General features: G+C 41.1%; 211 protein-coding genes, 9 tRNA genes, 4 pseudogenes and 1 riboswitch (2 of these 225 cut by a window edge). Of the genes and pseudogenes, 155 read left to right on the top strand and 69 right to left on the bottom strand.

Annotated elements, in window-relative coordinates; genetic code table 11:
• Together der and VCASEI_RS10040 are read left to right on the top strand one after the other, a co-directional pair.
• Window positions 1-728, top strand: partial view of a ribosome biogenesis GTPase Der gene (gene der / locus VCASEI_RS10045; protein WP_089111228.1) — the 3' portion only. 778 nt of this gene lie to the left of the window's left edge; 728 of the gene's 1,506 nt are visible here — the last part of the coding sequence; the start codon falls outside the window, past its left edge; its stop codon occupies window positions 726-728.
• Window positions 729-1,237: 509 nt separating this feature from the next.
• Complete coding sequence (locus tag VCASEI_RS10040; protein ID WP_319020509.1) at window positions 1,238-1,432, top strand: YfgJ family double zinc ribbon protein; 195 nt, start codon at window positions 1,238-1,240, stop codon at window positions 1,430-1,432.
• 58 nt (window positions 1,433-1,490) lie between these two features.
• Here the strand turns inward: VCASEI_RS10040 and xseA are convergent, their stop codons facing one another.
• Window positions 1,491-2,822, bottom strand: a complete 1,332-nt coding sequence (gene xseA / locus VCASEI_RS10035) for an exodeoxyribonuclease VII large subunit (protein ID WP_086959445.1) — start codon at window positions 2,820-2,822, stop codon at window positions 1,491-1,493.
• A gap of 348 nt (window positions 2,823-3,170) precedes the next feature.
• Here xseA and guaB point away from each other — a divergent pair, with 348 nt between their 5' ends.
• The 3 genes from guaB (at window position 3,171) to VCASEI_RS10020 (ending at window position 7,879) form a co-directional block, all read left to right on the top strand.
• Window positions 3,171-4,634, top strand: a complete 1,464-nt coding sequence (gene guaB, locus VCASEI_RS10030; protein ID WP_086959448.1) for an IMP dehydrogenase — start codon at window positions 3,171-3,173, stop codon at window positions 4,632-4,634.
• 172 nt (window positions 4,635-4,806) lie between these two features.
• Window positions 4,807-6,384: a glutamine-hydrolyzing GMP synthase gene (gene guaA / locus VCASEI_RS10025; protein WP_086959449.1), complete on the top strand. Its 1,578-nt coding sequence runs from the start codon at window positions 4,807-4,809 to the stop codon at window positions 6,382-6,384.
• Window positions 6,385-6,691: 307 nt separating this feature from the next.
• Window positions 6,692-7,879 carry a tyrosine-type recombinase/integrase gene (locus tag VCASEI_RS10020; protein WP_089111229.1) on the top strand — a complete coding sequence of 396 codons (1,188 nt, stop codon included), beginning with the start codon at window positions 6,692-6,694 and terminating at the stop codon, window positions 7,877-7,879.
• A gap of 267 nt (window positions 7,880-8,146) precedes the next feature.
• On the opposite strand, the gene VCASEI_RS10015 is transcribed toward VCASEI_RS10020, so the two are convergent.
• From VCASEI_RS10015 to VCASEI_RS09990, 5 genes are all read right to left on the bottom strand, one after another.
• On the bottom strand, window positions 8,147-8,953 hold the full coding sequence (locus VCASEI_RS10015; protein WP_045332110.1) for an endonuclease/exonuclease/phosphatase family protein: 807 nt from the start codon (window positions 8,951-8,953) through the stop codon (window positions 8,147-8,149).
• An 86-nt stretch (window positions 8,954-9,039) separates the two neighbouring features.
• Window positions 9,040-10,668 carry a PTS transporter subunit IIBC gene (locus VCASEI_RS10010; RefSeq protein ID WP_004393983.1) on the bottom strand — a complete coding sequence of 543 codons (1,629 nt, stop codon included), beginning with the start codon at window positions 10,666-10,668 and terminating at the stop codon, window positions 9,040-9,042.
• Window positions 10,669-10,727: 59 nt separating this feature from the next.
• A complete protein-coding gene (locus VCASEI_RS10005) occupies window positions 10,728-12,461 on the bottom strand; it encodes a glycoside hydrolase family 13 protein (RefSeq protein ID WP_089111230.1) in 1,734 nt (577 codons plus the stop codon).
• 68 nt (window positions 12,462-12,529) lie between these two features.
• Complete coding sequence (locus VCASEI_RS10000) at window positions 12,530-13,495, bottom strand: LacI family DNA-binding transcriptional regulator (protein WP_045332106.1); 966 nt, start codon at window positions 13,493-13,495, stop codon at window positions 12,530-12,532.
• A 922-nt stretch (window positions 13,496-14,417) separates the two neighbouring features.
• Window positions 14,418-15,584, bottom strand: coding sequence for a hypothetical protein (locus VCASEI_RS09990; RefSeq protein WP_089111232.1), 1,167 nt, complete (start codon window positions 15,582-15,584; stop codon window positions 14,418-14,420).
• 199 nt (window positions 15,585-15,783) lie between these two features.
• On the opposite strand from VCASEI_RS09990, the gene VCASEI_RS09985 reads away from it, so the two are divergent.
• The 10 genes and pseudogenes from VCASEI_RS09985 to VCASEI_RS09940 all read left to right on the top strand — a co-directional run.
• Window positions 15,784-16,008 carry a helix-turn-helix transcriptional regulator gene (locus VCASEI_RS09985; protein WP_089111233.1) on the top strand — a complete coding sequence of 75 codons (225 nt, stop codon included), beginning with the start codon at window positions 15,784-15,786 and terminating at the stop codon, window positions 16,006-16,008.
• 254 nt (window positions 16,009-16,262) lie between these two features.
• Window positions 16,263-17,027: a replication protein RepA gene (locus VCASEI_RS09980; RefSeq protein ID WP_226983294.1), complete on the top strand. Its 765-nt coding sequence runs from the start codon at window positions 16,263-16,265 to the stop codon at window positions 17,025-17,027.
• Window positions 17,028-17,993: 966 nt separating this feature from the next.
• On the top strand, window positions 17,994-18,368 hold the full coding sequence (gene traJ / locus VCASEI_RS09975; RefSeq protein ID WP_089111247.1) for a conjugal transfer transcriptional regulator TraJ: 375 nt from the start codon (window positions 17,994-17,996) through the stop codon (window positions 18,366-18,368).
• Window positions 18,365-20,125, top strand: coding sequence for a TraI/MobA(P) family conjugative relaxase (gene traI / locus VCASEI_RS09970; protein WP_089111234.1), 1,761 nt, complete (start codon window positions 18,365-18,367; stop codon window positions 20,123-20,125). Before traJ ends, traI begins: the two co-directional genes overlap by 4 nt.
• A gap of 237 nt (window positions 20,126-20,362) precedes the next feature.
• A complete protein-coding gene (gene trbJ / locus VCASEI_RS09965) occupies window positions 20,363-21,136 on the top strand; it encodes a P-type conjugative transfer protein TrbJ (RefSeq protein WP_089111235.1) in 774 nt (257 codons plus the stop codon).
• A 2-nt stretch (window positions 21,137-21,138) separates the two neighbouring features.
• Entirely contained in the window at window positions 21,139-21,336 is a 198-nt protein-coding gene (locus VCASEI_RS09960) for a hypothetical protein (protein WP_025795234.1), read from the top strand.
• 2 nt (window positions 21,337-21,338) lie between these two features.
• Complete coding sequence (gene trbL / locus VCASEI_RS09955; RefSeq protein WP_089111236.1) at window positions 21,339-22,631, top strand: P-type conjugative transfer protein TrbL; 1,293 nt, start codon at window positions 21,339-21,341, stop codon at window positions 22,629-22,631.
• 55 nt (window positions 22,632-22,686) lie between these two features.
• Window positions 22,687-22,884 carry a conjugal transfer protein TrbL gene (locus VCASEI_RS19650; protein ID WP_226983293.1) on the top strand — a complete coding sequence of 66 codons (198 nt, stop codon included), beginning with the start codon at window positions 22,687-22,689 and terminating at the stop codon, window positions 22,882-22,884.
• A 20-nt stretch (window positions 22,885-22,904) separates the two neighbouring features.
• Entirely contained in the window at window positions 22,905-23,159 is a 255-nt protein-coding gene (locus VCASEI_RS09945) for a hypothetical protein (RefSeq protein WP_089111238.1), read from the top strand.
• A gap of 296 nt (window positions 23,160-23,455) precedes the next feature.
• Window positions 23,456-23,911: pseudogene (locus tag VCASEI_RS09940) on the top strand (transposase); the annotation flags it as partial.
• Window positions 23,912-24,128: 217 nt separating this feature from the next.
• Here the strand turns inward: VCASEI_RS09940 and VCASEI_RS09935 are convergent.
• The gene (locus tag VCASEI_RS09935; protein WP_089111239.1) at window positions 24,129-24,500 is read right to left on the bottom strand and encodes a DUF1971 domain-containing protein; all 372 of its coding nucleotides are present in this window, start codon (window positions 24,498-24,500) and stop codon (window positions 24,129-24,131) included.
• Between the two features lie 77 nt (window positions 24,501-24,577).
• Complete coding sequence (norR, locus tag VCASEI_RS09930) at window positions 24,578-26,146, bottom strand: nitric oxide reductase transcriptional regulator NorR (protein WP_089111248.1); 1,569 nt, start codon at window positions 26,144-26,146, stop codon at window positions 24,578-24,580.
• Window positions 26,147-26,382: 236 nt separating this feature from the next.
• On the opposite strand from norR, the gene norV reads away from it, so the two are divergent.
• Window positions 26,383-27,960, top strand: a complete 1,578-nt coding sequence (norV, locus tag VCASEI_RS09925; protein WP_089111240.1) for an anaerobic nitric oxide reductase flavorubredoxin — start codon at window positions 26,383-26,385, stop codon at window positions 27,958-27,960.
• Window positions 27,960-29,117 (top strand): NADH:flavorubredoxin reductase NorW, encoded by a 1,158-nt coding sequence (gene norW / locus VCASEI_RS09920; protein WP_089111241.1) that lies wholly within the window; start codon window positions 27,960-27,962, stop codon window positions 29,115-29,117. The genes norV and norW overlap by 1 nt, the downstream gene beginning before the upstream one ends.
• Window positions 29,118-29,474: 357 nt before the next feature.
• Here the strand turns inward: norW and VCASEI_RS09915 are convergent.
• Together VCASEI_RS09915 and VCASEI_RS09910 are read right to left on the bottom strand one after the other, a co-directional pair.
• Window positions 29,475-30,569, bottom strand: a pseudogene (locus VCASEI_RS09915) (calcium:proton antiporter).
• 118 nt (window positions 30,570-30,687) lie between these two features.
• Window positions 30,688-31,011: pseudogene (locus VCASEI_RS09910) on the bottom strand (integrase core domain-containing protein); the annotation flags it as partial.
• Between the two features lie 973 nt (window positions 31,012-31,984).
• Between VCASEI_RS09910 and VCASEI_RS09905 the strand changes: the two are divergent.
• The 9 genes and pseudogenes from VCASEI_RS09905 (at window position 31,985) to VCASEI_RS09870 (ending at window position 38,802) form a co-directional block, all read left to right on the top strand.
• Entirely contained in the window at window positions 31,985-32,209 is a 225-nt protein-coding gene (locus VCASEI_RS09905) for a ParD-like family protein (RefSeq protein ID WP_089111242.1), read from the top strand.
• Window positions 32,202-32,987 carry a type I methionyl aminopeptidase gene (map, locus tag VCASEI_RS09900; RefSeq protein WP_089111243.1) on the top strand — a complete coding sequence of 262 codons (786 nt, stop codon included), beginning with the start codon at window positions 32,202-32,204 and terminating at the stop codon, window positions 32,985-32,987. Before VCASEI_RS09905 ends, map (VCASEI_RS09900) begins: the two co-directional genes overlap by 8 nt.
• 465 nt (window positions 32,988-33,452) lie before the next feature.
• The gene (locus VCASEI_RS09895; protein WP_089111244.1) at window positions 33,453-33,638 is read left to right on the top strand and encodes a hypothetical protein; all 186 of its coding nucleotides are present in this window, start codon (window positions 33,453-33,455) and stop codon (window positions 33,636-33,638) included.
• Between the two features lie 249 nt (window positions 33,639-33,887).
• Window positions 33,888-33,987, top strand: a riboswitch (TPP riboswitch).
• A gap of 97 nt (window positions 33,988-34,084) precedes the next feature.
• The gene (locus VCASEI_RS19430; protein WP_162621042.1) at window positions 34,085-34,246 is read left to right on the top strand and encodes a hypothetical protein; all 162 of its coding nucleotides are present in this window, start codon (window positions 34,085-34,087) and stop codon (window positions 34,244-34,246) included.
• Window positions 34,247-34,280: 34 nt separating this feature from the next.
• A complete protein-coding gene (locus VCASEI_RS09890) occupies window positions 34,281-35,039 on the top strand; it encodes an ABC transporter ATP-binding protein (protein ID WP_086959530.1) in 759 nt (252 codons plus the stop codon).
• Between the two features lie 58 nt (window positions 35,040-35,097).
• Window positions 35,098-35,832 (top strand): annotated as a pseudogene (locus VCASEI_RS09885) (ABC transporter permease); the annotation flags it as partial.
• A gap of 100 nt (window positions 35,833-35,932) precedes the next feature.
• Window positions 35,933-36,880, top strand: a complete 948-nt coding sequence (locus VCASEI_RS09880; RefSeq protein WP_086959453.1) for an ABC transporter substrate-binding protein — start codon at window positions 35,933-35,935, stop codon at window positions 36,878-36,880.
• A 50-nt stretch (window positions 36,881-36,930) separates the two neighbouring features.
• A complete protein-coding gene (tenA, locus tag VCASEI_RS09875; protein ID WP_086959455.1) occupies window positions 36,931-37,599 on the top strand; it encodes a thiaminase II in 669 nt (222 codons plus the stop codon).
• 369 nt (window positions 37,600-37,968) lie between these two features.
• Window positions 37,969-38,802 (top strand): ion transporter, encoded by an 834-nt coding sequence (locus VCASEI_RS09870; RefSeq protein WP_197709571.1) that lies wholly within the window; start codon window positions 37,969-37,971, stop codon window positions 38,800-38,802.
• An 11-nt stretch (window positions 38,803-38,813) separates the two neighbouring features.
• Here VCASEI_RS09870 and VCASEI_RS09865 read toward each other — a convergent pair whose 3' ends face one another.
• Complete coding sequence (locus VCASEI_RS09865) at window positions 38,814-39,668, bottom strand: LysR substrate-binding domain-containing protein (RefSeq protein ID WP_086959459.1); 855 nt, start codon at window positions 39,666-39,668, stop codon at window positions 38,814-38,816.
• Window positions 39,669-39,813: 145 nt separating this feature from the next.
• On the opposite strand from VCASEI_RS09865, the gene VCASEI_RS09860 reads away from it, so the two are divergent.
• Both VCASEI_RS09860 and fghA read left to right on the top strand, forming a co-directional pair.
• Complete coding sequence (locus VCASEI_RS09860; protein WP_086959460.1) at window positions 39,814-40,938, top strand: S-(hydroxymethyl)glutathione dehydrogenase/class III alcohol dehydrogenase; 1,125 nt, start codon at window positions 39,814-39,816, stop codon at window positions 40,936-40,938.
• Window positions 40,939-41,037: 99 nt separating this feature from the next.
• Window positions 41,038-41,883 (top strand): S-formylglutathione hydrolase, encoded by an 846-nt coding sequence (gene fghA / locus VCASEI_RS09855; RefSeq protein WP_086959462.1) that lies wholly within the window; start codon window positions 41,038-41,040, stop codon window positions 41,881-41,883.
• Between the two features lie 46 nt (window positions 41,884-41,929).
• On the opposite strand, the gene nadB is transcribed toward fghA, so the two are convergent.
• Window positions 41,930-43,561, bottom strand: a complete 1,632-nt coding sequence (gene nadB / locus VCASEI_RS09850) for an L-aspartate oxidase (protein WP_086959464.1) — start codon at window positions 43,559-43,561, stop codon at window positions 41,930-41,932.
• A gap of 383 nt (window positions 43,562-43,944) precedes the next feature.
• On the opposite strand from nadB, the gene rpoE reads away from it, so the two are divergent.
• From rpoE to acpS, 11 genes are all read left to right on the top strand, one after another.
• Window positions 43,945-44,523: an RNA polymerase sigma factor RpoE gene (rpoE, locus tag VCASEI_RS09845; RefSeq protein ID WP_086959466.1), complete on the top strand. Its 579-nt coding sequence runs from the start codon at window positions 43,945-43,947 to the stop codon at window positions 44,521-44,523.
• Between the two features lie 26 nt (window positions 44,524-44,549).
• Window positions 44,550-45,125 (top strand): RseA family anti-sigma factor, encoded by a 576-nt coding sequence (locus VCASEI_RS09840; protein ID WP_086959531.1) that lies wholly within the window; start codon window positions 44,550-44,552, stop codon window positions 45,123-45,125.
• Window positions 45,126-45,167: 42 nt separating this feature from the next.
• Complete coding sequence (gene rseB, locus VCASEI_RS09835; RefSeq protein ID WP_086959468.1) at window positions 45,168-46,130, top strand: sigma-E factor regulatory protein RseB; 963 nt, start codon at window positions 45,168-45,170, stop codon at window positions 46,128-46,130.
• Between the two features lie 3 nt (window positions 46,131-46,133).
• Window positions 46,134-46,604: a SoxR reducing system RseC family protein gene (locus tag VCASEI_RS09830; RefSeq protein ID WP_086959470.1), complete on the top strand. Its 471-nt coding sequence runs from the start codon at window positions 46,134-46,136 to the stop codon at window positions 46,602-46,604.
• A 154-nt stretch (window positions 46,605-46,758) separates the two neighbouring features.
• On the top strand, window positions 46,759-48,552 hold the full coding sequence (gene lepA, locus VCASEI_RS09825; RefSeq protein ID WP_086959472.1) for a translation elongation factor 4: 1,794 nt from the start codon (window positions 46,759-46,761) through the stop codon (window positions 48,550-48,552).
• Window positions 48,553-48,706: 154 nt separating this feature from the next.
• Window positions 48,707-49,606, top strand: a complete 900-nt coding sequence (lepB, locus tag VCASEI_RS09820; RefSeq protein ID WP_086959474.1) for a signal peptidase I — start codon at window positions 48,707-48,709, stop codon at window positions 49,604-49,606.
• A 10-nt stretch (window positions 49,607-49,616) separates the two neighbouring features.
• Complete coding sequence (gene rnc / locus VCASEI_RS09815; RefSeq protein WP_086959476.1) at window positions 49,617-50,297, top strand: ribonuclease III; 681 nt, start codon at window positions 49,617-49,619, stop codon at window positions 50,295-50,297.
• Window positions 50,287-51,294, top strand: a complete 1,008-nt coding sequence (gene era, locus VCASEI_RS09810) for a GTPase Era (RefSeq protein WP_086959477.1) — start codon at window positions 50,287-50,289, stop codon at window positions 51,292-51,294. The genes rnc and era overlap by 11 nt, the downstream gene beginning before the upstream one ends.
• Before the next feature lie 74 nt (window positions 51,295-51,368).
• Entirely contained in the window at window positions 51,369-52,088 is a 720-nt protein-coding gene (recO, locus tag VCASEI_RS09805) for a DNA repair protein RecO (RefSeq protein WP_086959479.1), read from the top strand.
• Between the two features lie 5 nt (window positions 52,089-52,093).
• Complete coding sequence (pdxJ, locus tag VCASEI_RS09800) at window positions 52,094-52,825, top strand: pyridoxine 5'-phosphate synthase (protein WP_086959480.1); 732 nt, start codon at window positions 52,094-52,096, stop codon at window positions 52,823-52,825.
• Between the two features lie 2 nt (window positions 52,826-52,827).
• Window positions 52,828-53,208: a holo-ACP synthase gene (acpS, locus tag VCASEI_RS09795; protein ID WP_086959482.1), complete on the top strand. Its 381-nt coding sequence runs from the start codon at window positions 52,828-52,830 to the stop codon at window positions 53,206-53,208.
• A gap of 30 nt (window positions 53,209-53,238) precedes the next feature.
• Here the strand turns inward: acpS and VCASEI_RS09790 are convergent, their stop codons facing one another.
• Both VCASEI_RS09790 and barA read right to left on the bottom strand, forming a co-directional pair.
• Window positions 53,239-53,424, bottom strand: coding sequence for an RDD family protein (locus VCASEI_RS09790; RefSeq protein WP_086959484.1), 186 nt, complete (start codon window positions 53,422-53,424; stop codon window positions 53,239-53,241).
• Between the two features lie 87 nt (window positions 53,425-53,511).
• Window positions 53,512-56,313: a two-component sensor histidine kinase BarA gene (gene barA, locus VCASEI_RS09785; protein ID WP_086959486.1), complete on the bottom strand. Its 2,802-nt coding sequence runs from the start codon at window positions 56,311-56,313 to the stop codon at window positions 53,512-53,514.
• Window positions 56,314-56,562: 249 nt separating this feature from the next.
• Here barA and rlmD point away from each other — a divergent pair, with 249 nt between their 5' ends.
• The 13 genes from rlmD (at window position 56,563) to rpoS (ending at window position 70,696) form a co-directional block, all read left to right on the top strand.
• Entirely contained in the window at window positions 56,563-57,933 is a 1,371-nt protein-coding gene (gene rlmD, locus VCASEI_RS09780) for a 23S rRNA (uracil(1939)-C(5))-methyltransferase RlmD (RefSeq protein ID WP_086959488.1), read from the top strand.
• Between the two features lie 129 nt (window positions 57,934-58,062).
• Window positions 58,063-60,279, top strand: a complete 2,217-nt coding sequence (gene relA, locus VCASEI_RS09775) for a GTP diphosphokinase (protein WP_086959490.1) — start codon at window positions 58,063-58,065, stop codon at window positions 60,277-60,279.
• 103 nt (window positions 60,280-60,382) lie between these two features.
• Window positions 60,383-61,225, top strand: a complete 843-nt coding sequence (mazG, locus tag VCASEI_RS09770; protein ID WP_086959492.1) for a nucleoside triphosphate pyrophosphohydrolase — start codon at window positions 60,383-60,385, stop codon at window positions 61,223-61,225.
• 191 nt (window positions 61,226-61,416) lie between these two features.
• Window positions 61,417-63,057: a CTP synthase gene (locus tag VCASEI_RS09765; protein WP_086959493.1), complete on the top strand. Its 1,641-nt coding sequence runs from the start codon at window positions 61,417-61,419 to the stop codon at window positions 63,055-63,057.
• Between the two features lie 139 nt (window positions 63,058-63,196).
• Entirely contained in the window at window positions 63,197-64,498 is a 1,302-nt protein-coding gene (eno, locus tag VCASEI_RS09760; protein ID WP_086959495.1) for a phosphopyruvate hydratase, read from the top strand.
• A gap of 178 nt (window positions 64,499-64,676) precedes the next feature.
• Complete coding sequence (gene ftsB / locus VCASEI_RS09755; protein WP_086959497.1) at window positions 64,677-64,988, top strand: cell division protein FtsB; 312 nt, start codon at window positions 64,677-64,679, stop codon at window positions 64,986-64,988.
• Entirely contained in the window at window positions 64,988-65,731 is a 744-nt protein-coding gene (ispD, locus tag VCASEI_RS09750) for a 2-C-methyl-D-erythritol 4-phosphate cytidylyltransferase (RefSeq protein WP_086959499.1), read from the top strand. The genes ftsB and ispD overlap by 1 nt, the downstream gene beginning before the upstream one ends.
• Before the next feature lie 25 nt (window positions 65,732-65,756).
• A complete protein-coding gene (gene ispF / locus VCASEI_RS09745; protein WP_086959501.1) occupies window positions 65,757-66,233 on the top strand; it encodes a 2-C-methyl-D-erythritol 2,4-cyclodiphosphate synthase in 477 nt (158 codons plus the stop codon).
• A gap of 29 nt (window positions 66,234-66,262) precedes the next feature.
• Window positions 66,263-67,318: a tRNA pseudouridine(13) synthase TruD gene (gene truD / locus VCASEI_RS09740; RefSeq protein ID WP_086959504.1), complete on the top strand. Its 1,056-nt coding sequence runs from the start codon at window positions 66,263-66,265 to the stop codon at window positions 67,316-67,318.
• Between the two features lie 90 nt (window positions 67,319-67,408).
• Window positions 67,409-68,149: a 5'/3'-nucleotidase SurE gene (gene surE / locus VCASEI_RS09735; RefSeq protein ID WP_086959506.1), complete on the top strand. Its 741-nt coding sequence runs from the start codon at window positions 67,409-67,411 to the stop codon at window positions 68,147-68,149.
• 37 nt (window positions 68,150-68,186) lie between these two features.
• Window positions 68,187-68,813, top strand: a complete 627-nt coding sequence (locus VCASEI_RS09730) for a protein-L-isoaspartate(D-aspartate) O-methyltransferase (RefSeq protein WP_086959508.1) — start codon at window positions 68,187-68,189, stop codon at window positions 68,811-68,813.
• A gap of 17 nt (window positions 68,814-68,830) precedes the next feature.
• Window positions 68,831-69,655 (top strand): peptidoglycan DD-metalloendopeptidase family protein, encoded by an 825-nt coding sequence (locus tag VCASEI_RS09725; RefSeq protein WP_086959510.1) that lies wholly within the window; start codon window positions 68,831-68,833, stop codon window positions 69,653-69,655.
• Between the two features lie 69 nt (window positions 69,656-69,724).
• Window positions 69,725-70,696: an RNA polymerase sigma factor RpoS gene (gene rpoS / locus VCASEI_RS09720; RefSeq protein ID WP_086959512.1), complete on the top strand. Its 972-nt coding sequence runs from the start codon at window positions 69,725-69,727 to the stop codon at window positions 70,694-70,696.
• 116 nt (window positions 70,697-70,812) lie between these two features.
• Here the strand turns inward: rpoS and mutS are convergent, their stop codons facing one another.
• The 3 genes from mutS to VCASEI_RS09705 all read right to left on the bottom strand — a co-directional run bounded on the left by mutS (window position 70,813) and on the right by VCASEI_RS09705 (window position 76,481).
• Entirely contained in the window at window positions 70,813-73,365 is a 2,553-nt protein-coding gene (gene mutS, locus VCASEI_RS09715; RefSeq protein ID WP_086959534.1) for a DNA mismatch repair protein MutS, read from the bottom strand.
• A gap of 208 nt (window positions 73,366-73,573) precedes the next feature.
• Entirely contained in the window at window positions 73,574-75,463 is a 1,890-nt protein-coding gene (locus VCASEI_RS09710; protein WP_089111245.1) for a TRAP transporter permease, read from the bottom strand.
• Window positions 75,464-75,548: 85 nt separating this feature from the next.
• Entirely contained in the window at window positions 75,549-76,481 is a 933-nt protein-coding gene (locus VCASEI_RS09705) for a TAXI family TRAP transporter solute-binding subunit (protein WP_086959516.1), read from the bottom strand.
• 239 nt (window positions 76,482-76,720) lie between these two features.
• On the opposite strand from VCASEI_RS09705, the gene pncC reads away from it, so the two are divergent.
• The 13 genes from pncC to VCASEI_RS09640 all read left to right on the top strand — a co-directional run bounded on the left by pncC (window position 76,721) and on the right by VCASEI_RS09640 (window position 84,659).
• Window positions 76,721-77,212: a nicotinamide-nucleotide amidase gene (pncC, locus tag VCASEI_RS09700; RefSeq protein WP_086959536.1), complete on the top strand. Its 492-nt coding sequence runs from the start codon at window positions 76,721-76,723 to the stop codon at window positions 77,210-77,212.
• A 113-nt stretch (window positions 77,213-77,325) separates the two neighbouring features.
• Window positions 77,326-78,366 (top strand): recombinase RecA, encoded by a 1,041-nt coding sequence (gene recA / locus VCASEI_RS09695; protein ID WP_086959518.1) that lies wholly within the window; start codon window positions 77,326-77,328, stop codon window positions 78,364-78,366.
• A 131-nt stretch (window positions 78,367-78,497) separates the two neighbouring features.
• Window positions 78,498-78,962 (top strand): recombination regulator RecX, encoded by a 465-nt coding sequence (gene recX, locus VCASEI_RS09690; protein WP_086959538.1) that lies wholly within the window; start codon window positions 78,498-78,500, stop codon window positions 78,960-78,962.
• Window positions 78,963-79,066: 104 nt separating this feature from the next.
• The gene (gene alaS, locus VCASEI_RS09685; RefSeq protein ID WP_086959520.1) at window positions 79,067-81,661 is read left to right on the top strand and encodes an alanine--tRNA ligase; all 2,595 of its coding nucleotides are present in this window, start codon (window positions 79,067-79,069) and stop codon (window positions 81,659-81,661) included.
• Between the two features lie 438 nt (window positions 81,662-82,099).
• A complete protein-coding gene (csrA, locus tag VCASEI_RS09680; protein ID WP_086959522.1) occupies window positions 82,100-82,297 on the top strand; it encodes a carbon storage regulator CsrA in 198 nt (65 codons plus the stop codon).
• 329 nt (window positions 82,298-82,626) lie between these two features.
• A tRNA-Ser gene (locus VCASEI_RS09675) sits at window positions 82,627-82,719 on the top strand.
• An 82-nt stretch (window positions 82,720-82,801) separates the two neighbouring features.
• Window positions 82,802-82,878: transfer RNA gene (locus tag VCASEI_RS09670), tRNA-Arg, on the top strand.
• A gap of 18 nt (window positions 82,879-82,896) precedes the next feature.
• Window positions 82,897-82,989, top strand: a tRNA-Ser gene (locus VCASEI_RS09665).
• Window positions 82,990-83,071: 82 nt separating this feature from the next.
• Window positions 83,072-83,148 (top strand) — tRNA-Arg (locus VCASEI_RS09660).
• 63 nt (window positions 83,149-83,211) lie between these two features.
• Window positions 83,212-83,288, top strand: a tRNA-Arg gene (locus VCASEI_RS09655).
• 64 nt (window positions 83,289-83,352) lie between these two features.
• A tRNA-Arg gene (locus VCASEI_RS09650) sits at window positions 83,353-83,429 on the top strand.
• A gap of 80 nt (window positions 83,430-83,509) precedes the next feature.
• Window positions 83,510-83,586: transfer RNA gene (locus VCASEI_RS09645), tRNA-Arg, on the top strand.
• A 185-nt stretch (window positions 83,587-83,771) separates the two neighbouring features.
• Window positions 83,772-84,659 carry an NADP-dependent oxidoreductase gene (locus tag VCASEI_RS09640; protein ID WP_089111246.1) on the top strand — a complete coding sequence of 296 codons (888 nt, stop codon included), beginning with the start codon at window positions 83,772-83,774 and terminating at the stop codon, window positions 84,657-84,659.
• Here VCASEI_RS09640 and VCASEI_RS09635 read toward each other — a convergent pair.
• Window positions 84,640-86,183, bottom strand: a protein-coding gene (locus VCASEI_RS09635) for an IS3 family transposase (protein WP_110957763.1) whose coding sequence is annotated in 2 segments (ribosomal slippage) — window positions 84,640-85,718 and window positions 85,718-86,183 — 1,545 coding nt in all. Because the reading frame shifts where the segments join, the coding sequence is not laid out codon by codon here. The genes VCASEI_RS09640 and VCASEI_RS09635 overlap by 20 nt on opposite strands.
• Window positions 86,184-86,214: 31 nt before the next feature.
• On the opposite strand from VCASEI_RS09635, the gene VCASEI_RS09630 reads away from it, so the two are divergent.
• From VCASEI_RS09630 to luxS, 6 genes are all read left to right on the top strand, one after another.
• Complete coding sequence (locus VCASEI_RS09630) at window positions 86,215-86,373, top strand: zinc-binding dehydrogenase (protein WP_107928104.1); 159 nt, start codon at window positions 86,215-86,217, stop codon at window positions 86,371-86,373.
• A gap of 8 nt (window positions 86,374-86,381) precedes the next feature.
• On the top strand, window positions 86,382-86,831 hold the full coding sequence (locus tag VCASEI_RS09625; protein ID WP_086962851.1) for a YqaA family protein: 450 nt from the start codon (window positions 86,382-86,384) through the stop codon (window positions 86,829-86,831).
• Window positions 86,832-89,699 carry a M16 family metallopeptidase gene (locus VCASEI_RS09620; RefSeq protein ID WP_089111093.1) on the top strand — a complete coding sequence of 956 codons (2,868 nt, stop codon included), beginning with the start codon at window positions 86,832-86,834 and terminating at the stop codon, window positions 89,697-89,699.
• A gap of 142 nt (window positions 89,700-89,841) precedes the next feature.
• The gene (gshA, locus tag VCASEI_RS09615) at window positions 89,842-91,413 is read left to right on the top strand and encodes a glutamate--cysteine ligase (protein ID WP_086962848.1); all 1,572 of its coding nucleotides are present in this window, start codon (window positions 89,842-89,844) and stop codon (window positions 91,411-91,413) included.
• A 3-nt stretch (window positions 91,414-91,416) separates the two neighbouring features.
• Window positions 91,417-92,031 (top strand): transglycosylase SLT domain-containing protein, encoded by a 615-nt coding sequence (locus VCASEI_RS09610; RefSeq protein WP_086962846.1) that lies wholly within the window; start codon window positions 91,417-91,419, stop codon window positions 92,029-92,031.
• A 41-nt stretch (window positions 92,032-92,072) separates the two neighbouring features.
• Window positions 92,073-92,591 carry an S-ribosylhomocysteine lyase gene (gene luxS / locus VCASEI_RS09605; protein WP_086962844.1) on the top strand — a complete coding sequence of 173 codons (519 nt, stop codon included), beginning with the start codon at window positions 92,073-92,075 and terminating at the stop codon, window positions 92,589-92,591.
• Between the two features lie 97 nt (window positions 92,592-92,688).
• On the opposite strand, the gene VCASEI_RS09600 is transcribed toward luxS, so the two are convergent.
• Window positions 92,689-93,972, bottom strand: a complete 1,284-nt coding sequence (locus VCASEI_RS09600) for an HlyC/CorC family transporter (protein ID WP_086962842.1) — start codon at window positions 93,970-93,972, stop codon at window positions 92,689-92,691.
• A gap of 90 nt (window positions 93,973-94,062) precedes the next feature.
• The gene (locus VCASEI_RS09595) at window positions 94,063-94,857 is read right to left on the bottom strand and encodes a cytochrome C assembly family protein (RefSeq protein WP_162621063.1); all 795 of its coding nucleotides are present in this window, start codon (window positions 94,855-94,857) and stop codon (window positions 94,063-94,065) included.
• A gap of 430 nt (window positions 94,858-95,287) precedes the next feature.
• Here VCASEI_RS09595 and ffh point away from each other — a divergent pair, with 430 nt between their 5' ends.
• Window positions 95,288-96,667 (top strand): signal recognition particle protein, encoded by a 1,380-nt coding sequence (gene ffh / locus VCASEI_RS09590; RefSeq protein WP_086962838.1) that lies wholly within the window; start codon window positions 95,288-95,290, stop codon window positions 96,665-96,667.
• A gap of 100 nt (window positions 96,668-96,767) precedes the next feature.
• On the opposite strand, the gene hutH is transcribed toward ffh, so the two are convergent.
• The 4 genes from hutH to hutI all read right to left on the bottom strand — a co-directional run bounded on the left by hutH (window position 96,768) and on the right by hutI (window position 102,286).
• Window positions 96,768-98,324 (bottom strand): histidine ammonia-lyase, encoded by a 1,557-nt coding sequence (gene hutH, locus VCASEI_RS09585; RefSeq protein WP_089111094.1) that lies wholly within the window; start codon window positions 98,322-98,324, stop codon window positions 96,768-96,770.
• A gap of 122 nt (window positions 98,325-98,446) precedes the next feature.
• A complete protein-coding gene (gene hutU / locus VCASEI_RS09580; RefSeq protein ID WP_086962834.1) occupies window positions 98,447-100,171 on the bottom strand; it encodes a urocanate hydratase in 1,725 nt (574 codons plus the stop codon).
• An 11-nt stretch (window positions 100,172-100,182) separates the two neighbouring features.
• Window positions 100,183-101,148 (bottom strand): formimidoylglutamase, encoded by a 966-nt coding sequence (gene hutG / locus VCASEI_RS09575; protein WP_086962832.1) that lies wholly within the window; start codon window positions 101,146-101,148, stop codon window positions 100,183-100,185.
• A gap of 1 nt (window position 101,149) precedes the next feature.
• Complete coding sequence (gene hutI / locus VCASEI_RS09570; protein ID WP_197709588.1) at window positions 101,150-102,286, bottom strand: imidazolonepropionase; 1,137 nt, start codon at window positions 102,284-102,286, stop codon at window positions 101,150-101,152.
• A 397-nt stretch (window positions 102,287-102,683) separates the two neighbouring features.
• Between hutI and VCASEI_RS09565 the strand changes: the two genes are divergently transcribed.
• On the top strand, window positions 102,684-103,847 hold the full coding sequence (locus tag VCASEI_RS09565; RefSeq protein WP_226983292.1) for a YjiH family protein: 1,164 nt from the start codon (window positions 102,684-102,686) through the stop codon (window positions 103,845-103,847).
• Between the two features lie 73 nt (window positions 103,848-103,920).
• Here VCASEI_RS09565 and hutC read toward each other — a convergent pair whose 3' ends face one another.
• The gene (gene hutC / locus VCASEI_RS09560) at window positions 103,921-104,628 is read right to left on the bottom strand and encodes a histidine utilization repressor (protein WP_086962827.1); all 708 of its coding nucleotides are present in this window, start codon (window positions 104,626-104,628) and stop codon (window positions 103,921-103,923) included.
• Window positions 104,629-104,908: 280 nt separating this feature from the next.
• Here hutC and VCASEI_RS09555 point away from each other — a divergent pair, with 280 nt between their 5' ends.
• The 9 genes from VCASEI_RS09555 to carB all read left to right on the top strand — a co-directional run bounded on the left by VCASEI_RS09555 (window position 104,909) and on the right by carB (window position 116,156).
• The gene (locus VCASEI_RS09555) at window positions 104,909-106,486 is read left to right on the top strand and encodes a BCCT family transporter (protein WP_086962825.1); all 1,578 of its coding nucleotides are present in this window, start codon (window positions 104,909-104,911) and stop codon (window positions 106,484-106,486) included.
• A gap of 49 nt (window positions 106,487-106,535) precedes the next feature.
• Window positions 106,536-108,008 carry an HAL/PAL/TAL family ammonia-lyase gene (locus VCASEI_RS09550; RefSeq protein WP_197709570.1) on the top strand — a complete coding sequence of 491 codons (1,473 nt, stop codon included), beginning with the start codon at window positions 106,536-106,538 and terminating at the stop codon, window positions 108,006-108,008.
• A 173-nt stretch (window positions 108,009-108,181) separates the two neighbouring features.
• On the top strand, window positions 108,182-108,430 hold the full coding sequence (gene rpsP, locus VCASEI_RS09545) for a 30S ribosomal protein S16 (RefSeq protein ID WP_027697617.1): 249 nt from the start codon (window positions 108,182-108,184) through the stop codon (window positions 108,428-108,430).
• A gap of 64 nt (window positions 108,431-108,494) precedes the next feature.
• A complete protein-coding gene (gene rimM / locus VCASEI_RS09540) occupies window positions 108,495-109,028 on the top strand; it encodes a ribosome maturation factor RimM (RefSeq protein ID WP_086962824.1) in 534 nt (177 codons plus the stop codon).
• 28 nt (window positions 109,029-109,056) lie between these two features.
• The gene (gene trmD, locus VCASEI_RS09535; protein ID WP_086962822.1) at window positions 109,057-109,818 is read left to right on the top strand and encodes a tRNA (guanosine(37)-N1)-methyltransferase TrmD; all 762 of its coding nucleotides are present in this window, start codon (window positions 109,057-109,059) and stop codon (window positions 109,816-109,818) included.
• A 41-nt stretch (window positions 109,819-109,859) separates the two neighbouring features.
• Window positions 109,860-110,213: a 50S ribosomal protein L19 gene (rplS, locus tag VCASEI_RS09530; protein ID WP_086962820.1), complete on the top strand. Its 354-nt coding sequence runs from the start codon at window positions 109,860-109,862 to the stop codon at window positions 110,211-110,213.
• A gap of 196 nt (window positions 110,214-110,409) precedes the next feature.
• Window positions 110,410-111,219 (top strand): 4-hydroxy-tetrahydrodipicolinate reductase, encoded by an 810-nt coding sequence (gene dapB, locus VCASEI_RS09525; RefSeq protein WP_086962818.1) that lies wholly within the window; start codon window positions 110,410-110,412, stop codon window positions 111,217-111,219.
• 553 nt (window positions 111,220-111,772) lie between these two features.
• Window positions 111,773-112,912 (top strand): glutamine-hydrolyzing carbamoyl-phosphate synthase small subunit, encoded by a 1,140-nt coding sequence (gene carA / locus VCASEI_RS09520; protein WP_086962817.1) that lies wholly within the window; start codon window positions 111,773-111,775, stop codon window positions 112,910-112,912.
• Window positions 112,913-112,925: 13 nt separating this feature from the next.
• Window positions 112,926-116,156, top strand: coding sequence for a carbamoyl-phosphate synthase large subunit (carB, locus tag VCASEI_RS09515; protein ID WP_086962815.1), 3,231 nt, complete (start codon window positions 112,926-112,928; stop codon window positions 116,154-116,156).
• 146 nt (window positions 116,157-116,302) lie between these two features.
• On the opposite strand, the gene dacB is transcribed toward carB, so the two are convergent.
• Window positions 116,303-117,712: a serine-type D-Ala-D-Ala carboxypeptidase gene (gene dacB / locus VCASEI_RS09510; protein ID WP_086962814.1), complete on the bottom strand. Its 1,410-nt coding sequence runs from the start codon at window positions 117,710-117,712 to the stop codon at window positions 116,303-116,305.
• Between the two features lie 107 nt (window positions 117,713-117,819).
• The gene (locus VCASEI_RS09505; RefSeq protein WP_089111095.1) at window positions 117,820-118,884 is read right to left on the bottom strand and encodes a porin; all 1,065 of its coding nucleotides are present in this window, start codon (window positions 118,882-118,884) and stop codon (window positions 117,820-117,822) included.
• Window positions 118,885-119,434: 550 nt separating this feature from the next.
• Between VCASEI_RS09505 and greA the strand changes: the two genes are divergently transcribed.
• Entirely contained in the window at window positions 119,435-119,908 is a 474-nt protein-coding gene (gene greA, locus VCASEI_RS09500) for a transcription elongation factor GreA (protein WP_086962810.1), read from the top strand.
• Window positions 119,909-120,013: 105 nt separating this feature from the next.
• Here the strand turns inward: greA and yhbY are convergent, their stop codons facing one another.
• Window positions 120,014-120,310 carry a ribosome assembly RNA-binding protein YhbY gene (gene yhbY / locus VCASEI_RS09495; RefSeq protein WP_086962808.1) on the bottom strand — a complete coding sequence of 99 codons (297 nt, stop codon included), beginning with the start codon at window positions 120,308-120,310 and terminating at the stop codon, window positions 120,014-120,016.
• A 151-nt stretch (window positions 120,311-120,461) separates the two neighbouring features.
• Here yhbY and rlmE point away from each other — a divergent pair, with 151 nt between their 5' ends.
• From rlmE to nlpI, 15 genes are all read left to right on the top strand, one after another.
• A complete protein-coding gene (rlmE, locus tag VCASEI_RS09490; RefSeq protein WP_086962806.1) occupies window positions 120,462-121,091 on the top strand; it encodes a 23S rRNA (uridine(2552)-2'-O)-methyltransferase RlmE in 630 nt (209 codons plus the stop codon).
• A gap of 52 nt (window positions 121,092-121,143) precedes the next feature.
• Entirely contained in the window at window positions 121,144-123,084 is a 1,941-nt protein-coding gene (gene ftsH, locus VCASEI_RS09485) for an ATP-dependent zinc metalloprotease FtsH (RefSeq protein ID WP_086962805.1), read from the top strand.
• 116 nt (window positions 123,085-123,200) lie between these two features.
• Complete coding sequence (folP, locus tag VCASEI_RS09480) at window positions 123,201-124,034, top strand: dihydropteroate synthase (RefSeq protein WP_086962803.1); 834 nt, start codon at window positions 123,201-123,203, stop codon at window positions 124,032-124,034.
• 76 nt (window positions 124,035-124,110) lie between these two features.
• Window positions 124,111-125,448 carry a phosphoglucosamine mutase gene (gene glmM / locus VCASEI_RS09475; RefSeq protein WP_086962801.1) on the top strand — a complete coding sequence of 446 codons (1,338 nt, stop codon included), beginning with the start codon at window positions 124,111-124,113 and terminating at the stop codon, window positions 125,446-125,448.
• A gap of 216 nt (window positions 125,449-125,664) precedes the next feature.
• A complete protein-coding gene (gene secG, locus VCASEI_RS09470; RefSeq protein ID WP_086962799.1) occupies window positions 125,665-126,012 on the top strand; it encodes a preprotein translocase subunit SecG in 348 nt (115 codons plus the stop codon).
• Window positions 126,013-126,048: 36 nt separating this feature from the next.
• Window positions 126,049-126,133: transfer RNA gene (locus tag VCASEI_RS09465), tRNA-Leu, on the top strand.
• Window positions 126,134-126,203: 70 nt separating this feature from the next.
• Window positions 126,204-126,280: transfer RNA gene (locus VCASEI_RS09460), tRNA-Met, on the top strand.
• Between the two features lie 316 nt (window positions 126,281-126,596).
• Window positions 126,597-127,052, top strand: a complete 456-nt coding sequence (gene rimP, locus VCASEI_RS09455) for a ribosome maturation factor RimP (RefSeq protein ID WP_086962797.1) — start codon at window positions 126,597-126,599, stop codon at window positions 127,050-127,052.
• Window positions 127,053-127,070: 18 nt separating this feature from the next.
• Complete coding sequence (nusA, locus tag VCASEI_RS09450) at window positions 127,071-128,558, top strand: transcription termination factor NusA (RefSeq protein WP_086962795.1); 1,488 nt, start codon at window positions 127,071-127,073, stop codon at window positions 128,556-128,558.
• Between the two features lie 21 nt (window positions 128,559-128,579).
• On the top strand, window positions 128,580-131,297 hold the full coding sequence (gene infB, locus VCASEI_RS09445) for a translation initiation factor IF-2 (protein WP_089111096.1): 2,718 nt from the start codon (window positions 128,580-128,582) through the stop codon (window positions 131,295-131,297).
• A gap of 127 nt (window positions 131,298-131,424) precedes the next feature.
• Window positions 131,425-131,826, top strand: a complete 402-nt coding sequence (rbfA, locus tag VCASEI_RS09440; protein ID WP_086962792.1) for a 30S ribosome-binding factor RbfA — start codon at window positions 131,425-131,427, stop codon at window positions 131,824-131,826.
• The gene (truB, locus tag VCASEI_RS09435) at window positions 131,826-132,779 is read left to right on the top strand and encodes a tRNA pseudouridine(55) synthase TruB (RefSeq protein WP_086962790.1); all 954 of its coding nucleotides are present in this window, start codon (window positions 131,826-131,828) and stop codon (window positions 132,777-132,779) included. Before rbfA ends, truB begins: the two co-directional genes overlap by 1 nt.
• Window positions 132,780-132,931: 152 nt before the next feature.
• Window positions 132,932-133,201, top strand: a complete 270-nt coding sequence (rpsO, locus tag VCASEI_RS09430; RefSeq protein WP_086962788.1) for a 30S ribosomal protein S15 — start codon at window positions 132,932-132,934, stop codon at window positions 133,199-133,201.
• A gap of 453 nt (window positions 133,202-133,654) precedes the next feature.
• Window positions 133,655-135,769, top strand: coding sequence for a polyribonucleotide nucleotidyltransferase (gene pnp, locus VCASEI_RS09425; protein ID WP_086962786.1), 2,115 nt, complete (start codon window positions 133,655-133,657; stop codon window positions 135,767-135,769).
• Between the two features lie 298 nt (window positions 135,770-136,067).
• The gene (gene nlpI / locus VCASEI_RS09420) at window positions 136,068-137,066 is read left to right on the top strand and encodes a lipoprotein NlpI (RefSeq protein ID WP_086962783.1); all 999 of its coding nucleotides are present in this window, start codon (window positions 136,068-136,070) and stop codon (window positions 137,064-137,066) included.
• 67 nt (window positions 137,067-137,133) lie between these two features.
• Here the strand turns inward: nlpI and VCASEI_RS09415 are convergent, their stop codons facing one another.
• Window positions 137,134-138,006 (bottom strand): U32 family peptidase, encoded by an 873-nt coding sequence (locus tag VCASEI_RS09415; RefSeq protein WP_162621062.1) that lies wholly within the window; start codon window positions 138,004-138,006, stop codon window positions 137,134-137,136.
• A 29-nt stretch (window positions 138,007-138,035) separates the two neighbouring features.
• Entirely contained in the window at window positions 138,036-139,049 is a 1,014-nt protein-coding gene (ubiU, locus tag VCASEI_RS09410; protein WP_086962779.1) for a ubiquinone anaerobic biosynthesis protein UbiU, read from the bottom strand.
• 246 nt (window positions 139,050-139,295) lie between these two features.
• On the opposite strand from ubiU, the gene ubiT reads away from it, so the two are divergent.
• From ubiT to prfC, 5 genes are all read left to right on the top strand, one after another.
• On the top strand, window positions 139,296-139,817 hold the full coding sequence (ubiT, locus tag VCASEI_RS09405; protein ID WP_086962777.1) for a ubiquinone anaerobic biosynthesis accessory factor UbiT: 522 nt from the start codon (window positions 139,296-139,298) through the stop codon (window positions 139,815-139,817).
• Between the two features lie 126 nt (window positions 139,818-139,943).
• On the top strand, window positions 139,944-140,459 hold the full coding sequence (locus VCASEI_RS09400) for a GNAT family N-acetyltransferase (RefSeq protein ID WP_086962776.1): 516 nt from the start codon (window positions 139,944-139,946) through the stop codon (window positions 140,457-140,459).
• 6 nt (window positions 140,460-140,465) lie between these two features.
• Window positions 140,466-140,876, top strand: coding sequence for a DNA polymerase III subunit psi (locus VCASEI_RS09395; protein ID WP_086962773.1), 411 nt, complete (start codon window positions 140,466-140,468; stop codon window positions 140,874-140,876).
• Entirely contained in the window at window positions 140,863-141,363 is a 501-nt protein-coding gene (rimI, locus tag VCASEI_RS09390) for a ribosomal protein S18-alanine N-acetyltransferase (protein ID WP_086962771.1), read from the top strand. Before VCASEI_RS09395 ends, rimI begins: the two co-directional genes overlap by 14 nt.
• 119 nt (window positions 141,364-141,482) lie before the next feature.
• Window positions 141,483-143,063, top strand: coding sequence for a peptide chain release factor 3 (prfC, locus tag VCASEI_RS09385; RefSeq protein ID WP_086962769.1), 1,581 nt, complete (start codon window positions 141,483-141,485; stop codon window positions 143,061-143,063).
• Between the two features lie 136 nt (window positions 143,064-143,199).
• On the opposite strand, the gene VCASEI_RS09380 is transcribed toward prfC, so the two are convergent.
• A complete protein-coding gene (locus tag VCASEI_RS09380) occupies window positions 143,200-143,529 on the bottom strand; it encodes a hypothetical protein (RefSeq protein WP_086962767.1) in 330 nt (109 codons plus the stop codon).
• A gap of 336 nt (window positions 143,530-143,865) precedes the next feature.
• Between VCASEI_RS09380 and nrdR the strand changes: the two genes are divergently transcribed.
• The 9 genes from nrdR (at window position 143,866) to VCASEI_RS09335 (ending at window position 150,487) form a co-directional block, all read left to right on the top strand.
• Window positions 143,866-144,315, top strand: a complete 450-nt coding sequence (gene nrdR, locus VCASEI_RS09375) for a transcriptional regulator NrdR (RefSeq protein ID WP_086962873.1) — start codon at window positions 143,866-143,868, stop codon at window positions 144,313-144,315.
• 44 nt (window positions 144,316-144,359) lie between these two features.
• Window positions 144,360-145,532, top strand: a complete 1,173-nt coding sequence (gene ribD / locus VCASEI_RS09370; protein ID WP_089111097.1) for a bifunctional diaminohydroxyphosphoribosylaminopyrimidine deaminase/5-amino-6-(5-phosphoribosylamino)uracil reductase RibD — start codon at window positions 144,360-144,362, stop codon at window positions 145,530-145,532.
• A 9-nt stretch (window positions 145,533-145,541) separates the two neighbouring features.
• Entirely contained in the window at window positions 145,542-146,201 is a 660-nt protein-coding gene (locus tag VCASEI_RS09365) for a riboflavin synthase (RefSeq protein ID WP_089111098.1), read from the top strand.
• Between the two features lie 33 nt (window positions 146,202-146,234).
• The gene (gene ribBA / locus VCASEI_RS09360; protein ID WP_086962762.1) at window positions 146,235-147,344 is read left to right on the top strand and encodes a bifunctional 3,4-dihydroxy-2-butanone-4-phosphate synthase/GTP cyclohydrolase II; all 1,110 of its coding nucleotides are present in this window, start codon (window positions 146,235-146,237) and stop codon (window positions 147,342-147,344) included.
• A gap of 170 nt (window positions 147,345-147,514) precedes the next feature.
• A complete protein-coding gene (gene ribH / locus VCASEI_RS09355; protein ID WP_086962760.1) occupies window positions 147,515-147,982 on the top strand; it encodes a 6,7-dimethyl-8-ribityllumazine synthase in 468 nt (155 codons plus the stop codon).
• Window positions 147,983-148,003: 21 nt separating this feature from the next.
• Complete coding sequence (nusB, locus tag VCASEI_RS09350; protein WP_086962758.1) at window positions 148,004-148,471, top strand: transcription antitermination factor NusB; 468 nt, start codon at window positions 148,004-148,006, stop codon at window positions 148,469-148,471.
• 100 nt (window positions 148,472-148,571) lie between these two features.
• Window positions 148,572-149,579, top strand: coding sequence for a thiamine-phosphate kinase (thiL, locus tag VCASEI_RS09345; protein WP_086962756.1), 1,008 nt, complete (start codon window positions 148,572-148,574; stop codon window positions 149,577-149,579).
• Window positions 149,580-149,626: 47 nt separating this feature from the next.
• Window positions 149,627-150,127, top strand: a complete 501-nt coding sequence (gene pgpA / locus VCASEI_RS09340) for a phosphatidylglycerophosphatase A (protein ID WP_086962871.1) — start codon at window positions 149,627-149,629, stop codon at window positions 150,125-150,127.
• Window positions 150,128-150,139: 12 nt separating this feature from the next.
• Window positions 150,140-150,487: a putative quinol monooxygenase gene (locus VCASEI_RS09335; RefSeq protein ID WP_086962754.1), complete on the top strand. Its 348-nt coding sequence runs from the start codon at window positions 150,140-150,142 to the stop codon at window positions 150,485-150,487.
• A 157-nt stretch (window positions 150,488-150,644) separates the two neighbouring features.
• Here the strand turns inward: VCASEI_RS09335 and dxs are convergent, their stop codons facing one another.
• From dxs to xseB, 3 genes are read right to left on the bottom strand one after another with little or no spacing between them, the layout of a single operon-like run.
• Entirely contained in the window at window positions 150,645-152,528 is a 1,884-nt protein-coding gene (gene dxs, locus VCASEI_RS09330) for a 1-deoxy-D-xylulose-5-phosphate synthase (protein ID WP_086962753.1), read from the bottom strand.
• A 21-nt stretch (window positions 152,529-152,549) separates the two neighbouring features.
• Window positions 152,550-153,434: a (2E,6E)-farnesyl diphosphate synthase gene (gene ispA, locus VCASEI_RS09325; protein ID WP_086962751.1), complete on the bottom strand. Its 885-nt coding sequence runs from the start codon at window positions 153,432-153,434 to the stop codon at window positions 152,550-152,552.
• Between the two features lies 1 nt (window position 153,435).
• Entirely contained in the window at window positions 153,436-153,681 is a 246-nt protein-coding gene (gene xseB / locus VCASEI_RS09320; protein ID WP_086962749.1) for an exodeoxyribonuclease VII small subunit, read from the bottom strand.
• 385 nt (window positions 153,682-154,066) lie between these two features.
• On the opposite strand from xseB, the gene thiI reads away from it, so the two are divergent.
• The 5 genes from thiI (at window position 154,067) to rlmM (ending at window position 159,132) form a co-directional block, all read left to right on the top strand.
• Window positions 154,067-155,515: a tRNA uracil 4-sulfurtransferase ThiI gene (thiI, locus tag VCASEI_RS09315; protein WP_086962747.1), complete on the top strand. Its 1,449-nt coding sequence runs from the start codon at window positions 154,067-154,069 to the stop codon at window positions 155,513-155,515.
• 478 nt (window positions 155,516-155,993) lie between these two features.
• Window positions 155,994-156,917, top strand: a complete 924-nt coding sequence (locus VCASEI_RS09310) for a transcriptional regulator GcvA (protein ID WP_086962745.1) — start codon at window positions 155,994-155,996, stop codon at window positions 156,915-156,917.
• Window positions 156,914-157,564 (top strand): alpha/beta family hydrolase, encoded by a 651-nt coding sequence (locus VCASEI_RS09305; RefSeq protein ID WP_086962743.1) that lies wholly within the window; start codon window positions 156,914-156,916, stop codon window positions 157,562-157,564. The genes VCASEI_RS09310 and VCASEI_RS09305 overlap by 4 nt, the downstream gene beginning before the upstream one ends.
• Before the next feature lie 6 nt (window positions 157,565-157,570).
• Window positions 157,571-158,044 carry a DUF423 domain-containing protein gene (locus tag VCASEI_RS09300; RefSeq protein WP_086962741.1) on the top strand — a complete coding sequence of 158 codons (474 nt, stop codon included), beginning with the start codon at window positions 157,571-157,573 and terminating at the stop codon, window positions 158,042-158,044.
• Entirely contained in the window at window positions 158,041-159,132 is a 1,092-nt protein-coding gene (rlmM, locus tag VCASEI_RS09295) for a 23S rRNA (cytidine(2498)-2'-O)-methyltransferase RlmM (RefSeq protein ID WP_086962739.1), read from the top strand. The genes VCASEI_RS09300 and rlmM overlap by 4 nt, the downstream gene beginning before the upstream one ends.
• A 47-nt stretch (window positions 159,133-159,179) precedes the next feature.
• On the opposite strand, the gene xni is transcribed toward rlmM, so the two are convergent.
• From xni to queF, 4 genes are all read right to left on the bottom strand, one after another.
• Complete coding sequence (xni, locus tag VCASEI_RS09290) at window positions 159,180-159,950, bottom strand: flap endonuclease Xni (protein ID WP_086962738.1); 771 nt, start codon at window positions 159,948-159,950, stop codon at window positions 159,180-159,182.
• Window positions 159,951-160,083: 133 nt separating this feature from the next.
• Window positions 160,084-161,439: a nucleotide 5'-monophosphate nucleosidase PpnN gene (gene ppnN / locus VCASEI_RS09285; protein WP_089111099.1), complete on the bottom strand. Its 1,356-nt coding sequence runs from the start codon at window positions 161,437-161,439 to the stop codon at window positions 160,084-160,086.
• Between the two features lie 175 nt (window positions 161,440-161,614).
• On the bottom strand, window positions 161,615-163,897 hold the full coding sequence (locus VCASEI_RS09280) for a tetratricopeptide repeat protein (RefSeq protein ID WP_086962736.1): 2,283 nt from the start codon (window positions 163,895-163,897) through the stop codon (window positions 161,615-161,617).
• 205 nt (window positions 163,898-164,102) lie between these two features.
• Complete coding sequence (gene queF, locus VCASEI_RS09275; protein WP_089111100.1) at window positions 164,103-164,969, bottom strand: NADPH-dependent 7-cyano-7-deazaguanine reductase QueF; 867 nt, start codon at window positions 164,967-164,969, stop codon at window positions 164,103-164,105.
• 72 nt (window positions 164,970-165,041) lie between these two features.
• Between queF and syd the strand changes: the two genes are divergently transcribed.
• Both syd and VCASEI_RS09265 read left to right on the top strand, forming a co-directional pair.
• Window positions 165,042-165,590, top strand: a complete 549-nt coding sequence (syd, locus tag VCASEI_RS09270) for a SecY-interacting protein (RefSeq protein ID WP_086962732.1) — start codon at window positions 165,042-165,044, stop codon at window positions 165,588-165,590.
• A 9-nt stretch (window positions 165,591-165,599) separates the two neighbouring features.
• Window positions 165,600-166,388, top strand: a complete 789-nt coding sequence (locus VCASEI_RS09265; protein ID WP_086962731.1) for a Zn-ribbon-containing protein — start codon at window positions 165,600-165,602, stop codon at window positions 166,386-166,388.
• A 93-nt stretch (window positions 166,389-166,481) separates the two neighbouring features.
• Here VCASEI_RS09265 and VCASEI_RS09260 read toward each other — a convergent pair whose 3' ends face one another.
• Genes VCASEI_RS09260 through VCASEI_RS09245 form a run of 4 tightly spaced genes read right to left on the bottom strand, consistent with a single transcriptional unit; the run spans window position 166,482 to window position 168,689 of the window.
• The gene (locus tag VCASEI_RS09260; RefSeq protein ID WP_086962729.1) at window positions 166,482-166,928 is read right to left on the bottom strand and encodes a YaiI/YqxD family protein; all 447 of its coding nucleotides are present in this window, start codon (window positions 166,926-166,928) and stop codon (window positions 166,482-166,484) included.
• A gap of 27 nt (window positions 166,929-166,955) precedes the next feature.
• Window positions 166,956-167,243: a hypothetical protein gene (locus VCASEI_RS09255; RefSeq protein WP_086962727.1), complete on the bottom strand. Its 288-nt coding sequence runs from the start codon at window positions 167,241-167,243 to the stop codon at window positions 166,956-166,958.
• A gap of 31 nt (window positions 167,244-167,274) precedes the next feature.
• On the bottom strand, window positions 167,275-167,589 hold the full coding sequence (locus tag VCASEI_RS09250; RefSeq protein ID WP_089111101.1) for a DUF3301 domain-containing protein: 315 nt from the start codon (window positions 167,587-167,589) through the stop codon (window positions 167,275-167,277).
• Between the two features lie 41 nt (window positions 167,590-167,630).
• A complete protein-coding gene (locus tag VCASEI_RS09245) occupies window positions 167,631-168,689 on the bottom strand; it encodes a DUF3549 family protein (protein ID WP_086962724.1) in 1,059 nt (352 codons plus the stop codon).
• Window positions 168,690-168,801: 112 nt separating this feature from the next.
• On the opposite strand from VCASEI_RS09245, the gene VCASEI_RS09240 reads away from it, so the two are divergent.
• Both VCASEI_RS09240 and truC read left to right on the top strand, forming a co-directional pair.
• Window positions 168,802-169,116, top strand: a complete 315-nt coding sequence (locus VCASEI_RS09240; protein ID WP_086962722.1) for a YqcC family protein — start codon at window positions 168,802-168,804, stop codon at window positions 169,114-169,116.
• 5 nt (window positions 169,117-169,121) lie between these two features.
• Complete coding sequence (truC, locus tag VCASEI_RS09235; RefSeq protein WP_086962869.1) at window positions 169,122-169,892, top strand: tRNA pseudouridine(65) synthase TruC; 771 nt, start codon at window positions 169,122-169,124, stop codon at window positions 169,890-169,892.
• A gap of 68 nt (window positions 169,893-169,960) precedes the next feature.
• On the opposite strand, the gene VCASEI_RS09230 is transcribed toward truC, so the two are convergent.
• The 3 genes from VCASEI_RS09230 to map (VCASEI_RS09220) form a co-directional block, all read right to left on the bottom strand.
• Complete coding sequence (locus VCASEI_RS09230; protein ID WP_086962720.1) at window positions 169,961-170,344, bottom strand: DUF3461 family protein; 384 nt, start codon at window positions 170,342-170,344, stop codon at window positions 169,961-169,963.
• A 124-nt stretch (window positions 170,345-170,468) separates the two neighbouring features.
• Entirely contained in the window at window positions 170,469-173,093 is a 2,625-nt protein-coding gene (gene glnD / locus VCASEI_RS09225; protein ID WP_086962718.1) for a bifunctional uridylyltransferase/uridylyl-removing protein GlnD, read from the bottom strand.
• Window positions 173,094-173,218: 125 nt separating this feature from the next.
• Window positions 173,219-174,052, bottom strand: coding sequence for a type I methionyl aminopeptidase (gene map / locus VCASEI_RS09220; protein WP_086962716.1), 834 nt, complete (start codon window positions 174,050-174,052; stop codon window positions 173,219-173,221).
• Window positions 174,053-174,420: 368 nt separating this feature from the next.
• Here map (VCASEI_RS09220) and rpsB point away from each other — a divergent pair, with 368 nt between their 5' ends.
• The 20 genes from rpsB (at window position 174,421) to VCASEI_RS09120 (ending at window position 196,848) form a co-directional block, all read left to right on the top strand.
• Window positions 174,421-175,149 carry a 30S ribosomal protein S2 gene (rpsB, locus tag VCASEI_RS09215; protein WP_086962714.1) on the top strand — a complete coding sequence of 243 codons (729 nt, stop codon included), beginning with the start codon at window positions 174,421-174,423 and terminating at the stop codon, window positions 175,147-175,149.
• A 148-nt stretch (window positions 175,150-175,297) separates the two neighbouring features.
• Window positions 175,298-176,143: a translation elongation factor Ts gene (gene tsf, locus VCASEI_RS09210; RefSeq protein ID WP_086962713.1), complete on the top strand. Its 846-nt coding sequence runs from the start codon at window positions 175,298-175,300 to the stop codon at window positions 176,141-176,143.
• 171 nt (window positions 176,144-176,314) lie between these two features.
• The gene (gene pyrH, locus VCASEI_RS09205; RefSeq protein WP_089111102.1) at window positions 176,315-177,046 is read left to right on the top strand and encodes a UMP kinase; all 732 of its coding nucleotides are present in this window, start codon (window positions 176,315-176,317) and stop codon (window positions 177,044-177,046) included.
• A 72-nt stretch (window positions 177,047-177,118) separates the two neighbouring features.
• Window positions 177,119-177,676: a ribosome recycling factor gene (frr, locus tag VCASEI_RS09200; protein ID WP_086962708.1), complete on the top strand. Its 558-nt coding sequence runs from the start codon at window positions 177,119-177,121 to the stop codon at window positions 177,674-177,676.
• 87 nt (window positions 177,677-177,763) lie between these two features.
• Complete coding sequence (locus VCASEI_RS09195; RefSeq protein WP_089111103.1) at window positions 177,764-178,519, top strand: isoprenyl transferase; 756 nt, start codon at window positions 177,764-177,766, stop codon at window positions 178,517-178,519.
• A gap of 11 nt (window positions 178,520-178,530) precedes the next feature.
• Window positions 178,531-179,376 carry a phosphatidate cytidylyltransferase gene (locus tag VCASEI_RS09190; protein WP_089111104.1) on the top strand — a complete coding sequence of 282 codons (846 nt, stop codon included), beginning with the start codon at window positions 178,531-178,533 and terminating at the stop codon, window positions 179,374-179,376.
• 43 nt (window positions 179,377-179,419) lie between these two features.
• Window positions 179,420-180,622, top strand: coding sequence for a 1-deoxy-D-xylulose-5-phosphate reductoisomerase (gene ispC, locus VCASEI_RS09185; RefSeq protein WP_086962702.1), 1,203 nt, complete (start codon window positions 179,420-179,422; stop codon window positions 180,620-180,622).
• Window positions 180,622-181,980 (top strand): sigma E protease regulator RseP, encoded by a 1,359-nt coding sequence (rseP, locus tag VCASEI_RS09180; protein ID WP_089111105.1) that lies wholly within the window; start codon window positions 180,622-180,624, stop codon window positions 181,978-181,980. The genes ispC and rseP overlap by 1 nt, the downstream gene beginning before the upstream one ends.
• A gap of 54 nt (window positions 181,981-182,034) precedes the next feature.
• Window positions 182,035-184,464: an outer membrane protein assembly factor BamA gene (gene bamA / locus VCASEI_RS09175; RefSeq protein ID WP_086962698.1), complete on the top strand. Its 2,430-nt coding sequence runs from the start codon at window positions 182,035-182,037 to the stop codon at window positions 184,462-184,464.
• A 29-nt stretch (window positions 184,465-184,493) separates the two neighbouring features.
• On the top strand, window positions 184,494-185,003 hold the full coding sequence (locus VCASEI_RS09170) for an OmpH family outer membrane protein (protein ID WP_086962867.1): 510 nt from the start codon (window positions 184,494-184,496) through the stop codon (window positions 185,001-185,003).
• 12 nt (window positions 185,004-185,015) lie between these two features.
• On the top strand, window positions 185,016-186,035 hold the full coding sequence (lpxD, locus tag VCASEI_RS09165; protein WP_089111135.1) for a UDP-3-O-(3-hydroxymyristoyl)glucosamine N-acyltransferase: 1,020 nt from the start codon (window positions 185,016-185,018) through the stop codon (window positions 186,033-186,035).
• A 90-nt stretch (window positions 186,036-186,125) separates the two neighbouring features.
• Complete coding sequence (gene fabZ, locus VCASEI_RS09160) at window positions 186,126-186,584, top strand: 3-hydroxyacyl-ACP dehydratase FabZ (RefSeq protein WP_162621041.1); 459 nt, start codon at window positions 186,126-186,128, stop codon at window positions 186,582-186,584.
• Between the two features lie 15 nt (window positions 186,585-186,599).
• Window positions 186,600-187,388, top strand: a complete 789-nt coding sequence (gene lpxA, locus VCASEI_RS09155) for an acyl-ACP--UDP-N-acetylglucosamine O-acyltransferase (RefSeq protein ID WP_086962696.1) — start codon at window positions 186,600-186,602, stop codon at window positions 187,386-187,388.
• A gap of 97 nt (window positions 187,389-187,485) precedes the next feature.
• On the top strand, window positions 187,486-188,658 hold the full coding sequence (lpxB, locus tag VCASEI_RS09150; RefSeq protein WP_089111106.1) for a lipid-A-disaccharide synthase: 1,173 nt from the start codon (window positions 187,486-187,488) through the stop codon (window positions 188,656-188,658).
• A complete protein-coding gene (gene rnhB, locus VCASEI_RS09145) occupies window positions 188,655-189,284 on the top strand; it encodes a ribonuclease HII (protein WP_086962692.1) in 630 nt (209 codons plus the stop codon). Before lpxB ends, rnhB begins: the two co-directional genes overlap by 4 nt.
• Before the next feature lie 81 nt (window positions 189,285-189,365).
• Complete coding sequence (gene dnaE, locus VCASEI_RS09140) at window positions 189,366-192,845, top strand: DNA polymerase III subunit alpha (protein WP_089111107.1); 3,480 nt, start codon at window positions 189,366-189,368, stop codon at window positions 192,843-192,845.
• Between the two features lie 167 nt (window positions 192,846-193,012).
• Window positions 193,013-193,972: an acetyl-CoA carboxylase carboxyl transferase subunit alpha gene (gene accA, locus VCASEI_RS09135; protein WP_089111108.1), complete on the top strand. Its 960-nt coding sequence runs from the start codon at window positions 193,013-193,015 to the stop codon at window positions 193,970-193,972.
• 121 nt (window positions 193,973-194,093) lie between these two features.
• Entirely contained in the window at window positions 194,094-195,464 is a 1,371-nt protein-coding gene (gene tilS, locus VCASEI_RS09130; protein WP_089111109.1) for a tRNA lysidine(34) synthetase TilS, read from the top strand.
• Between the two features lie 92 nt (window positions 195,465-195,556).
• Entirely contained in the window at window positions 195,557-195,895 is a 339-nt protein-coding gene (gene glnB, locus VCASEI_RS09125; protein ID WP_017025901.1) for a nitrogen regulatory protein P-II, read from the top strand.
• 107 nt (window positions 195,896-196,002) lie between these two features.
• The gene (locus tag VCASEI_RS09120) at window positions 196,003-196,848 is read left to right on the top strand and encodes an endonuclease/exonuclease/phosphatase family protein (protein ID WP_086962685.1); all 846 of its coding nucleotides are present in this window, start codon (window positions 196,003-196,005) and stop codon (window positions 196,846-196,848) included.
• Between the two features lie 41 nt (window positions 196,849-196,889).
• Here VCASEI_RS09120 and VCASEI_RS09115 read toward each other — a convergent pair whose 3' ends face one another.
• Window positions 196,890-198,476, bottom strand: a complete 1,587-nt coding sequence (locus VCASEI_RS09115) for a lytic transglycosylase (protein ID WP_089111110.1) — start codon at window positions 198,474-198,476, stop codon at window positions 196,890-196,892.
• Between the two features lie 190 nt (window positions 198,477-198,666).
• Entirely contained in the window at window positions 198,667-199,449 is a 783-nt protein-coding gene (gene gloB / locus VCASEI_RS09110) for a hydroxyacylglutathione hydrolase (protein WP_089111111.1), read from the bottom strand.
• A 38-nt stretch (window positions 199,450-199,487) separates the two neighbouring features.
• Here gloB and VCASEI_RS09105 point away from each other — a divergent pair, with 38 nt between their 5' ends.
• A complete protein-coding gene (locus VCASEI_RS09105; RefSeq protein WP_086962679.1) occupies window positions 199,488-200,234 on the top strand; it encodes a methyltransferase domain-containing protein in 747 nt (248 codons plus the stop codon).
• Window positions 200,235-200,266: 32 nt separating this feature from the next.
• On the opposite strand, the gene rnhA is transcribed toward VCASEI_RS09105, so the two are convergent.
• Window positions 200,267-200,734 carry a ribonuclease HI gene (gene rnhA, locus VCASEI_RS09100; protein ID WP_086962677.1) on the bottom strand — a complete coding sequence of 156 codons (468 nt, stop codon included), beginning with the start codon at window positions 200,732-200,734 and terminating at the stop codon, window positions 200,267-200,269.
• 58 nt (window positions 200,735-200,792) lie between these two features.
• Here rnhA and dnaQ point away from each other — a divergent pair, with 58 nt between their 5' ends.
• Entirely contained in the window at window positions 200,793-201,530 is a 738-nt protein-coding gene (dnaQ, locus tag VCASEI_RS09095; RefSeq protein ID WP_086962675.1) for a DNA polymerase III subunit epsilon, read from the top strand.
• An 85-nt stretch (window positions 201,531-201,615) separates the two neighbouring features.
• Here the strand turns inward: dnaQ and fadE are convergent, their stop codons facing one another.
• Window positions 201,616-204,111 carry an acyl-CoA dehydrogenase FadE gene (gene fadE, locus VCASEI_RS09090; RefSeq protein ID WP_089111112.1) on the bottom strand — a complete coding sequence of 832 codons (2,496 nt, stop codon included), beginning with the start codon at window positions 204,109-204,111 and terminating at the stop codon, window positions 201,616-201,618.
• 352 nt (window positions 204,112-204,463) lie between these two features.
• Between fadE and lpcA the strand changes: the two genes are divergently transcribed.
• Window positions 204,464-205,042, top strand: coding sequence for a D-sedoheptulose 7-phosphate isomerase (gene lpcA, locus VCASEI_RS09085; protein WP_089111113.1), 579 nt, complete (start codon window positions 204,464-204,466; stop codon window positions 205,040-205,042).
• A 53-nt stretch (window positions 205,043-205,095) separates the two neighbouring features.
• Window positions 205,096-205,917: a class II glutamine amidotransferase gene (locus VCASEI_RS09080; RefSeq protein ID WP_089111114.1), complete on the top strand. Its 822-nt coding sequence runs from the start codon at window positions 205,096-205,098 to the stop codon at window positions 205,915-205,917.
• Window positions 205,918-206,071: 154 nt separating this feature from the next.
• Here the strand turns inward: VCASEI_RS09080 and purN are convergent, their stop codons facing one another.
• Complete coding sequence (purN, locus tag VCASEI_RS09075; protein WP_089111115.1) at window positions 206,072-206,728, bottom strand: phosphoribosylglycinamide formyltransferase; 657 nt, start codon at window positions 206,726-206,728, stop codon at window positions 206,072-206,074.
• Between the two features lie 96 nt (window positions 206,729-206,824).
• Window positions 206,825-207,868 carry a phosphoribosylformylglycinamidine cyclo-ligase gene (gene purM, locus VCASEI_RS09070; RefSeq protein ID WP_086962663.1) on the bottom strand — a complete coding sequence of 348 codons (1,044 nt, stop codon included), beginning with the start codon at window positions 207,866-207,868 and terminating at the stop codon, window positions 206,825-206,827.
• Window positions 207,869-208,096: 228 nt separating this feature from the next.
• Between purM and upp the strand changes: the two genes are divergently transcribed.
• Window positions 208,097-208,723: a uracil phosphoribosyltransferase gene (gene upp / locus VCASEI_RS09065; RefSeq protein ID WP_086962661.1), complete on the top strand. Its 627-nt coding sequence runs from the start codon at window positions 208,097-208,099 to the stop codon at window positions 208,721-208,723.
• A gap of 244 nt (window positions 208,724-208,967) precedes the next feature.
• Window positions 208,968-210,155: a DUF2066 domain-containing protein gene (locus tag VCASEI_RS09055; RefSeq protein WP_089111116.1), complete on the top strand. Its 1,188-nt coding sequence runs from the start codon at window positions 208,968-208,970 to the stop codon at window positions 210,153-210,155.
• Window positions 210,156-210,259: 104 nt separating this feature from the next.
• On the opposite strand, the gene VCASEI_RS09050 is transcribed toward VCASEI_RS09055, so the two are convergent.
• The 3 genes from VCASEI_RS09050 to VCASEI_RS09040 all read right to left on the bottom strand — a co-directional run bounded on the left by VCASEI_RS09050 (window position 210,260) and on the right by VCASEI_RS09040 (window position 213,399).
• Complete coding sequence (locus VCASEI_RS09050; protein ID WP_089111117.1) at window positions 210,260-210,883, bottom strand: glutathione S-transferase family protein; 624 nt, start codon at window positions 210,881-210,883, stop codon at window positions 210,260-210,262.
• Window positions 210,884-211,069: 186 nt separating this feature from the next.
• On the bottom strand, window positions 211,070-212,221 hold the full coding sequence (locus VCASEI_RS09045; RefSeq protein WP_086962654.1) for an iron-containing alcohol dehydrogenase: 1,152 nt from the start codon (window positions 212,219-212,221) through the stop codon (window positions 211,070-211,072).
• Between the two features lie 158 nt (window positions 212,222-212,379).
• A complete protein-coding gene (locus VCASEI_RS09040) occupies window positions 212,380-213,399 on the bottom strand; it encodes an NADP-dependent oxidoreductase (RefSeq protein ID WP_086962652.1) in 1,020 nt (339 codons plus the stop codon).
• Window positions 213,400-213,508: 109 nt separating this feature from the next.
• Between VCASEI_RS09040 and VCASEI_RS09035 the strand changes: the two genes are divergently transcribed.
• Window positions 213,509-214,438, top strand: coding sequence for a LysR family transcriptional regulator (locus VCASEI_RS09035; protein ID WP_089111118.1), 930 nt, complete (start codon window positions 213,509-213,511; stop codon window positions 214,436-214,438).
• A gap of 16 nt (window positions 214,439-214,454) precedes the next feature.
• On the opposite strand, the gene VCASEI_RS09030 is transcribed toward VCASEI_RS09035, so the two are convergent.
• The 4 genes from VCASEI_RS09030 to bepA are packed head-to-tail and all read right to left on the bottom strand — an operon-like array spanning window position 214,455 to window position 217,351.
• Window positions 214,455-214,880: a DUF2069 domain-containing protein gene (locus VCASEI_RS09030; RefSeq protein ID WP_089111119.1), complete on the bottom strand. Its 426-nt coding sequence runs from the start codon at window positions 214,878-214,880 to the stop codon at window positions 214,455-214,457.
• Window positions 214,881-214,893: 13 nt separating this feature from the next.
• The gene (gene wrbA / locus VCASEI_RS09025; RefSeq protein ID WP_086962646.1) at window positions 214,894-215,505 is read right to left on the bottom strand and encodes an NAD(P)H:quinone oxidoreductase; all 612 of its coding nucleotides are present in this window, start codon (window positions 215,503-215,505) and stop codon (window positions 214,894-214,896) included.
• On the bottom strand, window positions 215,502-215,852 hold the full coding sequence (gene arsC / locus VCASEI_RS09020) for an arsenate reductase (glutaredoxin) (protein WP_089111120.1): 351 nt from the start codon (window positions 215,850-215,852) through the stop codon (window positions 215,502-215,504). The genes wrbA and arsC overlap by 4 nt, the downstream gene beginning before the upstream one ends.
• A gap of 47 nt (window positions 215,853-215,899) precedes the next feature.
• Window positions 215,900-217,351 carry a beta-barrel assembly-enhancing protease gene (bepA, locus tag VCASEI_RS09015; protein ID WP_089111121.1) on the bottom strand — a complete coding sequence of 484 codons (1,452 nt, stop codon included), beginning with the start codon at window positions 217,349-217,351 and terminating at the stop codon, window positions 215,900-215,902.
• Window positions 217,352-217,474: 123 nt separating this feature from the next.
• On the opposite strand from bepA, the gene VCASEI_RS19880 reads away from it, so the two are divergent.
• The gene (locus VCASEI_RS19880; protein ID WP_086962640.1) at window positions 217,475-217,705 is read left to right on the top strand and encodes a sulfurtransferase TusA family protein; all 231 of its coding nucleotides are present in this window, start codon (window positions 217,475-217,477) and stop codon (window positions 217,703-217,705) included.
• Complete coding sequence (locus VCASEI_RS09005; protein ID WP_089111122.1) at window positions 217,705-218,772, top strand: AI-2E family transporter; 1,068 nt, start codon at window positions 217,705-217,707, stop codon at window positions 218,770-218,772. Before VCASEI_RS19880 ends, VCASEI_RS09005 begins: the two co-directional genes overlap by 1 nt.
• A 126-nt stretch (window positions 218,773-218,898) precedes the next feature.
• Here VCASEI_RS09005 and bcp read toward each other — a convergent pair whose 3' ends face one another.
• Entirely contained in the window at window positions 218,899-219,369 is a 471-nt protein-coding gene (bcp, locus tag VCASEI_RS09000; protein ID WP_086962636.1) for a thioredoxin-dependent thiol peroxidase, read from the bottom strand.
• Between the two features lie 46 nt (window positions 219,370-219,415).
• Window positions 219,416-219,964 (bottom strand): glycine cleavage system protein R, encoded by a 549-nt coding sequence (locus tag VCASEI_RS08995; protein WP_086962634.1) that lies wholly within the window; start codon window positions 219,962-219,964, stop codon window positions 219,416-219,418.
• A 255-nt stretch (window positions 219,965-220,219) separates the two neighbouring features.
• On the opposite strand from VCASEI_RS08995, the gene dapA reads away from it, so the two are divergent.
• Together dapA and bamC are read left to right on the top strand one after the other, a co-directional pair.
• A complete protein-coding gene (gene dapA / locus VCASEI_RS08990) occupies window positions 220,220-221,098 on the top strand; it encodes a 4-hydroxy-tetrahydrodipicolinate synthase (RefSeq protein WP_089111123.1) in 879 nt (292 codons plus the stop codon).
• 54 nt (window positions 221,099-221,152) lie between these two features.
• The gene (bamC, locus tag VCASEI_RS08985; protein ID WP_089111124.1) at window positions 221,153-222,193 is read left to right on the top strand and encodes an outer membrane protein assembly factor BamC; all 1,041 of its coding nucleotides are present in this window, start codon (window positions 221,153-221,155) and stop codon (window positions 222,191-222,193) included.
• Between the two features lie 73 nt (window positions 222,194-222,266).
• Here bamC and VCASEI_RS08980 read toward each other — a convergent pair whose 3' ends face one another.
• The 4 genes from VCASEI_RS08980 to VCASEI_RS08965 are packed head-to-tail and all read right to left on the bottom strand — an operon-like array spanning window position 222,267 to window position 224,707.
• Window positions 222,267-222,503, bottom strand: a complete 237-nt coding sequence (locus VCASEI_RS08980; protein WP_181856005.1) for a DUF2897 domain-containing protein — start codon at window positions 222,501-222,503, stop codon at window positions 222,267-222,269.
• Between the two features lie 14 nt (window positions 222,504-222,517).
• Window positions 222,518-223,213, bottom strand: a complete 696-nt coding sequence (locus VCASEI_RS08975; RefSeq protein WP_089111136.1) for a M15 family metallopeptidase — start codon at window positions 223,211-223,213, stop codon at window positions 222,518-222,520.
• Window positions 223,213-224,346: a succinyl-diaminopimelate desuccinylase gene (dapE, locus tag VCASEI_RS08970; protein WP_089111125.1), complete on the bottom strand. Its 1,134-nt coding sequence runs from the start codon at window positions 224,344-224,346 to the stop codon at window positions 223,213-223,215. Before dapE ends, VCASEI_RS08975 begins: the two co-directional genes overlap by 1 nt.
• 13 nt (window positions 224,347-224,359) lie before the next feature.
• Window positions 224,360-224,707 (bottom strand): ArsC family reductase, encoded by a 348-nt coding sequence (locus VCASEI_RS08965; RefSeq protein ID WP_086962625.1) that lies wholly within the window; start codon window positions 224,705-224,707, stop codon window positions 224,360-224,362.
• A 248-nt stretch (window positions 224,708-224,955) separates the two neighbouring features.
• Here VCASEI_RS08965 and VCASEI_RS08960 point away from each other — a divergent pair, with 248 nt between their 5' ends.
• Window positions 224,956-225,237: a helix-turn-helix domain-containing protein gene (locus VCASEI_RS08960; protein ID WP_086962623.1), complete on the top strand. Its 282-nt coding sequence runs from the start codon at window positions 224,956-224,958 to the stop codon at window positions 225,235-225,237.
• Here the strand turns inward: VCASEI_RS08960 and VCASEI_RS08955 are convergent.
• Window positions 225,234-225,572: a DUF2956 domain-containing protein gene (locus VCASEI_RS08955; RefSeq protein ID WP_086962621.1), complete on the bottom strand. Its 339-nt coding sequence runs from the start codon at window positions 225,570-225,572 to the stop codon at window positions 225,234-225,236. The genes VCASEI_RS08960 and VCASEI_RS08955 overlap by 4 nt on opposite strands.
• Before the next feature lie 110 nt (window positions 225,573-225,682).
• Between VCASEI_RS08955 and VCASEI_RS08950 the strand changes: the two genes are divergently transcribed.
• Both VCASEI_RS08950 and VCASEI_RS08945 read left to right on the top strand, forming a co-directional pair.
• Window positions 225,683-226,141 carry a DUF2919 domain-containing protein gene (locus VCASEI_RS08950; protein ID WP_089111126.1) on the top strand — a complete coding sequence of 153 codons (459 nt, stop codon included), beginning with the start codon at window positions 225,683-225,685 and terminating at the stop codon, window positions 226,139-226,141.
• Window positions 226,142-226,188: 47 nt separating this feature from the next.
• On the top strand, window positions 226,189-227,091 hold the full coding sequence (locus VCASEI_RS08945) for a Dyp-type peroxidase (protein ID WP_089111127.1): 903 nt from the start codon (window positions 226,189-226,191) through the stop codon (window positions 227,089-227,091).
• 127 nt (window positions 227,092-227,218) lie between these two features.
• On the opposite strand, the gene crr is transcribed toward VCASEI_RS08945, so the two are convergent.
• The 4 genes from crr to cysK all read right to left on the bottom strand — a co-directional run.
• Window positions 227,219-227,728, bottom strand: coding sequence for a PTS glucose transporter subunit IIA (gene crr / locus VCASEI_RS08940; protein WP_086962615.1), 510 nt, complete (start codon window positions 227,726-227,728; stop codon window positions 227,219-227,221).
• Between the two features lie 50 nt (window positions 227,729-227,778).
• Window positions 227,779-229,503, bottom strand: coding sequence for a phosphoenolpyruvate-protein phosphotransferase PtsI (ptsI, locus tag VCASEI_RS08935; protein ID WP_089111128.1), 1,725 nt, complete (start codon window positions 229,501-229,503; stop codon window positions 227,779-227,781).
• Window positions 229,504-229,562: 59 nt separating this feature from the next.
• A complete protein-coding gene (locus tag VCASEI_RS08930) occupies window positions 229,563-229,820 on the bottom strand; it encodes an HPr family phosphocarrier protein (protein ID WP_017025938.1) in 258 nt (85 codons plus the stop codon).
• 290 nt (window positions 229,821-230,110) lie between these two features.
• Window positions 230,111-230,686: the 3' portion of a cysteine synthase A gene (cysK, locus tag VCASEI_RS08925; protein WP_086962611.1), read on the bottom strand. It continues 393 nt past the right edge of the window; only the last 576 of its 969 coding nucleotides appear in the window; the start codon falls outside the window, past its right edge — the gene reads right to left on this strand; the stop codon is at window positions 230,111-230,113.

Raw genomic sequence — 230,686 nt, 5'->3', positions numbered from 1 at the left:
TCTTGATTGACACTGCTGGTGTACGTCGCCGTAAGCGTATTAATGAAGTGGTGGAAAAATTTTCGGTCATCAAAACGTTGAAAGCGATTGAAGATGCTAACGTTGTTTTAGTTATTATTGATGCCCGTGAAAATATCTCAGATCAAGATCTTAGCCTGCTAGGTTTTGCTCTTAATGCTGGACGCTCGATAGTTATTGCTGTCAATAAATGGGATGGTTTAGATACCGATGTGAAAGAAGCGGTGAAGAAAGAACTGGACCGTCGTTTAGGTTTTGTTGATTTCGCTCGTATCCACTTTATATCGGCTTTACATGGCACTGGTGTGGGCCATTTGTTTGAATCGGTACAAGAAGCATATAAATCAGCGACAACACGTGTAGGGACATCGGTCCTTACTCGTATTATGAAAATGGCACAAGATGATCACCAACCACCATTGGTGCGTGGCCGTCGTGTGAAGATGAAATATGCTCACGCAGGAGGGTATAACCCACCGATTATCGTAGTACACGGTAACCAAGTAAAAGAGCTTCCTGATTCTTATAAGCGTTATTTAATGAATTACTTCCGTCGTTCACTTGAAATTATGGGCACGCCAATCCGTATTCAGTTCCAAAATAGTGAAAACCCATTTGAATCTCAAGCACCAACTAAGAAAGCGGGTTATTCTGAAGATCAAAAACGCAAGCGTATGGTTAGCTTAATTAAACGTGGCCGTAAAAAGTAGTCATCTGATGAGGCGTTTTTAATCGACCTTGAAATTATCATTGAAAATACCACTCCTATGAGTGGTATTTTTTTGTCTTAAATTTTCTATAGGAAATGATGTTTATATGGCAGAGCGTTCTTCTACTAAGTAATGATCTTTTAGTTTTATAGTCTTTATTGTGATTTTAGTCATATTGAAAATATTGGATCATGAGGTTTATTTTGTTTGTTTTGGTTTTTTATGCTTTTTAAAATTGAAATGCAGAACATGTAACTTATGCTTTCGGGATATGGTGATATAAATATTCTTAAAGGGGTAGATCGCTGATCAGAAGTAAGAAAGCTCAAGATCGTATTAAGATCTAAAAAATGGCAAGAAAGGCGTTATTTATATTTAATCTTAGTTTGATATGAATTAACACCATAAGAAGACAACTTTGTGATGATGTTTGCTATAAATGATTTATATGCATTCATGGGGGGTCATAATGTTAGGCTACTGGAAATATAGAATGTGATGAGGTTACTATGGCGTCGAATATTAGCCCTCATAGGGAAAGTCTTTTGGTCTGGAAAGAAAAAACAGCTAAAGATGAACAAAGGTATCATTGCGATTATTGTCAAATTGATATGGAAAAAATTACAACATGTCCGGATTGCAGAAATAAATTAAGCCTTATTCAAGCTTGTGGGGTGACAAATTATTTCTGTTTTCTTTTGTAATGAACTCAAATCCAAGTCTCGTATCAACGTTGAATTTGAGCCTAACGATGAGAAATGATCATTTAACGATAGAGCGAACAGTACCGTTAGCAAAGGTAGTGCTAATTTCTTGACCTGATTTTAGTTGTTCGACTTGAGTGATTAGTTCCCCATCATTGTTTTTTGTAATCGAGTACCCTCGTTTTAATGTTGATAGAGGGCTAACAGTATCGAGCTTCTCAACTCTCAGTGCAAGCTGGTGTTTGTTTTGTATTAATTGGCTTTTCATCGATTGAATTAAACGATCTTGCTTTTGCTGTAAGTTGTACCGTTGACGATTTAATGTATTAGCTGGTGAGTAGAAGCCAAGACTCTGCTGGGTGTTTTCTAATTGACGATACAAAATGTCTATTTTTTTACGTGTGGCTCTATAAAGGCGAGCAGATATGTCATCCAACCGTTGGCTTTGTTTTTCTAATTGGTAGCGCGGGTGACGTCTTTCTAATTGATGAGTGAGACGGTTTAACAGAACTTTTTGATCACTTAAATATTGTCGCCACGCACTTTGAAGTCTTTGCTGTTTAGTGACTAGAGTGTGATCTTTATGGCTATTATCTCGGCTCACTATTTCAGCTGCCGCAGAGGGCGTTGGTGCTCGGACATCGGCAACAAAATCGGCAATCGTGACATCAATTTCATGGCCGACGGCGCTGACGATGGGTATTTGGCTTGCTGCAATTGTCCTTGCCACAATTTCATGGTTAAAGCACCACAGATCTTCCAATGAACCCCCACCTCGACCAACAATTAAAATATCACACTCATTACGAGTGTTTGCTCGTCCAATTGCCTGCGCTATTTTAAAGGGGGCATCTTCTCCTTGCACAACAGTAGGGTAGATAATAACGGGCAAGCTAGGATCTCGGCGTTTTAATACATCTAAGATGTCATAGAGTGCTGCGCCTGTTTTCGAGGTAATTACCCCAATACACTTTGGATTTTTCGGCAAAGGTTGCTTTAAGCTTTGAGCAAATAAACCTTCACCAGCCAGTTTCATTTTTAATTCATCGAACATTTGCTGTAGGCGACCATCTCCCTCTGGCTGCATACTTTCAATAATAAGCTGATAGTCACCGCGAGGCTCATATAGTGATAAACGAGCTTTGACGAGAACTTGATTACCATTGGCGGGTTTAAAGACGACTCGTCGATTATTCCCTTTAAACATGGCGCACTTCACTTGTGCTCGAGAATCTTTAAGAGAGAAATACCAATGCCCAGAAACTGGGGCTGAAAAATTAGAGAGCTCACCGACTAGCCAAACGATCCCCATTTCATTTTCTAGCAGCATTCGGACTTCTGCATTTAAACGAGAAACGGTAAATATATTTGGATTGGTATTAGAGCTCATGGCGGTGGTTAATCTCAATTATAGGGTTACAAATAGAAGCTTAGTATAGCGGTATTTGATCTTTAAATACGAATCTAAGGGAGTGCCAACCTAGAAATAACGGACAAATAGAACCTGTATTATACAATTTTCAGCCACTTGAATACGATTTTACATTATTCACTAAATTTTAATAAAGAAACTATAAAAACGTCTAGTCAAACGATTGCGCGAGGCGTATAATCCCGCTGCAATATCAAATCCCAAATTTATTTTGTTATGCGAAACGACGAAATGAATTTATCGCTGATGGGTTTAGACTCAAAAAGTGGGATTTATCCTTCTAACACTCTTATGTGAGATATTGCAATGTTACGAATCGCTAAAGAAGCTTTAACGTTTGATGACGTACTGCTCGTCCCAGCACACTCCACTGTTCTTCCAAATACAGCTGATCTTCGCACTCAGTTGACTAAAAAGATCACCCTTAATGTACCAATGATCTCTGCCGCTATGGATACGGTAACAGAAGCTCGTTTGGCTATTGCTTTAGCTCAAGAAGGCGGTATCGGTTTTATTCACAAGAATATGTCGATCGAGCAACAAGCTGAAGAAGTTCGCTTAGTAAAAATTTACGAAGCGGGTGTGGTTAGCAATCCTGTGACAATCCGTCCTGATGAAACCATTGCTGATGTAAAAGCATTAACCGAGAAACACGGTTTTGCTGGTTTTCCTGTTGTGACACAAAGCAACGATCTTGTCGGTATTATTACCGGTCGTGATGTGCGTTTTGTAACCGATTTAACTAAAACTGTTGAACAAGTAATGACACCAAAAGATCGCCTTGCTTCTGTAAAAGAAGGCGCATCAATGAGTGAAGTTCAGCAATGCATGCAAGCCTATCGTGTTGAGAAAGTATTGGTCGTCAATGATGCTTTCCAACTGTCAGGCATGATCACGGCAAAAGATTTCCAAAAAGCGGAACGTAAACCGAACGCTTGTAAAGATGAGCGCGGCCGATTGCGTGTTGGCGCAGCGGTTGGCGCAGGCGCTGGTAACGAAGAGCGTGTTAAAGCGTTAGTTGAAGCTGGCGTTGATGTGCTATTGATTGACTCATCACATGGTCACTCGCAAGGCGTACTTGATCGCATTAAAGAAACACGCGCACTATATCCTGATCTACAAATCATCGGTGGTAACGTAGCAACTGCAGCGGGGGCGCGTGCTCTTATCGATGCAGGTGTTGATGCGGTTAAAGTGGGTATTGGCCCGGGTTCGATTTGTACTACTCGTATCGTAACGGGTGTTGGCGTTCCGCAAATTACGGCTATTTCAGAAGCGGCAAGTGCAGCAGCTGAATTTGGCATTCCTGTGATTGCTGATGGTGGTATTCGTTTCTCTGGTGATATCTGTAAAGCGATTGCCGCTGGCGCATCTTGCGTCATGGTTGGCTCTATGTTTGCAGGTACAGAAGAAGCCCCGGGTGAAGTAATTCTTTTCCAAGGTCGTTCTTACAAGTCTTACCGTGGTATGGGTTCACTAGGTGCGATGTCTCAAGGTTCATCTGACCGTTACTTCCAATCGGATAATGCTGCAGACAAGCTAGTACCAGAAGGTATTGAAGGTCGCATCGCATACAAAGGTCGCCTAAAAGAAATTATCCACCAACAAATGGGTGGTTTACGTTCAAGTATGGGCTTAACCGGTAGCGCAACCATCGAAGATATGCGTACTAAAGCTGAGTTTGTTCGTATCTCAGGTGCGGGCATGCAAGAGTCGCATGTGCATGATGTGCAGATCACCAAAGAAGCACCAAACTACAACAGAATGTAAGTCTTTAATCTATGGGTAAAGTGAGTCATTACGGTGAAGCTTTACCCAGATCTGACTTGGCATTTGCTATGAAAATTTTTAATGGTACGAGTGTTTGAGTTTAAACAAAGGGAAGCTAGTCTTCTCGAAACTCGTACCACACCCACTTTGATTAGATTATTAGAGAACACTAATGACAACCAATATCCATGCTGAACGCATTTTAATTTTAGATTTTGGCTCTCAATACACTCAATTGATTGCTCGTCGTATCCGTGAAATCGGTGTGTACTGTGAACTGTGGAGCTGGGATGTAGACGAAGCGGATATCCGCGAATTTAATCCAAACGGTATTATCTTATCTGGTGGACCTGAAAGCGTCACAGAAGCCGGTTCTCCTCGCGCACCTGAATATGTTTTTAATGCTGGCGTACCGGTATTTGGCGTTTGTTACGGCATGCAAACCATGTCTGAGCAACTAGGTGGTAAAGTCGCCGGTTCTAATGAACGTGAGTTTGGCTACGCGCAAGTGAAAATGGTTGAAGACTGCGCTTTGTTTGCCAACATTGAAGATGCAATCTCTGAAGATGGCAAACCGCTTTTAGATGTTTGGATGAGCCACGGTGATAAAGTGGTCGAGATCCCAAGTGATTTCACCAAAGTTGCTCAAACGGATACTTGCCCATACGCGGCAATGGCTAATGATGAAAAACGCTTCTACGGCGTACAATTTCACCCAGAAGTGACGCACACTCGTCAAGGCTTACGCATGCTTGAGAACTTTGTGTTGAACATCTGTGGTTGTAGCAAACTATGGACGCCATCTTCAATCATCGAAGACGCGGTTGCTCGCATTAAAGAGCAAGTGGGCGATGATGAAGTGATCCTAGGTCTATCTGGTGGTGTTGATTCGTCAGTGGTTGCAATGCTAATCCACCGCGCAATTGGTCCTAAGCTTACCTGTGTATTCGTTGATAACGGCTTATTGCGTTTGAACGAAGCCGAGCAAGTGATGGACATGTTTGGCGATCACTTCGGTCTTAACATTATTCATGTTGATGCAGAAAATCGCTTCCTTGATGCACTTGGTGGCGAAGCGGAACCAGAAGCGAAACGTAAAATTATTGGTCATGTTTTTGTCGATATCTTTGATGAAGAATCGAAGAAACTTCAAAATGCTAAATGGTTAGCTCAAGGCACTATCTACCCAGATGTGATTGAGTCTGCGGCATCGAAAACCGGTAAAGCGCACGTGATCAAATCTCACCATAACGTTGGCGGCTTGCCTGATGATATGGAAATGGGCTTAGTTGAGCCATTACGCGAACTGTTTAAAGATGAAGTACGTAAGATTGGCCTAGAGCTAGGTTTGCCGTACAACATGCTTTACCGTCACCCATTCCCTGGTCCTGGTCTAGGTGTGCGTGTACTGGGTGAAGTGAAGAAAGAATACTGTGACTTACTACGTCGCGCCGATGCTATCTTCATTGAAGAGCTTCATGCTGCGGATCTTTATAATAAAGTATCTCAAGCCTTTACGGTATTCCTACCTGTACGCTCGGTTGGCGTCATGGGCGATGGCCGTAAATACGATTGGGTTGTATCACTACGCGCGGTAGAAACCATTGATTTCATGACCGCACATTGGGCGCACCTACCATACGATTTCCTAGGTAAGGTTTCTAACCGTATCATCAATGAAATCGATGGTATCTCTCGTGTGGTTTACGATATTTCAGGCAAACCACCCGCGACGATTGAGTGGGAATAATCTTCCTTTAAGAAAGGTCTGGCATTAACAGGCACTAAATCAACCTTAAGTCCGCGTAATTGCGGACTTTTTTTGTTTTTGGCCTAGTCATTTTTGGCAATGTCTGGCAACGCCAAGCACGGTTTGACCGTGGTATTTTGATGGGTATGATTCATCGGTAATGCCATGGATTACGCCCGATACCATGCTGAGTGTTTTTGATGGGGTATGGTATTAAATTTTTATATCTATCTGTTTTATAAGTATTAATCTCTAGTTTTTTAGAGGTGTTTCAGCATGGTATTAAATAAGAATAATAGGTCGAAACATGCTGACTGATACCAAGCTACGCAATCTCAACCCCAAAGGTAAACTTTACAAAGTCAATGACCGTGATGGCCTCTATGTTGCTGTCACCAAAGCGGGGTCTATCTCCTTTCGCTACAACTACTCAATCAATGGCAGGCAAGAAACCATCACCTTTGGACGCTACGGAGTAGGGGGCATCACGCTAGCAGAAGCGCGTGAGCGCCTCAATGAAGCGAAGAGAATGGTTATTGATGGAAAGTCACCGGCCAAAGAGAAAGCCCGTGCGAAGGCGAGAACGAAAGATGCTGAAACTTTTGGTGCCTGGGCTATAAAATGGCTGCGTGGCTATCAGATGGCCGATTCCACCTGGGATATGCGTCGTTCAGTCTATGCCCGAGAACTTAAAGATAAATTTGGTAATTGGAAACTCACAGAAATTACCCATGAAGATCTGCGAGCACTGACTGACGCGATAGTAGAGCGTGGCGCGCCCGCAACGGCTGTACACACGCGTGATATTGTACTCCAGGTGTATCGGTGGGCAATTGAGAGAGGGCAGAAAGTTGAGAACCCGGCAGATTTGGTGAGGCCTGCAAGTATCGCTCGGTTTGAGCCAAGAGACCGAACATTATCACCTGCTGAGATCGGTTTGATGTACCGCTATATGGAAAAGGTAGGAACCACGCCTTCGATTCGTGCTGCGGTAAAGTTGCTTTTGCTGACTATGGTACGTAAAAGCGAGTTAACCAATGCAACTTGGAGTGAAATTAACTTTAGCGAAGCGTTGTGGACAATCCCTAAAGAAAGGATGAAACGACGTAACCCGCATCTGGTGTTTTTGTCACGCCAGGTGATGGATATTTTGATCGCCTTGAAGACATTTGCCGGTGGGTCTGATTACATTCTTCCTTCTCGTTATGACTCAGATGCCCCAATGAGCAGTGCGACAATGAATCGTGTATTGGCTCTAACATACAAGGCTGCGCAGAAGGATGGGCAGTCACTAAGTAAGTTTGGGCCGCATGACCTTCGTAGAACAGCGAGTACACTGCTGCATGAAGCAGGATACAACACTGATTGGATAGAAAAATGCCTGGCGCACGAACAGAAAGGAGTGAGGGCTGTTTACAATAAAGCCGAATACCGAGAACAGCGCGCGGCCATGTTGCAGGACTGGTCTGACATGATTGATGAGTGGACCACTTAATATCTTGCTATCAATTATACGAGTAAGTCTTAACTTGATCTGTCAGATTTGATGAGAAATTAATCATATCTGACAGCCATCTAAGTATCATTTTTGACTCGTCTCATTTTAAGCTTGTTAAGGTAACTGACATTCAACGTAACTGATTTTTGGACAAAAACGTGTCAGCGCCTTTACTAAATTAGAAAGTCCTGAATAACTACAGGTATTGCAAAGTCACGTAATTAAAAGTCCAGTATTGCTTAAGGTTTAGTCTATGAATAAACATTAAATAATGTCTACTTCCACCAGAACCCCAAAGTGATCCGATACAACCGGATAAAAATCGTTATTAAAAATCACCTGATGCTGCTTTACCACCATCGGTTGATTACTAAGAACCAAATCAATGCGTAGCGCTTGGCTATTTTGTTCCCAACCGTCAATATTTTTAATTACAGTAGTTCCGGAGTCTTTTATTTCTGCTATTTCATAACAATCTATCAAACCGCACTGTAATACATAATCATAACCTTCATTGCGTATATGGCTTGGGTTGTTGAAATCGCCTAATAGAAAGCTCAACTCTGTTGATAATGTTGCCTTTATTCTGTTGAACTGGTCCTCAAATGAGCTCTCTGAGTCACTCCACCAGCCGCAATGACAATTATAAAGATTGAAATCACCTCGTTGAGAAGTGACCTTAATACGCACTGCTCGCCTATGTTTCCAAAAGTTCACATCATAGTTATCACTTAGGTCAATGACCTCATGCTCGACAATCGGCAGTCGCGTCAAGAATGCCAGTCCCTCTTGATATACGTCATAACTTTGATGAACGAAATCCCATGTAAGTTGGTAGTGATAGCCGTATTCCATGAGTTTTTTCTGTAATAAATATCCATAGTTATCAGCGAGCACGGTGTGATTAGTTAATATATTGGCATCAACAGCCGGGCTATTTTGATGTTGATTCACTTCCTGTAATGCAACGACATCGCACCCTTGCTCGATAATGGCTTGCGCTACCACATCCAACTTTTCTAGTTGTTTCTCTTCTTGCCAACTATGGGTATTTAGCGTCATTAACTTCATTTATTATTCACTTATTCATTGTAGCGAGTTAAACGCAGCTCAAGGCTGCGTTTCTCGAGGTTATTTTATCTAGGGTAGAGAATGAATTACGCAGGTTGTGCTGAAAGCTTCTCAACTAATCTAGATTTAATGACATCCACTCCTGGACCATAAATAACTTGTACTCCCTGTTCTTTAATTACAGCACCAAGTGCTCCTGTCGGCTTCCATAATGCATATTCAGCAACCAACTGCGGGTCATTAACTGTAATGCGCAAGCGAGTCATACAAGCATCAATCTCAGCAATATTGGCACGGCCACCTAAATTCTGAATAATAATGTCCATCTTCTCATCTTCTGACATGGATTCTGAACTTTCATCGAGGTAGTTACCCATACGGCCCGGTGTTGGCAATTTAAATTTGACAATGAGCACACGGAATAATCCATAGTTAACACCAAAGAAAACAATAGAAACCAATGCGAAGCGAACCAAATCACCACCGATTCCCGCTGAAACCATCATAGGTATACGAGTGAGTAACTCAATCAAACCAAAGGCATGTATACGTAGGTCCATCACATCGACCAACGCAAATGCAATCCCTGTTAATACCGCATGCGCAACATACAAAACAGGAGCAATAAACATAAACATGAATTCAATAGGCTCTGTCACACCGGTTAATAACACAGCAAGACACGCAGATAAAAACATTGGCTTGTATTGTGCGCGCTTATCACTATCAACACAGTGATACATCGCAAGTCCAATACCAATCAATGAAGACGCTGCGATAATAACTTGGCCCGCTTTAAAACGTGCTGGATGCACCGTATCTAATAGATGTTGGTAAGTTGTCGGATCGCTTAATTTAAGATTATTTAAATCGCTAACCCAAGCAAGCCATAGTGGATCTTGACCATAAACACTTGCCCCCGCATTCACCCCTGTTAAAAGCTCATAAGTACCACCCAACTCGGTGTAATTCATTGGAATAGTTAAAGTGTGGTGTAAACCAAATGGCAGTAATAAGCGCTCTAACGTACCATACAAGAAAGGAGCAGTGATCGGCGCAGTGTCTTTAGAGGTTGCAATCCATTGACCAAAATCATTAAGCGCACCTTGAATTAAAGGCCATACGATTGATAAAGCAAACGCAATAATCATCGAATAGAAAATAACAACAAAAGGTACAAAACGCTTACCGTTGAAAAATGCTAATGCCTGAGGTAAGCGAGCGAAGTCATGATAACGGTTAAATAAGTTGGCACCTAAATAGCCAGACATAATACCGATAAACACACCCATATTTAGAGCAGGAGCACCCAAAATATTAGTGAAGAATTGAGAGACAGGTAGCTCAGAACCAAATAGGCTCATCACAACCGCCTCGGGATCACTGAGCATAGCGTTATCCACGCCTAATATAACCCCAGTGATACGGTTAATTAAGATGAAGGCGATCAGCGCGGCAAATGCTCCTCCTGCACGTTCTTTAGCCCATGATCCACCAATAGCGACAGCAAATAATAGGTGAAGATTAACTATGATCCCCCAGCCTATGTTTTCCATAATAGCGCCTAGTGTTTCAATGGCACCAATACCACCGGCATACATTGCGACAACTTTACCGAGTGATATCATGATACCAGCGGCTGGCATCACCGCGATAACAACGATAAGGGATTTCCCAAATCGTTGCCAAAAATCAAAAGATAGTAACTGACTCATAAATGATTCCTTGGTTTAAATGCAGGGTAGCCTTATCAAGGCCCTGCGATAAATATAATTTAGTGCTTTCTTGCAAATATATACGCAGCATAAGGTGGGGCAATTTGCGTCGCTATAAAATCTGAGCGAACGTGTTCATTGTTGATATTCTGATTATCAAGCATTAACTCGCCTAATTGCATGCGGTCGATATCAACGATGCTCTCTTGTGGACTTAAATTGGTAATAATGGTCCATGTCATATCTTGTGCAACACGTTGATAAGCATAGATATTAGGGTCGTTAGGTAGCAGCAATTGATAGCGGCCAACCACTAAACTTACATTTGACTTACGCAGAGCAATCAGCTGCTTATAGAAACTCAAAATCGAATTTGGATCTTTCTGTTGTTGCTCAACATTGATATCTGCGTACTGTTGATTGACGGAGAACCAAGGTTGCACCTCAGAAAAACCGGCAAAATCCTGCGCATTCCATTGCATTGGCAAGCGACTGTGGTCGCGAGATACTTGATTTAACAAGGCTAAGATGTCTGCATCGCTTTGACCTTGTTGAGATAGCTTTTGAATTAAATTTCTAGCAGACACATCATTAAATTCATCAAGAGAAGTAAACTGATGATTTACCATACCAATCTCTTGGCCCTGATAAATAAACGGAGTTCCTTTCATCAAGAAATAACAACTCGCTAACGCGGTAGCACTGGCATACCTAGAGGTAGGGTCGGCAAAAGTATCAATGCTACGAGCTTGATCGTGGTTTTCTAAATAAAGCGCATTCCAGCCTTTACCTTCTAATGCATCTTGCCAACGCGATAAAATGCGTTTGAACTCCACTAGATCTAAAGGCACGTTGCTTTGTTCTTCCGACCATAGCTTCATGTGTTCAAACTGAAAAATCATGTTGAAAACACCGCCTTGATCGTGCTCGGTCGCTTCGGCAACCCAAAGTAATGCATTGTCGGCAGTCACCCCATTAGCCTCACCAACTGTCACTATGTTAAAGGGATCAAACGCCTGCTCTTTTAACTCATGCAGATGTTTTTCAATCCCTGCCACATTCATATGATAATCAAACGAAGAGACATACTTTTCACCCTTTGGATTGGGTAAAGAAGGTAAACCTGGTTGTTTCTGAATATGGCTTATTGCATCCACACGAAAACCATCAATACCGCGCTCCAACCACCAACAAATCATTTTAAATAGTGCTTGTTTAACTTCAGGATTTTCCCAATTCAGATCAGGTTGTTTTTTTGAAAATAGGTGCAAGTAGTACTGTGCAGTTTTTTTATCATATTCCCATGCACTGCCATGAAAAATACTTTCCCAGTTGTTTGGGTCGCAAGTCGGTTTTTCAGCGGTAGGCTCACAACCATCACGCCAAATATACCAATCGCGCTTAGGGCTATTTTTGTTATCTCGAGATTCAATGAACCATGGGTGCTCGTCGCTAGTGTGGTTGATCACTAAATCCATAATAATGCGAATGCCACGTTTATGAGCAGCACTGATTAGTTCATCCACATCCTCAAGGGTTCCAAAGTCAGGATGAATCGCTTGATAGTCACTAATATCGTACCCGTTATCATCATTAGGTGATGCATAGAATGGGCAAATCCATATTAAATCAATGCCCAAATCAGCAAGATAATCGAGCTTAGCAATGATGCCATTGATGTCACCAATACCGTCCTGGTTTGTATCATAAAAACTACGGGGATAAATTTGGTAGGCGGTTGCTTTCTTCCACCACGCGAGTGGTTTTGAGTGCATATTAGGAGCGAGTGTCATCGGTTATACCATATGTGTTATCGTTAACACACATGGTTAAGTAGAACCGATTTGGACTCAACACAATTTCAGAGGAATTGTGAGCTTTCTCTCATCTTTATGTCGAATGTGCCTTCAACAGAACTGAAATCGCGCTTGAGCAATTTTTTGACAGCTTGGTAGCCCACTTGATAGTAGTTAAAAGCGACAGTCGTCAGGCTCGGGACTAACAAATCGCTGTAGTCATAGTCACCCATGCCTACAATCCATACGTTATGACCGATCTTGAGTTGCTGTTCTTTGGCGCGACGATATAAACGAATGGCAATATTATCGGTGGCACAAAAGTAGACATGATTAGGCTGTAATTGAACGGCCTGATAGCCAGCTTTGTCCTCCGAGTTGGCTAGGGCTTGTAGTGATAAATTCAACTCAGGGACGGTGTCGGTAATAGTGGCTTGCATCAACTTAGTGCGGCTAGAAAGCATACGCTCATCATAAATATAATGTACGGCAGCCAGCGGTGCCTGCTGCTGTTTTAACTGAGTGATGGTGTGGGAGACGAGGGCTTTAATCGCTGCATGATCGGGGTAATATAAACAGCAATGGTGGGGGGTATTTTTGCCAATAAATACCACATTGTCTAAGGTTCGATAAAAAGTCTCTTCGACACTGTGCTTTGACGCAATAATAATCGTGCCCAATGCATTTAAGCCGTTAAACTCTCTCACAGCTTGGCATTCTGACTCATGGTTAAACCCTGTGGCATGAAACAGCATTCGTACTTGTGATTCATTGGCAGCAGCCAGCGCCCCTTTAATCACTAAACTGGTCGTATATGACTCAATACGAGGCGCGATGAAACCAATAATATTGGATTGGCTACGAATGGAGCGAGCAAATATATTAGGCGTGTAATGACTCTCTTTGACGATGGCATCAATTTTAAGGCGGTTCTCTTCCGAGACATAACCGCCATTAAAGTAACGCGACACAGTCATTGTTGAAATTCCAAGCTGCCTTGAAATCTCAGCCATGGTCATTTTTTTACTCATTACCTATTTCCTTCAATAATGCACTATTGCCATATCTCCAAGTGACTTCAAGATACAGAATTCAGAGTTGAGTCACTTGGGCATAGTATCCAATATATTGGCTAACAACACAGTAAATAAAACTGGGTGGACGTATGAGTGTTTAATTTTCACTCACAAGGTTTAGACCTGAACTCAAGACCAGGGAGCGAGCATACCTTGAGCAAGTTATCCCCAATGCTGACGAATAGAATATAGTGGGCTAACAATTTGTAATTCGCGACTTAGCGCTTATGTAATATGAGGTATCTACACGGCCTTTACCATTTTTCACTTGATGCCGTACCATTACATGATGCCTCGTACCGTCAGTCATTCCTCAGCAAGCTCTCCGGGTAACTTGACCTTTAACTGGAATACGAATTGTTCTTCGCTGTGACCATGTTACAACTCTCTGTTTCGTAAATTATTTTCTCTTTGTTTGCTTCAACGGTAGTTTGACATTTGTCCACAATAACTACCATTGATTTGGGCTGGTTGTTATTCACTTGAACAACAATGAGGGCATTTTCTCTGCAATTTCCTCCAGCGTGTCGCGCTGACAATTTAGTGTAATAATAGTGATCGCAGCCATTTTTAAAATAAAAATCATATTCTTCCATCAAATTTACCAATATCGAATTTCTTGTTCTCAATCGACTGTTGACTCAGAACAAGTAGTGGGGCTCTAACGCATTAGACATTACACAGATTAGAAAAAGTAGGTTAAATAACCTCACTATGATTTGTGAGGTTGAGCACAGCTGGCAAGAAATGGGGCAGAAACAAGTTAGGCGAACGTCTGCTTTGCTCAGTTGAACTAATAATTGCGCCAAGTTATCGTAATGATCCCCTCCTTGAACGTTCATACCTGCCTGTCAGATGAAACCCCGTTACTTTTGAGTCAAATTTTAGCGGCTAAATTAACACATAGAAAAAATTCATCTCGAACAGATGAAAGCGCCTTAGATACGGTTTGGTGAATTATGTGCTGACCAGTGTATTCTGAAAGTTCTTGAGCAATCTCTTTTTGGCTAAGCTTTCTTTGTTTCAAAACTAGTATTCTTTTCTTGTTATCAGTGATCCTCGAATCGACCATTCTTCGAGCTATGTTTCGAATTTTGTCAATATCACCGGAAGAAATCATAGTTCCTTCATTAGTCAGAGAATCCGAAATCTCATGTAAGTGATGGAGCATAGTTGTATCGACTTTTATTTGATTGCCAAATGTTTTGCGTACATAGTTCATATAAGCTTCAGCTTGTTCTGACGTGACCATTTTCCCCTGAAGGTAGAGATAGAAATATTCGTCTATGAGTTCATCACCTGACATAGCATTACGCTTATCTGGTTTGGCTACTTGTCGGCGTAATCTTAATACTTCGGTTTCAAACTGATTTTGAGAGCGTTTTGCTCGTTTATAAGCCGAAGTATTATTTTTCTTTTGTTTATGGCGTGAGCAAAAATTATGGCTTAGAGCCATTAATTTTATATCGTCTAGATCTTTATATTGAATGATATTCTTATCTAATGATTCTATAAATGACGTTAATTCTGTTTTTTCGCCGCAGAACTCACATAAAGTCTGCTTTCTAGTAGTATTAATTTTTACATCAGTTGAGTACTCTTGGAATTTCGGCCGTCTTAGATAACACATCCAAACTAGATTTATTATTGCTTCTAAAGTGGCGATAAATCGTCTATCTGTTTCAGTGCCAGAACTATTGTATTCGATGAAAAATGCTAGATGTCTTTTTATTTCCTTATGGGCTTCTTGAAAACCTAACTCTTTAATCAATAAGCTTAAAGATATCTTTTTGTCTTGTTTTGGAAAGAAATATTGATACTTCTCAGGAAGATTATTAATAAATCTTGAAATGCTATTGTCTAATGATTTGTGAATTAAGTTAATAATATTCCTACGCGTAGAGTACTGAGAATATGGCCCCCATTCATCCCGGAATCTTTTGATAGCCTGAGATACAAACTCATCACAGCCTTTATCTATGATTAAAAAATTGTATAAGCCTAAGCGCTTTGCTGCATCTTTTTCTGACTCAATACTATCCATATCATTACCCAGTCTCAACATGCGATTTTTATAAAGTTTCACTATAAGAATTTATCTGTTAATTGGCAATAAAAGGAAATGTCTTGTAATGGCATGCTAAGGCTAGCATTCATATTCCACCTTTCTGTCCTGAATCTAAGATTAAACTTTTATCGTGTTTGGCATGATTAAACCTCTTACAGCAAGTAGAGGTATTACCATGCATGAACTAGCACATAAGACACTGATTAATAGAAAAACATTACTGCGTATGGTTCCGCTATCTGATCGAACCATCTATAACCTGGAACAGCGTGGGGAGTTCCCTCGCCGTATTGTTCTGACCAGCCGAAGTGTTGCTTGGGACCTAACTGAGGTTGAGAACTGGATAGAAGAAAAACGTAGGTCTGCGTTAAAAGCCGCAAGACCTGGTTTTATTTGGTAAGTCTGAGTCCACATGACGATTAAAGATGTAACGGATGTTCAGGCTAAGGGAACCACTCGGCGAAAAAGTGCCTCGGTTACCAGCGGTAAGCTAGAGATCAGCACAAATATATCGACAACATCATAGCAATCCAGGAGCGCAGTGCTCAGGAAGCGAATGAACTCGGTTTTATCGCTCGGCTTCTGATTCAAGCAACTATACCGCATAGTAAGCCCAAATCGAATGAGTGGAGCCGCAAGAATGGTCATTTCACAATGCACATGATGGCCCCCTCATCTGTAGGTTTGCCTTACGGTTGCTATGCACGTTTGTTGTTGGTTTGGGTCAGTACACAAGCAGTAAGAAATAAGTCAAGACTGGACAGTGGTTTTATCACTGAACAGGAAGCACGCAAGCTTGATCTGGGACATTCTCAAAGACGTTTTATGGAAGAGCTAGGGCTAGGTTCAACTGGAGGCGAAAATGGAACCATTGGTCCTTTTCGAGAACAAATGCGGCGATTATTTAAAACGACGATCAGTGTTAGCTATACAGAGCTAAATGATGAAAGTGGATATATTTGTGAAGATGAAACTGGAGCCAGAGTTGCTGATATTTCCCATATTTGGTGGAGTACGAAGCAACCTGATCAAGATTCACTATGGGAATCTTGGGTGGAACTGTCGCCTAAATTTTTTCAATTGATTACTGATAAACCGGTCCCTCTGGATATGAGAGTGTTGCGGTTGATTAAGCGTTCTCCGATGGCTTTAGACATATATTGTTGGGCGACTTATCGGGTGAGTTACTTAAAGCGAGCCACAATTATTCCGTGGTCAGGTTTGATGGAGCAAATGGGGTCTAATTATGCCAATGTAAAAAGCTTTAAGCAGCGGTTTAAGGATGGACTGAAAAAGGTACAGCAGGCATGGCCAGAGCTAGATGCTACTCCAACCGAAAAAGGGTTGCTTTTGAAGCCTAGTGCTCCTCAAGTACCTCGTCAGACAAAGCTACAGGTTTCACGGGATATTGAAGTGTGATGAAACAGTATGTACGCACCATTCTTGATGTTAGTAAGCCTGGGTGTTTAGAAAGTTATCCACGCATGTTCTGTTTCCCTTTAAAGGGGGGATTTTGCGCATGTTCTGTTTCTGGCTGCGCATGTTTTGTTTCTGAGTGCGCATGTTCTGTTTCTAGAAAGGCTAAAAAGCTTTTTAATAACATGTGGTTGCAGAACCTCCTATAGTCTTTCCTGTAGGTATACCTATATAAAAAAATAAACCTGTAGTTGAACAAACAAATATTGTGGATAACTTTGATCAATAGGTTGCTCAAAAGTGTCAATGAAATCATTTTTTTGGAAGTTGTATTTTTTTAACCATATGAAGATAAAGTAATTTTTATTATTTTCACCTTGGCGTCTAAGCATTTATTGACATTTGAGGGGCAGTCAAACACGAAGGCTTTGAATTTACCATAGGGCGGACAGTGTTAAGAAAGCGATGTTTGTCTGTGTCGTGATCAAAACTGTCAATGAAATCATTTTTTGGAAGTTATGTATTTTTATGGTGGTTACCTTGGTGTTTAAACATTCATTGACACTTGAGGGGCAGTTAAATACGAAGGCTTTGAATTTAGCCTAGAGCGGAAAGTGTTAGGAAAGCGGTGTTTTTCTGTGTCGTGATATTGAGTAAAGCCAATACACATAAATCGCTGTAAGGCCGCTATTTTAGCGCTATTCAGTCGCTATAAGTACGCTGTCATACCGCTATAAGTATCTGACTTATCAGGTAAACATAGTTTACACAGGAATAAACAGTTAAATACAGAGAAATGCACAAGGGCATGCATAACTTTCCGTGATAAAACCAAAGTTGAAATGCGGGCAGGATGTGTGAAGTAGGCCCTCCATGCAAGCATGGCGAAGCCTCTTCACTTATGACTTATTCGCACCTTCGGCACTCAACGTTGATCCTGCCCTGCGGGGCCTGAGAGAGGATACACAGATGGAGAACAACACAAATAAGACGACGAGAAAGAATAGTCCTCCGATTAAGGTCTATTGCCTACCGGAAGAGCGTGCGCTGATCGAATCCATGTCAGCACAGGCAGGGCTCAGTACTTCGACCTATTTGCGTGAAGTAGGCCAAGGTTATCGCATTCAAGGAGTTACTGATGTTGAACAGGTACGCGAACTGGTAAGAGTGAATGGTGACTTAGGGCGTTTGGGTGGTTTGCTTAAGTTATGGCTTAGTAATGATGCCAAGGTGGCACATGTTGGGGCCAATACGATCTTGGCAGTGCTTAATCGTATCGAGGAGACGCAAGATCAAATGAGTTCACTTATGGAATCTATTCTTCGCCCGAGAGCGGACCAATGATCGCCAAGCATGTACCGATGCGTTCTCAGGGGAAATCTGACTTTGCAGGCTTGGTGAATTACATCACCGATCACCAGTGCAAAGCGCATCGACTTGGTAACGTTCGTTTAAATAACTGTGAAGCGAAAAGCGTACGCGATGCGATCAGTGAGGTGTTGGCGACTCAGTTTGCGAACACCCGAGCAAAGAGTGATAAAACCTACCACCTGATAGTGAGCTTCCCTAATGGTGAACAGTTAGAAGCGCATACTTTAGCCGCGATAGAAGAACGCCTTTGCCAAGGCTTGGGCTACGGTGAGCATCAGCGTGTCAGTGCTGTACATAACGATACGGACAATCAACATATCCATATAGCAATTAACAAGATTCACCCTACTCGCAACACAATCCATGAGCCGTACTACCCGCATAAGAAGCTAGCGGAAATGTGCGAGGCCATCGAGCAGGACTTTGGTTTGCAGCCGGATAATCATATACCGCGCAAGCGCGGGGCCGAATCACGTGCGATGGATATGGAGCGGCATTCGGGTATTGAAAGCTTAGTGGGTTGGGTGAAGCGCGAATGCATGGACGAGATTAAATCAGCCAATAGCTGGCAGGCGTTGCACCAGGTCATGCAGGACAATGGTTTGCAGTTAAGAACCAGAGGAAATGGTCTAGTGATCGTTGCCGACGGTGAAGCGATCATCAAAGCGAGCACCTTGGGACGTGAGTTTTCTAAACCCAAACTCGAAGCGCGCCTTGGTCCCTTTGAAGCGACTGCATCGGATTCTGTTAAGCCGAGCCGCCAATATACACACCGACCTGTTCACTTTAAGGTGAATACCACCGAGCTATATGCCCGTTATCAAGCAGAGCAGAAACGTGCCGCAGCGAGTAAGTCGCAAGCCCTTGAACAGGCTCGTCGTGATAAAGATCGACATGTTGAAAACGCCAAGAGGAAAGGGCGTGGCCGTCGCGCAGCGATTAAGTTAACCGGTAGCAATAAGCTTACTAAGACGCTTTTGTACAAACAGGCCAGCAATGCATTAAAAAGCGAGCTTGAGCGCATTCACAAGCGTTACCAAGAGCAACGGCAAACGATATATCAAAGCAATAAACGCCAAGCCTGGGCGGATTGGTTAAAGAGCGAGGCATTGCTGGGAGATAGCGAGGCCCTCAAAGCGCTACGTAGCAGAGAGGCTGCACAAAAGCTTAAAGGTAATACCCTCAAAGGAGATGCAGTTCAGGCTGAGCCCAAAGCAACGGTCGATACGATTACGAAAAAAGGCACCATTATTTATCGAGCAGGTAACAGCGCCGTGCGTGATGATGGTGAGCGTCTGCAAGTGTCGACGGCTTCCAACCAAACCAGTGTCTTAACTGCACTAAAGATAGCAATGGAGCGTTACGGTAATCGTATTACCGTGAATGGTTCGCCTGAGTTCAAAGCGCGAGTAATCAAGGCGGCGGTAGATGGCAATCTGTCTATCAAATTTGCCGATCAAGAACTAGAACGCCGTCGTCAGGCATTAATGGCCCAGAATAACATGGCCAAGCGGTCTGATAAGCCTGGCGTGTTACCGATTGGCAAAGTGCCACCTCCACGCCGTGGCCGGTTGCAAAACCTATCTCAGTTAGAGGTCTTAGCGATACAGTCAGGCTCTGTAACTCAAAAAGCGGCGGTCATGTCGGCACTAGAGCAGCGTAAAGCTAAGCTCCAAGCTGAGCAGGCAGCTAAAAAAGCGAAACGACAACAAAAGAGCCACTCACGTTGATGTGATGGCAAAGGAATCGACGGAAGCCCTAACCGCTTCGGTTGGTAATGACACCGATGTTTAACCCTATTTGACCGCGCGTTTAACGGTGTCGCGCTGGTCGGGCGCCGAGATAGTAAGTGGCGAGCTAGCTCTGTACAGGCCCACATTCACCGCTGGTAACGGTAGGAGTAGAGATCAAGTTTCTACAGGTTGGTGAATGCAACTTTTAGTCATAACAACTAAGAGTAATTAACCATGCTAAAACGAAAAATTTTAGCGGCTAAAATTCCCGTGCTTGCCATCTCCTTGGCGTTAAACCTTTCTAATCCTGTATATGCGGGGATTCCGGTTGCTGATGGTACGAATCTAATTCAGAACATCATGTCGGCAATGGAAGCTGTTACACAGACTGCTAAACAAATTCAGCAGTATCAAACCCAGTTGCAGCAGTACGAAAATATGCTGCAAAACTCGATGGCCCCAGCTTCTTATATTTGGGACCAGGCGCAGCGCACCATCAACGATCTGAACCAGGCGACCAACACGCTCGCCTATTACCAGAACCAGCTTGGCAGCCTCGATGCTTACCTAGGCAAGTTCCAGGACGTGGCCTATTACCGCAGCTCTCCTTGTTTCTCGGCAGCGGGGTGCAGCGATGCAGAACGGGCCGCAATGACCGAGAACCGACGCCTTGCGTCTGAATCGCAGAAAAAGGCCAACGACGCACTGTTTAGGAGTCTGGAGCAGCAGCAAGATAACTTGGAAGCCGATGCCCGTCAGCTTAACCGCCTGCAATCTGGTGCTCAGAGCGCGGACGGCCAATTGGCGGCTATTGGCTACGCTAACCAGCTCGCCAGCAACCAGGCTAACCAGCTCCTGCAAATCCGTAGCCTGCTGATTGCTCAGCAGAATGCCGTTGGCACTCGAATGCAGGCGGATGCTGACCGCGAAGCTCAATATCAAGCGTCTCGTGAAAGGTTGTTCGATATGGGCGAGCCAACCGACCGTTCAGAAAACAGGGGGTTTTAATCATGAAGAATATCACCCGAGTTTTTATCGTTAGCGCGTTGGCCTCTTTTGCTATGGTGGGGTGCGGCGAAGATGACGGGCCAAAGCCTGCAACGATCAACTGTGACAACCCGAACCTGACGAAAGAGCAGAAGGAAAAAGGGAACTGTCTTTGGGATATGGGCGAACCCACTGATCGCTCCAAGAACAAGGGGTTCTAACCATGAACAAGATATTCATTCGACTTGTGATGCTCCTGGCAGTTTTACTGACTTCGCAAACTGCGTCAGCGGCCATTGATCCTAATGGTGTCTTGGATGAAGTGGCCGTGCGTTTCATGACGGCCAGTGCTACTTGGGGCACGGTAATTACAAACTATGCCGCCTGGCTATTCTGGACGCTGGGTACGATATCCCTTGTTTGGACTGGCGGGACCTTAATCCTTAAACAAGCGGATATAAGGGAGTTTTTTGCCGAGTTCGTCCGCTTCATCCTGACGTTTGGTTTCTTTCTTTGGTTGCTCAGAAACGGCCCAGACTTTGCGACGTCAATCATTGACTCGTTGAGAATGATCGGTGCTCAAGCCGGTGGCCTTCCGAGAGACCTAACCCCGTCTGAACCTATTAGTATTGCGTTCGATATTATTGTGAAAGCGGGTGAGTCCTACAGCATTACAAGCCCGATAGATAACTTGTCTATCTTCTTAATCACGCTGGCAATTTTGGCCTGTATGGCGGTAGTGGCGGCCAATGTGTTGTTGGCCTTGGTGACGGCTTGGATATTGATCTATGCCGGTGTCTTCGTGCTGGGGTTTGGTGGTTCGCGTTGGACTTCAGATATAGCAATCAACTACTTCAAAAGCGTATTGGGCGTTGCTTTGAAGTTGATGACAATGACGTTGCTCATTGGTATTGCCATGTCGATCATGGACGGTTTCTATGCCGACCTATCCAATGATGCCCCTATGCGTGAACTGCTGGTGATCTTTGTCGTTTCACTGGTTCTTGTGATGCTCATTCACTCGGTTTCCAATGTGGTCGCCAGCCTGGTTCCTGGAGGCGGCGCGGCGGTAGGTGCTGGCAGTATCAGTGCCGGAGCGATGGCCGGAGCGGCTGTTGCCACTGGCGGTATGGCTGCCGGTGCAGCAATGGCTACCGCCGGCGGTGCGTCTGCTATTCAAGCTGCATTTGCAAAAGCGGGTGAGAACGTAGCGAACAATACTGATGTTATGTCGAGCCTGGGCAGAGCATTTAGCGGTGGCAGCGATTCTGATGAAGCTGGCTCCTTTTCCCAAGCTTCCGGTCAATCTTCTAGTGGTGGCGAATCCTCTGGCGGCTTTAAAGGTAGCGCTGTAAAAGCGGGGCGTATTGCAGCGGATACCGGTGCGAATTTGATGAAGGGAGTGGGTGATATGGCCGGGGATAGAATCAGTGGCACTGCTGGAGGCCGTTTAGCCAGCTCGATCAGAAACAATACGAAAGATAACGGGGATAGTGATGACCAGGAGGGCGACTGACGACGCTTCAACTGTATTTGATAACGATAGCTTGGGCGGTGTGGGTACTGGCTGGATGAATCAAACCGGTGGCTTTGATGGATTATCCAGTGAGGACCAGAAAGAAGCCCACCAAGCACACGCAGAATGGCAAGAGCGAGACCCGGAAAAGCGCACCTTCGACGTTGAGGACTATGTGTCGTATGCCCAGGAACGCCAGCAGGAGCGCAACGAAGAGGTTGCCAGTTTTGTTAAAAAAGGTCGCATGGCCTAACTAGATAAGGATTACTGATTATGGAGTTTAACTTTCCACCTCAAAACCTTGCGGAGGTATTTGGTTTCTTCGCAGTGATGTTCATTGTGATGTTAGCCTTCTATTTTTTGGGGCAGTGGCTGCTCAGCACCGGACACGGCCCGAAGATGAAGGCCATTGCCGACAAAATGGAGGTATTCCAAAACAGGTTAGCCGGGCGAGCTTACAAGGACATGACGAGATCAGTCGATCAAATCGACAAAATGAGACGCTGGCCGTTTGGCCGACGCAAGTAGTTAGAAAGTACACGGGCCGGTGATGGTGCACCGGCCCGCATTTTCCATATACATATGGCTGATTAGGGGGAAGCTATAACTTGTTTCTGGATAAAAGCTAGTCAGTGGCTCTGCTAAATTAGCATTTAACGGATTAGCTGATGGGCTCTTCTCCGCTTTCATAAATCTGTAATTAAAGGCTGATTTATCATAATTACATGATTTATAATGCTTATTTTGAACGTAAGTTAGTAGGCTATTTTGTCATCTTGATCTTCCTCGTTATTTAGCTTTAAAGGCCAATGTGTTCAATTTTGTTCAGTAGAAGACGTCTTCAAGATTTACCTGTGAGTGGGCGGCCATGCACGATTGAAGTCGAACTGGCTAAAACACGAGACAAAGAAGGAAGACGGTTGATTGAAGATACTGAATATGTCGCTAAAGGCGGTCGTTATACCGCTCGCTTTTGCAAGTTCATCAGTGGTTTATGTCGCAACATGAGTATACATGCCGTCTTTCAATATTTAGGAATTCTCTGGGAAACCGTAAAAAACATCGATAGAGAATACTTGCCTTCAAGCTTGCCAGCGTTAGACCCAGAGAAACTGAATAACCTCATTCATATTGGCGTCGATGAAGTTGCCAGATCCAAGAGACATGATTATATGACGGTTGTTTATGACCTCGTCTCTGGACATTTTATTTGGGTTGAACATGGCCGAAAAGAAGAAGTTTTGATCTCCTTCTTTGAGCAGCTATCAGAAGAGACCAAGTTTTGCTTAAGTCAACCAGCTATAACAAGTCAAAATCAGCTTTATTTAAGTTCATGCATTACTCTATAGTGAAGCTGTCCATGTTCATTCGTTACGAGAAACTGACTGATGTGGAGGAAACCCAGCCAAAATTATCAAATTAATCGAATAGTTTTAACTAAAATGGTTCATTGTTAAGGCATGTCCCATCGAATATGGTGATAGTCATAGCTTAATCCTAATCAAGTAAACCATCGATTGGTTTGTTATGAATTCTTGAGCTCTTAAACATTGCTTTATTACCGGTCTCTTCTTCCGCCCAAAAATTAATATTAAATTGAGCATCATCGCTGAGTTCAACACGATGCCAATATTGAGGAGGACTCGTGGCAAACGAACCGGCATTAATCACCACTACTTGTTCTGGCTCAGTGGCCTGCTCATTTGCAAACCCATAAAAAGTAACCGTTCCTTGCATCACACAGATCTGCCCAAAAACACCTTCTGCGGTATTGTGATGAGTCAATAACGCTTTAGGCACATTATCTTTCGTAAAAAAGTGAGTAGAACGTCGGATTTTCCAATGTGTTGGTATGACTAAATGGCTCATATATTCCCCTTAATTACCCATTAATCTCATGATAGGTATCATTGTTTAGTGGACTGATTTTATTGAGTATGGCAAAACTATGACTTTAATCCTAGACGTCTTGCTAATCGATGCAAATTACCACTGTCAATTTTTAACTCACGAGCAGTAGCAGACCAGTTTTGCTGATTATTGTTCAGTGCATCCATGATCACTTGCGCCTGAAATGTTTCAGTAGCCGCTTTTAGACCCAAAGAGTAGTCCTTAGTTATATCAGAATTAACGGTATCCTCTAGCTGATTTTGATTCTCACCACCTTGTGTTGAAGGTGATTCTGTTTGTATTAATTCAAAATGATGGGGCTGTAAAATTATGGGACTGGGTTGTCTCGTTTCTGTTTTGGCTAAGACCGCAGCACGGTGGATAGCATGCTCAAGCTGACGAATATTACCCGGCCAACTATATTGCCCCAATAACTGCAAAGCCGCAGGGGAGATACTTAGATGATTCAAATTCAGTTTGTGTTTGCACTTTTCAATAAAAAAGCCACTCAACAAGGTAATATCCCCTGTTCGCTCTCTGAGCGCCGGAACATGAATGGGAAAAACACTCAAGCGGTGATATAAATCCGCCCGAAACTTGCCGTTCACTACATCTTGATGCAAGTCTCGGTTGGTTGCTGCCACAATGCGGGTATTCACTTTAAGCACACTGTCATCGCCAACTCGCTGTAAATCGCCATATTGCAATACTCGCAATAATTTGGATTGCAGCCCTAAAGGCAATTCACCCACTTCATCTAAAAATAACGTGCCATTATCGGCTAATTCAAACTTGCCTTTACGGTGACTAATCGCGCCAGTAAAGGCCCCTTTTACATGGCCAAATAACTCACTTTCCGCCACCGACTCAGGTAAAGCCGCACAGTTTAAATACACCAAGTTTTGCTTGGCACGATTCGATTGATTATGAATGGCGGTCGCGACAAGCTCTTTACCAACCCCGGTTTCTCCCATAATCAAAACCGAAAGGTCGGTATTCGCCACCGCTTGGATCTGCATTCTTAAATCCATCATCGCGCCCGACTGACCAACCATCTCCTCACTTAAATTCATTTCTTTGGTGATATGAGAGTCTGTATCACTGGCATTCACCACCTGTGATTCCAATTGCTTCACTAATAAGGAGGTATGTAAGCTCGCGGCTGCCAGCGCACTAATGGTTCGTAAGTCACTATCGGTGAAAGTATCAAACTGATGCGCATCAAAACCATCTATCGTCAGCGCCCCAATCAAATGGCCATGTGCAATTAGCGGTAATCCGACACAAGCATGGACGTGTAACTTATCCCCTTTATTCGGGATCAGTCCATCATAAGGGTCAGCAATATCGCTATCGGCAGGAAAGCGAACCACATCCCCCGCTCGTGCAATCGCTTCTAAACGGGGATGCTCATCAAGATTAAATCGTCGCCCCATCACCTCATCATACAAACCATCAATCGCTAATGGCACAAACTGTTGCTTTCGATAAGCAAGCAATGCCGCTGCATCACAATTTAAAATATTCCTTAATACTTCTAGAAGACGATCAAAACGGTCTTGATTGGATATTCCTAACGTCAAATCAAGCGCGAGTTGCGTTATTTGTGAATGAAATTTCTCCATTTGCCTGCTCTCTTTAATTTTCTTACTTTCTTTAATCTTCATGTCAATATGACACATAAAATGTCTTTTTGACACCAAGCAAACACTGTCATTATGACAGTGAAAGTAACCTTAAAAACATAAATACTTGAAAAGTAATGAATTTAAAGGTTGGCACGCATACTGCAATAGTATGAATGAGAAATTTATTAATTTACTTTTTATCCAAATTTAGAATTCATACTTAGGAGTCGTTTATGTCTATTCATGTTAAAAATAATATCCACTGGGTTGGTCAACGTGATTGGGAAGTACAAAATTTCCATGGTACAGAATATAAAATCACACGTGGCACCAGCTATAACAGTTATCTAATTAAAGAAGAAAAAAACGTTTTAATCGATACCGTAGATCACCGTTTTAGCCAGCAATTTGTCCAAAACTTAGAAATGGAAATTGATCTTAACCAGATTGACTACATCGTTATCAACCATGCTGAAGAAGATCACGCCGGGGCTTTAGGGGCGCTATTAGCCAAAATTCCTAACACGCCAATTTATTGTACAGAGAATGCCATTGATTCGATTACTGGTCACCACCATCAGCCTGATTGGAACTTTAATGTAGTTAAAACCGGCGACAGCATCGACTTAGGTAATGGCAAAGCGCTTGTATTCGTCGAGTCTCCAATGCTGCATTGGCCAGATAGCATGATGACTTACATGACTGGAGATGCCGTGCTATTTAGTAACGATGCATTTGGTCAGCACTACTGTGATGAACACCTATTTAATGATGAAGTCGATCAGGTTGAGCTTTATGAGCAATGCTTACGTTATTACGCCAACATTCTGACACCATTTAGCCCATTAGTGACCTCTAAAATCAAAGAGGTGCTTAGCCTAGAGCTACCCGTTGATATGATCGCAACCGCTCACGGTATTGTATGGCGCGATAACCCAACTCAAATTATTCACCAATACCTAGAGTGGGCGGATAACTACCAGGAAGATCGCATCACTTTATTTTATGACTCAATGTCGAACAACACTCGCATGATGGCTGATGCTATTGCTCAAGGCATTAATGATGTAGATCCGAATGTGGCGGTGAAAGTGTTTAACGTCTCTTTGCACGATAAAAATGAAATCTTATCTAATGTATTCCGTTCAAAAGGTATCTTGGTTGGCTCTTCTACCATGAACAACGTTATGATGCCTAAAGTCGCTGGCATGCTAGAAGAAATCACAGGATTACGCTTTAAGAACAAAAAAGCGGCGGCATTTGGTAGCTATGGCTGGAATGGCGGTGCGGTTGACCGTATCCACACCCGCTTGATGGACTGTGGCTTTGAAACCGCAATTAGTAAGAAAACCAAATGGCGCCCTGATGGCAAAGCAATGCAAGAATGTCGTGATTATGGCCGTCAAATAGCAAAAGAATGGGCACTGCATGATCTATCCAATGTGAGTCATTCTGCGCCTAAGAACGTCACCAATATCATGACAAATAAAGCGGTTGCTCAACCCACTCAAGCTGCCAGTGCGATTGAAGCGACAAATGAGCCTGCAATCGAACCGACTACTATCGAGCCAGTGAATAGCACAAATTCGTCAGCCGAAGATCAGCAAGCGATGCTATGTACCGTTTGCCAATGGGTCTATGAGCCTAAACTTGGTGAGCCCAACCAAGGCGTTGAACCTGGAACCGCTTGGGGACAAGTACCTGAAGATTTCTTATGCCCTGAATGTGGCATTGGTAAAGAAGTGTTTGAGCCTTGTGCCAGCACATTAGGCAACAATATCGACAAAGATAACCAATCTCAGGTGGCGTAATGAATAATCCAATTATGATCATAGGCAGTGGTTTCGCTGCCTATCAATTAGTGAAGGCATTACGCCGTTCAGATAAACAAACCCCAATCACAGTGATTACCGCTGATGATGGCCATGACTACAATAAGCCCGATCTTAGCCATGTGTTTACCAACAAACACAATGCCGATGCGCTTATCCGCCAAGCTGCAGATAGCTTTGCACAAGATAATGACATCACAATCTATACCCAAACCAAAGTGGAAACGATTGATCGCCACGCACAAAACGTGACAACAACCAAAGGTGATGTGCTTAGCTATTCAAAACTGGTCTTGGCGACCGGCGCTTCAACTTTTATTCCAGCGATGAATGGCTCAGCGGTAAAGGAGGTGATAACCCTCAATAGCCGTATCGAGTATCAAGCCGCACAGCATAAACTGGACCAAGCAGAGCATGTACTCATTATTGGCGCGGGCCTAATTGGCACTGAACTGGCAATGGATCTTTCAATATCAGGTAAAACCGTGTCGATTGTTGATCCTTGCGACAGCGTCATGCAAACCATGTTACCAGATGCTATTTCTACGCCTTTACAGAAAAAGTTAACCCAAGGTGGTGTGAAGTTACATTTAAATAATACCGTGCAAGCACTCGAACAAACGGACTTTGGCGTAGAGGTTATTCTCAATTCTGGTGAACAATTTCTTGTTGATAGTGTTATTTCAGCTTCAGGACTCAAGCCCAATATCCAACTAGCACAACAGACTGGTTTAACGGTAGATAAAGGAATAGTAGTCAATCGTCAATTACAAACATCCGACTCAAATATCTATGCACTTGGTGATTGTGCTCAAATTGAGAACAAAGTCCTCTCATATCTACAGCCAACCTTATTAAGCGCCAACGTTTTAGCTAAAGTCTTATTACAAACAGCAGGCCCAGCAGCAACGTTAAAATTGCCGGCTATGTTGGTAAAAGTAAAAACGCCTAATTTACCCGTTCAATTAGCCGGGCAAACTGGTCAATCCGTACCAAAGTGGTCGATTGAATTAGATCAGGAAGGCATCACCGCTCGTGCATTTGATTACGATAATAAACTGGTCGGCTTTGTCACCACACAAAACCACATGAGTAATGCGTTGAAAATACTCAAAGACCTACCAGCATTACTGTAAAACTCATTATAAAAGGGTAAACAAATGAAAATTAAAAATTGGTGTCATTTTTATCAACAAAGTAGGAAATGGATATCTTCCATAAAGCGAGTAGGATACTGCAAAATTCATGAATGCGAATTAGATTTATCCCAACTCCAATACGAATTTGCTTATGAATATTATCAGTTAAATTCTAACTCATCATATATCTGAACTTAACGCTAATCAAAACAAACAACCAGAACAATGACTAACAATTAGTCATTGTTCTGGTTAAGATCTACATTATTTCTCGTTTAGCAATGCATAAATTAGGTTAGATGTACATAACTATCCAAATCTAAGGCTAATCTATACTTGCTTATATGATTAACTTTATTGCTCAAACATAAGAAATAAATACACAATGAATAATACTAGATGAGAAGCCCCATGCAGTACATTAGTCCGTCCGCTACTAAATGTGACCTTACACACCATTAACGTTGTAATTAACAACACCAAATCAGCAGCATCCACCCCCAACGAACCTCTTGTCCCATCAAAAAACTAATAAAAAGTACAGAGGGTACGGTTAGTGCAATCGTAGCCAAAACAGAGCCAAAATAAAGATTCATTGCTCTTTGTAATTGATTGTTCAAAGTCGCTTTGATTGCACCTACGGCTTCAGGGGCTAATACAATACAAGCGACAATAAACCCACCTAATGCAGCCGGAGCACCCATAACATTAACGCCATAATTGATAGGCACAGCAAGCGTCTTAGCAAGTAAGATCACAATGACAAGATAAACGATTAACAACAAAGTATGGTAAATATTACTTTGTAAAAGACCATGATGATCTTCATGATCTTCATTATCACTATCAACAAAAAAATGACTGTGACTGCGAGTCTGAATCAAAAGAAAAACACTGTAGAGCATAATTGAGATAATAATTAACATCCACGACATAGCACTCGACATACTTCCAACAGCCCCTCCCCGAGTAAAGTTAGGTAGCACCAGACAAAGTAAAGCAAGTGGAATAATCGCAACTAAATAAGACTTAACCCCTTCTAAGTTGAAGCTTTGAGTATGATAACGCCAGCCACCAAGTAGGAGAGTAAAGCCAACAAGACCATTAGTCACTAGCATAACAACAGCAAACATAGTGTCACGAGCCATAGTAGGATTTGGCTCACCAGTTAACATTACGGAAGAAATCATTACAACTTCAAGGGATATAACAGACAGTGTAAGAATCAAGGTTCCGAAAGGTTCGCCAAGTTTAATAGCAAGCGCATCAGAATGACGAACGACTGAAAATATTGTCCAAGTAACAACCGTTAATAACACCATAGATACGGGAATATAAATCCAAAGAGATGTTGTCTCCGTTAACACATCCCTCCCTAATGTTTTAAAAAAAAAGTAACGCTAACAGAGCGATAGGAAGGGCTTTTTCTTGCAAAATAAATCGTTTCATAAGTAATAATCTTATCTGGAACGCTATGAATAGCTGAAGATTAGTAGAGAACATCCGAAAGGATGTCGTAAATAGCAACGGTAATCTTCCCATTTTTAACTGCTGTTAAAAGTAGAAGTTAAGCAGCCATCAATGGTGGTTTACCACCATTCGCTTTATGTGGCCCCCCATGATTATAAAACCAAAGTTAATTGGTTGCATAGTCTTGGACGTCTTCCAATGAATCGAAAATGTGCTTGCTCACCTAACTGTATCGAATGGTTCGGTTATACCTTTCAATATAAGCATTTTGTTGAGGGTTTCCGGGTTGAATGTAATCAATTTGAATTACTCGTTGTTTTGCCCAGTTAGTGAATTCATGACTGATGAATTCAGGTCTATTATTACATCGAATTGCGATAGGTTTTGTTCGCAATTCTAGAAGCTGATCTGTAGTGGTCAACTAAAATTGGTACTGCTGATTGTTCATACGGCTGGCCTTAGTCAGCGCCCGGCTCGCCTTGTTGCAGGTTCGGATGCGCTTTCAATGTCGCGCGATGCTCTCAAAAGTAGAGCTGAAGAATTAGAATTGTGGGCTGATTCTTCAATATCAACAGATTTTTAGGAAGAGTAACTATCACAGTTTTCATTGATACTTTCGGTGAATGACACTTAACTCTATTACATCGGACGCAGCTACGTGGAGGATAATGATTGCTGTTTTTCAGAAATAAGTGTACCCATCAGAAGTACGAAAGCTCGGCTCAGAGTGGAGGTGCTAAGTCTGAGCGAATCGCCAACGAAATCGGCTGATAACAACTCACATCTCCTTGCATACAAACTAAGTTTTTTGCTTAGAGATAAAATGAGGGACTATTGCCATACTGAGTCCTGCTTCTACGGCGCTTATTTGTGCTGATAGGTTGGTTGTGGTTAAACAGCAAGGTTTTCTTAACACTTTTTAAGCCATTGTGCCGTTGGCAAGTTTTGCTGCATTTACTTATGTTGAGGGCTACTTTCTTCAGTGATTGCCCTGCCAAACAGTTGGATCTTTATCTGTTTGTTGACAGTTGGTATAGTCGGTAACTCCATGTGTGGAATATATAGACAGCCACTTAAAGAGAATCCTTAGCACAGAGCTTTTACTTATTTCGTTGTATTTTCTGCTTATTGATATTCGAGTGGGAGTAGGGCTTACCATCAAAATAGCTAATTATGCCTTGTAAAATAAAGAATCAAAGGTTCCTATCAACTTAAGCTGTTCAGACGCTCGTTTTTATGAGTGATTCTTTACTTGTACTAATTCATACTTATTCTGTCATGCGTCTCGGTCCGCTTCCATTGCTACAGATTAATCCCATGGTTTCCAGCAGATTTGACACGAGAGTGTCTTCTGTATATATTTCGTATACGTTTTGTATGTTTGGTGTATATCGATGGGTATTGTTAAAATTTCAGAAGAACTGCATGAAGAACTTCGTAAAGCAAGTTCAGTCATGTCACGTTCAATCAATTCGCAAGCAGAATTTTGGATCAAAATGGGTATGTTAGCCGAGCTACATCCTCAGCTTTCATTTAATCAGATCATGACGAATCTGATGCAATCTGCAAACGTTTCGGCTACAAATATCTCAACATCTGAAGAGCAGTATGATGCATAGTCAAGTAATGATTAAATCCGAAGAAGATATCTCTTTGATGCGAGAATCAGGTAAGTTGCTTGCGCAGGTTTTTAAGATGCTTGACGAATACGTCCAACCTGGTATCTCTACGATGGATATTAACAATAAAGTTGAGCAGTATATTGTTAATGAACTCAACGCTCGTCCTGCAAGTAAAGGACAGTATGATTATCAATATGTATTAAATTCATCGATAAATGAAGTAGTGTGCCACGGAGTACCTAAACAGACAGAAATTTTAAAAAAGTCCGACATTATCAACCTAGATATTACTCTAGAAAAGAATGGGTTCATTGCTGATTCAAGCAAAATGTATGTAATGCCTTCAGCCTCACCGCTGGCTATTCAATTGGTAAAAACAACTTATAACGCTATGTGGGAAGGTATTAAGAATGTAAAACCTGGAGCAAAACTTGGTGACATTGGTCATGCAATACAAAGACATGCAGAATCCCATGGGTACACTATTGTAAGAGAGTATTGTGGACATGGAATAGGTCGTGAAATGCATGAGGAACCACAGGTGCTTCATTACGGTCATCCAAATAGTGGGCTCACATTAAAAGAGGGAATGATATTCACTATTGAACCAATGATTAATCAAGGTGCCGCGAAGATAAAAACTAAAAAAGATGGTTGGACGGTAGTTACTAGAGATAAAAAACTCTCTGCACAATGGGAACATACAGTATTGGTCACTCGTACAGGCTATGAGGTTCTCACGCTGAGAGAAAACGAGAAGCTGTCAACGATGTAATGGTTGACAGTGAAACTTTTGGTCAAAACTAATGTAGTAATTCATAAGAAATATAAATTCAATTTGGGCACACGCCACCCATCTATCGCTATGTTTCAAATCGTTTTAAGGTAGAAGTATGTTTTGCGTTTTAGTAACAAGAGTCAGTAAAGCTTAGTCTGACTCGATATTGAGGTAGCGTTACTTGGTCGAGGATTTGCTCGGCTTTAGGCCTGGAGTGTTGCTTGGCGTTTTTTTGTTATCACGTCAACGTTGATCTGGCTTGCCGGTCTACTTAGCTATTGGTCTTGATTTCAAACTCATAATTTTATTCTTGCTTATAATAAGGTTATCTTTCGCTGTCACTATTTGGTCAATGCTAATGGTTTTCAAGATGTGTATGAAAAATATTCTTAAGGTTCCTTGCTGATAACTCATGTTTTGATACGCTATCTAAAATGTACAGCGACAAGTTGGAGGCACAAGATGGATAGAATTACCTCGGGTCCGCGACGGCTTAGTGTTGAAGAGATACAAGAGCTTCGTCGTGATATGCAAGAATCCTCAGCTTGGGCCAAAGCAGAACTAAAACGCCGACGAACTGCAAAAAATCAAAAAAATTCTACGCATGGTATAGATGATGGTATCGAGAAAGGTGGCATTTCTAACTAGCTGTTATTTCGATGTATTTTGTGCCCGTTGATATTCGAGTGGGAATAATTTTCCACCAACACTAGCTTGATAATAAGCATTCTTAAAGTCCGCATTCATTGCGGACTTTTTTTGTCCATCATTCAGACATAGCGCTCTCCTGACCATAAGTGATCGCAAACGGAACATCTAGTTCTCATAAATGAATTCTAAATAGGAGTTACTATCAAAAAAGCATATTACTGATGTAAATGTCCTGTTATGATTTGCGCGTAATAGTCGGGGAGCCAGTATTGGCTGAGATCGAAATTCGAGACCCGTAGAACCTGATTCAGTTAGCACTGACGTAGGGAACTATAATGCTTTGCCACTCGCCGAATCATCTCGGCAACCTTTGCGAATCTGATCTTCGATCCTTCCAAATGACGGCCAAAGCCAGTTCCTATACGTCGGTAATAGGAGTGGTAATGGCGAATTCTTCAATACAGCGTAATCCTCAAAAAATATCTTCATTAAAAGAACCTAGTACGCCTGTGATTTCAGGATCTCACTACGTTGATTTAAATAACTTATCGGTCATCCCACTCAATAGAATCGTGATAAAGCTAGGCGTTAGCTATGTCTACTGAAGCTATGTCTATTAAATCTACGTCTCCTAGAGCAATGCCAGCTAAAACCATCGGCATTCAAATTACTAACGCTTGTTTGCAATATAAAGATAGCCAAACTCCTACGCTTTCAGGCATCAATATGCAGATCCCAGCAGGGCAATGGACGGTATTGCTAGGTCGAAGTGGTTGCGGAAAAACGACGATTCTTCGTTATCTAGCGGGTTTATTAGCTGACAAAGTTGAGTGGCAGGGCGATCTGACTACCACAGACAACTTACTGTTAACTGAACATATCGCTTATATGGCTCAGCAAGATCTGCTGCTGCCGTGGCTCAATGTGTTGGATAACGTTTGTTTAAGTTCGCGTTTTAATCATTCTCAAAGCGATTCTCCGCAAGAGCAGCAACGTGCGATGAAATTATTGCAGCAAGTCGGGCTGGTGGATTATTGCCATGCCAAGCCGGATCAACTTTCTGGTGGAATGAGACAACGTGTGGCGCTCGCTCGCACCTTAATGCAAGACAAGCCAGTGGTATTGATGGATGAGCCTTTCTCTGCGCTTGATGCCGTGACGCGCCATAAATTACAGACCTTGTCTGCCGAGTTATTGAAAGAGAAAACCGTGGTTTTGATCACCCATGATCCACAAGAAGCCGTCCGACTAGCCAATCAATTGTATGTACTGCAAGGAACACCAGCCAAAGCGCAATCTCTTGCGGTGCCAGAATCGCCGATTCCCCGAGTACTGGATGGCGAATGCGCCGCGTTACAACAAGCCATTTTGCAGCAATTGGAGAAAGATTATGAGTGAGATGACTCAATACCAATCGCTTTCTCGCCGAGTGAATCAAAAAGAGCGTGTGACGCATCCTGCGCTACGTTTGCTAGTCACGGTTGTGGTGATTCTCGGCTTATGGCAGTTGGTTGTGGTGATGTTTGATATGCCAAGCTTTATTTTACCTGCGCCAGTCGATGTACTGGATAAATTACTCACTCGATATGATGTGTTGCTTAAACACACTTGGGTAACCGCGCAGGAAATTTTGCTAGGTCTTGCGCTTGGTTTATCAATGGGCCTGCTGTTCGCCTTACAAATGTTGATGTTTGAACCACTCAAACGTTGGTTATTACCGATTCTTATTGCCAGCCAGGCGATCCCAGTATTTGCCATCGCGCCAGTTTTGATGCTTTGGCTCGGTTATGGCATTGCATCGAAAGTGGTGATGGCGGCCATCATTATATTCTTCCCGGTGACCACTTGCTGTTATGACGGCCTGCGTAATACCCCAACGGGTTACCTTGATCTCGCCAAAACCATGGGCGCTTCTAAGTGGCAGTTGTTACGTCATATTCAATTACCCGCAGCCTTACCAACCTTAGCTTCAGGTATTCGTGTCGCGGTAGTGATCGCGCCGATTGGAGCGGTCGTGGGGGAATGGGTCGGATCCAGTGAAGGTTTGGGCTATCTGATGTTACAAGCTAACGCCCGGATGATTATCGATGAAATGTTTGCCGCGTTATTTATTTTGGCAATGCTCTCGATCGCCTTGTATTTCATCACCGATAAATTATTGAAAGCCGCTATTCCTTGGGAGAGCAAATAATTAGGCCCTTGGGAAAACAAATAACGCTCTCCAAGAATCGAAAGCTCAACAGAGCCTAGTAAATCGTAAACTAACAGGACAATTTAATAAGGAATGATTCGTGAAAATAAACAAATTGCTCAGTGCTGTCACTTTAGTTACCTCGCTTATTTCGACTAGTGCGCTTGCCGCAGACAAAGAAATGACCTTAATGCTGGATTGGTTCGTCAATCCAAATCATGGCCCAATTGTGATTGCTAAAGAGCGGGGCTACTTCAAGCAACAAGGTTTAAAAGTCAATATTCAAGAGCCAGCTGACCCTAGTACTCCGGCCAAGTTGGTTGCAGCAGGCAAGGTCGATATGGCGATTTCATACCAACCTAGTCTAACCATTGACGTGGCAGCAGGTTTGCCTTTAATTCGCTCGGCAACCCTTGTCGCCACACCACTTAATACCTTGATGGTGCTGGATAACGGAAAGAATGAAAATCTTGCAGATCTTAAAGGTAAAAAAATTGGCATTGCGATTTCCGGCAATGAAGGAGCAACGGTGGGCACTATGTTAGCGCAAGAGGGCGTTGATCTTTCTGATGTGCAAATGATCAACGTTGGTTGGGCGCTATCGTCTTCATTAGCTTCTGGCAAGGTGGATGCGATTTGGGGCGGTCTACGTAACTTTGAAACCAACCAATTAGCGCTAGAAGGTTATAAAGCGAAATCTTTCTACCCTGAAGAACATGGAGTGCCTGCCTATGATGAGTTGGTGTTTGTTGCCAATGCTAAAAGCTACGATAAAGAGATGATCCAAGCTTTCAATACTGCACTACAACAAGCCACTACATATATCGTTAACCATCCAGAAACCTCGTGGAAAGAGTTTGTCGCCTACGCACCGGATACGCTAGATAACGAGCTTAATCATCGTGCGTGGAAAGATACTTTAACTCGATTTTCACTGCGTCCATCAGCGGTCGATCTCAAACGTTATGACGATTACGCCAAGTTTATGTTTGATAAAAAAATCATCGAGACGCTACCAAAAGCGAAAGATTACGTACCGAGCTTGTGATTGAGAGATTTAATGACGAGATTTGATTAACTAATTTGAGAGAATGAACGATGAAATACCAAGATTTGATTAATGCTTGCCAGCAAGATTGGCAGCAATACACCGAACATGCTTTTGTTGAGCAATTGGCGCAGGGTACACTTGCTCAACCTTGTTTCTTACATTATTTAAAGCAAGATTTTCTATTCTTAAAACAATACGCACGAGCTTATGCGCTGGCAATTTACAAAGCCCGTACTTTGGATGATATGCGCCGCGCTTTACCTACGGTACAAGGTTTACTTGATTCTGAACTGTCGCATCATGTGACTTATTGCGGTCAGTGGGGGTTAACCGAAAGTGATTTGGAAAATGAGCCAGAAGATTTTGGCACCGTTGCCTATACCCGTTATGTACTTGATGCTGGCATGACTGGCGATCTGGTCGATCTTTACGCTGCTTTAGCGCCTTGTTCGATTGGTTATGCGGTGATTGGTAAGATGCTGATGGAAGATGAAAACACCGTAATTGAAGGCAACCCTTACGCGACATGGATAAATTTATACGGTGGCGAAGAGTTTCAGTCTGGTGTGGCAAGTGGTGCGGAACACTTTAATCAACTGTTAGCTGAAATTGATATCAATAGTCAGCGTGGTCAGAATCTCATTCAGGTTTTTAAAACAGCTACGCGTATGGAAATCGCTTTTTGGCAGCAAGGTCTAAATGTGCAAGCAGACTAAAACCGGGAGAATAGGGGGGGAGAAGTACACGGTTTAATGTTCAATTAAGATGATGCTTCTTTAATCGATATGTAAGAGAAAATAGAGATTAAGTCATATTTATTTCTATGTAAAACCGTCTAATAATTTTATTGGGCGGTTTCTACGAACTACAAGTAATATTCTGTTACTTCAAATCTCTTCGTTACTGCAATAAACTCCCTATGATAGCGAGTATTACTATGCCTTAGTTAATAATGGTAAAAAGGTTAATGATGGTCAGAAATATGTTTTTTGACAAAAGTGATATTGATTTTTCTATCAATGTCCCTATATCTGCAACAGTAAACTTTTATGGCATTTGTTATTCATTTTTTAAGGGTGAGTTCATTGGAACAGACATCAACATTTTCTCAATTTCAAAAAGCGTTTAAACGAATTGATCAAAGCTCAACCTTTCAATGGTTTGTGATTGCGGTGATTATTATTTCGGCTTTAACTGTTGGTGCGCATACTTATTCTTTGCCACCAGCGGTAGAGACTGCTTTGCACTTTATGGATATCGGGATCACCGTGTTCTTTTTAGTGGAATTAGTGATCCGCTATCTCGCCAGTGATGGCATTCGCTCTTTCTTTAAAAAGGGTTGGAATGTTTTCGATACCATTATCGTGCTTGGTAGTTTATACCCAGCGGCCGGCTCGACTATGTTGATTGCACGGCTATTACGTATCTTCCGTGTTCTTCGTTTGGTATCTATGGTGCCGGAGTTACGGGTACTGGTAAATGCATTGATAAAAGCGATCCCTCAGATGGGGTATATCGGATTATTAATGTTCGTTATTTTCTACATTTACGCCGCAATCGGCAGCATGTTGTTTGCTCACATTAATCCGACGCTATGGAGCGATGTTTCAATTTCAATGTTAACGCTGTTCCGTGTGGCGACCTTTGAGGATTGGACCGATGTAATGTACGAAACCATGGAGGTATATTCACTAAGCTGGGTTTATTATCTAACGTTCATCTTCTTAACCGCGTTCATTTTCTTAAATATGATGGTCGGTACCATTTTGGAAGTGATGTCAGAAGAGCATAAGCAACTACGTGAAGAGCAAAATCCTGATGCGGATACCATGGCGACTTCACAAGAAATGCAGGCTCTGCATCAAAAACTCGATCAACTGCAGCATACACTTGCCGAGATGAATAAAAAGCAACCGTAAACGCGAAGCTTTTAAGTTAAATGCTGATCAAGATAATCCAACAGTAGACGTACTTTGGTCGATAAATGATGGTTGTGAGGGTAGACCGCCCACACGCCATCATTTTTTGTTTGTATATGTGGTAACACTGAGACCAACTGACCTGACTCTAGATAGCTTTCTACGTAGTAGTCGGGAAGCTGAACGATCCCAATTCCTTTGAGTGCTGCATCAAGTAATGCATAACCATTGTTGCACTTTAATGAGCCATTTACGGTTAACTTCCGATTATGAAAGCGCCAATAGTCTAAGGTTCCCACTAGGCAATTGTGATGCTTGAGATCATTCAGCGATTCCGGCTGGCCATGTTGGCGTAAGTATTTGGGCGAGGCGCAGAGGTATTGTTGCCTTGGACGTAACTTTTTCGCCATCATACTCGAGTCATCCAATGCCCCTAACCGGATCGCCAGATCGACTTTTTCTTCGGTAAGATCGACTAACTGATTGGTTAACCAAAGCTCGATGTTTAAATCCGGATATAACAAACAGAAGTCATTAATTAATGGCGCAATATGGCTTTCACCGTAGGCGATGGGCACTGAGATTTTAAGCTGGCCTTGTAGGCTATGATTGAGATTCGTAACTGATAATTCGGCTTCTTTCAATTGCTCTAAAATAGCCTGACATTGTTCAAAGTAATTCTGACCAATGTCGGTCAGCTTAACTTGACGAGTGGTGCGATAAAACAATTTTACAGATAGGCGTTTTTCTAACTGATTCACCTGGCGGCTGATTTGTGCGGTCGATACTGATAGGTGTTTTGCGGCTAAAGTAAAGCTGCCGGTTTCAGCGACTGCTACAAATTCCGATATTCCTTGCCACTGCATCTTTATCACCTATATGTATCAATTGATGATATATCCTACCCATTATTACCTATTAGTAAAAGTGTTTTGCAAATAAGCTCCTTATCATTTAGGTAAACTTGACTATACTGAAAGCAATTAAAAAAACATTCAATAAGGAATTAAAATGACAGCACAAGTAATTAAGTCACGCGCAGCCGTAGCGTGGAAAGCCGGTGAGCCTTTAAAGATGGAAACCGTTGATGTAATGCCTCCGCAAGCGGGTGAAGTGCGCGTGAAAATTATTGCTACCGGTGTATGTCATACCGATGCATTTACTCTATCGGGGGACGATCCTGAAGGCGTATTTCCAGCAATTTTAGGCCATGAAGGTGGTGGTATTGTTGAGTCTGTTGGTGAAGGCGTGACCTCGGTTCAAGTGGGCGATCATGTTATTCCTCTTTATACTGCCGAATGTGGCGAGTGTAAATTCTGTACTTCGGGTAAAACCAATTTGTGTTCTTCGGTTCGTGAAACGCAAGGTAAAGGTTTAATGCCGGATGGCACGACTCGTTTTTCTATCAATGGCGAGCCAATTTATCACTACATGGGTACTTCGACGTTCTCTGAATACACGGTTCTACCGGAAGTATCATTAGCTAAAATCAACCCAGAAGCGGATTTAAAAGAAGTCTGCCTACTCGGTTGTGGTGTGACAACGGGGATGGGCGCCGTAACCAATACGGCCAAAGTTAAACCGGGTGATACGGTGGCTATTTTTGGTCTTGGTGGTATTGGATTATCAGCCGTGATTGGTTCTACCATGGCAAAAGCGGGCCGAATCATTGCCATTGATATCAATGAATCAAAATTCGAACTGGCGAAAAAACTTGGCGCAACCGACGTGGTGAATCCAAAAGATTTCGATAAGCCAATTCAAGAAGTGATTGTGGAAATGACCGATGGCGGCGTTGACTACTCATTTGAATGTGTCGGCAATGTACACTTAATGCGTTCTGCTCTTGAGTGTTGTCACAAAGGTTGGGGTGAGTCGATCATCATTGGTGTCGCAGGCGCTGGGCAAGAAATATCAACTCGTCCGTTCCAACTCGTTACTGGACGCGTATGGAAAGGCTCGGCATTTGGTGGAGTTAAAGGTCGCTCACAACTGCCAGATTACGTAGAACGTTACATGAAAGGTGAGTTTAAGTTGAATGACTTTATTACTCATACTATGGGCTTAGAAGATATTAATCAGGCGTTTGATTTGATGCATGAGGGTAAAAGTATTCGTAGTGTTATTCATTATTAATACGGGGCTCTAGTTTTGGTCCCTAGTCCCTAGTATCTAGAGAGTACTTGCGAAATGTGAGTACTCTTTTGTCTTTTTAGAAGCTTTCAGGAGTGAATAATGAAACAGTTGAATTCAAATCAGTGTTTTGGCGGACAACAACAGCAATTTGAACATGATTCACAGGTGCTTAATTGCAAGATGCGTTTTTCGATTTTTTTGCCACCTCAAGCGTTAGAATCGAATAAAGTGCCGGTAGTGTATTGGTTATCAGGCTTGACTTGCACTGATGAAAATTTTGTTCAAAAGGCGGGCGCACAGCGAATGGCGGCGGAGTTAGGTATTGCGATTGTTGCGCCTGATACCAGCCCTCGTGGTGATGATGTGGCAGATGATGACGCTTATGATCTTGGTAAAGGGGCGGGTTTTTATTTAAATGCGACTCAAGAGCCTTGGGCGAAGCATTATCAAATGTATGACTACATCGCTTATGAACTGCCAGCTTTGATTGAAGCGCATTTTCCCGTTACCGATAAGCGTGCCATTTCTGGGCACTCGATGGGCGGTCATGGCGCGTTAACGATTGGTTTGCGTAATGCTCCAAGGTTCAAATCGATTTCAGCATTTAGCCCAATCGTGAGCCCATTACATTGTCCTTGGGGACATAAAGCCTTAACCGCTTATTTAGGCGATGACCAAGCATTATGGGTTAAATATGATGCGGTCGAATTGATGAAGAAGATTAAAGATGGCACTTCACATTTACCGCCGATTAAAATTTCTCAAGGCTTAGCGGATAATTTTCTTGAAGAGCAATTAAAACCGCACTTATTAGAAAATGCGGCGAATGAAGTGAAGTATCCGTTTGAGATCAATGTTCATTCTGGTTATGACCACAGCTACTTCTTTATCGCTAGCTTCATTGATGAACACTTGAGGTTTCATGCGCAGTACTTACTGAAATAAGTAAAACTGTAAAAGAAACAGCCTCTCGTATTGAGAGGCTGTTAACTTAAAATAATGGATTACTTGTCCGAAACTTTTCAGGCTCGAGAACCGTTGGACCACTTTGTTCCAGTTGGTCAGGATAATCCAAAGTATAGTGCAAACCGCGACTCTCTTTTCTTTCCATCGCACAACGAACCATTAATTCGGCTACTTGTAATAAATTACGTAACTCCAATAAATTATTCGACACTCTAAAATGGCTGTAATATTCATGTGTTTCTTGCTGCAATAATTGAATGCGGCGTAACGCTCGTTCTAAACGCTTATCAGTGCGAACGATTCCCATGTAATCCCACATAAATAAGCGTAATTCATGCCAGTTATGCTGCAAGATAACTTCTTCATCTGAGTTGGTTACTTGGCTTTCATCCCAGTAAGGCAGTGAGTCTGGTAATTTTGCCGAATCGATATTGAGAATAATGTCTTTTGCCGCCGACCAAGCATAAACCACGCATTCAAGTAGTGAGTTAGAGGCTAAACGGTTTGCTCCGTGTAAACCTGTGTAGGTTACTTCACCAACGGCATACAAATGTTTAAGGTCAGTTTGTCCTTGCTGAGTCACCACAACACCACCACAAGTATAATGTGCTGCGGGAACTATAGGGATCGGCTCTTTTGTCATATCGATCCCTAAATCCAACAAACGCATATTGATGGTAGGAAAGTGTTTTTCAATAAAATCGGCTGGTTTATGACTGATGTCTAAATACATACAATCAGCCCCTAAACGCTTCATTTCATAGTCGATAGCGCGTGCGACAATGTCTCGTGGTGCTAATTCTTCTCGGGTATCAAAATCCGGCATAAAACGGGTGCCATCAGGACGTTTTAGATACGCCCCTTCACCTCGTAATGCTTCGGTTAAAAGGAAATTACGAGCTTCAGGGTGGAATAAGCATGTTGGGTGAAATTGGTTAAACTCGAGGTTTGCAACGCGACAACCTGCACGCCAAGCCATCGCTATACCGTCACCAGATGAGACATCAGGGTTGGAGGTGTATTGGTAAACTTTTGAGGCTCCACCCGTAGCTAGAACAACAAATTTTGCACGTACCGATTCAACATGCTCACGATTACGGTTCCAAATATAGGCCCCGACCACTTTTTTAGGATCGCCACCAATGCGGTCTTCGGTGATCAAATCTAGAGCATTGTAGCGCTCAAGGAAATGGATGTTTGGATGGTTATTGACATTATCTTGCAATGAGGTTTGCATCGCCATACCTGTGGCATCGGCGGCGTGCAAAATACGACGATGGCTATGACCGCCTTCGCGTGTCAAATGATGGCGAGGGTGATCACTTTTATCATTTTCATCAAGATCAAAAGGAACACCACCATCGATTAACCATTGAACACACTCTTTGGCGTTTTTTGTAATAAAGCCAACAGTACCTTCATCACAGATACCGCCACCCGCAATGAGTGTATCTTCGATATGAGATTCAATGCTGTCATCTTCATCAAATACAGCGGCAATACCACCTTGAGCGTAATATGTAGACCCTTCGTTCTTCGGCCCTTTGCTCAAGACTATGACTTTACCATGAGGTGCAACTCGTAGTGCGAGTGAAAGCCCCGCTGCACCACTGCCAATAACCAATACATCACATTGATGTGCATTGTTTGTATTCATAATTGCATTTCGTTCCTAAGCGAGTGTAGGCTGTTGTTTTGCCGCCTTCACCATTCCTGTGTAAACCCGATTGTTACAGCGAAGAGTGATAAAAACCCTACGTGCACTTGACGAAGCATTGAAATAAGAAGGTAATATGCATATATATCCATATAAGTTTCAAGTGTTGTTTTTATTTTTTATCGAAAAACAGGGCTAGAAGGGTGATAATTACAGCATATTTTGTAGTGAAAATGGGAAAAATTTTATTTGTATGAACTTTTTTCATTATGCCATGTCACAATAGTGCTCGGCGATACAGCGGTGCCAATACTACAATATAAGAATATAAATGTTCATATCTGAGAAGATAAGGATCATAACAATAGGAGTAGGTGCTCGAAATGAGCGAGCAGTTGACTGATCAAGTTTTAATTGAGCGGGTTCAAAATGGCGATAAGCAAGCATTCAATCTTTTGGTGATTAAATATCAAAATAAAGTCTGCAGTTTAATCTCGCGTTATATCAAGAACTCTGGCGATGTGCCTGACGTGGCTCAAGAAGCTTTTATTAAAGCCTATCGTGCGATTCCTAATTTTCGTGGCGAAAGTGCTTTTTATACGTGGCTATATCGAATCGCAGTTAATACCGCGAAAAACCACATTGTGGCTCAATCACGCCGCCCACCAGCCAGTGATGTTGATGCAGAAGATGCTGAATATTACGAATCTGGTAGTGCATTAAAAGAAATTTCGAACCCTGAGAACTTAACGTTGTCAGAAGAATTAAAGCAGGTTGTTTTTCAAGCGATTGAAGCCCTACCTGAAGATTTAAAAACAGCAATGACACTTCGTGAACTTGATGGACTAAGTTATGAAGAGATTGCCGATGTTATGGATTGTCCTGTCGGGACAGTTCGTTCTCGGATTTTCCGAGCTCGCGACGCAGTGGAAAAGAAGATTCGTCCACTCATTCAGCGATAATAAAATGATTAATTATGGTGAGTAAAATGACCAATAAACAACAGATCTCAGCTCTAATGGATGGAGAATCAGTCGATCAATCATTAATCTCTGAGATTGAGCAAGATCTTGAGGCGCAACAATCTTGGAGCCATTATCATCTCATTGGGGATACGCTGCGAGGTGAAGCGCCTAGTGATCCCAATTGGGATATTGCTTCGAAAGTTGCTTTGGCCTTAGATGATGAGATGGCGCATTCTAAGGTGTTTCCGTTTCAATCAACGTTAGAAGCACAGCCAAGTCCTCAGCAAGCTCGCTCTAAAATGCCGGCTTGGTTATCGAACCTAACCCAAGTGGGCGTGGCGGCATGCGTTTCGTTAGTGGTGATCCTCGGGGTACAACAGTATTCGTCGAGTGAGACATCGAATGTCGCTTCAGATTCAGATCAATTACCCGTTTTGCAAACTATACCTTTTGCTGGATCTGCTGAACCTGTAAGTTTGACTCGTGACTCGGTCAACACTCAGTCGAATGAAGCGAAAGTGATGGAACAACATCGTCGTGTGAATGCATTAATGCAAGATTATGAATTGCAGTTACGCCTTAATCGCGGTAATGAATAAAATAATTTGTATGGGTACTGAATCCATGAATACGGTATTTAAATGAAAAAAATTCTGATTAGTACTTGGTTGCTACTCAGCTTATTTAGTCAAGTAGCCTCAGCAGAAGACAGCCTCTCTGCTGAGGCTTTATTGCATAAAATGAGTGATGCAAGTAAGACATTAAATTATGAGTTATCTTATATTTTAATAAAGAAAAACAGCATTGAACCCTTGCTTTATCGTCATGCGATTGAGAATGAGCAAAATTTAGCCCATTTGGTGTATTTAAGCGGACCAGTACGTGAAGTGATTTTACGTGGTAATGAGGTCAGTTATATCGAACCAGGTCTTGATCCTTTTTCGATTCGCTCTGGACAAATGGTCGCGCCATTAATTCCTATGATCAACAGTGATATCGATAAGCTGAGTAACCTTTATGATTTTGTGAAAATTGGTCGATCTCGGGAGGCGGGTACAGCTTGTCAAGTTGTTCGTGTCGTTCCAAAAGATGGTCAACGTTATTCCTATATAGTGTGGATCGATGAACGCACTAAATTGCCGTTACGCGCCGATCTTGTTGAAAGAAATGGCGAAATATTAGAACAATATCGTACTATTTCTTATGCAGTAAGCGATCACATTGCGACGATTTTAGATGGATTAAACAGCGCGAAACTACCCGATGTATTGACATTACCTAAACCCCAAGAAGCCGAAGCAGATTGGACCGTTGCTTGGGTCCCTGATGGTTTTGAGCCTAATAGTTTAAATCGTTACCGTATGTCAGTGACAGGCAATGTTGTTGAAAGCCAATTATACAGTGATGGTCTGTTTAATTTTTCTGTTTATGTATCGGATATTAAGTCCTCTAACAGTAAAATCCAAGTGTACAGACAGGGGAGAAGAACGTTACAAACCTTTGTTAAAGATGGCCACGAAGTATCGGTTATTGGAGATATTCCACCGCCCACGGCGAAACGGATTGCTGATTCAGTGACGTTTACTCAAACCAAGGGGAAATAAAGTATGATGACGGCATTAGCGACCGTGACCTTAGTGGAACACTCTAATGGCATCCATCAAGTGCAAGTGAGCTGTGAGCAGCAAACCAGTTGTAATAGCTGCAAATCGCAGAAAAGTTGTGGCACAGGTATGGTGTCAAAAGCTTTAGGTAGTAAAGCGCATTATTGGAAAATTAATACCAATCAATCTTTGCAAGAAGGGCAAATTGTTGAAATAGGCTTGCCTGAAAAAAGTATTGTTTTGTCGGCGCTGGTGGTCTACTTATTCCCTTTACTTACCATGATTTTAGGTAGTTTAATCGCTCAAGTTTGGCTTCGGCCATTGCTTAACCTAGGAGAAGGCATTGTTATTTTAATGTTCTTTTTATCTGGTGCCGCTGGCATTTATTTCGCCAAACCTATGACCCAATGGCTTGAAAGTAAAGTTGATAATGAGGTGTCATTGATTCGAGTACTTGGTCAACCCATAACTTAAATATTAAATGAAGCGATGCCCTTAAAATCAGTTTTGTTTAAGGGTATAGCTACCCAGAAGGAAATTGGGTAGAATCCCTCCCACAAAAATGAAATCGACTTGTTAATGAAAGATTTCATACCATCCACTTTTATTTGAGTATTGTCTCCAGCCTATGAAGCACATTCGTAACTTTTCGATTATCGCCCATATCGACCACGGTAAGTCGACTCTTTCAGATCGCTTAATTCAAGTATGTGGAGGGCTAACTGAGCGCGAAATGGCAGCTCAAGTACTTGACTCTATGGATCTTGAACGTGAGCGTGGCATCACGATTAAAGCACAAAGCGTCACTTTAGATTACAAAGCTAATGATGGCGAAACTTATCAACTAAACTTTATCGACACCCCTGGGCATGTCGACTTCTCTTATGAAGTTTCTCGATCACTTGCCGCTTGTGAAGGTGCTTTGCTGGTGGTTGATGCAGGCCAAGGCGTTGAAGCCCAAACATTGGCAAACTGCTATACCGCGATTGAAATGAATCTTGAAGTCGTTCCCATCTTAAATAAGATAGATCTACCTGCTGCTGATCCTGAGCGTGTCGCGGAAGAAATTGAAGATATCGTTGGTATCGATGCAATGGAAGCGGTGCGTTGTTCTGCTAAAACGGGCATCGGTGTTGATCTGGTACTCGAAGAAATTGTTAAATCGATTCCAGCGCCAGAAGGTGATCCTGAAGGGCCTCTACAAGCGCTAATCATTGATTCATGGTTTGATAACTATTTAGGTGTCGTTTCTTTAGTTAGAATTAAGAATGGTTCACTAAAGAAAAACGATAAAATTAAAGTTATGAGCACAGGCCAAACTTGGGGTGTGGATCGTATTGGTATTTTCACCCCTAAACGAGTGGATACTGATGGACTAAATACCGGTGAAGTAGGCTGGGTTGTATGTGGTATTAAAGATATTTTAGGCGCACCTGTAGGGGATACACTAACCCACGCTAAAGGTGGCTGTGAGCAGCGTTTACCAGGGTTTCAGAAAGTGAAGCCACAGGTTTATGCTGGTTTATTCCCGGTTTCGTCTGATGATTATGAAAACTTTCGTGATGCGTTAGGTAAATTAAGCTTGAACGATGCTTCATTATTCTATGAGCCAGAAAGTTCAGCAGCACTTGGTTTTGGTTTCCGCTGTGGCTTCCTTGGCATGCTACACATGGAAATCATTCAAGAACGTCTAGAGCGTGAATACGACCTTGATTTGATCACTACTGCGCCAACCGTAGTATATGAAGTGATCAAAACCGATAAAAGTACACTTTACGTTGATAGTCCGGCGAAATTACCCGCGATTAACGATATTGAAGAAATTCGTGAACCAATCGCACGTTGTAATATCTTAGTACCATCAGAGTACCTTGGTAATGTTATTACATTATGTATTGAGAAACGTGGTACTCAGGTTGATATGGTTTATCACGGTAACCAAGTGGCATTAACTTATGATCTTCCAATGGCAGAAGTCGTACTAGATTTCTTTGACCGTTTGAAATCTACATCACGCGGTTATGCATCGTTAGATTACAACTTCCATCGTTACGAATTCTCAAACATGGTTCGTGTGGATGTTTTGTTAAACGGTGACACTGTTGATGCCTTAGCGATTATCACACATAAAGACAACTCACAAACTCGTGGTCGTCAATTGGTTGAGAAAATGAAAGAATTCATTCCTCGTCAAATGTTCGATATTGCCATTCAAGCCGCGATTGGCAACCATATTATTGCTCGCTCAACCGTTAAGCAATTACGCAAAAACGTTATTGCGAAGTGTTACGGTGGGGATGTGAGCCGTAAGAAGAAACTGTTGAAGAAACAGAAAGAAGGTAAAAAGCGCATGAAGCAAATTGGTAATGTTGAATTACCACAAGAAGCTTTCTTAGCAATTCTTCATGTAGGCAAAGATTAATAAGTTGATTAATAAATAATGGATTCATTTTTGTTTTTTATATAATGAATGCTTAATAATCAATATCGACGGATAAGCATAAAGTGGAAGAATGATTGATTCTTTCACTTTCGTTATTTCTTAAACAAAGAAAGTAATAGGGAAACCGAGACGGATGGCGAATACTTTTTCATTAATTTTAGTACTAGTGACCTTGGTGACTGGTGTGGTATGGGTGCTAGAAAAGCTTGTATGGGGTAAAGAACGCCAGCAAACCGTAGCGGATGTTGAAACCAAAACCAATGAAACATTAAGTAAAGATGTTGCTGCTAAAGTTCACCCTCAGCCTTGGTGGGTTGAAAATAGTGTATCTATTTTCCCTGTTATTGCTTTTGTTCTCGTGTTACGCAGTTTCATTTATGAACCTTTTCAGATTCCATCAGGCTCAATGATGCCAACATTACTCGTTGGTGATTTTATTTTGGTTGAAAAGTTTTCTTATGGGATTAAAGATCCAGTATTTCAATCTAAACTTGTTGAAACAGGAGAGCCTAAGCGTGGTGATATCGCGGTTTTTCGTTACCCACCTCAACCCAATATTGACTATATTAAGCGTGTCGTTGGTCTACCGGGTGATACCATCCGCTATACTGAAGATAAGCAAATTTGTGTTCAAGCCACAGGCACCTCTGAATGTAAGCCTGTAGAGCAATCCGATGCAAAACAAAGCCCATTTTATCAAGATGGCGTTGCTTTGATTGAAGCCAAAGAACAACTTGGCGAAGTGAAGCACAATATTTTAATTAGTTCTGTTCGTCATGATAATGTCGCAGCTTACCAGCCAAGAGCTTATCGTAACGAATGGGTTGTCCCAGAGGGCGAGTACTTTATGATGGGTGATAACCGTGATAATAGTGCAGATAGCCGTTATTGGGGGTTTGTACCTGAAGCAAATTTTGTTGGCAAAGCGGTTGCCATCTGGATTAGCTTTGAATTTGAACGTGATGCGGATAGCGTATTACCTTCGTGGATCCCAACCGGCGTGCGGTTTAATCGTATCGGCGGCCTGACATAATTGAGAGAGCATGAATTCTCAGATAGAAAGATTACAAAAAAAAGTTGGTTATCAGTTTAATGATGCCAATTTCTTGCACCTCGCGCTGACTCATCGTAGCGCGAATAGCAAACATAATGAACGTTTAGAGTTTTTGGGCGATTCAATTTTAAGTTTTGTTATTGCAGATGAACTTTACCATCGTTTCCCTAATATTAATGAGGGTGACATGAGTCGCATGCGTGCGACTTTGGTAAGAGGGCATACACTTGCTCAACTTGGACGTGAGTTCGAGCTTGGTGACTACTTAAAATTAGGTCCAGGTGAATTGAAAAGCGGTGGTTTTCGCCGTGATTCGATTCTTGCTGATGCCGTTGAAGCCATTATAGGTGCTTGTTACTTAGACAGTGATATCGAAGTGGTTCGTGGTGTAGTACTGGCATGGTACGATTCTCGATTGAATGAAATCCAACCGGGGGTTTCGCAAAAAGATCCCAAGACCCGCCTCCAAGAATTTTTGCAAGGTCGTCGTAAGCCATTACCGGTTTACACTGTCGCAAAAATTAAAGGCGAAGCTCACAATCAAGAATTCACTGTTTCTTGTGAAATTATCGGTGTTTCTGAGTCCGTGGTAGGTAAAGGAACCAGTCGCCGTAAAGCAGAACAAGCAGCAGCAGAATTTGCGTTAGGAGTATTAACCAATGGCAAATAATAACGATAGTAATAATGAGCAACCTGAATTTGATCTTGATGCTTACTTTGCCGGTGAAGCTCAACCTTCCCAACAAGATAATGTCGAGATCGATGAAAGCGAACAACATTGTGGTTTCATTGCCATTGTTGGGCGCCCTAATGTCGGTAAATCAACACTGCTGAATCATTTGTTAGGTCAAAAAATTTCGATTACTTCTCGTAAGCCTCAAACGACTCGCCACCGTATTATGGGGGTCGATACGGAAGGCGCTTTCCAAGCGATTTACGTGGATACTCCAGGGCTTCATATTGAGGAAAAACGCGCGATTAACCGTTTGATGAACCGTGCAGCGAACAGCTCTTTAAGTGATGTGAACTTGGTGCTATTTGTCGTGGATGGTACTCAATGGACACCTGACGATGAAATGGTTTTAAACAAGCTTCGCACGGCAAACTTTCCAACCATTTTGTTGATCAATAAAGTCGATAATGTGAAAGATCGCACTCATGTGATGACTCATATGCAAGCGTTGTCTGAAAAAATGGATTTTGTTGACATCATCCCAATTTCAGCCAAGTTAGGCCGCAACACCGATGCAATTCGCACTCGTGTACGGCAAGCCTTGCCTCAGGCTGTTCACCATTTTCCTGAAGAGTACGTTACCGATCGTTCTCAGCGTTTTATGGCTTCTGAAATTATCCGTGAAAAGCTGATGCGTTTTACTGGAGAAGAGTTGCCTTATTCAGTGACCGTTGAGATTGAGCGATTTGATTACAACCCAGAAACCGATGGTTTCCATATCAATGCTTTAATTTTGGTTGAACGTCTAGGTCAGAAAAAAATGGTGATTGGGAAGGCGGGTGAAAAAATCAAAACTATCGGTCGAGAAGCTCGCTTGGATATGGAAGCGCTTTTTGAGCGTAAAGTGTATCTAGAAACTTGGGTTAAAGTGAAATCAGGCTGGGCAGATGATGAGCGCGCCTTACGTTCTCTTGGGTATATAGATGATTTATAATCGTTAATCGGCTCTCGTTTCTTGATGGATACCATCGAGAAACGAGGTGTTGAAGCGTGAATCACGGAAAATCTATGTCAGATGCTTTTGGTCTTCAACGTTGCTTTATTCTTCATCGCCGTCCTTATACGGAAACCAGTCTTATTCTGGATGTTTTCAGTGAAGAGTACGGACGCGTGAGTATTTTAGCCAAGGGCGCTCGCAGCAAACGTTCCAATTTAAAAGGTGTCTTACAGCCTTTTACTCCGTTACTTCTCAAATGGTTTGGTAAAGGCTCGATGAGAACCTTAAAACAAGCCGAACCGATTAGCCTAGGCATTCCCCTTTCTGGTATCAATCTTTATTCTGCAATGTATATCAATGAGCTAGTCGCTCGTGTGGTGGAAGGAGAGACCGCTTACCCTGAATTGTTCCACGATTATCTTTCATCGCTAACTGAATTAGCCCAATCTGATAACCCAGAGCCTGCTTTACGACGTTTTGAGTTAGCATTACTTTCGTCGCTAGGGTATGGCGTAGATTTTTTGCATTGTGCAGGTAGCGGTGAACCCGTGTCGGAAAACATGACTTATCGATATCGTGAACAAAAAGGCTTTATTGCGAGCGTAAGAAAGGATAATTTAACCTTCCTAGGCAATGAATTGATTGCGATTAGTGAGCGTAGGTTCTTAACCAAACCACAATTACAAGCTGCTAAGCGATTTACACGGATGGCGTTAAAACCATATCTTGGCAGTAAACCATTAAAAAGTCGGGAGTTATTTATTGCAATGACACCGAAAACAAGGAGTTAACTTCAATGAGTCCGATTTACTTAGGTGTCAATATTGATCATATCGCAACGGTGAGAAATGCCCGTGGCACTAAGTACCCTGATCCTGTTCATGCTGCTGAAATTGCAGAGCGCGCAGGCGCTGATGGCATCACGGTTCATCTACGTGAAGACCGCCGTCATATCAAAGATCGTGATGTACGTCTTTTAAGTGAAACTCTGCAAACTCGCATGAATCTTGAAATGGCGGTAACGGACGAGATGATCAGTATTGCACTGGAAACGAAACCTGAATATGTTTGTTTAGTACCAGAGAAACGTGAAGAGTTGACCACGGAAGGCGGTCTAGATGTTACTGGACAACTTGATAAAGTGAAATCGGCAACCGAAAAGCTCGGTGCTGCTGGTATTAAAGTCTCTTTATTTATCGATGCCTCTCGTGAGCAAATCGATGCAGCTAAAGCATGTGGTGCACCTTATATTGAACTTCATACAGGGCAATATGCTGATGCTGAAAATGATGTAGAACAGCAAGCCGAGTTAAAACGTATTGCGGCTGGTGCAAGCTATGCACATAGCTTAGGCATTAAGGTAAATGCAGGGCATGGTCTTACTTATCACAACGTAGCACCGATTGCTGCATTGCCAGAAATATACGAATTAAACATTGGTCACTCTATTATTGGACGCGCTTTATTTGATGGTTTAGATAAAGCGGTAGCGGATATGAAAGCTATTATGCAGGAAGCTCGCCGTTAATTATGGCCATTATTGGGTTGGGCACAGATGTTGCCGATATCGAAAGAATTGAAAAAATCTTACAACGCTCGGGGATGGCTTTTGCCGAGCGTATTTTAGTACCTTCTGAGTTAACCGTTTTTCATTCGCTCAAGCAGCAAGGCCGCTATCTTGCGAAACGATTTTCAGCTAAAGAAGCCGCTTCAAAAGCATTAGGGACTGGTATTGCGTGTGGTGTTAGCTTTCAAGATTTTGAAATTAGTAATGATAAATTAGGTAAGCCAGTACTAACCTTACATGGACAAGCTTTGAATCTTGCTCATCAGCGACAAGTGAAGCATATTCACTTGTCGATCTCTGATGAAAAGCGTTACGCGATGGCGACCGTGATTTTAGAGTCTTAGTAAGAATAGGTAATTAGAGTGTTGCCATTATCAATTTTTGCTGAAATAAAACTCTATTGGTTTAGATATATCAACGACTTTACTTTTTGCAATCAAATCATGAATACATCGACGATCTTTTCTGAATATAAATAAGGTATCAATAACGGTTGCCCAGAATCTTGACCAACGAGATGCCAAAACACTCTTTTGGGTATCTATACTTACTTCATTCATAAAGCTTGTCCTTAAATTAAATTTTGACTATTCAGTTATTCAAATTATCGATAGCAATTCGGGGCTTCGGTTTTTCAACCTAAAGAGCTAAACCAAATAGGGTTTTGCTGCTTCTTGCACCTTTTCTATTTCATCTTGTAATTCAAATAATTCTGGCTCGATATCTTCAATGGCGCAATTGGATCTCAGTTCAGTTTCAATCGTTGCACATAAGCTTTGTAGCTTAGGCACACCACAATAGGCACAACTTCCATGTAGCTTATGAATAATATTCAATAATGCTTCATTTGGTTTTCCTGGTGCGTTAAGTGTTTGATTAACAACTTGATTAACTTCAGGTAAGAACTTTATCAACATATTAAGCATGTCTTTTGCTAGATCGATTTTGTTTGCTGACTGCTTTAAAGCCATATCCCAATTTAATACTGCAGAGTCTTTCTGAGAAGTGGCGACAACATTTTGGCGATCGTCTGGGAGTGACAATTTTTCTATTGTGCCAATTTCGGTATATGGATTCCAATGGATTAAAATTTGGTGAAGGATATGTTCTTCAATTGGTTTGGATAAATAGTCATCCATTCCGGCTTTCAAGAGACGCTCTCTTTCTCCTTCTATGGCATGGGCAGTGACGGCAATAACAGGGGTGTTGGCATTTAGATGTGTCTTTTTAATGTTTTCACAAGCTGTGACACCATCCATATGTGGCATTTGGATATCCATCAAAATAATGTCGTAGCTTTCTTGAGAGGCTCTTTCTACCGCTTCTGCACCATTACTGCAGGTTGTGATATATTCAACTTGTTCTTCAAGCAGCGCAAAGATCAATTTTAAATTTGCCGGGTTATCGTCGACCGCCATAACTCGCATCGGCAATTTTTCATTTTGAATCAGCTCTGGGGAAGCAAGTAAGGTTGATTGGGCTTGGTTTGGCAGCATGAGTTGTAATAACTTACGGCGAACGATGGGCTTGGCAATGCATTGTATTGGGTATAATTTAATTAACGTTTCAGCCAGAGCTAATTCGGTGCTTGGTAGACCTAAAATAAGGTGCGAAGTTAATGCTAAGCCTTTTTGAACTAAATTAAACATGTCACCTTGTGAATATTGTAGTGTTGGTGGCAAGTTAAGCAGCACAATATTATAAGTTGTATTGTTTTCAGGGTTCGCATTGTCTTCAGGAAACTGTGCTTGGTATGTCACGTGCATACCGGCTTGGGTTAGCTGTTGTTCTATGATTGCAGCTGATTGCATATTAGGTTCAATCAGCAGGACGGATTTCCCGATTAAAGGTGAAGTATCCAACTGTGGTGCTAAAGGCATATTCGAAGTTTGGAAGGTCACATTAAACCAGAATGTTGATCCTTGGTGTAGTCGGCTCGTTAGGCCTATTTCTCCGCCCATTTGGCTGACTAAGTTTTGAGTGATAACTAGGCCTAACCCTGTACCACCATAGCGGCGTGAAATGCTCGCATCTGCTTGGCTAAAAGCTTGGAATAATTGTGCCTGTTGGCGCTCTGAGATACCAATGCCTGTATCTCTAACAATGAATTGAACTTCGACTTTATTTTCTTTGATTGATCGTAATTCAGCGGCAATGTCGATATTGCCTCGTTCGGTGAATTTGATCGAATTACCGACTAAGTTGGTTAATATTTGTTGAATACGTAATGGATCACCGACCATCCCTTGTGGAATGTTTGGATCAATTCTAAGGGTTATTTCTAGTCCTTTTTCATGTGCACTTGGTGCCTGTAAACTGACTACTTCATCGAGCGATTCTTGGACATCGAATGGAATGTTTTCTAGTAATAGTTTTCCAGCTTCAAGTTTAGAAAAATCAAGAATGTCATTGATAATAGACAATAAATTTTGCGCTGAGCGTTCAATAGTTTGTAAATAATCAACTTGGTTTGCGGTTAAATCTGTTTTCAATATTTGCCTTGTAAAACCAATAACACCATTGAGAGGAGTACGAAGTTCGTGGGACATGTTGGCTAAAAATTCAGATTTCACTCGTGCGGCTTCTTGAGCGCGTTTTTTGGCGATATCGAGTTCAATATTTTGAATTTCGAGTTGTTCTAAGGTTTCACGTAAATCGGAAGTGGCTTGATCGATGCTATGCTGCATTTCTACATGATATTCGGATAAGGACATCGCCATGGCGTTGATGCCACTTTTTAGCGTATCTAATTCGCCATGCAGTTTTCCTTCAATTCGTACATCTAAATGTCCGCGACGTATACGGTCAACCACGCTAACCATATGTGATATTGGCAGTGTGACATCTCTCATCAATCGGTAAGCAAAGAAACCGGAGAGCCCAATACCTAAAAGCAATACCATTAATGCTGAAAAAATTTCTTGATATTGCTGCAGGCGCAGAGACGACATATCCAATTCAATAGCGATGTAGCCTAAAGGTTGGTTGGGATCGATTTCCTTGCCGTTAGGATCAATAAACTGACCTTCCGCTAAAATAGGCGAGCGTAATATCATGACGCTGGGGTTAGATTCGGAATGTTCAATGGTGCTTAAAAGAGGAATCGGTTTGCTTTTATCAAACGTTAAAGATTGGAAGTTGGGGTGAAAATTTGAAGTAACAAATAACTCATGATGAGAATCAAATACTGCGATACTTCGAACAATGTCAGAATGTTTACGGTGGGCATAACTGATTAAGCGCCGAACTGCCTCACGACTTTGTTGAGTCATTCCGTATTCACTAGCAATCGCTAAAGGTTCGATAATATCGGTGCCTGATGTTATGAGCTGGTTTTCCAAGTCGTTATAACGATTAAGGGTGAAAAAAGCACTCAAAAGTAAACCGATAATCAGCGTGGGTGCTAACGTTAATGTAATGACGCGGGCGCGTAAGCCATAACTTGTCATGATTCTTTAATTACAAGCCTGTCTGGATATGGGAAAATAGCGTTATCAGAGTACAATCACGTAATGAAAGCCTAAAGTATCGGGCGGTTTTTACGTTAAATAAGCTCATCAGTCGCTGATATATTCGCTTAGCTTAATCAACTCAGAGCTATTCGACAATCTTTGTCGTGGATAATTAAGATGTCGGCAACAAAAGTTTTCTAAATATTAAGGTGTTAACACCTTCGTCATCATAGGTAGTAATGATTAATGGCCAATTTTTATCAAGCCAAGAAAAACGTTCATACGAGTCAAAAACACCAAGTTGTCATGATTGAAAAGCTTGATCATCAAGGCACGGGTATTGCCTACGTGAATAAAAAACCGATGTTTGTTGAAGGGGCTTTACCTGCAGAAGAAGTCTTAGTGCAACCCGTTGAAGAGAAAAGCAAATATATTCGGGCGAAATTAATCACCATTCAAAAACCAAGTCCACAGCGTATAGCAGCATTTTGCGTGCATTATAATACTTGCGGCGGGTGTAATTTGCAGCATTTGAGTCATGATGATCAAATAACGATGAAAGCTCAATCATTGAGTCAAATGATGAGACCATTTTCAGAACAAACGATTTCGGTCGAGTCGATTATTCGCTCTGAGAGTCGTGGTTATCGTCGCCGTGCTCGTATTAGTATGATGTTTGACAATAAAACACAAATATTCGATTTTGGATTTCGACAAAAGGGCAGTAAGAAGATTGCTAATGTAACGAATTGCCCGGTACTTGATCCGTCATTGAATGCATTATTACCGGAAATAAAACGTCTCTTAAAATCCTTTTCTCAACCAAGACAACTTGGGCATGTCGAGCTTGTTTTTGATGGGAAAAGAAAAGCGATGCTGTTACGCCATACCGCTGAGTTATCCAATACGGACCAAGCATCATTAATCGAGTTTGCTAAGAAAACGACAACTACATTGTACTTGTTACCCAATAGCGGTGAACTACACTGTCTTATTGGTGAGCCGCTGCAATGTGTTGAAACGGGCAATAAAATTGATTTTCTACCTAGTGATTTTATTCAAGTCAATCAAGGTGTTAATAAGTCGATGGTTGATCAAGCTGTATCTTGGTTAGAGGTCACTAAAACCGATCGTGTACTGGATTTATTTTGTGGTTTAGGTAACTTTAGTTTTGCTTTAGCTAAAAAGGCAAAGTTTGTTGTCGGTGTTGAAGGTATTCAGGCGATGGTAGACAGAGCGAGAGATAACGCTCAATTGAATCAATTAAGTAATACTGAGTTTTATCAAGCGGATCTAGAACAAGATTTCACTCGTTCTGATTGGGCTATAAACCCATTTGATAAAGTTTTATTGGATCCAGCGCGGGCAGGGGCAATGGGGGTTATTGAACATATTGCTAAACTTGGTGCGAAATCAGTTGTCTATGTTTCATGTAATCCCGCAACCTTAGCCAGAGACAGCCAAAGCTTGTATCAACAAGGTTATGAACTTAAAAAGCTTTCGATGATGGATATGTTCCCACATACCAGTCATTTAGAATCAATGGCTCTTTTTATCAAAGAGCCTAAAGGTAAGAAAAAAACAGGGAAAAAACCGCGATCGATGAAACTGTTTTAACGGAGAGTTGTTTTAATCTTTTATGTTTAATTGACTATTTTTTGTTGTAACAGATCGCGAGCTAATCGGTAGCAAAAGGGGATTATTGTTGCCGTTCACCGTTTTTAAATTTATGAGCAGGAAGATGTAATGGTCGCAGTTAGAAGCGCACATTTAAATAAGAATGAAGAATTTGAGCTTGAAACATGGGTTGCAAGCTTACATCAAGACGGTAAAACCAGTAATAAACTAACGCAAGTATATCAGCAGTGCGAAACGCTACTCGATAATCATCCTGAAAAAAGGGTGTTGCTGTGGCGTGGGCGCGAGATGATCGAAATTTTGATCACACTTTCTATGGATCGCCCAACTCTCATGGCCGCCCAACTTTTCCCTATCGTCACGGCAGGTTTATTTGAGCGTGAAGTCTTAGTTGAAATGTACGGAAAAGAAATCGTCAAATTGATTGATGGCGTTGAGGAAATGGCAGCTATCGGTCAATTGAATGTGAGCATGGAAGAGTCTGAAGCCTCGGAGCAAGTCGATAACGTGCGCCGTATGTTACTGGCGATGGTGGATGATTTTCGTTGTGTGGTTATCAAGCTTGCTGAACGCATTTGTAACTTGCGTGAAGTGAAAAATGAACCCGATGACATTCGAATTAATGCAGCAAAAGAGTGCGCCAACATTTATGCCCCCTTAGCAAACCGTTTAGGGATTGGTCAATTAAAGTGGGAGATTGAAGATTACGCTTTTCGTTATCAACAGTCTGATATTTATAAAAAAATTGCCAAGCAACTTTCTGAGCGTCGTATTGTTCGAGAGCAATACATCCACGATTTTGTGACTAATTTGTCACAAGATATGAAAGCCGCCAATATCAACGCTGAAGTCAGTGGAAGGCCAAAACACATCTACAGTATTTGGCGGAAAATGCAGAAAAAAAATCTGGAGTTTGACGAGCTTTTCGACGTGAGAGCTGTACGTATCATCGCCGATAAACTTCAAGATTGCTATGGTGCATTAGGCATGGTGCACACTAAATATAAGCACTTGCCAAGTGAGTTTGATGACTATGTTGCTAACCCTAAACCCAATGGTTATCAATCGATTCACACTGTGGTACTTGGCCCTGAAGGCAAAACCATTGAGATCCAAATTCGTACCAAGCAAATGCATGAAGATTCAGAGCTTGGGGTTGCCGCGCACTGGAAATACAAAGAGGGCAGTTCGGCTGGCCGCAGTGGCTACGATGAAAAGATCACTTGGCTACGTAAGCTGATTGATTGGCAAGAAGAGATGGCGGATTCTGGCGAAATGCTGGATGAGCTACGCAGCCAAGTGTTTGATGACCGCGTGTATGCCTTTACCCCTCGAGGTGATGTGGTTGATTTACCTATGGGGGCGACCCCACTTGATTTTGCTTACCATATCCATTCTGAAGTAGGGCATCGTTGTATTGGTGCCAAAGTCGGCGGGCGTATTGTTCCGTTTACTCATAAATTAGCGATGGGCGATCAAGTTGAGATTATTACTCAAAAAGAACCGAATCCTTCTCGGGATTGGTTAAACCCAACGTTAGGGTTCGTACATTCAGGGCGGGCTCGGGCCAAAATCAATGCTTGGTTTAGGAAACAAAGTCGTGAGAAAAACCTAGAAGCGGGTAAAGACATTCTTGAAAATGAATTGCATAAAATTGGCGCAACATTAAAAGATGCTCAGCAATATGCGCTGAAACGTTTTAATGTCAATTCTCCAGATGAATTATACGCAGGTATTGGCAGTGGCGATTTACGGATTAACCAAGTGGTTAATCATATTAATGCGCTAGTCAATAAACCCACGGCAGAAGAAGAAGATAAACAAGCGCTTGCTAAGCTTAAAGAAGCGCAAGTCCAACATGAAAGTCGTCCTCGTAAAGACGCCGTAGTCGTGCAAGGTGTTGATAATTTAATGACTCATCTTGCGCGTTGTTGTCAGCCTATCCCGGGCGATGAGATCAAAGGCTACATTACACAAGGCCGAGGTATTTCAGTACATCGGGTTGATTGTGAGCAGCTTAATGAACTCAACCATCATGCGCCAGAGCGTATTATTGATACGGTGTGGGGTAGTGGGTTTGTTGGTTCTTATGTGTTAACGATTCGTGTAGAAGCATTAGAGCGCGGTGGTTTATTAAAAGACATTACCACCATGCTCTCTAATGAAAAAATCAAAGTAAATAGCATGAACAGCCGAACCGATTACAAGCGACAAATTACGATTATGGATTTCCACTTAGATGTGCATAATGTGGATATATTGAATCGAATAGTGGCTAGGGTTGAACAAATTAAAGATGTATTGAGAGTGAAACGGCTTAAATAACGTTTAGTATAAAACTCACACCGCTCTATTTGGGGCGGTGTTTTTATTTCAGTGATCGGCTAATGTTCACTAAAACATTTTTGAGAATAACCTAGGAATGATTATGTCATTAATTGACGAACTGAAATCGGTCGATCCGCTTGACCCAATCGATGAACTGAAAGCCATTATGCAGCAGTTGCGTGATCCTGAAAAAGGCTGCCCTTGGGATAAGAAACAAACCTTTGATTCCGTTGTGCCTCATACCATTGAAGAAACTTATGAAGTGGTGGATGCTATCCACAATAAAGACTGGCCAAATCTTCAAGAAGAGTTGGGGGACGTATTATTTCAAGTCATTTTTTATAGCCAAATGGCCAGTGAACAAGCATTGTTTGACTTTGATGATGTGGTGAAAGGCTTAAATAAAAAGCTAATCAGGCGGCACCCTCATGTTTTTTCCGATGTAAACCTAGAAGATGAAAAAGCATTAAATGCTCACTGGGAAGCGGAAAAAGAAAAAGAAAAGAACGAAAAAGGCAAGGTTGAAAAAAGTATTCTAGACTCTATACCAAAGGCGTTACCAGCACTCTCTCGAGCCAATAAAATACAAAAGAAAGTCGCAAAATTTGGTTTTGATTGGCCGACTTTAGGGCCTGTTGTGGATAAGGTTCAAGAAGAAATTAAAGAGGTTATGGAAGAAGCGTTACAAGTTGAACTTGATGATTCTAGAATTGAAGAAGAGCTAGGTGATTTACTGTTTGCAACTGTTAACCTTGTGCGTCATTTAGGTAAAGATCCAGAGGTTGCTTTAGCTAAAGCGAATCTGAAATTTGAACGACGATTCCGTGGTGTTGAAGAAAGAGTAGAACAAAATGGAAAAATATTAGGCAACTGTACTTTAAAAGAGTTAGATGCTGAATGGGAAAATGTAAAAAAGTGCGAAAAGGAAATTAGAACTTACTAGTTGTTTTAATTGGTGATTATTCAATTCTATTAGCGTGGGGTAAAGGCTCGGAGAGCTAAATTGATTTGAAGCAAGAAATAAATTAATCGAGTGTGATAGATTTCACGTTGTAGCGGAAAAGGGGTTCTGGTATATTTTCATCCCGTCCAGAAGTAATCCATTTCCCTCATTCAACCAATTTCAGGTTAAGCATGACGACAAATTACATTTTTGTTACTGGTGGGGTCGTATCCTCTCTAGGTAAAGGTATTGCAGCAGCATCACTTGCAGCGATTTTAGAAGCTCGTGGTCTTAAAGTGACCATGATGAAACTAGACCCATACATCAACGTGGATCCCGGCACAATGAGCCCGATCCAACACGGTGAAGTATTCGTCACGGAAGATGGTGCAGAAACCGATCTCGATCTTGGTCACTACGAACGTTTCATTCGTACCAAGATGAGCAAGCGTAATAACTTTACAGCCGGTCGTGTTTACGAAGATGTTCTGCGTAAAGAACGTCGTGGTGATTACTTAGGCGCTACAATTCAAGTTATTCCACATATCACGAATTCGATCAAAGACCGCGTAATTGCAGGTTCTGAAGGCTACGAAGTCGCTATCGTTGAAGTTGGCGGTACTGTGGGTGATATCGAATCACTTCCTTTTATGGAAGCCATTCGCCAGTTAGCGGCTGAAGTGGGTCGTGAGCACGCTATGTTCATGCACTTAACGCTAGTGCCATACTTGGCGGCTGCGGGTGAAGTGAAAACCAAACCAACACAGCATTCAGTAAAAGAATTACTTTCAATCGGTATTCAACCAGACATTTTGGTTTGCCGTAGTGATCGTATTATTCCAGCCAATGAACGTAAGAAAATTGCTTTGTTCTGTAATGTTCAGGAAAAAGCAGTTATTTCGATGAAAGATGTGGATTCTATTTATAAAATTCCACAGTTGATTCGTGCGCAAGGTTTGGATGATTTAGTGTGTACTCGTTTTGGTATTACCGCGCCTGAAGCTGACCTGACTGAATGGGAACAAGTGATTTATGAAGAAGCCAACCCTACTGGTGAAGTCACCATTGGTATGGTTGGTAAATACACTGAATTACCTGATGCTTATAAATCAGTGAATGAAGCACTAAAACACGCAGGGTTGAAAAACCGTTTAAGCGTAACCATTAAATATGTAGATTCACAAGATGTGGAATCTAAAGGAACGGAATTATTAGATGGCCTAGATGCTATCCTTGTTCCTGGTGGTTTTGGTGATCGTGGTATTGAAGGTAAGATTCTTGCTGCGCAATATGCGCGTGAAAATAAAGTGCCATATTTAGGTATTTGCCTTGGTATGCAAGTAGCACTAATTGAATATGCGCGTAATGTTGCGGGTATGGAAGGTGCACACTCAACGGAGTTTAGCAAAGATACTAAATTCCCTGTAGTGGGTCTTATCACTGAGTGGGTAGACCAAGAAGGCAATGTAGAAGAGCGTACAGAGAAATCTGATTTGGGTGGAACAATGCGCCTTGGTTCACAGCTATGTCACCTTGAGAAAGGCACGAAAGCTCATGAACTATACGGCAACACTCAAATTCACGAACGCCATCGTCATCGTTACGAAGTGAACAATAACTTGCGTCCTCAAATTGAAAAAGCAGGTTTGAAAGTATCTGGCCTTTCTGCTGATAAGAAATTAGTAGAAGTGATTGAAAACCCGAACCACCCATGGTTTGTGGCGGCTCAATTTCACCCAGAATTCACATCAACACCTCGTGATGGTCACCCATTATTTGCAGGCTTTGTAAAAGCAGCAGGTGAACATCAACGTGGTGAATTTGAAAAGTAATACAGTTTGAAATAGCTCGTTTCGACGGGCTGATGAGCTTGTAAAGTAAGATGTAAAAGGGATATGGGTAGTGGCTTTAAGTTGTGCGACTACCCCATTAGATTGACATTTATTTTAAATTGAACGAGAGGAAACATTAATGTCTAAGATCGTTAAAGTTCTAGGTCGCGAAATCATCGACTCACGTGGTAACCCAACAGTAGAAGCTGAAGTACACCTTGAAGGTGGCTTTGTTGGTATGGCGGCTGCACCATCGGGCGCATCAACGGGTTCTCGTGAAGCTCTTGAATTACGTGACGGCGACAAATCACGTTTCCTAGGTAAAGGTGTTCTTAAAGCTATCGAAGCAGTAAACGGCGAAATCGCTACTGCTCTAGTGGGTAAAGACGCTAAAGACCAAGCTGCAATCGACCAAGTAATGATCGATTTAGACGGCACAGAAAACAAATCTAAATTTGGTGCTAACGCCATTCTTGCTGTTTCTCTTGCTAACGCAAAAGCGGCTGCAGCAGCAAAAGGCATGCCTTTGTTCGAGCACATCGCTGAACTAAATGGCACTCCTGGCGTATTCTCTATGCCTCTACCAATGATGAATATCATCAACGGTGGTGAGCACGCTGATAACAACGTTGATATCCAAGAATTTATGATTCAACCTGTTGGCGCGAAAACAATCAAAGAAGCTCTACGCATTGGCGCAGAAGTATTCCACAACCTAGCGAAAGTACTTAAGTCTAAAGGCCTAAGTACTGCAGTTGGTGATGAAGGCGGTTTTGCTCCTAACCTAGAATCAAACGCAGCAGCTCTTGCAGCAATCAAAGAAGCGGTTGAGCTTGCAGGTTATGAGTTAGGTAAAGACGTCACTCTAGCAATGGACTGTGCAGCATCTGAATTTTACGACAAAGAAGCTGGCAACTATAACATGAAAGGCGAAGGCAAAATCTTCACTTCTGAAGAATTTAACTTCTACCTACAAGACCTTGCTAACCAATACCCAATCGTTTCGATTGAAGATGGTCTAGACGAGTCTGATTGGGATGGTTTCAAACACCAAACTGAACTAATGGGCGACAAGCTTCAATTAGTTGGTGATGATCTATTCGTTACTAACACTAAGATCCTTGCAAAAGGTATCGAAATGGGTGTTGCTAACTCTATCCTAATCAAATTCAACCAAATCGGTTCTCTAACAGAGACTCTAGCTGCAATCAAGATGGCTAAAGATGCAGGTTACACAGCTGTAATCTCTCACCGTTCTGGCGAAACTGAAGATGCAACTATCGCAGACCTTGCTGTTGGTACGGCTGCAGGCCAAATCAAAACAGGTTCTATGAGCCGTTCTGATCGTGTTGCTAAGTACAACCAGCTAATCCGTATCGAAGAAGCACTAGGTTCACGTGCTCCTTTCAACGGTCTTAAAGAAGTGAAAGGCCAAGCTTAATTCTTAATAGAATAAGTTTAGCTACAACTTTTAAATCCTCGCCTCGGCGGGGATTTTTTATTTTGAAGAGAAGTATTGGCCACTAAAGGGTTTTCTTTCTAACTTTTAACTTGGTTTGTTATGATTCAATTCCGTGAATGAGGTATCATTACCGTAAGATTTTTCTAGTGAGTAGATGATGCGAATATTTACTTTGGTTTTGATAGGGTTACTTTGTACGTTGCAGTATGACTTGTTCTTTGGAAAGAATGGTATCATCGACTATAACGCTGTGCATTCAGATATTGCCGTACAGCAACAAGTGAATAACAGTTTGAAAAAGCGTAACGATTTGATGTTTGCTGAGATCGACGATCTTCGTCAAGGGCTTGATGCAATTGAAGAACGTGCTCGTCATGAGCTTGGTATGATTAAAAATGGTGAAACTTTTTACCGAATCATTGGTGATGATAACGAAGTTAATTCTACTTTTAACTCGGATGATGAGTAATGAGGGAATTAAATCCATTTGATTCTCAGTGTTTTGCTGTTGTCGTGCCTGCGGCTGGTGTAGGTAAGCGCATGCAAGCTGACCATCCTAAGCAATATCTTCCTCTTTTTGACAAAGCAATTTTAGAACATACGCTAGAATGCTTGTTAACTCATCCAATGGTGAATTTGGTCGTTGTTGCGATTAGTGAAGGGGATGAATACTTTTCTGATTTACCTATTGCTTCCCACTCTCGTGTTGTTCGTGTTTCTGGTGGCAAAGAAAGAGCAGATTCTGTGCTTTCTGGTTTGAATTATTTAATAAAAAACCACATTAAAGACTATCCTTGGGTATTGGTCCACGATGCTGCAAGGCCATGCTTAACCCATTCTGATATTAGTAAACTCATCGAGCACTGTGTACAGGCCAATCAAGGTGGAATTTTAGCCACGCCAGTACGAGATACCATGAAACAATCTTGTATGAGCAAAATGGGCCAAATCTCTATTAAACAAACTATCGATCGTAGCCAGCTTTGGCATGCATTAACACCGCAAATGTTTCCACTTGAAGCGTTGAAAATCGCGTTATCTCAAGGGTTAAAGCAAGGTAGCAATATTACAGATGAAGCTTCCGCAATGGAGCTTATTGGACAATCGCCTTTATTGGTGCAAGGTCGAGCTGATAATATAAAGGTAACCCAACCGGAAGATCTCGCATTAGCTGCCTTTTTTCTAACGGATCGCATCGCCGATCCTCGTTAATCTAGTTTAATATTAAGGAAAAATGATGATTCGAATTGGTCATGGTTTTGATGTGCATAAATTTGGTGGTGAAGGCCCCGTTATTATAGGCGGTGTTGCTATTCCTTATGAGCAAGGTTTAATTGCTCATTCTGATGGTGATGTGGCGCTCCATGCCTTAACCGATGCATTACTCGGTTCTATTGCGGCGGGGGATATAGGTAAGCATTTTCCTGATACGGATGATAAATGGAAAGGTGCAGATAGCCGTGCGCTGTTACGTGAAGTCTATCGCTTCGTTAAAGATAAAGGGTATATCATCGGTAATGCTGATGTCACCATCATTGCTCAAGCCCCCAAAATGTTACCTTTTATTCAAAGCATGAGAGAAGCAATTGCATCGGATCTTGAAACTGATATTAATAATATTAATGTGAAAGCCACAACCACTGAAAAATTGGGCTTTACGGGACGAAAAGAAGGCATCGCTTGTGAGGCGGTTGCGTTAATCGTTCGCCAATAATCTCTTCTATTAACTATAAGATTAAATTCATGACAGATATTTTAGCGCCATTCGCCTATTTATTAGGAAAACCAACCGCGCAAGCCAAAGTGAAAGCACATGCTAAAGACTTTCAAGTTATTGAGAATCTTGGTTTTGACTTTTCTGGTGAAGGTGAGCACTTCATGGTTAAGATTCGTAAAGAAGGCGAAAATACCGCTTATGTTGCCAATGAATTAGCGAAAGCATGTGGTGTGTTATCTAAACATATTAGTTGGGCTGGGCTTAAAGATCGCCATGCGGTGACAGAGCAATGGTTGAGTGTTCACCTTCCAAAGGTGGGGGATGAATTTGATATTGTTGAATTTGAAGCGCAGCATCCAGCGGTGAAAATCCTTGAAACCACGCGTCATAATAAAAAATTACGCCCTGGTGATTTAGTAGGGAACGCTTTTGTTATTCGCTTAGTGGATGTCACTAACGTCGACGATGTTGAAGCCCGTTTAGAAAAAATTCAATCTTTAGGGGTTCCCAACTACTTTGGTGCTCAACGTTTCGGTCGTGAAGGAAATAACTTATCTGAAGCTCGCCGTTGGGGTCGCAACAATGTTCGAACTCGTAATCAAAACCAACGCAGCTTATATCTGTCCACGGCTCGCTCATGGATTTTTAATCATATTTTATCTCATCGCATTGAAGAGAATTGTTTTAATCAATTAATTGAAGGCGATATTGTACACAACATCAATAGTGAACCACAGGTGGTTGATAGCAGTAATTTTGATGTCTTGCAGCAACAGCTTGATAAAAAAGCCGTTCAATTAACTGCCGCGTTAGCCGGAGATAATGCCTTACCGACAATGGGAAAAGCTCAAGAGTTAGAGAAGCCTATTTTGGATTCAGAGCCGGATCTCATGAAGCTTATTTGTGGTAATCGTATGCGTCATGATCGTCGTTCAGTCGCTTTATACGCAGAGAATATGGCCTGGCAAGTTGAAGGCAGTGATGTGGTGGTTTCATTCTCTTTGCCGTCGGGCAGTTTTGCGACCTCTGTTTTACGAGAAGTGGTGAAAGAAATCGAAATTGAGCGCGTTTATAGCAACTAAAATACGTATGTTAGGTGTTATTCCCATCGAGCTTAAATAGAATGAATTGATTGTGCGTTGGTGGTATTACTTTGAAATATAGGGAAGTTGATGAAAATTTTATTGAGTAACGATGATGGTGTTAATGCTCTGGGAATGAATACATTAGCGCAGGTTCTATCCGAGATTGCTGAGGTTGTGATTGTGGCTCCTGATCGTAACCGTTCTGGTGCATCTAATTCTTTAACATTAGAAACACCATTGCGAGTTAATCAAGTTCGCCCTAATGTATATTCGGTTCAAGGCACACCTACCGATTGTGTGCACTTTGCTTTGAATGAATTAATGAAGGACGATATGCCTGATTTAGTGGTGTCTGGTATCAATCATGGTGCAAATCTTGGTGATGATGTTCTGTATTCAGGTACGGTCGCCGCTGCGATGGAAGGACATTTTTTAGGGGTTCAATCCATTGCTATCTCTTTGGTTGGTAAAACACATTTTGATACTGCTGCGCACGTTGCAAAAGATATGGTTTTACAGCATGTAAAGAATCCAATTCCATCCCAATATCTGATCAATATTAATATACCAGACTTACCACTTGAACAACTTGCAGGAACGCAAGTAACACGACTTGGTGCTCGGCATCATGCTGAAAATATGATCAAGCAACTTGATCCTCGAGGCCAAGAAGTTTATTGGTTAGGTCCTCCAGGTAAAGAAGCGGATGCGGGAGAAGGTACGGATTTTTATGCCATTGAAAAAGGTGAAGTGTCAATCACGCCACTAAGAGTAGACCTAACAGCACATGAAGCAATGCAACACATGCGAGCTTGGGTAAATCCATAATCAATCCATTCATACTAAGAAATAACGAACAGGCAATATGAACAATATCAAAGCAGATCAATTAGTGACGTTCCTAGAAAGCTTAGGGATTTCAGACCATCATCTCTTAGAGGTAATGAGAGCGCTGCCTCGAGAATACTTCTTGTCTGAAGCGATGCGTCATCAAGCTTATGATAATAATGCTTTGCCTATTGGTGCAGGCCAAACGATCTCTCAACCTTATATCGTTGCCAAAATGACCGAATTATTGAATTTAAAGCCTTATAGTCGAGTGCTTGAAGTTGGAACTGGGTCTGGTTATCAAACCGCTGTACTTTCTAAATTAGTTGATCATGTTTATTCCATTGAAAGAATTAAGTCTTTGCAGTGGGATGCGAAGCGACGATTGAAACATCTTGATATTTATAATGTCTCAACAAAACATGGTGATGGTTGGCAAGGGTGGATCTCGAAAGGTCCATTTGATGCGATTATTGTGACCGCTGCAGCATCGCATGTGCCTGATAAACTCATAGAACAGCTAGCAGAAGGGGGGATTTTGATTATACCAATTGGTGATGAACATCAAGAATTGATAAAAATTGAAAAACGAAATGGTGAATGTCTTTCTACTTTGGTAGAGGTGGTGAGGTTTGTGCCTCTTATTTCTGGTGAGCTAGCCTAATGAGTAGGATATAAACCTTGGTATTGATTAAACGTTTTTTGACATCTTTGGTCTTCTTTTTCTTCTTGGCTGGTTGTTCTTATCAACCATCAAAAGACGATAGGGGGAGCTATAAAGGCAGTTATTATGTTGTTGAAAAAGGCGATAGCGTTTATGTCATCTCCGTTTTGGCCGATAAAGATGTGAATGATATTATTCGTTATAACCATCTAAAGGCACCTTATACTATTCATCCAGGACAAAAACTGAACCTTTGGCGTCCAGTTTATACCCCACCTTCATTTGATGGAACTGGCGCTGGTAATAGCCAAACGGCCTCAATATCTAAGAAAAACACCTCAAATTCTACGACTAAAGTATCAAGGAAAGAATCAACATCCCCAGTTGTGCAATCCAAAGCAAAGGAGTATGTTGAGGTTGAAAGTAAACAAAATGTTAACAATAGTGTCACCCAAACTACATCTAAAAACGACAAGGTAGAACGCTGGGTTTGGCCAACAAAAGGTAGAGTAATCAGTAAGTTTTCAATTGGTGAGCAAGGCAATAAAGGTATCGATATTGCAGGGCAAAGAGGGCAAGACGTAGTATCTACCGCATCAGGTGTCGTGGTATATGCTGGGAATGCGTTAAGAGGGTATGGAAATTTAATCATTATTAAACACAATGATGAATATTTGAGTGCTTATGCTCACAATGATCGTTTATTAATTCGTGAAGGGCAATCGGTAAAAACTGGCCAGAAAATTGCATCAATGGGCAGTACTGGTACAAACAGTGTCCGTTTACATTTTGAAATTAGATACAAAGGTAAGTCAGTGAATCCTGAACGCTATTTGGAATAAAAAGACTTACAATAATGACATATTAAGCTGTTATGTCTTGCTAACTTAATTCGCCAAGGGGAGGCGCTTATGAGTATCAGCAATGCAGTAATCAAAACGACCAACATTGATGATAATGAATTTGATGTTGAAACGGTTGAAGCCGCTTCGGTTTCACAAAAAGATGAAGTAAAAGAAGAGTACGAAGTATCGGCGAAAAGCCTTGATGCGACTCAGCTTTACTTAAGTGAAATTGGCTTTTCACCACTCCTTACCGCTGAAGAAGAAGTCCTTTATGCTCGCCGTGCATTGCGTGGTGATATCGCCGCCCGTAAGCGAATGATTGAAAGTAACTTACGCCTTGTTGTTAAGATCTCTCGCCGTTATAACAGCCGTGGTTTAGCACTACTTGACCTTATTGAAGAAGGTAACTTAGGCTTGATTCGTGCGGTTGAAAAGTTTGACCCAGAACGTGGGTTCCGCTTTTCAACTTACGCAACGTGGTGGATCAGACAAACCATTGAACGCGCCTTAATGAATCAAACCCGCACCATTAGGTTGCCTATTCATGTGGTGAAAGAGCTAAACATTTATCTTCGAACGGCTCGTGAGTTAGCTCAAAAGCTGGATCATGAACCCACAGCAGAAGAAATCGCCTTTCAGCTAGATAAGCCAGTGGAAGATGTCAGCAAAATGCTGCGTCTTAATGAACGAGTGAGTTCAGTCGACACACCTATTGGGGGCGATGGTGAAAAGGCTTTATTAGATATTATTCCCGACATTAACAATTCGGATCCTGAGTTTTCAACTCAAGATGATGACATTAAGTCGTCTTTGATTGATTGGCTTGATGAATTAAATCCGAAACAAAAAGAAGTTCTTGCTCGACGCTTCGGTCTTTTAGGCTATGAGCCATCCACTTTAGAAGAAGTTGGTCGTGAAATTAATTTAACTCGTGAGCGTGTTCGTCAAATTCAAGTTGAAGGGCTGCGTCGTTTAAGAGAGATCTTAACGAAGCAAGGTTTGAATATGGAATCTTTGTTTAACGCTGATTACGAATAATTTAATAGAGCAAACATCTTAAACTTAAAAGGGAAGCGTAGTGCTTCCCTTTTTTGATTCATAGTATTCTTTCAGGTTATGACAGCTTTAAATCTTAAGCGAATATATTTTACGGCCTAAGGTAAAAGGGTCTTTAAGCGATAAAGTATCTCAAGCGCTTCCCGTGGACTCATATCATCAGGATTTATTTTCATTAATGCCTGCTCAACTTCGCTGCTTTCAGGTATTAAACTAAGCTGTTGCTCTGCAATAACGGCGATTGAAGAGGCAGTTGTTTTCGAGTGGGTTGCTTTTTGATATCCGAGCGCTTCCAGTTGTTGTAATTTTATTTTTGCTTGCTGAATAACGGATTTAGGTACTCCCGCTAAACTTGCTACCGCTAAACCGTAGGATTTACTTGCGGCACCTTCTTGTACTGCATGCATAAAGGCAATAGTGTCGCCGTGTTCAATGGCATCTAAATGTACATTAGCAAGATTGACTACTTGGCTCGGTAATTCGGTTAGTTCAAAGTAATGAGTGGCGAATAATGTCATTGCTTTTATTTTCGTCGCTAACCAGTGAGCACTTGCCCAAGCCAGTGATAAGCCATCATAAGTGCTAGTACCACGGCCAATTTCATCCATTAAGACTAGGCTATTTTTGGTCGCATTATGCAGAATGTTGGCAGTTTCGGTCATTTCTACCATAAAAGTAGATCGGCCTGACGCCAAATCATCTTGTGCGCCAATTCGAGTGAAAATTCGATCTATAGAGCCAATGGTGGCTGATTCTGCGGGTACATAACTGCCAATATGTGCCAATAGAGCGATCAACGCCGTTTGACGCATATAGGTTGATTTACCCCCCATATTAGGGCCAGTAATGATTAACATTTGGCGTTGTTGATTTAAATCGATCGGATTGGCAATAAAGGGAACATCGAGTACTTGTTCCACCACTGGGTGGCGGCCTGCTTTAATGGATAGTTCTGGTTTTGTCGTAAGGCTTGGGCGACAGTAATTGAGACTATCGGCGCGTTCTGCTAGGTTTTGTAAAACATCTAATTGAGAGAGAGCAGAAGCCAAATTCTGCATGCTTTCTAAATGAGGCATTAACAAATCAAACAATTCTTCCCATAAGCGTTTTTCTAACGCGAGTGACTTGGATTTGGAGTTGAGTACTTTATCTTCGTGTTCTTTAAGTTCAGGGATAATGTAACGCTCGGCATTTTTGAGCGTTTGGCGGCGAATGTAATGTGGCGGTACTAAGTGACTCTGCCCTCGGCTGACTTGAATAAAAAATCCATGTACGTTGTTATAACCAACTTTTAAGCTATCAATTCCATGACGATCTCGCTCATCGGCTTCCATTTTTTCTAAATATTCAGTTGCGCCATTGGCAAGTTTACGCAGCTCATCCAATTCACAGTTATAGCCATCTGCCAATACACCACCGTCACGGATGACGACGGGAGGGTTTTCTTTGATGGACTTTTCTAATAGTTCACAAATACTGTCCATTGGTTTGGTGTAATCGGCCAGTTTTTGTAAATAATCGTGTTTAAAACTGTGGGTAATATCGGCTAATTCTGGTAATTGTTGCATCGCATTACGTAAGCGTGCCAAATCACGAGGGCGAGCGGAGCGTAGGGCAAGCCGTGCCAAAATTCGTTCAATATCGCCAATACTTTTTAAGGTAGGATGAAGTTCTGCAAAGTAAGCCTCATCTTTGATTTCAGAGATCGCATCTAAACGTTGGTTGAGCGCTTTGTTATTACGCATTGGTTGATGTAACCAACGCTTGAACATTCGGCTCCCCATCGGTGTGGCCGTTTTATCGAGAACTTCGGCTAATGTGCTGTCGGTACCGCCCGCTAAATTTTGCGTAATCTCTAGATTACGGCGAGTCGCGGCATCTAAAATGACAGAATCATCTTGGCGGTCGAATGTTAGTGAGCGGATGTGCGGTAAGGCGGTACGTTGCGTATCTTTCACATATTGAATCAAACACCCTGCGGCACACAAACCTAGATCAGCGTTCTCAACACCAAAGCCAATTAAATCTTTGGTACCAAATTGCATATTGAGTTGCTGTTTGGCGGTATCGAGTTCAAATTCCCAAATCGGGCGACGACGCTGGCCTTTGATTTTTTCTAATAGTCGTAGGTTGATTAAATCTTCAGGGTACAGTAATTCTTTAGGGGAGGTGCGTTGCAGTTCGGCTTGCATTGCTTCTTCGGTTTCTGGTTCGCACAACTGAAACCGCCCTGAAGTCATATCCAAAGTGGCATAACCAAATTTCTCACCATTCTGGTAAATTGCCGCCACTAGGTTATCAACCCGTTCAGGCAGCAAAGCTTCATCGGTTACGGTACCGGGTGTTACGATTCTAACGACTTTACGTTCAACGGGGCCTTTGCTGGTCGCGGGATCTCCGACTTGTTCACAAATGGCAACCGACTCACCTAATTGTACGAGCTTAGCTAAATAACCTTCGACAGCATGATAAGGAACACCTGCCATCGGAATTGGTTCACCAGCGGAAGCTCCACGTTTGGTTAGAGAAATATCTAATAGCTGAGAAGCGCGCTTGGCATCGGTATAAAACAATTCATAAAAATCGCCCATACGGTAAAACAGCAAAATATCTGGATTTTCCGCTTTTAAACGTAAATATTGCTGCATCATTGGAGTATGAGTTTCTGTTTTGGCCACGCTTATCACCCAAGTTATTTCTAATTAATGAGACATGATATTTTTCATGTCGGTAGAAAGCAATGGAAAGAGAGGGGGAAGAGGATAAAAATGGCTTATTGTGCCGATTAAATGTAATTGCATTCAGTCAGCACAGTAAGCCAATAGTAAACACTATTTTATAAGCATCACTAATAAAACGTTAAGCGGTTGTGGCCTCAGGTCTACGAGCATTTAAAGTCATAATAATGACGACTAATGCTAAGCAGACTAGACGATAAATATCATCACTAAATAGAATGCCAAGTGCGAGAATCAATAATAACGCTCTCTCGATAGAATTGAGTTTTTTTATTAATCGACCTTCAATTCCGCCCGCAAACGCAAAGATCAAACCAAGCGTGGTAATGATCCCTATAAAGAAATGCGATATTTCTCCATCAAGCCAAATTAAGCCAGAAAAGGCCATCATTGCAGGGATAATGAAGAAACCTTGAGCAAGCTTAAAGGCTTGAATTGCCGATTTCATTGGGGATGCACCAGCAATACCAGCTCCAGCAAATGCGGCCAAAGCAATAGGGGGGGTGACATTTGAGGTTTGGGATAGCCAGAACACAATCATATGTGCGGTTAATAAACCTAACCCGAAATCATTGAGCGCAGGAACGGCCATGACGGAAAGAACAATATAGGCGGCAGTGACGGGGAGACCCATGCCTAAAATGACCGCTGCAATGGCGATTAATCCGAGTGCAGACCATAAGTAACCACCGGATAAGGCAATTAAGAATTGTGTGAATTGAAGTCCAATTCCGGTTTGACCGACTACACCAACGACGATACCTGCTGTCGCACAAGCCACAGAAATAGGTACCGCTGAAGTTGCACCTTCTTTCATGCCTTGTAAGAACACAGGAAAAGTAATTCGGCTATGTTTACGCATCATCGCGGCCACCAATATGGCTACACAACCAGCAATGCCGACTAAAACAGGGGAATAACTCATTAAAAGCAGGGTCGTAATAAACACCAATGGCACTAAGAAATGCCAACCATTCTTCATTACAACGCCTATTTTTTCGGTCACGCTCATACCTTGTAACCCAAGTTTACATGCCATTAAATGTACATAAAGTAAGGTACTAGCAAAGTAGAGGATGGCTGGTGCAATTGAAACTAATAATATGTCGCTATAAGGAATGCCGGTAAATTGCGCCATGACAAATGCCCCTGCCCCCATGACTGGCGGCATAATTTGTCCACCGGTTGAGGCGGCCGCTTCGATGCCTGCTGCTTGCTCGGGTTTATAGCCTAATTTCTTCATCATTGGAATAGTCAGAGCGCCAGTTGTTACTGTGTTAGCAATGGCGGAACCAGAGATAGAACCTAATGCAGCCGAGGCTAAAACACTGGCTTTAGCTGGGCCACCTCGGTATTTACCTGCCACCGCAAAGGCTGCGTCAATGAAGAACTGTCCAGCGCCAGTAACTTGCAAAAATGCGCCAAATAAAACAAACATAAACACAACGCCAGCGGCGATAGCCAATGGCGCTCCAAATACGCCATTGGTTGAAAAAATATGAAAACGTATCACTTCTTCTAAAGAAAAACCTTTACTGGCAACGCCTGCTGGTAGTACATCACCAAAGAAGGCGTAGGCCAAGAATAAGCCCGCAATGAACACCATCACAAAACCTACGGTTCGGCGAGTCGCCTCTAAAAGAGCAACGATCAATACAACGCCAGCCATTTGATCGATAGGTTGTAATCCATCAAGCAAAAAACTGATATCGTCATAGTCAAAAATTGTAATTTGATAAGTGGCCCAACAAGTCGCAACAATGAGAACAATATCAAGTAAGCGGCATAATAGATAAAGACTGGCTGATCTTCCTACCGGCTTTATCAAGGGGTAAAGTAAAAACGCAATAGAAAGAATCCATGCCAAATGAATAGGGCGAAATACAGGAGCAGATAAAGTCGGTTGCAATCCTTGCCATACTTGAAACACAGATAACCCAACGGCAAAAATAGTAGCAACGAAAACAATAGAATCAGTCATTAATTGACTAAAAGGCTTGGGTTTTGTCATTTCAACTCCATATGAAAAAAACCAAAAACAGGCAAGAAATAAGCCATGAACAGAATTATTCATGACTTTAAAGGTACAAGAAACGTTATTTTTTCATTTGTTCATCTAGGTACTTTTGTGAACCAGGATGAAGCCCCATACCTGACAATTTATTCATATTTTCAAGCGTGGTGAACTTAGTTACTCCAACCACTTGACGAATTTTTGCCATATGATCAAACGCTACTTTCGTCATTTCATAAGCCATATGTTCATTCATGTTTTTATTCACAACTAAAACGTTCCAAACGGCAGGAGTGGTAAAAGCGGGTACATTTTTATAGGTTTCCGCTGGTGCTTTTAAAGATTGGTAAGAGGGATTTGCTTTAATGATTTTAGCCATATCATCGGCACTAAAAGAAAGAATGCGAATTTTACGTGTTAACGCAAGCTCTGTGATTGCACCAACGCCTAGGCTGCCGACGATCACACCGGCATCAATTTGCCCATTTGCTAATGCGTTCGTGGTTGCGGTGTAGTTAAGTGATTGAGATTCAATATCACTTTCCTTAACGCCTAATGTATTGAGGATGTTGACTGCGCTGACGCGAGTACCCGATCCCGGCGCTCCTAAAGAGATGCGTTTGCCTTTTAAGTCTGCGACAGAATGAATGTCTGAATCGGCGGGCACCATAAACTGAACCGCATTAGGGTAAAGTGCGAAAAGAACGGCGACATCCATTTTGCGAGGAAAAGGTTTCGTACCTTCATTGGCTTGTAGTACAACATTCCCTTGTGCGATGCCTACTAACTGTTTATTCGTGGCGACTTTGATGGTGTTCTCAACCGATGCAGCGGTCACTTCAGCACGCATATCAAAATCATCAATATTCTCACTCCAGATTTTGGCTAGAATCCCCCCCAATGGGTAATATGTTCCACTTTGGCTTCCTGTGCCGATGGTATAACTAGCGGCGAAGGCCGGGATAGAAATCGCCAGAGACAGTGCGACCAAGGTTTGTTTAGCAAATTTTTTCATTATGATAACGTCCTTATTGGTATAGAAAGCTGATGACTATAAAAGCGCTATTGCTATAAAATCAAAGCATGTTAAGTTCACTGACCAGTATAGAAGCAATCACTCTTTATAGGATTTGTTAATTTTCATGGGTGTGATTTTGAACAATGCATTCATTGTAAAAGTTAAGTAGTGTCACAAAAAGGAGTGTTTAAAACAGTTCAATTCATGCGGGAATACAGTAAGGAATATTTATGAACTTGTCAGAATTGCATATTTTGAGCAAAAGAGTTGGAATAAAGCTTAAACAACAATCTCATATTTTAGTGACCGCTGAATCTTGTACAGGAGGGGGAGTGGCTTCTGCTATTACTGATGCTGCAGGGAGCTCAATGTGGTTTGATCGTAGTTTTGTGACCTACAGCAATGAAGCTAAAATAGAAATGCTTGATGTGAAAGAATCGTCATTGCAAGAATATGGCGCGGTGAGTGAAGAAGTGGTTAATGAAATGGTGCAAGGGGCATTGCTTCATTCAAGAGGAACTTATGCTATTTCAGTGAGTGGGATTGCAGGCCCAAGTGGTGGTTCTGAAGAAAAACCTATTGGAACAGTCTGTTTTGGTTGGGCAAGCAAGCAAGGTTTACGAGAGGTTGAAACCGTGCGTTTTAGTGGTGACCGAGCTGAAGTTCGCTTACAGGCGTGTTGGCATGTACTTTCTAGGCTCGAAGAGCAATTGGATATTGCTGAATAAAATATCGATACAAATAAAAAATCACACACAGGTATGGACACTGTACAAACAAACAGTATAATAAAGACATCTTAATCAGAAATAGTTTAACGCATCCGATAGGTGGAATGATAATGGACGAGAACAAACAAAAGGCTCTAGCGGCGGCACTTGGCCAAATCGAAAAACAATTTGGTAAAGGCTCAATCATGAAATTGGGTGATAACCGCACTATGGATGTAGAAACTATTTCTACAGGCTCTCTTGCTTTGGATATCGCATTGGGTGCGGGTGGTTTGCCTATGGGACGTATCGTTGAAGTGTACGGACCTGAAAGTTCAGGCAAAACAACACTAACATTAGAATTGATCGCAGCTGCACAACGTGTTGGTAAAACCTGTGCTTTTATTGATGCAGAGCATGCGCTAGACCCTATCTACGCTCAGAAACTTGGCGTAAACATTAATGATCTTCTTGTTTCTCAGCCGGATACCGGTGAGCAAGCGCTTGAAATTTGTGATGCACTGGCACGTTCAGGGGCTATTGATGTTTTGGTTATTGACTCAGTGGCGGCATTGACACCGAAAGCTGAAATTGAAGGTGAAATGGGTGACAGTCACATGGGGCTTCAAGCTCGTATGCTTTCTCAAGCCATGCGTAAATTAACGGGTAATCTAAAACAGTCTAACTGTATGGCAATCTTCATTAACCAAATTCGTATGAAAATTGGTGTTATGTTTGGTTCGCCAGAAACCACGACAGGTGGTAATGCACTTAAATTCTACGCCTCTGTTCGTTTAGACATTCGCCGTACTGGTGCCATTAAAGATGGTGATGAAGTCGTCGGTAACGAAACACGTATTAAAGTGGTTAAGAACAAGATAGCTGCGCCATTTAAACAAGCTGAAACTCAAATTCTTTATGGTAAAGGCTTTAACCGTGAAGGTGAGCTGATTGACTTAGGTGTTAAAAATAAGCTTGTTGAAAAAGCAGGCGCTTGGTACAGCTACCAAGGTGATAAAATTGGTCAAGGTAAAGCAAATTCTTGTAATTATCTGCGTGAACACCCAGCTATTGCTCTAGAGATTGACACTAAATTACGTGAAATGCTTCTATCTCCAGTGGTTATTGAAGAAGAAAAAGTGGTCGAAGCTGAAGCTGGTGAAGAGCTTTAATCATCTAGAAAAATAGAGTTGATCAATATAAAATTGACTAATTAGCCCTGCCTAGCGCGGGGCTTTTTTATACCTTTCTTACTTGAAGTTAGGTATCTCAGCCCATTTAAAAGTTTACGTGGTGAATGGATATGTTCCGTAAAAAAATGACATTGTCGGCTAGAGAGGTCGCCGTGCAGCTATTGAGCCGACGCGATCATGGTGAATTTGAATTACAACAAAAACTTAAATTAAAAGAATTTGAAGAAGAAGACATAAAACAAGCACTAGAGTACTGCATTGGCAATGGTTGGATGGATGATTTGCGATACGCCAAAAGTCAAATACGGCAGCATGTTTATAAAGGGCATGGTAAGCGAAGAATTCAACAAGAATTAACCATGAAACAAGTCGCCGATAATGTCATTGAACAAGCCTTTGATGAAGAACCTCAAGATTGGTACGAACTGGCTAAAGAGACCGCTGAAAAAAAGTTTAAAGGCCAAAAAGCATTCGATCAAAAATCGTACGCTAAGCAGGTTCGATTTTTACAGTACCGAGGTTTTAGCTTCGAGCAGATTCGTTATGCTTTATCGAGTGCTGAGCAAACGGATTGATTCAAGTTAGCGTCAATAACCAAGGTGGTAACTTGTTTTACTAAATACCCGTCATCCTTTACAATAGCACAAAATTATATCTTAAATATTTCTGGAAGCATTGCATGTTTATGAGCACTGACGAGGTACGCCGCGCGTTCCTTTCGTTCTTTGAAAGCAAAGGACACCAAATTGTAGAAAGTTCGTCATTAGTTCCTGCTAATGATCCAACTCTGTTGTTTACCAACGCTGGTATGAATCAGTTTAAAGATTGTTTCTTGGGCGCGGAAAAACGCAATTATACGAGAGCCACAACGTCTCAGCGTTGTGTTCGTGCCGGTGGTAAACATAACGATTTAGAAAACGTTGGTTTTACTGCCCGCCATCATACTTTCTTTGAAATGCTTGGTAACTTTAGTTTTGGTGACTACTTCAAACATGATGCGATTGCTTATGCGTGGGAATTCTTAACTGAAGTACTGCAACTTCCGAAAGAAAAATTATTGGTTACTGTTTACGAAACCGATGATGAAGCGTTTGAGATTTGGAACAAAGAAATTGGCATTCCAGCTGATCGTATCGTACGTATTGGTGATAAGAAAGGTGGTAAAGCTTACGAGTCAGATAACTTCTGGCAAATGGGTGATACTGGGCCTTGTGGTCCTTGCACGGAAATTTTTTATGATCATGGTGAACATATTTGGGGAGGACGCCCAGGTACACCTGAAGAAGACGGTGATCGTTTTATCGAGATCTGGAACAACGTATTCATGCAATTTAACCGTCAGGCTGACGGCACAATGGAACCACTTCCTAAGCCTTCTGTTGATACTGGCATGGGGATTGAACGTATTTCTGCAATCATGCAAGGCGTACACTCCAACTATGAAATTGATGTTTTCCAAACATTAATTAAAGCCGCGGCAGAAGTGATCGGGACCGAAGACCTTAATAATCAATCATTACGTGTTGTGGCAGACCACATTCGTTCATGTTCATTTTTGATTGTTGATGGGGTGATGCCTTCCAATGAAGGTCGTGGATATGTCTTGCGTCGTATTATTCGTCGAGCGGTTCGTCATGGTAATAAACTTGGTGCTCAAGGTACCTTCTTCTACAAACTAGTCGGTCAATTGGCCGAAGTAATGGGAACTGCTGGCGAAGAGCTCAAAAAACAGCAGCCTGTGGTTGAAAAAGTATTGCGTATTGAAGAAGAAAACTTTGCCCGAACTCTTGATCGTGGCATGGCAATCTTAAATGAAGCGATCGATGCAATGGACTCACAGCAAGGTGAGAAAGTGCTTGATGGTGAAACAGTATTTAAACTCTACGATACTTATGGTTTTCCAGCAGATTTAACCAATGATGTCGCTCGTGAACGTGGTGTTACCATCGATGAAGATGGCTTTGAAAAAGCGATGGAAGCTCAGCGTCAACGTGCTCGTGAAGCGGGGCAATTTGGTACCGATTACAACAAAGCAATCAAGACAGATGCTGATACTGAGTTCTGTGGCTACGCAGGTGTAACAGCAGAAAGTACGATTGTTGATATCTTTGTTGAAGCTGATGCTGTCGATAGTATTAGCGCTGGCACTGAGGCAATCCTCATCCTAGAAGAAACACCATTTTATGCTGAATCAGGCGGTCAGTGTGGTGATGCCGGTGTATTAAAAACTGAATCAGGATTATTTGAAGTAAAAGATACTCAAAAATTAGGTAATGCTATTGCTCACCACGGTAAGCTTGTTGAAGGTGTGATGGCAAAAGGTGACAAAGTGTCTGCGCAAGTGGATGTTGAACGCCGCACTGCTATTACCCTTAATCACTCGGCTACGCACTTGCTTCATGCAGCGTTACGTAAAGTTTTAGGTGAGCATGTTACTCAGAAAGGCTCTCTTGTACGTGCTGAAAATTTACGTTTTGACTTTTCTCATTTAGAAGCAGTTACAGAAAAAGAGCTGCGAGAAGTGGAGCGTTTAGTGAATCAACAGGTTCGTCGTAATCACCAAGTTGAAACGAATGTGATGGACATTGAGTCGGCAAAACAGAAAGGCGCAATGGCATTATTCGGTGAAAAATACGATGATGAAGTGCGTGTTTTATCGATGGGGGATTTCTCTACTGAACTATGTGGTGGTATTCACGCTTCTCATACAGGGGATATTGGTTTATTTAAAATTACATCCGAGGGTGGTATTGCTGCGGGAATTCGCCGAATTGAAGCTGTAACAGGCGAGGCCGCATTGGATGTTCTTGAAGCGCAACAGGCTCAATACGAACAAAAAATGGCAGATACGCTTGCAAAAGCTAAGCAGCTTGAAAAAGAAATACAGCAGTTGAAAGATAAGTTAGCCTCTCAAGCTGGTGCAAGCTTAATCAACCAAGTTAAAGATATTTCAGGAACTAAGGTTCTTGTGAGTCAATTGGATGGAGCAGACAGTAAAGCACTCCGTGGTATGGTTGATGAGCTTAAAAATCAGATTGGCAGTGGTGTGATTTTATTAGGTAATGTGGCCGATGATAAAGTTGCTCTAATTGCGGGAGTAACCAAAGATTTAACCAATAAAGTGAAAGCTGGTGAATTGGTTAACTTTGTCGCCCAACAAGTCGGTGGTAAAGGGGGAGGTCGACCTGATATGGCGCAAGCAGGTGGTACGGATTTTTCTGCACTTCCAGCGGCATTAATTTCTGCTGAAGCTTGGATAACAGAAAAGCTGTAAATTGGTTTTTGGCTTGTAAAATAAGCCTCAACCCACAAATTACATATTAAAAAGCCTCCAATGGTTAAGTTAGCCAAGTTGGAGGCTTTTTTGTATTGAAAGTAAACTCTGTGACTTAGTGACATAAACTGAAACGTTACCACGGTAGATTAACGAGTGAAGTCAGCATATACTAGATAGCTGAAAATGATGGATAAAAAGCGAGTAGACAGTGCTTATTGGCTATGGGTACTATTCATTGGTTTTATAAATGGATTTTTTGTATTTCATGCGATTAATCTATCGGTTAAGAGTTGACTCAAATTGATGGATAAGCAATAAATACCCAATGATCGAAAATATGCATTTTTATTGATAAGTTTATTTACCCAAAATAAGACTTTTAATAGATAATACACGTTATTGAAATAAAAATAGAGATTACTCAAGGAGCATAGAATGCTAATTTTGACTCGCCGAGTTGGTGAAACTTTAATGATTGGTGATGAAGTTACTGTCACTGTTCTTGGTGTTAAAGGCAACCAAGTGCGAATTGGTGTAAATGCACCGAAAGAAGTATCGGTTCATCGTGAAGAAATATACATGCGTATTCAAGCTGAAAAAGGAAATGGTAGTGCCCCAACAGGTAACTTCTAATTCTGATATAGTTTGAAACTAGGTCAGCGTTTGCTGGCCTTTGCTTTATAGTAAGTTGGCATTTGGGTTATAAGTCACTATTTTACTAGTACGTTAATATTTTAGTCATAAGTTACTTAAGTATATGTGGTTCAAATTATTGATTTGACGTTTTTAAATTCAATATACGAATTATGAATACGTAGGCATATATCAATATAAATAGGTGAAATAGGTCATATTTCAGCTAAGTTGATTGAATACTGTTCTGTTGAACGGTTTTTGCTGATTTTTCCCAAGAAAATGTTTGACATATTTTGGGTAAAAAGTAATATGTGCCTCCGCAAGACGGTGAGGTGGCCGAGAGGCCGAAGGCGCTCCCCTGCTAAGGGAGTATACGGTTTGTAGCCGTATCGAGGGTTCGAATCCCTCCCTCACCGCCATTCTTGCTTTTTTCTTAAACGCTTTATTTGCACCAAAGCTATACGTTAAGAAAGCCCTAGAAATAGGGAAATCAGAAACGATGCGCGCGTAGCTCAGCTGGATAGAGTACCTGGCTACGAACCAGGCGGTCGGAGGTTCGAATCCTCCCGCGCGCACCATTCTGATGATTTAAATGTGGTGAGGTGGCCGAGAGGCCGAAGGCGCTCCCCTGCTAAGGGAGTATACGGTTTGTAGCCGTATCGAGGGTTCGAATCCCTCCTTCACCGCCATTAAATTGGTTTCGACCAGTTTGATATTGAAATAAATGTTTTTATTTTATGTAGTTAACAAACATGAAGTTAAAGCAACGATGCGCGCGTAGCTCAGCTGGATAGAGTACCTGGCTACGAACCAGGCGGTCGGAGGTTCGAATCCTCCCGCGCGCACCATTATTTCAAAACTAATTGGGTAGCATCAATTAGAGAAGTTAGGTTAACATTACAAAATACGATGCGCGCGTAGCTCAGCTGGATAGAGTACCTGGCTACGAACCAGGCGGTCGGAGGTTCGAATCCTCCCGCGCGCACCATTTGTAAGTTTAGTTACTAACTATAAATTTTAAAACAAGCAATACGTTTGAAAAGATTATCAGTGCGCGCGTAGCTCAGCTGGATAGAGTACCTGGCTACGAACCAGGCGGTCGGAGGTTCGAATCCTCCCGCGCGCACCATATTTAAAATGTTGGTTAAGTTATACAATACGAAAGTGTTCTTTTAATCATGACGAACAGACAACTAAAAAAGAATTAGTGCGCGCGTAGCTCAGCTGGATAGAGTACCTGGCTACGAACCAGGCGGTCGGAGGTTCGAATCCTCCCGCGCGCACCATGTTTTGAAGCCCTGCACATTTGTGTAGGGCTTTTTTGCTATTTCACCATTAGACATGGATTATTGCGTTGCAAGATGATTCATTAATATATTCATTTTGTGAAAATGTTAATGGTCAATGAGATACGGTTAAATTAGACTGAAACGATTCATCGCCTGTCAGATATTTTTAAGGACAACAATATATGCCTTCAAATGCACAAATCGTTATTTCACAATTCGGTGGCCCAGAGCAGCTTAATATCCTTACAACGGATATCCCTCAGCCACAGTCAGGGGAAGTTTTGGTAAAAGTGGCTTATTCAGGTGTTAATCCTATAGATGTGAAAACTCGTGCTGGTATTGGTTGGGCGGCTGAACACAATAAAAATAACTTACCGTGGACTTTGGGATATGACATTTCAGGTGTGGTAATAAAGCAAGGGATCGGAAGCAAAAAGTTTAATTTAAATGATACCGTATCAGGCTTTATTGGCTTTCCATTGCGTGGTGGTGGTTATAGCCAATACGTGTGCGTTCCCGAAACTGAACTCGCCTTAGTACCTGACGATATCTCACTAAAAGATGCCGCAGCTATTCCATTAGCCGGTCAAACTGCCGCACAAGCACTTGAAAAAGCCCAAATTCAATCCGGTGAAACCGTTTTGATTTTAGCTGGAGCCGGTGGCGTTGGTCATATTGCTGTTCAAATTGCAGCTGCAGCCAAAACCAAAGTTTACGCAACGTGTAGTGACGAAAACCGCTCTTATCTGGAGTCTTTAGGGGCTACGGCTATTGATTATAGAAAAGAGAATAGCCTTAAATTCTTATCTAATGTCGATGTATTAATTGATTTAATCGGCGGTGATATTGCGATTGAAGCGATGGACTGCTTACATCCTGGTAGCCGATTGATCACTGTTCCTACGATTACTTCTTCTATGGTGTGTTCACATGCGGCAGAATTAGGCATTATTGGTATGGGGATGTTAGTTGAACCAGATACGACTCAGCTTGAAGAGTTACTGAGTTTGATTAGCGGTGTTTGTCAAACTAGTTGTCGCGATCACTACGTTATGCACTCTCAGCCTTGACACTATTTTGTTCAGGGTTTAAGTACACTTCTTTTGGTAAATCCCAATTACGGATATTACCGCTCCAGCGCTCAGGGTGAGCATCTTTAGCACCTTGATAAACTTCTTTTCTATTAGCCAATATGTCACCCGCTAATCCTGAATGCCTTTGATGTGGGCTGACGTATTTGATGCCACTATGTTTGTGGTTAAAATTATACCAGTGGCTAAATTTCAACACCCAACTACGCGCCTCATCAATTGTTGAAAACCCTTTATACGGATAGTCAGGGCGATATTTACACGTTTTAAATATCGACTCAGCATAAGCATTATCATTGCTCACCCTAGGACGATTAAAAGACGACACGACACCTAAACTATAAAGTGTTTCAAGCATTGATGAGCCTTTCATTGGGCTTCCATTATCCGAATGCAGTACCAGAGGATTATCTTTAACTCCTTCTTTTAAATGAGCTTTCTTAATTAATATTGATGCATTTTCTGCTGATTCGTCATCATGAATTTCCCATCCAACAATCTTTCGACTAAATATATCGAGTATCAAATATAAATAAAAATGCAGCCCTTTAGCGGGGCCTGGTAACCAAGTAATATCCCAACACCACACTTGGTTTGGCCCTGTAGCACAGTGTGTCGTCGGTACTTTTCTCTCTTTTATCTGACTACGTCCGCGAGCGTTTTGCTGTTTTTCTTCATGAAGAACACGATAATATGTTGATTCAGAAGCAAGATAAATACCCTCATCTGCTAATGTAGGGACGATTTGGCTTGGTGGTAAGCTCTTAAAATCATCGCTATTAACGATGGCTAATATGTTATCTCTCTCTGCTTTTGATAGCTTATTTTTTGGCTCAGGGCGCTGAGATATTGGTCTACCATCTGTTTTTATGTTCCCGTCAACAGTCCAACGTTGATACGTCCGGACACTGATCCCAAGTTCACGGCAAGCTTTAAACTTTGGCGCACCAGAACTCACAGCTTCATTAACTAGTTTAACTGCTTGAATGCGAGCTGAGTCGAGGATCATTCGTCCTCGGCTTCCCCCCAGATCGCATTTGCTTTTTTTCTTAACACCAATAGTGCTGCGGTTTCAGCGAGTGCCTTATCTTTTCGACGTAGCTCCTTTTCTAATTGATTGATCTGTTTTTTATCTTTCTTTGTTTCGGTGGAGAAGGCTTTTTCTTGCTCTTTAACGTTAGCGTTTGCATCTATACACGCATTTCGCCAAGCCGATACTTGTTCCACATAAAGACCTTTGCCTCGACAATATTCCGCTAACTCAGCTTGATTTAAAGAGGCTGTTTCCAACACGACTGAGAATTTATTTGCTGATGACCACTGCTCAGCATTCTTTCCATCACCTGGCACTAAATGCCCCTTATCAATTGCTTGTTTTCGCCAATTATACAAGGTTGATTCACCAATCCCCATCTCGATTGATAATTGGGCTATTGCTATATTATTTGGAGGCATCATCTTCTGAAGAGCCGACTCTTTGCTTTGCGCTGAATAATGTTTCATTGTTACTCCACGCCCTCTGTTTAATGGTTGAATATTAAGCGCGACAACTAGTCTGACAGAGAGGGTTAGTGCAGGAATGTTGAAAATTGAAGTTGAACAATGTTTTGCAATGGATAAGGTTGCCGATGCGCATGTGAAAGTGGCAAATGGTCATGCAAGAGGAAAAATCTTGCTTGATATGCAAGTGTAACGTTTCTAGTGTCTGAACTTTATCAACAATGGTCTGTCTTTTTCACGAATGATCCTTTGTTGGTTTTATTCTTTTCGGGGTTTCTGAGTGCAACATTGCTTCCTGGAAGTTCAGAGTTAAGTTTATACGCTGCTTTAAATCTAGAAAACAGTCGATTGCTATCCGTGATTGCTATCGCAACCCTAGGCAATACATTGGGGGGAATGACTAATTATTATTTAGGGGTATTTTTACCAAATCGAACATTAAAGCAAAATAAAGGTCTACAACTAGAAGCATGGATTCAACGCTATGGTTACTGGGCTTTATTGATGAGTTGGGTACCGATTGTGGGTGATCCATTATGTGTGGCTGCCGGTTGGCTACGAATGAATAGTTGGCTTTGTTTGCTGGCTATTGGTGTAGGTAAAGGATGTCGTTATGTTTTCCTTGCCATGTTATTTAAAGGATTGATGTAGATGAAAAATCTGGCTATGGGTTTATGCCTTTCGGTGCTTGCTGGCTGTTCGTTATTTACCAGCGAAGATAACTTGAATAAACCGTCAGAGCTCCTTCCTCAAGGAGTTCGTTTTATTGAATCTAAATCTTCAGAGGCCGGAACGGCATCTATTCCATACTCAAAATATCAATTAGATAATGGATTAACCGTTATTCTTTCCCCCGATCACTCTGACCCACTTGTTCATGTTGATGTGACTTATCATGTTGGATCGGCTAGAGAGAAAATAGGTCGTTCAGGTTTTGCTCATTTCTTTGAACATATGATGTTCCAAGGATCTGAGCATGTGGGTGATCAGCAACATTTCAAAATTGTCACAGAAGCGGGTGGGACACTCAACGGTACAACCAATCGTGACCGTACGAACTACTTTGAAACAGTACCTTCGAACCAATTAGAAAAAATGTTGTGGTTAGAGTCTGATCGCATGGGCTTTTTAGTGAATGCTGTTTCTCAACGTAAATTTGAAATTCAAAGAGATACGGTTAAAAACGAACGTGGGCAAAATTATGACAACCGCCCATACGGATTGGTTTATGAAAAAATAGGGGAAGCGCTATACCCTAAAAATCACCCTTATTCATGGCAAACAATTGGGTATGTACAAGATTTAGACCGAGTGGACGTGAATGATCTTAAAGCTTTTTTCTTACGTTGGTATGGTCCTAATAATGCGGTACTGACTATTGGTGGTGATATTGATGAGGCTAAAACATTAGCTTGGGTAAATAAGTATTTTGGAAGCATACCAAAAGGCCCAGAGGTGGATATCGCTCCTAAGCAGCCCGTTACATTATCTCAAGACCGTTTTATCACTCTAGAAGATAGAATTCGCCAACCAATGGTGATGATGGCTTTCCCTACTCAATTTCGCGGTGACCAATCAGAAGCTTCAGTGAATGCACTTGCGTCTATTTTAGGCGATGGTAAAAACAGTATTTTGTACCAAAAGTTAGTTAAGACTCAAAAAGCGATTGATGCAGGAGCCTTCCAAGATTGTGCAGAGCTTTCGTGTACTTTATATGTCTATGCAATGGGAGATTCGGGTAAAAAGGGTAACTTAACGCCTATTTATCAAGATTTATTACAAGCTTTAAATGGCGTAAAAGTAAATGGTGTAAAGCAAGAACAACTTGATGCCATTATAGGGCAAGCCGAAGCAGGCACTATTTATGCTCTGCAAAGTGTGAGTGGTAAAGTATCTCAACTGGCTTCTAATCAGACTTTTTATGGGCAACCCGATCGTTTACAAACGGATCTTGAGGAGTTACGAGCTGTGACGCCTAAATCTGTCGAGGATGCTTATAAGCAATTTGTGGGTGAGAAACACAAAGTGGTGTTAAGTGTTGTTCCTAAAACACAGACTCAATTGGCTGTGAAAAAAGCAAATTACACACCTCCTACAAGAGATTTACCTAGTTATCCTAAAATTACCGATGATCAATTAGAGATCAGAGAGCCGAAAGATAACTTTGACCGCTCAGTTGTACCTCCTGTATCGGATGCTGTGTCAGGTACAATGCCTCCACTATATCGCTTTGATTTAGAGAATGGCATTAAAGTGCTAGGTACACAAACGAGTGAAACCCCAACGGTTGCGATTAAAATTTCATTTCCTGCTGGTAACCGTTATGTTCCTAAAGGAAAAGAAGGACTAGCGGATCTTACGGCTCAAATGCTGAATGAAGGAACTAAGCTAAACTCTAGTGAAGCGCTCCAGCAGAAACTTGATCAGCTAGGCAGTAGTATCCATTTTTCATCAGGCGGTTATCAGTCGAGTCTCGTTATTACTTCGTTGACCAAAAACCTGGAGAAAACATTATCTATTGCTGATGAAATGCTGTTTCAACCCGCATTTAATGCCAGTGACTTTTCACGTATAAAAAATCAAAGTATTCAAAACTTGGTGTATTCACATCAACAGCCTTCTTGGCTCGCTTCTCAAGCTACTAAACAAGTGCTTTATAAAGATACTTTATTCAGTCGTGACGGTGATGGTTCCATTACCTCTATTAATGGTTTAACACTAAAAGATATTCAGCAATTTTATAACACGCATTATATTCCTGATGGTTCGAATGTTGTGGTGGTCGGTGATATCGATACGACTCAAACCAAGCAAAGTCTTGAATTTTTGCAGCGTTGGAAATCAAAAGGCCAATCACCGGAAATGATTACTATTGGCAATATTAATGAGCCGAAAACACAACGTATTTATTTAGTTGATCAACCAAATGCCCCTCAAAGTATTGTTCGTCTTGCTCGTATTGGTATGCCATATGATGCCACGGGACCAATGTATCTAACTCAGCTTTCAAATTATAATTTGGGAGGGAATTTTAATAGCCGTATAAACCAAAATTTACGTGAAGATAAAGGTTATACCTATGGTGCAAGTGGTGGCGTTTATGGGACTAAAGAAACAGGGTTAGTTTTGTTTAGTGCTCAAGTTAGAGCCGATGCAACCGCAGCATCTATTCATGAGTTTATTCAGGAAATGGAAAACTACAGCGAGAAAGGGATGACAGACGATGAGCTTAATTTTATGCGACAAGCGGTAGGCCAACAGGATGCTTTGAAGTATGAAACGCCCTCTCAAAAAGCAGGTTTGTTATCATCTATTCTAGAGTATTCTTTACCCGATGATTATATTGTAAAAAAAACCCAGATATTACAAACCGTTGATAAGCTAACACTAGATAATGCCGCTAAGTTATGGTTTCAACCACAAGATTATCAGATCATTGTGGTGGGAGATGCTAAACGTTTAACGCCGGAGCTAAAAAAATTAGGAATTCCTATTCAGCCCCTTGAAGTTAAGCGTTAATGCCCATAAATATGCTTAGGGTGCACGTGTTTTTATTCGTGTGTCTTGTTTTTTAATATTACCATCAGGCTTTCCTGATGGTATTTCTCTTCAAGAATGACTATCCTACTCGGATCTCAAACCACAATAAGTGAGTGCTATTTTGACCGACTTTTCTGCACGACTTCAGCAAGTTGCAAGTAATCCTCAGACTTTTAAGCAATTTGGCCGCGGAATTGAGCGTGAAGCTTTACGATACGACCTTGATGATAACCTTGCCCTAACACCTCACCCTAAAGACTTAGGTTCGGCTTTAACCAATCAATGGATAACAACGGATTTTTCAGAATCTTTACTCGAATTTATTACACCAGTTTCTAATGATGTTGATGAATTGCTAAATCAATTAAAAGATGTGCATCATTTTACTATGACTAAAATGGGGAATGAGAAATTGTGGCCCATGTCGATGCCGTGTTATGTGAGTGATGAAGATAAGATTCCGTTAGCGGAATATGGAACATCAAATGTTGGCCGCATGAAAAACTTATATCGCCAAGGGTTAAAGCATCGCTATGGAAGTTTGATGCAGATTATCTCTGGCGTACACTTTAATTTTTCTTTCCCTGACAGTTATTGGGATAGCCTTTATGGTGAGCAAACTGAGCAAGAAAGAGCGGATAGTAAATCGGAAGGTTATTTTGGTTTAATTCGTAACTATTACCGTTTTGGTTGGATTATTCCTTATCTATTTGGAGCTTCACCTGCATTGTGTCCTTCTTTTATTCAAGGGCGTGAAACGGGGCTTGATTTTGACAATATAGGTAAAACCCTTTATTTACCTTATGCCACAGCATTACGATTAAGTGATTTAGGTTATACCAATAGTGCACAAAGTGATCTGAAAATAGGATTCAATAGCTTAGATGAATATCTAACTGGCTTACAAAATGCAATGAATAAGCCATCAGAACGTTTTGCTCAATTAGGAGTAAAAGTGAACGGTGAGCATCGTCAACTTAATAGCAATGTTTTACAGATTGAAAATGAGTTATATGCACCTATCCGACCTAAGCGAGTTGCTAAAAATGGCGAGAAACCCTCTGAAGCATTAAAGCGTGGTGGTGTGGAATATATCGAAGTTCGTTCATTAGATGTTAATCCCTTCAGCCCAATTGGTGTGTCTAAACAACAGGTTCTTTTCTTAGATTTATTTGTTGCTTGGTGCGGAATGAAAGATTCTGAGCCAATGAAAGAAGGTGATTTAGAGTGCTGGCGTAGTAACTGGACTAACATTATTTTAGAAGGCCGTAAACCAGGTTTAGAGTTTAAGCTATGTTGTGATCAAGACTCTAATTCGTTGCAATATTGGGGTAAGTTGATGTTTGAGCAACTGAACCAAATTGCAATCGAAATGGATAAAGCTCATGGTAGTACGGATTACCAAGATGTTTGCTCGACCTTAGTGACTTGGATTGATAATCCTGAATTGACCATTTCAGGCCGTTTACTTGATGATATAAAGCAAGCTGGTGGTATTGGTAAAGTAGGGAATGAACTTGGCCTGCAATATCGTGATGAGTTGCTCTCACATCAATATCAGGTTTATAACCAAGCTATGATGGAACAAGAAGTTATTCGCTCCCTTATTGAACAAAAAGAGATAGAAGAGTCTGATCAACAAAGCTTTGATGATTTTCTTGGGCAATATTTCTCTTATTTAGTGAAAACATAAAATATGAAAGAGCGGTGGTTGTGGCAAATTCTCCTAAGTGTTATTAGCCTAATTGTATTATCAGGTTGTGCAACACCACCGCCAAGCAATCAAGATAATCTATGTGAAATTTTTCGCCAGTATCCTGATTGGTATGATGATGCACTTGAGATGCAAGATGAGTTTGGCGTTCCTATTCAAATATCCATGGCCTTTATGAAACAAGAAAGTGCCTATATTGGAAATGCAAAACCACCAAGGTATTATGCCCTTGGTTTCATTCCCTGGGGACGTGTTAGTAGCGCTTATGGCTATGCACAAGCACAAGATCCCGTGTGGTCTGAGTATCAAGATCAAGTTAGTTCGTGGTCATCACGAGATGACTTTGGTGATTCTATTATGTTTATTGGTTGGTATATCGATGGTAGCCAGAAAACATTAGGGATTTCAAAGTGGGACACTTATAGCCAATATTTAGCGTACCATGATGGCCGAGGTGGCTTTAAGCGAAAGACTTATACGCGCAAGCCGAACTTACTTAAAGTGGCAAGGCGTGTTGAACAAACCGCAAGAAATTATGGCTGGCAGCTCAAAAAATGCAAAGCCGAATTAGACGATAACCGCAGCTGGTTTTTTTAAATAGAAACGAACTGTGATGTATTACATTAGGAGAAACAGCAATGCCTCTATTAGACAGTTTTACCGTTGACCACACACGTATGCAAGCACCTGCGGTACGTGTCGCGAAGACCATGCAAACACCAAAAGGGGATACCATTACTGTATTCGATTTACGTTTTTGCATTCCCAATAAGAATATCTTGTCAGAAAAAGGCATCCATACTTTAGAGCATCTTTACGCTGGTTTTATGCGATCTCACTTGAATGGCTCAAATGTTGAGATTATTGATATTTCACCAATGGGTTGTCGTACTGGTTTTTATATGAGTTTGATCGGTACACCAAGTGAACAACAGGTTGCCGATTCTTGGTTAGCGGCAATGGAAGATGTACTTAAAGTTAAAGATCAAAATAAAATCCCTGAATTGAATGAATACCAATGTGGTACTTATTCAATGCACTCTTTAACGGAAGCACAAGAGATCGCAAAAGACATTATCGCAGCAGGAATCAGCGTGAATAAGAATGATGACCTTGCGCTACCAGATGCCATGTTGCAAGAGCTTAAAGTCGATTAAAAGCGTTTGTTTTATGCTTTTATCAAATAAGAAACGAGAAGCGACTAACCGTTTCTCGTTTTTTATGCATTGTTGAAAATAGACTTTAAAAAAGAGCTTAGTGGTTTTTTTTCACTTTCTTTTTAGAAGGGTAAACTTTTACCAATTTGATTTTATTTTCAGCAATTTCAATTAATTCCATTTTATGATTGGCTATTTCAATACTAAGATAGCTCTCTGGAATATCCTCTAAATGCTCTAGAATCAAACCATTTAGGGTTCTTGGGCCATCAGTCGGTAACTTCCAGTTAAGGCCTTTATTAATATCTCGAACGTTAGCACTACCCTCGATTAAATAACTGCCATCACTTTGCGGGGTTATTTCATCCGCGAGGCTAGGAGACATTGAGGTGGTAAATTCGCCGACAATCTCTTCTAAAATATCTTCTAATGTAATGAGACCAATAATGTCGCCATACTCATCGACAATCATACCAATACGTTCTTTATTGCGTTGGAATTTGAGCATTTGCACATTTAACGGCGTTGCTTCAGGAATAAAATACACTTCATCGGCTGCGCGTAATAAGGTTTCTTTATTAAACTCATTTTTCTCAAGCATCAATCGATAAGCTTTACGTAAACGCAACATACCCACCACTTCATCAATATGGTCACGGTAAAGTACTACTCGTCCATGAGCCGAGTGAGTTAATTGTCGAACAATAGATTTCCAGTCGTCATTAATATCAATGCCAGTGATTTCATTACGAGGCACCATGATATCGTTAACCGTAACATGCTCTAGATCCAAAATAGAGATCAGCATATCTTGGTGGCGACGAGGAATTAAGCTACCCGCTTCATTTACTACAGTACGAAGTTCTTCCGAACTTAGATGATCGCCTGTCGGTTCATCGGCTTTAATACCAAGCAAACGCAGTAAGCCATTGGTAATTAAGTTCACCATAATAACCAAAGGTGCCATCGCCTTCATTAATAAGCGTAGTAAGATACTGCTGGCATAAGAAACTTTTTCAGGGTAAAGCGCCGCTAGCGTTTTTGGGGTAATTTCTGCAAAAACAAGAATGACTAAGGTCAGTACTCCTGTTGCAATGGCGACACCATAGTCGCCATATAAACGCATACCAATGATGGTTGCGATGGCTGAAGCTAAGATGTTGACGAGATTATTACCGATTAAAATGAGACCGATGAGACGGTCTGGTCTTTCAAGCAGTTTTTCTACACGCTTAGCCCCTTTATGGCCTTGGTTCGCTAAATGTCGTAAACGATAACGGTTTAGCGACATCATGCCTGTTTCTGAGCTCGAGAAGTAGGCAGAGATAAGGATTAAAATTGCAAGTAGAGCAAAAAGTAGCCCTGTTGATATATCACCCAAACTTAGGTTTTCCTTTGATTATTAGACACAGCAGTTATGACGAAATCTGATTACCCTGTCAATAGATAGGGTGAATTAAGCACAGACTAATTAGTGTAAAATTATTTCTCGGACGAAACGACTGCCAAAATAGGCGAGTGTTAATACCGTGGCACCTGAAATAGAAAGCCATAATACTTTTCTTCCTCGCCAACCTTTTTGGTAGTGCCCCCATAATAAAATACAGTATAAAACCCAAGCAATAAAAGAGAGTACTGCTTTATGTGCATTTGGCGGTGCGAACATACCTTCTACATAAATAGCCCCGGTAATTAACGTTGCAGTGAGCAATAACGTGCCGATCAAAATGATTTTGAATAAATGACGTTCAACCATCATTAAAGGGGGTAAGTTAGGATTAATGATGATGGATTTCTTACTTTTTAATTGATAATCAAGCCAAGCTAATTGTAGAGCGAATAAGGCGCCAATCATGAGTGTTGAATACGCAAATAATGCAATACTAATATGGATAAGCAACTCTATTTTGCCTTCAAAATGGGTCATGAAAGTACTGGGTAAAAATGTGGCGGCGGCTAAATTAATGGCTGCAAAGCTATATACAACTGGAAGTAAGAACCACAATCGGGTTTTCCACATTGAAATGCTTAATACCAAACAAATAATGAAACCGATTAATGATGCAACATTTAAAATGCTTAAATTTTGTCCGTTTGGATTGAGAATTAGATCGCTGATTAACCATCCATGAGTAATAATGGCGAGAATCGCAAGCGTGAAAACCAGTTTTATACGGATGCCAGAACTGTGTACGAGTCCTGGGACGATCATACAAGTTGCTGAAAAGTAAAAAATAACAGCGATAATTGAAAGCAGGTTTTCCATATTACTCATTTAATAAATCCATTGAATGATAGATTATAACTCGCTCTTTCTGCAGGGGCTATGTATGGTTTCGTATCTGAGTCTAAAAAACTCATACTAGCATTTCATGATGGAATATTCGCAGTATAAAAGAAGAAAAAATAGACAATATAATGAAAGTCAGTGAAACATGGCTATAGCCTCGGTATACTGTTACCCAATATATATCCGTCTTATTTGAAACAACAGGTTTATGGATAGGTTTACTTGTTATTGCATTTGTTTGTTATTGCATTGTCACTTTAATGGCTTTGGATATCGAAAAAATACCGATTTAAGCAATAAAGTAGCAATAAAACACATAATATCAGTTGCATTGTTAGGTTTCGCAACCCATTTAGTAGCTATCCGCTATTCTCAACGACATTAGAATGTTTATTTAGGCACAATCATGTTTGATAATTTAACCGAAAGACTGTCCAGTACGCTGAAAAATATCAGCGGTAAAGGCCGATTAACAGAAGACAACATCAAAGATACATTGCGCGAAGTTCGCATGGCATTGCTTGAAGCTGATGTCGCATTGCCGGTTGTCCGTGATTTCGTAAAGCAAGTAAAAGAGCGTGCTGTTGGCATTGAAGTTTCTAAATCACTGACCCCAGGTCAAGAATTCATTAAAATAGTTCAGGCTGAGCTTGAATCTGTTATGGGCGAGTCGAATGAAGCTCTAAATCTTGCGGCGCAACCGCCAGCAGTGATTTTAATGGCCGGCTTGCAAGGTGCAGGTAAAACGACCAGTGTTGGTAAGCTGTCTAAGTTATTGACCGAGCGTGATAAGAAAAAAGTGTTGGTTGTTTCTGCTGATGTTTACCGCCCTGCGGCGATTAAACAACTTGAAACTTTAGCGAACGAAGTCGGCACCGATTTCTTCCCTTCGAGTGCGGATCAAAAACCGATTGATATTGCTAATGCGGCCATTGACCACGCAAAGAAGAAATTCTATGACGTCGTGATTCTTGATACCGCTGGTCGTTTAGCTATTGATGAAGATATGATGGCGGAGATCAAATCTCTTCACCAAGCGATAAAACCAGTCGAAACACTGTTCGTTGTTGATGCGATGACCGGACAAGATGCTGCGAATACAGCGAAAGCTTTTGGTGATGCTCTGCCATTAACGGGTGTTATCCTAACTAAAGTTGATGGTGATGCTCGTGGTGGTGCTGCTTTATCGGTTCGTCATATCACTGGTAAGCCTATTAAATTCTTAGGTGTTGGTGAAAAAACGGACGCATTAGAAGCTTTCCACCCTGATCGTGTTGCCTCGCGTATTTTAGGCATGGGTGATGTCCTTTCTTTAATCGAAGATCTTGAACGTAATGTCGATAAAGAAAAAGCTGAAAAAATGGCGAAAAAATTCAAGCAAAAGAAAGGCTTTGATCTTGAAGATTTCCGTGAACAGCTTGGACAAATGAAAAATATGGGCGGGATGGCAGGCATGATGAGTAAAATGCCGGGAATGGGGAACCTTCCTGCTAATGTAAAAGATCAAGTTGATGATAAAATGTTCAGCCAAATGGAAGCGATGATCAGCTCTATGACAATGAAAGAGCGCGAACATCCTGAACTTATCAAAGGTTCACGTAAAAAACGTATTGCTGCAGGTTCTGGTACTCAAGTACAAGATGTAAACCGCATGCTAAAACAATTCACCCAAATGCAGAAGATGATGAAGAAAATGCAAAAAGGTGGCATGAAAGGCATGATGCGTAACATGCAAGGTATGATGGGCGGTGGTGGTATGGGCGGAATGGGTGGTTTTGGCCGCTAATCTCCTCTAATTACGATCATTCAATTTAGAGAAGGCCGAACAATCATTCCATTGTTCGGCCTTTATCTTATATACACTTTTAATCAGTGACAGTTATTATTTAAATCGACTTAATACTGGGCAGTAAACCAACTGGCATCAGGGCATGGTGAATGCCTTGTGCTAACAATGAATTGGCACTTTCTATATCGGGTGAGAAGTAACGGTCTTTATCATAAAATGGCACGACTTCTCTCAGCAATTGTTTTGCTTTCTCAATTGAGGGCGATGAAAGATAAGGTGCTCTAAAATCTAATCCCTGTGCAGCGGCTAAGTATTCAACAGCTAAAATCCCACGAGTATTGGTGCTCATATCTCTTAACCGACGAGCGGCAAATGTCGCCATTGAAACATGATCTTCTTGGTTCGCTGAGGTGGGTAAACTGTCTATAGATGCAGGGTGAGCGAATGTTTTATTTTCACTGGCTAACGCTGCTGCTGTCACTTGAGCGATCATAAATCCTGAGTTAACACCGCCATTATTGACTAAAAATGGCGGTAGTTTACTGAGTGCTGAATCGATGAGTAGTGCCATACGACGTTCTGATAAGCTGCCTATTTCAGCAATCGCTAAGGCGAGGTTATCCGCCGCCATTGCAATTGGTTCTGCATGGAAATTTCCACCCGAGATAATGTCGTTGTCTTCCATGTTATCTTCATTAATAAAAACCAATGGATTATCTGAAACGGCATTGGATTCAATTTCAATCACTTTGGCGGCATTACGAATTTGCTCAAGACAAGCTCCCATTACCTGTGGTTGGCAGCGTAATGAATATGGATCCTGAACTTTCTCACAGTTTTCATGAGAGTGACCAATACCACTCTCATGGCCTAATAGATGACGAAACGCAGCAGCACTGTCTATTTGCGTTTGATGCCCACGAACTTGGTGAATACGATGATCAAATGGGCGTCGGCTACCTAATGCGGCTTCTACTGACATCGCACCACACACCGTTGCGGATGCAAATAAATCTTCAGCGGCAAATAAGCCTTCTAAAGCGAAAGCCGTTGATGCTTGAGTACCATTGAGTAATGCTAATCCCTCTTTAGGCGCTAAGGTTATTGGGGATAATCCTGCGATTTTTAAGGCTTCTTGACCTGAAATAATATGACCTTGATGGCGAGCTTGGCCTTCGCCTAATAATACGGTGCTCATGTGTGCTAATGGTGCTAGATCGCCAGATGCACCGACAGATCCTTTTTGTGGCACACAAGGATAGACTTCTTTATTCACCAATTGAATCAGCGCGTTAATAACCTCAAGGCGAATACCAGAAAAACCGCGAGCGAGGCTGTTAATTTTTAATATCATCATTAAACGAACTGTTGCATCTTGCATCAGTTCGCCGATACCAGCCGCATGAGATAACACAATACTTCGTTGTAGAACTTCTAAATCTTTAGCTTCAATTTTTGTATTTGCTAGTAGGCCAAAACCAGTATTGATGCCATAGACGGTGCGTCCTTGCTGGACCACCGTGTTGACGACTTGAGCGCTAGCATTAATGTTGGCTTCGGCGGATTTATCCAATTCTATGGTGATGGAATTGAAGCTCGTATGGCGTAATTGAGCGAGTGATACTTGCCCCGGTTGGATAATAAATGGGTTCATTTCATGTTCCTTATAAAATAAGAAAGGTCACCTTAATGACCTGAGCGAATAGACTTATTGGTTTGAAGTTACAGAGTTGACTTGCAACTTCAAACACTATGAATATTGTTCTTTATTATTGACTACTTTAGCGTAACCCTATTATTTAACATGGGTAAATCAAGGTTCTGATCTTTCGCACAATCTATCGCAATATCATAACCGGCATCAGCATGGCGCATAACACCTGTGGCAGGATCATTTACCAGAACACGGCCTAATCGAGCGGCGGCTTTGTCGGTGCCATCTGCAACAATCACGACACCAGAATGCTGACTAAAGCCCATGCCAACACCACCACCGTGATGCAAAGAAACCCATGTTGCACCGCCAGCGGTGTTTAACAATGCATTTAATAATGGCCAATCGGATACGGCATCAGATCCATCCATCATAGATTCTGTCTCACGATTTGGACTGGCTACTGATCCTGAATCAAGATGATCTCGTCCAATAACGATTGGCGCTTTTAATTCTCCATTTTTCACCATTTCGTTAAAGGCAAGACCTAAGCGAACACGATCTTTTAAGCCAACCCAGCAAATACGTGCGGGTAAGCCTTGGAATTGGATGCGTTCACGAGCCATATCTAACCAGTTATGCAAATGTGGATTATCTGGAATCAGCTCTTTTACTTTCGCATCCGTTTTATAAATATCTTCTGGGTCGCCAGATAACGCAACCCAACGGAACGGGCCAATACCTTGACAGAACAATGGGCGTATGTAAGCGGGAACAAAGCCAGGGAAATCAAAGGCGTTCGTTACACCTTCTTCTAATGCCATTTGACGAATGTTATTACCATAATCTAGAGTAGCGGCGCCTTTGGCTTGCAGATCCAACATAGCTTGAACTTGTATCGCCATGGATTGTTTTGCTGCTTTGACGACTTTAGCTTCATCTTTCAAACGCATTTTTTTTGCATCTTCCATGCTCCAGCCTTGTGGAAGGTAGCCATTAAGAGGATCGTGAGCTGAAGTTTGATCGGTAACGACATCTGGCGTGATGTTTTGTTCGACTAACTGTGCAAAGACATCTGCTGCATTGGCCAATAGACCGACGGAAATTGGTATATTGTTTTGTTTCGCTTGTTCGATCATGGCTAATGCTTCATCGAGACTGGTGGCTTTTTTGTCTACATAACCAGTTCGAATACGAAAATCTATACGAGTTTCATCACATTCAACTGCAATCATAGAAAACCCTGCCATCGTCGCGGCAAGGGGTTGAGCACCGCCCATGCCACCTAAACCACCCGTTAAAATCCAGCGGCCTTGGCTATTACCATCAAAATGTTGCTTTGCAATGGCAACGAAGGTTTCATAAGTGCCTTGAACAATCCCTTGCGATCCGATGTAAACCCAAGAGCCAGCGGTCATTTGCCCGTACATCATCAATCCTTTCTTATCGAGCTCATTAAAGTGCTCCCAGTTGGCCCAGTGGGGAACAAGGTTTGAGTTGGCAATTAATACTCGAGGAGCATCTTCATGGGTTTTAAAAACGCCGACAGGTTTACCTGATTGCACCATTAACGTTTCATCATCTTCTAAGCGAGTTAGAACTTCCGCAATACGATCAAAGCAATTCCAATCACGTGCTGCTCGACCAATTCCTCCATAAACGACAAGATCTTCTGGGCGCTCTGCAACATCGGGATGCAAATTATTATGCAACATGCGATAGGCTGCTTCGGTTAGCCAGCTTTTACAAATTTTATTGATGCCGGTTGGTGCTTCAATGTGGCGAGAAGGATCATGACGTAAATCAGCAGATAACTGAGGTGTTGATAAGGTTGAAGTAGAAGACATAATAATTCCTTTTACAGTGTTAATGTGTGGATGAGACGAGCAGCGAGTCTTGCCGTTTGGTGGTCTCGATCAAAGTTTGGATTTAATTCGGCAATATCAAATAAACGCAATTTCTGCGTCGCTTTTATATGTCGAAGTAAAGGCTCGATAATTTCAATGCCTACGCCACATGCGGCTGGTGCGCTAACGCCCGGAGCTTGTGAACTTGGAAAAACATCCATATCGACAGTGAGATAAATGTGATCACATTGATCAATAAATTCAGTAATTTGAGTCATTATTTGGAATAAGTTATGGGTAGTCATTAAATGGTCTTGAATGGCTAATACACCCAAGGAATCAGCGGTATTAAATAAGGCTTGAGTGTTAGAAGCTTGGCTCACGCCTAAACAAGCATAATGAAATGGCCAGTTCAGCGCTTTACTTTGATAAGCGATTTGATGAAAGGGTGTACCTGAAGAGTGGACATGGCTCGAATCGCGTAAATCAAAATGAGCATCAAAATTTATGATGCCCACTTTAGGCGCTATTTTTGAATGCTGAGCTTGAAGATATTGACTAAAGCCCAACCATGAACCATAAGCCACCTCATGGCCACCACCTAAAATAATAGGGAAATGACCACTTTCTAGATGCGTTTGAACTTGGTTACCCAGTTCAGCTTGAGCCTGGTCGAGTTGATTAGCTAAGCAATGAACATTTCCTGCATCATATAACGGTTTTTTTTGAATATAAGATAAGTTAGCCAGAGCTTGGCGAATAGCATTGGGCGCAAGTGCCGCCCCAATTCTTCCTTTGTTTTGCGACACGCCCAGATCACAACAAAAACCAATGAGAGCATAACCGTTTTCAGCAGCTGAAATAACTGGTTTAATAACTTGATGCCAACGTAAGCTATTGGCTTCAGGATCTATTCGCCCTGCCCATTGAAATTCTCTTTTCTCTTGATAATTTGAAGATAAGTCTTGATTAGACATATTATTTCCCTGCAAAAATACGCTGTTTTAGCGTTGGCAAACCAATGGAATAAGATAGTTCGGCTGAGGTGGTGGTATCCCAAATACATAAATCCGCTTGCATGCCGGGTTTTATTGTTCCAGTGATTTGAGCAAGACCCAGAGCTTGTGCTGCGTTGCTCGTCACGCCTTGTAAGGCCTCATTTGGGGTAAGTTCAAAGAGGGTACACGCCATATTTAACATTAAGCGCAAACTCATTATGGGGGAGGTTCCGGGGTTGGCATCACTGGCAATCGCCATTGGAACTTGGTATTGGCGTAATAGCGCCACTGGAGGTTTTTGTGTTTCTTTTAAAATATAAAACGCACCGGGAAGTAATGTGGCGACTGTGCCATGTTGCGCCATGGCTTTAATGCCTTGTTCATCTAAGTATTCGATATGGTCAACCGACAATGCTCCAGCTTCGGCGGCTGCTTGGCTACCCGATAAGTTAGACAATTGTTCTGTATGGGCTTTAATCGCAAGACCATGTTTTGCTGCTGCTTGATAAATTTTTTGACATTGAGCTACTGTAAATCCTACGCCTTCACAAAATACATCTACGGCATCGGCTAAACCGAGATCGGCGGCCTGTGGAATCATTGTCTCGCAGACGAGGTCGATGTAGTCATCAGGCGCATTTTTAAATTCAGGAGGTAAGGCATGAGCGCCCAGTAATGTTGTTTGTATGCGAATAGGATTATTTTCAGCAAGCTTTCGAGCTACGCGTAGTAGTTTAAGTTCACTATCAACATCTAATCCATAACCTGATTTTATTTCAATGCTCGTTACGCCTTCGGCGATAAAACAATTAAGGCGTTGTTGAGCCAACGCTAATAACCGTTCTTCGCTGGCTTCACGTGTAGCTTTGACCGTGCTCATTATTCCACCGCCTTGCGTCGCTATCTCGGCGTAGGTTTTCCCTTCCAAACGAGCAGCAAACTCATTAGCGCGATTACCCGCAAAGACTAGGTGAGTGTGGCTATCGATCAACCCTGGTGTGATCAGTAGACCTTGAAGATCAATTAGAGTGTCAGAGGAGGTCGAGAATGACGCCTTTGAAATTTGGCTCATTGGAATCAAATTCAAAATTAAAGAATCTTGAATTGTCAGTGCCATTAGTTCGGGTAATTCCCGATCACCGTCAAAGATTCGGGCGTTGATCCATGTCGTTTTCACAGTCTTCTCCATTACCAATCTAGCATTGCATAATCAATGTATATACAAATAGTTTTTTTTCTTTGGATATACAAGTTAAAGATAGGGTTCATGATGAACATTATGAATTAGATCACATATATGAAACACATTAATAACAATTAATACCATATGTATATACATTAAAAGTGATTGAACAAGGAGTAGTCAATATGCAGCAAGTAAGCTTGAAGCAACGTTTTGATGTTAAGTCGGCATTTCGCATGATTTTTTTAGTGCAATAGGGATCTTCATTTTTTTCATCCCTATTAATATTAGTGGGATAACGAGTATACCGTTAGATCATATGGTGACTTTTTTGAAGTCTTTATTAGGTTCAACAGGGGTGAATGTTTACGCTGTTGTTATGGTGGCGGCCGGTGCGATCTATCCATTGGTAACAGGAGAGTGGCGTAATAGTACAACATCAAAAGTATTTTTGGTGTTGAAATGGCTAGGTTTAGTAGCAGCGATTTTAGCGATCACTAAATTAGGCCCCGTTGCTTTGCAGGAACCAGGAATGCTCCCATTTTTGTTTAATAAATTGGTGGTTTCTGTTGGCTTGATAGTGCCAATAGGTGCGGTTTTTTTAGCCTTTTTGGTCAGTTATGGGTTACTTGAATGCATTGGAATATTAGTACAAAAGATGATGCGTCCAGTTTGGAAAACGCCAGGGAGATCCGCTATTGATGCGGTAGCCTCTTTTGTGGGAAGTTATTCAATCGGATTACTTATCACTAACCGTGTTTATGTTTCTGGTTATTATTCCGCCAAGGAAGCGGCTATTATTGCAACAGGATTTTCTACTGTTTCTGCCACTTTTATGATCATAGTAGCAAAAACACTCGATTTGATGTCTGTTTGGAATGCCTACTTTTGGCTGACTTTAGTGATCACTTTTATTGTGACGGCCATTACCGTTCGTTTACCACCATTATCTAACATGGATGACCATTCTGAATTTCACGAGCCAGAAGGCCAAGCGGGAAGTCGTTTGAAAACTGCGTGGCAAGAAGGAATGGAAGTGGCTCGAAAATCTCCACCATTAGCGCAAAGTGTTTTTGAAAATTTAAAAGATGGTTTGATTATGACCATCAGTATTTTACCTTCTATTATGTCGGTTGGATTGATTGGTTTACTGGTGGCAAAATACACAATGGCCTTTGATATCATTGGTTATGTGTTTTATCCGATTACTTGGGTCTACAATGTTGACCAAGGCATGTTATTGGCCAAAGCTACCGCTTCCGGATTAGCTGAAATGTTTTTGCCAGCCTTATTGATGACAGAGGCTGATTTTGTGGCTCGTTTTGCCGCGGGTGTGGTGAGTGTTTCGTCTGTTTTGTTCTTTTCTGCATCAATCCCATGCATTTTATCAACAAAAATACCTTTAAAAATTAGTACCTTGGTTTGGGTGTGGTTTATACGTGCTTTCTTAAGTCTTGCTTTAGCCATTCCCGTCGGAATGTTAATAGCGCCTTAAATCATTAGTTGAAAAATAGCCCTCTATTATGGGCTATTTTATCATCAAGATTTTATTGTGTGAGGGGGCATGGTTAAAGCTTAATTGCAGAACGTAGCTTATATTTATCAGCTGGATGCCATAATCGAGCAAAGCTGACTAGCTGTTGTTGTGACCATGTTCGTCTTGTGACAAGTAAACAAGGCATCGTCTGCTCCATTGCTAGCCATTGACAAACTTGCTTTGGAGCAAAGCTTGCTTCAACGGTATGCTCAAGATCGGACAATGGGCAATGTTTCACTAAAAATGCATTCGGAGTGACAGATTCAAAATCATTTTCTAAATAAGACGGTGCTAGTAATGGGTTGACAAAACGTTCCTCAACTTGGATAGGAGTATCGTCTTGATAGTGAATGATTAAGGAATGGAATACCAATACTCCCAGTCGCATTCCCATTTGCAAAGCAATTTCATCATCTGCAAGTATTTCTTCTAATTTTAAAATATCGCAGTGGTATTGATGCCCACGGCTTGTAATTTCATCCGCAATATTATTCACCCCTGTCAAAGGTGATTCGGCTTTTGGTTCGACGACAAAGGAACCTAAACCAGCCTTACGAACTAAATAACCTTCTTGAACCAAATCACGGATCGCTTTGTGCGCAGTCATTCGACTGACTTGAAATTGGTTGGCGAGATCGTTCTCGGTTGGGATCTTGTGATTCAATGGGTATTCATTGTTACGTATGCGTTCGAGAATATGCTGCTTGATCTGTTTATATCTTGGAATGTTTTGAGCCACATAACCCCCGAGGTATGGTGTGTCTAAAATAATATTGAGTATTATTAATAAGTAAACTGTACTTTTAATTTGCCATTTCTTCCAGATATATATTTATACATCTTTTTGTATATACATTTAAGGTGATAAATGTCTCAATTACTGATTGTTTTGTGAGCGATACTCTTCTTTTAAAACTAATTACACACATGTTATGGAAATGTTTCCTTTATGTATATACATTTATTGTATGAGATGTGTTTTTATAAATATGCATAGAGTAAATGGTTAAGGAATGATCATGAGTAACAATAAAAGTTTAAAAATGAGCGTATTTATACCAGCTGCTGGTGTTGTTCTTATTTCTGTATTGCTTGGGTTATTTAACAATGAAATGCTGGTGGCTGTAGCGAAAGATATTTTCTATTTTTCTCTTTCTGACTTTGCGTGGTTATATCAATTACTTGCAGTTACGACGCTTGGGGTGATTATTTATGTTTTTTGTTCCGATGTTGGAAGGATCCGTTTAGGAGGTAGTGAAGCTAAGCCTAAATTTTCTCTAGCATCAAATTTTGCTATGGCATTGACTGGGGGAATTGCAACAGGGATTGTGACCTATTCAGTGAATGAACCTATTATTTATGTAGGTAATATTTATGGAGAAATTGCGAATCAAAATTTTACAGCCGGTTCAGGAGAGTCGGCTGTATTCGCCTTGGCCCGTTCATTTCATAATTGGAGCTTTATTCCTTATGCGATGTATTCGATTGTAGGGTTGATGATTGGGTATATGCATTACAACAAAAAGAAACCATTTGCGATTTCTTCAACATTGATTCCTATTCTGGGCAAACATGAAAAAAGTATTTTTGTTCGCTCTTTGGTGGATGTTATTTCAGTGCTGGCTATTGCATTAGGTTTGGCATCGTCGCTTGGCGCGGGTTTAACTTTGATTAGTTCTGGGATTGAATCTGAATATGGGCTCCCTTCTTCTCCTATGGTATGGCTAGGATTAACTGTTGTTATTGGCTTAATTTTTATCACATCAGCTGTATCTGGTTTACAAAAAGGAATCCAGTTTCTTTCTTCAATTAACGCTTATATTTTTTATACTTTTGTTCTCGTCATCTTTGCGATAGGACCTATTAGTTATATTTTAAACCTTTCCACAACCAGTATTGGTTACTGGCTTGATCATTTTTTCCGTTGGTCTTTTGATACTAAAGAGTCTGGCGGAGAGGCTTTGGTTACATGGTGGACAATGTATGATTGGTCTATTTGGATTGCTTATGCACCATTAATGGGGTTATTTCTTGCTCGAATTTCTTATGGTCGAACTATTCGTGAGTTTCTTTTGATTAACTGGGTATTACCGTCTGTTTTTGGTATTACATTGTTTGCAATATGGGGTGGTGCTGCTATTAATTGGCAGCTAACGGGGGCGTTAGATTTGGTAGGGATTATTAAAGAAAATGGTGCGGTTTCTGGTCTGTGGGGATTTTTGCAACATCTGCCTTTATCAGTGATTTTAGTTCCTCTTGCTATTTTTACTTTGATTATTTCATTTGCAACCTCTGCGGATTCAATGTCTTCAACGATAGCTTCTATTTGTACCAAAGACATAACAGCAGAAGAGGAGTCGCCCAAAGCACTGAAAATCATTTGGGGTGTAGCGATCAGTGTGATTGCTTATATTATGGTTGCCTTTGCTGGAGGGGCTCAGGGAGTGGATGGGATCAAATATTTAGCCGCAGCGGGTGGTTTTACGGTTTTATTTTTATTTGTTTTGATTGTAATGGCAAGCATACGGATTCTCATTATTGATCCTAGTGATAAACAAAAAAGTAAGTCAACTCAAGGAGAATGGATTAATGAGTAATTCTATTTCTGATACTTATTTTAATGGGGATGAGTGGAAATAGATTAATGTGGTGGATGTTGCTAAGAAAAAATCTAAGTTGTATCTTTCTGATGATATTTGGCAAGGGATCAAAAATACCCGATCGGTAGTAGAGTCCATTGCAAATTCTGGTATACCACATTATGGAATTAATACTGGTTTAGGTGCTTTGTGTCACGTGGCCTTAGATTCTTCTCAGTTACAGAAGCTTTCATGGTATACCTTAATGAGCCATGCTGCAGGGGTTGGTGAGCCCTTAAAAACAGAGCAGGTTAGAGCTATCATGTGCTGCGCGGTAATTAATTTTAGCCATGGCTGTTCTGGTGTAAACCCTTCGGTGGTTAAGCGCCTCATTTACCTTTTAAATAATGATATTACTCCAGTTGTACCTTCAGCGGGTTCTGTTGGTTACCTTAGTCATATGGCTCATATTGGTTTGTCATTAATAGGGGAGGGTGAAGTGAATCATGAGGGGGATACTCTACCTACGAAAGAGGTTTATTTTCAACGTGGCATCGAACCTGTCCAATTGGGCGCTAAAGATGGCCTATGTATAGTGAATGGAACTGTGGCAATGACAGGATTAGCTTGCCTTGAATTGGATGCGGTTACCCAGTTAGCTGACTGGGCTGACATTGTCTCGGCAATGAGTGTTGAGGCATTATCAGGGCAACTAACTGCATTTGATGCATCTGTTCTTGGTAAGAAGAAACATAAAGGAATGCAAACCACTGGCCGAAATGTTCGAAGTTTGCTTGAAGGTAGTGGTGTTGTTTCTTCTAATCTAGGTAGGCATTTACAAGATGCGTTAAGTGTTCGATCTATTCCTCAGGTTCATGGTGCTTGCCGAGATCAATTATCTGTAGCCGCTCAGCAAATACAAAACGAATTAAATTCAGTTTCTGATAATCCTATTGTTATTTATGACAATGACAATTATAGAGTCGTTTCTCAAGCTAATCCACACGGTGAGTCCGTCGCGATGGCGTGTGATATGTTATCGATTGCAGTAAGCGAATGGGGGGCGATCAGTGAGCGGAGAGTTTTTAGATTAGTCACTCCACATACTAGTTATTTACCCGCATTTTTAACACCTGAAAGTGGTGTTAAATCTGGCTTGATGATTGCTCAATATAGTGCTGCGTCACTTGCTTGTGATACAAAAAAATTAGCCCAACCCTGTGTCATTGAAAATTATTTAACCTCTGGAATGCAAGAGGATCATTTAAGTTTTGGTGAAACCTCAGCATTACAATTACATAGAGCTGTGAGCAACGTTTTTTATATATTAGCTATTGAATATTTGTCGGCCTCTCAGGCTTTTGATCTTATTGAAGATAAACCATTTGGAAATGGTACTGGGGTTGCTTGGTGTCAGTTAAGAAATAAAGTGAAATTCTATGAAGAGAACCATCCTATTGCTATCGACATTCAGCAGGCCTATGATCTCATGAGACAATCTTATTCTCTAGATTGTTTTGAACCCTTTATAAGAAAATAAAATATTACTTTTGAACTAGAGTAAAAATGTGATTGTCCTTGCATTCTGACTTGAAAAGAGTAGAATTCGGGGGCTTTATTTTGGCACGAGGCCCCAAGTAAGTTCTTTCCTTTAAATAGCAAAGAATAATGTTTGGGGCTAATTTAATTATTGAGAAAGCAAAAGAGGACGACATGGTAACCATTCGTTTGGCACGTCACGGCGCTAAAAAGCGTCCATTTTATCAAATCGTTGTAGCTGACAGCCGTTGTGCAGCAACTGGTCGCTACATTGAAAACGTAGGTTTCTTTAACCCTACTGCTCAAGGTCAAGAAGAAGGTCTTCGTTTAGACCTCGATCGCGTTAACCATTGGGTTGGTCAAGGCGCATCTGTATCTGATCGTGTTGCTAAATTAGTTAAAGATGCACAAAAAGCAGCTTAATGCTGAGTTTTGTTCATTATCTAATTAGTACACAATTGAGTTGTAAAGGTTAAGGGTCAAAACAATGAGTTCACAACAAAACGAAAAAATTGTAGTAGGTAAGCTTGGTTCTTCTTACGGCATTCGTGGTTGGCTTAAAGTTTTTTCCTATACCGACAATGGCGAAAATATTTTTGATTACGCCCCTTGGTTTATTAAACAAAAGGGTGAGTTGGTTAAAGTTAATGTCGATAGTTGGAAACGTCATAACAATGGTTATGTGTGTAAACTTGAAGGCATAGATGTCCGCGAAGAAGCTCAGCTTTATGCGAATGTTGAAATTTTGATCGACCCTGTTTCATTGCCTGAACTGTCAGAAGAGGAATTCTACTGGCGCGAATTGTTCGGTATGCAAGTTTTTAATACTAAAGGTTATCACCTTGGTGAAGTCACTGACTTAATGGAAACTGGCTCGAATGATGTTTTGGTTGTGAAAGCGAATTTAAAAGATGCTTTTGGCCAAAAGGAACGATTAATCCCGTTTCTTGAAGAGCAAGTGATCAAGAAAGTTGATCGCGAAGCTCAACGGATCGAAGTTGACTGGGATCCTGGATTCTAGACACCCAACAAGATAAGCGAGTAACGCAATGTGGATTGGCATAATTAGCCTGTTTCCAGATATGTTCCGAGCGGTTTCTGAGTTTGGTGTTACTGGTCAAGCGGTAAAAAAAGGTCTTTTATCATTAGAGTCATGGAATCCTCGCGATTTCACTCATGATAAACATCGCACTGTTGATGATAGACCTTACGGTGGTGGTCCTGGCATGTTAATGATGGTTCAGCCTTTGAGCGATGCCATTAATGAAGCAAAGCAAGCCTCACCGGGTAAGGCGAAAGTCATCTACTTGTCACCTCAAGGTCGAAAACTCGATCAACAAGGTGTCGAAGAATTGGCAACGAATGAGAATTTAATTCTGATCTGTGGCCGCTACGAAGGGGTAGATGAGCGCATCATAAAAACCTATGTTGACGAAGAATGGTCAATTGGTGATTTTGTGATGACAGGTGGCGAGATCCCAGCCATGACATTGATTGATTCTGTTTCTCGGTTTGTTCCGGGAGTATTGGGAGATTTCACGTCAGCAGAAGAAGATTCTTTTGCAAATGGTTTGTTGGATTGTCCGCACTATACGCGTCCAGAAGTGTTAAATGGTGAGAAAGTGCCATCGGTACTGACTTCCGGTAATCATGAGGACATTCGTCGCTGGCGATTAAAGCAATCGCTGGGCCGTACTTGGCTTAGAAGACCAGAGCTTCTGGAAAACCTAGCTCTGACTGACGAACAGGAATTATTGCTGGCGCAGTTCATAAAAGAGCAGCCATTTTCTTCTAAAGAGAAAAGCAACTAGCCTAATAAATTTAGTATCAGTTTAATCTAGGAAATAGACACATGAGTAATATCATCAAGGCTCTTGAAGAAGAGCAAATGAAACAAGACATTCCTGCATTTGCACCAGGTGACACTGTTGTAGTTCAGGTTAAAGTAAAAGAAGGCGACCGTGAGCGTCTACAGGCATTCGAAGGCGTTGTTATCGCTAAGCGTAACCGTGGTCTTCACTCTGCATTTACAGTTCGTAAAATTTCGAACGGTGAAGGTGTAGAGCGTGCATTCCAAACTCACTCTCCAATGGTTGATAGCATTGAAGTTAAGCGTCGTGGTGCAGTACGTCGTGCCAAGTTGTACTACCTACGTGAGCGTTCTGGTAAGTCAGCTCGTATCAAAGAGAAGTTGACTAAGAAGTAACGCACGCTGCGTTCTCAAAGATAAACGGGTCCCATTTTGGGACCCGTTTTTTTACGGTTAACTTTTCATTTCTATTTTTCTTGCGACTCTTCACTCTAGTGGTGAGAAGCGAGGTGACTCCGTTTATTTTTCCACTTTAATTCCCAACCTAAACACGCTACATTGCCAGCATCGTTAATCAAAGGAGATAGACGCAATGGTTCGTATTGCGATAGCAGGCGCAGCTGGTCGAATGGGCCGTAATTTAGTAAAGGCTACTCATTTACATTCTAATGCTCAAGTTGGTGCTGGTTCAGAAAGACCAGAGTCATCACTCGTTGGGGTTGATATTGGTGAACTTTGCGGTGAAGGTAAGTTTGATGTGGCATTGGTCGATGATTTGTCGACGGTTATTGCTGAGTTTGATGTCATTGTTGATTTTACTGCACCAGTAAGCACGCTTACGAATATTGAATTATGTAAACAGCATGGCAAAAAAATAGTTATTGGTACGACGGGGTTTTCTGAAGAAGAAAAGCTCCGTATTGATGACGCGGCAAAAGAGATTGCGATTGTCATGGCACCTAATTATAGCGTAGGGGTTAACCTTATGTTTAAGTTGTTGGAAAAAGCGGCCGCAGTCATGGGGGATTATTGTGACATCGAAGTTATTGAGGCTCACCATCGGCATAAAGTGGATGCACCTTCAGGTACTGCTTTGGGTATGGGGGAAGCCATCGCAGGAGCTATGGGCAATCAGTTGAGTGATGTTGCCGTGTATGCCCGAGAAGGTATTACGGGTGAACGAACAAAAGATGAAATTGGCTTTGCCACTATCCGTGCTGGTGACATTATTGGTGAACATACCGCGATGTTTGCTGATATTGGAGAGCGGATCGAAATTACTCATAAAGCTACCGATCGTATGACGTTTGCTAATGGCGCGATTAAGGCTGCGGTTTGGTTAAATGGTCAATCAGATGGTTTTTATACTATGCAAGATGTACTAGGGCTCAATGAGCTGTAATACTTAAGCGTGAGGCAAACGTTCAGTTAGGTATGTTTATCTATTAATAAAAACGCACTAATATTCACTTTTGGTTATACCTAATTTGTTTATAACGTAAAAAATAATCAAAACCGCAGTAATAAATTTCTGCGGTTTTTTTTATCTATATGTTTTAGTGATCGATTGCGTTATTGAGTAGTCTTGTATAAACATTGGTTTTTTTTGCTTTTTTGTTTTTGATGCCTGAAAGTTTAGGTTATGTAGCGTTATTTTTCGCTTTTTAGATGAGTTTGTTTTTTTGTGGTTAAAAGAAGACCAGATTAAAATTAAAAAGAAATACTTTCAATAAATAGAGTGAAAAAGGGATGTTTAATGTATGTTTTTATCCTTTTGGTGAAAATAATGAATAAGTGAGGGTAAATGTGCAATTTCTTTTTCAGTGTTTGTTGACACATATCTCATGCATCTCTAGAATAGCGCCAATTTATCTAAAATCCATATTTATGGTCATTTGGTAAGATGAAAGCGAAAGCTTATACAATTTTTATGCATATTTATTCTGGAGGTTATCTTGAGTAATTCCGCACTGTTAGTCCTAGAAGATGGGACAGTGTTCCACGGTCAATCCATTGGAGCAGATGGTTCAGCCGTAGGAGAAGTTGTTTTCAATACCTCGATGACGGGGTACCAAGAAATCCTCACTGATCCTTCTTATTCTCAGCAAATCGTTACTCTTACTTATCCCCATATTGGCAATACCGGAACTAACTCAGAAGATGAAGAATCTTCAGCAATTCACGCTCAAGGCTTAGTTATCCGTGATCTTCCTCTTATCGCTTCAAACTTCCGCAGTGAACAAACACTTTCTGAATACCTTAAATCTCAAAATATTGTTGGTATAGCCGATATTGATACACGTAAACTTACCCGTATTTTGCGTGAAACAGGCGCTCAAAACGGTTGTATTGTGGCTGGTGATAATTTAGATGAAGCTCTTGCACTTGCTAAAGCAAAAGAATTTCCAGGTCTTAAAGGCATGGATTTAGCAAAAGTGGTTTCAACTAAAGAAGCGTATTCTTGGAAGCAAGGTTCTTGGACACTAACTGGTGGGTTACCAGAAGCAAAATCTGACGTTGAATTACCTTTTCACGTTGTTGCTTATGACTTTGGTGCGAAGCGTAATATCTTACGTATGTTGGTTGACCGTGGCTGTCACTTAACGGTGGTACCCGCTGAAACTTCAGCAGAAGAAGTATTAGCGTTAAATCCTGACGGTGTGTTCTTATCAAATGGCCCAGGGGATCCAGAACCATGCACCTATGCTATTGAAGCTACTAAGACATTCTTAGATAAGAATCTTCCAGTGTTCGGCATTTGTTTAGGGCACCAAATTCTTGCGCTTGCTTCTGGGGCGAAAACCATCAAAATGAAGTTTGGTCACCACGGTGCCAACCATCCGGTTAAAGATTTAGAGCGTAATGTTGTAATGATTACCTCTCAAAACCACGGTTTTGCAGCAGATGAAGCGACATTACCTGAAACGTTACGCGCCACACATAAGTCACTGTTCGATGGTTCTTTGCAAGGGATTCATCGCACAGACAAGCCGGCTTTCAGTTTCCAAGGGCATCCAGAAGCAAGCCCTGGTCCACATGATGCAGCGCCACTGTTTGACCATTTCATCGAATTAATCAAAACTCATAAAGCGTAATCGGAGTCAGAGAATGCCAAAACGTAATGACATAAAAAGTGTTCTGATTTTAGGGGCTGGTCCAATTGTTATTGGTCAGGCCTGTGAATTTGACTACTCTGGCGCACAAGCTTGTAAAGCCCTGCGTGAAGAAGGGTATCGCGTTATTCTTGTGAACTCGAATCCAGCGACCATCATGACCGACCCAGAAATGGCTGATGCAACTTACATCGAGCCGATTCATTGGGAAGTCGTTCGTAATATTATCGCAAAAGAACGCCCTGATGCAGTATTACCAACTATGGGTGGACAAACTGCATTGAATTGCGCGTTGGATCTTGAAAAACATGGCGTACTTGAAGAGTTCGGCGTGGAAATGATTGGTGCAACCGCGGATGCAATTGATAAAGCAGAAGACCGTTCTCGTTTCGATAAAGCGATGAAGTCTATTGGTCTTGAGTGTCCACGTGCGGACACGGCCAAAACGATGGAAGAAGCTTATAAAGTTCTCGATATGGTTGGCTTCCCTTGCATCATCCGCCCTTCATTTACTATGGGTGGTAGCGGTGGTGGTATCGCGTATAACAAAGAAGAATTTGAAGAGATCTGTCATCGTGGTTTTGACCTTTCGCCAACTCACGAGTTGCTTATTGATGAATCATTGATCGGTTGGAAAGAGTACGAGATGGAAGTGGTTCGCGATAAAGCGGATAACTGTATCATCGTATGTGCGATTGAAAACTTTGATGCGATGGGTATTCACACTGGTGATTCAATTACCGTTGCTCCCGCTCAAACTTTAACTGATAAAGAATACCAATTAATGCGTAACGCTTCTTTAGCGGTTTTACGTGAAATTGGTGTTGAAACAGGTGGTTCAAACGTACAGTTTGGTATCAACCCGAAAGATGGCCGTATGGTTATCATCGAAATGAACCCACGTGTATCTCGCTCATCTGCACTTGCTTCTAAAGCAACAGGTTTCCCAATTGCTAAAATCGCAGCAAAACTGGCGATTGGTTATACGCTTGATGAGTTAATGAATGACATCACTGGTGGTGCAACTCCAGCATCATTTGAACCAACCATCGACTACGTTGTGACTAAGATTCCTCGTTTTAACTTTGAGAAATTTGCCGGTGCCAATGACCGTCTAACCACTCAAATGAAGTCGGTTGGTGAAGTAATGGCAATTGGCCGTAACCAACAAGAATCACTACAAAAAGCATTACGTGGCCTAGAAGTTGGTCGTGATGGTTTTGATGAAATGGTCGATTTAGATGCACCAGATGCATTGACTAAGATCCGCCAAGAATTGAAAGAAGCGGGTTGTGACCGTATTTGGTACATCGCTGATGCATTCCGTGCTGGCATGTCAGTGGATGGTGTATTCAATCTAACTAATGTTGACCGTTGGTTCCTAGTTCAAATCGAAGAGCTAGTGAAACTGGAAGAAGAAGTTAAAGCTGGCGGTTACGCGGGTCTAAACGAAGAAGTATTACGTAAAATGAAGCGCAAAGGCTTCGGTGATGCGCGTTTAGCGAAACTACTTGGTGTAGCCGAAAGCGAAATTCGTCGTGCTCGCGAGCAATACAATATCCACCCGGTTTATAAGCGTGTGGATACTTGCGCAGCTGAGTTCTCGTCAGATACCGCGTACATGTACTCATCATACGATGAAGAATGTGAAGCAAATCCAACTGACCGCGATAAAATCATGGTATTGGGCGGTGGTCCAAACCGTATCGGTCAAGGTATTGAGTTCGATTATTGCTGTGTTCATGCATCGCTTGCGTTACGTGAAGACGGATATGAAACCATCATGGTGAACTGTAACCCTGAAACCGTTTCTACCGATTATGATACGTCAGACCGCTTATACTTCGAACCAGTAACTCTGGAAGATGTGCTTGAAATTGTACGCATTGAGAAGCCAAAAGGCGTGATCGTTCAGTACGGTGGTCAAACGCCTCTGAAACTAGCTCGTGCATTAGAAGCGGCTGGTGTGCCAATTATTGGTACTAGCCCAGATGCAATTGACCGTGCTGAAGACCGTGAGCGTTTCCAAACAGCGGTAGACCGCTTAGGGCTGTTACAGCCTGAAAATGCTACCGTAACAACAATGGAACAAGCGATTGAGAAATCACGTGAAATTGGTTATCCGCTAGTGGTTCGTCCGTCGTATGTACTTGGTGGTCGCGCGATGGAAATCGTATATGACGAGCAAGATTTACGTCGCTACTTCAATGAAGCAGTGAGCGTATCGAATGAATCGCCAGTACTTCTGGATTTATTCTTAGATGATGCGGTTGAAGTCGACGTCGATGCGATTTGCGATGGTGAACAAGTTGTTATTGGTGGCATCATGGAACACATTGAGCAAGCCGGTGTTCACTCAGGTGACTCAGCATGTTCATTGCCAGCTTATACATTAAGCCAAGAAATCCAAGACGTCATGCGTGAGCAAGTTGAAAAGCTGGCGTTTGAACTAGGCGTTCGTGGATTGATGAATACTCAGTTTGCAGTTAAAGATGGCCAAGTATATCTAATTGAAGTTAACCCGCGTGCTGCTCGTACAGTTCCATTTGTTTCAAAAGCAACTGGTGCACCATTAGCTAAGATTGCAGCTCGCGTTATGGCGGGTCAATCACTGGCATCGCAAGGTTTCACTAAAGAAATCATTCCACCATATTATTCAGTTAAAGAGGTTGTATTGCCTTTTAACAAGTTCTTAGGTGTCGATCCTTTATTGGGTCCAGAAATGCGCTCAACTGGTGAAGTGATGGGTGTCGGTAAAACCTTTGCTCAAGCGTTTGCTAAAGCAGAACTAGGCATTGGTAATATTTATCCAGAAGGGGGGCGTGCACTTTTATCTGTTCGTGAAGAAGATAAAAAGCGTGTGGTTGAAGTTGCCAAGCAGTTAATCAAACTAGGCTACCAGTTGGATGCAACTCACGGTACGGCTGTTGTCTTAGGCGAAGCGGGTATTAACCCTCGCTTGGTGAATAAAGTACATGAAGGTCGTCCTCATATTCTTGACCGTATCAAGAATAATGAATACACCTACATAGTTAATACTGCCGCTGGACGTCAAGCTATTGAAGATTCAAAAGTGCTGCGTCGTGGTGCGCTTCAAGAAAAAGTGAATTATACAACGACGCTTAATGCAGCATTTGCCACTTGTATGGCTCATTCAGAAGATAATCGTAAAACAGTTACGTCTGTTCAAGAACTTCATGAGCAAGTAAAAGCATCATTAATGTAAAATAAATTAAAACAAATAAAGCCGACATCAATCACTTGATGTCGGCTTTTTATTATCATAAAAAAAGCGGTTTAAAATAATGGTCTAATATTGAACGACTTTCTGATGTAAGTGTTCACTATTGCTATATGCCCTTTTATTCTAGCTTATTCCTTGGTGGATTTTATTAAATTTTGATAAAGCTCTTGTTCAAATCGAGTCAATGGTGAAATTAAATTGGTGTTTTTTTGTGGATGGTAATCCGTGATGTATTGGACAAATATGGTTGATGGAGCCCCTAGTTCATCAAGAACAAAACCCGCCATATTATGAGTGGCAAACAAAGAACCGCTTTTGGCTATGACTTGTCCTTTAACTGGCGCTTTAGTCATACTCGAACGATATTTTAAGGTGCCATTCTCACCTGATTTTGGCATTAAAATAATTAGGTTCAATTTATGATCTTGAGCTTTAATGTATTTTAAAATGGAATACATTTGTTGTGGTGTCATTCGATTGTTACGAGATAGCCCCGATCCATCCTCTAAAATAGAGTCTTCAAGGTTTATCTTTGCTTTTTTCTTTAAGATTTGTTTAATTGCCTCAGTGCCATTTTTAAATGATCCTGCTTGTTTAAAATAATGAGCACCTAATGTTTTCGACAAGTTATTCGCATATAAGTTATCAGAATCTTTCAGCATATGTTCGAGTAGTACAGGTAGCGGTTCTGAATGATGAAATGCGACAGGCTTACCAAATGTAGAGGGCTGTGGTGCTAGCTTGATTGTTCCAGCCAGTTTAATGCCTTTTTTTTCAAGCGTGTTATGCAAAATTGCGGAAGAATATAAAAAAGGGTTTTGTACTGCAAAATTAAGTGGTAGTGGGTTATCTTGTTTCACTAAACAGCCCGAAAGTTGGTAGTGATTCGTTTGTGTGGCTGATAAATCTAAATCGCAATAGCGATCTTTTTGCTGCTGGCGAGTGACGGCTTTAGCATTAGTACTGACGACAACAGGCTGGTGAGGAGGCGTGAAGACGCGAGTAGTGCCATTTGCGTTGGTATAAATTGAAGCCATTACACAGTTGCCGTCTACACTGATGGCGCTAGAAGGTGTGCTATAACAAACACCTAAGATATCCCACGGCCAGCCCACGCCTTTTTCGTAACCAGTAAAAGCAGTCTGATCAATAATCAAATCACCCTTAATTTGTTTGATTTCAGCTTGGTCGAATAATTTTTCAAGGTCTTTTGTGGTTAAGCTTGGATCGCCACTAAAACGTAATATGAGATTGTTATCCTCTTTTTCTAGTTGAGTGGTATAACGGAATGTGTCGCCTAACTCTAGTTTAGCAGCAAGAGCGGTGACTAATTTTAGTGTGCTGGCTGGTGGGAACAGCATATCCTTGTTTTGGTAAAGTAAAGTTGAGCTGGGGGATTTGGCAATTAAGCCAACTCTTGTACTTGGTGGTAAAATTTCACTGTTTGGAAAATGCGGCTTTATTGGAGCGGCGAAGCTCGAAGAAAGAGGGGAGATAACCGAAATAAGAAGGCTCGTAACAATAAGCGGCAAGCGCATAAGTACCATCCATGAAAAGAAATTAGGCTGGCAGTATAAACAAAAACGCCCACTTAAATAAGTAGGCGTTTTAAAGATTTACGCTAATTTAACCGGTAACAGTTAGATTAGAATGCGTAACGGAAACCAACTTGGAATTGATCTTCAGTTTGGTTGTTAGTCGCTGCATCGCCATCTGAAAGAAGGTTGAATGCGTATGCACCGTATACGGTTGCATTACCGAAGTAACGAGCGTACTCAAGTGCAATGTTGTTAACATTGTATTCATTGAAAGAGGTTTTGTCAGCATTGAAGTAGTTGTACGTCATGTTTACGTTGTTGTCATCAAATGTATAACCTAGGTAAGCATCAGCAGCATCGAAATCTGATTCGTCAGTCGAAGAGCGAGCAACTTTACCGCCCTCATATGTTGCTGCTAATAAAACACCATTGCTAGTATAACGAGCTGCTACTGTGTAAGTGTTGTTATCACCAGTGCTGATACGATCGTCACCCGCATTGTTAGCATCAGTTTGGGCATAACCTAAACCAACTTCTAATGTGTCAGTTAGTTTGTATGCACCGATAACACCAAAGCCATCTGCATTTTGAGTTAATGTGCTACCATCTGAATCTGAATCAGCTTGTGCACTGGCTTGGATAGTCAGTCTTTCAGTGCTGAAAGCATAACGTAATACGTTATTAGCACGGTCAGCAGTTGCAACGTTATTTTCGTTGATGTAACCACTGAATACTTCAGCATTATCGGTGAAGTTAGTTAGGTACGTGAAGGCGTTATCTTGGTGACCGTAAGTTAAACCACCAAATTTTTGAGATTGTACGCCACCATACATGTAACGAGTGTTAATTTGTGCATCATAACCTTCTGGGTCGCTGTTTTCGGTGATTTCCCATTCAGCGAAACCGATGAAAGAGATATCATTGTTTAGTTTTTGTTCGCCACCTAAGTTAAAGCGTACACGTGATTTGTCTTCATAGATATTGTCATCTTTGCCATCACGAACGCCATTATTAGCATCAACAGATTTATTGGCATCAGAAAAGTTTGCGCGAACTTCTACACGACCGCCCATGTTTAGGGTTGAAGTGTCGTCTTGATAAATTGTTGCTGCTGATGCTGCAGTTGAAACTGAAGCAGCGGCCACTGCAAGAGCAAGTAATTTTTTGTTCATGGTAATAATCCTAACTGAATTTGCTTTCCATTAAATGAAGGAGCGATTTAACAACTCTCTTATGTGATTATGCATAAGCTTGCATAACACTCACTATAATTTAGCCAAAATACATAAGCTTGCATATAGTTCGTCTCTTCAACGTTGTACGCTAAAAGTTCCCTGTTTCAATAGTCAAATGATATAAAAATATCTAAAAACGTTATGTCTAATCATTTTTTTTTGTGGGTGATTATTATTATTTTGTTTAAATTCAAGTTTTTATGATTTGTTCTTGTGTGTATTTAATTCCTTTGGTTTTTTGAATTTTTTATGTTTTTTATTTGTGATATTGTGTTTTAGTGGTTGATTAGTTATTGATATGCATCTCAAAAAAACTAATAATTTCAGTAAAGTGTGATAGATATCTAACTTTTAGAGTGACTGAGCCGATAACTTTATTTACACTGTTGCCACAAGTTATTCTAACGTAACCCACTCAGCTTTTGTTGAGTGGGTCTTTATTGTCCAAAGTCCGCTCTTATTGAGTAGGGTTGGAGTGAGGTTTAAAATGGATAAAGTTCCAATGACAATTCGTGGTGAGCAAGAACTACGAACTGAATTAGAAGTATTATTGAAGCGACGCCCGCTAATTTCTCAAGCGATAGCGGAAGCTCGTGAGCTTGGTGACTTAAAGGAAAATGCTGAGTATCATGCAGCACGCGAAGAGCAAGGTATTTGCGAAGCTCAAATCAGAGATATCGAGTATAAGTTATCTGTTGCCCAGGTTATTGATGTTTCTAAAATGGACAATACAGGCAAAATTATTTTTGGGACAACGGTAACACTTCTAGATGTAGATACAGATAAAGAAGTTAAATATCAAATCGTTGGTGATGATGAAGCAAACATTAAATCGGGAAAAATTTCGGTTAGCTCTCCCATTGCCCGTGGTCTTATTGGGAAGTTTGAAGGCGATGAAGTGGTTATCGCGACACCTGGTGGTGAGAAAGATTTTGAAATCACCAAGGTTGAATATATTTAATTATATAAGTTTTTATAATTAAAGTAGAATCAAAAAAGGCCGCAATTAGCGGCCTTTTTGTTTCTTTTTAAGTCAATTTGTAGCTGGTAAGTGCTTTAAAGCTAACTATTTACGAGGTATTTCGATTTTACGTTGCTCGCTTTGACGGTATAAAACTAGTACCTTACCGATAGTTTGTACTTTTTCTGCTTTAGTTTCACGAACAATCGCGTCTATAATCAGTATCTTGGTTTCGCGGTCTTCAGAGGCAACTTTTACCTTGATCAGTTCGTGGTGGTCAAGAGCAAGCTCAATTTCCGCAAGAACAGCTTCAGTCAATCCATTTGCGCCCATTAGCACGACAGGTTTTAAACTGTGGGCTAGTCCTTTTAAGTGCTGCTTTTGTTTGGTGCTTAGGTTCATTATGCGGCCATTTTTTTATAGTATAAGGGTTGAAAACATCTATTTTAACGCCATCTATTCTGGAAGACTATAATTTCCGTAAATAGTTTCTGTTAGAATTTCTGCATTTGTGGTTAATAGCAGAAGTGTTAACCCAATCATTAGGTATTCAATGAGTAAGAAAAAACATTCGGCCAGCTCTGGTCGTTGGTTACAAGAGCACTTTGACGACAAGTATGTAGCGGAAGCTCAAAAAAAAGGTTATCGCTCTAGGGCTATTTTTAAAATTGAAGAAATACAAGAAAAAGACAAGTTATTAAAATCTGGGATGACTGTCGTTGACTTAGGCGCAGCTCCTGGTGGATGGTCTCAATATGCAGCTGGAATTGTTGGAGATAATGGACAAGTAATAGCTTGTGACATTTTATCTATGGATTCAATTGTAGGTGTTAGCTTTCTTCAAGGTGATTTCCGCGAAGAAACGGTTTTAGAAGCCTTACTAGAACGCATTCAACCTGATATGGTAGATGTTGTGATGTCTGATATGGCTCCAAATATGAGTGGAAACCTTGCTGTAGACCAACCTAGAGGTATGTACTTAGTTGAACTGGCATTGGATATGTGTCGACAAGTTCTAGCCCAAGATGGTAGTTTTGTAGTTAAAGTGTTTCAAGGAGAAGGTTTTGATCAGTACGTTAAAGATGTACGTGATATGTTCAAAACCGTTAAAATTCGCAAACCAGATTCTTCGCGTGCCCGTTCACGCGAGGTTTATATCGTAGCTACAGGTTATAAACTGTAGTAATCTACTTTTAATTATTAATAGTGATCGAGAGGCTGACACCTTGAGTGACATGGCAAAAAATTTAATTTTGTGGCTAGTAATCGCCGTAGTTTTGATGTCAGTTTTCCAGAGCTTTGGGCCTGGGGACAGTAACGGAAAAGCGATTGATTATACATCCTTTGTAAAAGACGTTGGTCAAGGCCAAGTTCGCGAAGCAAAGTTCAAAGATAGGGAAATTACCTTTGTTCGAACTGATAACTCTCGCAATGTAACTTATATGCCGGTTTACGATAGTAAGCTTCTCGACGATCTGATTAATCAAAATGTAAAAGTGACAGGCACACCGCCTGAGCAGCAAAGTTTGCTGAGCACTATTTTCATTTCTTGGTTCCCTATGATTCTACTTATCGGGGTTTGGATTTTCTTCATGCGTCAAATGCAAGGCGGCGGCGGTGGTAAAGGCGCTATGTCATTTGGTAAAAGCAAAGCTCGAATGATGGGTGAAGACCAAATCAAAACAACCTTTGCCGATGTGGCCGGTTGTGATGAAGCTAAGGAAGACGTTAAAGAATTAGTGGACTACTTACGCGATCCAAGTCGATTCCAAAAGTTGGGAGGTAAAATTCCAACAGGTGTTTTACTTGTTGGTCCTCCAGGTACGGGTAAAACCTTATTAGCAAAAGCCATTGCTGGTGAAGCGAAAGTACCATTCTTTAGTATCTCAGGCTCTGATTTCGTCGAAATGTTTGTGGGGGTTGGTGCCTCTCGTGTTCGTGATATGTTCGAACAAGCGAAAAAAGCATCGCCTTGTATCATTTTTATCGATGAAATTGATGCCGTAGGTCGCCAACGTGGCGCAGGTGTTGGCGGTGGGCATGATGAACGTGAACAAACACTGAACCAAATGTTGGTTGAGATGGATGGTTTTGAAGGCAATGAAGGTATTATTGTGATTGCTGCAACTAACCGTCCGGATGTATTAGATCCAGCGCTACTTCGTCCTGGTCGTTTTGACCGCCAAGTTGTTGTTGGCTTACCTGATGTACGTGGTCGCGAGCAAATACTAAAAGTTCATATGCGTAAGGTGCCTCTAGCTGAAAATGTTGAACCATCTCTGATTGCACGTGGTACACCTGGTTTCTCAGGTGCTGATCTTGCTAACTTAGTGAATGAAGCTGCATTGTTTGCCGCTCGCGGTAACAAACGTAATGTATCCATGGTTGAATTTGAATTAGCAAAAGACAAAATCATGATGGGTGCAGAGCGCCGTTCGATGGTATTGACGGAAGACACTAAAGCATCAACTGCTTATCACGAAGCTGGCCATGCGATTGTTGGTCGGTTAGTTCCAGAACATGATCCTGTTTACAAGGTATCCATTATTCCTCGTGGTCGTGCATTGGGTGTCACTATGTATTTGCCTGAGCAAGATCGCGTCAGTATGAATCGTCAGCATCTAGAGTCGATGATCTCAAGTTTATACGGTGGACGTTTGGCTGAAGAACTCATTTATGGCGAGGATAAGGTATCAACAGGAGCTTCAAATGATATTGAACGTGCCACTGATATCGCTCGTAAGATGGTAACTCAATGGGGTTTTTCTGACAAACTTGGCCCACTTTTGTACGCTGAGGAAGAAGGTGAAGTCTTTATGGGGCGTGGTATGTCAAAGGCGAAACATATGTCCGACGATACCGCTCGCTTAATTGATCAAGAAATTCGTATTATCATTGATAGAAATTACGTAAGAGCAAAACAAATTCTAGAAGATAATATGGATATTATGCATGCAATGAAAGATGCATTGATGAAATATGAAACCATTGATGCTGGGCAGATTGACGACTTAATGAATCGCAGTGAAACCATCCGCGCACCACAAGGATGGATTGATGATGCAAAAGATAAAGCGGATCAATCTGAAAGCAAAGAGGAAGTGAAGTCTGACTCTTCTACTCCAAGCAAAGACCAAGATTTAGAAGAAGGCGATGATAAAAATAAAGAATCTTAATCTGCCATAATTCATATTAAGCCCTGATAATGTCAGGGCTTTTTCTATTCAGGGTAAAAAGTTTTATTCGACAAATAATCCCAATTAATACCACCTTATCAATGAGATGATTCAATATGTTATTGAGTGCAAATGGAAAAGTTCTTGACCTCCGAACCCCCCAAATTATGGGTATATTGAATATGACACCAGATTCATTTTCTGATGGTGGCAAGTTCAATCATTTAGATAAAGCAATGGGAAAAGTTGAGTCAATGATTTTATCTGGAGCGACAATTATTGATGTGGGGGGGGAGTCAACCCGACCTGGAGCTCAAGATGTTTCTGTTAATGATGAGGTAGAAAGAGTTATTCCTCTCGTTCGTGCAATTAAGAAGCACTTTGATGTGTGGATTTCTCTTGATACAAGTAAAGCAGCTGTTATGCAAGAAGGGATCATTAATGGTATCGATATCATTAATGATATACGTGCATTACGTGAACCGGGAGCGCTTGATGTTGCAGTGTCGTCAAATCTACCTGTGTGCATAATGCACATGCAAGGTCAACCTAGGACAATGCAACAAAGCCCTGTTTATGATGACGTATTACAGGATGTGTGTGATTTTCTAGAGGAACGGATTAACGTTTGTGAAAAATCTGGAATTGATAAGAAAAACATTATTTTAGATCCAGGTTTTGGCTTTGGTAAAAGTTTAGAGCATAATTATCATCTGCTAGCGAATTTAGAAAAATTCCATCAATATGGTTTACCTATTCTTGCTGGAATGTCTCGTAAATCGATGATTTCTAAGTTACTGGAAAAAACACCGGCGGAGAGTGTAGTCGGCAGTGTTGTGTGTGCGACAATTGCGGCACAAAAAGGTGCTCAAATTATTCGAGTTCATGATGTCGCTGAGACTCAAGATGCTATGCGTGTGCTGAATATGATTAACTCCAATATAAATTAATTTTGATGCTTTAACGATTTGCTTTCATATTGCAGATGTCGAGTAAAGCTATCTTATTTGCTGAAAAGGACAAGTTATGTCAACAAGAAAATATTTTGGTACTGATGGGGTTCGTGGAAAAGTTGGTCAGTTCCCAATAACACCTGATTTTATGTTAAAGCTTGGTTGGGCCGCTGGGCGTGTTCTGGCTCAGCAAGGCACTAAGCAAGTTATTATAGGAAAAGACACACGTATTTCCGGCTATATGCTTGAGTCAGCACTGGAAGCGGGATTAGCTGCCGCTGGCTTAAAGGCTATATTTACTGGCCCAATGCCAACACCTGCTGTTGCTTACCTTACACAAACCTTTCGTGCGGAAGCTGGGATCGTAATCTCGGCATCGCATAACCCATATTATGATAATGGAATTAAGTTTTTTTCTTCAGAAGGAACAAAATTACCGGATTCAATCGAGCTGGCGATTGAAGCAGAGCTTGAAAAAGATATTGAGTGTGTTGAATCTGCACTATTGGGTAAAGCAAAAAGAATGGTTGATGCCGCTGGCCGTTATATTGAATTTTGCAAAAGTACCTTTCCTAATGAATTAAGCCTTAAAAATTTAAAAATTATCGTCGATTGTGCACATGGTGCAACCTACCATATTGCCCCGAATGTCTTTACTGAACTTGGTGCTGAAATCATTACCATGGGGTGTGAGCCAAATGGGCTTAATATTAATGATGAAGTGGGGGCTACTGATGTACGTGCTTTACAAGCAAAGGTATTGGAAGAGAAAGCTGATCTTGGCCTAGCTTTTGATGGTGATGGCGATCGAATTATCATGGTCGATGAGCTAGGGAATAAAGTCGACGGTGATCAAATTGCTTATATTATTGCTCGTGATGCACTACGCCGAGGTGAGTTGAAAGGTGGGGTTGTTGGTACGCTTATGACGAACCTAGGAATGGAAAATGGGCTAAAGCAGCTTGGTATTCCATTTGTCCGTTCAAAAGTGGGTGATCGCTATGTTATGGAGCAATTACTTGAAAATAATTGGAAGATTGGTGCTGAAAACTCCGGCCACGTCATTTTACTGGATAAAGTAACAACGGGTGATGCTATTGTTGCTGCTCTACAAGTGCTTGCTTCGGTTGTTGGGAGTAAATTATCACTAAACGCTTTAGCATCAGGCATGACGCTTTATCCTCAGGTATTGATCAATGTCCGTTTTGCAGGGGATACCGACCCGCTACAAAATCAAATGGTTCTAGATTCTGTATCTGAAGTGGAAAAATTACTTGGAAATAAGGGGCGGGTTCTTCTGCGTAAGTCAGGTACCGAACCATTAATTCGAGTCATGGTAGAAGGCGAAGACGCTCAGTTAGTTGAATCTTCGGCAAATGCCATCGCTGATAAGGTTAAAGAGAGCTGCTAAAAAGAAAAATTAGTGGTCAGTATTTACAAATAAGATACTGACCTAACCTTTTTTGTGTTTTTTTTAATCGTTCAGGCTGCAAGTTACATTTTTTTGATAACTTTCTCTTGTCAGTCTGTTTCGCTTTAGTTAGTATCACTGCGCCTCATTAGGGAGGTGCGTTGTCGTTGGTTGTTTCAACCTATCAACTCAAAAAATTCATACATAGGTGGAAAAATGTTAACAGTTCTACTTGTGATTTATCTTCTGGCTGCGCTTGGTGTAATTGGCCTAGTATTAATTCAGCAAGGTAAAGGCGCAGATATGGGAGCCTCTTTCGGGGCTGGAGCATCAAATACTGTATTTGGCTCTGGTGGATCAGGTAATTTTTTAACTCGATCGACTGCAATTTTTGCAACTATATTTTTTATTATTAGTTTAGTGTTAGGTAATCTTTCAACTGCTAAGCATGAATCAAAATTTGCAATTCCAAATGTAAATGTTGAGCAAAAGACTGATTTAAAAAATGAAGTTTTAACTGATGAAATTCCTGCTCCTAAGAGTAATGATGAAATTCCTCAGTAATTGTTTTTTTATTTTAAGACGTAAGTAAATAATATTGCCGAGATGGTGAAATTGGTAGACACGCTAGCATGAGGTGCTAGTGCCTTATGGTGTGGGGGTTCAAGTCCCCCTCTCGGCACCATTGTTGTGTAAAGCTTGTAATGTCTAATCTAGCGAGTATAATACGCCTCAGAATTAGAAAGTAAATCGGACGCGGGGTGGAGCAGTTTGGTAGCTCGTCGGGCTCATAACCCGAAGGTCGTCGGTTCAAATCCGGCCCCCGCAACCAATCTTTTAAATAAGATCTACTTTTACAAGTTTTAGTGTTTAAAGTCTGACTTTAAACACAGTTAAGCTAAGCTAAGCTTTAGTTTAACAATATCAGGGTCCAGCAATAAAAAACCCCGAAATTCGGGGTTTTTTATTATCTGCATACTTAGATTCGCTATTAATGTGGCAATTTAAGGTTTATTTGTAGAATGCATGGTATTTGAATTGGGCTTTATGCCCTTTTTTTGTTTCTGGACGATCGGCTTTAAGCTTTATCTCAATATATTTACGGTGACATTAGTGAATTTTGGGAGGTTTCATTTCCGGAGAATTTAATGACGGGTTTAGAAAAACAATTAACCGAACTTCTAGAGGCGCCAGTCGCTGCTTCTGGGTATGAATTGGTTGGCTTGGAGTTTATCCGAGCTGGTGAACACTCAACTTTACGTGTTTTTATTGACCATGAAAATGGCATTAATGTTGATGACTGTGCCGAAGTTAGTCGCCAAGTGAGTGCTGTAATGGATGTCGAAGATCCAATTACTGTGGCTTACAACTTAGAGGTTTCTTCTCCTGGTTTGGAGCGCCCATTATTCAAAGCGGCTCATTACCAACAGTTTATTGGACATGATGTTAATTTGGTTTTAAAAATGGCGATGAATAACCGTCGTAAATGGAAAGGCATTATTTCGGCTATTGATGGTGAAATTGTGACTTTAGATGTCGATGGCCAAGAAGAACAATTTGCTTTAAGTAATATTTCTAAAGCTAACTTGATACCAAAATTTTAAGTCTGAAGAGGCATAAACATGAATAAAGAAATTTTAGCGGTTGTTGAAGCTGTTTCGAATGAAAAAGCGGTTCCCCGTGAGCGTATTTTTGAAGCATTAGAAACTGCTTTAGCTACGGCAACAAAAAAGAAAAGCCCACACGAGATTGAAGTGCGTGTTGAGATTGACCGTAAAACCGGTGATTTCGACACTTTCCGTCGTTGGTTGGTTGTAGAAGAAGTTGAATTTCCAACGAAAGAAATTTCAATTGAAGCTGCTCAATACGATGATGAAACTATCGAGCTTGGAGGCTATATTGAAGATGATATGGAGTCAGTTACATTTGACCGTATTACTACTCAAACGGCTAAACAAGTTATCGTGCAAAAAGTACGTGAAGCTGAGCGCGCACAAATTGTAGAGCAATTTATCGATAATGAAGGTGAGTTGGTTACAGGTGTAGTGAAAAAAGCAACACGTGATGCAGTTATTGTTGATCTTGGCAATAACGCAGAATCTGTTATTTTACGTGAAGATCAGCTTCCTCGTGAAAATTTACGTCCAGGTGACCGTATTCGTGGTCTTTTATACGCAGTTAAACCAGAAGCGCGTGGTTTTCAATTATTCTTAACGCGTTCTAAGCCTGAAATGCTGATTGAACTTTTCCGTATTGAAGTGCCAGAAATTGGTGAGGAACTGATTGAATTGAAAGCAGCGGCTCGCGATCCTGGTTCTCGCGCTAAGATTGCAGTAAAAACCAACGACCGTCGTATTGACCCTGTTGGTGCGTGTGTTGGTATGCGTGGTGCCCGTGTTCAAGCCGTTTCTGGTGAGCTTGGCGGTGAGCGTATTGATATCGTGCTTTGGGATGATAATCCAGCACAGTTTGTTATCAATGCGATGGCACCTGCGGATGTTGCTTCAATCATTGTTGATGAAGATACGCATTCAATGGATATTGCTGTTGAAGCGGATAATTTAGCTCAAGCAATTGGTCGTAGTGGTCAAAATGTTCGTTTAGCTTCTCAGCTTACTGGCTGGGAATTGAATGTAATGACAGTGGCAGACCTTAAGAATAAGCATCAGGAAGAATCGGTAGCTGCTATCGAAAACTTCATGAAGCATCTTGATATCGAACAAGATTTTGCTGAAATGCTTGTGGAAGAAGGTTTCTCTACATTAGAAGAAATCGCATATGTACCTGTGAATGAATTACTTGAAATTGATGGACTTGAAGAAGAGTTGGTTGAAGAGCTGCGTGCTCGTGCGAAAAATGCACTGACCACATTAGCCCTTGTTCAAGAAGAATCACTTGATGGTTTAGAACCAGCTGAAGACCTATTGGCTTTAGAAGGTTTAGAGCGTGAATTAGCGTTCAAACTTGCGGCTAAAGGCGTAGTAACTTTAGAAGATTTAGCTGACCAAGGCATTGATGATCTAGAAGGCATTGAAGGCTTAACAGAAGAACGTGCAGGCGAATTAATTATGGCCGCACGTAATATTTGCTGGTTTGGCGACGAAGAATAATTTCAGCAAGGAGAAAGCAGTATGACAGAACTGACAGTGAAAGCACTAAGTGACGAAATTGGGACCCCAGTTGAACGCTTGGTAGAACAACTTGCTGATGCTGGTATGAAAAAGACCAGTACAGACAATGTTACAGATGCAGAAAAGCAGCAGCTTCTTACGCATCTTAAAAAAGAACATGGCAGCACATCTGGCGATTCCGAACCAACTCGTTTGACTTTACAACGTAAAACCAAAAGTACATTAAGTGTTGCTGCTGGCGGTGGTAAAAGTAAAGAAGTACAAGTTGAAGTTCGTAAGAAACGCACTTATGTGAAGCGTTCTTCTGCTGAAGATGAAGCGAAGCGAGAAGCTGAAGAGCAAGCCGCTCGTGAAGCGGAAGAAATCGCAGTTCGTGCAGCAGAAGAAAAAGCAAAAGCTGATGCAGAAGCAAAAGCAAAAGCTGATGCAGAAGCAAAAGCAAAAGCTGATGCAGAAGCAAAAGCAAAACGTGAGGCTGAAGAAAAAGCTAAACGTGAAATAGCGGATAAAGCTAAAGCTGAAGAAGCTAAAGTTGCCGCTAAACGTTCTCCTGAAGAAAAAGCGCAACATGACGCCGCTAAAAAAGAAGCAGAGTCACTGAAACGTCGTCAGGAAGAAGAAGCTCAACGTAAAGCAGAACAAGAAGCTCAAAAATTGGTTGAAGAAGCACGTAAATTAGCAGAAGAAAACGAAGTTCGCTGGTCGGAAGAAGAGAAGAAGAAGAAAGAATCTGAAAACTCTGATTACCATGTTACGACAAATGTCCATGCTCGAGCTGCTGAAGATGAGGCAGACCGTCGCAGTGAAGCTAGTCGTCGTAAGAAGAAGAAACCAGCGAAAAAAGAAGAAGAACGATCGGCTGGTAATGGGCGCAATGCTCGTGGTGGTCGCAACAACCGTAAAGGTAAGCTTGCTAAACCAACATCGATGCAACATGGTTTCGATAAGTCGGCTACCGTTGCTAAATCTGATGTTGTTATAGGTGAAACGATTGTGGTCTCTGAATTGGCAAATAAAATGTCAGTTAAAGGTACTGAAGTCATTAAAACTATGATGAAGATGGGCGCAATGGCGACTATTAACCAAGTGATTGACCAAGAAACAGCAGCATTAGTTGCCGAAGAAATGGGTCACAAAGTTATTCTTCGTAAAGAAAATGAATTAGAAGAAGCTATCCTATCTGATCGTGATGACACAACTGAAGCGGTTTCTCGTGCTCCTGTTGTTACTATAATGGGTCACGTTGACCACGGTAAAACATCGACGCTTGATTACATTCGTCGCAGCCGTGTTGCTTCTGGCGAAGCGGGTGGTATTACTCAGCATATCGGTGCATACCACGTTGAAACTGAAAACGGTATGATTACCTTCTTGGATACTCCAGGACACGCCGCATTTACTTCAATGCGTGCTCGTGGTGCTCAAGCGACAGATATCGTTGTACTTGTTGTTGCAGCTGACGATGGCGTGATGCCACAAACAATTGAAGCAATCCAGCACGCAAAAGCGGCAGGCGTTCCTTTGATTATTGCAGTAAACAAAATCGATAAAGAAGGCGCAAACCCTGATAACGTTAAAAATGAGCTAGCTCAATACGATGTTATTCCTGAAGAATGGGGCGGCGAAAACATGTTCGTTCACATTTCAGCGAAAGTGGGTACCAACATTGATGGTCTACTAGAAGCAATTCTACTTCAATCAGAAGTTCTAGAGCTTACTGCGGTTACTGATGGCATGGCATCTGGCGTTGTCGTTGAATCACGTCTTGATAAAGGCCGTGGTCCTGTGGCGACTGTATTGGTTCAAGCGGGTACATTGCGTAAAGGTGATATCGTTCTTTGTGGTCAAGAATATGGCCGCGTTCGTGCAATGCGCGATGAGAATGGTAAAGACATCGAATCTGCTGGCCCATCTATCCCTGTTGAGATCCTTGGTCTATCAGGTGTTCCAGCGTCTGGTGATGAAGCCACAGTGGTACGTGATGAGCGTAAAGCGCGTGAAGTAGCAAACTATCGTCAAGGTAAATTCCGTGATGTGAAACTTGCTCGCCAACAAAAATCGAAACTTGAAAACATGTTCTCTAACATGGAAGCAGGTGAAGTTGCTGAACTTAACGTTGTGCTTAAAGCAGACGTTCAAGGTTCTGTTGAAGCGATTGCCGATTCTCTACGTAAACTTTCTACTGATGAAGTAAAAGTGAACATCGTAGGTTCTGGTGTTGGTGGTATTACTGAAACTGACGCCGTACTTGCAGCAGCTTCTAACGCTATCTTGCTTGGCTTCAACGTTCGTGCTGATGCATCTGCTCGCCGTACTGTTGAAAATGAAAGTTTAGATCTGCGTTACTACTCAATCATTTACCAATTGATTGACGAAGTGAAATTAGCGATGGGCGGTATGCTTGCTCCTGAATTCAAGCAAGAGATCATTGGTCTTGCTGAAGTTCGTGACGTGTTCAAATCACCTAAACTTGGCGCAATCGCTGGTTGTATGGTGACTGAAGGTGTTATCAAGCGTAGCAACCCAATCCGCGTTCTTCGCGACAACATCGTTATTTACGAAGGTGAGCTAGAATCTCTACGTCGCTTTAAAGATGATGTTCAAGAAGTACGTAACGGTTACGAATGTGGTATCGGCGTTAAGAACTATAATGATGTTCGCGCTGGTGACCAAATCGAAGTATTCGAAATCGTTGAGATCAAGCGTACTCTTGATTAATCAAGTTTCGTTACCTTTCAAAGGTATATGACGAAAGGTTGTTTAATACACCATGGGGAGCATTATGTGCTCCCCATTCTTTCTGTAGAAACACTCAAAATTTGAGTGAACAGATGTGAGAAAAGATATGTCAAAAGAATTTAGCCGTGCACAACGTGTTGCACAACAATTACAAAAAGAATTAGCGTCAATCCTTCAGCGTGATGTACGTGATTCACGTATCGGCATGGTGACCATTTCCGATGTAGAAGTGTCACGTGACCTAGCTTACGCTAAAGTATTTGTGACCTTCCTATGTGTCGGTGAGCAAACGCCAGAGTCTAGCCTTGAAGCATTGAAAGAGCACGAAGTTGCCGTTCGTATGACGCTAGGTAAGCGTATTCGTTTACGTTTAACGCCAGAAGTCCGCTTTACTTACGATAATACATTAACGGAAGGCATGAGAATGTCTAACTTAGTCAGTGAAGTTGTGAGCAAAGATAACCAGCGTAAAAAAGATGCCGGTCGTGAGGACGAAGGAGAAGAGTAATGGCACGTAGACGTCGTGGTCGTCCTATTGATGGCGTTTTGTTGCTGGATAAGCCAACAAGTATTAGCTCCAATGATGCGCTGCAAAAGGTGAAGAGACTTTACTTTGCAGAGAAGGCAGGACACACCGGTGCGCTTGATCCTTTAGCAACAGGTATGCTGCCAATTTGTTTAGGCGAAGCAACTAAGTTTTCTCAATTTTTATTAGATTCAGATAAGCGTTATCGTGTTGTTGCTAAATTAGGTGAGCGAACTAATACATCCGATTCTGATGGTGAAGTAGTACAGACCCGTGAAGTTAAAGTCGATAGAGGCTTACTTGAACGTTGTATTGCCAAATTTCGTGGTACCACTGACCAAATTCCATCGATGTTTTCAGCATTAAAATACCAAGGTAAGCCTTTGTATGAATATGCGCGTAAAGGTATTGAAGTACCACGCGAATCAAGAAAAATTACCGTGTTTGAAATTGAGCTTATTCGCTTTGATGGTAATGAAGTTGAAATGGAAGTACATTGCTCAAAAGGCACTTACATCCGAACTATCACTGATGATCTCGGTGAAATGTTAGGTTGTGGCGCTCATGTGACTTACCTTCGTCGTGTTGGTGTTTCACATTATCCTGCGAGCCGAATGGTGACTTTAGAGCAACTTGAAGCCTTAATGGAACAAGCAAAAGAGCAAAATATTGAGCCACGTGAATTGCTTGATCCTTTGTTGTTGCCGATGGATACCGCTGTGCAAGATTTGCCTGAAGTAAACATGAATGAAGTGATGGCCGATCATGTTCAACATGGTCAACCGGTGCAGATTGCGGGCGCACCAACAGAAGGTATTGTTCGTATGACGATGGGGAAAGAACGAATCTTTCTCGGTATTGCCCATATTGACGATGATGGGCGCATAGCCCCTAAACGTTTAGTTGTTTTTCGTCATCAAGAGGCGGAAAGCTGAGCGGAACAATAACGGGTTAAAAATAAAAGAATAGGCTAGGTTGAAATGGCTTGCTCTTGATGTTTTCTTTCCTTATAATCCGCGCTTCGCGTGTTGGCTGAATCAGAGATTGGCTGACACATTTATACACTCACTCTTATTAGGAGAGCATTATGTCTCTGAATGCAGAAACTAAAGCAGCAATCGTTGCAGAATACGCACAAGCTGAAGGCGATACAGGTTCACCAGAAGTACAAGTAGCACTACTTACTGCTTCTATCAACCACCTACAAGGTCACTTCGCTGATCACAAACACGATCACCACAGCCGTCGCGGTCTACTACGTATGGTTTCTCGTCGTCGTAAACTTCTAGATTACCTAAAAGGTAAAAACCTAGATCGTTACTTCGCACTAATCAAGCGTCTTGGCCTACGTCGTTAATTCGTCGTTTGGTTTAATACCAAGATTAGAAAGCATTTGTTTTATTGATTTGCTGCTTGCTTGAACTTCAACAAGCGAAGAGAAATAGACAGATACTTGATAAAAAAGGGGCTTCGGCTCCTTTTTTTGTACTTGTAATTTGGCCAATCTCATTGCTGATAGATATTATCTACCGCCGAAATAAGACATTTACCTCTAAGTGGTTTATACTACGTCTCGTTTGTTTTCGTTAATGAATACTCCATTTATTAACATGTAAACAAACCTCTGTTGATTAACTTTACAGTCACCGATGTCGACCATGAAGGTCGCGACTAATAACATCCTTTTCAGTACCTCCCTCGAACCGCTTCGTGAGTTACGCATAAGAAAAGTCTGCTATTAGTCGCGATTGGTAAAGTAGTCATACAGGGTATTTATATACTTTGAAATTATTAATTTAAGGATCTTTACGTGAAAGCAATCGTAAAAAAATTCCAGTACGGTAACCATACCGTTACTTTAGAAACTGGCGTAATGGCTCGCCAAGCAACTGCTGCTGTAATGGCAAGCATGGATGACACTTCTGTATTCGTATCTGTTGTTGCGAAAAAAGAAGCAGTTGAAGGTCAAGACTTCTTCCCACTAACAGTTAACTACCAAGAGCGTACTTACGCCGCGGGTAAAATTCCGGGTGGTTTCTTCAAGCGTGAAGGTCGTCCATCTGAAGGCGAAACATTAACAGCCCGTCTAATTGACCGTCCAATTCGTCCACTTTTCCCGGATGCATTTAAAAACGAAGTTCAAGTGATTGCGACTGTGGTTTCTGTAAACCCAGACATTCAACCTGATATGATCACTATGATCGCAACTTCTGCTGCATTAGCGATTTCTGGTGTGCCATTTAATGGTCCAATCGGTGCAGCGCGTGTTGGTCACATCAACGGCGAGCTAGTACTTAACCCAAGCCAAACTGAACTTGAATCTTCTAAACTAGACCTAGTGGTTGCGGGTACTGAAGGTGCAGTGCTAATGGTTGAATCAGAAGCTGACAACCTAACAGAAGAAGAAATGCTAGCAGCGGTTGTTTATGGTCACGACCAACAACAAACGGTCATTACTGCTATCAACGAATTTGCTGCTGAAGTTGCCACTCCGTCTTGGAACTGGACTGCACCGGCTGAAAATACAGAGTTAAAAGCAAAAATTGCTGAATTAGCAGAAACTCAGCTAATTGAAGCTTACCAAATCACTGAGAAAATGGCGCGTTATGATCGTATCCATCATATTGGTGATGAAGTTAAAGCAACACTTTTAGCTGAAAACGAAGAGCTTAATCCAAAAGAAATTCACGCAATTTTCCATGATTTGGAAAAAAATGTCGTACGTAGCCGCATTATTGCAGGCCAACCACGTATCGATGGCCGTGAAAAAGACATGGTTCGTGCACTAGATGTTCGCACTGGTGTTCTTCCTCGTACACACGGTTCTTCTTTGTTTACTCGTGGTGAAACTCAGGCGCTAGTTACTGCAACGCTTGGCACGCAACGTGATGCACAAATCATAGACAGCTTACTAGGTGAGAAGAAAGACCACTTCCTTCTACACTACAACTTCCCTCCATACTGTGTAGGTGAAACAGGCTTTGTTGGTTCTCCTAAGCGTCGTGAAATTGGCCATGGTAAATTAGCAAAACGCGGTATTGCTGCGGTAATGCCTTCAGTTGAAGAATTCCCATACACAGTACGTATTGTGTCAGAAATTACTGAATCAAATGGTTCGTCTTCAATGGCGTCTGTTTGTGGTACTTCTCTTGCACTTATGGATGCAGGTGTTCCAATTAAAGCTTCTGTTGCGGGTATCGCTATGGGTCTTGTGAAAGAAGGCGATGATTTCGTTGTTCTTTCTGACATCCTAGGCGACGAAGATCATCTTGGTGACATGGACTTTAAAGTAGCGGGTACTAACGAAGGTATCACTGCGCTGCAAATGGATATCAAAATCGAAGGTATCACTAAAGAAATCATGCAAATTGCGCTTAACCAAGCGCAGGGCGCTCGTAAGCACATCCTTTCTGTAATGGATGAAGCGATTTCTGGTGCTCGTGAAGAGATTTCTGAATTTGCTCCACGCATCTACACCATGAAGATCAGCTCTGAGAAAATCAAAGACGTGATCGGTAAAGGTGGCGCTGTGATCCGTGCGCTTACTGAAGAGACTGGCACAACGATTGAAATTGATGACGACGGTACAATCAAGATTGCTGCGACTGAAGGCAAAGCTGCCAAAGAAGCGATTCGTCGTATCGAAGAAATCACTGCAGAAGTGGAAGTGGGCCGCATTTACTCAGGTAAAGTTGCTCGTCTTGCTGATTTTGGTGCATTCGTAACGATTCTTCCTGGTAAAGATGGTCTAGTACATATTTCTCAAATCGCTGATAAGCGTATCGAGAAAGTGGCTGACTACCTAACTGAAGGTCAAGAAGTTCAAGTGAAAGTACTTGAAATCGACCGTCAAGGCCGTGTTCGTCTAAGTATGAAAGAAGCCGTTGAAACAACCGAAGCGCCAGCAGAACCGACTGCTGAGTAATTTTCGTTAGTATCGATGAATAGAAGAGGGGCTTAGGCTCCTCTTTTTTTATGGCTATATTTTCGTATTTTAATTTCGGCTATTTTTAAGTTTATACTTTGTATTGGTATCTATAATCTGACTTTCTTTAGTGCATTCGACTATAGTGATACTCTTATTTGTCACTAAAATATATCTACCATCAAGATTGAAGTGGTTAGAGGATAAGACAACGTGTATATTGAATTTAAGTTAATGAATGCAGCCACAGTTTTCTCGAGCGTAAGCCATGCTTGTGCTGTAAAGGAGTGTTAAATTAGTGAAATATTTTAAATGGGTAGGTCTCGCTACGGTCTTTTTCTTGATGGGCTGTGCCAATCAAGGTGGTTCCAATTCGACTTGGGTATACCCACCATTAGCCATTCCTTTACAACCTTCTATTCAACAAGAGTTACAAATCGCACGGCTTAATCAATTATTGCAGCGTAAAGAGGTTGCTCAAAATGTTCGCGCGCAAATGTTTGCTGAACGTGGACGTTATCTTGATAGTGTTGGCTTAGCTGATTTAGCCCGTTTAGATTATGAACGTTCATTAAAGCTAAACCCTGCACAGTCAGAAGTGTTTAATGTATTGGGTGTATATTTCACCCAAATGAGCGATTATGACTCAGCGTTTGATGCATTTGATTCAAGCTTAGAACTTGATCCTGATAACGATTACGCTCAGAGAAATAGAGCCATTGCTCTTTACTATGCAGAACGATACGGCCTTGCTTTGCAAGATATGACGAAGAATTATGATCAAGACCCATCGGATCCGTACCGCGCTTTATGGCTATATTATATCCAACGTGAACAAAGTGGCGTTGAACAGGCTAAGTTAGATTTGGAGCAACGTTATCAAGGTAGAGATGACCAATGGGGTTGGTTATTGGTTGGAGTGACCTTAGATAAAATGAATGAAAATGAAGCATTACAGTCTGTTGCGGCTAACACAAAAAGCAATGTTGAGTTGGCACAAAAGCTGACGGAGCTTTATTTTTATTTGGCGAAAAAATATCAATATGAAGGGCAGTATTCGAATGCGATCGCGCTTTATAAATTATCGATTTCACTTAATGTGTATGAGTTCTCAGAGCACCGTTATGCATTTTTAGAACTTGGTCGTATTTTTAAAGCAATTCAGACCGAAAGAGAGAAAGAAGCAGTTCAGAATCAGGCCGATTCGCCTGTCACTAAAGGGCAAGAGCCGAATAATCCACCAGAAGTAAAAGCCCGTCCGACGCCGAGCTATCAAGTGCCAACATTAAGTTCTTAGTCTGATCTGAAGCAAAAAAGGGTATGAATATCCTTTTTTGCTTTTAGAAAGATAAGAATAATGCCGTTTAGATTAGGGTTAACCCTGCGACTTGATGCCAATAGCCATTACAGCTTTTTGAATTGGTTTGAATCGTATTTTTACTTTGTTCATTCAACTTGAATTGTGCCAAAGTTTCTAATGTTTCAATGCTTAATGGGCTTAATCGAACTATATCAACTAATCCTTTCATGCTTTGCAAATCATTACCTAGGTTATAGCAATAGCCAGACTGAGTCTGGATACCATTTAAGTTAAATATCTCTTGGCCTTCTTGACTGTTCACCTGGATACCGGTTGGATAGTGAATGCAGCAGGTTTCGCAATCGTCTTTAGCTTTGTTTTCTGCCCTTGCAGTAAAGCAGCGAGCAGAGTAAGCCAATGGCAAATAACCATAGCTGAATACTTCGATTTCAAATTGGTTACGAATACCAATGTCATCACATTGATTGAGTACGTTGTTGAGCCAATCTCGGGATAACTCCACCGGCATGCACCAGCGGATCATACCTTGCTTAGAAAATAGTTTTAAGGTCTGAGCATTGTAGGCATTCACCGAAGGGCCAACCACAAATGGTACTTTAGCTTCGCTGGCTAATTGAATACCAGACACATCATTAGCTTCAATTACGAAGTCACCATTATCGATGTATTTCTTCATGACATTGACTTCACTTGGTGCTTCGATTAGAGCCATGGTTGATAACACGACCTGCTTACCTGAATTGGTTAATGCTTTTGCGATATCAAACCAATGCTTGGCTTTTACCTCTCGACGTTTTGAACAGACGGTTTCACCCAGATAAATAATATCTGCTTGGCTTTGTTGTGCTTGCTGGTAGAAATGTTCTACATCGCATTTTGGCCAAAAGTACAGTAGTGGGCCAAGAGAGTATTTCATGTCGGTATTATTGCTCATGTATTCATTCCTTATTGCCATTTACGGTGATACGCACCAAGCGTGGTTTGCGTTCCTTCTGAAACATTGGCGAGCGTCACATCCCATTGTGGTTCAATCTGATAGGTATCTGGATTGGCTAAGTAGCGATCAATGGCGGCGCGCCAAGTTCGAGTCACTTGCTCTACATAAGCCGGGCTACGTTGGCGACCTTCTATTTTGACTGAAGCCACATTGGCAGCAAATAACTCAGGCAGCATAGATAAGGTATTAAGGCTGGTGGGTTCTTCTAATACATGGTAACGCTGATTTTCACCAGTAATGTTGATATCAAAACGACCTTTACATAATGTTGGATAACCTGCATTCTCACCTTTCGTATAACGATCAATCAAAATGCTATTAAGTCGTGATTCAAGCCCTAAATCAGTCTCTTGCCAACGGACATATTTTGCCGGTGAACAAGCCCCCACGGTATTTGGCGATTCACCTGTCATGTAAGATGACAAGTAGCAACGTCCCTCTGCCATGATGCACAAACTACCAAAAGCGAACACTTCAAGCTCAACATTGGCAGGGATACTTCGAGAAAGTTGCTTCACTTGATGAATGGATAATACCCGCGGTAGAACCACACGTTTCACATTAAAATTATTGGCATAAAAAGCCACAGCTGCGCTATTCGTCGCCGAAGCTTGCACCGATAAATGCAGCTCCATTTCAGGGTATTGGGTCGAGGCGTATTCTAGTAGTGCAATATCTGCCACTATTAATGCATCCACTTCAAGAGCGGCGGCTTGGTCTACTGCATCGGTCCAGCGATTGAACCCATAGGGATGTGCGAAAGTATTCAACGCGATATGAATTTTTTTATTATTATCATGAACATATTGAACCGCTTTATCGAGTTTTTTGCCGCTAAAATTGAGCCCGGCAAAATGACGTGCATTGGTGTCATCTTTAAAGCCAATATAAACCGCATCTGCACCACAATCTATGGCAGTTTTGAGTGCTGGTAAATTTCCAGCAGGGCAAAGAAGTTCCATCCTTTAAACCTTATATTCTGAATTTATAACGTATTTTAGGCAGTTTGCATGGCAGGAAATTGATATAAGGCAGGTTTGCTGCGATCAATAATGCTTGGTCGGCGCATTTTGTAAAAAAGTGTCATAAAGGGGTAGGGACTAAGCAATTAGTGGGTATTTATAACATTAAATCTATATTTCTTGATTTAACGCAGAGACGCTTTTTCAGTCTTTATTACAGTAAGCGAATATATTGAGGGAGTTATTATGTTTTCAGCTATTCGTTCTCACATGGTTGTCAGTGCGGCACGTGTATTAAAAAAACCGGTTCAACTTTTGCCACAGCGTCTCCAAAGTAAAGTTCTATTGGAGGCTTTACAGCAAGTATTCCATGAAGCATTAGAAGATGGTGATTTTGAATTTTTACAAGACCGTTGGTTAAAAGTTGAGATCAGTGACCTTAATCTGTCTTGGATGATCAGCTTTAAAGGTGACAAACTTATCGTCTCGGATGGCCCGCAAGCCGAAGATGCGAGTTTTTCGGGCTGTTTAAATGACTTGATCTTAATTGCCGGCCGTAAAGAAGATCCCGATACTTTATTCTTTCAACGTCGCTTGAAAATTGAAGGGGATACCGAACTTGGATTGGAAGTCAAAAATTTAATGGATAGCATTGATTTAGAGTTATTACCTAAGCCATTAACTTTGTTATTAAATCAATTGGCTGAATTTGTCGATAAAGGCATGAAATACAATAAACACAAAGTTCTTGAAACACTGACGGTGTAAAAAGTTTATCTAGCTCCCGTTCTTTAAATTAGAGCCCAGTTTAGATAATAAAAATGACATTCAAAGATGGTTTCAGTATAGAATTCATCTCTATTTTTATCTTATTGACGACTCTAAAGGGGAATCATGCTAATTCGTACCGAAGCTCCTGCTGATATCTTAACGATTGATGCCTTGTTACGCCAAACCTTTCCAACGTCGGCAGAAGCAAAATTAGTACGCTCATTACGCGAAAATAGTCGGTTTACTTTATCATTAGTCGCTTGTTCTGATGATGGTGAAGTCATTGGTCATGTTTTATTTACCCCGGTTACCCTTAATGGTGATGACTTTGGTTGGCAAGGACTGGCACCTATTGCGGTAAAAGAAGAATATCGCGGGCAAGGTATTTCTGAGGCCTTGATTAAATCTGGCCTAGAGTCATTGTATGAATTTGGCTATTCGGCTTGTTTTGTTTTAGGCGCCCCCAATTATTATTCACGATTTGGATTTAAGGATGGTGAATCGATGGGATTTTTATCGATTTATAATTCAATGGATATCTATCAAGCTGGTGCGTTTCAAGCGTTAGCCCTTGCTGATGATGCTTTTGATGGGAAAGCAGGTTTGATAGAATACAGTCCAGAATTTAACGTGAATTGAGTCATTATGCTAAATCTTCGTGAACAGCAATATTTACAAGAAATGGCTATCCCTGTTTGGGAGCTTGTACACCCAGAACGCTTACAAGGATATCAAGCCCCAGGTTTCGTACTTCCTTCTTCTTGTGCTTTATTATTGGTGTCTGAGAACCTTCCTCAAGGCCCTGATGCGACACTGTTTATTAAGGTGTTAAGCAGTATGCAATTAAAACCAGAACAAGCACTGCATGTGACGCCTCCTCAGTTAGCAACACTTGAAAAACATTCGCTTACTTGGATATGGTTTTCTGGTTGTGAGGCTAACGTTATGCTTGATGGTGTAAATCAATTATCTTCGCCACCGTTGCAAGATATCCATGGTAACACTCAAAATCGCCGAGATCTTTGGCAACAGATTTGTTCTTATGACGCAAAATAGTCTTCAAATTTTACCTTTGGCTGTCGATCATATTGATGCAGTATGGGCGATTGAGCAACAAGCACATAGTCACCCGTGGTCACAAAATATGATTCGAGATCTTACTTATCAAAATAGTCCTAATTCCAGCAAGAACCAGTTTGGTTTATGGCTCAACCAAACGTTAGTTGGCTACTATTACAGTCAAAATGTCGTTGGAGAAGTCACGTTACTGACGATCGCGGTGGATCCTGTTCTGCAAGGTAAAGGCTATGGTCGTATGTTAATACAACATTTAATTGATCACAGTGAAGACGCTGAGGCGGAAAGTATTTGGCTTGAAGTGAGAGCCAGTAATACAGGGGCTTATCATCTCTATGAGTCGCTTGGCTTTAACGAGATGGATCGCCGAGTAAATTATTACCCATCTCAAACGTCAAAAAATGGTAAAGAAGACGCTATTATTATGAACTTATTACTCGATAGTGGTTTTAATCCGTTTTCATGATTCCCCCACACTAGAGTTATCGTCATTTTTGCGTATAATTCGCCCATCTCACTTTTGTGACCCAATTATTTTGCTGTGATTGAGCAGCGATAAGCTAAACAGTTGATAAGGTTTCCTTCATGTCTTTCCTTTCTGAAGTTGGCAAGCGTCGTACGTTTGCGATCATCTCTCACCCGGATGCGGGTAAAACAACCATTACTGAAAAAGTATTGTTATTCGGAAACGCTTTACAAAAAGCCGGTACGGTTAAAGGTCGTGGCTCAAACCAGCATGCAAAATCTGACTGGATGGAAATGGAAAAAGAGCGTGGTATTTCGGTTACTACTTCGGTGATGCAATTTCCTTATAACGATTGCTTGGTGAACCTTCTTGATACCCCTGGACATGAAGATTTCTCGGAAGATACTTACCGCACTTTAACCGCGGTGGATTCTTGCTTGATGGTGATTGATGCGGCAAAAGGTGTCGAAGATCGTACTCGTAAGCTAATGGAAGTCACGCGTCTGCGTGATACACCAATTGTAACCTTCATGAACAAATGTGATCGTGATACGCGTGATCCTATGGATTTGTTGGATGAAGTGGAAAGCGAACTGAAAATGGCATGTGCGCCTATTTCATGGCCTATTGGAAGTGGTAAAGAGTTTAAAGGTGTTTATCACATCCATCGTGACGAAACGATTTTATATGCCACTGGTCAAGGGTCTACAATTCAAGAAGTTCGCAGTATTAAAGGCTTAGATAACCCTGATCTTGATGTCGCGATTGGCACTGATATTGCGGAACAATTACGTGAAGACTTAGAGCTAGTCATTGGCGCTGCACATGAATTTGACCAAGAATTGTTTTTAAAAGGTGAATTAACGCCAGTCTTTTTTGGTACCGCTTTAGGTAACTTTGGTGTGGATCATATGCTTACTGGCTTGACTGAATGGGCGCCAGCACCGTTGGCTCGTGAAGCAAATGAGCGAACAGTGAAAGCAACGGAAGAAAAATTCACCGGTTTTGTGTTTAAAATTCAAGCCAATATGGATCCAAAACACCGTGACCGTATTGCCTTTATGCGTATTGTATCGGGTACTTATACTCAGGGCATGAAGATGAACCATGTTCGTACTGGTAAAATGGTGAATATATCGGATGCCGTAACCTTTATGGCTGGTGACCGAGCGCGTGCAGAACATGCTTATTCGGGAGACATTATCGGTTTGCATAACCATGGCACTATTCAAATTGGTGATACTTTCACACAAGGTGAATCATTGAAGTTTGCTGGTATTCCTAACTTTGCCCCAGAGCTGTTCCGCCGGATTCGTTTGCGCGATCCATTAAAGCAAAAGCAGTTGCTTAAAGGTTTAGTGCAGTTGTCTGAAGAAGGTGCTGTACAGGTTTTCCGTCCTCTGCAAAATAACGACTTAATCGTTGGTGCGGTGGGTGTGCTTCAGTTTGATGTAGTTGTGGCTCGTTTAAAATCGGAATATAACGTTGAAGCAATATATGAAGGTGTGAATGTTGCTACCGCTCGTTGGGTTGAATGCTCGGATGAGAAAAAATTGGATGAATTTAAGCGTAAGAACCAAACTAACCTTGCGTTAGATGGCGGGGATAACTTGTCTTATGTTGCACCAACTATGGTGAACTTAAACTTAGCGAAAGAACGTTTCCCTGATATTGAGTTCCACGCGACTCGCGAACATTAATTTACTATGCAGTGAAGAAAACAAATTAAAGCGCGGTATTACCTGCTGCGTTTATTTTTATTAACGCCAACCATTATTTAAATGGTTGGCGTTTTTTCATGGAAGCTTGGTACTGCCTCAATGATTGTAAAGAGGATTAGTCTTTCTTATTAATGCTAATCATAGAACCTGATTTACATTTGAACATGTAGTAACGGCTGCTTTCGTTAAATTGACCTAGACCACCACCAGAACAATATGACGCGTTTAAGTCTTGCATGGTGTCTAGCGTTTTAGCGTTATCCATTGCAAACTTAGAGCCATCTGCGCAGACAATGCGCACTTTACCGTCATCACTTGTTGAGAAGACCTTCACGTCAGTATTACAAAGCTGGAAAGAAGCATCTAAATAGCTGTCTTCTTGAGTGGGAGATGAACAGCCTGCTAATGTAATAACGAGCAATCCGGCTAGACCTAAATATTTCATGGTTATACTTCCTATATTCATCCGCTTATATGACCGGATGGAAATTTGAATGATCGTAAATGGTCGATCACAGAACTCTGCTTTAAGTGTAACCTCATAGCCGATTTCGCTCAACTTTAGTGCAATAATTATTCTGTTCGTTCTAAGATTAAAATAGAAGTGATTGAATTTGTGGGTGGGTTATCGCTTACTTTTATCATTTCGGATAAACTAAAGCCATACTAATAAACCACAAGTTAGTGGGTTGAAAAGAGTATTAGTGGGTTGAAAAATAGTTAGATGGGATCGTCTTTCAAAGGAAATCTAACCGATGAAATTTATATTGAGGGAGAAAACATGCACTGTCCATTTTGTTCTGAAAATGACACCAAAGTGATTGATTCACGGTTAGTCGCGGATGGACACCAAGTTCGCCGTCGTCGTCAATGCCTAGCGTGTAGCGAACGATTTACCACATTTGAAAGCGCTGAATTGGTTATGCCTAAAGTGATAAAATCCAATGGTAATCGTGAACCTTTTGATGAAGACAAAATGATTGGCGGTTTACAACGTTCTTTAGAAAAACGCCCAGTGAGTGCTGATGCCGTTGAATTGGCTATCAGCCATATTAAATCTCAACTACGTGCAACGGGGGAGCGTGAAGTCCCGAGTGAAATGATCGGTAATTTTGTGATGGATCAATTAAAAACGTTGGATAAAGTTGCGTATATTCGTTTTGCTTCGGTGTATCGTAGCTTTGAAGATATTCGTGAATTTGGTGAAGAAATCGCTCGTCTTGAAGATTAACAACAAGACTACTTTCGAGTTTGATAATGAGAATTGGAAGCACGATGACTCAAGTTTTATTTTCTGCGATTGATCATCAAATGATGTCTTTGGCTATTCATTTAGCAAAGCAAGGTATATATACCACCTCACCAAATCCTAATGTTGGTTGTGTGATTGTTCATGATGGCAATGTAGTCGGAAAAGGCGCGCATTTAAAAGCGGGGGAGCCTCATGCTGAAGTGCATGCATTACGTCAAGCTGGTGAGTTGTCGGAAGGCTCAACGGCGTATGTAACGCTAGAACCTTGTTCTCACTATGGAAGAACACCACCTTGCGCAGAAGCGTTAATCAAAGCCAAAATAAGGCGTGTGGTTTGTGCGATGCAAGATCCCAACCCTCAAGTCGCTGGTCGTGGTATTCAAATGTTGCGAGAAGCAGGTATTCAAGTTGACGTGGGCTTGCTAGAACAAGATGCTTGGCAATTAAACCCTGGATTCATTAAATGGATGCAAACTGGTATGCCATTTGTTCAACTTAAATTGGCGGCGAGTGTCGATGGTAAAACGGCGCTGAGCAATGGTCAAAGCCAATGGATTACTGGCGCTAAAGCAAGACAAGATGTTCAGCACTACCGAGCAAAAGCAGGTGCTATCTTATCAACTGCCAAGACGGTACTTGATGATAATGCTTCCCTTAATGTCCGCTGGGATGATTTACCTCAATCTGTACAAGCTATTTATGACATTAATCACGTTCGCCAACCCGTGCGGGTTATTTTAAATCGTCGTGGTGATTTGCTTAAAAAACCGACGAATGAACTGAAACTTTTTAATACGGATGGTGAACGTTTACTAGTTCATCCCAAGCAAGGCTCTATATATGATATGGAGACAAAAGCGGCATCTAATAAGGTTGTTGATACTCAAGTTATCGAAGCTGAATTAAATGATGATCAATTTGATTTGCCGTTTTTATTTAAACAACTCGCGAAAGATCAAAATATTAACCATATTTGGGTTGAAGCAGGGGCTACTTTAGCTGCCAGTTTGATAAAGCAAGATTTAGTCGATGAGCTCATTATCTATATTGCTCCTAAATTAATGGGAACTGATGGCTGTGGGTTAACTCAAATAATGGGATTAACATCAATGAAAGAGGCCATTGATTTAGACATTACCGATTTACGTATGGTCGGGGCGGATATTCGCCTAACTGCCAAAATAGTGAAAAAATAAAGAGAAATTATGTTTACAGGCATTGTAGAAGCAGTAGGAACCATTTCAGCTATTATCCCCAAAGGTGAAGATGTCACTATCACGGTGGATGCTGGCAAACTTGATATGTCTGATGTCCATTTAGGCGACAGTATTGCAACCAATGGCGTATGCTTAACGGTGGTTCAGTTTGATCAGCGAAGCTATAGTGCCGATTTGTCACTTGAGACCTTAAAACGAACCGGATTCACCCAATACCAAGTTGGTGACAAGGTCAATCTTGAGAAGGCTATGCTGCCGTCAACACGATTTGGTGGGCATATCGTTTCTGGGCATATCGATGATGTTGGGACAATTGTCGACCGACAACCTGTTGGTCGAGCGATGGAATATTGGATAGAAGTGCCAAGCCACTTATCTCGCTACATTGCGGAAAAAGGTTCTGTGACTATTGATGGTATTAGCTTAACGGTCAATGATGTACGTAAAGACAGCTTTAAGATCACCATTGTGCCGCATACTTCACAAGAAACCACGGTAGACAGTTTCGTTGTTGGGCATAAAGTGAACTTAGAGGTGGATGTAATTGCACGTTATTTAGAGCGTTTAATTACTAGGAAATCAGAAGATACTGCCATTCCAGAATCACGTATTACAATGGATTTATTGCAGAAAAATGGTTTCGCTTAATTCTATCTATACCCAAAGTAATAGGAAATCAGTATGCCAATTAGCAGCTCAAAAGAAATTATTGACGATATCCGTTTAGGTAAAATGGTTATCTTGATGGATGATGAAGATCGTGAAAATGAAGGCGATCTTATTATGGCGGCAGAACATATCACGCCAGAATCGATTAACTTTATGGCGACTCATGGACGTGGGCTTATTTGTTTGACGTTGACCAAACAGCGTTGCCACGACCTCGGTTTGCCTCCGATGGTTCAGGACAATAATGCACAGTACACAACGAATTTCACGGTTTCAATTGAAGCTGCTGAAGGTGTCACTACTGGAATTTCAGCCTCTGATCGTGCGGTTACCGTACAGGCGGCTGTCGCTAAAAATGCTAAAGCGGCAGACCTAGTTCAACCTGGTCATATTTTTCCGCTAGCGGCACAAGAAGGTGGCGTATTAACTCGCGCTGGACATACTGAAGCCGGTTGTGATTTAGCTCGTTTGGCAGGCCTAGAGCCCGCTTCTGTTATCGTTGAAATCTTAAATGATGATGGCACGATGGCGCGTCGTCCTGATCTTGAAGTCTTTGCCGAAAAGCACGGAATTAAATTGGGCACTATCGCGGATTTAATTGAATACCGTAATAATACTGAAACAACAATTGAACGCGTGGCGGAATGTAAACTACCCACTGAGTTTGGTGAGTTTGATTTAGTCACTTACCGAGACACTATTGATAATCAAATCCATTATGCTCTGCGTAAAGGTAATGTGACTGATAATGCTTGCTTGGTGCGCGTTCATTTGCAAGATACTTTTACTGACCTACTGCATTCAAATCGCTCTAGCGATCGTAGTTGGTCATTAGATGCCGCTATGCAAAGAATTAACCAAGACGGTGGAGTCTTGATCATTCTTGGTAAAGAAGAAACGCCAGAATTTATTATCCATAAAGTGAAGATGTTTGAGCAACAAGATAATGCGACGGCTCCAGTGATGGCGAAAAAACAAGGCACATCAAGACGTGTCGGTGTTGGATCTCAAATTCTAGCTGATTTAGGTGTGAAGGACATGCGTTTGCTATCGTCGTCAGATAAACGTTATCACGCATTATCAGGTTTTGGCTTAAATGTTGTGGATTATGTAACAGAATAGCCGATACTCGCCATTTCATTTCTCGCCCTGCAAAGCCACTTTTATTCCAATAATCAGTCATGGATAAAACTGAAGGCAGAGGATAAATGAATTACCAATAGATATTGCTCACAAATTTGTGATAGAATCCGCCGATTCTCACTCCCTAGAAAACAGTTAAAGGATAACTTATGAAAGTAATCGAAGGTGCTTTTGCCGCTCCGAATGCAAAAATTGCTATCGTTATTTCTCGTTTTAACAGCTTTATTAACGAAAGTTTACTTTCAGGTGCGATTGACACATTGAAGCGTCATGGCCAAGTAAGCGATGACAACATTACTGTTGTTCGTTGCCCTGGTGCTGTTGAACTTCCATTAATTGCTCAACGTGTAGCAAAAACTGGAAAGTTTGATGCAATTGTTTCTTTAGGCACGGTTATTCGTGGTGGTACACCGCATTTTGATTACGTGTGCAGTGAATGTAATAAAGGTCTTGCACAAGTGTCTTTGGAATACTCTCTTCCAGTAGCATTTGGTGTATTGACAGTCGATACCATCGATCAAGCGATTGAACGCGCAGGTACCAAGGCTGGTAACAAAGGGCAAGAAGCTGCTCTTAGCGCACTTGAGATGATCAACGTTCTAAATGAAATTAACTAATTTTTTGCAATCTAATTCCTTATGGGGGCTCGCGTGAAACCAGCCGCACGTCGTAATGCACGTCAATTCGCACTACAAGCAATATACTCTTGGCAGGTCACTAAAGAAAATGTGGCCACAATTGAACATCAATTTCTAACCGGTGGAAAGTATGATGAAGAAGAAAATCATGCTTTAGAACCAAGCTTAAAAGCACCAGAAACGGATGTGGCTTATTTCCAAGACCTATTGTCTGGTGTTGTGAATGCTAATATGGAATTAGACAGTAAGTTACGTCCTTATCTATCTCGTCCAATGCAAGATTTGGACATGATGGAATTGGCTTTACTTCGTCTTGCGATGTACGAAATGACCAAGCGTGATGATGTACCTTATAAAGTGGTGATCAACGAAGCGATTGAACTTGCAAAAGTATTCGCAGCAGAAGACAGCCATAAGTTTATTAATGGTGTGCTTGATAAAGCGGCACCTCACGTTCGCAAAAAATAATCTTTATTTTTCTGCCTTAAAGGTCAGCCATGTGCTGGCCTTTTTTGTATACTATTTCCGACCTATATCCACTTTTCATTTTTACTAACAGCGATGCCCTATGTCTGGTGAATTTAATCTAATTGACAAATACTTTGCTGCTCGTCAGCCAAACCGTAGTGATGTACAGATAGCGTTAGGGGATGATTGTGCATTACTCACGGTACCTCAAGGCTATCAGCTTGCAGTCAGTACTGATACTGTGGTGCTAGGCACCCATTTTCTTCATGATGCAGATCCTAGCGATGTGGCGTATAAAGCGTTGATGTCCAACATTAGTGACTTGGCTGCAATGGGAGCGACTCCCGCTTGGCTTTCAATGGCGATTTCGATGCCAGAACTTGATGAAGCGTGGTTAGAGTCTTTTTGCGACAGTATGTTTGCGCTAGCGGATGCTCATCATTTACAGTTGATAGGCGGAGACACAACCAAGGGACCATTAACCATTACCTTTACTATTCAAGGTTTTGTTCCTTACGGTCAAGCGCTTACTCGTAGTGGTGCTAAAGTAGGGGATTGGATTTATGTGAGCGGTACTTTAGGTGATAGTCATGCTGGTCTTGACGCTATATTAGATGAACATAATTTGATTAAGCCATTTGCACAAACCCTAATAAATAGACACTTTAGAGCCGAATCGAGAGTAGATTTCGCACAATCTTTGCTTGGTGTCGCGTCCAGCTGTATTGATATTTCCGATGGTTTGATTTCTGATATTAAGCATATTCTTAAAGCATCATGCGTCAACGCTAAAGTGCATTTAGATAAACTCCCTATATCTTCTGAATTAATTGCTTTTTATGATGGTATCGAGACACGCGCTCACCATGTTGCGCTGTGTAGCGGTGAGGAGTATGAATTGTGCTTTACCGTCCCTCAAAAAAATAAAGCGATATTTGAAGCATTACAGACTAGAAGTAACACTCAAGCGCATTGTATCGGTCAGATCATCGCGCGTGATGAAGCGAATGAATCATCGACTCATTTAATCAAATTCTTACGTAACGATGCCATTATTTCGAACGAAGAAGAAGCATCGATACAGCAAGGTTTTGATCATTTTAATTAATCTTTTATATTAGAAATAAAGGCACAATCATGTCGCAGCAAACAGGAATGGTGGATCCCCGCTCTCGTATTAAATTATCAAACCCTTGGCATTTATTGGCGGTGGGATTTGGCAGTGGGTTATCAAAAATTGTTCCTGGCACGATGGGAACATTAGCTTCTTTGCCTTTTTACTTACTTTTGGTGCAATTACCGGTTGTGCTTTATTGTATCGTAGTGGTGCTCGCCGCTATTTTAGGGGTAACCATTTGCCAAAAAACATCAGATGATATGCAGGTACATGATCATGGCGCAATAGTTTGGGATGAATTTGTAGGCTTTTGGATCACGATGAGCGTAGTGCCTATGATGGGCCTAGCGGTCTATGATTGGAAAATTATCGCCATTGGTTTTGTGTTGTTTCGGCTCTTTGATATGGTGAAACCATGGCCGATTAGTTTACTTGACCGTCATGTTCACGGTGGCTTTGGGATTATGATAGATGATGTGTTAGCCGGAATATTTTCAGCCATTAGCTTATGGCTGGTGGTAGTGTATTGGTTTAATTAGTAGGAAAGAATGATGTCTAAGAAAGTGTATTGTGTTGCTCAGTTTCAGCCTAAAGAAGGCAAACTTGATGAGTTATTTTCTGTTTTACAAGCCCTAGAGCCCAACACCTTGCGTGAAGATGGCTGCTTACAATATGTGGTTACACGCCACCGCACTAGCCCTTTTGCGGGCGGAGAAAGCTATCCGATTGCTTTTCATGAGATCTGGGAAAGTAATGAAGCATTCGAAGCGCATTGCCAACGTAAAGAAATTGGTGATTTTTTCCAGCTGCAATGTGTTGATGAAACTGGTCTTGTTGAGAAATCGAATGTCGCTATTTACACTGATGAACCTAATAATTTCGATGCGCCTAAATTTTAATCTTTTGATGATCTAATAAGCAAGAAATACAACGTTATTGATAGTTAATCATTGTTAATGAAAATTCTTCCTGATTGACAACTTATTTAGATTCACACCAACAAGATAAAAAAAGGACGATTGCTCGTCCTTTTTTGAAGGTTTTATTGTTAAAACTTTAACTTAAATAATCGGTTATCTTCTTCTCCATCCCAACCACATCTAATCCCAGTTCAGCATATAATTCATCTTGTGTACCTTGATGAATAAACTTATCCGGTAAGCCAAGTTGCAATACGGGTTTGATTTGTTTGCGCTGCATAAGTAACTCTATTACACCAGAGCCAGCACCACCTGCTATGACGTTTTCTTCTAGTGTGACCAGTACATCGTGTTCTTGAGCGAGTTGCAGTACTAGCAATTCATCAAGCGGTTTAACAAAGCGCATATCGGCAACAGAGGCATCTAGGTTTTCAGCGGCTTTTAAGGCTTCTGGTAGGAAAGTACCAAAAGATAAAATCGCGACTTTCTTACCTGAACCTACTTGAGCTGAACTTTCACGAACCATACGCCCTTTGCCCATTTCAAGTTCGGTCATGTCGGCTTGTATCTCTGCACCACAGCCAGAACCTCTAGGGTAACGCACCGCACTTGGGCCTTGGTGTTTGTGGCCAGTATAGAGCATTTGGCGACATTCATTTTCATCGCTTGGTGCCATTATCACCATGTTTGGAATGCAGCGCATAAAGCTAAGATCAAACGCGCCTTGGTGAGTTTGACCATCAGCGCCAACTAAACCTGCACGATCAATAGCAAACATAACGGGAAGATTCATGATCGCCACATCGTGAATTAATTGATCGTAGCCACGCTGTAAAAAAGTAGAGTAGATCGCGACAATTGGGTGTTGGCCACCAATAGCCATACCGGCCGCTAAGGTGACCGCATGTTGTTCGGCAATGGCGACATCAAAATATTGCTGTGGAAATTCTTTTGAAAAACGCACCATACCAGATCCTTCACGCATGGCGGGAGTTATTGCCATCAGTTTTGGATCTTGAGCGGCCATGTCACAAAGAAAATCACCAAATATTTTTGAGAAGGTTGGTTTACTGCCACTGCTTTTCGGTAAGCTTGTTTCTTTTGGATCAAACTTTGGCACGCCATGATAACCAATCGGATCTTTCTCCGCAGGTTCATAGCCTTTGCCTTTTTTGGTCATCACGTGTAAAAACTGAGGGCCTTTTAAGCCTCGCATATTTTTCAGCGTTTTGACTAGCTCTTTAACATCATGACCGTCAACAGGGCCAATGTAATTAAAACCGAGCTCTTCAAACATAGTGCCCGGAACTACCATGCCTTTTAGATGCTCTTCGGTGCGACGAACCAATTCTTTGATTGGCGGTACATTCGACAGAACTTTCTTGCCACCTTCACGAATTGATGTGTAGAAGTTACCGGTTAATAGCTGTGCAAGGTGGTTGTTTAGCGCGCCAACATTTTCAGAAATCGACATTTCATTATCGTTTAAGATTACTAACATATCGGCATGGACATCACCTGCGTGATTCATGGCCTCAAATGCCATTCCTGCAGTAATGGCACCATCACCAATGACGCTGACGACTTTACGATCTTTGCCTTCTTTTTCCGCACTAATTGCCATACCCAAAGCCGCACTGATCGAGGTTGAAGAGTGGCCAACACAAAGCGTGTCGTATTCACTTTCATCACGCCATGGAAAAGGGTGTAAACCATCTTTTTGACGAATGGTCGACATGCGCTCACGACGGCCCGTTAGAATCTTATGTGGGTAGGCTTGATGACCAACATCCCAGACTAATTGATCAAATGGGGTGTTATAAACATAATGAAGCGCGACGGTTAGCTCGACAGTACCTAAACCTGATGCTAAATGTCCGCTTGATTGGCTTACTGAGTTGAGCAAATAAGTACGAAGCTCATCACACAGTGGTGATAAACTTTCTTTCGGTAATAGTCGCAACTCATCTGGTGTATTGGCCAGTGCGAGTGTGGGATACTTTGAGATATCAAGAGTCATAAATTATTAGCGCTTATTATATTAGTGGCTGCGATCGACTGCGTATCGGGCGAACTCTTCAAGTGACTGAGTATTGTAAGGTATCGCTTGCAAGGCTTGTAGTGATTCTTGTAACAAGCTTTGTGCTTTTTCTACCGCACCTTCTAATCCTAGCAGAGCAGGATAAGTACTCTTGTTTAAGTTTTGATCTGAACCTTGAGGTTTTCCTAAGGTCTCGGTGTCGCTGATAATATCGAGAATGTCATCTTGAACTTGAAAGGCAAGGCCGATGGCATTGGCGTAACGGTCTAAGTGAGGTAAAGCTTCGATGCCTTTTTCCCCTGCACAAAGCGCGCCCATTCTAATTGCGCATTTTATTAACGCCCCCGTTTTATTACGGTGAATCTCTTCTAATTCTTCGAGAGAAACAAGACGATTTTCGGCTTCTAAATCGAGTGATTGCCCCATACACATACCAAGAGAGCCTGAAGCTTTGGCGAGTTCTTTAATTAAAGTGATGCGATGTGGCTCGCTCACAGTCGAAAGTGGGCCTTCGGTTAAAATGGTAAAAGCTAACGTTTGTAGGGCATCACCAGTTAAAATGGCAATGGCTTCATCAAATTCAATGTGGCATGTTGGTTTCCCACGACGTAATTCGTCATCATCCATGGCTGGGAGATCATCGTGAATGAGCGAATAGGCATGAATGCATTCAATGGCTGAGGCTGGCGTATCTAAATCACTTGATTTCAGGCCAAAAAGTTCACCAGTGATATACACCAAGTAAGGGCGTACACGTTTACCTCCCAGTAGTAAGCCATAACGCATTGCTTTCGTTAGGGTTTGTTGCTGGTGTGGGATACTGTCTAACCACTGGTTTAATTGTTGGTTATTTCTTTCTTGATAGTCAGCCAGAGAAATGGTCATGCTAAATGTCGCTTTCTAGGTCAAATGGAACAAGTTTTGATTCATCATCATCTTTTAATAGGATTTCAACTCGTTGTTCTGCTTCTGTCAGCTTCATTTGACTAGAGCGAGCAAGTGAAATACCACGTTCGAATTTCTTCAATGCATCTTCAAGATCCAAATCGCCATTTTCAAGTTGATTCACTAAGGAGTCTAGTTCAGATAAGGACTCTTCAAAGCTCATGTTTTCAGGTTTTTTATTAGCCATATTTATTCTGCTTATAGGAACGCATCTGGAATGCGGCGATGCATAATGTGGGCAGCGGCGATTCCATTTTGGCGTGAAGGGCTGCTGATCTTAGTAAACGAGCTCGCAAGTTACCTTAGCCGTTAGGTTGGGTCAAATCGGGCGCGTAAATATGTTATCCGCCAATTGTATTTGACCTACGGGTATTGAAACAAGGATTAATCTGATTTTTATAAAAAAACTCAAATAAAATCAAAATGGACTCAATGAATGCGGGAGTTAATAGCGGGAAATTAATTCCTCGATAGGTAAATGTCGTGTATAATTTCGCGCCTTAGTTTTGATGATATCTGGACGTTTCTCAGGTTAACATTGTCAAATAATTCGATTAAAAGTGAAGCATAATATGAAGTTTATTGTTAAGCCCCATCCTGAAATTTTTGTTAAAAGTGATTCAGTGCGTAAGCGATTTACCAAAATTTTGGAACGCAATATTCGTAATATTATCCAACGTCAGACAGAATCTGTGGCGGTATTTAATCGTCGTGATCATATTGAAGTGAGCTCAAGCAGTGATGAATATTTTCCTCAGGTGCTGGCTATTCTGACGCAAACACCTGGAATTCATCACTCCTTAGAAGTCGTGCAGTCTGATTTTTCTGATATGCATGACATCTACGAGCAATCTTTAATTCAAAGCCGAGACTTAATTGAAGGTAAAACCTTCGTGGTTCGCGTTAAACGTCGTGGTAAGCACGACTTTACGTCTATTGATGTTGAACGTTATGTTGGTGGTGGTTTAAACCAAGCGGTTGAGTCGGCTAAGGTGAAGTTAAACAAGCCAGAAGTGACAGTGAACATTGAAATTGATCACGATAAACTCAATCAAGTAGTTGCTCGTCATAAAGGGTTAGGTGGCTTTCCTCTTGGAACACAAGAAGATGTATTAAGCTTAATTTCTGGTGGCTTTGATTCCGGCGTGTCGAGTTATTTACACATTAAACGTGGTTCGAAAACCCATTATTGTTTCTTTAACTTAGGTGGCCCTGCTCACGAAATTGGTGTGAAACAGGTATCGCATTTCTTATGGAATAAATACGGTTCATCGGCCAAAGTGAAATTTATTGCTGTGGATTTTGAACCTGTTGTCGCTGAAATTCTCGAGAAAGTTGATGATGGCCAAATGGGTGTGGTACTTAAACGAATGTTTATGCGCGCGGGCGGTATGATTGCCGAGAAGTTTGGTATTGAAGCGCTTGTGACAGGGGAAGCGTTGGGGCAGGTTTCTAGTCAGACATTAACCAACTTACGTTTAATTGATAATGTTACTGATACACTGATCCTTCGTCCTCTTATTAATTGGGATAAAGAAGACATCATTAATGTGGCTCGTGACATTGGTACGGAAGATTTTGCTAAAGTCATGCCTGAATATTGTGGTGTGATTTCTAAAAAGCCAACAGTGAAAGCGGTTAAAGCTAAACTTGAAAAAGAAGAATTGAATTTTGATTTCGATATTCTTGAACAAGTGGTTACTAATGCTCGTGTTATGGATATTCGTGACATTGAAAAAGAAAGCCAAGAACAAGCTCCAGAAGTTGAGCAAGTGGCTGAAATTTCTGCTGAAGCGGTGGTGTTAGATATTCGCAGCCCAGATGAAGAAGACATTCACCCACTAAATATTGATGGCGTTGAAATTAAACATCTTCCTTTCTATAAATTAGCAACACAGTTTGGCGATTTGGATCAGAGCAAGGAATACTTATTGTATTGTGAGCGTGGCGTGATGAGTCGCTTGCAAGCTTTGTATCTGAAAGATTTAGGTTATCCTAATGTGAAAGTGTATCGTCCATAACCTCTGCATAGAGTGATACGTTAAATCATAAAAATGAACATGCGTAAAAACGTCGGCTTAGGTCGGCGTTTTTTATTGGTTTAGAGTACATAGAGATAAACGGGTGAGTATAAGTGGTGTTGAGGCGACATAAAAAAAGCACAGTCCGATTCAAGAGGAACCAGACTGTGCAAAAATTTGATTAATTATCAAATAATCAGGGCTTAATAGAAATGAGGGAGTATTTCCATTTCGCCATAAAACTCAAAAGAGTTAATGCAAACACAACATTAGCATTAGTCAATCACGCATTTACAGGTTAGAGATAAATGGCGTAACTCATTAATGTGATGTGAAATATAGAGTTTTCGTGGCGATTCGACAATGGACAAATTATAATGCTTCGCATGAGAAAAATTCATGTCATATTTTCTTGCATCAAGATAATATCCATATTCATCCCCTTAATGTCTTTTCGTTTATAAGAAAGGTTTAATTTATGGCTAGACGTTTACCACCTTTGAATTCATTACGTGTGTTTGAAGCCGCTGCGCGTTACTTAAGCTTCACGCGAGCGGCGGAGGAGTTGTTTGTGACTCAAGCTGCGGTGAGCCACCAAGTTAAAGCATTGGAAGAGTTCTTAGGCATCAAACTATTTCGTCGTCGTAATCGCTCATTGTTGCTTACAGAAGAAGGCCAGAGCTATTTTTTAGACATTAAAGATATTTTCACGTCGATATCGGATGCGACGGATAAGGTTTTAGAGCGTAGTGAAAAAGGTGCGTTGACCATCAGTTTAACGCCAAGTTTTGCTATTCAGTGGTTAGTACCTCGTTTAGCGGATTTTAATGCTCAAGAGCCTGATATTGATGTTCGTATTAAAGCGGTCGATATGGATGAAGGGTTGTTGTCTGATGATGTCGACGTGGCGATTTATTACGGTCGAGGCAATTGGCCAGGTGTCCGTGCTGATAAATTGTATATTGAATGCTTGATTCCTGTTTGTTCACCGCAATTACTGCTTGGTACGAAACCATTAAACAGTCTAGATGATTTAAAGCAACACACTTTGTTACATGATAGTTCTCGTAAATACTGGAAACAGTTTATGAAAGAGCAAAATTTGGAAGGAGTGAATGTGAATCATGGTCCGATTTTTAGTCATTCAACCATGGTGATTCAAGCGGCGATGCATGGGCAAGGTATTGCCTTAGTCAATAATGTGCTTGTGCAGCCTGATTTAGATTCAGGACGTTTAGTGCAACCCTTTGATGAGGTATTAATCAGTAAGAATGCGTTTTATGTTGTGTGCGATAATAAACAAGCTGATGTAGGACGAGTGGCAACGTTTCGTGATTGGATGCTAAGTAAAGCCGCCAGTGAGCAAGATTCATTGTTGGAAGATGAGGTGTTATCAGAATGAATTCAGACATCACCCTACCCATAACTTTAGTTGATGGGGAAGACAATACGAAAGTGACGGTTCTTCTGGCGCATGGTGCTGGGGCGGGAATGGATCATGAATTTATGGCCGATATTGCGAAACAATTGTCAAAACATGATATTCGAGTTATCCGCTTTAATTTTCCTTATATGGTAAAACGAGCTGAAGATGGTAAGAAGTGCCCCCCGGATCGCGCCCCTAAATTATTAGCCGATTTTGAAAAAAAAATTGTTCAATATAGACAAGATTCTGAGCACTTATTCTTAGCTGGGAAATCAATGGGAGGGAGAATGGCAAGCCATTTGGTTGAACATGAAGCGGTTACCGCTGTTATGTGTTTAGGCTTTCCTTTTCATCCGCCAGCTAAACCTGAGAATTATAAAGGTGAGCATTTGGCAAACGTGGACAAACCCATTCTGATTTTACAAGGTGAGCGTGATACGTTTGGTACCAAAGAAGAATGTGCTAGTTTTATTTTTTCTGAGTCAGTCAAAGTGGATTTTATTCCTGATGGTGATCATAGTTTCAAGCCTCGGGTTCGCTCTGGGTATACTGAAAATGCGAACCGAGCCTTGGTTGTGAAAAAAATGGTTGAGTTCATTCAACAACAGATAAACATGAAGTAAGGGTTAATGGTGATCGCTCAATCTAAGCAAGAATCTAAAAAAAGATGTAAATGCAAAGGAGATAAAATTCTCGCTTTTGCTGGCCTTTCTGGGTTTATTACGGTGGGACTGGGGGCATTTGCCGCTCATGGTCTATCTAATATTTTATCTGAAACGTTATTATCGGTATTCAAAACAGGTGTGCAATACCAAGCGTGGCATACCTTTGCGCTGTTAGCGTGTGGGATTTTATTATTGATAACGGCAGAGAGTTCACAAGGTGGGAAATCGCTCTATAATGAGAAGGGTCGTAAAGGACTGGCATCTGCTGGTATTTGCTTTATCATCGGCATCTTTTGTTTTAGTGGCAGTTTATATGCACTGGCATTAACTGGTATTAAGTGGTTTGGTCCAATTACGCCTCTTGGTGGTTTATTTTTTATGATTGGCTGGATCCTCTTTGCTCTATCCGTTTTACGACTAAATAAGGTGACACTGTGAAACACGTATTACTCTACTGCCGTTCTGGTTTTGAAAAAGAATGTGCGGGCGAAATTCAAGACAAAGCCAATAACCTTGAGGTTTTTGGTTTTCCCCGAGTAAAAAAACAATCGGGTTACGTGGTGTTTGAGTGTTACCAAGATGGTGATGCGGATAAGCTCATTAAGTTAATCGATTTTAAGGCGTTAATTTTTGCTCGCCAAATGATGGCGGTTTCAGAGGCGTTAACAGATCTTCCGAGTGAAGACCGTATATCGCCAATTTTAGAGGCCATAGAAGCACAAGATAAATTCCCAACTTGTGGTGATATTCGTGTTGAAACGCCCGATACCAATGAAGCAAAAGAGCTGCTTAAATTCTGCCGTAAGTTTACCGTGCCACTGCGTAGTGCTATTCGTGGTAAAGGTTACTTATACGCAAAAGACAATGCTAAAAAACCAGTGTTGCATGTGTGTTTTGTCGCTCCGGGACATTGTTTTGTTGGTTATTCACTTTCTCAAAACAACTCACAATTTTTCATGGGCATTCCTCGTTTAAAATTTCCATCGGATGCACCAAGCCGCTCAACATTAAAATTGGAAGAAGCGTTTCATGTGTTTATTCCTAAAGAAGAGTTGGACGAGCGTTTAGCGCCGGGTATGTGGGCGGTAGATTTGGGCGCATGTCCGGGTGGTTGGACGTATCAATTGGTGAAACGTTCGATGTTTGTCCACGCGGTGGATAACGGAGCAATGGCACAAAGTTTAATGGATACGGGCCAAGTAAAATATCACGCTGCAGATGGTTTTAAGTTTGAACCTGCGAAAAAGAACGTGACGTGGTTAGTGTGTGACATGATTGAGAAGCCTTCGCGCGTCGCTCAATTGATGGGGGAGTGGTTGATCCGTGGTTTAGCTAAGGAGGCCATTTTTAACCTGAAATTACCCATGAAAGGTCGTTATGATGAAGTATTGGAAGACATTGAAAATCTGAAAATATTTTTTAAAGAAAATGAAATACCATTCAAACTTCAAGCTAAACATTTGTACCATGATCGTGAAGAAATTACGGTTCATGTGCAGATTTTAAAGAATATCTCACCGTATTAATATCGGTTGGTTGACTTTTGCTTCTAGGGACGGCGTGTTGCTTGTCCCTAGTTTCGCTCTAATCTTATATCCTGTAAATTAAACCCTAATACCATGTCGGTTTGTAAGGCGGCAATTCGCTTACAGATTCTCGCGAGTTCAATATGCTCGTCTAGCTTTTTACGATATTTAGACAGTAAGTCTTCGGCTGTGTAGGCAGTTTCAATATCATGGTATTGTTGTAAAATCGCTTTGGCCGCTTTAGGTCCGATACCCGGCACGCCCGGAACTTTGCTTGAGCTTATGCCTACTAGCCCCCAGTAATCGGCAAGTTGTTGAGGTTTTACGCCAAACTCTTGTTCAATAAAAGGGGCATCTAACCAACGATGCTGAAAATAGTCTCGAATCTGAATGTTGGGCGAGAGTAATTGGCAATAGCCTTTATCTGTTGAGATAATGGTGGTTTTCTCTCCCGATGATGATACTTTACATGCAAGCGTGGCAATTAAATCGTCGGCTTCATCGCCATCAGAAAGTAATGAATCAATACCCAATTCCCACCACGCGGTTTGAATACTCTCAAGTCCTGTTAATAGTGCGGGTGGCATGGGTTTCCTATCCTCTTTATAACTCGGTAAAACGTCAGCACGCCATCCACGGTTTTGTAAGTGATGGTCAAAAACCGCAATCATGTGGGTCGGCTGAGATTCTTTAATGATTTTGTTTAAGGTACGGCTGGTTGTTTCGATAGTACGAGCAATATCTGTAGGATCGGGTTGGGCAGAGTGCACTCGACGAATTAGGTTTAATGCATCAATGATCACCAGATGAATCGACATAACTTCTCCTATAAAAATAGTACCCATAAAAAATGGCTTCAGCTTTTAGATCCTTGAATGGCATTAGGATAAGTAAGCGAGAAGCCATTGTAACAAACTCAATGTAAAACTGAGTGTTAATTTTTATGAGCGTTTATCGAGCAATACGATAGCAAGGAACGTATTCTGAACCGGGTAGCTTCATACGTTGTTGTTCAACAAAGTCGCCAAGTAAGGTGTCCATTTTTTCCATCAAGCTGCGATCACCGTCAATAATGAATGGTCCGTATTTTTTAATTTCACGGATACCTTCTGATTTGACGTTTCCTGCAACAATGCCTGAAAATGCTTTACGCAAATTGGCAGCCAGTTTTTCGGCAGGCTGATCTAAGTGTAAATCTAGTGCCGCCATGGATTCATGTGTTGGTTCAAATGGAGCTTGAAAATCTGGCGCAATATATAAAGACCAGTTAAAGCTATAAGCATCTTCATGTGCTTTACGATGTTCTTTTACTTTTGGCATTGCATCTTTAATTATACGCGCCGCTCGCGAAGGATCCCCTATCACGATTTGGTAATGCTTTTGGGCTTCTGGGCCTAATGTGTCATGGATGAACTGATCGATAGAGCGGAAGTAGGCTTCGCTCTCTTTCGGGCCAGTTAGCACTAAGGGTAAAGGTTGATCTGCATTATTCGGGTGCATTAAAATACCCAAAATATATAAAAGTTCTTCTGCCGTTCCTGGGCCACCTGGGAAGATTATGATGCCATGGCCCATTCGAGCAAAACCTTCTAGACGTTTTTCAATATCCGGCATGATGATCAATTCATTGACAATGGGGTTTGGTGGCTCAGCGGCAATGATTGATGGTTCTGTTAATCCGATATAACGTTGATAAGGGTAGCGTTGTTTAGCATGGCCGACTGCTGCGCCTTTCATTGGCCCTTCCATCGCACCAGGACCACAACCCGTACAAATGTTCATTTCACGTAAGCCAAGTTCATTGCCGACTTCACGAGTGTATTGATATTCGACTGGGTTGATGGAATGCCCACCCCAACACACGACGACATTCGGTTCGATACCGGGGTGCAGTGCTTTAGCATTGCGTAAAATACCAAAGACTAAATTGGTGATTTGAGCTGAATCGGTTAAGTGTAGGCGTTGGCTATCGGCAAGCTGTACATGTAAGAATACGATATCGCGTAATACGGAAAATAAGTGAGCTTGAATACCTTTAATGATCGTGCCATCAACAAAAGCATGCTCTGGTGGGTCGATAAGTTCTAATTTCATTCCGCGTTCACGACGCATCACTTCAATTTCAAATGATTCATATTGTCGAAGAAGTTCTTCGGAGTTATCGGTATGGCTGCCTGAATTTAAGACCGCAAGTGAACAGCTGCGATAGAGCTGATAAAGGTCACTAGAGGCTGCTTTTTTTAATTTGCTCACTTCTAATTGAGATAATAAATCTAAACTGCCCATTGGGCTTATTTGTGTGATCATAGAATGCTCCTTTTCACCGATTATGATTTTATTTTTTCGGTTAGGTCTATTCACCTTACACAGGTTTTTACAAATACGCTACAATTGGATGGTGATATTTGTTTGTATATCAAGAGTCTATCCTCAATATCTTGAGGCGGATGACGACATCTTTATATTCTTTTTCTTCGGTGATTTAAAAGCGATTATCGTCATTGCGCAAAATACTCTTAGCAATGTCCTCATTGGCTCCGGAGGTTTGGATCTTAATTAATCCTTGTTCGACAGCTTGCTGACAAGCTTGACGAATATTGTTGCTGGCAAAACTTGCTGCAGGGGCATTTTCAATCGCAGAAAGGTGTACCCATTGTGATTTACTTTCTGGATTACGGTCGCTGATTTTTCTGGCGAGATAAATTGCCATCAATAAAATATCAATTAATTCTTTATCATTAATGGCTGTGTAAGCCCTTGGAAGAAAAGGATATTCAGCTATTCCTACTTTAATGTGGCGATCAATGTTCATGTCAACTTCAAAGCTATCGATCCACGATTGTATTTTATTGAACAGGGTTTCAGGCGTATGTTGGTGGGTTGCTTTAGGTTCAATATATAAAAATAAGCCATCAGAGAAGTGATATAACCTCGCCGGTTCAATGATGTGTTGATTAACATGCTCACCGAATTTTTTCTCAATCTCAAGCCCCGTTAAGTAACCACGTTTTAGGTATAAATTACGTAAGAAAGGAAGATCGATCATTAAGAAATGTAAGCGATCACTTAATGGTTCATTTATTAATTCGCCTAAACGCCATTGCTCAAACACTGCGCTACTTTGTTCAAGAGATTTAGGCAGTTTGGCATTCAATAATTTTAAGTTTTGTAAACCTGAACGAGGGTGTGTGTAGAGATCAACGGTTTGCGTTTCGAGCTCTTCACGAATTTTTTGATTTAAATAGCCCCTGCGGAGCACAATACACATCAATATAAAAGCAATCACCATTAAAATAAGGGCAGCTCGTTGGTATCTTAAATATTCCTTATTTAGATGTGCGAGGTTAGCTTCTAACCCTGAGTAATGAAGGGATCTCTCTATAATATCTTTTTGCTGTCTGAATACATCTTCATTTACGGCATTAAACTGTTCTTGCTGGTTAAACCACAGTTGTTGGAATTGCTTTTCTGCATGTAGTGCTTGTTTGAGTTTACTTTGTTGTTGATAAGCAAGGGATTGAATTTGATAAGCATGCATTTGCAGTGAGTCATCGCTTAACGCTATCGCTAGTTCTAATCCAGATTGGCTGTCGATTAAAGCTTGTTGTGCATTATTATTCGGCAGTGCTAATGCTGCTTTTAATAAGCTGACCTCCACTTTTAACCGAGTATGATTGGTTTGAGAGACCAATTTTTCTGCTTGAGATAAGTAATGTTCAGCATGACTGAAGTCAAACAACTTTAAGTACGTGTTAGCAATATCAATACGTAATTGTATGACCCCTTCGATTGAACGTATGTTTGACTCATTATCAAGCATGTTCAGGTAATTGACTAAAGCAAGGTTGTATTTACCTTGTTTGAAATAAGTATCCGCCATTAATTTGATGGTGTCAGACAAGGGAATGGAATATGGGTAATTATCATAAAAGTCGGCTGCTTCTGTTGCATGTTCTAACGCTTTATCAAAAATCAGTCGAGTATAGAAAAGTTTAGCAAGTGCTCGGTTGGTACGTGCAAGTTCAACGCTATCACCTTCTTTTATTGCCATCCAATAAGTCGTGAGAAGCTCTTTTAAGGCATTATCATATTCTTTGTGGTCAAGGTAATACTGACCATAACGAAGATGGTAATCAATGTTTAAACTCACGGAATCTAGATTATTAAGGTAGTTTTGAGCTTTTAGAAATGAGGCTTCAGTTTTTACCTTGTCTCCTAAATGAGCGTTGATATCCGCTTCAAACATATTGAGATCGTATTGAATCTGCTGATACCAAATGGTGTTGGAATTGGGATCTTGCTTTTTTAATTCACTATTGATTTGCTTTAAGAATGGTTTCACTCTGACTAGATCATAAGTTTGTTTCCATAGAAGTTGGGCATGTAAAAGAAGGGTATTAATTTGTTGGTTGGGCACCCCAAACTGTGTTGATAATTTATCGGCCTCTTCTAGAGTTTGAAAAGCAAGATGCTGAGAACCTAAAGCGTAATAGGCCATTGCCATGATTTGCATCGCTTCAATAGTGGCCGCTGGGGTTCGAATAGTTTGTTCACTGCCGTCTCGCGATAGAGTGTAATCTTGACTACTGGTGGAGACTAATTTTCGAGTAGAAAGAAATTGTTTGGTAATGCTAAGAGACTGGCTTGGGGTGACACTGAGTAATTTGTTGGCTTCATTCAGGATTGGCGAAACATAGACCTTAGCTTGGATAGGCGCACTGAACGATAGTAACAGGATAAAACATAGCCAGCAGGTTCTTTTCATTTGCTTTCAATCTCAATGGTTTGTTCTAAAAGGGTATATTACCATTATTGGTACTGAGTGTTGCGGTTATCCCCTTTGTTCTTGGATATAAGCATTGATTCAAAGATGACGCCACAAGGCTTGTTGGTTATTTCATATACTTTTTTGCGTCATCGTCTTGTTGGACTGTATTTTACACGTTACGTTCATATTGAAACTGCGTTCACTATTGACGAGCCATTCGAGTCATCATGTGTGGCTGTTTCAGGTTAGTTGAACGAAATGGATTGATATCTAACCCGCCTCGACGAGTATAGCGAGCGTATACACTCAATTGTTCAGGTTGGCAGTATTGCATAAGATCACAGAAAATACGTTCAACACATTGCTCATGGAACTCATTATGTTCACGGAAAGAAACCAAATAACGCAATAGCGCTTCTTGGTTAATTTTTTTACCGGTATATTCAATTTCAACGCTTCCCCAATCAGGTTGGTTTGTAATCAAACAGTTTGATTTTAATAAGTGGCTATGCAGTGTTTCGGTGACGACGTGACTACTTACTGCGCAGTTTAAATAGGCGTCATCAAAATTATAATTTTTGATTTCAATATCTTGATCATCAATGCAATGACCTTTCATGGTCGTAATCAGTTGGTCGGTATAATGGCTTAGCGGATGTAATTGAACAAAAACATGTTCACCAGCACATTGTGATAAATCTTTCTCAATCGTTGCTTGTACTTGTTGCCATGATTCAAACCGAGTCTGATTTAAGCTATTAAGGTAGAGTTTAAACGATTTTGATTCAATCAAATTTTCACTGGTTACTGGCAACATCACATCTCCTACGGCAACTTGAGGCAAGCCTTTACTATTTAGCCAAGACAGTTCGTACATTGTCCAAATGTCGCAACCAATAAAAGGTAGGTTTTGATTGTCTGTGAGCCCTAGATCGTTACGATTGAGGCTACGAGGAACCGGTTGAAGTAATCTAGGGTCGTAATCATGACTATATTGAGTAGTTTGGCCTAATGTTAATCCTTGCAATTCTTTGGCATTAGCATATTTTGTTTGCGTTGAATGAGTCATCGTATTTTCTCGTTCTTAATTTTTGTTGGAATAGTACTGAATCAAAAGATAGCTGTCATCATGGAGTCTTATATGAATTACAATATCGCTCAAGCTTTAGCCGTTTTAACTACTGAGTTTGTGGACAAGTGGCAAGACGCTTATAAAAGCCGCCCGATAGCGAATGAAATGCGGGGAATTCCTTCGCCTTGTATTCAAAGTGGATCGGATGACAACACCATTGAATGGTTGCCACAAGAGCGTGATGAACTGGCTGATTTTAGCAATTTGGAGCGTGGTATTGAGCTTCTTATCCACCCTGATGTTAAAGTTTTTTATGGTTCACAGTATAGCGCAGATTTAACGCTTTCTTGGAAGGGAAAGCCTTTCACATTGCTACAAGTGTGGAGCGATGAGGATTTTATTCGTTTGCAAGAAAACATATTAGGACACTTAGTGACGCAGCGTCGTTTAAAGCTAAAACCAACGGTTTTTATCGGTACGACAGATGCTGAACTAGATGTAATTTCAATTTGTAATATCAGTGGTGAAGTGATTTTAGAGCGTTTAGGAACGGCAAAGCGTGATGTTTTGAGCTCTAATGTCGAGCAATTTTTAATTCAATGCCAAGCGGAAGTGTAAGGAAGTTTTGTGTACGTTGTAGAGCTACAGTTTGAATGTTTTGATAATACGACGATTGATGCCGTAGAAAGATCGATTAATGGTTTGTTAGATGCCTTACGTTATAACGGGCAAGTATTAGGTCGTGAGTTTCCGATTATTATTGGTGATGGCGAATTTAGAGCTCGTTTAATTTGCCCTGAAGCTGATAGTTTACATCCAGATTATCATTCTGATTATGTGAAAGTATGCTTACAAAGGTTAACTGATGCGAAGGTGTTAGCACCAAAAGTGAAAGTTCTGGGGCAGGACTTAAATTCTGAACAAACGGTGTCTTATGAGGAGGCAGGGCAGTCAAGCTGGCAGATCCTATATACGACCTTTATTCATTCTTGTTCGCCATTGCGCTGTGGCGACACATTCAGACCGATTCCTTTGTACCACAATCCGCCGACATTGAATGGTGATCATAAAGCCATTATAAAGTGGCAAACTGAGTGGCAAGCGTGTGATGAAATCCAAATGGCAGGCGCGACACAGGCAAAACATTCAACATTAAGTGAGATTTCTGAGGTGAGTAGTGACCTTTTTCGTAGAGGTTGGGATCTTCGAGGTCGTTTGGAGTATCTAACGAATATTCCTACTTATTATTATTTATATCGTATTGGCGGAGAAAGTGTAGAGGCAGAAAAACAACGCCTGTGTCCACGTTGTGGTGGTGATTGGAACGTTGCTCAGCAACCGCTCCATGATATTTTCCACTTCAAGTGTGACGAATGCCGTCTTGTCTCAAATGTATCTTGGGATCAGTTGAAATAAGCGGTTTCTTGGTCGCTTTGCTTCTGAGCAGTCGATGACAATATTGTCTCTTTTTTAATATTCGATCAGCATCGCGATTTATCCAAGAGCGTTTTATTTTGCTTTTGCTAGTATTTTATCTAAATGGTTAGCAAACTCTCGTTTATCGGCTTGAGAAAGTGGTGCTGGGCCGCCACTTTGAATGCCACTTGAGCGCATTGTATCCATAAAGTCACGAATGTTTAAACGTGCTTTAATCGTGTCTTTGGTGTAAAGCTCACCGCGAGAACTTAAGGCTTGTCCACCTTTAGTGATAACTTCATCGGCAAGGGGGATATCCGAAGTGATCACTAAATCGCCTACCTCCACGCGCCGTACTATTTCATTGTCGGCAATATCAAAGCCAGTTTCGACTTGCAAGCTAAGAATGTTATCTCGTTTAGGGATTGGCACAAGATGGTTAGCAACAAATGTGGTGACAATGCCCGTTCTCTCGGCGGCACGGCAAATGGTTTCGCGAATCGTTTTTGGACATGCATCGGCATCAACCCAAATTTTCATGGTTCTTTCCTATTGATATATCCAAGATTAAATGGATGTTCGTTCTAAACGAATTAAACGTTCGGTTAAGTTTTTGACTTGTTGTTCTAGTTGTACGATACGTTCTTCACTTGAAAATGACTGGCCTGGTGACGCGATTTCTACTTTGGGAACTTTGTTTGATGATTTCCATGACTTGATCGTTTTAATGATCGCAGGCATTGGCACTGACATCGAAAGTCGAGATTTCACTAAAGCCACACTTGGCTCTTTTCCTTCGGCCGTGATTGCGCTAAGAACATTATGCAGTTCTTCTGTCACATTTTGAGTTTGCATATATTAACCTTAATTTTGTTTCTGATGTGCTTTAAAATTCTCTGTCCACAATACGGTAAGGTGGCAGCATGAATTTTGCCGCTTTAAAGCCGACCATGATTAAGCGGCCTTGATAATAATCGTCGCCACGAGCTGAGAATTCAAATTGGTATAATGCGTGAAATTGAAAGCGACCATCCGGTAATCGAAATTGATAGCGTAACAATGATGTTGAGAGTAGTTGTAAGTCTAGCTGCTTACAGTGTTGAGCGATCGACGCATGCGCAATTTCAGATTGACGTCGTTGCTGCCAAAATAGGAAAGCAATCAAGGAAACCAAAAGAATCATTAGTAAATCGGTAACCATTTTTTATCCTATTTTAGGTGAATATGATTGATTGGTGGATGTTATTTTGTCGATTTAGTTTGTTGCTGTAGTTCCAGTAACGCATGGGTAAGTTCTGGACTTGGCGTATGGTTAAGTAAAGGCAGAAATGTAAATCTTAAGTCTGGAATCATCACTAGATCGGCAAATAATTGATTAAAGAGTTGCTGATTTTGAGTTTGAGCTAAGCGTAATAAAAATTTACCAGCACGGGCTTCTGTATTCAATAATGACCAACAACGACCTGCAATCGCGATTAACACTTCTGCGTGGCTAAGTTGTGTGTTGGCGAGAATTATTTCGATCAAGGTCATCGCTGTGTTGTTTTTTGCTCCAGATAAAGCACGAACATAAGCGGAAATGAGGAATAAATCTGGGTGGGACTTTTCACATTCTTGTTTGGCTAGATTGAAAATATGGTCCGACAGCTTATCTGGAATCGCCACATGCTCTAAAGCACCAAGTAAAACATAGAGCGCAGGATATCGGGTTTGATCTTTTGCTAAATGGGGAAGCGCTTTACGAATTGCCAGACTATTTTGTTGATCACTTAAGCGGCTACACATATCCGTAATACCTTGTAGGCCAACGGTTTGCCAATTACCCCAACCAAGATCTCCACTGAAGTAATGCTGAGCATGTTCATAATATTGGCTTGTTGGAAGCTGTAAATGCGAACGAATAACACTATGAAATACAGCCATTTTGTCATCATTAGGTTTGAATGTATAAGGGTTGTTGGATAAGTGTTGTTGCTGTTCTTCTGTGAGGTCTTGATGCAAATGTGCGCCCATTGATTCAGATACATATTTTAAAAAATTACCAATATCACTTTGGTTCAAGAGACCTCGTTCATCTAAAGGAAATTTTAAGAACCAAATCCAAGGTTGGTTTTGTTCTGCCCAGTAAGCGATGGCCAAGTGCGCGTGGCGCTGAAGTGGATAAGGGTAAGGTTTTTGAGCGTTTTCGACTTGTTTGAAGTCTTTAGTCTCAATGGGCTGAATTCTACGACCTAAATCAAATATCTTATATTGGCACTGACTTTGTTCTAGTAGTTGACTTAGGTTGTGTATAGCACTCATCTTTAGGTCCAATTTATATTCATTTAATGTAATTGAAGATCGAAAGGGCGATCTCATCAACGGGTATTTAATGGTATCCTAACATCTCATTATCAAGGAGACACTAACGAAAATGAGTGATTATATTGAATTAAGTGATGCTTTAGCTCAATTGGAAGATAAAATGCTGGAGCTTGAGTTGTGGCAAAGCTTGCCACCATCGTATCGCGCTTTGGAAAGTACTCAACCTTTTGCTTTAGATACGTTGTCTCCTACTCAATGGTTGCAATGGGTGTTCATGCCTAAAATGCAAGATTTGATTGAATCCAATTCAGAGGTACCTAGTGGGTTTGAAATTAGCCCATATTTTGAGCAAGCCATGAGTGATAAGGCCAAATTATCTGAATTGTTACCAATCATTAAGCAAATAGATGAAGCAGTAAAATGAGCCAAATGAACCGTATTGAAAATAATGAGACACGCTTGAGTCAACTGATAGAACATGAATATTTAGAGATTATTTTTCAAGATGAATACTTTGTTGCGGTGAATAAACCCGCGGGTATGCTTGTTCATCGTTCATGGCTAGATAGGCATGAAACTCGTTTTGTTATGCAAACGTTACGAGATCAAATTGGACAACATGTTTTTCCACTTCATCGCCTTGATCGTCCAACATCGGGAGTATTGCTGTTTGCGCTTTCAAGTGAGGTCGCTTCTATTGCATCGCCGATGTTTGCTGAACATCAATTTGAAAAAATCTATCATGCGATTGTACGTGGCTGGATAGAAGACGGGGATCGTCTTGATTACCCACTTAAAAAAGAACTGGATAAAGTCGCGGATAAATTTGCACGTATCGAACAAGAGGCACAATCTGCGATTACCGATTATAAACCGTTAGCTAAAGTTGAAGTGCCTCATTCGACAGGGCGCTTCCCAACCAGTCGTTTTAGTTTGGTAGAACTGAAACCACTCACGGGACGAAAACATCAATTACGTCGACATATGGCACATTTACGTCACCCTATTTTAGGTGATACTTCTCATGGTGATGGAAAACAAAACCGCTTATTTAGAGACGTTTATCAAGCAAATCGACTCATGTTACATGCATCGAGTTTACGTTTTATCCATCCTATCACCATGCAGCCAATATTAATCGAAGCAGGGTTTGATGAAGTGTGGCTGGGGTTAATCACGGATTTTGAATGGACAATGTAGTTCATATAATAGAATAAGAGAGATACCTCGTTTCTTGAAATAAGAAACGAGGGGGGGGGGGGGTAGCGTTATTTTAATTTTTCTAAATCGGCTTCAATTTCAGCAATTTTTCCTGAGACCACTTTTTCTAAGTGGCGCAAATCAGTCAAGATCTTATGCTTGATGTCTTTGTTATCCATTTCTTTCGGTTTGGTAATTTGATTCAACTCTGTCATAACTTTGGTCAGGCTAGGGCTGACTTCGGTTGTTTCTTTGTATTCACTGCTGTTTGAGTTCACACGAATGTTTTTTCGTTGGCGTGGATATTTGAATTTAACGCTTTTAGCAAAAAGATCACCTTTTTGCTTGTGAAAATAAACTTTTAAAACATCGACTTGTGCTTCTTGGCGCAAGCTGTATCGAGCGATAAGTTTTGTGTCTGTGATGCCTAGCTTGTTGAGATTTGGATACATAGTACGTTTACCTCTTAATTCAAACTGGTTGTTTTCAATGACTCTAGCATACAAGTATTGAAGATGTCGTTTTGTTGTTTTCTAATTATTGAGAACCATAGTCTCTAAGTTTTATAACGGGGTATTAATTGGGTGATAATTCATTAATTGCTGCGATAAGGTGGGCTTTTAGCGCCTCTTCCACCTCTGGCTCTAAACGTCCTCCTGCAGGGGAGGTAAGAATAAATAAATCTTCTGCTCGCTCACCAATGGTGGTGATTTTTGCTCCATGCAAATTTACGCCTAATTTAGCAAATACTTGACCTATTTTTGCGAGTAGGCCTGGTGTATCAAGCGCTACGAGTTCCATTAAACTGCGTTTTCCTGTTCTTGTTGGAATGAAATCAATACGGGTTTTAACGGTAAAATGTTTGAGCTTATTTGGCACTCTTCTTGAGCGAGTGTTAGCGGTGATTTTGCCGTTGAGAACATCGGTTAAGTATTGCTTAATTTGTTCATGACGAATTTCTTCAACTGGGTCGCCATTTTGGTCAAGAACCATAAATGTATCGAGTGCATAGCCATCTTTGCTGGTCATGATTTGTGCATCATGGATGCTGAGGTTTCTTCGATCTAACTCAGCCGCCATGGTGGCAAATAAACTGGCTTTATCTTTCGTATAAATAAAGACCTCTGTTCCACCTCGTGTGGCATTTTTACTTAATAATACTAGAGGTTTTTTTGGATCGTGAGTAAGTAAGTGCTCACCATGCCAAGCGATTTGTTTTGGTGTGTGGCGTAAAAAATAATCAGCTTTAAATCGTTGCCATAGCACTTCTATTTCTCGAGGAGAGAAATTTTCTTTGCGCAACATAGCGGCAGCCATATGTTGGTTATGACGGATACGATCGCGTAAATCGACAGGGTTTTCTAAGCCTCGGCGTAATGCTCGTTGAGTGGAATAAAAAAGCTCGGCTAATAGCGTTCGTTTCCAACTGTTCCATAATTCTGGATTGGTGGCACAAATATCGGCAACCGTTAAACAGACTAAATTTTCTAGATATTCTTCATCACGAACTTTTTTAGCAAATTCGGTAATCACATCTGGATCATAGATATCGCGGCGTTGAGCGGTGACTGACATCAGTAAATGGTTCTGTACTAACCATGAAACTAATTTAGCTTCTGGCCTTGATAGGCCGTGTTCGATACAAAAATCATAAGCTTCAACCGCGCCTATTTCAGAGTGATCACCACCGCGACCTTTTCCTATATCATGAAACATAGCCGCAATGATTAATAAGTTTTTCTTTTGAATTCTAGGATAAACCTCGCAGCAAATGGGATGCTTGTCATGGTTATCAATATTACTAAACGAATGAATGTGTTTTAGTACTCGTATACTATGCTCATCAACAGTGTACACATGAAATAAATCAAATTGCATTTGCCCAACAATTTGACTCCATTGTGGTAGGTAGGCCGCTAGGACTCCTAATTTATGCATTAAGCTAAACGCTTTGTGTAATGAGTTAGGATGACTGATGAGATCCATGAATTTTTCACGCGCTGCCGGTATCGTATGCAAGAATCGATTCAACCTTCGCCTTGCTGTTCGTAACTGGCGTAAAGTAGGGGGACTTACGCCATCAATGGTGGAGTCATTGGCAATGTGTAAAAACATGTCCAAAATGGTTTCAGGACGAGCTTGAAATAGGGCCGGCTTTCTGGCTTCAATTAAAGAACCACGTCTTTGGAAATCATCGGAAAGAATGACGGCGTCGGCGAGTTTTCCTTGATTCATAATCGCTTGATCAAAAAGCTTTAGCAGCATTTTATTGAGTTCAGCAACACGACGTAAGGTGCGATAGAACTCTTTCATCATCATTTCAATGCCACGATTTCCTTCGCCTTTAAAACCAAGGTTTTCTGCAACATTTGCTTGATGGCCAAACGTTAAACGATTGTCATAGCGTTTCAGTTCAATATGCAAGGCAAAACGCACTCGCCAAAGAAAGTTTTGGCATTCTACAAGTTCGCGATATTCAGCGTCTGTTAAGAAACCGGCATAGCTCATTTCTCTTAAAGATGTCGCCCCGAAATGTCTTCTTGCTACCCAACTTAGCGTGTGAATGTCACGCAGTCCGCCAGGGCTGGATTTTATATCCGGTTCTAAATTGTAGGTCGTGTCGTGAAATCGAGCATGGCGTTCACGTTGCTCTTTTAATTTTGCTTTATAAAAGGTTTCACTAGGCCAAAAATTTGCGCTGGTAATGTTTTCGATTAATTGCTCAAAGGTTTGTTGGCAACCGCATAAGTATCGAGCTTCTTGCAAGTTGGTCGCTACGGTAAGATCGCTTTTACCAACTTTGATGCACTCTTTGAGAGTGCGCACGCTATGCCCAATTTCAAGATGTAAATCCCAAAGTAATGTGATGAATGAGCTGATTTTCTTATTAACATCATCTGTGATTTTTTTTTGAGAAAGAATGAGTATATCAATGTCGGACAGTGGGTGAAGTTCAGAGCGCCCATAGCCGCCAACTGCCACTAAACTGAGAGAAGGGACTTGGCTAAATCCAAAGTAATCCCATAAACGGTTTAAGATTGAGTCCATATAGGTTGATCGTTCATGAACTAAATTTTCTACAGATTGTTCGTGATTGAGGAAGGCATTTTTTTGATATTGTGAGAACTGCTCTAATTGCTGCTTTATTTCTAATGATGAAATTTGTTGATCAGCGAGTGAAATAGGGGATTGATACGACATAAGTGCATTCCTTGCAGCAAATAAACCTTCATTGATACTACCTGTTCATATTAATAAAACCAATAAAAAAGCCTTTGCTTAATTAAGATAAGCAAAGGCTTCATATTTGAATATCGAGTTGTCAGTTATACGTTATGCAAAATGCGAGGAATGGTTTCTTCTTCTCTCAAGGTTAATACTTCACAGCCGGTTTCCGTTACCAATAAAGTATGCTCCCATTGCGCTGAGTTTTTACTGTCGCCAGTGTAAACGGTCCAGCTATCTGCATCATCTAAACGACAACCAAATTTACCAGCATTGATCATAGGCTCAATGGTAAACACCATTCCAGCTTTTAATATGGTCCGATCGGCATTTTTGTAGTGTACAACTTGTGGTTCTTCATGAAATTCATCACCGATACCATGGCCACAGTAATCACGTACGATTGAGAACTTTGGCGTTGTTCCTTTAATGTATTTTTGGATCGCACTGCCAATTTCACCAAGCTGTGCACCTGCTTTGACTTTTTTCATTCCAATATAAAGGGACTCTTGAGCTACTAAGCATAAACGACGATCAGCAGGAGATACATCACCGACTAAGAACATTTTAGATGTGTCCCCATGGTAACCATCTTTAATTACCGTGATGTCTAGATTGACGACATCACCATCTTTTAAAATCGCAGGCTTGTATACTTTACCGTTTGCATCTAATTCATCTTTGTCACTTGGAATGCCGTGGCAAACAACGTGGTTAATTGAGGTGCAAATAGATTTTGGAAATCCGTGATAATTTAACGGTGCAGGAATCGCCCCTTGAACTTCAGTAATGTACTTGTGGCAGATTTGATCAAGCTCTTCAGTTGAAACACCGATTTGTACGTGTGGAGCGATCATTTCTAATACGTCGGCAGCTAATTTACCTGCAATACGCATTTTTTCGATTTCATCTGCGGTTTTTATTTTGATAGACATAATATTTTCGACCTATATTTACTTTCCTATTAGTGTATTCAGTGAGGGCGGTGATCGCAATTGAATTCCGTTTTCATTTAGAATCTTGAAGTGTTCTTATGAACAACCCTCGAGGTGAAAAATGAAAAGTCATAGAAAATGAGGCTGTTTTTCTGGTGTTTTGACCTGTTTTTATGGTATAAAGCGCACCGAAATCCATAACTCCTATCTCTATCTACTAGCGAAGTTGTGTGGGTTTCATATACTTATTTCTTAAATCACACACATTCCGACACGTGATCCGGGGTGCTCATGCTGACTAAACTTTAGTCTGATGGGTCGGTATCATGGGGGATGTGGAGGCCTAACCCCATATAGAGGATTATATAATGGCAACTGTATCAATGCGCGATATGCTTAAAGCTGGTGTTCACTTCGGTCACCAAACTCGTTACTGGAATCCAAAAATGAAGCCTTTCATCTTTGGCGCTCGTAACAAAGTTCATATCATCAACCTAGAGCAAACTGTTCCTATGTTCAACGATGCACTAGCAGAGCTAGGCAAAATCGGTGAGCGTAAAGGTAAAGTACTTTTCGTTGGTACTAAGCGCGCTGCTTCTGAATCAGTAAAAGAATCTGCAATTGCAAGCAACCAGTACTATGTGAACAACCGCTGGTTAGGTGGCATGTTGACTAACTACAAAACGGTTCGTCAATCAATCAAACGTCTTAAAGAGTTTGAAGCGCAAGCTCAAGACGGTACTTTTGAGAAACTAACTAAGAAAGAAGCTCTAATGCGTACTCGCGATATGGAGAAGCTAGAGAAATCACTTGGTGGTATCAAAAACATGGGTGGCCTTCCTGACGCACTATTCGTAATCGATGCTGATCATGAGCACATTGCAATTAAAGAAGCGAACAACCTAGGTATTCCAGTATTCGCTGTTGTAGATACAAACTCTGATCCAGATGGCGTTGATTTCGTTATCCCAGGTAACGATGATGCAATCCGTGCGGTACAATTATACCTAAACGCTGCAGCTCAAGCTGTAACCGAAGGTCGTAACAAAGACGTAGTTGCAGCTTCAGATAAAGATGCTTTCGTAGAAGAAGCTTAATATCCTAGCTCCTTGTCACTTAGCTTGGTTGTCATAATAGGGTAGCCAAGTGTAAGTTATAGTTACAAATAGGGGTCATGCTTTTAATTTGAAATTAGGCTGGCCCTTGTTTTTATTACCATTTTTGGAATCAATCGAGGATTAAACCATGGCAACAGTAACTGCTGCTCTAGTTAAAGAATTGCGTGAGCGTACTGGCGCAGGCATGATGGATTGTAAAAAAGCGCTTGTTGAAGCAAATGCTGATATTGAATTAGCAATTGAAAACATGCGTAAAAGCGGTGCAGCTAAAGCAGCTAAAAAAGCGGGTAACGTTGCTGCTGAAGGTACTATCTTAGTAAAAGAAGGCGAAGGTTTTGCAGCACTTCTAGAAGTAAACTGTCAAACAGACTTCGTTGCTAAAGATTCAAGCTTTTTAGCATTTGCTAACTCTGTACTTGACGCCGCTCTATCTGAGCGTTTAGACGTTGAAGCACTTCAAGCTAAGTTTGAAGAAGAGCGTATTGCTCTAGTGGCTAAAATTGGTGAAAACATTGGCATTCGTCGTGTTGTTTACATTGAAGGTGCTAAAGTTGGTTCATACCGTCACGGCGAGCGCATTGGCGTAGTTGTTGCGGGTGATGCAGATGAAGAAACAATTAAGCACGTTGCTATGCACGTCGCTGCTTCTAAGCCTGAGTACGTGAACCCTGAAGACGTTCCAGCTGATGTGGTTGCTAAAGAGCAAGCGGTTCAAGTTGAAATCGCAATGAACGAAGGCAAGCCACAAGAAATCGCTGAGAAGATGGTTATTGGTCGTATGAAGAAGTTTACTGGTGAGGTTTCTCTTACTGGTCAACCATTCATTATGGAACCAAAGAAAACTGTTGGTGAATTCTTGAAAGAGAAAGGCGCAACGGTAACTAACTTTGTTCGTTTAGAAGTTGGTGAAGGCATCGAGAAAGCCGTTGAAATGAGCTTTGCTGATGAAGTTGCTGCGGTACAAAAAGGTTAATTCCTGTTTTGTATAGCGCATGAAAGAGACCGTGGTTATGCCGCGGTCTTTTTGCGAATAAAGGTAAGCTGTTGAATTGTTATGAATGAATATTGGCGAGCTTGGTTTTCAATATCGAAAATATTTATCCATAACAGTTAATCAAATAACACTTTTTGAAAGGTAAACTCCATGACAACGAATCCTAAGCCTGCATATCAACGAATTTTATTAAAACTAAGTGGTGAAGCTCTACAAGGTGAAGAAGGTTTTGGTATCGATCCAACGGTATTGGATCGCATGGCACAAGAAATTAAAGAATTGGTTGAACTTGGAGTTCAAGTTGGCGTGGTGATAGGCGGTGGAAATTTATTCCGTGGTGCCGGTCTTGCTGAAGCGGGTATGAATCGTGTTGTCGGCGATCATATGGGCATGCTTGCAACGGTTATGAATGGCTTAGCAATGCGTGACGCACTTCACCGCGCTTATGTGAATGCTCGTGTAATGTCAGCGATTCAATTGAAAGGCGTATGTGATGATTATAATTGGGCTGATGCCATTAGCCAATTACGCCAAGGTCGCGTGGTTATTTTTTCTGCTGGCACTGGAAATCCATTTTTTACTACCGATTCTGCCGCGTGTCTTCGTGGGATTGAAATTGAAGCGGATATCGTATTAAAAGCCACCAAGGTGGACGGTGTTTATACCGCTGATCCGGTTGCTAACCCTGATGCAACTTTATGTGATAAACTTAGCTACAACAGTGTATTAGAAAAAGAATTAAAAGTGATGGACTTAGCTGCTTTTACTTTGGCTCGTGATCACAAAATGCCTATCCGTGTATTCAACATGAATAAGCCTGGAGCATTACGTCGCGTAGTAATGGGTGAGCAAGAAGGCACTCTGATTAGCGAACAAGCATAATTTAGATGGAACATGCGGGCCTCAGTTTTCATACTATGGCTCTGCTGACAATACAAATAACAAGGTGATATCGTGATTAACGAAATTCAAAAAGACGCTCAAGAGCGCATGGCAAAAAGTGTTGAAGCACTTAAAAATAACCTTTCAAAAATTCGTACAGGCCGTGCACATCCAAGTATTCTACAAAATATTTCTGTTGAATATTACGGTGCCCCAACCCCTTTAAATCAAGTGGCTAATATCATTGCTGAAGATGCCCGTACATTAGCGATTACTGTTTTTGATAGAGAGCTGACACCAGCAGTGGAAAAGGCCATCATGAAGTCTGATCTTGGTTTAAATCCAATGTCTGCGGGTACGGTTATCCGTGTTCCTCTTCCTGCATTAACTGAAGAACGTCGTAAAGATCTTGTTAAGATTGTACGTGGTGAAGCAGAAGGTGGCCGAGTTGCTGTTCGTAATATTCGTCGTGATGCAAATGCTGATCTTAAATCGCTTCTGAAAGATAAAGAAATTTCGGAAGATGAGGATCGTAAAGCACAAGATGAAATTCAAAAAATCACAGATGCTGCTGTAAAACATATCGATGAATTGCTTGCGGTTAAAGAAAAAGAGTTAATGGAAGTCTAAATCCATTTATTTTTTGCTTAAAAGCGCTGTGCTGGACAGCATAGCGCTTTTTTTATGCATATTTCCCCCACGACAATGAATACTATAATGTCTAATTCTCAATTCTCATCAGATTTATTACCTCAACACATTGCTATTATTATGGATGGAAATGGTCGTTGGGCAAAAAAGCAAGGTAAGCCTCGTCTTTATGGTCATCGTATGGCAGTAAAGTCGGTTCGAGACACGATTAGTACCGCAAGTCGTTTAGGTATTAAAGTGGTGACTTTGTTTGCTTTTAGTAGTGAAAATTGGAAACGTCCAGAAGAAGAAGTCAGCTTGTTGATGGATTTATTCATCACCGTATTAACTCGTGAAGTGAAGAAATTACATAAAAATAATTTGAAATTACGTGTTATTGGGGATAAAACTCGATTTAACAAAGCATTACAGCAGAAGATTTTTGATGCTGAAGCGTTAACTGAGAATAATTCAGGAATGGTCATTAATGTTGCTGCGAACTATGGTGGTCGCTGGGATATTACTGAAGCGGTTAAATATGTGGCAACTCAAGTTGCCAGTGGTGAATTGATCCCTGAAAATATAACCGAAGATAAAATTTCTCAACATTTATCTATGTCTGATCTTCCTGATGTTGATTTAATGATACGAACAAGTGGTGAATGCCGCATTAGTAACTTCATGCTTTGGCAAATGGCTTATGCTGAATTGTATTTTACAGAATTATTTTGGCCCGAATTTAATGAACAAGCGCTGCTAGATGCTATTACTTGGTTTATTAACAGGGAAAGACGGTTTGGTTGCACGAGCGAGCAACTTCAATCGTTGATGAAAGAAAAATAAAGGATTAACGTTTGAAACAAAGAATTATTACAGCACTTATATTAGCCCCTCTTGTTGTATGGGGGGTGTTTGAACTTTCAATTCCTTTTTTCATTATTGCGCTAACTGCGGTATCTATAATGGGGTTCTGGGAGTGGACACAATTTGTTGAGCCTAAATCCCGTAAAATAAGTTTGCTTCCTTCTCTGGCTGTTTTAGCTATCAGTTTTGTTGTTTTCCCATTTGATACACAAAGTTTATCCATGGTGAATCAGAGTCATTTATGGCTGCTAGCGCTTGGTAGTGTATGGTGGGTTTTTGCTAGTGTACTTGCATTAACCTATCCTAAAAGGATGAAGTTTTGGCAAAACTGTATTTCTTCAAGACATATTTTTGGAATGTTGTCATTGATTCCGTTTTTATGGGCTGTTTTTTTATTAAGAGCAGAGAGCTATGACGTCCATCCCTACCACGGCGCTAAATTAGTTATGTTTGTTTGTTTACTCGTTTGGGCTGCTGATACGGGAGCTTATTTTACGGGGAAAACATTTGGGAAACATAAAATGGCACCGAATGTCAGCCCTAATAAAACGTTAGAAGGCTTATTAGGCGGCGTGGTTCTTGCTATGGTCGTTGGTTGGTTTGGCTCACAATTATTAGATATCCATTTTACGAGCTGGATCGCAATGCTAGCTATTACGTTTATTACGGTTGTTATTTCAGTATTAGGTGATTTAGTTGAAAGTATGCTCAAGAGAGTGGCCAATATTAAAGACAGCAGTAATATCATACCGGGTCATGGTGGAATACTTGACCGCATTGATAGCCTAATCGCTGCTTTTCCTGTTTTTGCTCTGTTGTACTTCCTTTGTCAATAACTTGTGTCTTTTCGATATTCTCAAATCTAATGGTTAATTTTATATGAAAAAGATAACAATTTTAGGTGCGACGGGATCCATCGGCGCAAGTACATTGTCAGTTATTGAGCACAATCGAGATGATTTCTCTGTTTATGCTTTAGCGGCTCACTCCAATGTTGATAAAATGTATCAGCTATGTCTAAAGTGGCAGCCTGAATACGCGGTGATGGCCGATCATGCTAGTGCTTTACAGCTACAAAAAAAATTAGCGTTTATTAAAAGTCCAACCTCGGTACTTGCAGGGATGGATGGTCTGTGTGAAATATCATCTTCCCCTAAGGTTGATATGGTCATGGCTGCGATTGTTGGATCTTCAGGCTTATTACCTACGATGGCAGCAGTTAAAGCTGGAAAGCGTATTTTATTAGCCAATAAAGAATCTTTAGTGATGTCTGGCCAATTTTTTATTGATGCGGCAAAACAGTACGGAGCGCAGATTTTACCCGTAGATAGTGAGCATAATGCAATTTTTCAATGCTTATCTCAAAATGTCCAAGCGGATATTGGTTACTGTGATTTACAAGCCAACGGTGTTGAGTCTATTTTACTCACGGGTTCTGGTGGCCCATTCCGCTATAGCGATATTTCAACCTTACCTCAAATGACTCCTGAAATGGCGATTGCTCATCCTAATTGGTCGATGGGTCCAAAAATTTCTGTTGATTCTGCCACTATGATGAATAAAGGTTTGGAGTTTATTGAGGCAAAATGGCTATTTAATGCTAGACAAGATCAATTAAAAGTATTGATTCACCCCCAATCTGTTATACATTCGATGGTGCAATATAACGATGGCTCTGTCATTGCCCAACTTGGTGAACCTGATATGTGCACACCGATAGCGTTATCGATGTCTTACCCGAATAGAATTCTTTCTGGTGTGAAATCGTTGGATTTTACTCAACTCGCTGAACTTACATTTTTAGCTCCAGATATGTCACGCTACCCTTGCCTACAATTGGCAATAGACGCTTGTTATACTGGCCAGCACGCTACAACCGCTATTAATGCTGCAAATGAAGTGTCGGTTCAAGCTTTTTTAGACCGGAAACTTAAATTCACTGATATAGCGATTGTTAATGATAAAATAATGTCTAAAGTGTGTCGCTTATCGACTCTTAGTACAGAGAGTTTGGAAAGCTTACTTGAGCTAGATAGAATAGCTCGAATTTATGCAGAAGAATTAGTAGCAGAGCGTACGTAATGATCAGCATCTTATGGAATTTAGCTTCATTTATTGTAGCACTCGGCATTCTTGTTGCTGTGCATGAGTTTGGACACTTTTGGGTTGCACGCCGTTGCGGTGTGAAAGTGGAGAAATTTTCAATTGGATTTGGAAAGTCTTTATGGAGTCGTAAAGCGAAGGATGGTGTGGAATATTCAATCTCCATGATTCCGTTAGGTGGTTTTGTTAAAATGCTTGATTCAAGAGTGGATGATGTTCCTGACGAACAAAAACACTTTGCTTTCAACCATAAAAGTTTATGGCGTCGTAGCGCGATTGTTGCGGCCGGACCTGCCTTTAATTTCTTTTTTGCCATTTTTGCTTACTGGCTAGTTTTTATGATTGGCGTGCCCGCAGTAAAGCCAGTCATTGGGGATGTCACACCTAATTCAATTATTGCAAAAGCAGGAATTGAACCCGGGATGGAACTAAAAGAAATTTCAGGTATCCAAACTTCAGATTGGGATTCAGTCAATATGGCATTGGTCTCACATATCGGGGATGAATCAATCATTTTGAAGGTGAGTTCGCCGCAAGATATTGGTGCGGTGAGAACGGTTACTTTAGATACAAGTGAATGGGTTTTTGATCCTGAAATTGATTCCGCGATGGCAACGTTAGGGTTTCAACCATTCCGGCCTGAAATTATTTCTACCATTTCCAATGTGAGCGAAGGCAGTGCAGCGGAAAAAGCAGGGTTTAAAGTTGGGGATAAGCTTGTCGCAATAAATGGTCAGAAAGTTGCTGACTGGCAAGAATTTATTGTTGCGGTAAAAGCAAGCCCGGATCAGTCAATTGAATTACAAGTTAATCGCAATGGTTTGGATGAACACATTACTTTAATTCCAGATAGCAAAACTTTAAAAAATGGTGACATAATAGGGTTTGCAGGTATTGCGCCATCAATGGGAGAATGGCCAGAAACTTATCGATTTGAACAAAAATTTGGTTTTTTTGAGTCCATACCTAAAGCAGTAGAGAAAACAGGCCAGATCATTAACTTAACGTTAACGATGGTTAAGAAGTTGTTTACTGGCGATGTAGGGATTAAAAATTTAAGTGGGCCTATTTCGATAGCAAAAGGTGCTGGTGCGACAGCTGACTATGGTTTAGTGTACTTTTTAGGTTTTCTAGCATTAATTAGCGTTAATCTCGGGATTATCAACCTTATGCCGTTGCCCGTATTAGATGGTGGTCATTTGTTATTTTTCGCGATTGAAGCGGTGATTCGTCGTCCAATACCAGAAAAAATTCAAGAAGTAGGATATAAAATTGGCAGTGCAGCGATTTTTTCACTGATGTTAATTGCAATTTTTAATGATTTCGCTCGTCTGTAGCACCCATGGTGGTTAAACAAGGCCTAGTAGTATAAAGGATTAATAAGAACATTTATGGCGATCAAGCGTTTATGGATTATGACCTTGCTGATGATCAGTACGGTTGCACAGGCTGAATCTTTCGAAGTTTCAGATATAAAAATTGAAGGTTTACAGCGAGTTGCACTTGGTGCAGTGCTGTTGAAAATGCCAGTTCGAGTGGGTGATAGAGTTGATGAACAAGATGCATCTTCTATCATTCAAGCGCTTTACTCTTCAGGGAATTTTGAAGATGTGAAGGTTTTCCGCGATGGTGATGTTTTACTTGTAAAAGTGAAAGAACGACCGACGATTGCTGATATTTCATTTTCTGGTAATAAAGCCATTAAAGATGAGCAATTGAAGCAAAATTTAGATGCTTCAAGTATCCGTGTTGGTGAAGCATTAGATCGAACAAAATTGAGTACAATTGAAAAAGGTCTAGAAGATTTTTACTACAGTGTCGGTAAATATAATGCGACGGTAAAAGCCATTGTGACCCCTCTACCTCGTAATCGCTCTGATCTAAAGTTTGTTTTTACCGAAGGTGTTTCAGCTAAAATCCAACAAATCAATTTTATAGGTAATGAAGTTTACACAGATAAAGAGCTCCTTTCTCGTTTTGATTTAAATGCTGATGTGCCTTGGTGGAACTTCCTTGCAGATGAAAAATATCAAAAGCAAGTCCTTGCTGGTGATATTGAAAAATTGCGTAGTTATTATTTTGATCGAGGTTATTTGAAGTTCCAAGTAACCTCGACACAGGTTTCGATTTCACCGGATAAAAAAGGTGTATACATCACTTTAAATCTTGATGAAGGTGAACCGTACAAAATAAAAGACGTATCATTTCGCGGTGATCTTATTGGTAAAGATGCTGACTTTAAAGCGATGGTGCCATTTGCTGTAGGGGATACCTACAATGGCTCTTTAGTGACTGGGCTTGAAGATGGTATTAAAAAAACATTAGGTGAGTCTGGATATGCGTATCCAAAAGTTCAAACCATTCCTGAATTTGATGATATTAAAAAAGAAGTAAAACTAACGGTTCAAGTTGATCCTGGTAATCGTATTTATGTGAGAGACATCCGCTTTACTGGCAATAACATCACAAAAGATGAAGTACTTCGTCGTGAGATGCGTCAAATGGAAAGCGGTTGGTTGAACTCAAAGTCGATTGAAACAGGTAAAGCTCGTCTTAATCGCCTCGGCTATTTTGAGACAGTTGATGTTCAAACTCAGCGTGTGCCGGGAACGGATGACCAAGTTGATGTGGTTTACAGCGTGAAAGAGGCTAACTCGGGCAGTATTAATTTTGGTATTGGTTATGGTACCGAGTCTGGTGTCAGTTTTCAGGTCGGATTACAACAAGATAACTTCTTGGGGACGGGTAATCGAATTGGTATTAATGCCATGACCAATGATTATCAAAAAAATATTAGCTTAGAATACCGTGATCCATATTGGACTCTCGATGGTGTGAGTTTGGGGGGTAAAGTTTTCTACAGTGAATTTGAGGCTTCAGAAGCCGGTATTGTTGACTATACCAACCAAAGTTACGGGACTGATTTGACTTGGGGCTTCCCAGTTAATGAACTCAACTATATTGAGCTTGGCATTGGTTATACACACAATAAAATATCTAATATTGATCCATATGTACAAAACGAAGGTTTCTTAAATACTCAAGAAAGTGCAGGAAACTATGACTCTCAAACGGGTGAGCTGAATGTAAATGATTACGATGTTAATATTTCTTGGACGAGAAATAATTTAAATAAAGGTTATTTTCCAACCGCGGGTAATCATCAAAGAGCGACTTTTAAAATAACCGTACCTGGCTCTGACGTTCCGTACTATAAAATGCAATATGATGCCAAACAGTACATACCATTAACGAAAAAACAAGATTTCACACTCTTGTTACGTGGTCGATTAGGGTATGGAAATGGTTATGGTTCAACTGATGGAAATGATAACTTGTTTCCATTCTATGAGAACTATTATGCTGGTGGTTTCTCCTCATTACGGGGCTTTGGCTCGAATTCGGCAGGTCCGAAAGCAGTTTATGACCAAGGTGGTTCCAATGGTGGTAACAACCCTAACTACGTTGCTACAGATGAATCTGTTGGTGGTAACGCTACAGCAACGGCAAGTATAGAGTTGATCGTACCAACGCCGTTTGCTTCGGAGGAAATACAAAACTCGCTACGAACCAGTGTGTTTATTGATGTGGCGAGTGTGTGGGATACAGAGTTTAAGTATCGAGATACGGATGCAAACATGGCAGGTAAAGACTACTACTATGATTACTCTGATCCATTCGCGTATCGTGCGTCATATGGTATTGCACTACAGTGGGTGTCCCCTATGGGACCTTTAGTCTTCTCTATGGCTAAACCCATTGAGATCTATGATGGCGATGATGAAGAGTTCTTCACCTTTACTATAGGTCGAACATTCTAATTTTTAGCTCTTTTTGTAAGGAAATGATTGTGAAAAAATTTATTAAAGTAGCTGGTATCAGTTTAGTTATCTTGACATCGTCTTTAGCTGCCAATGCGGCACAGGCTGCTGAAAAAATAGGTTATGTTAATACTGCGAAAGTTTTTCAAACTTTGCCACAACGTGAAGCGATAGCTAAAAAACTTCAATCTGAATTTAAAGATGAGAAAGGTCAACTAGACTCTATTCAAAAGAAAATTCAGACGAAAATGGACAAAGCACGTCGAGATGGTCAAATCTTAGGTGAAGATGGCATGCGTAAGCTGCAAATTGAGATTGGTTCATTACAAGCTGAATATAAAGTTAAAGCACAATCTTTAGAGCAAGATGCGAAACAACGTGAAGGCTCTGAGAAGCAAAAACTGTTTGTCACTATTCAGAAGGCCATTAAAACAGTTGCTGAAAAACAAGGCTACGATATGATCATTGATGCGCAGGCTTTACAGTATGCGAAGCCGAATTCAGATATCACTGATGCTGTTATTAAAGAACTTAAGTAATAAAAATTAATGATGCCAAAACTAACCCTTGCTGAGTTAGCAGCAATCACTGGCGGTGAATTACATGGAAACGGTGAGCTTATCGTTTCCAGTATCGCAGCCATGGATAAAGCCGGTGATGAACAAATCACCTTTTTGACTAACGCCAAATACCGTAAGCATTTAGGAGAATGTAAAGCGACAGCTATCTTGATTAAATCAAGTGAGCTAGAGCTTTGTCAGACGAATGCTATAGTCGTTGATGATCCATATCTTGCTTTTGCATTAGTTGCTCAAGCCTTAGATACGACACCAGAACCTGCTAGTTGTATCGAAGCTTCTGCTTATATTGCTTCTGATGCCATCTTAGGTGACGGTGTTTGTATTGGTCACAATGCGGTTATTGAGTCTGGTGTTCAATTAGGTGATAACGTTGTCATCGGGGCTGGATGTTTTATTGGTCAGAATGCCAATATTGGTTCTAATACTAAAATGTGGGCGAATGTGAGTATTTACCACAATGTAGTGATTGGTGATTCTTGTTTAATTCAGTCGAACACTGTTATTGGTGCAGATGGTTTTGGCTATGCGAACAATAAAGGTGAGTGGGTAAAGATACCTCAACTTGGTTCGGTGAATATAGGTAACCGTGTTGAAATAGGGTCTTGTACTACGATTGATCGTGGTGCAATCGAAGATACGGTTATTGAAGATAATGTCATTATCGATAATCATCTTCAAATTGCTCATAATGTCCATATCGGTTATGGCACGGCACTTGCTGGTTGTACCACTGTTGCAGGTAGTGTCAAAATTGGTAAGTACTGTATTATTGGTGGGGCATCAGCCTTAAATGGTCACATTGAAATTGCAGATGGCGTAACCATTACTGGTATGGGAATGGTTATGCGTAGTATTCCTGAAAAAGGGATTTATTCATCGGGCATCCCACTTCAAACCAACAAAGAATGGCGTAAAACAGCCGCTCGAACTCTTAAAATTGATGAAATGCATAAGCGTGTAAAAGCATTAGAAAAAAAAATTGAAGATTAGTCGGTCTGACTTTTATAAAGGCCTGCCCATTGCAGGCCTTTTTCGTTTATAATCAACATTAATGCTATTTTTAAGATTATTCATAGGATAATGATTTTGACTACAGAAAATAAAACATTAAATATTACTGAAATCAAAGAGTTGCTACCTCATCGCTACCCATTTTTATTGATTGATCGTGTTACTGATTATCAAGAAGGCAAATATTTAGTTGGTTTAAAAAATGTTTCTGTTAATGAGCCTCAATTTACGGGTCATTTCCCTCAACTGCCTATTTTTCCTGGCGTTCTTATTCTTGAAGCAATGGCTCAAGCAACAGGGTTGTTGGCATTTAAATCGTTTGGTGCTCCAACAGAAAATGAGTTGTACTACTTCGCGAGTATTGATAATGCTAAATTCCGAAAACCTGTTGTACCGGGTGATCAATTAATTATTGAAGTGGAGTTTTTAAAAGAACGTCGCGGGATCGCTTTGTTTAATGGTGTCGCGAAAGTAGACGGTGAGGTGGTTTGTTCCGCTGAGTTAAAATGCGCTCGTCGCGAATTCTAAAAAATTGAGATGTCTATGATTCATGAAACGGCTCAAATTCATCCAGCAGCAGTGGTTGAAGAGGGTGCAAAAATTGGCGCCAATGTTATTGTTGGTCCGTTTACCTATATTACTTCAACGGTTGAAATCGGTGAAGGGACAGAGATCATGTCACACGTTGTGATTAAAGGTCATACAGTGATAGGTAAAGATAACCGTATTTTTCCACAAGCAGTTATTGGCGAAGAGAACCAAGATAAGAAATATGGTGGTGAGATTACTAAGGTTATTATTGGTGATCGTAATGTCATCCGCGAAAGTGTCCAAATCCATCGTGGAACCACCCAAGATAAAGCAGAAACAGTCGTAGGTAACGATAATTTACTTTGTGTCAATGCACATATCGCCCATGATGTGATAGTCGGTAACTATACTCATATTGGAAATAACTCTATTCTTGGTGGGCATGTGACCGTTGGTGATTATGCTGGAGTAATGGCTTTGTCAGCGATTCATCCATTTTGTACTGTTGGTGCTTATGCTTATGTAGGTGGTTGTTCTGCAGTTGTACAAGATATTCCCGCTTATGTTTTGGCTCAAGGCAATCATGCTTCTCCATTTGGTTTAAATCTTGTTGGTTTGAAGCGCAATGGGTTTGAGAAGCCAGAGATTCGCGCTTTACAAAAAGCATACAAAGAAATATATCGTTCAGGTAAAACACTTGAAGAAGTGAAGCCTATCTTGAAAGAGATGGAAAAAGAGTGGCCATCGGTTGCTCGTTTCTCTGAGATGCTAGAGAATACTGAACGCGGTATTATCCGTTAATAGAATTCATTTTATGTGATAGAAAGGCCTAAATTGCTTAGGCCTTTTTTGTTGAAATCTGTTTAATACAAGTTTAGGCATAGGCCAAAGGTGTGGTATGACTCGTCCATTAAGAATTGGTGTTATAGCTGGTGAATTATCTGGTGATACGCTAGGTGCAGGTTTGATTAAAGCCATAAAAGATCTTCATCCAGATGCTGAATTTGTTGGGATCGGTGGTCCGCAAATGATAGCTGAAGGGTGCCAGTCATTATTCGAAATGGAAGAACTTTCGGTCATGGGATTGGTTGAAGTACTCGGTCGCTTACCTCGTTTACTTAAAGTAAAAAAGACGATTGTTGAGCACTTTAAGCAAAATCCACCAGATGTCTTCATTGGTATAGATGCACCTGACTTTAACTTACGTGTCGAGTTAGATTTAAAACGGGCGAGCATCAAAACCGTCCATTATGTCAGCCCATCGGTTTGGGCTTGGCGTCAAAACCGTATTCATGGTATTGCAGAAGCGACCAATTTGGTGCTTGCGTTCCTACCCTTTGAAAAAGCCTTCTACGATAAGTTCAATGTACCTTGTGAATTTATTGGGCACACTCTTGCAGATACCATTCCACTTGAAACTGACAAGGTGAGTGCTCGTGAAACGTTAGGTTTAGAGCAAAGAAAAACATGGCTTGCCGTATTACCAGGAAGCCGTGGGTCTGAATTGAAAATGTTATGTGAGCCATTTATTCAAACTTGTCAAAAATTATCTAAGAATCATCCTGAGCTTGGTTTTGTTGTTGCTGTTGTAAATCAAAAGCGTCGTGAGCAATTTGAAGCGGCATGGCATTTTATCGCACCGGAACTTCATTTTGAATTAATTGATGGTACAGCGCGAACGGTAATGGAAGCGTCTGATATTGTGATGCTAGCATCCGGTACCGTTGCGTTAGAGTGTATGTTGGTCAATCGTCCTATGGTTGTCGGGTATCGTGTTAATGCATTAACCGCTTTTATTGCAAGACGTATGTTGAAAACACCTTACGTGTCGTTACCTAATATTCTAGCCGATAAAGAATTGGTAAAAGAATATTTGCAAGAAAACTGTACGCCAGAAAATTTAACACAAGAAATAGAGCGCTTAATGACAGATGAAGGAAAAGATATGCAGGCATCTTTTCATGACATGCATCAATGGATACGTAAAGATGCTGACGCGCAAGCCGCGAAGGCTGTATTGCGTTTAATTGATCCTACATTGATTTTACACGATGATGAGAATGATAAATGAGCGTGATATTCCCCGATTTTGAATACCCACAAGGCTACCAGATTTTCGCTGGTGTGGATGAAGTAGGGCGGGGGCCTTTACTGGGTGCGGTGGTGACCGCGGCGGTTATTTTGGATCCGAATAACCCGATTAACGGGCTCAATGATTCAAAAAAATTATCAGAAAAAAAACGTTTAGCCTTATTACCTGAAATTAAAGAAAAAGCATTAGCTTGGTCTTTGGGGCGTTGCGAGGCTTCTGAAATTGATGATCTGAATATCCTTCAAGCGACAATGGTCGCGATGCAAAGAGCGGTGGCGGGGTTGTCGATAGCACCTGAATTTGTCTTAATTGATGGCAATCGTGTCCCAACACTTCCTGTGCCAAGTTTAGCCGTTGTCAAAGGCGATTTACGCGTGGCCGAGATTAGCGCGGCTTCTATTATCGCTAAAGTGGCTCGTGATGAAGAGATGAAGCAATTAGATAGTCAATATCCAGAGTTTGGTTTTGCTCGCCATAATGGGTATCCAACGAAAGTGCATCTAGAAGCGATTGAGTTATACGGAATTCGTCAATATCCTGAATTGCTTGCTCAATACCGAAAAAGTTATAAACCCGTGAAAAAAGTACTTGGCATAACAGAATAAGGAGCAAAAATATTAAAATGATTGTTGCGTCCTCACTTCGCCCTTACACTTTCATCAATAATGGTTAAAAACAGTAAATCTATGTCCGATCCTAAGTTTGTACATCTTCGCGTTCACAGTGATTATTCCATGGTAGATGGTCTATCAAAAGTGCCACCGTTGGTGAAAAAGGTGGCCGAATATGGCATGCCTGCAATGGCCTTAACTGACTTTACAAACCTATGTGGTTTAGTGAAATTTTACAGTACGGCACATGGATGTGGGATTAAGCCAATTATCGGCGCTGATTTCACGCTTCAATCATCTGAGTTTGGTGATGAGCTTACGAAGATAACGGTTTTAGCGAAAAATAATGCTGGCTATAAAAATCTAACGTTGTTGATTTCAGAAGCTTATCAACGAGGGCATGTACAGCATCAACCCGTTATTGATAAAGAGTGGCTCGTCAATCATAAAGATGGATTAATTATTCTCTCTGGTGGACGAGTTGGGGAAGTTGGGCGCGCTTTACTTAAAGGTAATCAACCCTTACTTGAACGCTGCGTTGATTTCTATCAAGAGCATTTTCCTGATCATTTCTATCTTGAATTGACTCGTACTGGGCGTGCCGACGAAGAAAGCTATTTGCATTTTGCTCTGGATGTTGCCGAGCAATACGATTTACCTGTTGTGGCGACTAATGAAGTGGTGTTCTTAACGCCAGATCAGTTCGATGCGCATGAGATACGTGTTGCTATTCATGATGGCTATACGCTTGAAGATCCTAGGCGTCCTAAAAACTACAGTTCACAACAATACTTACGCACTGAAGATGAAATGTGCGAATTATTTAAAGACATTCCTGAAGCTCTGCAAAACAGCGTGGAAATAGCGAAACGCTGTAATGTGACGGTTCGATTGGGTGAATACTTTTTGCCTAACTTTCCCACTGAAGGTCTCGCGATAGAAGACTTTTTAGTTAAAAAATCTCGTGAGGGCCTTGAGGAGCGACTTGAGTTTTTATTTTCTGATGAAAAAGTACGTTTAGAACGTAGACCTGAATACGATGAGCGTTTGCAGGTTGAACTTGATGTTATTAACCAGATGGGGTTTCCCGGTTATTTTTTGATCGTAATGGAATTTATCCAATGGTCGAAAGATAATGATATTCCTGTTGGTCCCGGTCGTGGTTCAGGTGCAGGCTCATTAGTGGCTTATGCATTAAAAATTACCGATCTTGATCCGCTAGAATACGATTTACTGTTTGAACGTTTCTTAAACCCAGAACGTGTTTCGATGCCTGACTTTGATATCGATTTTTGTATGGATAAGCGTGACCGAGTGATTGATCACGTTGCTGAAATGTATGGTCGTGATGCAGTGTCACAGATCATTACTTTTGGCACCATGGCGGCGAAAGCTGTGATTCGTGATGTGGGTCGTGTGTTAGGGCATCCGTACGGTTTTGTTGATCGTATTTCAAAAATGGTGCCCCCGGATCCGGGGATGACTCTCGCTAAGGCATTTGAAGCAGAGCCACAATTACCTGAAATTTATGCTGCCGATGAAGACGTTAAAGAACTTATCGACATGTGCCGTATTTTAGAAGGGTGTACTCGAAATGCAGGTAAACATGCCGGTGGTGTGGTTATCTCACCCACGACCATTACTGACTTTGCGCCCATTTATTGTGATGCAGATGGTAATTTTCCCGTAACACAATTTGATAAAAATGACGTAGAAACGGCAGGTTTAGTTAAGTTTGACTTCTTAGGGCTTCGTACCTTAACCATCATCGATTGGGCCTTGGGGTTAATTAATCCTAAACTTGAAAAGGAAGGGAAGGAACCGGTTCGAATTGAATCGATACCTTTGGCTGATCCCGCTTCATTTAGGCTACTACAAAATTCTGAAACGACCGCGGTGTTCCAACTTGAATCACGTGGTATGAAAGATTTGATCAAACGTCTACAACCAGATTGTTTTGAAGATATTATCGCTTTGGTTGCCTTGTTCCGCCCAGGGCCTCTTCAATCGGGCATGGTAGATAACTTTATTGACCGAAAACATGGTCGAGAGGAAGTGTCTTATCCTGATTCAACCTGGCAACATGAGTCTTTAAAAGAAACGTTAGAGCCGACTTATGGCATTATTTTGTATCAAGAACAAGTAATGCAAATTGCCCAAATTCTTGCTGGCTATACCCTTGGTGGCGCCGATATGCTTCGCCGTGCCATGGGTAAGAAAAAACCAGAGGAAATGGCTAAACAGCGTTCAATATTTAAATCGGGCGCTGAAAGTATTGGTGTTGATGGTGAACTATCGATGAAGATCTTTGACTTGGTGGAGAAATTCGCAGGTTATGGATTCAACAAGTCACACTCAGCGGCTTACGCACTCGTTTCATATCAAACCCTTTGGTTAAAAACACATTTTCCAGCTGAATTCATGGCTGCGGTGATGACCGCTGATATGGACAACACGGAAAAAGTGGTTGGCCTGGTAGATGAATGTTTACGCATGAACCTCAAGGTTTTGCCACCGGACGTTAATTCAGGTCTATATCGTTTCAATGTAGATGAAGATGGCGCTATTGTTTATGGCATCGGTGCCATAAAAGGTGTCGGTGAAGCTCCGATTGAAAATATTATTGCTTGTCGTGAGCAAGGTGGTCATTTCAAAGATTTATTTGATTTTTGTGCGCGTGTGGATTTAAAGAAATGCAATAAACGCGTCACTGAAAAATTGATTCAAGCAGGAGCGTTAGATCGTTTAGGGCCACACCGCGCAGCAATGATGGCTTCTTTAGATGAAGCGGTGAAGGCGGCGGGACAATTTCACCAAGCTGAATCTTTTGGCCAGTCAGATATGTTTGGCGTGTTAACTGAAGCACCTGAAGAAGTCGAGCAAGCGTATGCTCAAGTACCAAAATGGCCAGAAAAAGTATGGCTTGAAGGCGAGCGAGCAACATTAGGTCTATATTTAACTGGTCACCCTATTAATGCTTATTTAAAAGAATTAGCTAAGTATACTCAGTGTCGATTGAATGATTTACAACCTACTCGTCGCGATCAATCTATGACGGTGGCGGGGTTGGTGATTGCTTCACGTGTGATGACCACCAAACGTGGAACACGAATAGGTTTAATGACACTCGACGATCGTTCTGGTCGTGTTGAGGTAATGTTGTTCTCAGATGCCTTAGAAAGGTATGCTGAATTGCTAGAACAAGATAAAATAGTGGTCGTTTCTGGACAGGTCAGCTTTGATGACTTCAATGGTGGGCTTAAAATGTCCGCTCGTGAGGTCATGAGCTTAGCGGATGCGCGTGAAAAATATGCCCAAGGGTTATCAATTTCGCTTGATGAATCCCAAATGGATGGTAAGTTTTTTGAAAAGTTTACTCGTATTTTAGAGCCATATCGCGCAGGAACAGTACCTGTAAATATTTACTATCAACGCCAAAATGCTCGAGCAAAACTCTCATTAGGGGTTGAATGGCGTGTTACGCCAGAAGACGATTTGATCGACGAATTGAAACTTCTTATTGGTTCTAAGCAAGTAGAACTCGAATTTAACTAAATAACAGGGCATTATTAGTACATTGTTATTCAAATTATGAATTGGTTGCTTCGGTTTGCAATTTCGCTTTGAATATTTTCAGTGACGCCCTGTATGATTTTTATCGCCGTTTTCGGTTCAATGCCTTAAAGTGATAAAAAAATTAAAATGATATAAAGGATCCATTGATGAGCCTAGATTTTCTTGAATTTGAAAAACCCATTGTTGAACTAGAAGCTAAAATTGAAGCTTTACGCGAAGTGTCACGCCATGGTGGCGACACTTCTGTTGATTTGGGTAAAGAGATCAGCCAATTAGAAGCAAAAAGTTTAGAACTGAAGAAAAAAATCTTTGGTGATTTAGGTGCATGGCAAGTTGCCCAACTGGCTCGTCATCCAAAGCGTCCTCATACGTTAGATTATATTGAACATGCTTTTACGGAGTTTGATGAGTTAGCGGGTGATCGTGCTTACGCTGACGATAAAGCAATTGTCGGTGGCCTTGCACGTTTAGATGGGCGTCCTGTGATGATTATTGGTCATGAAAAAGGCCGTGAAACTAAAGAAAAAGTACGCCGTAACTTTGGTATGCCTCGCCCAGAAGGTTACCGTAAAGCATTACGTTTAATGGAAATGGCTGAGCGATTTAATATCCCTGTTATTACTTTCATTGATACGGCTGGTGCTTATCCTGGTGTTGGTGCAGAAGAGCGCGGACAGTCAGAAGCGATTGCACGCAATCTTAAAGTGATGTCAGGTTTGAAAGTTCCAGTGATTTGTAACGTTGTTGGTGAAGGCGGTTCTGGTGGTGCGTTGGCTATCGGTATTGGCGATTATGTCAATATGCTTCAGTATTCAACCTACTCAGTTATTTCTCCTGAAGGGTGTGCGTCTATTTTATGGCGTGATTCAGATAAAGCCCCTCAAGCGGCAGAAGCGATGGGGCTAGTGGCACCTCGTTTAAAAGAGCTAGGTTTAATTGACTCTATCATTGAAGAGCCATTAGGTGGTGCTCATCGTGATTATCTAAGTACGGCTGCTAGTATGAAAGCAACTTTGATTGCTCAGCTTGAAGAGTTAGAGAGCTTAGATCACGATAACTTGCTTGAGCGTCGTTATCAGCGCCTAATGAGCTATGGTTACTGTTAAGCTATTTTTATGTCAAGTTATACCTAAATAGATAAAACTTGATGTACAAGATAAAGCGGGCTTAAGCTCGCTTTTTTATTTTCTTCAAATGTGTTTTCTACAAAAATAAGATAGGAAAAACATGCTTTATCCATTTTTCTCTCAGCAATTAAATCAATATGCCTCTGTTGGTACACGGTTTGTCTTGGCATTGAGTGGCGGGCTGGATTCTCGTGTGTTATTACATTTGTTAGGGAGGTTTAAGCAACATTATCCTCAGTTTTCCTACCAAGCGGTTCATATACACCATGGCTTGAGCTTTCATGCTGATGAATGGTTAGCGTCTTGCCAAGCGTGGTCTCAGGAAGAAAAAATAGATTTTTTTTATGAACAAGTGGATGTGATACAAGGCCCTAGAATTAGCCTTGAGCAAGCTGCGCGAGATGCTCGTTATCAAGCGCTTGATAATTACATGGATAGCGATACCATTTTGCTTTCTGGACAGCATGCAACGGATCAACTAGAGACTTTTTTATTAGCGCTAAAACGTGGTAGTGGTCCTAAAGGATTATCTGCTATGGCCGAATTTACCGCTTTTTCAGATGGTCATATGATGCGCCCATTACTGAGTGTGTCTAGGGATGAAATAGAAAACTATGCCGTCCACAATCACTTGCAATGGATTGAAGATGAAAGCAATGAAGATACACGCTTTGACCGGAACTTCATTCGTCATCAAATTACACCGGTATTAAAACAGCGCTGGCCTCACATTGAAAAAACGATTTCTCGCAGTGCTGCACTTTGCGCAGAACAAGAATTACTACTCCATGAGCTCCTTAATGAGCGTTACAGTGGCATGATTGGAAATGACGGGGCTTTATCGATTAAAGCATTAAATACTCAATCAAGGGCTGCTAGGGCCGCTTTAATTCGTATGTGGTTAGATGATCAAGGCCAGTTAATGCCTAGTGCTAAACAGGTTGAGCATATTTGGCAAGATATTGCATTGGCGAAAACCAATGCAGCCCCTGTGTTTCAATATGGAAAAACGCAAATAGGCCGTTTAGATCAGCAACTTTACGTTTTTAATAAAACGAAAGATCTTTCTTCAATACACTTAACTTGGGATAAGCGTCATCCTCTCGATCTACCCGACGGCTTAGGTCAGCTTATTTTGCGACCTATAACCAAGGATTCAGTGTTACCTTCTGAGTTTTTATCGGCAAAAAGTATACAAACGTTGGCATTGCCGGATGAGCTTACTTCGATTTCCGTTGTTTTTCGGGCTTCTGGTATCCATGCTCATCCAGAAGAGCGTACTCACGGTCGACCGCTAAAGAAATTATTGCAAGATTCCAATGTTCCGGTTTGGCTGCGGCATAGAATTCCATTCTTAATTGAAGGGAATGAGCTTATCTCAGCGGTGGGCCTTTGGATTGGAAAACCTTATTCTGGTTGTACATATCAATTGATTTGGGTGGATAAGACTTCACGGGACATAGGTATGTAATATAAAAATTGAAGCTGAGAACTGCCCACTTTTCTCAATGTGAGTTGAAGGGTATACTCAGAAGAATTTCAGTGTTTTAGGGATAAGAACCAATGAAAAAAATAGAAGCAATTATTAAACCATTTAAACTCGATGATGTACGAGAAGCGTTAGCTGAAGTTGGCATTACTGGCATGACCGTTTCAGAAGTGAAAGGTTTTGGTCGTCAAAAAGGTCATACAGAGCTTTACCGTGGTGCGGAGTATATGGTCGATTTTCTTCCTAAAGTGAAGTTAGAAATCGTTGTATCAGACGATGTGTTAGACGCCTGTATTGATTGTATTATGCAAACGGCGCAAACAGGGAAAATTGGTGATGGTAAAATATTTGTTAGTGAAGTTGAGCGTGTTATTCGTATTCGTACGGGTGAAGAAGACGACGAAGCAGTATAAATACTATCTGTAGAAAAGGAGGCTAAGGCTTCCTTTTTTATTGTGTGAAGCTTTTTATTATGTAAAGAAAGTGGGCTTTCAAATCTGCACTTATTTTAGGGATAACGATGAAAATAAAGCATTACTCCTTTTTGTTACTTGTGCTTATTGCAATCTTAACCACCAGTTATTTCAGTGTGTTTACGATTCCTCAAAAGCCTGAAATTATCTCAATAGAGCAATCGGATATTCAAAATGATTGGTATTGTCACCAATCGACATCTCAACCTGAATTTCTTGATGACAATGGTCAGTTGAATCTTGTGGTATGGAATATTCATAAACAGGGTGATGAAGGGTGGCAATCATCATTAGAATCTTATGGTAAAAAAACGCAACTATTGATGTTACAAGAAGTCAGCTTGACGCCTAATTTTAAACAATGGTTGAAGACTCAGTCGTGGGTTGCTAACCATGTTAATGCATTTAAGATACTTGGCGAAAGTTCTGGTGTGTTGAACCTTTCGAGTGCTTTGCCTAATCGAGCTTGTGCTTATACCGCGGTTGAACCTTGGATTTTACTACCAAAATCTGCCTTATATGCTCGCTATCGATTATCTAATGGCTCTGATTTAGTGACGGTAAATTTACATGCTATTAATTTTACGTTAGGAACAGAAGACTTTCAGAATCAAATTGAGCAATTAGAAAATGCAGTAAAAAAACATAAAGGTCCGCTCATCATTGCTGGTGATTTTAATACGTGGAGCGAGAGTCGCTGGCAAGAAGTTCGTAGAAGAATGTCGGCGTTATTGATGAACGAAGTGAGATTTAAACCGGATAACCGACGTCGGTTTATTAATGATCTTGCTTTTGATCATGTATTTTATCGAAATTTAAATTTGGTAGAAGCAAGTTCGCCAGTAACTACAGCATCCGATCATACCCCAATGATTGCCATGTTCACATTGTAAAGCTTCTGAGGTTAGTCAGAGGTTATTTTCCTTATCAGGGTCTATGCTTGATCAACTCTTGTTACATCAACATACAGTTTGAGCTTTTGTCCCGGCTTTAAGTAATCTTTATGGTTTAAATCGTTCCATGCTAATACATCAGTTGTTTTGACTTTAAATTTCTGAGCGATAGCGCCTACCGTATCACCCGAGCGAACGTTGTAGTAAACAGTTCGGATGACAGTACCACTTTTGCTTCCTTGCCAAATAACGAGCTTTTGGCCTATTCTCAATGAATCTTTTGGCGCCATACCATTCCAGCGACTTAAAGCATCAATAGATACTTGGTTGCTTTTGGCAATGCTCCAAAAACTATCACCACTTTTTACCGTATAATTTGTTTTGATTTTACCACGAGAAATAGACTGAGTTTTCGCTAAACGATTTTCAGCGCTTAATGTGTAACTCTGATTGTTTCGTGTTGATTTTGGCACCATCAAATATTGCCCAATACGGATGTTGCTGTTTGTCATGCCATTGGCTTTTTTAATTACTTTAGAAGTTGTTTGATTGTGTTGTGCGATAACGCTTAAGGTATCTCCTGATTTCACTTTATAGCGAATAAGCCGGATCCCTTTACCTCTATTTTTAGCTGCTTGTTGCTCAAATTGTTCAGCGTTATCGATTGGAATTAAGAAACTGTGTGGTCCAGTTGGAGAGGTAGCCCATTGATTGAAACCAGGGTTATAACTTTGCAGTTCTTTGACTGAAATCCCCGCGTATTGAGCTGCAATGGCGAGATCGAGTTGCTCTTTTGGATCCACTAAAGTTAAGACCGGTTTGTTTGCAATTTCTGGTAATTGGATACCATAAGCTTTTTGGTTTGCTAAAATGTCAGCAAGAGCAAGCAGTTTTGGTACATAAGCTCGGGTCTCTTTAGGTAAATTTAGTGAGAAAAAATCGGTTGGCTTTCCCGCTTTTTTATTTTGTCTAATGGCGCTAGAAACTCGACCACCACCACTGTTATAGGCTGCAATCGCATTTTCCCAGTCACCATTAAAACGGTTACCTAAGTAAGTCATATAATCGAGAGCGGCATCGGTTGAGGCGTTGACATCGCGACGCCCGTCATACCAATAGTTTCTTTCAAGACCAAAGCGATCGGCGGTAATTGGAACAAACTGCCACAGTCCTGCTGCACTACCATAAGAATAAGCAAATGGATCAAAAGCGCTTTCAACTACAGGAAGTAAAGCTAATTCAAGAGGGAGATTACGTTCTTCAATACGAGTTGTAATCATATATAAGAAAGGGGCTGCGCGTTTTGAAACAGTTTGTAAGTGCTCAGGATGTTTTAAATACCAATCACGATAATAATCGACGCTTGGGTCATCGGGAACTTCAAGCTTAAATTGCATAGCAATACGAAGCCATAAGTTTTCTTGTTGCTGTGGTGTTAACTCTACCAATGGAGGTTTTACAGCGGATTTTGGCTTTTTAGAGGTCGTCGATTGAGCCTTAACGACAGTCGATGATTCTGATACAGTTTGGGCGGTTTCCGAGCCATTGGTTTTGTTGTTAGTTGATGTCGGTATAGTTTGGCAGCCCACTAAGAGTAGCGCTAAAACCCAAATGTATTTTGAACTCATTTATGCAACCTTTTAAAAAACAGCTGCGAATAATACTTGTGAAATAGAAGGACTGGCAAGCAAGAAATAGTCTAAAACCTCAAATAGATCTTAAAAAAGTAAGGTTTTTAAGGAGGTTTTAGAAAATTTCATGAACAATTTGATTGTTTTAACGTCATTTTTTTTGCTCAAAGCAAATCGTAACAAATCGTTAGAATTCATTTTTCCATTCGCGTAATGCCGTGAAAACAGACAATTCAGATAGCTCATCGGTACGAGTGGAAACGGCTTTCATGACGCTTGGCTCTTGGCAACGCAAGAATGGATTGATCCATTTCTCTTGGCGTAGAGTGGTTGGAATCGTCGGTTTTTCTTGTGCTCTAAGGCGATTGACCTCATCACGGTACTCGTGTAATAACGCATTTTCTGGTTCGACTGCTAAGGCGAAAGATAAGTTTGCGGAGGTGTATTCATGGGCACAGTAAACTTGAGTCTCTTGAGGTAATGAAGCAAGTTTTTGTAATGAATTAAACATTTGCTCATAAGTGCCTTCAAATACCCGGCCGCAACCAGCAGAAAACAACACATCACCACAGAATAGTTTACCATCACCAACGTAGGCAATATGTCCGTTAGTATGGCCTGGGACATCAATCACAAGAAAGGCTTCACCAAATATTTCAATGCGATCTCCACCTTCAACTGATTGACTGAGCATCATAACTGGATCGTTGCTTGGACCAATCACTTTCGTCTTAGGATAATGACGCAGTAATTCAGCCACTCCTCCGACATGATCGGCATGATGGTGAGTGATGAGTATCGTCTCTAATTCGAGTTTATCTTGTTGCAGTTGGGCCAAGACTGGCGCAGCTTCACCTGGGTCAACTAATACGCAATGTTGAGTATTATTTTGAATCAGCCAGATGTAATTATCATTAAATGCAGGTATGCTTTTTACCGTTAATCCTGAAGTATTTTTGTCAGTTAACATTATGGATCTCCAATCCGACTGCGAGAGATATTAAAGCTATGAAGCCAGCTCGAATTCAAAAAACATTTGTTCAACCCCATTCTTGGCAGCAATTGAAAAATGGTCAATGGGTTTTTGAATCTATTCAAACTCGCCTTGATGAGTGGTGTCCCAAATTATTCGGTTACCACATGCTGAAACTAGGTGGCTTAAGTTGTGAGTTAGTGACACATAATTGCAATATTAAACATCAAGTAAATGTCGATACGCTTAATCCACTTCATACGGTTATTGCTGATGCGTATGATTTACCATTTCTCGAGAAAAGTATTGATACTGCGTTGGTGTGTCATCAGCTCGACTATTGTAGCGATCCTCATCGCTTGTTGCGAGAAGTAGATAGAATAATTATTGATGATGGTTACATGATATTGACGGGCTTTAACCCTATTAGCTTGATCGGTCTCTCGAGTTTGATGCCTTGGCGGAAAAATTATTTACCGTGGAGTGGCAGAATGTTTACACCTTATCGTATTAAAGATTGGCTCGGATTACTGAATTATGAAGTCGTACATTGTGAAAGTTATGCGTTATTTCCTGTACAAAAAGGAAAAGCGATTATGATTTGGCTTGAACATAGTTTAGGGGGATGTGCATCGATGTTTGGCAGTGCGTATTTTATTGTGGCTAAAAAGCGCACTTACCCTTTACGTCCAATTAAACCTCATTGGAAAGTGAAACAGCGTGGTTTGTCGACAGCCAATGTTGGTTTTAATAAGCAAACCTCTGAAAAACCAACAAGGTAAATGTTTAGCTGGGTGAGTGTTTAGTTGAAAGTCTATTGGCCTTCAAACCCTTCATCATCGCGGGTAGGAGACTCTGCTGCCGCGCGAGCTAAATCATCACATATTTCATTTTCGCGATGACCGGCATGGCCTTTGACCCATTTCCATTCGACTTGGTGGCGAGCGGTTTCTGCATCGAGTTGTTTCCATAAATCGACATTTTTAACCGGCTTTTTGGCTGATGTTTGCCAGTTTTTCTTTTTCCATCCGTGAATCCATTGCGTAATGCCTTGGCGAACATATTGGCTGTCTGTGGTCAGTACGACTTGGCAAGGTTCGGTTAAGGCTTTTAAAGCAACTACTGCCGCCATCATTTCCATTCTATTGTTAGTAGTGAGGTTAAAACCTTCAGATAAATACTTTTCTTTGCCTTTATAGCGAAGCACAATACCGTAACCACCAGGTCCAGGATTGCCTAAGCAGGAACCGTCGGTGAAAATCTCAACTTGTTTTGCTGTCATTTGGTACTATTACCTTAATTCTTTACTAACATCCCAGTAGTCTGACATAGAGTTTATTATGAATACCACTAATTCTTCTCATGATCGCATCATTGTACTCGATACTGAAACCACCGGTATGAACCGTGAAGGTGGTCCTGTGTATATGGGGCACCGAATTATTGAAATTGGTGCGGTGGAAATTATAGATCGTAAACTTACGGGAAAACATTTCCATGTTTATATTAAGCCTGATCGTGAAATTGATCCTGAAGCGATCGCGGTTCACGGTATTACTGATGAGTTTCTTGTTGATAAGCCGGAATACAAGAAAATTCATCAAGAGTTTTTAGCGTTTATTCAAGGTGCTGAGCTGGTGGCTCACAACGCATCGTTTGATGTTGGTTTCATGGATTATGAATTTAAACTGGCCTCTCAAAGCGTAAAAACATCGGAAATCTGCAAAATTACCGATACTTTAGCGATGGCTAAGAAAATCTTCCCAGGCAAACGAAATAACCTTGATATCTTATGTGATCGTTATGGTATCGATAACTCTCACCGGACTTTACATGGTGCATTGCTGGATGCTGAAATTCTAGCGGATGTGTATTTGTTAATGACTGGTGGGCAGACGGCAATGCAATTTAATGCCGGGCAAGCTAAGGATGGAGAAACAGGAGAGACCATTAAGCGTGTTCAAGGGCGAAAAGTTTTAAAAGTATTAAAAGCTAGTAATGATGAGTTACAAAAGCATGAAGAGAGATTAGATGTCTTCGCTGAAAAAGGCACATGCCTGTGGCGTTGTGATGACTAATTTAGCATAGACTTACTTAAATTAGAGAGAACCCCCCAACCCTATTATGGTGTTGGGGGCTTGTTTGTGAGGGCGGGTTTACTGTCTAAGCAACTTTACTCACCTTGTTGTCTGATTTTTTTACAATGAGTTCACTTGGATCAAAGTCATCTACATTGATTGTTTCTAAGCGATAGAATTCAGCATCGCGTAAAATAGTGGCTTCATCTTCATTTATCCATCCTTTTTCTAATCCAATGTCAGCGATTTTATCCAGTTGTACGAATGGACGGCGGTTTTCTAATTTTTTACAAATATCGTTAAAAATTGGTTCAGCTTTTAATATGGTTTCTAGTGCAAGCTCAATTTTTCCTACAGGGTTATGCTCCGTTGGCGCTAAGTATTGATTGCGACCGATACGAGAACGTGTTGCGGATGGAGTTTGCAGGATTTGTGCTAATTCATTATCTAACTTGTCACTTGGTGCTTTACGCACAGTACCAAATGGCAACATTAGAATACGAAGTAGGCGAGCGACACCACGAGCAGGGAAGTTTTGTAATAAGTCATCAATAGCGGCTTCTGCTTGACGTAAGCTATCTTGAAGCCCCCAATGCACTAATGGTAAGTCGGCTTCTTGGTAACCTTCTAATTCAAAACGTTTCAGGGTGGCTGAACTCAAATAGAGTTGGCTTAGAACGTCGCCAAGGCGAGCAGATAATCGTTCTTTTCGTTTTAATGATCCACCGAGTACCGCCATCGAAACATCGGATAATAAGGCAATATTAGCACTGTAGCGGTTAATTTTTTGGTAGTAACCTTTGATTTGATCATGAACAATGCCATTGAAGTTTGGGTCGTTTGGTACCGCATAGTCTGAACCTCGACCATCGGTAATACCTAACCATAAACTACGAATAGCATTACTCATACTAAATCCAATATGGCCAAAGACGGCAGAATCAAAACGCGAGAGAGCATTTTTCTCGGTAGAATGAGCGGCATCCATTTCTTCAAGGACGAATGGATGGCAACGAATGGCCCCTTGGCCATAGATGATCATAGAGCGAGTTAATATATTGGCACCTTCCACGGTAATGGCAATCGGTGAGCCTTGATAACCACGCGCTAGAAAGTTAGCGGGCCCCATACAAACACCTTTACCACCGGCGATATCCATCGCATCGATCAAACAACGCTGCCCTCGGTGGGTACAGTGGTATTTGACAATCGCTGAAATAACCGATGGTTTTTCACCTAAGTCGATTCCTGCAACCGTTAATTGGCTAGCCGCATCCATCACGTAAGCATTACCTGCGATACGAGCAAGAGGTTCTTCAATACCTTCCATATGACCAATCGGTTGTTTAAATTGGCGACGAATTCGAGCATAAGCCCCTGTTGCTAAAGCGGCAGATTTTGTTCCGCCGGTTGAGTTTGAAGGCAAAGTGATACCACGACCAACAGAAAGGCACTCCACTAACATACGCCAGCCTTGACCAGCCATGCTTGGTCCTCCGATGATGTAATCCAAAGGAACAAAGATATTTTCCCCTTGAGTTGGCCCGTTCTGGAATGGGATGTTAAGAGGGAAGTGACGGCGACCAATTTTTACACCTTTGGTGTTTGTTGGGATTAAGGCGCAAGTAATTCCGATGTCTTTGTTATCATCACCGTTTTCTTTTTTGAGGCCTAAAAGTCCGTCAGGATCTTGTAATTTAAAGGCTAAACCGAGAACCGTTGCAATTGGAGCAAGTGTGATATAACGCTTATTCCAGGTCAAGCGCATGCCTAGTACTTCTTTGCCTTCCCACTGCCCTTTACAAACAATACCAAAATCTGGGATTGCGCCAGCATCGGATCCAGCTTCTGGACTGGTTAAAGCAAAACATGGAATTTCTTTGCCTTCAGCTAGTCGTGGTAAATAGTGATCTTGTTGTTCTTTGGTGCCGTAATGTTGTAGTAACTCTCCTGGGCCTAAAGAGTTAGGAACACCAACCGTTGATGATAAAACACTGGATACTCCAGTTAATTTTTGTAGAACGATAGATTGTGCATAAGCTGAAAATTCTAGGCCGCCATATTTTTTCTTAATGATCATCGCAAAGAATTTATGATCTTTTAGGTATTCCCAGATTTCAGGAGGCAAATCGGCCAATTCGTGGGTGATTTCAAAATCATTAGCCATTGCGCAGACTTCATTCACTGGGCCATCAATAAAGGCTTGTTCTTCTGCGCTGAGTGTTGGAGCTTTAATATCGGATAGTTTTTTCCAATCCGGCTTACCTTTAAATAGTTCGGCTTCCCACCAAACGGTTCCTGCGTCGATCGCTTCTTTTTCTGTTTTAGACATCTCTGGTAGGATTTTTCTAAATACCTTTAGAGCAGGTTGACTGAAGAGTGGACGGCGGATAGCGGGAATCGCGATCAGTGCCAATAGGATGATAAATACCCCGAATACGATGGGAGAAAATCCACCTAATACAGTTGATACGAGCATAACAATAGCCATGGCGCTAAGCGTTACGGTTTGTGTACGGCGGTGATATAAGCAGAAACTGAGTACAAAAAACGTAATAATCAGCGTAAGTAAGGTGGTCATCTTTGTCTTCCTTATAATGATGAGTGATAAGATTAACTTTTATGACTGGCTTGCTATAACGACTGTCTATTACAACAATGGTTTATAGCAAAAATAAAAAGTGGTCGTACCAGATAAATTCATTGTAATGGGCTTGTTGTGGAAATGTAAAACATCAATATGGTTAAAAAGTGATCTCAAGCATGAAATTGACTATTTGTTTGATTATTTCTTCTTAAGAATAGTTAGTTTGTCCTTAATTAAAGGAAAGAATTCCATGCAGGGGAAAATTTTACATCGAATTGGTCGACAGGCTTTTAGCTTTATAGGTACACTCATTGGTTGATAATACTCAAAATAAAGGTAATTCCCTATGTATCAAGATTTAATTCGAAGTGAATTGACTGAAGCTGCTCAAGTATTAAATGATTTTTTAAGTGATGATAAGAATCTTCAAGATATTGAATCAGCAGCCAAAATGATTGCAGACTCTTTTAAGCAAGGCGGTAAAGTTTTATCTTGCGGTAATGGTGGCTCTCATTGTGATGCTATGCATTTTGCTGAAGAGCTCACAGGCCGATACCGTGAGAATCGTCCGGGATACCCTGGGATTGCCATTTCAGATCCGAGTCATTTGTCTTGTGTGAGTAATGACTTTGGTTATGAGTATGTATTTTCTCGTTATCTAGAAGCTGTTGGCAGTAAAGGTGACGTATTATTTGGCCTGTCCACTTCTGGTAATTCAGGTAACATTTTAAAAGCCATGGAAGCTGCCAAATCAAAAGGTATGAAGACCATTGCCCTCACGGGTAAAGATGGTGGGAAAATGGCGGGCATTGCCGATGTTGAAATTCGTGTTCCTCATTTTGGTTATGCTGATCGTATTCAAGAGATTCACATTAAAATTATTCATATTGTGATTCAATTAATTGAAAAAGAAATGGAAGATTAATCTTTTAGTTCTTTAAGTTACCGTTCTTGATGTGTGGTTATGAGGAAGTTTGAATGTGTGAGCTGCTCGGTATGAGTGCGAATGTTCCAACGGATATTTGCTTCAGTTTTACCGGTTTAATTCAACGAGGTGGAAAAACGGGTCCGCATCGTGATGGCTGGGGAATCACCTTTTATGAAGGGAAAGGATGCCGTAATTTCAAAGATCCTAAACCGAGTTGTCATTCTAAAATTGCTGAGCTAGTTCAAAGCTACCCCATTAAAAGTTGTGCAGTGATTAGCCATATAAGGCAAGCTAACCGTGGGGAAGTGAATCTTGAAAATACACATCCTTTTACCCGGGAATTATGGGGTAAGAACTGGACGTTTGCCCACAATGGACAATTGAGTGACTATCAAGGTTTGGATACAGGGCGACACCGACCTATTGGCGAAACGGATAGCGAACTTGCTTTTTGTTGGATTTTAAATCAGTTAGAAGCGCGTTACCCAGAGCCTCCGCATGCCCGTCAAATACAAGATGTTTTTCAATATATTGCGCAATGTAGTGATGAGCTAAAGACACTTGGCGTCTTTAATATGCTGCTGAGTGACGGTGAATACGTCATGATGTATTGCACCAACAATTTACACTGGATTACTCGTCGAGCGCCGTTTGGCAAAGCATCATTAATTGATGAAGAGGTAACGATTGATTTTCAAGAGGAAACGACGCCTAATGATGTGGTCTCTGTCATCGCAACTCAGCCACTTACAGATAATGAACGTTGGCATAAAATGAAACCAAGTGAATATGGTGTTTTTCAATTTGGGGAGCTGATTTTAGATAACAGTTTATCCTTAATGGATGAGCCGTTTGCAGAAAAAACACAATAAGATGGTGAGTCATCCTCGCTCAGAATGATGTGGCTGGAGTCATGGTAACTCGATATTGACGGTCTTTAATGACTTGAAAAAATAAACGCTCGATCAGGTTATGATCGAGCGTTTTTGCTTAAAAGTGAGTTTGAATCTTTATTAAATCGAACTTTTAATCTTCAGCATACCCGTGGAGACCCAACAACTTCCCGTCTAAATAGGCCAGTTGGTTTTTCATTTCTAACCGACCGTCAATAAACCATTGAGTGACAATTGGGTAAATACTGTGTTCTTGTACTAAGATGCGTTCAGCTAAGCTGGCGGCATCATCGTCTTCAAATACTGGTACTTTGGCTTGCAAAATTACGGGGCCACCATCGAGCTCTTCAGTCACAAAGTGCACGCTAGTGCCATGTTCATTATCACCTACATCAATCGCGCGTTGATGCGTATGTAAGCCTGTATATTTAGGTAATAATGAAGGGTGTATATTTAACATCCTACCTGAATAGTGGGTCACAAATGAAGGGCTAAGAATTCTCATATAACCAGCAAGAATGACTAAGTCTGGTTGGTATTTATCGATTTGTTTCATTAAGTGGGAGTCAAAGGCTTCACGATCGGGCTTACCTTGCGGATTTAAAAACATATGAGCCGAGATCGAATGGGCATTAATATTGTGGCTTCTTGCTCGTTCAAGGCCATAAGCATCCGCTTTATTGGAAAAAACAGCGGTAATTTTTGCGTTAATATGTTTTGTTTCACAAGCATCGATAATAGCTTGTAAATTACTGCCGCTACCTGAAACAAGTACAACAATATTTTTCATAATAAAAACCTTGAACCAATTAAAATGAGCAGATAAAACTAGGCCCCTAGTTAATGATTCTAGAGGCCAAATTGCAAGGGAATTGTGATATTAAGATTAATCGTTGATAACGACTTGCTCTTCACCTGCTTCTGCGCTTGCGATTGAGCCGATAACCCAAGCATTTTCGCCTTCTGCGTTCAGTAACTCAACAGCTGCCTGGGCTTGATTTTGTGGTAGTGCTACAATTAGACCAACACCACAGTTGAAGGTACGATACATTTCGTAAGTCTCAACGTTACCTTTTTGCTGTAACCAAGAGAAAATGGCTGGCCATTCCCAGCTTTTACCGTTGATAACGGCTTTTGTACCTTCAGGCAATACTCGAGGGATATTTTCCCAGAAACCACCACCTGTGATGTGTGAGATAGCATGGATATCGTGTGTCGCAATCATTTTCAGTGCTGATTTGATGTAAATTTTTGTTGGTTCTATTAAGTGCTCACCAATCGTACGGCCATTTAAATCTTCTTGTAGGTCAGCTTTCGAAACTTCAAGAATTTTACGAACCAAAGAATAACCATTTGAGTGAGGGCCACTAGAACCGACAGCAATTAGTGCATCACCTGCGGCTACTTTAGTACCGTCGATAACATCTGCTTTTTCAACAACGCCAACACAAAAGCCAGCGACATCATAGTCTTCGCCTTCATACATACCTGGCATTTCAGCAGTTTCACCACCGATTAGCGCACAACCTGCTTGAATACAACCTTCACCAATTCCAGTGACTACTTCAGCAGCCGTATCCACATCAAGCTTGCCAGTTGCGTAGTAATCTAGGAAGAACAGTGGTTCTGCGCCTTGTACGATTAAGTCGTTAACACACATTGCGACCAAGTCGATACCAATGGTGTCATGTTTTTTCATATCCAACGCAAGACGTAATTTAGTACCAACACCATCGGTTCCAGAAACGAGAAGAGGTTGTTTGTATTTGGTTGGCAGTTCGCATAAAGCACCAAAACCACCGATGCCACCCATTACTTCTGGGCGGCGAGTGCGTTTAACAACACCCTTAATTTTATCGACTAACGCATTACCTGCATCAATATCAACACCAGCGTCTTTGTAGCTTAGAGATGAATTGTTACCACTCACGGGGAAATCCTCGTTTTTAATTAGGTTGCCTTTGAAATAGATTCAAGATGAAAAACGGCCTTATTCTAACAGGGGATGGAATGAAAAGGAAAACGTTTGCGTCAGTTTTTTAGTCATTTTTGTAAGCGATTCAGAACACGGATAAATTAGATGATATCCATCAATACATTTTGGGCAAGTTTGCGTATAATTAGCATGTTTGTAAAAAAATATAGCACGGAGCTAGACATGAAAGTCGTAGAAGTAATGCACCCACTAGTAAAACACAAGCTTGGTTTGATGCGCGAAAGTGATATTAGTACTAAGCGTTTTCGTGAGTTAGCCACTGAAGTGGGTAGCTTGTTAACCTATGAAGCGACATCTGATTTTGAAACAGAAAAAGTGACCATTAAAGGTTGGAATGGCCCTGTAGAAGTGGACCAAATTAAGGGTAAGAAAGTGACTGTGGTTCCAATCCTTCGTGCGGGATTAGGAATGATGGATGGTGTATTAGAACATATGCCTAGCGCTCGAATTTCTGTAGTGGGTGTTTATCGTGATGAAGAAACGTTAGAACCAATCCCATACTTCAATAAACTCACTACAAAAATTGATGAACGTATTGCTCTTGTTGTTGATCCAATGTTAGCAACGGGTGGCTCAATGATAGCAACAATAGATTTATTAAAAGAAAAAGGTTGCCAACAAATTAAGGTTTTAGTTTTAGTGGCCGCGCCAGAAGGCATTGAAGCATTAGAAAAAGCGCATCCTGATATTGAGCTTTATACCGCGGCGATTGATGAAAAATTAGATGATAAAGGCTATATTATTCCTGGTTTAGGTGATGCTGGCGATAAAATATTTGGCACACAATAATTTTTATTATCGTTGGAATTATTTCGTAGAAAGCGACTCTCATTATAGGGTCGCTTTTTTATGGTTATCGTTTTATCACCACAGTGAAGGCTTCCATGTCGTAAGTTTGCCAAATGGTGTAGAATTCACCTACTTTGATTACTTCTTTTTTGAGTGGTCTCTTTTTATTGGTGATTTATTTTTATTGATATTGGTTGTGTGGCAAATAGCCGAGCAATGATGTCCTTTTCAAAACAGGTTTGTTATGCGTTATACCTTTGTTCCTATTTTATGCTTATTCTCTATACTTTCCTTTGGCGTGTCAGCAAAGACTAAAGTCGATATTTTTCATACAGAAGTGCCTATGACGGAAGAGAAAAATGCGCGTTCTATTGCTTGGGGGCAAGGGCTTGAGCAAGTATTGATTAAGGCGTCTGGTAATGAAAATATCGCATCAAACGGTGTGATAAAAAAAGCGTTAAATCATGGTTCAAATTATTTAGCTCAGTTTAAGTATGGGACACTAAATGATGAAGCAAGCATGGTGATGGATTTTAATTCAGCGCAGGTTATGTCGCTGTTATCTCAAGCAGATGTTATTTATTGGCCTACCGAGCGAGAAAACATCTTAGTATGGTTGGTGGATGATAGTGGCTCTGAGAGGCTAGTCGGTTGGGAGCAGTCGGATCTTGAATCTATTAATGATTTACAAAATGCTTCAAATTACTTTGGCCTGCCTATCACATTACCTTTAGGGGATATGGACGATCTTACCAATATTTCCACGACAGACTTATGGGGGAATTTTGCTGAACCTTTATCGAAAGCCAGTCAACGTTACCCTTCTGATGCGGTATTAGTGGTAAAGGTTTCACATGAAGCTTCACAAGCTCAGGTTGATTGGCAACTTTATGATCTTGCTCCTGAAAAAATTTCAAGTAACAAAACCGCGCCTTTAAATGGTTCTGAATCAGGAAATACTTCAGACGCTATCAGGGACTCTATCGCTAAAGTGAGTGCCTATTATGCACAGAAAAACAAAGCATCTGCTAATCAACAAGCTGATGATTCACTGCAAGCAAATTTTTCTGGTATTTATAATGTAACTGATTTTTTTACTCTGGAGCGTTTGTTAAAAAGTTTGAATAGTGTTGCTTCTGTCCAAGTCCGTAGCATACAGGGCTCACAGGTTAATTTTACCATTGAGTTATTTACTACTGTGGCTGATTTTGAAAAAGAAGCGGCTAAAAAGCGCAATCTAACTCAAACAGAAGCGCCTAAGTTTAACAATATTCAAACTATGCCGACCGAGGAAGAAAGCTTACAGACGGGTGATATCCAACAAAGTGGTCAAGAAATAAAGAGTGGTGATCAACTAGAGGTAGAGCACAACTCTAAACCTCAAGAAGATATAGCTAATAATGAAAATAGTCTCTGGTTTGATGTGAAGTGAAAATTTTCTAGGAAATAAATCAATTTTCAGCCATTCAGACATAACAGAAGGGAGCGTAAATCGCTCCCTTCTGTTATCTAGTATTCTGTATTTCATTATTTAGTTTATGAGTGGTCGTATTCTTTTTCAAGTTGTTGCGCTTTTTGAGCGGCTGGACGTTGGTGTAGAGCTGCTAAGTATTTTTGTAATGCAGGGTAATCACCAAGCTGATCTAATTTATAAGACATTTCGACAATGAAGGATAACAAAATATCTGCAGCCGTAAATTGTTCCCCAACCAACCAAGTGCTTTTACTTAGATGATCGTTAAGGTAGCCCAAAATTAAGTGTAACTCTTTTAAGCTATAGCCAGCTAAGAATGCAGGATTACTGCCATCTTTTAACACGAAATAATGCAGTAATAATGGCAGAGCTGCTGAACTTTCAGCAAAGTGTAGCCACTGTAAATAATGAGCATATTCAGGTGTATTTTTTGCAGGTACTAGTAAATTAGCCGCGTACTTCTCCGCTAAATATTCTGTAATTGCACCTGATTCAGCCAGTACTAATTCATCTTCTTGAATGACAGGAGATTTACCCAATGGGTGAATCGCTTTTAATTCTGCTGGTGCAAGGTTTGTTTTGCTATCACGTTGGTAAGCTTTAATTTCATACGGGACATTTAACTCTTCCAATAGCCAAATAATGCGCTTAGAGCGAGATTGGTTTAAGTGATGTAATGTGATCATTGGGTATCCTTGTCAAATGTGGAGTCATGAGTTTGATGAAGAATAAAGTGGGGGGCTCTCTTATAGCTTGGGGGATGTGTTGGCAGTAGATAACACATTAACCATAAGAGAGCATTTATTCAAAGCCAAGATGCGAATCAGAAGCCCTGAATAATTTTGTATATTACAGATTTTTTTCTTATTGGATTAAAGCGCGGTTTCGTACACTTGACGAGAACGAGCTAAATCGATAGAACCATTTTCACCAAGCTTCGTCATTCCGTGAGCTTCTAAACTGCTCATTGCAGTATCAACGTCAGCTTGACCAAGATCGATTTCACCTAAAGACACAGGCGTTTTCATTTGAGAGAAAAATTGCTTGGTTCTCTCAATTGCAGCATCGATACGTACGTCGTCTGAACCTTCAGTGATATTCCAAATGCGTTCAGCATATTGAAGTAACTTCGCTTTTTTCTCTTCGCGGCACACTTGCATGATGGCTGGAAGAACGATAGTTAAACTACGACCGTGATCCACACCAAAGTTACCGGTAAGCTCATGCCCAATCATGTGTGTCGCCCAATCTTGAGGAACACCAACACCAATTAAGCCGCTTAGTGCTTGAGTCGCTGCCCACATAACGTTGGTTCGAGCTTCGATGTCTTGTAGATTATCGATAAGCTTTGGACCTTCTTCGATAAGTGTAAGCAAGATACCTTCAGCAAAACGATCTTGGATTTTCGCATTAGCAGGGTAAGTTAAGTATTGCTCCATCACATGAACAAAAGCATCGACTACACCGTTTGAGGTTTGACGCTCAGAAAGGCTTAATGTGGTTTGAGGATCTAAAACCGCAAATTGAGGACGAACTAACGGATTGCCGAAAGCCAGTTTGTCTTTACCACGAGTCACAACCGCACCAACGTTGGTCTCAGAGCCCGTTGCTGGCAGTGTTAAAATACAGCCTAAAGGCAGAGCTGATTCGATTGGCGCGTGTTTTGCCAGAATATCCCATGCTTCTTCACCTTCGAAATTTACTGCCGCAGCAATAAATTTGGTACCATCGACGACAGAACCACCGCCAACCGCAAGCAGGTAATCAAAGCCTTCTGCGCGAATGCGTTCAACGGCTTTCATTAATGTGTCGTATTGTGGGTTTGGCTCAATGCCAGAAAATTCATCCCAGTTATGTTCGCTCAAAGCGGCAACAACTTGATCGTAAACCCCATTGCCTTTGATTGAACCACCACCATAAGTAACCAAGATTTTTTTGTCTTTTGGTATATCATTAGCAATGGCTGCGATTTGACCTTGGCCGAAATGAATGCGAGTGGTGTTTTCATAACTAAAGTTGTTCATGTATTGCTCCTGTGTATTAATTTTTATTAATATTAAGCAAAGTAGTTGATGTTGCAGTGAGGCAGCAAGTAAGTGAAGCCCCATGAGCTTAGCTTGTCTAAGTGATTGGGGTGAACGAACGCGGCTAACAAAGCTGTAACTTCAAATACGAAGCATAATTAAAGTTGGATCAACATCTTTCCTATATTCTCGCCTTTAAATAAACCTAGAAAGGCTTTAGGCATAGATTCAATGCCTTTGCGGGTCGTTTCTTTCCAACTAATTTTACCTTCTGCAGCCCACTGGCTAAGTTGAGCCACATAATTAGGGTAGTGCTCCCAATGATCTGAGACGATAAAACCTTGTATTTTTAAGCTTTTCTTTACAATGTTAGCGAGATTGTTTGGCCCTGCTTGGGCATCTTCTAGGTTGTACAGGTCGATCATGCCGCATACAGCCATGCGTCCATAACGATTGAGTAGATTTAACGCCGCTTCTAGGTGATCGCCCCCGACGTTTTCATAACAAACATCCACGCCATTTGGGCAATGTTGTGCAAGGGCTCTTTCTAGTTCTGCAGCATTGTTATAATCTTTATAATTGATGACGGCATCGACACCTAATGACTTTAGCCACTCAACTTTTTCTGTGCTGCCAGCACTGCCAACAACGCGACAGCCTTTAATCTTAGCAAATTGACACACTAGGCTGCCTACTGCACCAGACGCCGCAGAGACTAAAACGGTATCGCCTTCTTTTACTTCACCAATAATATTTAAGCCAACCCAAGCGGTTAAACCAGGCATACCTGCAACACCAAGGAAGCTTTGTTCAGGCAATGATGTTTCAGGTAGCTTTTGCACCATATCACCATTAGAAACCGCATATTCACGCCAACCTAGCATGCTGTTGACTTTATCTCCGACTTTAAAGTCTGGGTGTTGGGATTCGATGACTTCGCCAATGGCAGAGCCTTGCATTAGTTCGCCTAATTTAAATGGAGGCACGTAACTTTCTGCATCACTCATGCGACCTCGCATGTAAGGATCAACCGATAACCAGAGGTTCTTGATGACAAACTGACCTTGAGAGATTGGCGCTAGGCTCTGCGTTTGTAGCTCAAAACAGTCAAGTGTTGGCATTCCATTGGGGCGTTGTTTGAGAGCGTAGCCGCGACTTGTTATTGATTGCTTTGACATAATGATTCCTTATGAACATAAAGAAGTGAAATTGAGTTGATATAGTAGGCTTATAAGTATTATATTCCTAATGCATAAAACTAATTATAGAAATGATTTAGGATCATAAATGTCAAAACTTAATCAAGTGGATTTAAATCTATTAGTTGCTTTGCAAGCTTTGCTGCGAACTCGAAGTGTGACTAAAGCTGCGATTCAACTGAATGTTACCCAATCTGCGATGAGTCGAACCTTACAGAGATTACGTCATCAATTTGGCGATCCTTTATTTGTGCGTAGTCGTGGTGGGCTATTACCAACAGAACGAGCACAAAGCCTAGCAACAAGTTTAGATTGTTTATTACAAGATGCTGAATCGTTGTTGAGCCCAGCAGAATTTGAGCCATCAAAAGCCAGCACTCAGTTTACTTTTGTCATGAGTGATTTCTTTTCGCAAGTCTTTATGCCATCGGTATATCAAGAGTTATTTCAGCAAGCGCCAAACATGAAAATCCGTTGCTTAAATTATCAACCGAATATGATGGAAATGCTGGCGTTAGGTGAAGCGGATTTAGGTTTTAGTAGTTTATCGGGTACTGTTTCTGCTGATATTTATGCACAAAAATTAGGTCAAGATAGGCTCGTGACCATAATGAGAAAAGACCACCCGTTAGCGCAACAAGAACTGACGTTAGAGCGTTATTGCCAAGCATCGCATGCACTGATTACAATGGGAGGAGACCATCTCGGTACGATTGATATTGCATTGGCTAAATTGGGCCATAAAAGAAATGTGGTATTGCGTATGCCGCATTTTACTGCCGCCCCTCATGCTATTGCGAAAACAGATTTATTGCTGACCTTACCTGGTTGTTTAGCTCGACATATGGCGAATGAGTTAGATTTGGTGATTGTCCCGCCGCCATTAGAGATCCCAGCGTTCACTTATCATCTTGTCTGGCACGCTAGGCAACATAATAATATTGCCCATCGTTGGTTACGCCAAGAGTTACAACAAGTGATTACTCAAAGTTGCTTAGAAGGAAGCTGCTTGGAGTGAGGCTTCGTTTATGTCTTTAATGTTTTTTCTCAAATCGCGCTTTTTCTTGTTTTTCGACGATAGAAAGGCGCGTAAGTTTTAAACCGAGTTGTTTGCCTTTATCTCTCGCATATAAAATATTTGCCACAAAGCTTAGAGATGTTAGAACCAGTTCTACAGCGCCGAGCCAACGTTCGCCTTCATCGATATATAAAATGGTGAGAGAATGAAGGAAATAGAACATTAAGATAAAGTTAGCCCATGCATGGGTGTAAGGCTTCCCTTTTAGAATACCAAGTAATGGTAATAGTAAAGGGATACTCCAAGCGACAGTCACACCGATAAAATTGATGTCTTGATGTGGTGAAATAAAGGCGTGCCAAATAACAACCCAAGTCAATAACATAAGATAACTTGTTAAGGCAAGGTATCGGGTTCGTGGAAGTGATGGTATATCAGTCATTTTATTGTTCTTATTATGGTTGAGATAAAGTCGATAACTGGAGTGCTACAGCGACTCTTGCTAATCGTTGGCCTTGTGAGAATGCAAGTTCAGCCACCTGCTTATCTAAATTTGCATGGCCTTCTTTTGACACGGAGCTTGCACCATAAGGGGTTCCACCTTTAAAACTGCTGTGTAGGTTTGGCTCAGAGTAGGGGATCCCCATGACAAGCATACCGTGGTGAAATAAAGGCAAGGTCATCGATTGTAACGTTGTTTCTTGTCCTCCATGTGGTGATGAAGAAGACGTAAACACACAAGCTGGCTTATCTATTAAGTTACCTGATACCCATAAGCTGGTGGTTTGATCCCAAAAGTGCTTCATAGCAGCACTCATATTACCAAACCAAACTGGGCTTCCAACAGCCAATCCATGACATGCTTTCAATTCTTGAATATCAATAATAGGATCCGATGGCGTTACGGCACGCCCTGAGTCTATTTCTGGTACCGTTCTTAGTGTCGCTTGACATTGAGGGATGGAGGCTACCCCTCGTGCAATGTGCCGTGCTAGCTGCTGGGTTGTCCCATGTCGGCTGTGGTATAAAACAATAATGTTGATATTGTTTTGCTCGTGATAACTCATAAAATTTCTAACACTTGTTCAGGTGGACGACCTAGGCGAGCTTGACCATTGGCAATAACAATTGGGCGTTCAATCAATTTAGGGTTGGTATGCATGGCTTCAAATAATTGATCGTCGGTTAAATTTTCATCTTTTAAATTCAATTCTTTATAGAGATCTTCTTTGGTACGCATCATCTCGCGCACATGATGAAAGCCCAGCTGTTGAAATATTTTTTTAAGGCTTGCGACACTAGGGGGCGTGTCCAAATATTTTATCACTTCAGGTTCAATGCCTTTGTCGATCAGTAAATCGAATGTGTGGCGGCTTTTTGAACATCTTGGATTGTGGTAAATAGCGACAGACATGATATTTCCTTTTTCTAATTTAATAGCTACTTTTTCTAATTCAATAGTTATTTTAGGGCTGCAAAACGTTGTTGCTCAATACGCAGCTGATCGATTCGAGCATCATACCTTGCTTGTTGCAAGCTACCTAGTTTTGCTAGTTGACTCGCGCGAGTGTAGCGCTTAATTGCTTTATTCCAATCGGCACGCAATGCGAGCAATTCTGCTTGTGCTGCCAGTTGTTCAGCTTCATTTGCAAGATTGCTATTCGCATCGGCGAGTAATGACCAACCGACGGTTTCATCCGGATGATCATGAGTAAAACGCTGTAAGATAGTCAGTGCTTCTTTACTTCGGTTCGCCTCCATCAATACATTGGCGTAGTTAATTGTGAGGACAGAATTATTCGGCTTGCGTTGTAAACCTTTTTTGAGCAGAGCGATCGCTTTATCGTATTGCTTCGTATTAATGTATAGATCTGATGCGGCATCTAAGTAAAAATTATTGTAAGGATCATTAACTAGTAGCCTCGTTAAAATAGGCTCCGCTTGTGTTGGTTTGCCCGTATCAATGTAGACGAGAGCTTGTCCGTATTCTAAAGTTGGCTTTATCATTGGTGAGGCTTTTTTTAGGTGCCTTGCAAACCAATCAAGTGATTGAGAAGAATCAATTCCAGCATAACGGGCAATGACTCTTGCTTGAGCAAGATGAAAATCTAAAGAGGTTGGTTTACTTACTTTTGGATATTGTTCTGCGCGATTTCGTGCTTCAGTCAAACGTTCTTTTGGTAATGGATGGCTTAATAACATGGGAGGGGGAGTACTGGCATAGCGGTATTGATCAGCAAGATGGCCAAAGAAATTAGGCATGCCTTCCGGGTCGAATCCTGCACGGGCTAAGGTCGCTATACCAAAGCGGTCGGCCTCTTGCTCATTAGACCGAGTATAGTTAATGCTAGCTTGCATTGAACCTGCGGTGGTGGCGTTTATCGCGGCAATACCCGCTTCAGGTGATGCAATTGCAAGTAGTAAAGACCCGACTAAAGCTGCAATAGTTAAAGGAGTATTACGAGCTTGAGCTTCCATATGTCTTGCTAAGTGGCGTTGAGTGATATGCGAAATTTCGTGAGCAAAAACGGAAGCGAGTTCACTTTCATTGTTAGCGTGTAAAAATAATCCAGTATTCGCCACAACGTAGCCACCAAAAAAAGCAAAGGCGTTGACACTACGATCTCGAATTAAGTGAAAATGAAAAGGAGTTTTGACATCATTAGCGTTTGCGACAAGTTTGTGACCTAACGAGGTAATGTATTCATCCAAAACTGGATCACTGATTATTGGGCTGCTGTTTCGTAATATACGCATGTACGCATCGCCGTACTCTAACTCTTGAGCAATAGTCAAAGTGCCGGCGGCGGTTGTGCCAATATCCGGTAAATTTTGGTCTGCGTAAGCGATAGGTTGTACGCAAAGTAATGTCGAAAGACAAATACATGCGGTTGTGCGTAAAAATTGGCGCATATAAGTTAAGCAACATCCGTTTTAAAAATACACTTATGATTAAGACCATAACGTATTTGCTTGGTTTCTTTTTAATATAAAGTATTTACAATGGCGACTCTATCATAAAGATTGAATGGAAAAATGAAAGCAACCCCTTTAGATTTGAGATCACAACGCTGTCCTATGGCTTTATTATTGGCTAAGAGACAATGCGCGCAATTGTCCAATCAAGAAACGTTGACCATTTTATCTACAGACAAGGCATCGATTAACGATATGATTCGATATTTTAACCAGTCACCATTCTCTGTCGAAGTACTTATCCAATCAGAGTGTAGTACTTTGTTGGTCACTAAAAAGGAATCGTTTTAATGTTTGAAATGATTATTCGTTGGTATAAGCGTCGCTTCTCCGATCCTCATGCAGTTAGTCTGGTCGCTATATTATTAGTCGGCTTTATTACTATTTATTTTTTTGGCCATTTAATCGCTCCTTTGTTAGTGGCGATTGTATTGGCTTATTTATTGGAATGGCCTGTTAACCGTCTTTCAAAATTAGGTATTCCAAGAATATTGAATGTTGTTGTGGTCGTGGCATTGTTTATTGGTTTAATGCTACTGGCTTTCTTTGGGCTAGTACCGACGATTTGGAAACAGGTCGCTAGTCTCCTTAATGATTTACCTAGCATGTACACTATGTTCCAAACGTATATCGCGAGTTTACCTAAACGTTATCCTGATTTTGCCAATGTACAGATGATGGAAGTCGTTATGAATAATGCTCAGTCCAAAGTATTGGGAATGGGGGATGCTTTATTACGAGGCTCAATGACTTCTTTACTAAGTATTGCGACACTTGCGGTTTACTTGGTTTTAGTTCCGTTATTGATTTTTTTCTTGCTGAAAGATAAATCAGAGTTGATATCGTTATTAAGTGGTGTCCTACCTAAAAACCGTAAACTTGCTACCAAAGTATGGGATGAAATGCATACTCAAATTTCTAACTATATTCGAGGGAAAGTTGTTGAAATAGTGATTGTTGGTATCGCTACTTATATTGTTTTTATTGTTTTAGGGTTGCGTTATCCTGTTTTATTGGCTGTTGCTGTCGGCTTGTCGGTACTGATCCCTTATATTGGCGCCGTAGCGGTAACTATTCCTGTCGCGTTAGTTGCGTTATTCCAATGGGGACTTGAACCTCAGTTTTATTGGTTAATGATTGCTTATGGGATCGTGCAAATGCTGGATGGTAATGTATTGGTTCCCATTTTATTTTCAGAAGCAGTGAATTTACATCCAGTCGCTATTATTGTTGCTGTGTTGGTATTTGGCGGTTTATGGGGGTTCTGGGGCGTCTTTTTTGCCATACCATTGGCGACTTTGGTTAAAGCAGTGTGGAATGCTTTGCCAAGTATTGATACCAATGTCGAAGAGTCTTAAAGCTCTTAATTATGCCGTGTATTAAACAATCATGCCCAGATAGTTAACTATCTGGGCATGATTATATGAAAGGCTGTTATTTTCAATCAGAAAACGAAAAACAACATCTGGTGTCGGTATTAAAAATTAAGCGTTACCTTGAAAGTAGCTTAAAACTACTTCATGGTGATCTTTGGTCTTAAATTTATTGAAGACGTGTTCAATCGTGCCATTTTCGTCGATTAAGAAACTAATACGATGCAAACCATCATAAGTTTTTCCCATGAATTTTTTTTCACCCCAAACTCCAAATTGTTCCGCTACCGTGTGATCTTCATCAGAAAGAAGTGTGAAATTTAAATTGTCACGTTCAATAAACTTACCTAAACGTTTGACTGGATCAATACTCACGCCTAATACGACTATGTTGAGGGCATCTAATGATTCTTTTATATCACGCAAGCCTTGTGCTTGAACTGTACATCCTGGAGTCATAGCTTTAGGGTAAAAATAGAATAATATTTTTTTACCTTTAAAATCCGCTAAAGAAATGGTATTTCCATCTTGATCTAAAAGAGAAAATTCTGGCGCTGGTGAGCCTGCCGTTAATGTTTTCATTATTTATTCCTTAATACATTCAGTTTATTTAAATTGGGATTCAGTGCTAATTCGTATTGGCCATAATATCTATAGACCCTTTAACAGAGAGGGTTTTGCACCATGAGTCAAAATTGTTGGTTAATGATTGAGGTTGAAAATCCATGTCAGAGAATCCAGACATTGTAATAACAAATTGGCTCACCTCATTTATTGAAGGCGCAGTTTCTGGGTTAAGGGTTTGTGCGCTCAGTTCGGAAATACTGATATTTTGTTCGGAAAAAAATTGAGTAAATGCATCGGTCAGCCCTAATCGATCATCGGATTTTACTGAAGCTTCAATTTTATAAGTGTAATGAGTTGCTTGATGAGGGGCGGTACGCTTCATTATGACCATTAAATCGTGTTCAGAACTCATTGATGGTAATAATGTTTCCGTTTTTGTAATAGCATTCATATCGCCAGATATTAGCATTATTAGCGTGAATTCTTTACCAAACAACGCCATTCTACTATCAATGATGTTACAACCTGATTGCGTTACCAATTTTGTTAAACGGTTACAAATTCCTGGTCTGTCAGAACCAACCGCAGTAATCACTAAATGATGAATCATAATTCCATCGTCCATACTGAAAGGGAAACACATAAAAATATTACCACAAATAGGAAGTCACGTTATCCCTCTCTCTGCAAAAGCCTTAAACTTCATTGATGTGTGCTTGTTTGTTTTGATTGTTCAGTGCTTTATGCCTCTAATTTAGAGTTATGCAATTATTTCGTTATAAATATTCAGAAAGCAAGCTTGAGCTCTTGTCTTTATTAAGGTGGTTAAAGTAACATGCTAGAAGAATTCTATAAGGAGAGAAGCATGTTCTCAGGAAGTATTGTTGCACTAGTTACGCCTTTTAACCATAGCGATGAAGTCGATTACGATAGCCTTAAAAACCTAGTGGAATATCATATCAAATCGGGTTCAAGCGGTATTGTTGCTGTTGGAACAACCGGCGAATCTGCCACACTAACCGTTGAAGAGCATGTGAAGGTTGTGAATAAGGTCGTGGAGTTTGCTGCGGGCCGTATTCCTATTATTGCTGGGACTGGCGCAAATGCCACGCATGAAGCTGTTACCTTTAGCCGTTTACTGAATGACTCTGGAGTTTCTGGGTGTTTAAGTGTGACGCCGTATTATAATAAACCAACTCAAGAAGGTTTGTATCAGCACTATAAAGCCATTGCTGAAGTCAGTGAAGTTCCTGTTATTCTTTATAATGTACCAGGACGCACGGCCGTCGATTTGTTGCCAGAGACAGTAGGTCGCTTATCCCATTTGGATAAAATCGTTGGCATTAAAGATGCAACAGGCGATTTATCACGAGTTGAAAAGTTCCGTGAACTTTGTGGTGAAGATTTTATCTTACTCAGTGGAGATGATGCGACGGGGTTAGATTTTGTTAAGCGTGGTGGTAACGGTGTTATTTCTGTGACGAACAATATTGCTGCTGCAGAAATGGCTCAAATGTTTAAGCTTGCAGCAGAAGGCAAAATTGAAGAAGCTGAAAAGATTAACCAAAAACTGATGCCTTTGCATAAACATTTATTCATTGAATCAAGCCCTATTCCCGTTAAGTGGGTCGCTCATCAACTTGGGTTAATTGCACAAGGCTATCTACGATTACCGTTAACTGAGTTGAGTGAATCAGGTAAAGTTATCGTAGCGCAAGCAGTTAAAGATGCAGGTATTCAATAAGAAACTTGAGGCGATTGATTGCCTCATACTTGATTTCTAGGAGTTGTAATTGATATGAAATTTTCTCATCAGCTAGTTGTTAGTTCTCTAGCTGTTCTAGTATTGTCAGCGTGTGCTGGGGATCCGGAAAAACGCCGACAAGCTAAAGATGATTTTGCTTATTTAGATACAACTTTAGATCAACCTTGGGTTACCCCTGCTGATGCGCAACCCCAGTTTTATCCTCAGTATAATATCCCTAAAGGAAATTATACTGGGAAAACTGGGCCTAACGTTGATATTCGCCCACCACAGCAAGTATTAGAGCTTATTCCGGGTGCTCGCGTTGAAAAAGTAAATAATGATGTCACCATGTGGTTGATCAGCCAAGATGAACTGAATAAGGTGTGGGATTTAATCCATACTGTGTCGAATCAAAAAGGCATTAAGTTTAGAACTGATACAGCAACAACGATTGAAACGGATTGGGTGAATTTAAGCGCTGAGGATGAGTCTTTTCCTATTGCTGGGCGTTATTTGATTAACCGTCTAGAAACGCTGGGTCGATATGGCTTTAAAGTTTCTCTTATTGAATTTCGAGAAAATGATAAAGATGTCAAACTGGATTCGGATATAAAAGATCGTTATTCCAGTAATATGGTGAATTACATTACTAATCAGTATGACAAACAAGTCACTGAAGAGGCTCGTATTCGAGCACTAGAGTTGGTGAATAAAGTACCTGTCACCATGGGTAGTGATAGAAGTGGTTTACCGGTTATTATCGCTAGAGCCCCGTATGATTTAGTATGGGGTAAGCTTGATACAATTTTACCTCAGATTGGTTTTGCCGTTGATGATAAAAACCGTTCACAAGGTACAATAGAGACGAAGTATTCTGCACCAGATAATGAAGTTTGGCAGAAGTTTGATGTGGAACCACTGACGCTTAAGAGCCGTAAATATACGTTCTTAGTCGGGGATTTAGATAACCGAACTTCTATTAATGTGACCGATGCTGATGGTAAGCCAATCTCGCAAGATGAATTACAAAGTTTGAGCCCCGTGCTTCAAGAGTTGTTTGATTCGAGTAAAGGCAGCATTTCTTCCAATTAGTCTCGTATATTCACTTTTGTTGAAATAAAAAACACCGTATTGATATACGGTGTTTTTTATAAATGAAATAAATCTATTTTTTGCTGTTTTTACTTTCTTCAGAGTCACTTTTGGACGATGCCTCTTGAGTGTCTTCGGTATCTTTTTCTTTGTATATTTCGATTAGTTTATCTAAATCTGATTTTTTGTTCGGGTTCTTTCTTACTAGGTTGGATTGCCCTAAGTACTTCATGGACGCTAAATTACCCACGATAAACACGATGATAATGATGCTTATTACCCAAGGGTTCAATAAAAAATCTAAATCCATATTGCCTACTTATTCTATAAAGCGGAAGGAGGGGTAATGTTTATTATAAATCGATTGTAGAGCATTTCGATATTTGAAAGGGCAGTTTCAACGCCTAAAAATGGGTATTGATTCCAAATCATGGCGAGTTTATCTACAGTGATTTGTTCGTTCATATAGGAGCTAATCTGTTGATGGCTGATGTGCCAGGGTTCAATTGCTACCCCACCAAGATCTTTTTGATAAGGGAGGTAGAAATCGAACGTTGGAAGAGTCTCTGATAACCATTGAGAAAACTCGGCTTGATGACCGCTTTGGTATTCCCAAGGTTCTAGTTTTAGTTCTACTCCTTTAGGTAAACAATTTCGTGCATAAACATCCAACTCACAACCCCAATGATGTCGGCTTGCCCCCGGTAAAGCAGACCAGCGCATAATAGCCACTATCTTTTCGAAATCGTTTAGTAAGTTGGTATTGAGAGGGTGACTATTGTTATCGAGAATCGGTTTCTGACCATTGAATTTATTATTCCAAATTGTGGCTTGTTTATGATAATCCCGAAAACTGCTCGCAATTGAAAATTCAAACCCATTCACTTGAGCATCTTGAATTAACCCTTCTATTGCAGATTTGGCCGATTTATGGACCAAAAATACTTTCTCACCAACCAAAATTGAGGTGAGGTGAGTTTGGGTTAAACCTGTTAGCTGCTCAAGCGAATAGTGTTTAATCACAATAGACAATTCTCTAGTGTTTTTTGATACATGTCGGTCAGTTTTTCTAAGTCAGAAATTTTGACACATTCGTTTACTTTATGAATGGTCGCATTCACTGGACCCAGCTCTACAACTTGGCTTCCCATTCGTGCAATGAAGCGTCCATCTGACGTGCCGCCAGTTGTCAGGAGCTGAGCCGGCTGATGGTTAACCGCCTTCACAGCTTCGACCACAGCATCAATTAAAGGGCCTTTGTCTGTGAGGAAGGGGTGCCCACTTAATGTCCATTTTAAATCATAGTCTAAGCCATGAGCATCAAGCACAGAATGAACGCGACGTTTAATTTCAATATCAGTCATCTCGGTACTGAAACGGAAGTTGAATTGAACGTGAAATTCACCCGGAATAACATTAGATGCACCGGTTCCAGAAGCCAGATTTGGTATTTGAAAACTGGTTGGCGGGAAGAAGTCATTACCATTATCCCAAGTGGTGGATGCTAACTCAGTTAAGGCTGGTAAAGCTTGATGTACAGGATTGTTGGCCAAGTGAGGGTAAGCAACATGACCTTGTACACCTTTTACTGTTAAATCACCAGTAATAGAGCCTCGGCGGCCATTTTTAATTACATCACCGACTTGATTAGTACTTGATGGCTCACCCACAATACACATGTCAATAATTTCATTACGCGCCATTAAGGTGTCTACCACACGAGTCGTACCGTTAATGAACGGGCCTTCTTCATCGGATGTAATAAGGAATGCGATAGAACCTTTGTGATTTGGGTTTTCTGCTAGAAAGCGCTCAACGGCAACTACCATACAGGCGAGAGAGCCTTTCATATCTGCAGCACCACGCGCATGTAGATAACCGTCGATTATAGTTGGTTCAAATGGTGGAGTACGCCATTGTTCAATCGGCCCTGACGGAACAACGTCGGTGTGCCCAGCAAAAGCGAACAGAGGTGTTTGAGTGCCACGACGAGCCCAAAAGTTTGTTGTATCTTCAAATACCATTATTTCAATATTAAAGCCGAGTTCTTTTAAGCGACTGATCATCAAATCTTGGCAACCTGCATCTTGAGGTGTTACTGATTGACGTTCTAATAAATCTTGCGCGAGGGCAAGTACGGGGCTGTCGGACATCCGTGTAATTTCCTTATTTTAAAAATTCTTCGTATTGAGCTGCTTTAAATCCAATTAAAGCGACAGTATCACTTAGTAAAATAGGACGCTTAATCATGGCTGGCTGCTCTGTTAACAATGCAAGTGCAGTTTTTTCGTTTATATTTAATTTTTGTTCATCGGTGAGTTGCCGAAAAGTGGTTCCTCGTCTATTTAACACCATTTCCCAATCAAATTTGTTAAAAAAAGTACTGACCAGTGCTTCATTAATACCATCTTTACGATAATCGTGAAATTGGTATTCAATACCTTCCGCTTCAAGCCATTTTTTTGCTTTCTTTATGGTGTCACAATTTGGAATGCCATACATGGTGAGCATTATTCGATCCTTTTTTGATTATCTTGATTTTATTGAGTCCATAGAGATTAGCACGTGAAGAGCCTAGACTTTTGAATCGTACACAATTCGTTGAATGAGATAAACCGGATACTGTTAAAAAGGATACTTTGATTTTGATCCTACTCAATATGGTCAAAGACATTTATGTAGATAATATGCAAACCTAAGTGGCATAAATTTTTATTCACTTAGCGTAATCCGTTAATTTATATAAGACTAAGGAGCGCTCGGTGAAACTAAGCCCCGTTTTTGCTAGGCGACTGTATATCGCATTATTAATTCAACATTCAGAACGGCCTAATGTCCCTAAACTTATTGAATTAACAGGGTGGCCAAGAAGAACGATTCAAGATGTCCTTAAAGCTTTACCTGCTATTGGGATTAATCTGTCTTTTATTCAAGATGGCCGTCGTCATAATGATGGTTATTATAGTGTCAAAGATTGGGGGCCTTTTGATGTTAACGTGTTGAATAAATGGCAATCTGACATTGCTCAATATCTTGGTCTCTAGTTATTCTGCATTGTTAGATATAAAGTAAACCCGATCCAGCTTATTGCTAGTAGCGCCCAAGGCAGTTTAGATCGTTTTATATCTTGTGGAGGTTTGCTTGAATCCTCTTGTTGATTATCTAAATGATTTATCGATTTCATTTGTTTTTTCCGTAATTTATCTGCATCACGCTGCTTCTCTTTTTGTTGTTTTTTATACAGGCTGATACCCTTTTCGATTCCTTGAGCAATCAATTTGGTTTGTTCTTTAGTTTGAGCCGGTTTTTGGGTTGCTTTTGCTATCGAGAGTGCTTCTTGTTGAGTTTGTGGTGAAACCGTATTTTTTTGTGATTTCATGGTTTTTATACGACCGAGTTTGATAAAGTAGGGCGATTATTTGAATATAATCATTACGACTAGGTTAACATAGTCGTTCAGTGAAAAGTAACACAGAAGAAGGGTGAGCATTGCGTTACGCTATCGAAGAATATGATAAAAATGGATATTTAAAACCTTCTGTGTGGCTGTACCTAGGCTGGTTGCTCTTAGCTAAGGCCTGGGTTGTTTTTGTTATTGCAGGTGCGAGTCGAGATGTCGGGACGCGCTTGTTATCTATTATTTATCCAGTGAATAACACGCTGTATCTTGGTCTAGCTTTAGGCTTTCCGATAATCATATTAGTTTGGTCTGTTTCTCTTAGAACGCCAGAACGTCAGTGGTTAAATAAGGTCGTATCTTGGGGACGGATTTATACAGTATTTATGGTTGTGATGCAGCTTATAGCGACGTTTTATCATTTATCAGAAACCCGCTGGATGTTTAACTGGAGTGATGCATTGACTTTGCTTGGGTTGGGTTGGTTTTGCATTTTTTTGCTTCAATCAACGAGAGCTAAAGACACCTTTATTACGCCAAATATGACGTAAGCATTCGTCATTAGAATATTAAATTAGAAATGAATAAGGAAGTATTAATGTCACATCCTCAATCGGCTATTACACCAGAAGCAAACCCTTTTGGCTTATATTGCTTATTCAAGATACATTCAAATCATGAGAAGGTGCTTCAACATATTAAAGCGTTGCCACAACTTGTTAGTGAATTAAATCAGCAACAAGCGGGGGCTAACTTAGTGTTATCGGTGGCATTTACACATCAGTTTTGGGTGAAAACCAATCAGCCTATTCCAGAAGAATTGGCTCCTTTTGTTGAGCTTGGTGGTGGTTATTTTACTGCGCCAGCTACAAATGTTGATGTGCTGCTGCATTGCCATTCGACACGTCATGATTTGCACTTTTACTTATTACGTAAATTGATGATTGAGATTTCTGACGATGTGGACGTTATTGATGAGACTTATGGTTATCGTTACTTAGATGCTCGAGACATGACTGACTTTATTGATGGCACTGAAAATCCTGAAGGTAATGGGAGATATGATGTCGCGATAATTCCTGATGGTGAATTTGCAGGTGGGAGCTATGTTATGGTGCAGCGTTTTATTCATGACCTTCCAGCTTGGAATCGACTATCTGTCTCCGCACAAGAAAAAGTGATTGGGCGTACTAAGCCTGATTCAATTGAGTTAGATGATGTACCTCCCACTTCTCATGTGGGACGTGTGGATATTAAAGAGGATGGTAAAGGACTGAAAATGGTACGTCATAGCCTGCCATATGGTTCAGTATCGGGTGACCATGGCTTATTCTTTATTGCTTATTGTAACCGCTTACATAACTTTAAAGTGCTACTCAATAGTATGTATGGTGAAACGGATGGCAAAACAGATACATTACTGAGATTTACCACAGCCATAACTGGTGCGTATTTCTTTGCCCCTTCGGCTCAAATGCTATCTGAATTATCTATTGCATAAAGAAATATTGAACCAGATTTGGAAAACTAAAAGGTACCTGAATCTGGTTTAGTGCTGAATTTATTTCTGTCGAGATATAAAAAAACGCTGCTCAAGAGCAGCGTTTTTATTATCGGTAACTAAGTTATTACTTAGTGATACGGATAACGGGAGTTTCACCAACAACAACGTTACCAGAAAGCTTATTAAGCTCTTTAATTTCGTCCATGTTAGAGATAACAACAGGCGTCAATGTTGATTTTGCATTCTCTTGTAAGTATGCAAGATCGAACTCGATTACTGTATCGCCAGCTTTAACAGTTTGTCCTTCTTCCGCGATACGGGTAAAGCCTTCACCTTTAAGTTCAACCGTATCGATACCGAAGTGGACAAATAGTTCAATGCCATCGTCAGATTCGATAGAAAAAGCATGGTTAGTTTCAAAGATTTTACCAATTGTACCGTTTACTGGCGCAACCATTTTGTCGCCATTCGGCTTAATAGCAATACCATCACCAACGATTTTCTCTGCGAATACTACATCAGGCACATCTTCGATGTTTACAATTTCACCAGAAAGTGGTGCGATGATTTCAATCGCGCCTGCATCAGCTGTGTCGTCAGATACTAGCTTCTTAAGTTTGTCGAACAGACCCATGTTGTGCTCCTAAGCAGTTATTTTTTTATCTTTAGTTAAAGATTATATTATTAATTCGATTTTTCTGCGATAAATTTATCAACGCAAGCTTCAATTTCTGCCGCAGTCGCCATCGCTAGGGCTTCATCCGCCATTGCTTTTACTTCTGCGAAATTTGAATTACGAATAATTTTCTTCACTCGTGGGATAGATATGCCACTCATGCTGAACTCGTCTAACCCCATGCCAAGTAGTAGTAGGGTAGCACGTTCGTCGCCAGCAAGCTCGCCACACATACCAGTCCATTTCCCTTCTTTATGAGAAGCATCAATAACTTGCTTGATTACTGTTAGTACAGCAGGAGATAACGGGTTATATAGGTGAGAAATTAGCTCATTACCACGGTCAACAGCAAGAGTATACTGAGTTAAGTCGTTAGTACCAATACTAAAGAATGAAACTTCTTTCGCGAGATGGTGTGCTATTGCTGCTGCTGCTGGAGTTTCAACCATTACACCTATTTCGATGTTTTCATCAAATGCGAGCTCTTCAGCACGAAGTTCAGCTTTATATTCTTCAATTGCTGCTTTCAGTTCACGAATTTCTTCAACTGAAATGATCATCGGGAACATGATACGTAGCTTACCATGTGCTGATGCGCGTAGAATACCACGTAGTTGATCTTTTAAGATATCACGACGATCTAGGCTAATGCGAATTGCACGCCAACCTAAGAAAGGATTCATCTCTTTTGGGAGATCCATGTAAGGGAGGTCTTTATCACCACCGATATCCATAGTCCGGATAATCACAGAATTCTCGCCCATTGCTTTTGCAACATAGGTATAGGCTTTATATTGTTCTTCTTCAGTCGGAAGCGCATCGCGATCCATGAACAAGAACTCAGTGCGGTATAAACCTACACCTTCACCGCCATTGCGATTGATGCCATCACAGTCTTTCACTGTACCAATGTTGCCACATACTTCAACGTGGTGCCCATCGGTTGTAATTGCAGGAAGGTCTTTTAATTTCGCTAGCTCTTCTTTTTCAGCAAAGAAAGTGTCACGAATTTGTTTCGCTTGAGCTAATTCCGCTTCAGAAGGGTTAATAACAATTTTGTTATTGATTGCATCTAAGATCAAAATGTCGCCATTCTTCACTTTTTTGGTGATGTCGTTAGTACCAACAATAGCCGGAAGTTCCAGAGAACGAGCCATGATTGAAGTGTGAGAAGTACGACCACCGATGTCACAAGCAAAACCTAGAACATAATCTAAATTGATTTGAGCAGTTTCGGATGGTGTTAAGTCATTAGCAACGAGAATGACTTCTTCGTTGATAGCGCTTAAAGATACAATGTTAATACCTAGGGCATTTTTTACAAAACGGCTACCGATATCACGAATATCAGTAGCTCGTTCTTTCAGGTAATCATCATCAAGTGACTCAAGTGCTACAGCCTGTTCTTCGATCACAGTGTAGATAGCAAAGTCAGCAGACATTTTGTCTGATTTGATGAGGGCTAAAATTTCTTCCTCTAGCTCTTCATCTTCAAGCAGCATAATGTGACCTTCGAAGATGGCTTCTTTTTCTTCACCAAAGGTCTCAAGTGCTTTTTGTTTTATACCTTCTAATTGCTCAGAAGATTTATTACGAGCATCAAAGAAGCATTTTATTTCTGCTTCAATTTGACTGTCCGAAATAGGTGTTTTATTTAGGACAATGTCATCTTCTTGAAGAAGTAGTGCTTTACCAAAAGCAATACCAGGAGATGCTAGAATTCCAGAAATCATAGCCTTACCTTAATTTGTTCAAATGTAAAAAGTAAAAATACAACTAATCACGATTGTGATTAGTGTAGCTCATCCATTAGAGCTACTAAGTGGTCAACGGCTGCTTCAGCTTGAGCGCCTTCAGCAGAAATAGTGACAACAGTACCTTTTACTAGACCAAGAGTTTGAAGTTTGAAAAGACTCTTAGCGCTTGCGCTTTTACCATTTGAAGTCACCGTGATGTCAGCATCGAATGCTTTAGCTTCTTTAACAAATTGCGCTGCAGGACGAGTGTGAAGACCATTTTCTGCAGTGATTTCTACTTGCTTCTGATACATGTGTGTTACCCCGATTAATTTGCTTTTTTGTTAGAAACTGAAATCAGTTTAGCTTACCTTCTTATCTGTTGCTTCGCTAGTCAACAAATAATAAGTGCGAATACTTTGTTTTCAGCCATCACCGTTGTGATTATTTATTTTCTATAAAACTGTCAATTGACGTTTTTATAGGCTTCTTTATTTCGAAGCTTAAAATAAAACATCCTGATTATCACTAAAGGCGTGTTGAGGATCAACAAAAAAGCCCCAATAAGGAGCTTTTTTAAGAGAAAAATTGATTTGAACCCGTTTTATTGCTCGTTCTCTTTCTCGGTAAATATGCCTGAAAATAGAGCGGTGCTTAAATAACGCTCACCAGAACTTGGCAGTACGGTAACGATTGTTTTACCTGAAAATTCAGCAAGTTCAGCTATTTTATTTGCTGCTACAACGGCTGCCCCAGATGAAATTCCAGCTAAAATACCTTCTTCTTCCATGAGTCGACGAGCCATTTCTATTGCTTCGTCAGATGTAACAGAAATAACTTTATCAATGAGTTCTAAATCTAGATTTCCTGGAATAAATCCTGCGCCAATGCCTTGTATTTTGTGTGGAGAAGGCTTGATTTCTTCACCAGCAAGCGCTTGAGCGATAACCGGAGACTCTGCAGGTTCTACCGCGACAATAGTGACCGCTTTGCCTTTCGTCTGTTTAAAATAGCGGCTTGTCCCTGTTAATGTACCACCGGTACCTACGCCCGATACAAATACATCAACTTGGCCATCTGTGGCATCCCAAATTTCAGGTCCGGTTGTTTTTTCATGAATGGCTGGATTCGCTGGATTATTGAATTGTTGAAGTAATAGGTATTTATTTGGATTACTTGC

The organism is Vibrio casei (genome assembly GCF_002218025.2).
Classification (GTDB): domain Bacteria; phylum Pseudomonadota; class Gammaproteobacteria; order Enterobacterales; family Vibrionaceae; genus Vibrio; species Vibrio casei.
This window is presented reverse-complemented; position numbering and strand designations above follow the sequence as displayed.

Excerpts from the sequence above, each read along its gene's own strand:
- VCASEI_RS10040 (WP_319020509.1), top strand. The coding sequence starts at position 1,238 with ATGGCGTCGAATATTAGCCCTCATAGGGAAAGTCTTTTGGTCTGGAAA.
- xseA (WP_086959445.1), bottom strand. The coding sequence starts at position 2,822 with ATGAGCTCTAATACCAATCCAAATATATTTACCGTTTCTCGTTTAAAT.
- guaB (WP_086959448.1), top strand. The coding sequence starts at position 3,171 with ATGTTACGAATCGCTAAAGAAGCTTTAACGTTTGATGACGTACTGCTC.
- guaA (WP_086959449.1), top strand. The coding sequence starts at position 4,807 with ATGACAACCAATATCCATGCTGAACGCATTTTAATTTTAGATTTTGGC.
- VCASEI_RS10020 (WP_089111229.1), top strand. The coding sequence starts at position 6,692 with ATGCTGACTGATACCAAGCTACGCAATCTCAACCCCAAAGGTAAACTT.
- VCASEI_RS10015 (WP_045332110.1), bottom strand. The coding sequence starts at position 8,953 with ATGAAGTTAATGACGCTAAATACCCATAGTTGGCAAGAAGAGAAACAA.
- VCASEI_RS10010 (WP_004393983.1), bottom strand. The coding sequence starts at position 10,668 with ATGAGTCAGTTACTATCTTTTGATTTTTGGCAACGATTTGGGAAATCC.
- VCASEI_RS10005 (WP_089111230.1), bottom strand. The coding sequence starts at position 12,461 with ATGACACTCGCTCCTAATATGCACTCAAAACCACTCGCGTGGTGGAAG.
- VCASEI_RS10000 (WP_045332106.1), bottom strand. The coding sequence starts at position 13,495 with ATGAGTAAAAAAATGACCATGGCTGAGATTTCAAGGCAGCTTGGAATT.
- VCASEI_RS09990 (WP_089111232.1), bottom strand. The coding sequence starts at position 15,584 with ATGGATAGTATTGAGTCAGAAAAAGATGCAGCAAAGCGCTTAGGCTTA.
- VCASEI_RS09985 (WP_089111233.1), top strand. The coding sequence starts at position 15,784 with ATGCATGAACTAGCACATAAGACACTGATTAATAGAAAAACATTACTG.
- VCASEI_RS09980 (WP_226983294.1), top strand. The coding sequence starts at position 16,263 with ATGCACATGATGGCCCCCTCATCTGTAGGTTTGCCTTACGGTTGCTAT.
- traJ (WP_089111247.1), top strand. The coding sequence starts at position 17,994 with ATGGAGAACAACACAAATAAGACGACGAGAAAGAATAGTCCTCCGATT.
- traI (WP_089111234.1), top strand. The coding sequence starts at position 18,365 with ATGATCGCCAAGCATGTACCGATGCGTTCTCAGGGGAAATCTGACTTT.
- trbJ (WP_089111235.1), top strand. The coding sequence starts at position 20,363 with ATGCTAAAACGAAAAATTTTAGCGGCTAAAATTCCCGTGCTTGCCATC.
- VCASEI_RS09960 (WP_025795234.1), top strand. The coding sequence starts at position 21,139 with ATGAAGAATATCACCCGAGTTTTTATCGTTAGCGCGTTGGCCTCTTTT.
- trbL (WP_089111236.1), top strand. The coding sequence starts at position 21,339 with ATGAACAAGATATTCATTCGACTTGTGATGCTCCTGGCAGTTTTACTG.
- VCASEI_RS19650 (WP_226983293.1), top strand. The coding sequence starts at position 22,687 with ATGAATCAAACCGGTGGCTTTGATGGATTATCCAGTGAGGACCAGAAA.
- VCASEI_RS09945 (WP_089111238.1), top strand. The coding sequence starts at position 22,905 with ATGGAGTTTAACTTTCCACCTCAAAACCTTGCGGAGGTATTTGGTTTC.
- VCASEI_RS09935 (WP_089111239.1), bottom strand. The coding sequence starts at position 24,500 with ATGAGCCATTTAGTCATACCAACACATTGGAAAATCCGACGTTCTACT.
- norR (WP_089111248.1), bottom strand. The coding sequence starts at position 26,146 with ATGGAGAAATTTCATTCACAAATAACGCAACTCGCGCTTGATTTGACG.
- norV (WP_089111240.1), top strand. The coding sequence starts at position 26,383 with ATGTCTATTCATGTTAAAAATAATATCCACTGGGTTGGTCAACGTGAT.
- norW (WP_089111241.1), top strand. The coding sequence starts at position 27,960 with ATGAATAATCCAATTATGATCATAGGCAGTGGTTTCGCTGCCTATCAA.
- VCASEI_RS09905 (WP_089111242.1), top strand. The coding sequence starts at position 31,985 with ATGGGTATTGTTAAAATTTCAGAAGAACTGCATGAAGAACTTCGTAAA.
- map (WP_089111243.1), top strand. The coding sequence starts at position 32,202 with ATGCATAGTCAAGTAATGATTAAATCCGAAGAAGATATCTCTTTGATG.
- VCASEI_RS09895 (WP_089111244.1), top strand. The coding sequence starts at position 33,453 with ATGGATAGAATTACCTCGGGTCCGCGACGGCTTAGTGTTGAAGAGATA.
- VCASEI_RS19430 (WP_162621042.1), top strand. The coding sequence starts at position 34,085 with ATGGCGAATTCTTCAATACAGCGTAATCCTCAAAAAATATCTTCATTA.
- VCASEI_RS09890 (WP_086959530.1), top strand. The coding sequence starts at position 34,281 with ATGCCAGCTAAAACCATCGGCATTCAAATTACTAACGCTTGTTTGCAA.
- tenA (WP_086959455.1), top strand. The coding sequence starts at position 36,931 with ATGAAATACCAAGATTTGATTAATGCTTGCCAGCAAGATTGGCAGCAA.
- VCASEI_RS09865 (WP_086959459.1), bottom strand. The coding sequence starts at position 39,668 with ATGCAGTGGCAAGGAATATCGGAATTTGTAGCAGTCGCTGAAACCGGC.
- VCASEI_RS09860 (WP_086959460.1), top strand. The coding sequence starts at position 39,814 with ATGACAGCACAAGTAATTAAGTCACGCGCAGCCGTAGCGTGGAAAGCC.
- fghA (WP_086959462.1), top strand. The coding sequence starts at position 41,038 with ATGAAACAGTTGAATTCAAATCAGTGTTTTGGCGGACAACAACAGCAA.
- nadB (WP_086959464.1), bottom strand. The coding sequence starts at position 43,561 with ATGAATACAAACAATGCACATCAATGTGATGTATTGGTTATTGGCAGT.
- rpoE (WP_086959466.1), top strand. The coding sequence starts at position 43,945 with ATGAGCGAGCAGTTGACTGATCAAGTTTTAATTGAGCGGGTTCAAAAT.
- VCASEI_RS09840 (WP_086959531.1), top strand. The coding sequence starts at position 44,550 with ATGACCAATAAACAACAGATCTCAGCTCTAATGGATGGAGAATCAGTC.
- rseB (WP_086959468.1), top strand. The coding sequence starts at position 45,168 with ATGAAAAAAATTCTGATTAGTACTTGGTTGCTACTCAGCTTATTTAGT.
- VCASEI_RS09830 (WP_086959470.1), top strand. The coding sequence starts at position 46,134 with ATGATGACGGCATTAGCGACCGTGACCTTAGTGGAACACTCTAATGGC.
- lepA (WP_086959472.1), top strand. The coding sequence starts at position 46,759 with ATGAAGCACATTCGTAACTTTTCGATTATCGCCCATATCGACCACGGT.
- lepB (WP_086959474.1), top strand. The coding sequence starts at position 48,707 with ATGGCGAATACTTTTTCATTAATTTTAGTACTAGTGACCTTGGTGACT.
- rnc (WP_086959476.1), top strand. The coding sequence starts at position 49,617 with ATGAATTCTCAGATAGAAAGATTACAAAAAAAAGTTGGTTATCAGTTT.
- era (WP_086959477.1), top strand. The coding sequence starts at position 50,287 with ATGGCAAATAATAACGATAGTAATAATGAGCAACCTGAATTTGATCTT.
- recO (WP_086959479.1), top strand. The coding sequence starts at position 51,369 with ATGTCAGATGCTTTTGGTCTTCAACGTTGCTTTATTCTTCATCGCCGT.
- pdxJ (WP_086959480.1), top strand. The coding sequence starts at position 52,094 with ATGAGTCCGATTTACTTAGGTGTCAATATTGATCATATCGCAACGGTG.
- acpS (WP_086959482.1), top strand. The coding sequence starts at position 52,828 with ATGGCCATTATTGGGTTGGGCACAGATGTTGCCGATATCGAAAGAATT.
- VCASEI_RS09790 (WP_086959484.1), bottom strand. The coding sequence starts at position 53,424 with ATGAATGAAGTAAGTATAGATACCCAAAAGAGTGTTTTGGCATCTCGT.
- barA (WP_086959486.1), bottom strand. The coding sequence starts at position 56,313 with ATGACAAGTTATGGCTTACGCGCCCGCGTCATTACATTAACGTTAGCA.
- rlmD (WP_086959488.1), top strand. The coding sequence starts at position 56,563 with ATGGCCAATTTTTATCAAGCCAAGAAAAACGTTCATACGAGTCAAAAA.
- relA (WP_086959490.1), top strand. The coding sequence starts at position 58,063 with ATGGTCGCAGTTAGAAGCGCACATTTAAATAAGAATGAAGAATTTGAG.
- mazG (WP_086959492.1), top strand. The coding sequence starts at position 60,383 with ATGTCATTAATTGACGAACTGAAATCGGTCGATCCGCTTGACCCAATC.
- VCASEI_RS09765 (WP_086959493.1), top strand. The coding sequence starts at position 61,417 with ATGACGACAAATTACATTTTTGTTACTGGTGGGGTCGTATCCTCTCTA.
- eno (WP_086959495.1), top strand. The coding sequence starts at position 63,197 with ATGTCTAAGATCGTTAAAGTTCTAGGTCGCGAAATCATCGACTCACGT.
- ftsB (WP_086959497.1), top strand. The coding sequence starts at position 64,677 with ATGCGAATATTTACTTTGGTTTTGATAGGGTTACTTTGTACGTTGCAG.
- ispD (WP_086959499.1), top strand. The coding sequence starts at position 64,988 with ATGAGGGAATTAAATCCATTTGATTCTCAGTGTTTTGCTGTTGTCGTG.
- ispF (WP_086959501.1), top strand. The coding sequence starts at position 65,757 with ATGATTCGAATTGGTCATGGTTTTGATGTGCATAAATTTGGTGGTGAA.
- truD (WP_086959504.1), top strand. The coding sequence starts at position 66,263 with ATGACAGATATTTTAGCGCCATTCGCCTATTTATTAGGAAAACCAACC.
- surE (WP_086959506.1), top strand. The coding sequence starts at position 67,409 with ATGAAAATTTTATTGAGTAACGATGATGGTGTTAATGCTCTGGGAATG.
- VCASEI_RS09730 (WP_086959508.1), top strand. The coding sequence starts at position 68,187 with ATGAACAATATCAAAGCAGATCAATTAGTGACGTTCCTAGAAAGCTTA.
- rpoS (WP_086959512.1), top strand. The coding sequence starts at position 69,725 with ATGAGTATCAGCAATGCAGTAATCAAAACGACCAACATTGATGATAAT.
- mutS (WP_086959534.1), bottom strand. The coding sequence starts at position 73,365 with ATGATGCAGCAATATTTACGTTTAAAAGCGGAAAATCCAGATATTTTG.
- VCASEI_RS09710 (WP_089111245.1), bottom strand. The coding sequence starts at position 75,463 with ATGACAAAACCCAAGCCTTTTAGTCAATTAATGACTGATTCTATTGTT.
- VCASEI_RS09705 (WP_086959516.1), bottom strand. The coding sequence starts at position 76,481 with ATGAAAAAATTTGCTAAACAAACCTTGGTCGCACTGTCTCTGGCGATT.
- recA (WP_086959518.1), top strand. The coding sequence starts at position 77,326 with ATGGACGAGAACAAACAAAAGGCTCTAGCGGCGGCACTTGGCCAAATC.
- recX (WP_086959538.1), top strand. The coding sequence starts at position 78,498 with ATGTTCCGTAAAAAAATGACATTGTCGGCTAGAGAGGTCGCCGTGCAG.
- alaS (WP_086959520.1), top strand. The coding sequence starts at position 79,067 with ATGTTTATGAGCACTGACGAGGTACGCCGCGCGTTCCTTTCGTTCTTT.
- csrA (WP_086959522.1), top strand. The coding sequence starts at position 82,100 with ATGCTAATTTTGACTCGCCGAGTTGGTGAAACTTTAATGATTGGTGAT.
- VCASEI_RS09640 (WP_089111246.1), top strand. The coding sequence starts at position 83,772 with ATGCCTTCAAATGCACAAATCGTTATTTCACAATTCGGTGGCCCAGAG.
- VCASEI_RS09620 (WP_089111093.1), top strand. The coding sequence starts at position 86,832 with ATGAAAAATCTGGCTATGGGTTTATGCCTTTCGGTGCTTGCTGGCTGT.
- VCASEI_RS09610 (WP_086962846.1), top strand. The coding sequence starts at position 91,417 with ATGAAAGAGCGGTGGTTGTGGCAAATTCTCCTAAGTGTTATTAGCCTA.
- luxS (WP_086962844.1), top strand. The coding sequence starts at position 92,073 with ATGCCTCTATTAGACAGTTTTACCGTTGACCACACACGTATGCAAGCA.
- VCASEI_RS09595 (WP_162621063.1), bottom strand. The coding sequence starts at position 94,857 with ATGGAAAACCTGCTTTCAATTATCGCTGTTATTTTTTACTTTTCAGCA.
- ffh (WP_086962838.1), top strand. The coding sequence starts at position 95,288 with ATGTTTGATAATTTAACCGAAAGACTGTCCAGTACGCTGAAAAATATC.
- hutH (WP_089111094.1), bottom strand. The coding sequence starts at position 98,324 with ATGAACCCATTTATTATCCAACCGGGGCAAGTATCACTCGCTCAATTA.
- hutU (WP_086962834.1), bottom strand. The coding sequence starts at position 100,171 with ATGTCTTCTACTTCAACCTTATCAACACCTCAGTTATCTGCTGATTTA.
- hutG (WP_086962832.1), bottom strand. The coding sequence starts at position 101,148 with ATGTCTAATCAAGACTTATCTTCAAATTATCAAGAGAAAAGAGAATTT.
- hutI (WP_197709588.1), bottom strand. The coding sequence starts at position 102,286 with ATGGCACTGACAATTCAAGATTCTTTAATTTTGAATTTGATTCCAATG.
- VCASEI_RS09555 (WP_086962825.1), top strand. The coding sequence starts at position 104,909 with ATGAGTAACAATAAAAGTTTAAAAATGAGCGTATTTATACCAGCTGCT.
- rpsP (WP_027697617.1), top strand. The coding sequence starts at position 108,182 with ATGGTAACCATTCGTTTGGCACGTCACGGCGCTAAAAAGCGTCCATTT.
- rimM (WP_086962824.1), top strand. The coding sequence starts at position 108,495 with ATGAGTTCACAACAAAACGAAAAAATTGTAGTAGGTAAGCTTGGTTCT.
- trmD (WP_086962822.1), top strand. The coding sequence starts at position 109,057 with ATGTGGATTGGCATAATTAGCCTGTTTCCAGATATGTTCCGAGCGGTT.
- rplS (WP_086962820.1), top strand. The coding sequence starts at position 109,860 with ATGAGTAATATCATCAAGGCTCTTGAAGAAGAGCAAATGAAACAAGAC.
- dapB (WP_086962818.1), top strand. The coding sequence starts at position 110,410 with ATGGTTCGTATTGCGATAGCAGGCGCAGCTGGTCGAATGGGCCGTAAT.
- carB (WP_086962815.1), top strand. The coding sequence starts at position 112,926 with ATGCCAAAACGTAATGACATAAAAAGTGTTCTGATTTTAGGGGCTGGT.
- dacB (WP_086962814.1), bottom strand. The coding sequence starts at position 117,712 with ATGCGCTTGCCGCTTATTGTTACGAGCCTTCTTATTTCGGTTATCTCC.
- VCASEI_RS09505 (WP_089111095.1), bottom strand. The coding sequence starts at position 118,884 with ATGAACAAAAAATTACTTGCTCTTGCAGTGGCCGCTGCTTCAGTTTCA.
- greA (WP_086962810.1), top strand. The coding sequence starts at position 119,435 with ATGGATAAAGTTCCAATGACAATTCGTGGTGAGCAAGAACTACGAACT.
- yhbY (WP_086962808.1), bottom strand. The coding sequence starts at position 120,310 with ATGAACCTAAGCACCAAACAAAAGCAGCACTTAAAAGGACTAGCCCAC.
- rlmE (WP_086962806.1), top strand. The coding sequence starts at position 120,462 with ATGAGTAAGAAAAAACATTCGGCCAGCTCTGGTCGTTGGTTACAAGAG.
- ftsH (WP_086962805.1), top strand. The coding sequence starts at position 121,144 with ATGGCAAAAAATTTAATTTTGTGGCTAGTAATCGCCGTAGTTTTGATG.
- folP (WP_086962803.1), top strand. The coding sequence starts at position 123,201 with ATGTTATTGAGTGCAAATGGAAAAGTTCTTGACCTCCGAACCCCCCAA.
- glmM (WP_086962801.1), top strand. The coding sequence starts at position 124,111 with ATGTCAACAAGAAAATATTTTGGTACTGATGGGGTTCGTGGAAAAGTT.
- secG (WP_086962799.1), top strand. The coding sequence starts at position 125,665 with ATGTTAACAGTTCTACTTGTGATTTATCTTCTGGCTGCGCTTGGTGTA.
- rimP (WP_086962797.1), top strand. The coding sequence starts at position 126,597 with ATGACGGGTTTAGAAAAACAATTAACCGAACTTCTAGAGGCGCCAGTC.
- nusA (WP_086962795.1), top strand. The coding sequence starts at position 127,071 with ATGAATAAAGAAATTTTAGCGGTTGTTGAAGCTGTTTCGAATGAAAAA.
- infB (WP_089111096.1), top strand. The coding sequence starts at position 128,580 with ATGACAGAACTGACAGTGAAAGCACTAAGTGACGAAATTGGGACCCCA.
- rbfA (WP_086962792.1), top strand. The coding sequence starts at position 131,425 with ATGTCAAAAGAATTTAGCCGTGCACAACGTGTTGCACAACAATTACAA.
- truB (WP_086962790.1), top strand. The coding sequence starts at position 131,826 with ATGGCACGTAGACGTCGTGGTCGTCCTATTGATGGCGTTTTGTTGCTG.
- rpsO (WP_086962788.1), top strand. The coding sequence starts at position 132,932 with ATGTCTCTGAATGCAGAAACTAAAGCAGCAATCGTTGCAGAATACGCA.
- VCASEI_RS09415 (WP_162621062.1), bottom strand. The coding sequence starts at position 138,006 with ATGAAATACTCTCTTGGCCCACTACTGTACTTTTGGCCAAAATGCGAT.
- ubiU (WP_086962779.1), bottom strand. The coding sequence starts at position 139,049 with ATGGAACTTCTTTGCCCTGCTGGAAATTTACCAGCACTCAAAACTGCC.
- ubiT (WP_086962777.1), top strand. The coding sequence starts at position 139,296 with ATGTTTTCAGCTATTCGTTCTCACATGGTTGTCAGTGCGGCACGTGTA.
- VCASEI_RS09400 (WP_086962776.1), top strand. The coding sequence starts at position 139,944 with ATGCTAATTCGTACCGAAGCTCCTGCTGATATCTTAACGATTGATGCC.
- VCASEI_RS09395 (WP_086962773.1), top strand. The coding sequence starts at position 140,466 with ATGCTAAATCTTCGTGAACAGCAATATTTACAAGAAATGGCTATCCCT.
- rimI (WP_086962771.1), top strand. The coding sequence starts at position 140,863 with ATGACGCAAAATAGTCTTCAAATTTTACCTTTGGCTGTCGATCATATT.
- prfC (WP_086962769.1), top strand. The coding sequence starts at position 141,483 with ATGTCTTTCCTTTCTGAAGTTGGCAAGCGTCGTACGTTTGCGATCATC.
- VCASEI_RS09380 (WP_086962767.1), bottom strand. The coding sequence starts at position 143,529 with ATGAAATATTTAGGTCTAGCCGGATTGCTCGTTATTACATTAGCAGGC.
- nrdR (WP_086962873.1), top strand. The coding sequence starts at position 143,866 with ATGCACTGTCCATTTTGTTCTGAAAATGACACCAAAGTGATTGATTCA.
- ribD (WP_089111097.1), top strand. The coding sequence starts at position 144,360 with ATGACTCAAGTTTTATTTTCTGCGATTGATCATCAAATGATGTCTTTG.
- VCASEI_RS09365 (WP_089111098.1), top strand. The coding sequence starts at position 145,542 with ATGTTTACAGGCATTGTAGAAGCAGTAGGAACCATTTCAGCTATTATC.
- ribBA (WP_086962762.1), top strand. The coding sequence starts at position 146,235 with ATGCCAATTAGCAGCTCAAAAGAAATTATTGACGATATCCGTTTAGGT.
- ribH (WP_086962760.1), top strand. The coding sequence starts at position 147,515 with ATGAAAGTAATCGAAGGTGCTTTTGCCGCTCCGAATGCAAAAATTGCT.
- nusB (WP_086962758.1), top strand. The coding sequence starts at position 148,004 with ATGGGGGCTCGCGTGAAACCAGCCGCACGTCGTAATGCACGTCAATTC.
- thiL (WP_086962756.1), top strand. The coding sequence starts at position 148,572 with ATGTCTGGTGAATTTAATCTAATTGACAAATACTTTGCTGCTCGTCAG.
- pgpA (WP_086962871.1), top strand. The coding sequence starts at position 149,627 with ATGGTGGATCCCCGCTCTCGTATTAAATTATCAAACCCTTGGCATTTA.
- VCASEI_RS09335 (WP_086962754.1), top strand. The coding sequence starts at position 150,140 with ATGTCTAAGAAAGTGTATTGTGTTGCTCAGTTTCAGCCTAAAGAAGGC.
- dxs (WP_086962753.1), bottom strand. The coding sequence starts at position 152,528 with ATGACTCTTGATATCTCAAAGTATCCCACACTCGCACTGGCCAATACA.
- ispA (WP_086962751.1), bottom strand. The coding sequence starts at position 153,434 with ATGACCATTTCTCTGGCTGACTATCAAGAAAGAAATAACCAACAATTA.
- xseB (WP_086962749.1), bottom strand. The coding sequence starts at position 153,681 with ATGGCTAATAAAAAACCTGAAAACATGAGCTTTGAAGAGTCCTTATCT.
- thiI (WP_086962747.1), top strand. The coding sequence starts at position 154,067 with ATGAAGTTTATTGTTAAGCCCCATCCTGAAATTTTTGTTAAAAGTGAT.
- VCASEI_RS09310 (WP_086962745.1), top strand. The coding sequence starts at position 155,994 with ATGGCTAGACGTTTACCACCTTTGAATTCATTACGTGTGTTTGAAGCC.
- VCASEI_RS09305 (WP_086962743.1), top strand. The coding sequence starts at position 156,914 with ATGAATTCAGACATCACCCTACCCATAACTTTAGTTGATGGGGAAGAC.
- VCASEI_RS09300 (WP_086962741.1), top strand. The coding sequence starts at position 157,571 with ATGGTGATCGCTCAATCTAAGCAAGAATCTAAAAAAAGATGTAAATGC.
- xni (WP_086962738.1), bottom strand. The coding sequence starts at position 159,950 with ATGTCGATTCATCTGGTGATCATTGATGCATTAAACCTAATTCGTCGA.
- ppnN (WP_089111099.1), bottom strand. The coding sequence starts at position 161,439 with ATGATCACACAAATAAGCCCAATGGGCAGTTTAGATTTATTATCTCAA.
- VCASEI_RS09280 (WP_086962736.1), bottom strand. The coding sequence starts at position 163,897 with ATGAAAAGAACCTGCTGGCTATGTTTTATCCTGTTACTATCGTTCAGT.
- queF (WP_089111100.1), bottom strand. The coding sequence starts at position 164,969 with ATGACTCATTCAACGCAAACAAAATATGCTAATGCCAAAGAATTGCAA.
- syd (WP_086962732.1), top strand. The coding sequence starts at position 165,042 with ATGAATTACAATATCGCTCAAGCTTTAGCCGTTTTAACTACTGAGTTT.
- VCASEI_RS09260 (WP_086962729.1), bottom strand. The coding sequence starts at position 166,928 with ATGAAAATTTGGGTTGATGCCGATGCATGTCCAAAAACGATTCGCGAA.
- VCASEI_RS09255 (WP_086962727.1), bottom strand. The coding sequence starts at position 167,243 with ATGCAAACTCAAAATGTGACAGAAGAACTGCATAATGTTCTTAGCGCA.
- VCASEI_RS09250 (WP_089111101.1), bottom strand. The coding sequence starts at position 167,589 with ATGGTTACCGATTTACTAATGATTCTTTTGGTTTCCTTGATTGCTTTC.
- VCASEI_RS09245 (WP_086962724.1), bottom strand. The coding sequence starts at position 168,689 with ATGAGTGCTATACACAACCTAAGTCAACTACTAGAACAAAGTCAGTGC.
- VCASEI_RS09240 (WP_086962722.1), top strand. The coding sequence starts at position 168,802 with ATGAGTGATTATATTGAATTAAGTGATGCTTTAGCTCAATTGGAAGAT.
- truC (WP_086962869.1), top strand. The coding sequence starts at position 169,122 with ATGAACCGTATTGAAAATAATGAGACACGCTTGAGTCAACTGATAGAA.
- VCASEI_RS09230 (WP_086962720.1), bottom strand. The coding sequence starts at position 170,344 with ATGTATCCAAATCTCAACAAGCTAGGCATCACAGACACAAAACTTATC.
- glnD (WP_086962718.1), bottom strand. The coding sequence starts at position 173,093 with ATGTCGTATCAATCCCCTATTTCACTCGCTGATCAACAAATTTCATCA.
- map (WP_086962716.1), bottom strand. The coding sequence starts at position 174,052 with ATGTCTATCAAAATAAAAACCGCAGATGAAATCGAAAAAATGCGTATT.
- rpsB (WP_086962714.1), top strand. The coding sequence starts at position 174,421 with ATGGCAACTGTATCAATGCGCGATATGCTTAAAGCTGGTGTTCACTTC.
- tsf (WP_086962713.1), top strand. The coding sequence starts at position 175,298 with ATGGCAACAGTAACTGCTGCTCTAGTTAAAGAATTGCGTGAGCGTACT.
- pyrH (WP_089111102.1), top strand. The coding sequence starts at position 176,315 with ATGACAACGAATCCTAAGCCTGCATATCAACGAATTTTATTAAAACTA.
- VCASEI_RS09195 (WP_089111103.1), top strand. The coding sequence starts at position 177,764 with ATGTCTAATTCTCAATTCTCATCAGATTTATTACCTCAACACATTGCT.
- ispC (WP_086962702.1), top strand. The coding sequence starts at position 179,420 with ATGAAAAAGATAACAATTTTAGGTGCGACGGGATCCATCGGCGCAAGT.
- rseP (WP_089111105.1), top strand. The coding sequence starts at position 180,622 with ATGATCAGCATCTTATGGAATTTAGCTTCATTTATTGTAGCACTCGGC.
- bamA (WP_086962698.1), top strand. The coding sequence starts at position 182,035 with ATGGCGATCAAGCGTTTATGGATTATGACCTTGCTGATGATCAGTACG.
- lpxD (WP_089111135.1), top strand. The coding sequence starts at position 185,016 with ATGCCAAAACTAACCCTTGCTGAGTTAGCAGCAATCACTGGCGGTGAA.
- fabZ (WP_162621041.1), top strand. The coding sequence starts at position 186,126 with ATGATTTTGACTACAGAAAATAAAACATTAAATATTACTGAAATCAAA.
- lpxA (WP_086962696.1), top strand. The coding sequence starts at position 186,600 with ATGATTCATGAAACGGCTCAAATTCATCCAGCAGCAGTGGTTGAAGAG.
- lpxB (WP_089111106.1), top strand. The coding sequence starts at position 187,486 with ATGACTCGTCCATTAAGAATTGGTGTTATAGCTGGTGAATTATCTGGT.
- rnhB (WP_086962692.1), top strand. The coding sequence starts at position 188,655 with ATGAGCGTGATATTCCCCGATTTTGAATACCCACAAGGCTACCAGATT.
- dnaE (WP_089111107.1), top strand. The coding sequence starts at position 189,366 with ATGTCCGATCCTAAGTTTGTACATCTTCGCGTTCACAGTGATTATTCC.
- accA (WP_089111108.1), top strand. The coding sequence starts at position 193,013 with ATGAGCCTAGATTTTCTTGAATTTGAAAAACCCATTGTTGAACTAGAA.
- tilS (WP_089111109.1), top strand. The coding sequence starts at position 194,094 with ATGCTTTATCCATTTTTCTCTCAGCAATTAAATCAATATGCCTCTGTT.
- glnB (WP_017025901.1), top strand. The coding sequence starts at position 195,557 with ATGAAAAAAATAGAAGCAATTATTAAACCATTTAAACTCGATGATGTA.
- VCASEI_RS09120 (WP_086962685.1), top strand. The coding sequence starts at position 196,003 with ATGAAAATAAAGCATTACTCCTTTTTGTTACTTGTGCTTATTGCAATC.
- VCASEI_RS09115 (WP_089111110.1), bottom strand. The coding sequence starts at position 198,476 with ATGAGTTCAAAATACATTTGGGTTTTAGCGCTACTCTTAGTGGGCTGC.
- gloB (WP_089111111.1), bottom strand. The coding sequence starts at position 199,449 with ATGTTAACTGACAAAAATACTTCAGGATTAACGGTAAAAAGCATACCT.
- VCASEI_RS09105 (WP_086962679.1), top strand. The coding sequence starts at position 199,488 with ATGAAGCCAGCTCGAATTCAAAAAACATTTGTTCAACCCCATTCTTGG.
- rnhA (WP_086962677.1), bottom strand. The coding sequence starts at position 200,734 with ATGACAGCAAAACAAGTTGAGATTTTCACCGACGGTTCCTGCTTAGGC.
- dnaQ (WP_086962675.1), top strand. The coding sequence starts at position 200,793 with ATGAATACCACTAATTCTTCTCATGATCGCATCATTGTACTCGATACT.
- fadE (WP_089111112.1), bottom strand. The coding sequence starts at position 204,111 with ATGACCACCTTACTTACGCTGATTATTACGTTTTTTGTACTCAGTTTC.
- lpcA (WP_089111113.1), top strand. The coding sequence starts at position 204,464 with ATGTATCAAGATTTAATTCGAAGTGAATTGACTGAAGCTGCTCAAGTA.
- VCASEI_RS09080 (WP_089111114.1), top strand. The coding sequence starts at position 205,096 with ATGTGTGAGCTGCTCGGTATGAGTGCGAATGTTCCAACGGATATTTGC.
- purN (WP_089111115.1), bottom strand. The coding sequence starts at position 206,728 with ATGAAAAATATTGTTGTACTTGTTTCAGGTAGCGGCAGTAATTTACAA.
- upp (WP_086962661.1), top strand. The coding sequence starts at position 208,097 with ATGAAAGTCGTAGAAGTAATGCACCCACTAGTAAAACACAAGCTTGGT.
- VCASEI_RS09055 (WP_089111116.1), top strand. The coding sequence starts at position 208,968 with ATGCGTTATACCTTTGTTCCTATTTTATGCTTATTCTCTATACTTTCC.
- VCASEI_RS09050 (WP_089111117.1), bottom strand. The coding sequence starts at position 210,883 with ATGATCACATTACATCACTTAAACCAATCTCGCTCTAAGCGCATTATT.
- VCASEI_RS09045 (WP_086962654.1), bottom strand. The coding sequence starts at position 212,221 with ATGAACAACTTTAGTTATGAAAACACCACTCGCATTCATTTCGGCCAA.
- VCASEI_RS09040 (WP_086962652.1), bottom strand. The coding sequence starts at position 213,399 with ATGTCAAAGCAATCAATAACAAGTCGCGGCTACGCTCTCAAACAACGC.
- VCASEI_RS09035 (WP_089111118.1), top strand. The coding sequence starts at position 213,509 with ATGTCAAAACTTAATCAAGTGGATTTAAATCTATTAGTTGCTTTGCAA.
- VCASEI_RS09030 (WP_089111119.1), bottom strand. The coding sequence starts at position 214,880 with ATGACTGATATACCATCACTTCCACGAACCCGATACCTTGCCTTAACA.
- wrbA (WP_086962646.1), bottom strand. The coding sequence starts at position 215,505 with ATGAGTTATCACGAGCAAAACAATATCAACATTATTGTTTTATACCAC.
- arsC (WP_089111120.1), bottom strand. The coding sequence starts at position 215,852 with ATGTCTGTCGCTATTTACCACAATCCAAGATGTTCAAAAAGCCGCCAC.
- bepA (WP_089111121.1), bottom strand. The coding sequence starts at position 217,351 with ATGCGCCAATTTTTACGCACAACCGCATGTATTTGTCTTTCGACATTA.
- VCASEI_RS19880 (WP_086962640.1), top strand. The coding sequence starts at position 217,475 with ATGAAAGCAACCCCTTTAGATTTGAGATCACAACGCTGTCCTATGGCT.
- VCASEI_RS09005 (WP_089111122.1), top strand. The coding sequence starts at position 217,705 with ATGTTTGAAATGATTATTCGTTGGTATAAGCGTCGCTTCTCCGATCCT.
- bcp (WP_086962636.1), bottom strand. The coding sequence starts at position 219,369 with ATGAAAACATTAACGGCAGGCTCACCAGCGCCAGAATTTTCTCTTTTA.
- VCASEI_RS08995 (WP_086962634.1), bottom strand. The coding sequence starts at position 219,964 with ATGATTCATCATTTAGTGATTACTGCGGTTGGTTCTGACAGACCAGGA.
- dapA (WP_089111123.1), top strand. The coding sequence starts at position 220,220 with ATGTTCTCAGGAAGTATTGTTGCACTAGTTACGCCTTTTAACCATAGC.
- bamC (WP_089111124.1), top strand. The coding sequence starts at position 221,153 with ATGAAATTTTCTCATCAGCTAGTTGTTAGTTCTCTAGCTGTTCTAGTA.
- VCASEI_RS08980 (WP_181856005.1), bottom strand. The coding sequence starts at position 222,503 with ATGGATTTAGATTTTTTATTGAACCCTTGGGTAATAAGCATCATTATC.
- dapE (WP_089111125.1), bottom strand. The coding sequence starts at position 224,346 with ATGTCCGACAGCCCCGTACTTGCCCTCGCGCAAGATTTATTAGAACGT.
- VCASEI_RS08955 (WP_086962621.1), bottom strand. The coding sequence starts at position 225,572 with ATGAAATCACAAAAAAATACGGTTTCACCACAAACTCAACAAGAAGCA.
- VCASEI_RS08945 (WP_089111127.1), top strand. The coding sequence starts at position 226,189 with ATGTCACATCCTCAATCGGCTATTACACCAGAAGCAAACCCTTTTGGC.
- crr (WP_086962615.1), bottom strand. The coding sequence starts at position 227,728 with ATGGGTCTGTTCGACAAACTTAAGAAGCTAGTATCTGACGACACAGCT.
- ptsI (WP_089111128.1), bottom strand. The coding sequence starts at position 229,503 with ATGATTTCTGGAATTCTAGCATCTCCTGGTATTGCTTTTGGTAAAGCA.
- VCASEI_RS08930 (WP_017025938.1), bottom strand. The coding sequence starts at position 229,820 with ATGTATCAGAAGCAAGTAGAAATCACTGCAGAAAATGGTCTTCACACT.